Annotated in this window: 188 protein-coding genes, 2 tRNA genes, 5 other RNA genes and 4 pseudogenes (1 of these 199 running past the window's edge); 88 read left to right on the top strand and 111 right to left on the bottom strand. The window is 62.7% G+C overall.

Annotated elements, in window-relative coordinates; all coding sequences use genetic code 11:
- Positions 1 to 221 precede the first annotated feature (221 nt).
- Positions 222 to 389 carry a hypothetical protein gene (locus tag ASF90_RS01430; RefSeq protein ID WP_156364940.1) on the top strand — a complete coding sequence of 56 codons (168 nt, stop codon included), beginning with the start codon at positions 222 to 224 and terminating at the stop codon, positions 387 to 389.
- Positions 390 to 536: 147 nt separating this feature from the next.
- On the top strand, positions 537 to 935 hold the full coding sequence (locus tag ASF90_RS01425) for an Imm10 family immunity protein (protein ID WP_055844891.1): 399 nt from the start codon (positions 537 to 539) through the stop codon (positions 933 to 935).
- Between the two features lie 308 nt (positions 936 to 1,243).
- On the opposite strand, the gene ASF90_RS01420 is transcribed toward ASF90_RS01425, so the two are convergent.
- The 16 genes from ASF90_RS01420 to ASF90_RS01345 form a co-directional block, all read right to left on the bottom strand.
- On the bottom strand, positions 1,244 to 1,438 hold the full coding sequence (locus ASF90_RS01420; RefSeq protein WP_055844888.1) for a hypothetical protein: 195 nt from the start codon (positions 1,436 to 1,438) through the stop codon (positions 1,244 to 1,246).
- Positions 1,439 to 1,899: 461 nt separating this feature from the next.
- Positions 1,900 to 3,303, bottom strand: a complete 1,404-nt coding sequence (locus ASF90_RS01415; protein ID WP_055844885.1) for a TolC family protein — start codon at positions 3,301 to 3,303, stop codon at positions 1,900 to 1,902.
- Positions 3,300 to 4,385: an HlyD family efflux transporter periplasmic adaptor subunit gene (locus ASF90_RS01410; RefSeq protein ID WP_055844882.1), complete on the bottom strand. Its 1,086-nt coding sequence runs from the start codon at positions 4,383 to 4,385 to the stop codon at positions 3,300 to 3,302. The genes ASF90_RS01415 and ASF90_RS01410 overlap by 4 nt, the downstream gene beginning before the upstream one ends.
- Positions 4,369 to 6,057: an ABC transporter ATP-binding protein gene (locus ASF90_RS01405; protein WP_055844881.1), complete on the bottom strand. Its 1,689-nt coding sequence runs from the start codon at positions 6,055 to 6,057 to the stop codon at positions 4,369 to 4,371. Before ASF90_RS01405 ends, ASF90_RS01410 begins: the two co-directional genes overlap by 17 nt.
- A gap of 88 nt (positions 6,058 to 6,145) precedes the next feature.
- Positions 6,146 to 7,045, bottom strand: coding sequence for a hydrogen peroxide-inducible genes activator (locus tag ASF90_RS01400; protein ID WP_055844878.1), 900 nt, complete (start codon positions 7,043 to 7,045; stop codon positions 6,146 to 6,148).
- A 90-nt stretch (positions 7,046 to 7,135) separates the two neighbouring features.
- Positions 7,136 to 8,905 (bottom strand): ABC transporter transmembrane domain-containing protein, encoded by a 1,770-nt coding sequence (locus ASF90_RS01395; RefSeq protein ID WP_055844875.1) that lies wholly within the window; start codon positions 8,903 to 8,905, stop codon positions 7,136 to 7,138.
- A complete protein-coding gene (locus tag ASF90_RS01390) occupies positions 8,902 to 9,504 on the bottom strand; it encodes a YigZ family protein (RefSeq protein WP_055844872.1) in 603 nt (200 codons plus the stop codon). Before ASF90_RS01390 ends, ASF90_RS01395 begins: the two co-directional genes overlap by 4 nt.
- A gap of 275 nt (positions 9,505 to 9,779) precedes the next feature.
- Positions 9,780 to 10,373, bottom strand: a complete 594-nt coding sequence (locus ASF90_RS01385; RefSeq protein ID WP_055844869.1) for a TIGR00730 family Rossman fold protein — start codon at positions 10,371 to 10,373, stop codon at positions 9,780 to 9,782.
- Between the two features lie 171 nt (positions 10,374 to 10,544).
- The gene (lpdA, locus tag ASF90_RS01380) at positions 10,545 to 11,981 is read right to left on the bottom strand and encodes a dihydrolipoyl dehydrogenase (RefSeq protein ID WP_055844866.1); all 1,437 of its coding nucleotides are present in this window, start codon (positions 11,979 to 11,981) and stop codon (positions 10,545 to 10,547) included.
- A gap of 144 nt (positions 11,982 to 12,125) precedes the next feature.
- Positions 12,126 to 13,337: a dihydrolipoyllysine-residue succinyltransferase gene (gene sucB, locus ASF90_RS01375; RefSeq protein WP_055844863.1), complete on the bottom strand. Its 1,212-nt coding sequence runs from the start codon at positions 13,335 to 13,337 to the stop codon at positions 12,126 to 12,128.
- Between the two features lie 42 nt (positions 13,338 to 13,379).
- Positions 13,380 to 16,283, bottom strand: a complete 2,904-nt coding sequence (locus ASF90_RS01370; protein WP_193552568.1) for a 2-oxoglutarate dehydrogenase E1 component — start codon at positions 16,281 to 16,283, stop codon at positions 13,380 to 13,382.
- A gap of 105 nt (positions 16,284 to 16,388) precedes the next feature.
- A complete protein-coding gene (locus ASF90_RS01365; RefSeq protein WP_055844858.1) occupies positions 16,389 to 17,321 on the bottom strand; it encodes a GNAT family N-acetyltransferase in 933 nt (310 codons plus the stop codon).
- Positions 17,318 to 18,772: a cupin domain-containing protein gene (locus ASF90_RS01360; protein ID WP_055844855.1), complete on the bottom strand. Its 1,455-nt coding sequence runs from the start codon at positions 18,770 to 18,772 to the stop codon at positions 17,318 to 17,320. Before ASF90_RS01360 ends, ASF90_RS01365 begins: the two co-directional genes overlap by 4 nt.
- Positions 18,773 to 19,498: 726 nt before the next feature.
- Positions 19,499 to 19,999, bottom strand: a complete 501-nt coding sequence (locus tag ASF90_RS01355; protein WP_055844852.1) for a DUF3060 domain-containing protein — start codon at positions 19,997 to 19,999, stop codon at positions 19,499 to 19,501.
- Positions 20,000 to 20,372: 373 nt separating this feature from the next.
- The gene (gene purB / locus ASF90_RS01350; protein ID WP_055844848.1) at positions 20,373 to 21,740 is read right to left on the bottom strand and encodes an adenylosuccinate lyase; all 1,368 of its coding nucleotides are present in this window, start codon (positions 21,738 to 21,740) and stop codon (positions 20,373 to 20,375) included.
- A gap of 35 nt (positions 21,741 to 21,775) precedes the next feature.
- Positions 21,776 to 23,098, bottom strand: a complete 1,323-nt coding sequence (locus ASF90_RS01345; protein WP_055844843.1) for a hemolysin family protein — start codon at positions 23,096 to 23,098, stop codon at positions 21,776 to 21,778.
- A gap of 287 nt (positions 23,099 to 23,385) precedes the next feature.
- On the opposite strand from ASF90_RS01345, the gene ASF90_RS01340 reads away from it, so the two are divergent.
- Entirely contained in the window at positions 23,386 to 24,792 is a 1,407-nt protein-coding gene (locus ASF90_RS01340) for a class II fumarate hydratase (RefSeq protein ID WP_055844840.1), read from the top strand.
- A gap of 148 nt (positions 24,793 to 24,940) precedes the next feature.
- Here ASF90_RS01340 and ASF90_RS01335 read toward each other — a convergent pair whose 3' ends face one another.
- The 7 genes from ASF90_RS01335 to ASF90_RS01305 all read right to left on the bottom strand — a co-directional run bounded on the left by ASF90_RS01335 (position 24,941) and on the right by ASF90_RS01305 (position 29,438).
- Positions 24,941 to 25,363, bottom strand: coding sequence for a hypothetical protein (locus ASF90_RS01335; RefSeq protein ID WP_055844838.1), 423 nt, complete (start codon positions 25,361 to 25,363; stop codon positions 24,941 to 24,943).
- A gap of 206 nt (positions 25,364 to 25,569) precedes the next feature.
- Positions 25,570 to 26,103: a DUF2884 family protein gene (locus ASF90_RS01330; protein ID WP_055844835.1), complete on the bottom strand. Its 534-nt coding sequence runs from the start codon at positions 26,101 to 26,103 to the stop codon at positions 25,570 to 25,572.
- Between the two features lie 32 nt (positions 26,104 to 26,135).
- Positions 26,136 to 26,960, bottom strand: a complete 825-nt coding sequence (locus ASF90_RS01325) for a DUF4097 family beta strand repeat-containing protein (RefSeq protein WP_055844832.1) — start codon at positions 26,958 to 26,960, stop codon at positions 26,136 to 26,138.
- A 9-nt stretch (positions 26,961 to 26,969) separates the two neighbouring features.
- The gene (locus tag ASF90_RS01320; RefSeq protein WP_055844829.1) at positions 26,970 to 27,956 is read right to left on the bottom strand and encodes an ABC transporter permease; all 987 of its coding nucleotides are present in this window, start codon (positions 27,954 to 27,956) and stop codon (positions 26,970 to 26,972) included.
- Positions 27,953 to 28,828: an ABC transporter ATP-binding protein gene (locus tag ASF90_RS01315; protein WP_055844826.1), complete on the bottom strand. Its 876-nt coding sequence runs from the start codon at positions 28,826 to 28,828 to the stop codon at positions 27,953 to 27,955. The genes ASF90_RS01320 and ASF90_RS01315 overlap by 4 nt, the downstream gene beginning before the upstream one ends.
- Entirely contained in the window at positions 28,825 to 29,187 is a 363-nt protein-coding gene (locus ASF90_RS01310) for a GntR family transcriptional regulator (protein ID WP_005988451.1), read from the bottom strand. Before ASF90_RS01310 ends, ASF90_RS01315 begins: the two co-directional genes overlap by 4 nt.
- A gap of 2 nt (positions 29,188 to 29,189) precedes the next feature.
- Positions 29,190 to 29,438, bottom strand: coding sequence for a hypothetical protein (locus tag ASF90_RS01305; RefSeq protein ID WP_055844822.1), 249 nt, complete (start codon positions 29,436 to 29,438; stop codon positions 29,190 to 29,192).
- 135 nt (positions 29,439 to 29,573) lie between these two features.
- Between ASF90_RS01305 and ASF90_RS01300 the strand changes: the two genes are divergently transcribed.
- The 11 genes and pseudogenes from ASF90_RS01300 (at position 29,574) to ASF90_RS01250 (ending at position 41,939) form a co-directional block, all read left to right on the top strand.
- Positions 29,574 to 30,131 (top strand): glutathione peroxidase, encoded by a 558-nt coding sequence (locus tag ASF90_RS01300; RefSeq protein ID WP_055844819.1) that lies wholly within the window; start codon positions 29,574 to 29,576, stop codon positions 30,129 to 30,131.
- A gap of 90 nt (positions 30,132 to 30,221) precedes the next feature.
- Positions 30,222 to 31,193, top strand: a complete 972-nt coding sequence (locus ASF90_RS01295; RefSeq protein WP_055844817.1) for an FKBP-type peptidyl-prolyl cis-trans isomerase — start codon at positions 30,222 to 30,224, stop codon at positions 31,191 to 31,193.
- Between the two features lie 24 nt (positions 31,194 to 31,217).
- Positions 31,218 to 32,564 carry a UDP-glucose/GDP-mannose dehydrogenase family protein gene (locus ASF90_RS01290; RefSeq protein WP_055844814.1) on the top strand — a complete coding sequence of 449 codons (1,347 nt, stop codon included), beginning with the start codon at positions 31,218 to 31,220 and terminating at the stop codon, positions 32,562 to 32,564.
- A complete protein-coding gene (locus ASF90_RS01285) occupies positions 32,557 to 32,793 on the top strand; it encodes a SlyX family protein (protein ID WP_024939344.1) in 237 nt (78 codons plus the stop codon). Before ASF90_RS01290 ends, ASF90_RS01285 begins: the two co-directional genes overlap by 8 nt.
- 18 nt (positions 32,794 to 32,811) lie before the next feature.
- Positions 32,812 to 33,549 carry a DUF2058 family protein gene (locus tag ASF90_RS01280; protein ID WP_330218865.1) on the top strand — a complete coding sequence of 246 codons (738 nt, stop codon included), beginning with the start codon at positions 32,812 to 32,814 and terminating at the stop codon, positions 33,547 to 33,549.
- Between the two features lie 239 nt (positions 33,550 to 33,788).
- Positions 33,789 to 35,879 (top strand): acyltransferase family protein, encoded by a 2,091-nt coding sequence (locus ASF90_RS01275; RefSeq protein WP_055846203.1) that lies wholly within the window; start codon positions 33,789 to 33,791, stop codon positions 35,877 to 35,879.
- 132 nt (positions 35,880 to 36,011) lie between these two features.
- Complete coding sequence (locus ASF90_RS01270) at positions 36,012 to 36,848, top strand: transporter (protein ID WP_236699191.1); 837 nt, start codon at positions 36,012 to 36,014, stop codon at positions 36,846 to 36,848.
- A gap of 496 nt (positions 36,849 to 37,344) precedes the next feature.
- A pseudogene (locus ASF90_RS01265) lies at positions 37,345 to 38,430 on the top strand (LacI family DNA-binding transcriptional regulator); the annotation flags it as partial.
- A 13-nt stretch (positions 38,431 to 38,443) separates the two neighbouring features.
- Complete coding sequence (gene fucP / locus ASF90_RS01260) at positions 38,444 to 39,754, top strand: L-fucose:H+ symporter permease (protein WP_055844802.1); 1,311 nt, start codon at positions 38,444 to 38,446, stop codon at positions 39,752 to 39,754.
- Entirely contained in the window at positions 39,751 to 40,737 is a 987-nt protein-coding gene (locus ASF90_RS01255) for a carbohydrate kinase (protein WP_055846199.1), read from the top strand. The genes fucP and ASF90_RS01255 overlap by 4 nt, the downstream gene beginning before the upstream one ends.
- Positions 40,734 to 41,939: an AGE family epimerase/isomerase gene (locus ASF90_RS01250; protein ID WP_055844800.1), complete on the top strand. Its 1,206-nt coding sequence runs from the start codon at positions 40,734 to 40,736 to the stop codon at positions 41,937 to 41,939. The genes ASF90_RS01255 and ASF90_RS01250 overlap by 4 nt, the downstream gene beginning before the upstream one ends.
- A 371-nt stretch (positions 41,940 to 42,310) precedes the next feature.
- Here the strand turns inward: ASF90_RS01250 and metH are convergent, their stop codons facing one another.
- Genes metH through ASF90_RS01230 form a run of 4 tightly spaced genes read right to left on the bottom strand, consistent with a single transcriptional unit; the run spans position 42,311 to position 47,533 of the window.
- Positions 42,311 to 45,064, bottom strand: a complete 2,754-nt coding sequence (gene metH, locus ASF90_RS01245) for a methionine synthase (RefSeq protein ID WP_055844797.1) — start codon at positions 45,062 to 45,064, stop codon at positions 42,311 to 42,313.
- Positions 45,061 to 45,405 carry a hypothetical protein gene (locus ASF90_RS01240; RefSeq protein WP_153066632.1) on the bottom strand — a complete coding sequence of 115 codons (345 nt, stop codon included), beginning with the start codon at positions 45,403 to 45,405 and terminating at the stop codon, positions 45,061 to 45,063. Before ASF90_RS01240 ends, metH begins: the two co-directional genes overlap by 4 nt.
- Positions 45,402 to 46,541 (bottom strand): homocysteine S-methyltransferase family protein, encoded by a 1,140-nt coding sequence (locus ASF90_RS01235; protein ID WP_055844791.1) that lies wholly within the window; start codon positions 46,539 to 46,541, stop codon positions 45,402 to 45,404. Before ASF90_RS01235 ends, ASF90_RS01240 begins: the two co-directional genes overlap by 4 nt.
- Positions 46,541 to 47,533, bottom strand: a complete 993-nt coding sequence (locus tag ASF90_RS01230; protein ID WP_055844788.1) for a metalloregulator ArsR/SmtB family transcription factor — start codon at positions 47,531 to 47,533, stop codon at positions 46,541 to 46,543. The genes ASF90_RS01235 and ASF90_RS01230 overlap by 1 nt, the downstream gene beginning before the upstream one ends.
- 123 nt (positions 47,534 to 47,656) lie before the next feature.
- Here ASF90_RS01230 and ASF90_RS01225 point away from each other — a divergent pair, with 123 nt between their 5' ends.
- The 3 genes from ASF90_RS01225 to ASF90_RS01215 all read left to right on the top strand — a co-directional run bounded on the left by ASF90_RS01225 (position 47,657) and on the right by ASF90_RS01215 (position 50,817).
- Positions 47,657 to 48,805, top strand: coding sequence for an acyl-CoA dehydrogenase family protein (locus ASF90_RS01225; protein WP_115559784.1), 1,149 nt, complete (start codon positions 47,657 to 47,659; stop codon positions 48,803 to 48,805).
- Between the two features lie 28 nt (positions 48,806 to 48,833).
- Positions 48,834 to 48,944, top strand: coding sequence for an acyl-CoA dehydrogenase family protein (locus tag ASF90_RS01220; RefSeq protein WP_055844782.1), 111 nt, complete (start codon positions 48,834 to 48,836; stop codon positions 48,942 to 48,944).
- Positions 48,945 to 49,362: 418 nt separating this feature from the next.
- Positions 49,363 to 50,817, top strand: a complete 1,455-nt coding sequence (locus tag ASF90_RS01215) for a platelet-activating factor acetylhydrolase IB subunit (protein ID WP_055846195.1) — start codon at positions 49,363 to 49,365, stop codon at positions 50,815 to 50,817.
- A 463-nt stretch (positions 50,818 to 51,280) separates the two neighbouring features.
- On the opposite strand, the gene ASF90_RS01210 is transcribed toward ASF90_RS01215, so the two are convergent.
- Positions 51,281 to 51,367 (bottom strand) — tRNA-Leu (locus tag ASF90_RS01210).
- Positions 51,368 to 51,488: 121 nt separating this feature from the next.
- Here ASF90_RS01210 and rnr point away from each other — a divergent pair.
- From rnr to ASF90_RS01190, 4 genes are all read left to right on the top strand, one after another.
- Positions 51,489 to 54,032, top strand: coding sequence for a ribonuclease R (gene rnr, locus ASF90_RS01205; protein WP_055844779.1), 2,544 nt, complete (start codon positions 51,489 to 51,491; stop codon positions 54,030 to 54,032).
- A 146-nt stretch (positions 54,033 to 54,178) separates the two neighbouring features.
- Complete coding sequence (locus ASF90_RS01200) at positions 54,179 to 54,652, top strand: GFA family protein (RefSeq protein ID WP_055844777.1); 474 nt, start codon at positions 54,179 to 54,181, stop codon at positions 54,650 to 54,652.
- A 315-nt stretch (positions 54,653 to 54,967) separates the two neighbouring features.
- A complete protein-coding gene (rlmB, locus tag ASF90_RS01195) occupies positions 54,968 to 55,717 on the top strand; it encodes a 23S rRNA (guanosine(2251)-2'-O)-methyltransferase RlmB (RefSeq protein ID WP_055844774.1) in 750 nt (249 codons plus the stop codon).
- A gap of 238 nt (positions 55,718 to 55,955) precedes the next feature.
- Positions 55,956 to 58,988 carry a ligand-binding sensor domain-containing diguanylate cyclase gene (locus ASF90_RS01190; protein ID WP_055844771.1) on the top strand — a complete coding sequence of 1,011 codons (3,033 nt, stop codon included), beginning with the start codon at positions 55,956 to 55,958 and terminating at the stop codon, positions 58,986 to 58,988.
- A gap of 256 nt (positions 58,989 to 59,244) precedes the next feature.
- On the opposite strand, the gene rnt is transcribed toward ASF90_RS01190, so the two are convergent.
- The 9 genes from rnt to ASF90_RS01145 form a co-directional block, all read right to left on the bottom strand.
- The gene (gene rnt, locus ASF90_RS01185) at positions 59,245 to 59,886 is read right to left on the bottom strand and encodes a ribonuclease T (RefSeq protein WP_115559786.1); all 642 of its coding nucleotides are present in this window, start codon (positions 59,884 to 59,886) and stop codon (positions 59,245 to 59,247) included.
- A 566-nt stretch (positions 59,887 to 60,452) separates the two neighbouring features.
- Positions 60,453 to 60,848, bottom strand: coding sequence for an RcnB family protein (locus ASF90_RS01180; RefSeq protein ID WP_055844765.1), 396 nt, complete (start codon positions 60,846 to 60,848; stop codon positions 60,453 to 60,455).
- Positions 60,849 to 60,973: 125 nt separating this feature from the next.
- A complete protein-coding gene (gene phoU, locus ASF90_RS01175) occupies positions 60,974 to 61,684 on the bottom strand; it encodes a phosphate signaling complex protein PhoU (protein ID WP_055844762.1) in 711 nt (236 codons plus the stop codon).
- Positions 61,685 to 61,794: 110 nt separating this feature from the next.
- Positions 61,795 to 62,625 carry a phosphate ABC transporter ATP-binding protein PstB gene (pstB, locus tag ASF90_RS01170; protein ID WP_039420807.1) on the bottom strand — a complete coding sequence of 277 codons (831 nt, stop codon included), beginning with the start codon at positions 62,623 to 62,625 and terminating at the stop codon, positions 61,795 to 61,797.
- 22 nt (positions 62,626 to 62,647) lie between these two features.
- Positions 62,648 to 63,517 carry a phosphate ABC transporter permease PstA gene (pstA, locus tag ASF90_RS01165; protein ID WP_055844758.1) on the bottom strand — a complete coding sequence of 290 codons (870 nt, stop codon included), beginning with the start codon at positions 63,515 to 63,517 and terminating at the stop codon, positions 62,648 to 62,650.
- Positions 63,517 to 64,491: a phosphate ABC transporter permease subunit PstC gene (pstC, locus tag ASF90_RS01160; RefSeq protein ID WP_039420811.1), complete on the bottom strand. Its 975-nt coding sequence runs from the start codon at positions 64,489 to 64,491 to the stop codon at positions 63,517 to 63,519. Before pstC ends, pstA begins: the two co-directional genes overlap by 1 nt.
- 112 nt (positions 64,492 to 64,603) lie before the next feature.
- Entirely contained in the window at positions 64,604 to 65,695 is a 1,092-nt protein-coding gene (pstS, locus tag ASF90_RS01155; RefSeq protein ID WP_055844755.1) for a phosphate ABC transporter substrate-binding protein PstS, read from the bottom strand.
- Positions 65,696 to 66,031: 336 nt separating this feature from the next.
- Positions 66,032 to 67,051, bottom strand: coding sequence for a phosphate ABC transporter substrate-binding protein PstS (pstS, locus tag ASF90_RS01150; protein ID WP_055844752.1), 1,020 nt, complete (start codon positions 67,049 to 67,051; stop codon positions 66,032 to 66,034).
- A 203-nt stretch (positions 67,052 to 67,254) separates the two neighbouring features.
- Complete coding sequence (locus ASF90_RS01145; RefSeq protein ID WP_055844749.1) at positions 67,255 to 68,505, bottom strand: OprO/OprP family phosphate-selective porin; 1,251 nt, start codon at positions 68,503 to 68,505, stop codon at positions 67,255 to 67,257.
- A gap of 337 nt (positions 68,506 to 68,842) precedes the next feature.
- Here ASF90_RS01145 and ASF90_RS01140 point away from each other — a divergent pair, with 337 nt between their 5' ends.
- The 3 genes from ASF90_RS01140 to ASF90_RS01130 all read left to right on the top strand — a co-directional run bounded on the left by ASF90_RS01140 (position 68,843) and on the right by ASF90_RS01130 (position 71,530).
- On the top strand, positions 68,843 to 69,163 hold the full coding sequence (locus tag ASF90_RS01140) for a hypothetical protein (RefSeq protein ID WP_201782813.1): 321 nt from the start codon (positions 68,843 to 68,845) through the stop codon (positions 69,161 to 69,163).
- 115 nt (positions 69,164 to 69,278) lie between these two features.
- Complete coding sequence (locus ASF90_RS01135) at positions 69,279 to 69,959, top strand: carbonic anhydrase (RefSeq protein WP_055844743.1); 681 nt, start codon at positions 69,279 to 69,281, stop codon at positions 69,957 to 69,959.
- Positions 69,960 to 69,970: 11 nt separating this feature from the next.
- Positions 69,971 to 71,530: a SulP family inorganic anion transporter gene (locus ASF90_RS01130; RefSeq protein WP_055844740.1), complete on the top strand. Its 1,560-nt coding sequence runs from the start codon at positions 69,971 to 69,973 to the stop codon at positions 71,528 to 71,530.
- A gap of 304 nt (positions 71,531 to 71,834) precedes the next feature.
- Here the strand turns inward: ASF90_RS01130 and ASF90_RS21135 are convergent.
- The 4 genes from ASF90_RS21135 to ASF90_RS01115 all read right to left on the bottom strand — a co-directional run bounded on the left by ASF90_RS21135 (position 71,835) and on the right by ASF90_RS01115 (position 73,853).
- Positions 71,835 to 71,911: non-coding RNA, sX9 sRNA (locus tag ASF90_RS21135), on the bottom strand.
- 72 nt (positions 71,912 to 71,983) lie between these two features.
- Complete coding sequence (gene nth, locus ASF90_RS01125) at positions 71,984 to 72,649, bottom strand: endonuclease III (RefSeq protein WP_055846191.1); 666 nt, start codon at positions 72,647 to 72,649, stop codon at positions 71,984 to 71,986.
- Between the two features lie 41 nt (positions 72,650 to 72,690).
- On the bottom strand, positions 72,691 to 73,062 hold the full coding sequence (locus ASF90_RS01120; protein ID WP_055844737.1) for a hypothetical protein: 372 nt from the start codon (positions 73,060 to 73,062) through the stop codon (positions 72,691 to 72,693).
- Positions 73,063 to 73,070: 8 nt separating this feature from the next.
- Positions 73,071 to 73,853, bottom strand: a complete 783-nt coding sequence (locus ASF90_RS01115) for an enoyl-CoA hydratase-related protein (protein WP_055844735.1) — start codon at positions 73,851 to 73,853, stop codon at positions 73,071 to 73,073.
- A 164-nt stretch (positions 73,854 to 74,017) separates the two neighbouring features.
- Here ASF90_RS01115 and ASF90_RS01110 point away from each other — a divergent pair, with 164 nt between their 5' ends.
- The 4 genes from ASF90_RS01110 (at position 74,018) to ASF90_RS01095 (ending at position 77,538) form a co-directional block, all read left to right on the top strand.
- Positions 74,018 to 74,716: an FKBP-type peptidyl-prolyl cis-trans isomerase gene (locus ASF90_RS01110; RefSeq protein WP_046964641.1), complete on the top strand. Its 699-nt coding sequence runs from the start codon at positions 74,018 to 74,020 to the stop codon at positions 74,714 to 74,716.
- 116 nt (positions 74,717 to 74,832) lie between these two features.
- Positions 74,833 to 75,630 carry a CoA pyrophosphatase gene (locus tag ASF90_RS01105; protein ID WP_055844732.1) on the top strand — a complete coding sequence of 266 codons (798 nt, stop codon included), beginning with the start codon at positions 74,833 to 74,835 and terminating at the stop codon, positions 75,628 to 75,630.
- Complete coding sequence (locus tag ASF90_RS01100) at positions 75,627 to 76,499, top strand: sulfurtransferase (RefSeq protein ID WP_055844729.1); 873 nt, start codon at positions 75,627 to 75,629, stop codon at positions 76,497 to 76,499. The genes ASF90_RS01105 and ASF90_RS01100 overlap by 4 nt, the downstream gene beginning before the upstream one ends.
- A gap of 88 nt (positions 76,500 to 76,587) precedes the next feature.
- A complete protein-coding gene (locus ASF90_RS01095; RefSeq protein WP_055844725.1) occupies positions 76,588 to 77,538 on the top strand; it encodes a DUF1684 domain-containing protein in 951 nt (316 codons plus the stop codon).
- A 43-nt stretch (positions 77,539 to 77,581) separates the two neighbouring features.
- Here the strand turns inward: ASF90_RS01095 and ASF90_RS01090 are convergent, their stop codons facing one another.
- On the bottom strand, positions 77,582 to 78,157 hold the full coding sequence (locus ASF90_RS01090) for an N-acetylmuramoyl-L-alanine amidase (protein ID WP_055844723.1): 576 nt from the start codon (positions 78,155 to 78,157) through the stop codon (positions 77,582 to 77,584).
- 23 nt (positions 78,158 to 78,180) lie between these two features.
- On the opposite strand from ASF90_RS01090, the gene ASF90_RS01085 reads away from it, so the two are divergent.
- From ASF90_RS01085 to ASF90_RS01045, 11 genes and pseudogenes are all read left to right on the top strand, one after another.
- Positions 78,181 to 78,672, top strand: a complete 492-nt coding sequence (locus tag ASF90_RS01085) for an MOSC domain-containing protein (protein ID WP_055844720.1) — start codon at positions 78,181 to 78,183, stop codon at positions 78,670 to 78,672.
- Positions 78,669 to 79,196: an alpha/beta fold hydrolase gene (locus tag ASF90_RS01080; RefSeq protein WP_055844717.1), complete on the top strand. Its 528-nt coding sequence runs from the start codon at positions 78,669 to 78,671 to the stop codon at positions 79,194 to 79,196. Before ASF90_RS01085 ends, ASF90_RS01080 begins: the two co-directional genes overlap by 4 nt.
- Complete coding sequence (locus tag ASF90_RS01075) at positions 79,196 to 79,747, top strand: N-acetyltransferase (RefSeq protein ID WP_236699180.1); 552 nt, start codon at positions 79,196 to 79,198, stop codon at positions 79,745 to 79,747. The genes ASF90_RS01080 and ASF90_RS01075 overlap by 1 nt, the downstream gene beginning before the upstream one ends.
- A 167-nt stretch (positions 79,748 to 79,914) precedes the next feature.
- The gene (locus tag ASF90_RS01070) at positions 79,915 to 80,874 is read left to right on the top strand and encodes a class I SAM-dependent methyltransferase (RefSeq protein WP_055844714.1); all 960 of its coding nucleotides are present in this window, start codon (positions 79,915 to 79,917) and stop codon (positions 80,872 to 80,874) included.
- A gap of 181 nt (positions 80,875 to 81,055) precedes the next feature.
- A non-coding RNA gene (locus ASF90_RS21130) (sX9 sRNA) lies at positions 81,056 to 81,132 on the top strand.
- 255 nt (positions 81,133 to 81,387) lie between these two features.
- The gene (locus ASF90_RS01065) at positions 81,388 to 83,001 is read left to right on the top strand and encodes an ABC-F family ATP-binding cassette domain-containing protein (RefSeq protein WP_055846186.1); all 1,614 of its coding nucleotides are present in this window, start codon (positions 81,388 to 81,390) and stop codon (positions 82,999 to 83,001) included.
- Positions 82,980 to 83,171: pseudogene (locus ASF90_RS24045) on the top strand (hypothetical protein). The gene ASF90_RS01065 and the pseudogene ASF90_RS24045 overlap by 22 nt, the downstream one beginning before the upstream one ends.
- Positions 83,168 to 85,303, top strand: coding sequence for a bifunctional 23S rRNA (guanine(2069)-N(7))-methyltransferase RlmK/23S rRNA (guanine(2445)-N(2))-methyltransferase RlmL (gene rlmKL, locus ASF90_RS01060; protein ID WP_055844711.1), 2,136 nt, complete (start codon positions 83,168 to 83,170; stop codon positions 85,301 to 85,303). The pseudogene ASF90_RS24045 and the gene rlmKL overlap by 4 nt, the downstream one beginning before the upstream one ends.
- 159 nt (positions 85,304 to 85,462) lie before the next feature.
- Positions 85,463 to 86,239, top strand: coding sequence for an NAD kinase (locus ASF90_RS01055; protein WP_055844708.1), 777 nt, complete (start codon positions 85,463 to 85,465; stop codon positions 86,237 to 86,239).
- Between the two features lie 160 nt (positions 86,240 to 86,399).
- Positions 86,400 to 87,365: a 5'-nucleotidase gene (locus tag ASF90_RS01050; protein WP_055844706.1), complete on the top strand. Its 966-nt coding sequence runs from the start codon at positions 86,400 to 86,402 to the stop codon at positions 87,363 to 87,365.
- Positions 87,362 to 88,105 carry a transferase gene (locus ASF90_RS01045; RefSeq protein WP_055844703.1) on the top strand — a complete coding sequence of 248 codons (744 nt, stop codon included), beginning with the start codon at positions 87,362 to 87,364 and terminating at the stop codon, positions 88,103 to 88,105. Before ASF90_RS01050 ends, ASF90_RS01045 begins: the two co-directional genes overlap by 4 nt.
- Before the next feature lie 31 nt (positions 88,106 to 88,136).
- Here the strand turns inward: ASF90_RS01045 and ASF90_RS21120 are convergent.
- From ASF90_RS21120 to asnS, 15 genes are all read right to left on the bottom strand, one after another.
- A non-coding RNA gene (locus ASF90_RS21120) (sX9 sRNA) lies at positions 88,137 to 88,216 on the bottom strand.
- Between the two features lie 110 nt (positions 88,217 to 88,326).
- On the bottom strand, positions 88,327 to 88,893 hold the full coding sequence (locus ASF90_RS01040; protein WP_055844698.1) for a DUF2939 domain-containing protein: 567 nt from the start codon (positions 88,891 to 88,893) through the stop codon (positions 88,327 to 88,329).
- Positions 88,894 to 89,014: 121 nt separating this feature from the next.
- Positions 89,015 to 89,701 (bottom strand): DUF2461 domain-containing protein, encoded by a 687-nt coding sequence (locus ASF90_RS01035; RefSeq protein WP_055844695.1) that lies wholly within the window; start codon positions 89,699 to 89,701, stop codon positions 89,015 to 89,017.
- Positions 89,698 to 91,143 carry an exodeoxyribonuclease I gene (sbcB, locus tag ASF90_RS01030; protein ID WP_055844692.1) on the bottom strand — a complete coding sequence of 482 codons (1,446 nt, stop codon included), beginning with the start codon at positions 91,141 to 91,143 and terminating at the stop codon, positions 89,698 to 89,700. Before sbcB ends, ASF90_RS01035 begins: the two co-directional genes overlap by 4 nt.
- Positions 91,144 to 91,345: 202 nt before the next feature.
- Positions 91,346 to 91,422: non-coding RNA, sX9 sRNA (locus ASF90_RS21115), on the bottom strand.
- A 61-nt stretch (positions 91,423 to 91,483) separates the two neighbouring features.
- On the bottom strand, positions 91,484 to 92,851 hold the full coding sequence (locus tag ASF90_RS01025; RefSeq protein WP_055844689.1) for an NAD(P)/FAD-dependent oxidoreductase: 1,368 nt from the start codon (positions 92,849 to 92,851) through the stop codon (positions 91,484 to 91,486).
- Between the two features lie 169 nt (positions 92,852 to 93,020).
- The gene (kynU, locus tag ASF90_RS01020; RefSeq protein WP_055844686.1) at positions 93,021 to 94,295 is read right to left on the bottom strand and encodes a kynureninase; all 1,275 of its coding nucleotides are present in this window, start codon (positions 94,293 to 94,295) and stop codon (positions 93,021 to 93,023) included.
- A 32-nt stretch (positions 94,296 to 94,327) separates the two neighbouring features.
- Positions 94,328 to 96,457 carry an FUSC family protein gene (locus ASF90_RS01015; RefSeq protein WP_055846183.1) on the bottom strand — a complete coding sequence of 710 codons (2,130 nt, stop codon included), beginning with the start codon at positions 96,455 to 96,457 and terminating at the stop codon, positions 94,328 to 94,330.
- Positions 96,458 to 96,517: 60 nt separating this feature from the next.
- A complete protein-coding gene (locus ASF90_RS01010; RefSeq protein WP_055846180.1) occupies positions 96,518 to 97,048 on the bottom strand; it encodes a 3-hydroxyanthranilate 3,4-dioxygenase in 531 nt (176 codons plus the stop codon).
- Positions 97,049 to 97,133: 85 nt separating this feature from the next.
- Positions 97,134 to 97,796 carry a carbonate dehydratase gene (gene can / locus ASF90_RS01005; RefSeq protein WP_055844683.1) on the bottom strand — a complete coding sequence of 221 codons (663 nt, stop codon included), beginning with the start codon at positions 97,794 to 97,796 and terminating at the stop codon, positions 97,134 to 97,136.
- 93 nt (positions 97,797 to 97,889) lie between these two features.
- Positions 97,890 to 98,522, bottom strand: coding sequence for an FMN-binding negative transcriptional regulator (locus tag ASF90_RS01000; RefSeq protein ID WP_055844681.1), 633 nt, complete (start codon positions 98,520 to 98,522; stop codon positions 97,890 to 97,892).
- Position 98,523: 1 nt separating this feature from the next.
- On the bottom strand, positions 98,524 to 98,859 hold the full coding sequence (locus ASF90_RS00995) for a hypothetical protein (protein ID WP_055844678.1): 336 nt from the start codon (positions 98,857 to 98,859) through the stop codon (positions 98,524 to 98,526).
- Positions 98,856 to 99,161 carry a hypothetical protein gene (locus tag ASF90_RS00990; RefSeq protein ID WP_055844674.1) on the bottom strand — a complete coding sequence of 102 codons (306 nt, stop codon included), beginning with the start codon at positions 99,159 to 99,161 and terminating at the stop codon, positions 98,856 to 98,858. Before ASF90_RS00990 ends, ASF90_RS00995 begins: the two co-directional genes overlap by 4 nt.
- Positions 99,158 to 99,415 (bottom strand): hypothetical protein, encoded by a 258-nt coding sequence (locus tag ASF90_RS00985; RefSeq protein ID WP_055844670.1) that lies wholly within the window; start codon positions 99,413 to 99,415, stop codon positions 99,158 to 99,160. The genes ASF90_RS00990 and ASF90_RS00985 overlap by 4 nt, the downstream gene beginning before the upstream one ends.
- Position 99,416: 1 nt before the next feature.
- Positions 99,417 to 100,811, bottom strand: a complete 1,395-nt coding sequence (gene asnS, locus ASF90_RS00980) for an asparagine--tRNA ligase (protein ID WP_055844668.1) — start codon at positions 100,809 to 100,811, stop codon at positions 99,417 to 99,419.
- A 187-nt stretch (positions 100,812 to 100,998) separates the two neighbouring features.
- On the opposite strand from asnS, the gene ASF90_RS00975 reads away from it, so the two are divergent.
- From ASF90_RS00975 to ASF90_RS00945, 7 genes are all read left to right on the top strand, one after another.
- Positions 100,999 to 101,337, top strand: a complete 339-nt coding sequence (locus ASF90_RS00975) for an iron-sulfur cluster assembly accessory protein (RefSeq protein ID WP_055844665.1) — start codon at positions 100,999 to 101,001, stop codon at positions 101,335 to 101,337.
- A 335-nt stretch (positions 101,338 to 101,672) separates the two neighbouring features.
- Positions 101,673 to 102,107, top strand: a complete 435-nt coding sequence (gene rpsF / locus ASF90_RS00970; protein ID WP_055844662.1) for a 30S ribosomal protein S6 — start codon at positions 101,673 to 101,675, stop codon at positions 102,105 to 102,107.
- 11 nt (positions 102,108 to 102,118) lie between these two features.
- Positions 102,119 to 102,349, top strand: coding sequence for a 30S ribosomal protein S18 (gene rpsR / locus ASF90_RS00965; RefSeq protein ID WP_005991243.1), 231 nt, complete (start codon positions 102,119 to 102,121; stop codon positions 102,347 to 102,349).
- 263 nt (positions 102,350 to 102,612) lie between these two features.
- Positions 102,613 to 103,062, top strand: a complete 450-nt coding sequence (gene rplI, locus ASF90_RS00960; RefSeq protein ID WP_055844660.1) for a 50S ribosomal protein L9 — start codon at positions 102,613 to 102,615, stop codon at positions 103,060 to 103,062.
- A 210-nt stretch (positions 103,063 to 103,272) separates the two neighbouring features.
- On the top strand, positions 103,273 to 106,776 hold the full coding sequence (gene smc, locus ASF90_RS00955) for a chromosome segregation protein SMC (RefSeq protein WP_055844657.1): 3,504 nt from the start codon (positions 103,273 to 103,275) through the stop codon (positions 106,774 to 106,776).
- 56 nt (positions 106,777 to 106,832) lie between these two features.
- Entirely contained in the window at positions 106,833 to 107,567 is a 735-nt protein-coding gene (gene zipA / locus ASF90_RS00950; RefSeq protein WP_055844654.1) for a cell division protein ZipA, read from the top strand.
- An 8-nt stretch (positions 107,568 to 107,575) separates the two neighbouring features.
- Positions 107,576 to 107,959 (top strand): hypothetical protein, encoded by a 384-nt coding sequence (locus ASF90_RS00945; RefSeq protein WP_055844651.1) that lies wholly within the window; start codon positions 107,576 to 107,578, stop codon positions 107,957 to 107,959.
- A 39-nt stretch (positions 107,960 to 107,998) separates the two neighbouring features.
- Here ASF90_RS00945 and ASF90_RS00940 read toward each other — a convergent pair whose 3' ends face one another.
- Positions 107,999 to 109,123, bottom strand: coding sequence for a pyridoxal phosphate-dependent aminotransferase (locus ASF90_RS00940; RefSeq protein ID WP_055844647.1), 1,125 nt, complete (start codon positions 109,121 to 109,123; stop codon positions 107,999 to 108,001).
- A 346-nt stretch (positions 109,124 to 109,469) separates the two neighbouring features.
- Here ASF90_RS00940 and ligA point away from each other — a divergent pair, with 346 nt between their 5' ends.
- The 6 genes from ligA to ASF90_RS00910 all read left to right on the top strand — a co-directional run bounded on the left by ligA (position 109,470) and on the right by ASF90_RS00910 (position 121,331).
- Complete coding sequence (gene ligA, locus ASF90_RS00935) at positions 109,470 to 111,971, top strand: NAD-dependent DNA ligase LigA (RefSeq protein ID WP_055844644.1); 2,502 nt, start codon at positions 109,470 to 109,472, stop codon at positions 111,969 to 111,971.
- Positions 111,968 to 112,930, top strand: a complete 963-nt coding sequence (gene epmA / locus ASF90_RS00930; RefSeq protein ID WP_055844641.1) for an EF-P lysine aminoacylase EpmA — start codon at positions 111,968 to 111,970, stop codon at positions 112,928 to 112,930. The genes ligA and epmA overlap by 4 nt, the downstream gene beginning before the upstream one ends.
- 440 nt (positions 112,931 to 113,370) lie before the next feature.
- Positions 113,371 to 114,054 carry a DUF3011 domain-containing protein gene (locus tag ASF90_RS00925; protein WP_055844638.1) on the top strand — a complete coding sequence of 228 codons (684 nt, stop codon included), beginning with the start codon at positions 113,371 to 113,373 and terminating at the stop codon, positions 114,052 to 114,054.
- 598 nt (positions 114,055 to 114,652) lie between these two features.
- Positions 114,653 to 115,717, top strand: coding sequence for an S-methyl-5-thioribose-1-phosphate isomerase (mtnA, locus tag ASF90_RS00920; RefSeq protein WP_055844635.1), 1,065 nt, complete (start codon positions 114,653 to 114,655; stop codon positions 115,715 to 115,717).
- Positions 115,718 to 115,927: 210 nt separating this feature from the next.
- Complete coding sequence (gyrA, locus tag ASF90_RS00915) at positions 115,928 to 118,636, top strand: DNA gyrase subunit A (RefSeq protein WP_055844633.1); 2,709 nt, start codon at positions 115,928 to 115,930, stop codon at positions 118,634 to 118,636.
- Between the two features lie 223 nt (positions 118,637 to 118,859).
- Positions 118,860 to 121,331 (top strand): membrane-bound PQQ-dependent dehydrogenase, glucose/quinate/shikimate family, encoded by a 2,472-nt coding sequence (locus tag ASF90_RS00910; protein WP_055844630.1) that lies wholly within the window; start codon positions 118,860 to 118,862, stop codon positions 121,329 to 121,331.
- Between the two features lie 165 nt (positions 121,332 to 121,496).
- Here ASF90_RS00910 and ASF90_RS00905 read toward each other — a convergent pair whose 3' ends face one another.
- The 6 genes from ASF90_RS00905 to hutI all read right to left on the bottom strand — a co-directional run bounded on the left by ASF90_RS00905 (position 121,497) and on the right by hutI (position 129,627).
- Entirely contained in the window at positions 121,497 to 122,237 is a 741-nt protein-coding gene (locus ASF90_RS00905; protein ID WP_055844626.1) for a hypothetical protein, read from the bottom strand.
- Between the two features lie 313 nt (positions 122,238 to 122,550).
- Positions 122,551 to 123,654, bottom strand: a complete 1,104-nt coding sequence (locus ASF90_RS00900) for an acyltransferase (RefSeq protein WP_055844623.1) — start codon at positions 123,652 to 123,654, stop codon at positions 122,551 to 122,553.
- A gap of 494 nt (positions 123,655 to 124,148) precedes the next feature.
- Positions 124,149 to 125,816: a urocanate hydratase gene (gene hutU, locus ASF90_RS00895; RefSeq protein WP_055844619.1), complete on the bottom strand. Its 1,668-nt coding sequence runs from the start codon at positions 125,814 to 125,816 to the stop codon at positions 124,149 to 124,151.
- 16 nt (positions 125,817 to 125,832) lie between these two features.
- Positions 125,833 to 126,690: an N-formylglutamate deformylase gene (gene hutG, locus ASF90_RS00890; RefSeq protein ID WP_055844616.1), complete on the bottom strand. Its 858-nt coding sequence runs from the start codon at positions 126,688 to 126,690 to the stop codon at positions 125,833 to 125,835.
- 172 nt (positions 126,691 to 126,862) lie between these two features.
- The gene (hutH, locus tag ASF90_RS00885; RefSeq protein ID WP_055844614.1) at positions 126,863 to 128,404 is read right to left on the bottom strand and encodes a histidine ammonia-lyase; all 1,542 of its coding nucleotides are present in this window, start codon (positions 128,402 to 128,404) and stop codon (positions 126,863 to 126,865) included.
- A gap of 17 nt (positions 128,405 to 128,421) precedes the next feature.
- Positions 128,422 to 129,627 (bottom strand): imidazolonepropionase, encoded by a 1,206-nt coding sequence (gene hutI / locus ASF90_RS00880; protein ID WP_055844611.1) that lies wholly within the window; start codon positions 129,625 to 129,627, stop codon positions 128,422 to 128,424.
- A gap of 60 nt (positions 129,628 to 129,687) precedes the next feature.
- Here hutI and ASF90_RS00875 point away from each other — a divergent pair, with 60 nt between their 5' ends.
- Entirely contained in the window at positions 129,688 to 131,058 is a 1,371-nt protein-coding gene (locus tag ASF90_RS00875; protein ID WP_055844607.1) for a formimidoylglutamate deiminase, read from the top strand.
- Positions 131,059 to 131,100: 42 nt separating this feature from the next.
- Positions 131,101 to 131,838, top strand: a complete 738-nt coding sequence (hutC, locus tag ASF90_RS00870) for a histidine utilization repressor (RefSeq protein WP_055844604.1) — start codon at positions 131,101 to 131,103, stop codon at positions 131,836 to 131,838.
- Positions 131,839 to 132,353: 515 nt separating this feature from the next.
- Here hutC and ASF90_RS00865 read toward each other — a convergent pair.
- The 3 genes from ASF90_RS00865 to ASF90_RS00855 all read right to left on the bottom strand — a co-directional run bounded on the left by ASF90_RS00865 (position 132,354) and on the right by ASF90_RS00855 (position 134,856).
- Entirely contained in the window at positions 132,354 to 133,355 is a 1,002-nt protein-coding gene (locus ASF90_RS00865) for a restriction endonuclease (protein WP_055844601.1), read from the bottom strand.
- A gap of 503 nt (positions 133,356 to 133,858) precedes the next feature.
- The gene (locus ASF90_RS00860) at positions 133,859 to 134,419 is read right to left on the bottom strand and encodes a phasin family protein (protein WP_055844598.1); all 561 of its coding nucleotides are present in this window, start codon (positions 134,417 to 134,419) and stop codon (positions 133,859 to 133,861) included.
- Between the two features lie 161 nt (positions 134,420 to 134,580).
- Positions 134,581 to 134,856 carry a polyhydroxyalkanoic acid system family protein gene (locus ASF90_RS00855; RefSeq protein ID WP_055844595.1) on the bottom strand — a complete coding sequence of 92 codons (276 nt, stop codon included), beginning with the start codon at positions 134,854 to 134,856 and terminating at the stop codon, positions 134,581 to 134,583.
- A 263-nt stretch (positions 134,857 to 135,119) separates the two neighbouring features.
- Between ASF90_RS00855 and ASF90_RS00850 the strand changes: the two genes are divergently transcribed.
- The gene (locus ASF90_RS00850; RefSeq protein WP_055844591.1) at positions 135,120 to 135,929 is read left to right on the top strand and encodes an FHA domain-containing protein; all 810 of its coding nucleotides are present in this window, start codon (positions 135,120 to 135,122) and stop codon (positions 135,927 to 135,929) included.
- Here the strand turns inward: ASF90_RS00850 and msrQ are convergent.
- Both msrQ and msrP read right to left on the bottom strand, forming a co-directional pair.
- Positions 135,871 to 136,527, bottom strand: coding sequence for a protein-methionine-sulfoxide reductase heme-binding subunit MsrQ (msrQ, locus tag ASF90_RS00845; protein ID WP_055844589.1), 657 nt, complete (start codon positions 136,525 to 136,527; stop codon positions 135,871 to 135,873). The two genes, ASF90_RS00850 and msrQ, sit on opposite strands and share 59 nt — an antisense overlap.
- Positions 136,528 to 136,670: 143 nt before the next feature.
- On the bottom strand, positions 136,671 to 137,639 hold the full coding sequence (gene msrP / locus ASF90_RS00840) for a protein-methionine-sulfoxide reductase catalytic subunit MsrP (RefSeq protein ID WP_055844587.1): 969 nt from the start codon (positions 137,637 to 137,639) through the stop codon (positions 136,671 to 136,673).
- Positions 137,640 to 137,815: 176 nt separating this feature from the next.
- On the opposite strand from msrP, the gene serC reads away from it, so the two are divergent.
- The 3 genes and pseudogenes from serC to aroA form a co-directional block, all read left to right on the top strand.
- On the top strand, positions 137,816 to 138,901 hold the full coding sequence (serC, locus tag ASF90_RS00835) for a 3-phosphoserine/phosphohydroxythreonine transaminase (protein ID WP_055844585.1): 1,086 nt from the start codon (positions 137,816 to 137,818) through the stop codon (positions 138,899 to 138,901).
- Positions 138,902 to 138,967: 66 nt separating this feature from the next.
- On the top strand, positions 138,968 to 140,191 hold the full coding sequence (pheA, locus tag ASF90_RS00830) for a prephenate dehydratase (RefSeq protein WP_055844582.1): 1,224 nt from the start codon (positions 138,968 to 138,970) through the stop codon (positions 140,189 to 140,191).
- A gap of 113 nt (positions 140,192 to 140,304) precedes the next feature.
- Positions 140,305 to 141,588, top strand: a pseudogene (gene aroA / locus ASF90_RS00825) (3-phosphoshikimate 1-carboxyvinyltransferase); the annotation flags it as partial.
- Between the two features lie 23 nt (positions 141,589 to 141,611).
- On the opposite strand, the gene ASF90_RS21105 reads toward aroA, so the two are convergent.
- From ASF90_RS21105 to ASF90_RS00815, 3 genes are all read right to left on the bottom strand, one after another.
- Positions 141,612 to 141,687, bottom strand: a non-coding RNA gene (locus ASF90_RS21105) — sX9 sRNA.
- A gap of 61 nt (positions 141,688 to 141,748) precedes the next feature.
- Positions 141,749 to 142,216 carry an energy transducer TonB gene (locus ASF90_RS00820; protein ID WP_055846177.1) on the bottom strand — a complete coding sequence of 156 codons (468 nt, stop codon included), beginning with the start codon at positions 142,214 to 142,216 and terminating at the stop codon, positions 141,749 to 141,751.
- Between the two features lie 356 nt (positions 142,217 to 142,572).
- Positions 142,573 to 143,238 carry an energy transducer TonB gene (locus ASF90_RS00815; protein WP_055844576.1) on the bottom strand — a complete coding sequence of 222 codons (666 nt, stop codon included), beginning with the start codon at positions 143,236 to 143,238 and terminating at the stop codon, positions 142,573 to 142,575.
- Between the two features lie 111 nt (positions 143,239 to 143,349).
- Here ASF90_RS00815 and serS point away from each other — a divergent pair, with 111 nt between their 5' ends.
- Positions 143,350 to 144,630 carry a serine--tRNA ligase gene (gene serS / locus ASF90_RS00810; RefSeq protein ID WP_055844574.1) on the top strand — a complete coding sequence of 427 codons (1,281 nt, stop codon included), beginning with the start codon at positions 143,350 to 143,352 and terminating at the stop codon, positions 144,628 to 144,630.
- A gap of 443 nt (positions 144,631 to 145,073) precedes the next feature.
- Here the strand turns inward: serS and ASF90_RS00805 are convergent, their stop codons facing one another.
- Positions 145,074 to 145,652 (bottom strand): NAD(P)H-dependent oxidoreductase, encoded by a 579-nt coding sequence (locus ASF90_RS00805; protein WP_055844571.1) that lies wholly within the window; start codon positions 145,650 to 145,652, stop codon positions 145,074 to 145,076.
- A 100-nt stretch (positions 145,653 to 145,752) separates the two neighbouring features.
- Here ASF90_RS00805 and ASF90_RS00800 point away from each other — a divergent pair, with 100 nt between their 5' ends.
- Together ASF90_RS00800 and ASF90_RS00795 are read left to right on the top strand one after the other, a co-directional pair.
- Complete coding sequence (locus ASF90_RS00800; RefSeq protein WP_055844567.1) at positions 145,753 to 146,772, top strand: LysR family transcriptional regulator; 1,020 nt, start codon at positions 145,753 to 145,755, stop codon at positions 146,770 to 146,772.
- 285 nt (positions 146,773 to 147,057) lie between these two features.
- Positions 147,058 to 147,147 (top strand) — tRNA-Ser (locus ASF90_RS00795).
- A 211-nt stretch (positions 147,148 to 147,358) separates the two neighbouring features.
- On the opposite strand, the gene ASF90_RS00790 is transcribed toward ASF90_RS00795, so the two are convergent.
- The 4 genes from ASF90_RS00790 to ASF90_RS00770 all read right to left on the bottom strand — a co-directional run bounded on the left by ASF90_RS00790 (position 147,359) and on the right by ASF90_RS00770 (position 149,748).
- Positions 147,359 to 147,598, bottom strand: a complete 240-nt coding sequence (locus ASF90_RS00790; protein WP_012438617.1) for an AlpA family phage regulatory protein — start codon at positions 147,596 to 147,598, stop codon at positions 147,359 to 147,361.
- Positions 147,595 to 148,074, bottom strand: a complete 480-nt coding sequence (locus tag ASF90_RS00785) for a Mor transcription activator family protein (protein WP_055844564.1) — start codon at positions 148,072 to 148,074, stop codon at positions 147,595 to 147,597. Before ASF90_RS00785 ends, ASF90_RS00790 begins: the two co-directional genes overlap by 4 nt.
- A 232-nt stretch (positions 148,075 to 148,306) precedes the next feature.
- Entirely contained in the window at positions 148,307 to 148,684 is a 378-nt protein-coding gene (locus tag ASF90_RS00775; protein WP_012438615.1) for a hypothetical protein, read from the bottom strand.
- Positions 148,684 to 149,748 carry a hypothetical protein gene (locus ASF90_RS00770; protein WP_236699179.1) on the bottom strand — a complete coding sequence of 355 codons (1,065 nt, stop codon included), beginning with the start codon at positions 149,746 to 149,748 and terminating at the stop codon, positions 148,684 to 148,686. Before ASF90_RS00770 ends, ASF90_RS00775 begins: the two co-directional genes overlap by 1 nt.
- A gap of 34 nt (positions 149,749 to 149,782) precedes the next feature.
- Here ASF90_RS00770 and ASF90_RS24040 point away from each other — a divergent pair, with 34 nt between their 5' ends.
- Both ASF90_RS24040 and ASF90_RS00765 read left to right on the top strand, forming a co-directional pair.
- A complete protein-coding gene (locus ASF90_RS24040; protein WP_230428448.1) occupies positions 149,783 to 149,989 on the top strand; it encodes a hypothetical protein in 207 nt (68 codons plus the stop codon).
- 260 nt (positions 149,990 to 150,249) lie between these two features.
- Entirely contained in the window at positions 150,250 to 150,750 is a 501-nt protein-coding gene (locus ASF90_RS00765; RefSeq protein WP_012438612.1) for a type II toxin-antitoxin system PemK/MazF family toxin, read from the top strand.
- Positions 150,751 to 150,976: 226 nt separating this feature from the next.
- On the opposite strand, the gene ASF90_RS00760 is transcribed toward ASF90_RS00765, so the two are convergent.
- From ASF90_RS00760 to ASF90_RS24035, 5 genes and pseudogenes are all read right to left on the bottom strand, one after another.
- Positions 150,977 to 154,501, bottom strand: coding sequence for a plasmid replication protein, CyRepA1 family (locus tag ASF90_RS00760; protein WP_055844555.1), 3,525 nt, complete (start codon positions 154,499 to 154,501; stop codon positions 150,977 to 150,979).
- A gap of 3 nt (positions 154,502 to 154,504) precedes the next feature.
- A complete protein-coding gene (locus ASF90_RS21095) occupies positions 154,505 to 154,885 on the bottom strand; it encodes a hypothetical protein (RefSeq protein ID WP_082473367.1) in 381 nt (126 codons plus the stop codon).
- Positions 154,882 to 155,088 carry an AlpA family phage regulatory protein gene (locus ASF90_RS21090; protein WP_029217188.1) on the bottom strand — a complete coding sequence of 69 codons (207 nt, stop codon included), beginning with the start codon at positions 155,086 to 155,088 and terminating at the stop codon, positions 154,882 to 154,884. Before ASF90_RS21090 ends, ASF90_RS21095 begins: the two co-directional genes overlap by 4 nt.
- A 172-nt stretch (positions 155,089 to 155,260) precedes the next feature.
- Positions 155,261 to 156,160: a site-specific integrase gene (locus ASF90_RS00755; RefSeq protein WP_230428452.1), complete on the bottom strand. Its 900-nt coding sequence runs from the start codon at positions 156,158 to 156,160 to the stop codon at positions 155,261 to 155,263.
- A gap of 27 nt (positions 156,161 to 156,187) precedes the next feature.
- Positions 156,188 to 156,451: pseudogene (locus ASF90_RS24035) on the bottom strand (Arm DNA-binding domain-containing protein); the annotation flags it as partial.
- Between the two features lie 252 nt (positions 156,452 to 156,703).
- Between ASF90_RS24035 and ASF90_RS00750 the strand changes: the two are divergent.
- The 3 genes from ASF90_RS00750 to ASF90_RS00740 all read left to right on the top strand — a co-directional run bounded on the left by ASF90_RS00750 (position 156,704) and on the right by ASF90_RS00740 (position 159,500).
- The gene (locus ASF90_RS00750) at positions 156,704 to 158,173 is read left to right on the top strand and encodes a site-specific integrase (protein WP_055844553.1); all 1,470 of its coding nucleotides are present in this window, start codon (positions 156,704 to 156,706) and stop codon (positions 158,171 to 158,173) included.
- Between the two features lie 240 nt (positions 158,174 to 158,413).
- On the top strand, positions 158,414 to 158,770 hold the full coding sequence (locus ASF90_RS24030; protein WP_055844550.1) for a hypothetical protein: 357 nt from the start codon (positions 158,414 to 158,416) through the stop codon (positions 158,768 to 158,770).
- A complete protein-coding gene (locus ASF90_RS00740) occupies positions 158,763 to 159,500 on the top strand; it encodes a nucleotide-binding protein (protein WP_236699178.1) in 738 nt (245 codons plus the stop codon). The genes ASF90_RS24030 and ASF90_RS00740 overlap by 8 nt, the downstream gene beginning before the upstream one ends.
- Positions 159,501 to 159,785: 285 nt before the next feature.
- On the opposite strand, the gene ASF90_RS23150 is transcribed toward ASF90_RS00740, so the two are convergent.
- Entirely contained in the window at positions 159,786 to 160,808 is a 1,023-nt protein-coding gene (locus ASF90_RS23150) for a TauD/TfdA family dioxygenase (protein ID WP_156364939.1), read from the bottom strand.
- Between the two features lie 101 nt (positions 160,809 to 160,909).
- Between ASF90_RS23150 and ASF90_RS23145 the strand changes: the two genes are divergently transcribed.
- From ASF90_RS23145 to ASF90_RS21080, 4 genes are all read left to right on the top strand, one after another.
- On the top strand, positions 160,910 to 161,602 hold the full coding sequence (locus ASF90_RS23145; protein WP_156364938.1) for a hypothetical protein: 693 nt from the start codon (positions 160,910 to 160,912) through the stop codon (positions 161,600 to 161,602).
- Between the two features lie 1,092 nt (positions 161,603 to 162,694).
- Positions 162,695 to 165,508, top strand: a complete 2,814-nt coding sequence (locus ASF90_RS00735; RefSeq protein ID WP_055844545.1) for an RHS repeat protein — start codon at positions 162,695 to 162,697, stop codon at positions 165,506 to 165,508.
- A gap of 44 nt (positions 165,509 to 165,552) precedes the next feature.
- Complete coding sequence (locus tag ASF90_RS00730; protein WP_236699177.1) at positions 165,553 to 169,113, top strand: RHS repeat-associated core domain-containing protein; 3,561 nt, start codon at positions 165,553 to 165,555, stop codon at positions 169,111 to 169,113.
- A complete protein-coding gene (locus ASF90_RS21080; RefSeq protein ID WP_236699176.1) occupies positions 169,100 to 169,528 on the top strand; it encodes a DUF4265 domain-containing protein in 429 nt (142 codons plus the stop codon). The genes ASF90_RS00730 and ASF90_RS21080 overlap by 14 nt, the downstream gene beginning before the upstream one ends.
- Positions 169,529 to 169,626: 98 nt before the next feature.
- Here ASF90_RS21080 and ASF90_RS00720 read toward each other — a convergent pair whose 3' ends face one another.
- The 3 genes from ASF90_RS00720 to ASF90_RS00710 are packed head-to-tail and all read right to left on the bottom strand — an operon-like array spanning position 169,627 to position 171,070.
- Positions 169,627 to 169,956, bottom strand: a complete 330-nt coding sequence (locus ASF90_RS00720; RefSeq protein ID WP_201782811.1) for a hypothetical protein — start codon at positions 169,954 to 169,956, stop codon at positions 169,627 to 169,629.
- Positions 169,953 to 170,267: a hypothetical protein gene (locus ASF90_RS00715; protein WP_011036783.1), complete on the bottom strand. Its 315-nt coding sequence runs from the start codon at positions 170,265 to 170,267 to the stop codon at positions 169,953 to 169,955. Before ASF90_RS00715 ends, ASF90_RS00720 begins: the two co-directional genes overlap by 4 nt.
- A 41-nt stretch (positions 170,268 to 170,308) precedes the next feature.
- Positions 170,309 to 171,070 carry a hypothetical protein gene (locus ASF90_RS00710; RefSeq protein ID WP_055846168.1) on the bottom strand — a complete coding sequence of 254 codons (762 nt, stop codon included), beginning with the start codon at positions 171,068 to 171,070 and terminating at the stop codon, positions 170,309 to 170,311.
- A 113-nt stretch (positions 171,071 to 171,183) separates the two neighbouring features.
- On the opposite strand from ASF90_RS00710, the gene ASF90_RS00705 reads away from it, so the two are divergent.
- Positions 171,184 to 171,546, top strand: a complete 363-nt coding sequence (locus ASF90_RS00705; RefSeq protein WP_055844536.1) for a helix-turn-helix transcriptional regulator — start codon at positions 171,184 to 171,186, stop codon at positions 171,544 to 171,546.
- Between the two features lie 19 nt (positions 171,547 to 171,565).
- Here ASF90_RS00705 and ASF90_RS23140 read toward each other — a convergent pair whose 3' ends face one another.
- On the bottom strand, positions 171,566 to 172,237 hold the full coding sequence (locus ASF90_RS23140; protein ID WP_156364937.1) for a hypothetical protein: 672 nt from the start codon (positions 172,235 to 172,237) through the stop codon (positions 171,566 to 171,568).
- Between the two features lie 563 nt (positions 172,238 to 172,800).
- On the opposite strand from ASF90_RS23140, the gene ASF90_RS00700 reads away from it, so the two are divergent.
- Together ASF90_RS00700 and ASF90_RS23135 are read left to right on the top strand one after the other, a co-directional pair.
- Entirely contained in the window at positions 172,801 to 174,939 is a 2,139-nt protein-coding gene (locus tag ASF90_RS00700) for a serine/threonine-protein kinase (RefSeq protein WP_082473366.1), read from the top strand.
- Positions 174,939 to 175,505: a hypothetical protein gene (locus ASF90_RS23135; RefSeq protein ID WP_156364936.1), complete on the top strand. Its 567-nt coding sequence runs from the start codon at positions 174,939 to 174,941 to the stop codon at positions 175,503 to 175,505. The genes ASF90_RS00700 and ASF90_RS23135 overlap by 1 nt, the downstream gene beginning before the upstream one ends.
- A gap of 9 nt (positions 175,506 to 175,514) precedes the next feature.
- Here ASF90_RS23135 and ASF90_RS00695 read toward each other — a convergent pair whose 3' ends face one another.
- The 4 genes from ASF90_RS00695 to ASF90_RS00680 form a co-directional block, all read right to left on the bottom strand.
- Entirely contained in the window at positions 175,515 to 175,952 is a 438-nt protein-coding gene (locus ASF90_RS00695; RefSeq protein ID WP_155767649.1) for a tail fiber protein, read from the bottom strand.
- Between the two features lie 149 nt (positions 175,953 to 176,101).
- Complete coding sequence (locus tag ASF90_RS00690; protein WP_055844526.1) at positions 176,102 to 178,921, bottom strand: hypothetical protein; 2,820 nt, start codon at positions 178,919 to 178,921, stop codon at positions 176,102 to 176,104.
- A 13-nt stretch (positions 178,922 to 178,934) separates the two neighbouring features.
- A complete protein-coding gene (locus ASF90_RS00685; RefSeq protein WP_156364935.1) occupies positions 178,935 to 179,339 on the bottom strand; it encodes a hypothetical protein in 405 nt (134 codons plus the stop codon).
- A gap of 59 nt (positions 179,340 to 179,398) precedes the next feature.
- Positions 179,399 to 180,007 carry a hypothetical protein gene (locus ASF90_RS00680; RefSeq protein ID WP_055844520.1) on the bottom strand — a complete coding sequence of 203 codons (609 nt, stop codon included), beginning with the start codon at positions 180,005 to 180,007 and terminating at the stop codon, positions 179,399 to 179,401.
- 294 nt (positions 180,008 to 180,301) lie between these two features.
- Here ASF90_RS00680 and ASF90_RS00675 point away from each other — a divergent pair, with 294 nt between their 5' ends.
- A complete protein-coding gene (locus ASF90_RS00675; RefSeq protein ID WP_055844517.1) occupies positions 180,302 to 181,789 on the top strand; it encodes a sigma 54-interacting transcriptional regulator in 1,488 nt (495 codons plus the stop codon).
- 105 nt (positions 181,790 to 181,894) lie between these two features.
- Positions 181,895 to 183,022: a hypothetical protein gene (locus ASF90_RS00670; RefSeq protein WP_155767648.1), complete on the top strand. Its 1,128-nt coding sequence runs from the start codon at positions 181,895 to 181,897 to the stop codon at positions 183,020 to 183,022.
- Positions 183,023 to 183,208: 186 nt separating this feature from the next.
- Here ASF90_RS00670 and ASF90_RS00665 read toward each other — a convergent pair whose 3' ends face one another.
- Positions 183,209 to 184,606, bottom strand: coding sequence for a site-specific integrase (locus tag ASF90_RS00665; RefSeq protein WP_055844513.1), 1,398 nt, complete (start codon positions 184,604 to 184,606; stop codon positions 183,209 to 183,211).
- Between the two features lie 647 nt (positions 184,607 to 185,253).
- Between ASF90_RS00665 and ASF90_RS00660 the strand changes: the two genes are divergently transcribed.
- Entirely contained in the window at positions 185,254 to 185,997 is a 744-nt protein-coding gene (locus tag ASF90_RS00660) for a hypothetical protein (RefSeq protein WP_055844511.1), read from the top strand.
- A gap of 517 nt (positions 185,998 to 186,514) precedes the next feature.
- Positions 186,515 to 186,739 (top strand): hypothetical protein, encoded by a 225-nt coding sequence (locus ASF90_RS24025; protein ID WP_055844507.1) that lies wholly within the window; start codon positions 186,515 to 186,517, stop codon positions 186,737 to 186,739.
- A 41-nt stretch (positions 186,740 to 186,780) separates the two neighbouring features.
- Here ASF90_RS24025 and ASF90_RS23750 read toward each other — a convergent pair whose 3' ends face one another.
- Both ASF90_RS23750 and ASF90_RS00645 read right to left on the bottom strand, forming a co-directional pair.
- Entirely contained in the window at positions 186,781 to 187,197 is a 417-nt protein-coding gene (locus tag ASF90_RS23750; RefSeq protein WP_055844504.1) for a hypothetical protein, read from the bottom strand.
- Positions 187,194 to 187,472 carry a hypothetical protein gene (locus ASF90_RS00645; RefSeq protein ID WP_082473364.1) on the bottom strand — a complete coding sequence of 93 codons (279 nt, stop codon included), beginning with the start codon at positions 187,470 to 187,472 and terminating at the stop codon, positions 187,194 to 187,196. The genes ASF90_RS23750 and ASF90_RS00645 overlap by 4 nt, the downstream gene beginning before the upstream one ends.
- A 483-nt stretch (positions 187,473 to 187,955) precedes the next feature.
- Between ASF90_RS00645 and radC the strand changes: the two genes are divergently transcribed.
- Positions 187,956 to 188,435 (top strand): DNA repair protein RadC, encoded by a 480-nt coding sequence (radC, locus tag ASF90_RS00640; protein ID WP_055844501.1) that lies wholly within the window; start codon positions 187,956 to 187,958, stop codon positions 188,433 to 188,435.
- Positions 188,436 to 188,537: 102 nt separating this feature from the next.
- Here the strand turns inward: radC and ASF90_RS00635 are convergent, their stop codons facing one another.
- Complete coding sequence (locus ASF90_RS00635) at positions 188,538 to 188,954, bottom strand: hypothetical protein (protein WP_236699175.1); 417 nt, start codon at positions 188,952 to 188,954, stop codon at positions 188,538 to 188,540.
- A 132-nt stretch (positions 188,955 to 189,086) separates the two neighbouring features.
- Here ASF90_RS00635 and ASF90_RS00630 point away from each other — a divergent pair, with 132 nt between their 5' ends.
- Together ASF90_RS00630 and ASF90_RS00625 are read left to right on the top strand one after the other, a co-directional pair.
- Positions 189,087 to 189,746, top strand: a complete 660-nt coding sequence (locus tag ASF90_RS00630) for a DUF1629 domain-containing protein (protein ID WP_055844497.1) — start codon at positions 189,087 to 189,089, stop codon at positions 189,744 to 189,746.
- Between the two features lie 37 nt (positions 189,747 to 189,783).
- The gene (locus tag ASF90_RS00625; RefSeq protein ID WP_055844494.1) at positions 189,784 to 192,363 is read left to right on the top strand and encodes an XVIPCD domain-containing protein; all 2,580 of its coding nucleotides are present in this window, start codon (positions 189,784 to 189,786) and stop codon (positions 192,361 to 192,363) included.
- A 172-nt stretch (positions 192,364 to 192,535) separates the two neighbouring features.
- Here the strand turns inward: ASF90_RS00625 and ASF90_RS00620 are convergent, their stop codons facing one another.
- Both ASF90_RS00620 and ASF90_RS00615 read right to left on the bottom strand, forming a co-directional pair.
- Positions 192,536 to 193,780 (bottom strand): HNH endonuclease, encoded by a 1,245-nt coding sequence (locus ASF90_RS00620; protein ID WP_082473363.1) that lies wholly within the window; start codon positions 193,778 to 193,780, stop codon positions 192,536 to 192,538.
- A gap of 646 nt (positions 193,781 to 194,426) precedes the next feature.
- On the bottom strand, positions 194,427 to 194,753 hold the full coding sequence (locus tag ASF90_RS00615) for a conjugal transfer protein TraD (protein WP_055844493.1): 327 nt from the start codon (positions 194,751 to 194,753) through the stop codon (positions 194,427 to 194,429).
- A gap of 256 nt (positions 194,754 to 195,009) precedes the next feature.
- Between ASF90_RS00615 and ASF90_RS00610 the strand changes: the two genes are divergently transcribed.
- Positions 195,010 to 196,596, top strand: a complete 1,587-nt coding sequence (locus tag ASF90_RS00610) for a MobA/MobL family protein (protein WP_055844490.1) — start codon at positions 195,010 to 195,012, stop codon at positions 196,594 to 196,596.
- 45 nt (positions 196,597 to 196,641) lie between these two features.
- Here ASF90_RS00610 and ASF90_RS24465 read toward each other — a convergent pair whose 3' ends face one another.
- The 6 genes from ASF90_RS24465 to ASF90_RS00580 all read right to left on the bottom strand — a co-directional run bounded on the left by ASF90_RS24465 (position 196,642) and on the right by ASF90_RS00580 (position 204,816).
- Positions 196,642 to 197,010, bottom strand: a complete 369-nt coding sequence (locus ASF90_RS24465; RefSeq protein WP_055844487.1) for a hypothetical protein — start codon at positions 197,008 to 197,010, stop codon at positions 196,642 to 196,644.
- 209 nt (positions 197,011 to 197,219) lie between these two features.
- The gene (locus ASF90_RS00600; RefSeq protein WP_055828817.1) at positions 197,220 to 198,017 is read right to left on the bottom strand and encodes an NYN domain-containing protein; all 798 of its coding nucleotides are present in this window, start codon (positions 198,015 to 198,017) and stop codon (positions 197,220 to 197,222) included.
- A 12-nt stretch (positions 198,018 to 198,029) separates the two neighbouring features.
- The gene (locus ASF90_RS00595; protein ID WP_201782810.1) at positions 198,030 to 199,640 is read right to left on the bottom strand and encodes a restriction endonuclease; all 1,611 of its coding nucleotides are present in this window, start codon (positions 199,638 to 199,640) and stop codon (positions 198,030 to 198,032) included.
- 75 nt (positions 199,641 to 199,715) lie between these two features.
- Positions 199,716 to 203,129 (bottom strand): AAA domain-containing protein, encoded by a 3,414-nt coding sequence (locus tag ASF90_RS00590; RefSeq protein WP_236699174.1) that lies wholly within the window; start codon positions 203,127 to 203,129, stop codon positions 199,716 to 199,718.
- A gap of 349 nt (positions 203,130 to 203,478) precedes the next feature.
- The gene (locus tag ASF90_RS00585) at positions 203,479 to 203,952 is read right to left on the bottom strand and encodes a hypothetical protein (protein WP_236699173.1); all 474 of its coding nucleotides are present in this window, start codon (positions 203,950 to 203,952) and stop codon (positions 203,479 to 203,481) included.
- Positions 203,953 to 204,066: 114 nt separating this feature from the next.
- Complete coding sequence (locus ASF90_RS00580) at positions 204,067 to 204,816, bottom strand: abortive infection family protein (RefSeq protein ID WP_055844480.1); 750 nt, start codon at positions 204,814 to 204,816, stop codon at positions 204,067 to 204,069.
- 116 nt (positions 204,817 to 204,932) lie between these two features.
- Between ASF90_RS00580 and ASF90_RS00575 the strand changes: the two genes are divergently transcribed.
- Complete coding sequence (locus ASF90_RS00575; protein ID WP_055844477.1) at positions 204,933 to 210,533, top strand: DUF3320 domain-containing protein; 5,601 nt, start codon at positions 204,933 to 204,935, stop codon at positions 210,531 to 210,533.
- Between the two features lie 289 nt (positions 210,534 to 210,822).
- Entirely contained in the window at positions 210,823 to 210,927 is a 105-nt protein-coding gene (locus tag ASF90_RS24460) for a hypothetical protein (protein ID WP_330218866.1), read from the top strand.
- A gap of 438 nt (positions 210,928 to 211,365) precedes the next feature.
- On the opposite strand, the gene betT is transcribed toward ASF90_RS24460, so the two are convergent.
- The 4 genes from betT to gcvA form a co-directional block, all read right to left on the bottom strand.
- Entirely contained in the window at positions 211,366 to 213,342 is a 1,977-nt protein-coding gene (gene betT / locus ASF90_RS00570; protein WP_055844474.1) for a choline BCCT transporter BetT, read from the bottom strand.
- Between the two features lie 46 nt (positions 213,343 to 213,388).
- The gene (locus ASF90_RS00565; RefSeq protein ID WP_055844469.1) at positions 213,389 to 214,489 is read right to left on the bottom strand and encodes a hypothetical protein; all 1,101 of its coding nucleotides are present in this window, start codon (positions 214,487 to 214,489) and stop codon (positions 213,389 to 213,391) included.
- A 423-nt stretch (positions 214,490 to 214,912) separates the two neighbouring features.
- Entirely contained in the window at positions 214,913 to 217,051 is a 2,139-nt protein-coding gene (locus ASF90_RS00560; RefSeq protein ID WP_055844466.1) for a methyl-accepting chemotaxis protein, read from the bottom strand.
- Positions 217,052 to 217,481: 430 nt separating this feature from the next.
- On the bottom strand, positions 217,482 to 218,411 hold the full coding sequence (gcvA, locus tag ASF90_RS00555; RefSeq protein WP_055844463.1) for a transcriptional regulator GcvA: 930 nt from the start codon (positions 218,409 to 218,411) through the stop codon (positions 217,482 to 217,484).
- Between the two features lie 199 nt (positions 218,412 to 218,610).
- Here gcvA and ASF90_RS00550 point away from each other — a divergent pair, with 199 nt between their 5' ends.
- From ASF90_RS00550 to ASF90_RS00540, 3 genes are all read left to right on the top strand, one after another.
- Positions 218,611 to 219,384, top strand: coding sequence for an SDR family oxidoreductase (locus ASF90_RS00550; protein ID WP_055844460.1), 774 nt, complete (start codon positions 218,611 to 218,613; stop codon positions 219,382 to 219,384).
- Between the two features lie 510 nt (positions 219,385 to 219,894).
- Complete coding sequence (locus tag ASF90_RS00545; RefSeq protein WP_055844458.1) at positions 219,895 to 220,818, top strand: IS110 family transposase; 924 nt, start codon at positions 219,895 to 219,897, stop codon at positions 220,816 to 220,818.
- Positions 220,819 to 221,752: 934 nt separating this feature from the next.
- Complete coding sequence (locus tag ASF90_RS00540; RefSeq protein WP_055844455.1) at positions 221,753 to 224,608, top strand: PAS domain-containing protein; 2,856 nt, start codon at positions 221,753 to 221,755, stop codon at positions 224,606 to 224,608.
- A 163-nt stretch (positions 224,609 to 224,771) separates the two neighbouring features.
- Here ASF90_RS00540 and ASF90_RS00535 read toward each other — a convergent pair whose 3' ends face one another.
- Positions 224,772 to 225,116: a response regulator gene (locus tag ASF90_RS00535; protein WP_055846156.1), complete on the bottom strand. Its 345-nt coding sequence runs from the start codon at positions 225,114 to 225,116 to the stop codon at positions 224,772 to 224,774.
- Positions 225,117 to 225,420: 304 nt separating this feature from the next.
- On the opposite strand from ASF90_RS00535, the gene ASF90_RS00530 reads away from it, so the two are divergent.
- Both ASF90_RS00530 and ASF90_RS00525 read left to right on the top strand, forming a co-directional pair.
- Positions 225,421 to 226,935: an ATPase domain-containing protein gene (locus ASF90_RS00530; RefSeq protein ID WP_055844452.1), complete on the top strand. Its 1,515-nt coding sequence runs from the start codon at positions 225,421 to 225,423 to the stop codon at positions 226,933 to 226,935.
- Positions 226,922 to 228,994 carry a PAS domain-containing sensor histidine kinase gene (locus ASF90_RS00525; protein WP_055844449.1) on the top strand — a complete coding sequence of 691 codons (2,073 nt, stop codon included), beginning with the start codon at positions 226,922 to 226,924 and terminating at the stop codon, positions 228,992 to 228,994. Before ASF90_RS00530 ends, ASF90_RS00525 begins: the two co-directional genes overlap by 14 nt.
- A gap of 221 nt (positions 228,995 to 229,215) precedes the next feature.
- Here ASF90_RS00525 and ASF90_RS00520 read toward each other — a convergent pair whose 3' ends face one another.
- The 3 genes in view from ASF90_RS00520 to ASF90_RS00510 are tightly spaced (each overlapping or abutting the next) and all read right to left on the bottom strand, a layout consistent with a single transcriptional unit that may run on beyond the window.
- Positions 229,216 to 229,923 carry a tetratricopeptide repeat protein gene (locus ASF90_RS00520; protein WP_082473361.1) on the bottom strand — a complete coding sequence of 236 codons (708 nt, stop codon included), beginning with the start codon at positions 229,921 to 229,923 and terminating at the stop codon, positions 229,216 to 229,218.
- The gene (locus ASF90_RS00515) at positions 229,917 to 230,399 is read right to left on the bottom strand and encodes a cytochrome c-type biogenesis protein (RefSeq protein ID WP_055844443.1); all 483 of its coding nucleotides are present in this window, start codon (positions 230,397 to 230,399) and stop codon (positions 229,917 to 229,919) included. The genes ASF90_RS00520 and ASF90_RS00515 overlap by 7 nt, the downstream gene beginning before the upstream one ends.
- Positions 230,399 to 230,686 carry the 3' portion of a DsbE family thiol:disulfide interchange protein gene (locus tag ASF90_RS00510; RefSeq protein WP_055844441.1) on the bottom strand. The gene runs 255 nt beyond the window's last position, so the window shows 288 of its 543 coding nt (coding positions 256-543); the start codon falls outside the window, past its right edge — the gene reads right to left on this strand; its stop codon occupies positions 230,399 to 230,401. The genes ASF90_RS00515 and ASF90_RS00510 overlap by 1 nt, the downstream gene beginning before the upstream one ends.

Raw genomic sequence — 230,686 nt, 5'->3', positions numbered from 1 at the left:
TTGTGTTAAGGGCGTATGCCTGGGAATGGGTTGCTGTGCCGCAGAGGCAGATGATTACGGTTCTTCAGTAAAAACCGCCTTACTATTCACTCAAGCCGATGCCTTCTCACGACACGGATGAATCCAGATCTCATGCCATGAATGTATTCGTGAAAATTCTTATCGTTCTAGCGAGCGTTGTAGCTGGGACAATGGCTAGCGTCGTTATAGCGAGTACTTATGTGAGTGCCACCTATTCGTGCCTGCCGGCTCCCGGCGAGCCGTGTGATGCTGGTGGTTATACGGGTCTGAGCATGGCTATCCTTTTGACCCCTGTGCTCAGCATACTTTTTGCCTTGTTCGGCTATTGGTTGATCGTGCGCTATCAACGTCAATTTGATGCCGAGTAATTCATCAGGCCAATCTCTCCGCGGTGCCGCCGTTATCAGTGTTCATACACACAGATGTTTCAATAGATTTACAGCAGCGTGCGCATCTGGTACTGGATGCAAGCCAAGCCCTCATTGGGTCGACTCACTTCGGGCGCTAGCATCAAAATGGCCGCATTAAAATTCGAAGCAAAAATCGTCACTACCGCAAATCCTGATGGTGAGTTCCTTGTAGTCGGTTTCGCGGATCAGGAAGCCGGTGCCGAGGTCTACCTTGTACTTCAGCGCGGCTTGGATTTCGATGAGCAGGACGTGGCACATGGTATGGACACATATCACGTTGAGTGGTGTGGCCAAGAACACTCCCGTTACGGCGGTATCTCCAAGTTTTCGCTGCAGTCGAACCATGCCGATATCAGGTTTGCTCCAGATGCAGTACAGGCATTCGGTGGCATGGACGCTCTCACCATCTTCTTCCAGTTGACAGCTTCCAAGCATTTGGAGCTGCGACAAACGCTAGAGCATATCTTTGAGGGAACTGGCTGCCTCGTCGTGGCCGATGCCTGAAATTTTATTCAGTCAGCGGCACATCGATGCGCGCTTCGCGCCTCATGTCTGCTATGGGGATAGCGGATGTTTACCGGTCTCTTTCAAGCTGTACAGCGGGCAAAAGGATGCCCTGCAGGGAGAAGTCGCCCAACCAGTAAAAACACCTGATGTCGAAGGGGGCGGTCCTTTGTTCCTTCTTGGACATAAGCGAAAATTTCATCCACACGGGGTGTGGATGAAAGTTGCACAAGCATGTGGATAACCGCGCGCAGCCCTTGCAAGGCAAGGGCTAGTGTCTGGGTGGTCAAAAAATGACCAGGTGCGGCTCAGGGCGTGGAAAGTCGCAGATCGCCGCCTTCGGTGACGAAGCGCTGGCCCTGCCGTTGCAGGTGACGGCCATCCGGGAGTTCATAACGCGGCGCAGGATGCGTGCCCGGGCCAGTTGACTGCTCGTCGCGGAATTCGATGACGACGTATGGCTCGCCATCTGCGCCGATCGCGGGAAATTGCCGAAAAGACATATGCACCTCCGAAGGATTCCAAGGTTGCCTTGCGGGTCATCATGCCCGCACCGCCAGCGGTTGGCTGACATGCCGAGCATGCGCACGCATATGTTACTCAGGCGTCATCGTGCGATGAGGGGGCAGGGCCAAGGTCGAGTTCGCCATGCGGCGTCGACCCTCCGATTTTAGTGATCGCTCGCAATGCAGCGCAGTCGTTCGCAAGGTCACGGCCGCTCGATGCCCGAAAGCGACGCAGCATCACATTCGGCAGCGCAGCAGCAAGATGAAAGTCGTGCATGTTTCTGCCGATGTCGGTCTGAATACCCGTAACAAGTAGTCAGCAACGGCCCCGGCCCAGCTTGTGGCATCGCCAAGGATGTGGGTTGAAACCTCCTGGGCCTGCACGCGACGCAACTCGCTGCGGCGCAGGATCCGACATGTGCAGGCGTGGACTAGCGCAGACGCAACGCGTCAACCACTCAACGACTTAACTGCAACGCATCCCGGTCAGCGGTGGCCGCCGCCAACTCTGCGCGCGCCGACGCAATCCGCGCCTGCGCATCGATCAAACGCACGCGTGCATCGTTGGCGGTTTCTTCGCGCTGGTTGACCAGGAAGAAATCGCCCGAGCCCAGCTCGAAGCGTCGCCGTTCGGCGACGGCCAGGCGGTCGGCGAGGCCGCGTTCTTCGTCGGCCATCTTGGCCAGCCGCTCGGCAGCGTTGAGCGAGATCACGATGGACTCCACCTCCACCGAGATCTGGTCGCGCAGGAAGCGGCTGCGCTGATCCAGCGCTTCGATCTCCGCGCGCGCCTCGGCAACGCGGCCTTTGGCGGAACGGTTCTCCAGCGGCACGCTGAAACGAAAGCCGATGATTGCATCGGTCGGCGAGCGGTTCGGCCCGCCCACACCGGGGTCGCCCAGGTCTTTGCTGACTTCGAAACTCACATCCAGCCGCGGCTTCAGATCGTTCTGCGCCAGCATCAGCCGCGCAGTGGCCTGGTCGATGCGGGTCAGCACGGCGCGGTAGTCGGGCCGCTCCACCGGCGCAGTGATCTTGTTGGCACCGGCCAGTCCTTCCAGCGCCGAGGTGTCGGCCGGCAGGCGCTCGGTGGAGACGATCAGCGGCATGCCGGCGTCGTCGCGCAGATACAGCGACAAGGCATTGGCCGCGTTGGCGAAGTCCTGCTCGGAACGCACCACCAGCGCGCGTCGGCGCACCAGGTTCTGGTCGTTTTCGGTCAACAGAATGGTGGGGCGCGCACCAAGCGTCACCTGCCGCGAAATCGCGTTGCGGCGCTGCTCTGCCAACGCCAGCAGGTCGTTGTATGCACGCAGCTTCAAACCGGCCGCCACCCAGTTTTGATAGGCGTCCACGGCGCGCCGCTGCACGCCGATCGCTACCATTTCCGCTTCGTACTGCGCCACGTTGATGTCGGCGCTGGCAACGTTGCGGCGGGTACGGCGCTCGTCCACCACGCGGTCGCGCAACAGCGCGTACAGCGCGCCGACCTTCACTTCGCCGCCGCGGTCGGTATACGACTTGTCTTCGTACACCGGGAACGACCCTCGCGAGGACCGGTAGCCGCCGTAGTAATAGCCGCCGTTGTTCTCGAACGGCCGCTTGACGCCGCTTTCGATGCTGCTGCCGTCGTAGTAGCCGGCCTCGCGCGAGCGGCCTTCGATATCGAACACGGTGTCGAACGCGCCGTCGGCCGAGATTCCCTTGCCTTCGGCCTGACGGACCTTAGCCAGCGCTTCGACGATCTGCGGCGCAGAGCGGGCCGAGGACTGCAGCACTTCGTCCAGGCTCAGTGGCGCGGCTTGGGCGAAGGCCGCACCGGGGCACAGTGCGATCAGCAGGACAATCAGACCGCGCATCATTTCTTGCCCGTCGCGTCGTCTTCGGACTTGTCGCCGGCGGGCTTGGCCTTGCCATCGCCCTGCGTGGTCGCGGCGGGGCGCCGGCCGAATTCCAGCGGGAAGTTGTTGAGCTGGCGCCACAGTTCGTAGCCCACCCGCACCGTCTCGCCCAGCACCCAGCCGCGCACCTTGCCGCCCTGGCGGGCGAATTCCTGTGCCGGCCACGCCGGTTTGCCCGGCGCAGGTTCGACCAGGATGCGGAACAGCCCATCCGGCGCGGCGTTGGGGTCGATCGCGCGCACGCGGCCATCGAACATGCCGTGCGCCACCGACGGCCAGCCGCTGAACTGGATCGCCGGCCAGCCTTCGAACTCCAGCCGCACCGGGCGGCCGGGACGAATCAACGGCACGTCGCGGCCATCGATGTACAGCTCCACGGCACGCTCCACGCGTTCCGGCGCGATCACTGCCAGCACCGTGCCCGGCGAGACCATGGCGCTGCCGCTGGCGGCGTTGAGTTGCTGTACACGGCCATCGCGCGGCGCGCGCACCAGCTGCGCGGACTGACGGTTCAACTGGATGTCGATGCGGGTCAACTTGGCGCGCGATTCGGCCAACTTGGCGTCGGCTTCGGCCACCTTGATCTGGGTCAGCTCGTAATCGCGGCGGCCGGCCAGCCCTTCGGCAAGCAATTGCCGGCTGCGTTCGACGTCGATGCTGGCGACCGCGCGCGATTGCTGGATGGCGGTAATTTCCGCCGCGACCTGCGCGCGCTCACTGGCCAGTCGGGTCAGCAGATCCGGGTCCAGGTCGCCGACACGCGCGATCGGGTCGCCCTTGGACACGTGCTGGCCGTCGTGCACATACCAGCGCTCGACGCGGCCGGGCACGAAGGCGGTGACCTGCTGCTGGCGATCGCCTGGGTCCAGCGAGACCACTTGGCCCTTGCCGCTGGCAGTCTGCACCCACGGCGCGAACGCCAGGATGGCGCCTGCGATGGCGACGCTGAGCAACAGCATCCACGCCAGTACCTTGGCGATGCTCGGTGGCCGCATCGAGGCCAGGGTGGGGAAGTGCGCGATCCGATCAGGGGCGTGCTGCATTGGTTGCCTCCTGGGTGGATGCGATGAGTTCGGCGCGCGTGGCGTAGCGTTGCTGGCGCTCGGGTTCCAGACGGAACCAACCATCCAGGGCGATGTCTTCCGGTCTGCCGGTGCACAGCAGCACCGTGGTGTCGGCCTCCTTCAAGCGCCCCAGCACGCGGGTCAGGCGTTCTGCGGGCAGCAGATCGTAGAGCTGCGACAACATCAGCACGCGAGGGCGCACCAGCAAGGCGTTAGCCAGCTTCAAGGCCATCACGTCGCCGATCCACAGCGGGTAGCCGGATGCGGCAAGTCGCGTGTCCAGGCCCTGCGGCAGTGCGGCGATGCGTGCGCGCAGCCCCACCGTGTCGATGGCTTTCAGCATCGCTTCGGAGCTCACGTCGGCCGAGGCCATGGACAGATACTCGCGGATGGTGACTTCGACAATCGTCGGTCGGTCGAGCACGGTGACTTCCGAGCGCAACAGGTACATGTCGAAGGTGGCCAGGTCTGCGCCACCCACCATTACCAGACCACGATCCGGCACCACGTGGCGCTTGAGCACCATCGCCAGCAGCCGCTCGGCGCCGCCATCGGCCAGCGTCACCAGCTGCTCGCCGGCTTCCAGGGCGAAATCGAAACGCGCACCTTCGATCATCACCCCATCCAGCCGCACCGCGCTGTTGCCGGGGATCTTGCCGGCCGCCACCACGGCGCGTTCCTGCGGAATGGCGTACAGCAGCGACAATTCTTCCGCGCTGGCAACCAGATCGTAGAAGGTGTCCAGATAGGCGCCGAGCTGTGCGATGCCATAGAACACCGCGCTCAGGATCAGCTCGGCGGCCACCAGTTGGCCAATCGACAACTCGCCGCGCAGGATCAGGCTGCCGCCCAGGGCCAACAACGCCGCGCTGGCGACCGCGTACACCAGCAGGAAGGCCACGGTCTGGGTGAAGCTGTAGCGGAAATGGCGCCGGTGCCGGTCGACGTAGGCGGCAGTCACGGCCTCGGAGCGATCCATCGCAAAGTTGAGATGGCGGCTGGATTTGTAGAAGCCGTTGGAGCCGCCGACGCTTTCCAGCCAGTGCGCGGCATTGTGCTTGGCGTGGCTGAGTTCGACCGCGGTGCGGATCGAGCCGCGCGACCAGATCATCCAGATCGCAAAGATGATCAACAGCAGCAAGGCGTTGAAGGCCAGGAAAAACGGGTGGTAGAAGCTGGTGAGGATCAAGCCGACCGCCGATTGCAGCACGATGGTGAAGGCGCCGATCGCCAGGCTGGGTACCGCTTTTTGCACCACCACCAGATCGAAGTAGCGATTGAATACATCGCCACGGTTCTGGTCGGCGAAGAAGGGGTTCTGCGCATGCACCGCGCGCACCGTGATCTCGGCCACCACCCGCGCGAACAGGCGGCGCTCGAACAGCGCCATCACCCACACCCGCATTGCGCTCAGGCATGCCACCAGCAGCAGGAGCCCCAGCAGCAGGCCCGACAACGTCCACAGCGGCGCAGGCAGCGCGGTATTGGCGACGCTGTTGATCAGCAGCTGCACCGAGATGGGCGTGGCCAGCGACAGCAGGCTGATCGCCACGCCGTACACCAGGGCCAAACGCACATACGGCATGTCCGGCCCGACGATTTCCGCCAGCCAGCCCACCGCTTCCCGCCATCCGATCCGCTTTGCCGCCATTGAACTTCCATTGATGAGTTCAGTGAAGCATTGACGAGTTGCCGCTATAGGACAAGGCCGGAGCGCTTATCCGTTGTATAGGATTTTCCTATGCGGCTGCCGCGCGCAGCAGATCTGCGATCAAACCGAACGCTGGCGCGCGTCCTGCACCTTGCCGCCACAGCAGCCCGATCTCGCGGTAATAGCGGCCGCCCTTGATCGGGCGCACCACTACATCGTCGCCTTCGCGGATTTCCTGACGCACGTAAAGCTCCGGCAGCAGGGCCAGACCCATACCCATGCCGGCCATCTGTCGGATCGCATCCAGACTCGTTCCTTCGTAATCGCGCAACACATGTGCGCCGACATCCATCGCGATGGCGGCCACCTGTTCGGCCAATCGGTATTCCGGCATCAAGGTCAGCAGGTTGGCACCGCGTAGATCGGCAGGGGTGATGTAGCGTTTGCTGCGCAGCGGGTGATCGGCGGCCATGGTCACGTGCAGGGGTTCGCGGAACAGCCGCTCGCTGTGCAGGCTGCTCCCGGCCACCGGCAATTGCGCCAGGATCAGATCGTGCACGCCGTTGGCCAGGTCGCGAGCGAGCACGGTCGGCAGGCCCTCGCGCACGTGCACGCGCAGCGCCGGGTGCTCGCGGTGCAGCCGTGCAACCAGGCTGGGCATCAGGTAGGCGCCCAGCGTGGGCGAGACACCGAGCCGGATGGTGCCGATCAGCGTGTCGGTCGAGGTCGTGCGTACTTCTTCCAGATCGGTCACATCGAGCAGGATGCTGCGCGCGCGGTCGAGCAGGTCGCGCCCGAGCGGGGTCAGGATGGCCGGGACGCCGCGCTCGAACAACGGCGCACCGATGATGGTTTCCAGTGCGCGGATCTGTTGCGACAGCGAGGGCTGCGACACGCCCATCTGTTCGGCAGCACGGGTGAAGCTGCCGGTATCTGCCAGTGCGATGAAGTAACTGAGTTGGCGAAGAGTGGTCTTGGGGCGGGGCATGGTCGCATCGGTACGTCGGGTCGCTCGAAGTCGCACTGCCGGCGAGGCCGGTGAGCGAGCGTGTGGCCCGCAGTGGGCATCAACCGGGCGTCATTGATCGATGAATTGCAGCCGCGCCAGCTCGGCGTACAGGCCGCCTTCGGCGATCAACTGCGCATGCGTGCCCTGCGCCACGATACGGCCGGCATCCATGACCACGATGCGGTCGGCCTTGAGCACGGTTGCCAGGCGGTGCGCGATGACCAAAGTGGTGCGGCCCTGCATCAGTCGGTCCAGTGCCTGCTGCACGGCGCGCTCGCTCTGTGCATCCAGTGCGCTGGTGGCTTCGTCCAGCAGCAGGATGGGCGCGTCCTTGAGCAAGGCACGTGCGATTGCCACACGTTGCTGCTGGCCGCCGGACAGACGCGTACCACGCTCGCCCAGTTCGCTGGCATAGCCTTGGGGCAGGGCGCGGATAAAGACATCGGCCTCTGCTGCGGCCGCTGCCGCTTCCACCTCGGCATCGCTGGCCTCCAGGCGGCCGTAGCGAATGTTGTCGGCGGCACTGGCGGCGAACAGGGTCGGTTGTTGCGGGACCAGTGCGATGTTCTCGCGCAAGCGCACCGGGTCGGTCTGGCGCAGGTCCACCTCGTCGATGCGCACGCTGCCGCTGGCGGGGTCGTGGAAGCGCAGCAGCATCGCCAGCACCGTGCTCTTGCCGGCGCCGGACGGGCCGACCAGGGCAACGGTTTCGCCGGGGCTGACATGCAAGTCGAATCCATCCAGCGCCGGTGCGTCGGGGCGCTGCGGATAATGAAACATCACCTGGTCGAAATGAATCGCCCCGCGCAGCGGCTGCGGCAAGCGCATGGGCGTGGCCGGCGCCACGATCGCCGACTGTTCGTCGAGCAGTTCGCCAACCCGGCCCATGCCGCCGGCGGCGCGCTGCAACTCGTTCCACACCTCGGCCAGCGCGCCGACCGAACCGCCGCCGATCAACGCATACAGCACAAACTGGCCCAGCGTGCCGGGCGTCATGCGGCCGGACACCACGTCGTGCGCGCCCAACCACAGCACACCGACAATGGCACCGAAGATCAGCATGATCGCAATGGCGGTGACGCCGGCCTGGGTGCGGATGCGCAGCCGCGCAGTATCGATCGCCGCAAACAACGCCTGGCTGAAACGCTGACTCTCGTAGCGCTCGCGCGCATGCGCCTGCACGGTGCGGACCGCGCCGAGCGTTTCGGCCGCCAGCGTATTGGCGTCGGCCACGCGATCCTGGCTGGCGCGCGAAATCTTTTGCAGCCGGCGCGCGCCGAGCACGATCGGCAGCACCGCCAACGGAATGCCGATCAGCGTGAATCCGGCCAGGCGCGGGCTGGTGACGAACAACATCACCATGCTGCCGATCACCGTCACCGAGCTGCGCAACGCCACCGACATGGTGTTGGCGATCAGCCCGCGCAACAGCTCGCTGTCGGCCGACAGCCGCGACACCAGCTCGCCGCTGCGGCTGCGATCATGAAAACCGGCGTCCAGGCTGATCAGGTGCGCATACAGACGGCCGCGCAGATCTGCGACGACTTTTTCGCCCAGCAACGCCACGAAGTAAAAACGCGCTGCGGTCGCCAGGGCCAGCACCACTGCCACCACAAACAATAATGCGAAGGCCTGGTTGATCTGCGTGCCGCCGGAGAAGCCGTGGTCGATCATGCGCTTGACCGCGGCCGGCAGGCTCAAGGTGGCCGCGGAGGACACCGCGAGTGCGATCAGCCAGGCGGCGAACAGGCCGCGCTGGCGTTGCACGAACGGCCACAAGGTGCGCAGGCTGCCAAGCTTCCGCAATGGGTTGGGCCTGGCGGCGGCTGGCTGAGTCATGCGGCTTCCGGTGTTGAGAGGTGGACACGATTGCGAGTGGCGTCGCACAGGCGGGTTTTCAAGCCAGCAAGCTGATCTGCAGGCAGCTGCACGCGTAACGCTGCGCCTTGGGCGTCGAAGTGTTCATCCAGTTTGTCGACATGGAACGCGACAAGCGCCGCGTGCACCAGCCCCAGATCGTCGAACTGGCATTGCAGGTCGAGCAGGGTCAGCGCAACCAGCGGCCGCCGCGTGGCCAGGCGCAGGCATTCGGCCGCGGTACCGCCATAAGCGCGCACCAGCCCACCGGCACCGAGCTTGATCCCGCCATACCAGCGCGTCACCACCACCACCACGCGATCGAAGCCTTGGCCATCGATGGCTGCCAGAATCGGCCGCCCCGCCGTGCCGCTGGGCTCGCCATCGTCGCTGGAACGGTACTCCTGCCCGAACCGGTAGGCCCAGCAGTTGTGCGTGGCATCCGGTACCGACACGCGCTGCACGATCTCCAGCGCCTGCGCGGAAGAATCGAGTGCAGCAGCATGGGCCAGAAAGCGACTGTGCTTGATGTCCAGGCTGTGGTGCGCGTCAGCGGCGAGGGTATCGAGCATCGTCGCCATTCTATGCGAGGCGGCGATGTCGGTTGCTGCAGTCAGCGTGACTGCCGTTGCAAGCTGGCAGACCGGGGCGATTGGGACGAGGTGGTGCCTTAGCGATGCACCGTTGCTGTGCGTCGGACGTTGGCGACCGACGTCGCGCCTGGCAGATGTTCGGGCGCACGCGTTTGCCCGGTATTAGCGTGAGCATGCGTTCGCTGAGTCGATGCGCGTTACTGCCGCGCGCGCTTGCAGAAAGCGACGCGCGTTGCGGCCGCGTGGACCAGGGGTGTCTTCGATTACACCAGCGTGGAGCGGCGCTTCTCGTCGATCCACTTGGATGCCTGCGCCGGGGTGTAGTGCTGCATCCACTCCAGCATCTGCTCCATGTCGTCGCCGTACCACAGGTCGGCGCGCTGATCCGGATGCAGGAAACGTTCTTCCACCATGCGATCGATCATGCCGATCAGTGGCGCATAGAACCCTGCGATATCCAGGAAGGCGCACGGCTTGTTGCCGATGCCGAGCTGGCGCCAGGTGAGCATCTCGAAAATCTCTTCCATGGTGCCGAAGCCGCCGGGCAGGGCGACGAAGGCATCGGACAGCTCGAACATGCGCATCTTGCGCTCATGCATCGAGCCGACCACTTCCAGCGTGGTCAGCCCGCGATGCGCCACTTCCCAATCGGCCAGCTGCTGCGGAATCACGCCGGTGACTTCACCGCCGGCGGCCAGCACCGCGTTGGCCACCGTGCCCATCAAGCCGACGTTGCCGCCGCCATAGACCAGACGCAGGCCCTGTTTGGCGATGCGATCGCCCAGCGCCATGGCGCGCTCGACATAGACAGGCTTGTTGCCGGCATTGGAGCCGCAGTAGACGCAGATTGATTTCATCGGGGATCAGGGAGTCGGGAATCGAGAGTTGGGAATAGGGAGTGGGTCAAAGCAAATGTAGAAGCCAGAACGCATGACGCCGGACCTAGGTCCGGCGTCAGCATGAGGAGTGAGGTGATGGGACCGCTTTTACGATTCCCGATTCCCGACTCCCGATTCCCGGTTCCCGGCTTAATTGGCCTTATGGATCGCGCGCTTGCTCACTGCCATCGCGGCGTCGTGGATCGCTTCGGACAGGGTCGGATGCGCGTGGCAGATACGCGCCAGGTCATCGGCCGAGCCGTTGAATTCCATCGTCAGCACGCCTTCGTGCACCAGCTCGGAGACGCCCACGCCCACAAGATGCATGCCCAGCACGCGGTCGGTTTCGGCATCGGCGATCACCTTGACGAAGCCGGCCGGCTCGCCCATGGCCACCGCACGGCCGATCGCCGCGAACGGGAAGCTGCCAGCCTTGTAGGCCGCGCCCTCGGCTTTGAGCTGCTGCTCGGTCTTACCGACCCAGGCAATCTCCGGCTCGGTGTAGATCACCCACGGAATGGTGTCGAAGTTGACGTGACCCGGCAGGCCGGCGATCAGTTCAGCCACCGCGATGCCTTCCTCGAAGCCCTTGTGCGCCAGCATCGGCCCGCGCACGCAGTCGCCGATGGCCCACACGCCGTCGACGCCGGTGTGGCAATGACCATCGACCTCGATCTGGCCGCGGTCGGTCATCTTGACGCCGGTGCCGTCCGCCAGCAGGTTCTTGGTCGCGGCCTTGCGGCCCACGGCCACCAGCAGCTTGTCCACGGTGAGGGTCTGCTCGCCTGCGGCGTCGGTGTAGCTGAGCACCACCTGCTTGGCATCGCCGCTGCCGGTGATCTCGGTCTTGCCGACCTTGGCACCCAGCTTGATGTCCAGGCCCTGCTTCTTGAATTCCTTCAGCGCGGTCTTGGCCACTTCGGCATCGGCCAGGGCCAGGAAGTCCGGCAGCGCTTCAAGGATGGTGACCTCGGCGCCCAGGCGCTTCCACACGCTGCCCAGTTCCAGGCCGATCACGCCGGCACCGATCACTGCCATGCGCTTGGGCACAGCGGTGAAATCCAGGCCGCCGACGTTGTCGACGATGGTGTCGCCGTCAAGCTTGGCAAACGGCAGTTCGATCGATTCCGAACCGGCCGCGAGGATCACGTTGGTGCCCTTGAGTTCGATCTCGCCGCCTTCGTGCTGGGCGACCTTGACGATATTGCCCGGCAGCAACTGGCCGAAGCCGTAGTACGGGGTGATCTTGTTGGCCTTGAACAGCATCGCGATGCCGCCGGTGAACTGCTTCACGATCTTGTCTTTGCGACCGATCATGGTGGGCACGTCCATCTTGGCATCGTTGAAGCTGATGCCGTGGTCGCCGAACAGGTGACCCATGTTCCAGAACTGGCGCGAGGAATCCAGCAGCGCCTTGGACGGAATGCAGCCCACGCGCAGGCACGTACCGCCCAGGGCGGGCTTGCCGTCCTTGCCGAGTGCCGCGTCGATGCAGGCGACCTTCATGCCCAGTTGGGCCGCGCGAATCGCCGCGTGATAGCCGGCCGGGCCGGCACCGATGACGACGACGTCGTAGTTTTCAGCCATTTTAGCAATTCCTTGATTCGTTCTCCTTCTCCCGGAGGCGGGAGAAGGTGGCGCGAAGCGCCGGATGAGGGAGGGCGACAGCGGCCGACGATGGCGCGGCCCTCACCCCAACCCTCTCCCGCAGACGGGAGAGGGAGCGATGGCTCACAGGCCGAACAGCATCCGGCCCGGGTTTTCCAGCTGATTCTTGATGTCGACCAGGAACTGCACCGAATCCTTGCCGTCGATGATGCGGTGGTCGTAAGACAGCGCCAGGTACATCATCGGCGCGATCACGACTTGGCCGTTCTCGGCGATCGGACGTTCCTTGATCGCGTGCATGCCCAGGATGGCGCTCTGCGGCGGGTTGATGATCGGGGTGGACAGCAGCGAGCCGAAGGTGCCGCCGTTGGTGATGGTGAACGTACCGCCTTGCAGATCGTCCAGGCCCAGCTTGCCGGCGCGCGCTTTGGCGGCGTAGTCGGCGATGCCCTGTTCGACTTCAGCGAACGACTGGCGCTCGACGTTACGCAGCACCGGCGTGACCAAGCCCTTCTCGGTGGAGACGGCGATCGAGATGTCGCTGTAGCCGTGATAGATGATGTCGTCGCCGTCGATCGAAGCGTTGACCAGCGGAAAGCGCTGCAAGGCGTTGGCGGCGGCCTTGACGAAGAAGCTCATGAAACCGAGCTTGATGCCGTGCGCCTTCTGGAACTCGTCCTGCAGTTCCTTGCGCGCGGCCGACACCTTGGCCAGGTTCACTTCGTTGAAGGTGGTCAGCATCGCGGTGGAGTTCTTGGACTCCATCAGACGCTTGGCGATGGTCTTGCGCACGCGGGTCATCGCCACGCGCTCTTCCGGACGGGCGCCAGAGGCCTTGCCCACGCCGCCGGCTTTGGCGAAGTTGACGATGTCTTCCTTGGTCACTGCGCCGCGGCGGCCGGTACCGTCGACCTGCGACGGATCCACGCCCTGGGTGATCGCGGAAAAACGCGCACCCGGGGGAAGCGAATCGGCAGCGGACTTCGACGCGCTCGGCGCAGCGGCAGCAGCCGGTGCCGGGGCGGCAGCGGGAGCTGCAGCAGCGGCGGCCGGTGCGTCGGCCTTCTTCTCTTCGGCCGGAGCCGCGGCGGCAACGGCGCCTTCTTCGATGATCGCCAGAAGCTGGTTGCTGGTGACCGTGCTGCCGGCTTCGAACTTGATTTCCTTCAACACGCCGTCGACAGGCGAAGGAACTTCCAACACGACCTTGTCGGTTTCCAGGTCGACCAGATTCTCGTCGCGCTTGACCGCTTCACCGGCCTTCTTGTGCCAGCTGGCGATGGTGGCGTCGGAAACGGATTCGGGCAGTACCGGAACTTTGACTTCGGTGGCCATTCGGGGAGCGTCCTAGGGTTTTCGTTCTTTGGGGAAGAGGAGTTATTCAGCGACTTGGTCGTTGAACGGATTGAGGAGCGCATCGGCGACCAGCGTTTGCTGTTCGACGATGTGGTCGGCCATGTGGCCGGCGGCAGGCGAGGGCGAACGGACACGGCCGGCGTAATGCAGGCTTTGACCGCCGGCCAGGCAGAAATTGAGGTGATGGCGGATCTGGTACCACGCACCCTGGTTCTGCGGCTCTTCCTGGCACCACACCACGTCGGTGGCGTTGGCATAGGCCTTGAGTTCGGCGGCCAGCTGCGCACGCGGGAACGGATACAGCTGCTCCACGCGCAGGATTGCGACATCGTCCTGACCGCGCTTGGTCTGGTCTTCGAGCAGGTCGTAATAGACCTTGCCTGAGCACAGCACCACGCGCTTGACCTTGCCGGCATCGGCCTTGGCATCGGGAATCAGATGCTGGAACTCGCCATCGGCCAGTTCTTCCAGGCTCGACACCGCCAGCTTGTGACGCAGCAGCGACTTGGGCGTCATCACCACCAGCGGCTTGCGGGTGGTCATGCGCATTTGGCGACGGATCATGTGGAAGCACTGCGCCGGTGTGGTCGGCACGCAGACCAGCATGTTCTCCAGCGCGCACAGCTGCAGGAAACGCTCCAGACGCGCGGAGCTGTGCTCCGGGCCCTGACCTTCGTAACCGTGCGGCAGGAACAGCGACAGGCCCGCGATACGGCCCCACTTGGCTTCGCCTGCGGCGATGAACTGGTCGATCACCACCTGCGCGCCGTTGGCAAAGTCGCCGAACTGTGCTTCCCACACGCACAGCGCGTTCGGGTCGGTGGTGGAGTAGCCGTATTCGAAGCCCATCACCGCTTCTTCGCTGAGCAGCGAATCGATGATGGTGGCGTCTTCCGGGTTCTCGACCAGCTGACGCAGCGGCAGGTAGTAGTTGTCGTTCTTCTGGTCATGCAGGATCGCGTGACGGTGGAAGAACGTACCGCGACCGGCATCCTGGCCGACCAGACGCAGCTTGTGGCCTTCGGCCAGCAGCGTGGCGTAGGCCAGGTTTTCGGCAAAGCCCCAGTCGCCCAGCTGATTGCCGGCGGCCATCTTGACGCGGTCGTCGTAGATCTTGGCGACGCGGGCATGCAGCTCCACGCCTTCGGGAATGGTGGTGATCAACTTGGCCAGACGATCCAACTGGTCGCGCTTGACGCGCGTATCCACCGGATCGGCAGCAGTGCCGACCAGATACTTGGACCAATCGATGGCAAATTCGTCCGGCTTGCGCGTAGCCAGCTCGGTGGTGTATTCGCCCGAATCCAGCTTGTTGCGGTAACCGTCCACCAGCGCCTTGGCCTCGTCGGCGCTCAGCACACCATCGCTTTCCAGCTTGGTCGCATACAGCTCGCGGGTGGTCTTGTGCTTGCGGATGGTCTGGTACATCACCGGCTGGGTCGCTGCCGGTTCGTCGGCTTCGTTATGGCCCCAACGGCGGTAGCAGACCAGGTCGATGACCACGTCTTTCTTGAACTGCTGACGGAATTCGTAGGCCAGCTTGGACACGAACATCACCGCGTCCGGGTCGTCGCCATTCACATGGAACACCGGCGCGCCGATCATCTTGGCCACGTCCGTGCAATACAGCGTGGAACGGGCATCGTCACGCGTACTGGTGGTGAAGCCGATCTGGTTGTTGATGACGATGTGCACCGTGCCGCCGACCGCGAAACCGCGCGCCTGCGACATCTGGAACAGCTCCATCACCACGCCCTGGCCGGCGAATGCGGCATCGCCGTGGATCAGGATCGGCAGCACGGTCTTGCGTTCGGCATCGCCAAAGCGTTCCTGACGCGAACGCACGCTGCCGACCACGACCGGGTCGACGATTTCCAGGTGCGAGGGGTTGAACGCCAGCGCCAGATGCACTTGGTTGCTGTCGCCCACCGCGATATCTGCCGAGAAGCCCATGTGGTACTTGACGTCGCCGGTGTGCGCGCGGTCGTCGTGGGCATGCTCGAACTTGCCTTCGAACTCGTCGAACAGCTTGCGCGGGTTCTTGCCCAACGTATTGACCAACACGTTGAGGCGGCCGCGGTGAGCCATGCCGATCACGATGTCCTTGACCTGGTCCTTGCCGGACTGGTGGATGATCGCGTCCATCATCGGAATCAGCGCATCGCCGCCTTCCAGCGAGAAGCGCTTCTGGCCGACGTACTTGGTGTGCAGGTAGCGCTCCAGGCCTTCGGCGGCGGTGAGCCGCTCCAGCGTGCGCTTACGGCTGGCCGCATCGCCTGCGATCTTGCCGCCGGCATCTTCCAGGCGCTTGTAGATCCACTGGCGCTGGTCGAATTCCTGGATGTGCATGAACTCTGCGCCGATGCTGCTGGCGTAGGTCGCCTTCAGGCGGGCCAGCAGATCTTTCAGCTTCATCCGAGGCTGGCCACCGACACCGCCGGTGCTGAACTCGCTGTCCATGTCAGCCTGCGACAGGCTGTGGAAGGGCAGGTCCAGATCGGGCGGGTTGACCGGCGGGGTAAGCCCCAGCGGGTCGAGCTGCGCACCGAGGTGGCCGCGTGCACGGTAGGCGGTGATCAGACGGCCGACATTGCGCTCGCGCTCGTCGCTGGCGCCCGCGCCGGTACCGGCATTGGCGGCCTGTTTGGACGCGCTGAGAATGTGGGCAATGGCCGCCGAGTGCGGCACATCACCGGCATCGCGACCTTGGAAGCCGTCGAAATAACTCTTCCACTTCGGATCGACACTGTCCGGGGCGACGAGGTACTGCTCGTACAGATCCTCGATATAGGCGGCGTTGCCGCCGGCGAGCTGCGATGACTGCGCGAACTGCTTTAGGAGATTATCCACGATGGTAAGTCGGGTCTGCTGTGGGGATGATTGTGCGGAAGCGGCAGGGCGAGTTGCCCTATCGGTCGGTCTCAAATCTCGAAAAATTATACCCCCTTGCGCTTGTGAGGGGGCGTCTGCGAGCTGACCGGCGGGGTAGACCAATTGGTCGGGCGCCTACGTGCGAGGGGCGCTGCGGTGTCAGATGCCAAGCGCGCGCGGTTCGTTCCAGAGCGCGCTGCGCTCCCATATCTGCGCGAATTCGCGCGTTAGCTGGCGGCTGCGCGCCGCGCCGGCCAGCCAGGTTTCGCCATCGTCGAAGCGGTGACCTGTTGGACGAAAGTAGTAGGCGTCGTCGCCGATCACATAGGCCGACGCATAGCTGGTATCGACCGGATCGCTGACCGCGCGGAACCGGAACACACTGGGCAGGCGCTGGGCCAGGCGCAACATCGCACTGCTGCTGGCGGCGGCGCTGGCAGTGTCCTGCACCAGCACCTGCACGCGTTTGTCGTGGCGGGTGGTGGCGAAGCGGCGCAGTGCCTCGAGCACCGCAGCGTTGTCGAACAATTGCGGATCCAGCGCGCGGGTGTAGATCAGCACCTGCCGACGTGCGCTGCACAGCAGGCCGGTGGTGGCAGCCAGGGCCGCGGCGAGGTCGTCCACCGCCATCGGGCCGTCGAGCCGGCGATGCAGGGGCGTGCCGGGCGCAGCACCGGCATCGGTGGTGCGCTCGTGAGGAGAATGCGGGGGGAGTTCGGGTAAAAAGCCGAGCCGTGCGAACACGGCCTCGGCGTTTGCGGTGACGCGGGCGTGCAGGCTGGGCCAGCCACGTTGAGTTGCGGCATCCACCGCTGCGGCGAGCAGCTGGTCCGACAGTCCGCGACGCCGCCAGTCCTGCACCAGGCCGAGCCGGTCGATGCGGCGATCCGGCGTCACGCGCACCGAGGCGACCAGTTGGCCGTCATCGGTGCGCGCGGCCAAGTGCAGGCTGAGCGGGTCCAGCGCATCCCACTCGGCATCGTGGGCGTTGCCCGCAATGTCGGTCGTGCAGGCCTGCCGCAGCGCACGCAGGGCCGCAGCATCGGATGCCGGATCCAGCGACACGATTTGCTGCCTGCCGTGCGGGCTCATGCGCGCTCCGGGGTCTCGTCGTCGTTGCCGTCTTCGCCGACGTCCGAGGCGTCTGCGCTGCCATCTTCGTTCTGCGCGGTGTCGGCGATGTCGGCCGGGCTGTCTGCGTCGTCCGCCACCGCTTCGACATCGGCATCGGTATCGATGGCGTCGTCTGCGTCCGCGCTGTCGTCCTGAGTGTCGTCGTGGTCTGCCGACACGGTGAGCACATGCGCTTGGTCGTCGTCGATGTCTTCGTGCGCGTCGTCATGGGCGCGCTGGTAATGGCCTTGCGCCAGCAGCTCCAGCACCACCTCGCGGCCGCGTGCGCTCAGCTGCGCGTAAAGCCCACCATCGATTTCTTCGGCCGCCGCCAGACGCGCCGCGTCCTTGGCCGACAACGCAAATTCCAGGCCGCTACAGAACAGCGTGGCGCCGCGCTTGGCACGCCGCCAGGCCAGCCGCGACCAGGGGTGGCGATACAGCACCACGCCTTCTTCCAGCGCCTGTTCGACCGCTTCGCGCGGGATCGGCTCGGGCGCCGGCACCACGTCGCCGGAGGCGCGATAGGTGGTCATGAAACGGCCGAACCAGTCGCCCAGGCGATCCGGGTCGTTCATGCGCAGCGCATTGAGCGCTTCGACCACGCGGTTCATTGCGGTGACGTCGATCTCGTACGGGTCGGCCGGCACCTTGAGGTCTTCGTCGTGATAGCGCACCGACTCGTCGGCATCGGCGATCAGGGTGTCCAGGTAATCGCCGATCAGTTCGGCCGAGGACGGTGCGCGAGTGCCGATCGAGAAGGTCAGGCAGGCGTCTTCGGCCACGCCGTGATGCGGCACCAGCGGCGGCAGATACAGCATGTCGCCCGGACCCAGCACCCAGTCGTGGGTCGGCTTGAACTCGCGCAGCAGCTTGATGTCGACGTCGTCACGGAACGCCAGCGGCGTGGGCTTGCGGCCTTGCGAGGTGCGTGCATCGATCTGCCAGCGGCGGTGGCCCTGGCCCTGCAGCAGGAATACGTCGTAATGGTCGACATGCGCGCCGACCGAGCCGCCGGTTGCGGCGAAGCTGATCATGATGTCGTCGATGCGCCAGCGCGGCAGAAAGCGGAACTGCTCCAGCAGTGCGCGCACGTCGGCGTCCCACTTGTCCACGTCCTGCACCAGCAGCGTCCAATCGTGATCGGGCAGGCCGGGGAAGTCGGTTTCCTGGAACGGGCCGGTACGCACGCTCCAGCCGTCGGTGGCGCGGTCGTGGCTGATCAGGCGTGCCAGCACGCCGTCTTCGCAGGCCAGGCCAGCCAGATCTTCCGGCTGCAGCGGCGAGGCGAAATCTGCGAAGGCATTGCGGATCAGCAGCGGATGCTTGTGCCAGTAAGTGCGCAGAAAGCGCTCCACCGGCATGCCCAGCGGCTGGCCTGGACGGGCCTGGACTTCGATGACGGGAGGGTTTGCCTTGCGTGCAGCCATGGGGAGTCCTTGCAGGTGTCGATTGAATACTGGGGCGCGGGCAGGGCCGGCGCAGATGTCCCATTGTCCGATGCCTGCGCCGGATCTGCACCTGCGCGCTGGGCTGGCAACAGGCAATGCTTCAGGGACGTGGTGGTTCGGTCTGCGCGCTGCCGGCGATGCGCCTGGCTGGCGATCACGTCAAGACGTGCTGCAGCGGTGTTCGGGCGGCACAGCGTGCTTGCCGTGAAGCCTGATGGGGTGCGTGGACGGCTTCGCGGCCAAGGCCGCTCCTACAAAAGCAGGGCGCGCTGACAAGAGCAGGGCGCGCTGAGCCATTGGTGGTGAAAGCTACACGTTGCGGGTCTCGCCACGTTCACAGCTGCTTGCTGTGCGCGGCCCGGCAGGCCGCTGTTGCTGGCGATACTGTCATCGACGTGCGCTCGGGCCGTGCGGCCCGCATCACGTTTGCGCGGGGGGGGCGCGCTGCGTTTTGCGATCTTACCTGGCACCGCCAGGCCATGCGAGGTAGTGCTGTTGGCGGCGTGGCGGCCGTAAGTGCTGCAGCCCAGGGCCGAGATTGGCATCGGGCCGCGAATAGCATCCGGGGTGGGAGCATTCGCGGCCCACGCTGGCTGGCAAGAAAGCCGAGTGCTCGGCACGCACGGCGCAGCATGCGTACGTCATTCGCAATCTTGCTGCCTTGCTGGGCGAAGGCTGCGCCAGCGCGCCGTCGCGGCCACCGACTTACATCACCTTGTTGCCGCTCCCGCGGTCGTCCAGCGTGGGCTTGCTGGACGGGTTGACCGTGTTGTCGTTGCCGGAAAAACGGACTTGCTTGACCTCGCGCGCCAGCACCAGATTCTTGTTGCCCTGGATATCCACGCTGTCGACATTGGTCAGATTGAGCGTGTTGTCGTGGCCGGAGACGCTTAGCTGGCCGAGCTGTTTGTTGAGCACGGTGAAGTTGCTGCCTTCCACTCGGATGCTGCGTGCGTTGTCCAGATTCATCGCGCCGCGTGAGGCGGTGATGGTCACCGTGCCGCAGTTGCCATGCAGGATCCACTCGCTGTCGTCGCGGGTCAGGCGCACATCCTTGCCGTCACAATCGGCGCCGCTGGCCGGGTCGGTCACTGTGGACGAGACGGCCGATAGCGCCTGGGCCGCAGGGCCGTCGGCGCCGCAGCCGCTCAGTGCGGCGATGCTGGACAGGGCGAACAGCGACGCGATAGTCCGGGCTGCATGCATGGGTGATCCCTCGCTTGGATGAGGCCGGCACCATAGCAGCCCCATCGGGGAGCGCCGTTGACGTCGGCTCGACGCTTGGGCGTTGCCGACACACCCGGCGAAGCAGCCGTTCCGTCACGCCGGTAGAAATGCCAGGACCTACCGCACCCGCCCAGGACCTATCGCACCCCGGCAATGGCCGCGCCCGCTTGGCGCGGCGCGGCCGATGGTGTTCCCGCTTAGGCCAGCGTTGAACACCTTTTCCACGTGCTGTCGATCAACAACCGAAGCACTCTTCACTACGCGCACGTGCTTGATCTTCAGCGTGGGAAGCTGCCGCATGTGGGCGAAATCCAGGTTTCACGCGTCACGCCTGGCGTGGTTGAGCGCTTTCTTAGATCGCGCGCGCCAGCTGCTCGGCCAGGCCGGTGTAGCCGCCCGGGGTGAGCGTACGCAAGCGCTGCTTGTCTTCTTCGGGCAGCTCCAGGCTTTCCACGAAGGCCTGCATCGAGGCGGCGGTGATGCCGTGGCCGCGCGTCAATGCCTTCAATTGTTCGTACGGGTTGGGCAGGCCGTGGCGGCGCATCACGGTCTGCACGGCTTCGGCCAGTACTTCCCAGGCGGCGTCCAGATCGGCATCCAGGCGCTGCGGATTGACGGTCAGCTTGCCCAGGCCCTTGGCCAGCGAATCCAGCGCCACCTGGGTGTGACCAAACGCGGTGCCCAGCGCACGCAGGACGGTGGAATCGGTGAGGTCGCGCTGCCAGCGGCTGATCGGCAGCTTGGCGGAAAAGTGCTCGAACAACGCATTGGCCACGCCGAAATTGCCTTCGGCATTTTCAAAGTCGATCGGGTTGACCTTGTGCGGCATCGTGGACGAGCCGACTTCGCCTTCTTTCAACTTTTGCTTGAAATACCCCAGCGAGATGTAGCCCCAGATATCGCGCGACAGGTCGATCAGGATGGTGTTGGCGCGGCGCGTGGCGTCGCCGATTTCGGCCACGTTGTCATGCGGCTCGATCTGGGTGGTATAGGGGTTGAACACCAGGCCCAGGCTCTCCACAAACCGCTGCGCAAACGCGGCCCAGTCCAGCTGCGGGTACGACACCAGATGCGCGTTGTAGTTGCCCACCGCGCCGTTGATCTTGCCGGTGAGGTCTACCGCGGCGATCTGCTTGCGCTGGCGCTCCAGGCGCGCGACCACGTTGGCGATTTCCTTGCCCAGCGTGGTGGGCGAGGCGGTCTGGCCATGCGTGCGCGACAGCATCGGTTGCGCGGCCTGCGCATGCGCCAGCGTGCGCAGCGAGGCGGTAATGCCGTCCAGCGTGGGCAGCAGCACGTCGCGGCGCGCCTGCTCCAGCATCAAACCGTAGCTGAGGTTGTTGATGTCTTCGCTGGTGCAGGCGAAGTGCACGAACTCCAGTGCCGGGCCCAGCTCGGCATCGTCCTTGAGCTGTTCCTTGATGAAGTACTCCACCGCCTTGACGTCATGGTTGGTGGTGCGTTCGATCTCCTTGACCCGCCCGGCATGGGTCACGCTGAAGTCGTCCGCCAGCGCACGCAGACGCTGGCTGGCGGCGGCCGAAAACGGCGCCAGTTCGGCAATGCCCGGCTCGGCGGCCAGGGCCAGCAGCCATTCGATCTCGACCTTGACCCGTGCCCGGATCAGGCCGTATTCGGAAAAGATCGGGCGCAGCGCATCCACCTTGGAGGCGTAGCGGCCGTCGAGCGGGGACAGGGCGAGCAGGGCGGAATCCGACATGGGGAGGGCACTGGGAAGCTGGCGGGGCCGGTATTCTACGCCGCCCCGACGCTCGCTTCGCCCACCGGCCGCACCGTCACCGCCTGGATGCGGTGGCCGGCCATGCGCCGAACGGTCAGCGCGTGGCCGTCCAGTTCCAGGGTTTCGCCTTCTTCGGGCAGCCGCTGCAGCTGATGCACGATCAGCCCGCCGACCGAATTGACATGGTCCGGGGCGCTCAGATCCTGGCCCAGCAAGCGTTCCAGCCGGAAAATCGAGGTGCTGCCGGCCACCAGCAGCGAGCCGTCCTGGCTGCGTACCGGGGCGTCGCGCACCACGTGACGGTGCTCGTCCTCGATCTCGCCGACCACCACTTCCAGCAGGTCCTCCAGGGTGAAGAAGCCCAGGGTGCGGCCTTCGTCCTCCACGCACAGCGCCAGATGGGTGGTGCCGCTGCGGAACTGTTCCAGCGCGCTGGGAATGGGGGTTTCCAGAGACAGCCGGGTGGGTGGGCGCAGCAACGGACGCAGGTCGTCCAGGTCCTGGCCGCGTGCCATCGCCACCAGCAGATCCTTGGTATGCAGGATGCCCAGCACCTGTTCGCCATCGACGTCGAACCATGGGTAGCGGCTGTAGCGCGACTCGCTGAACTCGGCCAGCACCGCTTCCAGGTTCATGCCCTCGCGCAGGCTGCGCATATGCTCGCGGGGGCGCATCAGGTCGCCGGCCACCAGATCCGGCAGTTCCAGCGCATGGCTCATCAGCGCCAGCCCATGGTCGGCGGTAGGCGCGTTGGGGTCCTGGCGGCCGACGATCAGTTTGAGTTCTTCGCGCGAATAGCGGTGCGATTGGTGCTCCACATCGCCCCAGCCAAGCACGCGCAGTAGTCGGTTGGCGCTGGTATTGAGCACCCAGATTGCCGGGTACATCGCCCAGTAAAAAACGTACAGCGGCGCTGCGGTCCACAACGACATGCGCTCCGGGCGCCGGATCGCCATGGTTTTGGGGGCCAGTTCGCCCAGCACGATGTGCAGGAACGAAATCAGGCTGAAGGCAATTGCCAAGGCGGTGAACTGCGCAGCATCCTCGGACATGCCAAGCACATCGAACAACGGCTGCAGCAGATGCGCGAATGCAGGTTCGCCGACCCAGCCCAATCCCAGCGATGCCAGGGTGATGCCGAGCTGGCATGCCGACAGATACGCATCCAGATGCGCGTGCACCCCCAGCAGCAGACGCCCGCGCCAGCCATGGGTCTGGGCCAGCCCCACCGCCTGGGTGTGCCGCAGTTTGACCAGGGCGAATTCGGCGGCAACGAAAAAGCCGTTCAACAGCACCAGCAACAGCGCGACGATCAGCAGCAGCACATTACCGAGCATGTTCGCCTCCGCGCGGTGCAGGGGCGGCGTGTGAGTGCATCAACGCAGGCGTGTGCGTGGTGGTGCGGGGTGCAGCGAAGCAGAACGCGGGCAGTGCGTTTCTACAGTCAGGGTCGTCGCCCATGGCGGCGTGGTACCTCGTATGGATCAATGCTGAGTCTAGTCCACGCACTGCGATGACATCGTTGCAACGCTGCCAGCGAGTATCGTAATGACCCTCGCCAGCGTGGGTGCGCCCGCTGCCAGCCATTGCGTCACCACAATCCAACACTGTGCGGAGAAGGCAGATGAGCGAACGTTTCAGGACCGAACACGACAGCATGGGCGAATTGCAGGTGCCCGCCGATGCATTGTGGGGCGCGCAGACCCAGCGTGCCGTGCAGAATTTTCCGATATCCGGCCAGCCGATGCCACGCGGTTTCATCCGCGCGCTGGGCTTGATCAAGGCCGCCGCCGCCGGTGTCAATGCCGAGCTCGGGCTGCTGCCAAAGTCGATCAGCAAGACCGTGCAGGCCGCGGCATTGCAGGTGGCCGACGGCACCCATGACGCGCAGTTTCCGATCGATGTGTACCAGACCGGCTCGGGCACCTCGTCCAACATGAATGCCAACGAGGTGATTGCCACGCTGGCCACGCGCGCCGGCAAGGACGCGGTGCATCCCAACGATCACGTCAATCTCGGGCAGAGTTCCAACGATGTGGTGCCCACCGCGATCCGTGTGTCGGCGTTGCTTGCGGTGCAGGAACACTTGCAGCCGGCGCTCAAGCATCTGCGCAAGACCATCGACAAGCGCGCCAGGTCGCTGGACAAGATCGTCAAGACCGGTCGCACGCATTTGATGGATGCGATGCCGCTGACGTTCGGGCAGGAATTCGGGGCTTGGTCTGCGCAATTGAGTTCGGCGCAAGACCGGCTCGACGATGCGCTCAAGCGGCTGCGCCGTTTGCCGCTAGGCGGCACCGCGATCGGGACCGGCATCAACGCCGACCCACGCTTCGGCGGCAAGGTGGCCAAGGCCCTGTCGAGCCTGAGTGGCGCCAAGTTCGAGAGCGCGGAAAACAAGTTCGAAGGCCTGGCTGCGCAGGACGATGCGGTGGAGTTGTCCGGCCAGCTCAACGCGCTGGCGGTGGCGCTGATCAAGATCGCCAATGATCTGCGCTGGATGAATGCCGGCCCGTTGGCGGGCCTGGGCGAGATCGAATTGCCGGCGCTGCAACCGGGCAGCTCGATCATGCCGGGCAAGGTCAACCCGGTGATTCCCGAGGCGACCGTGATGGCCTGCGCGCAGGTCATCGGCCACCACACTGCGATCACCGTGGCGGGGCAGACCGGCAACTTCCAATTGAACGTGACGCTGCCGTTGATCGCCTACAACCTGCTGGATTCGATCACCTTGCTGGGCAATGTGTCGCGTCTGTTGGCCGATACCGCCATTGCCGGATTGAAGGTGCGTCAGGACCGCGTGCGCGAGGCGCTGGACCGCAATCCGATCCTGGTCACTGCACTCAACCCGATCATCGGTTACGAAAAAGCCGCAGCGATCGCCAAGCGCGCCTACAAGGAACAGCGCCCGGTGCTGGAGGTGGCCTTGGAAGACAGCGGGCTCAGCGAAGCGGACCTGCGCCGTTTGCTGGATCCTGCTGCACTGACGCGTGGTGGCATCCAGGCCGGCAGCAGTGGCGGCGGTGGCTGATCACCGCAATGTGCGTGTGTGCGTAGGAGCGCACCCGGGCGCGATGGGGCGTTGTCGATAAAGCCCCGTCGCGCTCGGGCGCGCTCCTATCCTGGGTTCTAGCCTTCCGTTCTCGCGAATCAGCGTTTTCGCGCGGCTTCGCTAATACTCAGTGCCGCTCGGCCTGCACGTTGCCGAAACTTTCGCGATATGGCTGCAGCGACGGGATTTCATCCAGCAATTCGCCGCTGAGCGTTTGGATCTCCGGCGTGGCGGTCAGCTTGATCGACTTGTACTCCGCGTCCGCGCCAGCGGCGTTGACGGCCTGCTGGCGCAGCATCTGCAGATGCCCGAACAGCAACTGCAACTTGGCGCGGGTCGGCTCCTTCTGCGGTAGCGCGATGTCATCGATCTTGAGCGTGCCGTCGGGCGTGATTTCCGCATTGGCAGCCGGTGGGCGGCGGATCATCACCGATTGGGTGGTGATGGCAACGCGCGGCTTACCGCGTTCGGCACGACGGGACGACTGGTCGCCACAGGCGGCAAGGGTGCACAGCAGCAGCGCCATGCAGAGCATCACGAACTTGTTCATGGGGTCAATCTGTCGTGGGAAGCGTCTAGTGTAATCCGCGCCCACGCTGTCGATCAGCGCGGCGGCCAGCCGGACCGGCTGACAAAATGTCGCAGGTCCCGCCTCCGCGCCGTGGCGTGCGCCCAAAAACCGCATGGTCCGGCGCGCCTTTGGGTTGCTGACAGCCGCTGCACTTGTCGGCGGCGACGCAGCTGCTGTGGCCCCCGTCATTCTTTACGGCAATCGTCGACGTCGTGCTGGGTGAGGGTGGAGTAAGGCGCAAACGCCGGCACCAGCTGCACGGCGGCGTCCTGGGCGGTGCGTAGCTTGCCCAACTGGTCGCAGATGCGCAGGGCGTTTTGCTTGAAGGCTTCGCCGTCGGCCTGGATCTTGTCGCCCATCTTCTCCACGTTGCCGCTGAGCACGCCCTTGAGCGCTTCACCGGCCGCATGGGCGCCGAATGCTGCGCCTTGGGTGCCGATATCGATGCCCTTGTTGGCCACCGCCTGCACCTGCGCGTAATAACCGCGCATTGCCTGGCGCTGTGCATCGTTCAGGGCCACCGGCTTGCCCCCGATGCTGAGCGTGCCATCCATGCCGATGGTGGCAGCAGGCAAGGTGTCGCGCTTGAGCGTCAGGCTCTTGCCATCGAACGTCACGCCGCTGCCCTGGATGTGCGCGGAGCCGTCGACGGCGACCTCTGGCTTGCCGCAGCCAACCAGCAGCGCACCGACCATCACCGCAGAGAGAAATGATTTCATCAGCAGTCCCCTTCGAATCGTGGATGAAGTGATCAGCGCTCGGCCGGCACGCGCGTGGTGCCGGCGACGTCCTTGACATTGATATCGCCGCTGCCCTTGCGCGCAACGCTCACATCGCCGCTCACCTTGCGCACGTTGAGCGCGCCGGAGCTGATCGCCTCGACGGTGATGCTTCCCTGCACGTCGTTGAGCTCCATATCGCCGGACCCGATCGTGCCGACCTTGATGCTGCCGGCCACGTCGCGCAGCGTGACGTCGCCCGAGCCCACCTTGCCGATCTCCGCCGCGCCATGGATCTGCTTGGCCTTCAGATCGCCCGAGCCCACGGCCAGCACGCGGAGCGTGCCGATGTCTTCCAGTTCGACATCGCCGGAGCCCACCTTGACGGTGACTCGCCCCTTGCTATGGCGAATGGCCACATCGCCGGAACCGAGATCGGCACTCACCGCAGCGGCGCCGGTGATGTCGGCATCGCCGGAGCCCACATCCAACTGCACCAGCAGGTTACTCGGCACGCTGCCGCGCAGGTCCAGATACGAATAGTTTTCGCCGACGGACATACGCAGCAGGCGGTCGTCCGTCAGCGTCACCACCAGCCGGTCGCCCACCCGCTTCTGGGTGACCGTCAGGCCCTTGAGCACGTCGGCCTTGGCTGCACAGGCGCGGCCGTGCAGACGACCGCCATTGCCGGGCGATGCTTCCAGATGCAGGTCGCTGGAACCGACCTCGAACAACACCGATTTCACTCCCGCCAGCTGCAGTTCCAGGCTGCGTGGCTCGGAGAATTTGCACTGCTCCTCGGCCACTGCGGCGCCGGGCAATGCGAACAGGATGGCCAGGGTCAAAGGCAGGCGCATGGGGTGTCCTCAGGCTTCGGAGCGCCGACGGCGCAGATAGATTGAAGCGGCGATCAGCGCGATGCCGATGGCGGCACCGATCCAGATGTCCGGGTCGCCATAAACACGCGAACTGTCGGTGTGCTGCAAGGCCCATTGCACCAGGTCGCTGGGATTTTGCAGCGCACTGCTGTCCAGGTTGCCGCTGACGGCAAGCGGCGACCACGTACCAGGCAAGGCGCTGAGCAGGCCGCGATAGCCGACCACGTACCAGATCCCGCCGATCGGCAGTGACACGCCCGGCATCGCCGACAGGATGCTCAACATCACGCAGGCCAGCAGTGGGAACAGCACCGCCCACAGGAACGGCTTGCTGCCGGCCCACGCCGAGCAGAACATCAGCCAGCCGACGGTCGGCAGCGACCACAACAGGCTCATCGGCACGGTCTTCAACAGCAGCCACAACAATGCGAACGGGTGCGAGTGAGTAGCCAACGCCCAGGGGCTGGGCACGCCTGCGATCGAGGCGCCAACGATGGCGATCAACCATAACGCCAGGCCGACCACCGTACCGATCACGATGGAAATCAGCGGCGCCAGCAGCAATGCCCAGGCGGCCTTGGACAATACGGTCTGTACGTCGGAGACCGGCAACGATTTCCAGAACAGCACGCTGCGGTCGCGGCGATCGTCGTACAGGCTGCCAAGCGCATAGAAGAACACCACGAACGCCAGGACCACCGAGGCGATGCCGATGCCGCCTAGCAGCAGCCCGTCGCCGACCTGGCCCAAGGTGCGCGTGTATTCGGCCAGATCGTCCATCCGGATGCTGTCGCCGGTCATGTTGCGACGCGCGCTGATCGCGCCGATCACCGCGCCCAGCAGCGCAAAGAACACCGCGATGCCGCCGGTGATCACCTGCGCCCAGACGAAGCCGCCGCGGTGTTCCCAGTACTCGCGTTTGAGTAGCCAGCCGAAGGTACGGGCAGGCGATGCGTGGTTGGTCATGGCATTCATGCGTAGGTCCCCTTCATGACGGCAACAAACAGGTCGGCCAGGCCGGGATTGCGGGTTTCGCCGAAGCGGGCGAGCTGATCCTTGGGCACGCCATCGAACAGCATCACGGTCTTGCCGAAGGGCAGGGCGCGTTCGTCGATCGGGGTCAGGGAGCGCGCAGTCTCCAGGTGTTCGGCACCGACCAGCACTTCGGTGTAGCGCTGCGCCACGTCTTCCATGTCGGCGGTGAGCACGATGCGGCCGTCGCGGATGAACATCACATCAGTGAGGATGTGTTCGATCTCTTCGACCTGGTGGGTGGTGACGATGATGGTCTTCTGCTCGTCGAAGTAATCCTCCAGCAAACGCTGGTAGAACTGCTTGCGATACAGGATGTCCAGGCCCAGGGTGGGCTCGTCCAGCACCAGAATGCGCGCGTCGATGGCCATCACCAGCGCCAGATGCAGCTGCACGATCATGCCCTTGGACAACTCGCGGACCCGCGATTTGCGATTGAGCTGGGTGTTGGCCAAAAAACGCTCGCACTTGGCGCGATCGAAGCGCGGATGCACCCCCGCCACGAAGTCGATCGCTTCGCCCACCCGTAGCCAGCGTGGCAACACCGCCACGTCGGCGATAAAGCAGACTTCGTTCATCAGCGCGTTGCGCTCGGTGCGCGGGTCCATGCCCAGCACCTTCAAGTCGCCGTCGAAGTCGGTCAGCCCCAGTACGGCCTTGAGCGCGGTGGTCTTGCCGGCGCCGTTGGGGCCAATCAATCCGACGATGCGGCCGGCGGCGATGGTGAAGCTGGTGTTGTCCAGCGCCAGCCGATGTTTGTAGGTCTTGCGTAACCCACGTGCGTCGACGACATGGTCGGTGGAGACGGCGGTCATGGTGTTTTCCCCTGTGGCAACAGATCGTCGATGGACAGGCCCAGGCGCTGGATGCGTTCCAGCACCGCCGGCCATTCTTCATTCAAGAAGCGGTCGCGTTCGCTTCCGCGCAGCTTCTGTGCAGCTTCCGGGGTCATGAACATGCCCAGGCCGCGGCGTTTTTCCACCAGGTTCTCGTCGGCCAACTCCTGGTAGGCGCGCGAGACGGTGATGGGATTGAGTTGATAGTCCGCCGCGACCTGGCGCACCGAAGGTAGTGCGTCGCCAGGTTTGAGGATTCCATCGAGCATCATGGCAATGACCCGTTCCTTGAGTTGGCGGTAGATGGGAGCGCCGTCGCTCCATTGGATGTCGTTCATGATCAGCTCCGTGGGCGCAGAACCTGCGCGAAGGAGAAATAGGGCATCGACAGCGAAGCGCGCAGGTGCCGGCCAGGCCGGGTGCGCTCCTCGGGGGGAGTTGTCGCGTTTTCCGTAACCGCCTCCGACACGCCATAATCGGCGCCGGACTCCGTGACCTGACTGGAAGCGGCTCCCAGCCAACCAATGGCAAACAGGGTGCTGCCGAACAGCAACAGCGGAACTGGTCGCGTGACACGTGTGCTGTTCATGCTTTCCCCCTGCGTTGGATGACTGGTGTTGTATTCAACTATAACACCGACACGCAGGCAGTCAACTGTCTGTCATACCCAACTGATGGCACCCCACGCAGACCGGGGTGCCAAATCACCTTCGAGGAACTTCCAATGCTGCTGAAACGTCTATTGGTCGTTGTATTCGCTGGCTTTTTTGCAAGCTCGGCCATGGCCGCCGGGGCGCCGCTGCTGGATCTGGACTACCGCCCGTTGGCCGGCAAAGCGCCAATCAACCTGAACCGGAGTTACGGCGGCAAGGTAGTGATGGTGGTCAATACCGCCAGCAAATGCGGCTACACACCGCAGTACGAAGGTCTGGAAGCACTCAACCAGCGCTTCGCCAGCCGCGGGTTCGCGGTGCTGGGCTTTCCATCCAACGATTTCCAGGGACAGGAACCCGGATCTGAGAAGCAGATCCAGGAATTCTGCACGCTGACCTATGGCGTCAAGTTCCCGATGTTTGAGAAGGTGCACGTGCTGGGCAAAGAAGCGACGCCGCTGTATCAGCGCTTGACGCAGGCAACGGGCGTGGCGCCGGGTTGGAACTTCCACAAGTATTTGATTGCACGCGACGGGCGCGTGGTAGCGCAGTTCCCCAGCAAGATCAAACCGGACGATCCGAGCGTGCTGGCAGCGATCGAACGCGAGCTCACCACGCCGTCGCGCTGAGCGCGGCTCTCGCAACGCCGCGTGCGCATGCGACAATGCGTGTTCAGCGCCGTCGGTGGCGTGTCTTTTCACTTTCGGGAAGTGCATCGAATGAAGATGGGAAAGCGCGGCGCGGCGGCGTCGCTACTGATGGTGGCAATGACGGCTTCGATGCCGGCGATGTCGCAGCAACCGGCCGCAGCGGCCACCAAGGAGAAGCCAGTTTTGAATGCATCGTCTGAGAAAAGCACGCGCGACAACGTCAGCTACGCCATCGGTATGGATGTAGCGCGCTCGTTCGAGCCGATTGCCCAGGACATCGATCTGAGCGCGATGCAACGCGCCATCGAAAATGCATTCAAGGGTGGCAAGCCGCTGTTGTCCGATGAGCAGACTCAGGCGACCGATACCGCATTGCGCACCGCGCTGGCTGCCCGCAATGGTCAGCAGGTGCCGGGCATGGCGCCAGGCTCTGCGCCGGCCACCCCTTCCAAGGAAAATGTCGGCTTGATGCTGGGCGACCGTGCGGTCGGTCCGTCGCTCGCCGGCATCAAGGACGAGATCGATCTGTCGACCCTGATGGAAGCAGTGCGCACCGTGTTCGCCAAGGGCACCACGCGTCTGACTCAGCAGGAAGCGGCCGCCACCATGCAGGCCTTTGCCTCTGCCAAGCAGGGCGCTGCCGGCGCCAAGAATCGCGAAGATGGCAATGCCTTCCTCGCCAAGAACAAAACCGAGAAAGGCGTGATCACCACCGCGTCCGGCCTGCAGTACATGGTGCTGCGCCAGGGCAGCGGCGAGCGCCCGATGCGGACCAACAAGGTCCGTGTGAACTACGAAGGCAAGCTGCTCGACGGGCAGGTCTTCGACAGTTCGTACCAGCGCGGCCAGCCGGCCGAGTTCGGTCTGGATCAAGTCATTCCCGGTTGGACCGAGGGCGTCGCATTGATGCCGGTCGGTTCGAAATATCGTTTCTGGATTCCATCCAACTTGGCCTATGGCCCGAACGGCACGCAAGGGGGGCCGATCGGACCGGACGCAACGTTGACGTTCGATGTCGAACTGATGGGTATCCTTCCCTGATCCCCCACAGGAGTACCCCCACCCATGCGAGTTGCGATCTTTGGTACCGGCTATGTTGGTCTTGTCACCGGTACCTGTCTGGCGGAAGTAGGTCATCACGTTATCTGCGTGGATATCGACCAGGCGAAAGTTGATGGTCTCAATCGTGGGGTGATTCCCATCTACGAACCCGGCTTGGAGCCGATGGTGAAAGCCAACCATGCCTCTGGCCGGTTGCGCTTCACCAGCGACGCCGCCGAGGCGATTGCGCACGGCGAAATCACCTTTATCGCTGTGGGCACGCCGCCGGACGAAGATGGCAGTGCCGACCTGCAGTACGTGCTGGCGGTTGCACGCACTGTCGGTCGCCATATCGACGGCCCTTCGGTCGTGGTCAACAAATCCACGGTGCCGGTCGGGACCGCCGACAAGGTGCGCGCGGCGATCCAGGAAGAGCTGGACGCACGTGGCGTGGACCACGAATTCGATGTGGTCTCCAACCCCGAGTTCCTGAAGGAAGGCGATGCGGTGGCCGACTGCATGCGTCCGGACCGGATCGTGATCGGTGCCAAGAAGCCGGCTGCGATCGCACGTATGCGTCGTCTGTATGCCCCGTTCAATCGCAACCGCGATCGCATCGTGGAAATGGACGTGCGCTCGGCCGAGCTCACCAAGTACGCGGCCAATGCGATGCTGGCGACCAAGATCAGTTTCATGAACGAGATCGCCAATATTGCCGAGCGTGTCGGTGCGGACGTCGAGCACGTGCGTAACGGGATCGGCTCTGATCCGCGCATTGGCTGGCACTTCATCTATCCCGGTGCTGGCTACGGCGGCTCGTGCTTCCCGAAGGACGTGCAGGCGCTTGCCAAGACGGCAGAGCAGTACGGCATGCAGCCGACCCTGCTCAACGCGGTGGAAAGCGTCAACAATGCGCAGAAGGGTCACCTGTTCGAACTGGTGCAGCGTCATTACGGTGGCGAAGGCGGCAGCATCGCCGGCAAGACCTTCGCGGTGTGGGGCCTGGCGTTCAAGCCCAATACCGACGACATGCGTGCGGCTTCCAGCCGTCGTCTGATGGCGCAGTTGTGGGAAGCCGGTGCCACCGTGCGTGCCTACGACCCGGAAGCCACGCACGAGGCCAAGCGCATCTTCGGCGAGCGCGACGACCTGACCTTCTGCGACGAAGCCTTTGCTGCACTGGAAGGCGCCGACGCACTGGTTGTTGTCACCGAGTGGAAGCAGTTCCGTAGCCCGGATTTCGGCAAGATCAAGCAGGCATTGAAGGACGACGTCGTGTTCGACGGCCGCAACCTGTATGACCCGCAGGAAATCGAAGCCGCCGGTCTTGCTTACTACGCCATCGGACGAGGCCGTTCGTTGCATGCATGAGCAACTCTCGCCGCGCGACCAGGAACTGGACGCGCGGTTGGTGGAACTGGAAACGCGCCTCTCCTTCCAGGAGCAGGCGCTCAATGAACTGAGTGAAGCACTTGCGGACGCCCGTTTGACGGGTGCCCGTAATGCCGAGTTGATCCGCCACCTGCTCGAGGATCTGGGCAAGGTGCGCTCCACGTTGTTTGCCGATGCAGCGGACGAACCGCCGCCTCCGCACTATTGATTGCAGATTGCCACCGCCATGAGCGATACCTTACGTGACCAGTTGCTCGGCCTGGGCTTCAAGTCCGCGCCCAAGCCCGAACGCAAACCCGACGCACGGCCTGCCGCGCGTCACCATGGCAACGGTGGCAAGCCCGCACCCGGCGGCAACAGGCCGGGTGTCCAGGGCAGGGGACCGCAGCGGCCACACGCCGCTGCGGCGACCGATGCAACCAGCGAACGCAAAAGCGATGGCAGGCCCGACCGGCGCCACGATGGCAAGCCGGCAGCGTCGCCACGCCCCCAACATTCCAATGCCGACCGACGTGGCCCCAGGCCGGCGCGCACGCGCGAGGACATAGACCTGGCCAAGGCCTATGCGATCCGTGCGCAGCGCGAAAAAGACGAGCGCATCGAAGCCGAGCGCCTAAAGCAGGAAGAAGCACGCCTGCGTCGCGAAGCCAAGGCCAAGCTCGAGGAGCTGCTCAAGGACAAGGGCTTGAACCATGCCGATGCCGACATCGCGCGGCATTTCCCGTATGGCGGCAAGATCAAGCGCATCTACGTCACCGCTGATCAGCTCAAGGCACTCAATGCCGGCCAGCTGGGCGTGCTGCAACTCAATGGGCGCTATCTGCTGGTGACGGCCGAGGTGCTCGCCGAAGCCGAATCCGTGTTCGCACCGTCGGTGGCCCTGAAGGTGGACCCGAATGCGCCGGCAGGCGACGACCCGTACGCCGATCCCCAATATCAGGTGCCCGACGATCTGGTCTGGTAACACCGCAGTCCACTGGTGGTGTGACATGTGGGCACCTGTTGGGTGCCCTTGTGTTGAGTGTGACCAAGCCGCTGCAGTGTGGCGAAATGAGCACGGCTGATATCTGATCGTATGTACGACATCGTCGTCGCGACGCATGGCGCGGTCACCGATCTGCCTACGGCTGCGTTCCCACGGAGCGGTCGCTCATAAATTTGCCCGGCAAGATGGCCTGGCACCGCTTTTCAGGAATCAGGATGATGCGCGCGCAGATAGGGAACGGTTATTTCGCACATATCGACGGCTTGCGTGCGCTAGCCGTGCTGTCGGTCATCGCCTATCACCTGGACGCGAGCTGGTTGCCCGGTGGCTTCACCGGTGTCGATATCTTCTTCGTCATCTCCGGGTTTGTGGTCAGCGCCTCGGTCGATCGGCTGCCTCGCGTGTCGGTTGCGGCAGAACTTGCCCGCTTCTATGCGCGTCGCTTGCGGCGCATTGCGCCCGCGCTGCTGGCATGTCTGGTGGCCACTGCGCTGTTCTCGATGGTGTTCATCCCCGAGTCGTGGCTAAGCGAATCCAGCACCAAGACCGGGCGCATGGCCCTGTTCGGTTTGAGCAACTGGGTGCTTGCCAGCGTGGGGCAGGATTATTTTTCGCCACGCGCAGAGTTCAATCCGTACACGCAAACATGGTCGCTCGGTGTCGAAGAGCAGTTCTATCTGCTGTTTCCGTGGATGTTTCTGGCGTGGATGCGCGGCGGTGCACGGCGCTTCTGGTCGCTGGGCGTGTTCGCGCTCGCCAGTGCGGCCTCGCTCGGGTACGCGTGGCAGCGCACGCATGTGCCGGGGCATGAAGTCACATCGTTTTATCTGACGACTGCGCGTTTCTGGCAACTGGGTGCGGGCGTGCTGTTGTATCAAGGCATGACACTTCTCGGGCGCCGCGAAGGACGCCATCTGTTTGCCACCGGCATCGCGATGCCGGTGGCACTGCGCACGCTGCTGTTGGTGCTGGCGTTGGCCAGCATCGGAAATGGCTTGTGGAATGCGCGCCCCGGCCATTCGCCGTGGAGCGACGGGCTTTGGCCGGTGCTGGGCACGCTGGCCTTGCTGGCGTTGTTGCATCGACACGCCGATGGCTGGGCGGGGCGCGTCCTGTCCGCCAGGCCAATGGTGGCGATCGGCCGCATCTCGTATTCACTGTATCTGTGGCACTGGCCGGTTCTGGTGCTGTTGCGGTGGACCGTCGGGTTGGAATCGGCCGGTGCCAAACTTGCGGCGGTAGCGTTGACGTTCGCGTGTGCGGTGGCTTCGTATCGTTGGGTGGAGTTGCCCTGGCGCACGCGTCGTCTGAGCGGTCGCTCGAACATGCGCGTTGTGGCGATCGGCATCGGCGCGCTGGTGCTGGCTGCGGGCGTGCAGTCGTTACTGATCAAGTCCGCGCCGTATGTGTCGTTGAGCGTGGTCAGCAGGCATCCACTGGATTGGTATGCGTATGCCCGTAGCCTGCGCAAGGAATTTCCGGACTGCCGCCTGCTGGCGAGCAATACATCAGTCAACGGGCAGCCGGTGCGGATTTTCGCGCGCGGGCAGTGCACGCGACCGGCTAAGACGCAGCTGCAGGTCTTCGTGATAGGCGATTCGCACGCGCTGGCCTACAACGAAATGCTGCGACGCTTTCCCGTTGTCGAAGGTGGCAGCGTCCGCATGTACGGGGTCGCCGGTTGTTCGGTCGCTTCGATGCAACCTGGCGCGCAAGTGCCCGGGTGCGAGGCGTTCGTGCGCCCCGCGCTGGAAGATGTGATGGCCAACGCACATCCTGGTGATGTGCTGTTTCTGCCAGGGTTGCGTGTGCCGCGACTGGCCGAGCAGGACGCGCTGTTCGATCTGGATGCCAATGTCGCTACGTTGCAGAGCGAACAGGCGCAACGCGAGCGTGATGCGAGTGTTGCCGCAACCATCGCTCTGCTGGCGCCGGTGCAGGCGCGGGGCGTGCGGATCGTGTTCGAGGCGCCCAAGCCTGTGCTCAGGGCACCGCCGTACCGATGCTCGGACTGGTTCAATCGCCACAACGCGGTATGCGCCAACGGCATGCAGATCGAGCGAGCCGTCATGGAGCGGTACCGCGCGCCGGCACTGGACGGTGTGCATCGCATTGCCGCAGCGCTGGGCGGCGCCAGTGTCTGGGACCCGCTGCCACTGCTGTGCGATGCGCAGACGTGCGCGCCGACCCGGCATGGCCGACCGCTGTTCTTCGATGCCGACCATCTGAGCGGCTACGGCAATCGTGTGCTGCTGCCCAGCTTCGCTGCGCATCTGCGTGGCTTACCGGCGCAGGCGCCAACGCACTAACCGGATCAGGCAGCGATAGACAGGCCGGTCACGGCAGGCACGGCACCATGCACGCCGTTGCCGGTCGACGCAGTCGGGCATAAGGTCAGCTGCGTTGTCGCTCACTTCCTGCCGATGGTGTCGCATATGTCCATGTCTTCAAACTCCTCGCAAGCTCGCGCCATTTTGCAGGCGTCGTTGATGCCCGCTGCTGCGTTCAACGTTCTCCGCCTGCAGGCAGGGCGACACCTGGCATTGGCCGGAGCGGTGTTGGCGCTATGCCTGGCCAGTCCGCAGGCATTTGCGCAGTCGGAAGACGCCCCGGTGTTCGACCGTCCTGGTATCCCGTTCGCTGCCGAGGTGCTGCAGCCCGGCGCGTTCGCCTGGGAGCAGGGGTTGCCGGATGCGAGTACCGACCGTGCCGATGGTCAGCGCACGACGCTGTATACCGCCGACACGGTGCTGCGTCTGGGAGTATCCGAGCATGTGGAGCTGCAACTGGGCAGCGACAGTTACAACTGGCAGCGCGGTGGTGGTGTGCGCACGCACGGCGGTGGCGATAGTCATGTCGGGTTGAAGGTCGCCTTGCCGTCGCGTTCGGAGAGTTTTCATTGGGCGGCACTGGGCACCTATCGCGTGCCGACCGGCAGCCCTGCCTTCAGCGATGGCTATTCGCGCGAGCTCGGGGTGACTGCATCGTGGGATCTGGCGCAGCAGCGCGCGCTGGCGTTGTACGTCAACTACGCACGCGACAACGACGGGCACACCTGGACGTTTTCGCCCAATTACACGTTCTTCTCGGGCGCGCATTTCAGCAGTTACGTAGAAGCGGGCCTGGACACCGGCAGCGAGCATTCGCGTGTGGCGGGCGCCGGCGGCGCCTGGCAGCTACCGCATGCGATGCAGCTGGATGTCTCGGTGTTGCGCGGGCTGACCTCGGAAAGCCCGGATTGGCAGGGCGGAATCGGCTTGTCTATCGCGTTTCAGTAACGGGTCAATAGCAGCCCAGACACACGTGCGACAGCGAGGCGCGCGAGTCCTGGCGTTGTGGCGCCCCCTACGCGCCTTGCTGGGTAACGGCACGGTCGCTTGGATTTCAGGCGCTTGTGTGACCGCAGCAGATCGCTTGGCTGCACGTCACGGCGGTCTGTCAGACGTGTGGGTGATCAATCGACGGGCGTGAAGCGGGGCGCACGGCAACGCGCGTGCCATCCACAGATCGTAACGGCACGCCGCGGTTGCCGGAAGCTGCAGTAAGCTGTTCATCTAGACTGATGCGGCTCGGTGCCATCGACCGCCACAGTTGAGCCGCTGGCATCTGTGCGGCCAATGCTGCACTGCCGCATGCATTGAATGGCGGGAAAAGGCTTAATTGGATCGATCCAATTCCAGTCCATTACATGCGCGTTTTTCACTCAGCGGGTCCCAGCGCTTGACGCGTCCCAAACAGGCCTCGGCTGCGCCGGAGGCTGGCGAAGTACGCCCGGCACGGCGTGGCGCGGTGACGCTGCGCGACATCGCAGGCGCAATCGGCGTCTCGCGCGCAACCGTGTCGCTGGTGCTGCGCGGCAGCCCGCTGGTGCATGCCAGCACGCGCGCGCGGGTGGAAGCCGAGCTGGATCGGCAAAACTACGTTTACAACCGGGCCGCGGCCAATCTGCGCCAGCGCACCTCGTCCAGCATCGCGCTGGTCATCAATGATCTGTCCAACCCGTTCTTCGCAGAATTTGCAGCAGGGGTCGACGAAGCGTTGGGCGCGGCCGGCTATGTCACGCTGCTGGGTAGTACCGGCGAGTCCACACAGCGGCAGCAGGCGGTGTTGACTTCGTTGATGGAGCACACGCCGGCCGGGATCATCCTGTCGCCGGCCGAGGGCAGCCAGGCGCAGGCGCTGGCGCAGGTGCTGGGCCGCCAGCGCAACGTGGTGCTGTTCAATCGCGAGGTGGAAGGCGCCGGCTGGGACCTGTTGGCGCTGGACAACGAACAGGGCGCGTTTCTGGCCTGCACGCATCTGATTGAACAAGGTCATCGGCACATCGTGTTTTTCGGCGGGCATGCCGAATCCAGCTCGTGCCGGCAGCGCCGCGCCGGTTATACGCGCGCGATGTCCGGCGCGGGTCTGACGGTGCAGTACGTCGAGTCGGCGCCCAATCGTCAGGACGCCGCACTGTGTGGCACGCGCATGCTCGACAATGCCGACCATGCCGCGACCGCGGCGGTTTGCTACAACGACAGCGTTGCGCTTGGCCTGATGGCCGCGCTGGCGATGCATGGGATCGTTCCGGGCCGCGACTTCGCGGTGACTGGCTTCGACGATATTGCCGAAGCCGCGTTGTTTACCCCGGCGTTGACCACGCTGGCGGCCGATCCGCGTGCGCGCGGCCGGCAAGCTGCGCAGCTGGTGCTGCAGCGCATCGGCAGCCCGGACCTGGCGTCGCAGCGGCTCACCGCTGCAGTGGCGCTGAAGGTCCGCGCGAGTAGCGCCTGCGCGCCCTCACTCCTCTCTGTGTCTTCGCAACATCCCGTAAGCGATTTTCCCGCCCATTCCCCCACCAAGGCCTCAGGCCGCTGACCAGGCAACTCCTATGGTTTCCCTTTCCACGCAATCCACTGTGCCAAGCGGCAACAAGGCGCCCGTCAACAACGGCGTCGCGTTGTCGGTGGTCACCACGATCTTTTTCATGTGGGGCTTTCTCACCTGCCTCAACGACATCCTGATTCCGCATCTGAAGGCGGTGTTCGAGCTGAACTTTGCGCAGGCGATGCTGGTGCAGTTCACCTTCTTCGGTGCGTACTTCCTGATGTCGTTGCCGGCCGGTTGGCTGGTGAATCGCCTGGGCTACAAGCAGGGCATCGTTGCAGGGCTTGCGGTGGCGGCGGTCGGTGCGCTGGGTTTCTGGCCTGCGGCGGAACTGCGCGTGTATGGCGCATTTCTGGGGGCGTTGTTCGTGCTTGCCACCGGCATCACCATCCTGCAGGTGGCGGCAAATCCGTATGTCGCGTTGCTGGGTCCGGAGCGCAGTGCCTCCAGCCGGCTGACCTTGGCGCAGGCGCTCAATTCGCTGGGTACCGCGATTGCGCCGCTGCTGGGCGGCTGGTTGATCCTCTCCAACACGGTGATGAGCGGCGACCAGCTCAAGGCGTTGCCGGACGCCGAGCAGCTGGCCTATCGCGTGCAGGAAGCGCAGGCCGTGCAAGGCCCCTACATCGGGCTGGGCGTGGTGCTGTTTTTGCTGGCGATCTTCGTGTTTCTGTTCCGTCTGCCCGCGTTGACCGATGCCAGTGCGCAGAAGGAAGAGAGCAAGCATTCGCTACTGGATGCGCTGCGTCACCCGCATGTGCGTTTCGGTGTGCTGGCGATCTTCTTCTATGTCGGCGCAGAAGTGGCGATCGGCAGCCTGATGGTCAATTACTTCTCGTTGCCTGAGATCGGCGGGTTCACTGAGCGCGAGGCGACCACCTATGTTTCGGCGTACTGGACCTTGGCGATGATCGGCCGCTTCATCGGTTCGGCGTTGTTGGCCAAGCTGTCGCCACGCGTGCTGCTGTCGGTATTTGCGGGGATCAACGCCTTGCTGCTGGGCCTGACCATGGCCAGTGGCGGCATGCTGGCGGTGTACACGCTGGTGGCGATCGGGCTGTTCAACTCGATCATGTTCCCGACCATCTTTACCCTGGGCATCGAGCGGCTCGGTCCACTGACCGGGCGCGCATCCAGCCTGTTGATCATGGCCATTGTGGGTGGCGCGATCGTGCCGTATCTGCAGGGCTTGCTGGCGGATCGCATCGGCCTGCATGAGTCGTTCGTGCTGCCGCTGGTGTGCTACCTGTACATCGTGTTTTACGGCATTTGGGGCTCGCGTTTGCGCGGCGCACTGGCGGAGGCGCGCGCATGAGTGCTGCCAAGAACCAGGTGGTCTGTTTCGGTGAAGCCTTGATCGACATGCTGGCCTTGCCGCAGGCTAGCACCGATGACGCGCGCACCTTCGCGCAATATGCCGGCGGTGCGCCGGCCAACGTGGCGGTTGCGGTGGCAAAGCTCGGCGGCGCTGCGCATTTTGTGGGCATGCTCGGGCGCGACATGTTCGGCGATTTCCTGTTGCAGAGTCTGCAGCAGGCCGGTGTTGTCACCGATGGCATCGTGCGCACCGATGAAGCCAAGACCGCGCTGGCGTTTGTGGCGCTGGACGACGCCGGCGAGCGCAGTTTCAGCTTCTACCGGCCACCGGCAGCGGACCTGCTGTTCCGTCCGGAGCACTTTGCCGCCGATGGGTTTGCGCAGGCAGCGGTGCTGCACGTGTGCTCCAACAGCATGACCGAGGATGCGATCGCGCAATGCACGCTGGACGGCATGCGCCGCGCGCGTGCCGACGGCGCCATCGTCAGCCTGGACCTCAATCTGCGCCCGATGCTGTGGCCGCAGGATGTGGATCCGGCTGCGTTGCTGTGGGAAGCGTTGGCGCTGGCCGACGTGGTCAAGCTCTCGCGCGAAGAACTGGAGTATTTGGCTGGCACCTTGCATAGCGACGCCAGCGCGGTGACACAGAAGCTGTGGCAGGGCAACGCGCGCTGGCTGCTGGTCACCGACGGCGGTGGCCCGGTGCATTGGCAGACACGGGTGGATTCTGGCCAGGTGCCGGCGTTCACTGTGCAGGTGCGCGACAGCACCGCGGCTGGCGATGCGTTCGTCGGTGGTCTGCTGTATCAGCTGGCCGCACGTGCGAGCACGCTTGAACACCTGTGCGGCGATGCTGCGGCGATGACGCAGGTGATTCGTTTCGCCGCCGCTGTCGGTGCGCTGGCAGTGACGCGCAAAGGCGCGTTCGCCGCGATGCCCAGCATCGATGAAGTCCATTCTCTGATCCAGGAACAAGCATGAGCCCGTTGCCCGCATCTCCCGCTCCCGATTTCCGCTCGGCCGATGTGTTGCGCCAGCATATTGCCGACACCATGGCGTTCTATCACCCGCGCGCGATCGACCCGGCCGGTGGCTTCTTCCAGTATTTCAAGGATGACGGCAGCATCTACGATGCCGGCCACCGGCATCTGGTGAGCAGTACGCGCTTCGTCTTCAACTACGCGATGGCCTATCGCGAATTCGGCAACGCCGAGTATCTGCAAGCGGTGCGTCACGGCCTGGAGTATCTGCGCAACGTGCACCGCAATGCTGCCACTGGCGGGTATGCGTGGACGCTGCGCGATGGCGTGGTCGAAGACGACATGAACCACTGCTACGGCCTGGCGTTCGTGCTGCTGGCGTATTCGTGCGGCCTGAAAGCCGGTATTGCCGAAGCGCGCGAATGGATGGACGAAACCTGGCAGCTGCTGGAAAAGTACTTCTGGGAAGCGGAATTCGGCCTGTATCGCGATGAGGCCGATGCGCAGTTCAACTTCACCCGCTATCGCGGCCAGAACGCCAACATGCACATGTGCGAGGCGATGATCGCCGCCTACGAGGCCAGCGGCGAGCAGCGCTATCTCGATCGTGCGCTGCAGCTGGCCGACACCATGACCCGACGCCAGGCGGCCAAGGCCGATGGGTTGGTGTGGGAGCACTACGACCCGCAGTGGAACATCGACTGGGACTACAACCGCGATAACCCCAAGCATCTGTTCCGTCCCTGGGGCTTCCAGCCGGGTCACCAGACCGAGTGGGCCAAGCTGCTGATGCTGCTGGATCGCTACGCGCCGACAGACTGGTTGTTGCCGACTGCGCAGCATCTGTTCGATGTTGCGGTGGAGCGCTCCTGGGATGTGCAGCGCGGCGGGCTGTATTACGGCTTCGCACCTGACGGGCAGGTGTGCGATGACGATAAGTATTTCTGGGTACAGGCCGAGTCGTTGGCTGCAGCGGCCTTGCTGGCGCAGCGCAGTGGCGATGCGCGCTACTGGCAGTGGTACGACAAGCTGTGGGAGTACTCCTGGACCCACATGGTCGACCACCGTTACGGCGCGTGGTATCGCATCCTGGATGCGGATAACCGCAAATACAGCGACGAGAAGAGCCCGGCCGGCAAGACCGATTACCACACTATGGGCGCGTGCTACGAAGTGTTGAACGTGTTGCGTCCAGCAGCTTGATGCGGGTGTGACAGGGCGCGGCCGTCTATCGTGCGGTCGCGCCGTGATGTAGGAGCGCACCCGGGCGCGATGGGGCTTTATCGGTAAAGCCTTGTCGCGCCCGGGTGCGCTCCTACGTTGGTTGGTCGCTGCTTTCGGTGACGCTGGCCCGGTGTTATTCGGGTGCCGCACCATGTGTGTGTCCTACAACGTGTTGAATGTGTTGCGCCCAGCAGTTTGATGCCGGTGTGACAGGGCGCGGCCGTCTATGTGCGGCTGCGCCGTGATGTAGGAGCGCACCTGGGCGCGATGGGGTTTTATCGGTAAAGCCTTGTCGCGCCCGGGTGCGCTCCTACGTTGGGTTGGCCGCTGATGGCGATGCCGGCCCGGTGTTATTCCGGGTCGTAATCCAGATTCGATGCCAGCCAGCGTTCGGCCAATGCCAGGGTGATGCCCTTGCGCTTGGCGTAGTCGGCGACCTGTTCCTTGCCCAGCCGCCCGACCACGAAGTACTGGCTCTTGGGATGGCTGAAGTAATACCCGGACACCGCCGCAGTGGGCAGCATCGCAAAGCTCTCGGTGAGCGACATGTCCGTGTTGCGTTCGGCATTGAGTAGATCGAACAGCGTGCGTTTTTCGCTGTGTTCCGGGCATGCGGGGTAACCGGGTGCCGGGCGAATGCCGCGATAGCGTTCGGCAATCAAGGCCTCGTTGTCGAGCTCTTCGTTGTCGATGTATCCCCAGAACTCGGTGCGCACACGCTGATGCAGGCGCTCGGCCAGTGCCTCGGCCAGGCGATCGGCCAATGCCTTGAGCAGGATTGAGTTGTAGTCGTCGTGCGCCGCTTCAAAGCGCGCAACATGCGGGTCGATGCCGATGCCGGCAGTGACCGCAAACCCGCCGATCCAGTCCTGCTTGCCGCTGCTCTTGGGCGCGATGAAATCGGCCAGGCAGAAGTCGGGACGGTCGACGGGTTTGTCGACTTGCTGGCGCAAAAAATGCAGGGAATGGGGAATGGAGAATCGGGAATGGTCGGGCGCCGATGCATCGCCTTGCGATTCCCGATTCCCGATTCCCGATTCCGCAGGCTCGGTCAGCATAACAACATCATCGCCTACTGCATTGGCCGGCCACAGCCCAAACACCGCCTTGGCGGTGAGCCATTTTTCGTCGACGATTTGCTTGAGCATACGTCGCGCGTCGCGATACAGCTCGCTGGCCTGGGTGCCGACGATCTCGTCGCTGAGGATGGCCGGAAATTTACCGGCCAGCTCCCAGGCCTGGAAGAACGGCGTCCAGTCGATCAGCTCGATCAACTCTTGCAACGGGTAATCGTCGAATACGTGCAGGCCAGGCTGACGCGGAGTGGGCGGTGTGTAGTTAGCCCAATCGCCATCGAAACGCTGGGCGCGTGCCTTTTCCAACGACACCAGCCGTTTTGCATCGCCACGGTTGCGGTGGCGTGCGCGGATCTCGGCGTAGTCCGCCTCGTTGGCAGCGACGAAGGCCTGACGCAGGTCGCGCGAAATCAACGATTGCGCAACGCCTACCGCACGCGAGGCATCCTTCACCCAGACCGTGGGTGCGGCGTAATGCGGGTCGATTTTCAGCGCGGTGTGCGCGCGCGAGGTGGTGGCGCCACCGATCAACAACGGAATCTCAAAACCCTGTCGCTGCATTTCGCGCGCCACATGCGACATCTCTTCCAGCGAGGGCGTAATCAAGCCGGACAACCCGATCAGATCCGCATTTTCTTCGCGCGCACGGTCCAGGATCACCTGCGCAGACACCATCACGCCCAGGTCCACCACATCGAAGTTGTTGCACGCCAACACCACGCCGACGATGTTCTTGCCGATGTCGTGCACATCGCCTTTCACGGTGGCCATGATGATCTTGCCGTTGGACTTGCCAACGTCGCCGGTGCGCAGTTTTTCCGCTTCGATGTACGGCAGCAGATAGGCCACGGCCTTTTTCATCACGCGCGCGGATTTGACCACCTGCGGCAGGAACATCTTACCGGCACCGAACAGGTCACCGACCACGTTCATGCCGTCCATCAGCGGGCCTTCGATCACATCCAGCGGGCGTGTCGATTGCTGGCGCGCTTCTTCGGTGTCGGTTTCCACATAGGCATCGATGCCATGCACCAGCGCATGCGCCAGGCGTGCACGGACCGGTTTGTCGCGCCAGGCAAGGTCCTCGACCTTGGCCGCACCCTTGCTGCCTTTGTAGCGTTCGGCGATTTCTAGCAGCCGCTCGGTACCATCCTTGCGGCGATTGAGGATGACGTCTTCCACGCGCTCGCGCAGGTCCGGGTCCAGCTCGTCGTAGATCGGCATGCCACCGGCATTGACGATGCCCATGTCCATGCCGGCCTTGATCGCATGGAACAGAAACACCGAGTGAATCGCCTGACGCACCATCTCGTTGCCGCGGAAGGAGAACGACACATTCGATACGCCGCCGGAGATGTGGCAATGCGGCAGCGTGCGTTTGATTTCGCGGGTCGCCTCGATGAAGTCCACTGCGTAGTTGTCGTGCTCCTCGATGCCGGTGGCCACGGCAAAGATGTTCGGGTCGAAGATGATGTCTTCCGGTGGAAAACCCACTTGCTCGGTCAGCACTTTGTAGGCGCGCGTGCAGATTTCTACTTTGCGTGCGCAGGTGTCGGCCTGGCCCACTTCATCGAAGGCCATGACCACGGCGGCGGCGCCATACCGCAGCACCTTGCGTGCCTGTTCGATAAAGAGCGCTTCGCCTTCTTTCAACGAAATCGAGTTGACCACGCTCTTGCCTTGCAGGCACTTCAAGCCGGCTTCGATCACCGTCCATTTGGAGGAATCCACCATCACCGGAATACGCGCGATATCCGGCTCGGACATAATCAGATTGAGAAAGCGCGTCATCGCTTTTTCGGAATCGATCAGGCCCTCGTCCATGTTGACGTCGAGGATCTGCGCGCCATTGGCAACCTGCTGGCGCGCCACGTCCACGGCTTCTTCGTAACGCTCTTCCTTGATCAGCTTGCGGAATTGCGCGCTGCCGGTGACGTTGGTACGCTCGCCGACGTTGACGAACAACAGGTCCGGCGTGATGACCAGTGGTTCTAGGCCCGACAGGCGGGTGTAGCGGGGAGTGCTCATGCGATGCTCTGGCGGGCGTCGGACGGGGCGAATGTCCAGGCGAGGCGATGATGGTTGGCGGTTGGCAGGGCGCGGACCGAGATGGCCCTCATCCGCCCTTCGGGCACCTTCTCCCGCGCGCGGGAGAAGGGAGCTTTTGTCCACGTGCGGAGTAATGTGCCGTGCTTCTCCGGCGCGCGGGAGAAGGGAGCTTTCGTCCACGTGCAGAGCAATGTGCCGTGCTTCTCTCGCGTGCGGGAGAAGGGAGCTTTCGTGCACGTGTCGAGCGATGTGCTGTCCTTCTCCCGCATGCGGGAGAAGGTGGCGCGCAGCGCCGGATGAGGGCCCACGTTCTGCATCACGCGGCCAGCTCCTGCGCACCCGGCAACTGCCGCGGCGGCAGATCCGCTACTGCTTCGGCAATTGCGCGGATGTGGTCCGGCGATGTACCGCAGCAACCGCCAACCAGATTCAGCAATCCGGACTGGGCAAATTCGCGCAGCGTCTCGGCCATTTCCTCGGGCGTTTCGTCGTATTCGCCGAATGCATTCGGCAACCCGGCGTTCGGATGCGCGCTGACATAGGCGTCGGCGATCTGCGCCAGCGTTTCCACATGTGGGCGCAGATCCTTGGCGCCCAGCGCGCAATTCAGGCCCACCGACAGCGGCCGCCCGTGCGCAACCGAGGCGTAGAACGCTTCGGCAGTCTGCCCAGACAGCGTGCGACCGGACGCATCGGTAATGGTGCCGGAGACCATCACCGGCAGGCGCCCGCCGCGTGCTTCGAAGACTTCTTCGATCGCGTACAGCGCGGCCTTGGCATTGAGCGTGTCGAAGATGGTTTCCACCATCAGTGTGTCGGCGCCGCCGTCGATCAAGCCTTCGACAGCCTCGCGGTAGGTCTCGCGCAATGCATCGAAACTGGTGTTGCGGTAGCCGGGATCGTTGACGTCCGGGCTGATCGACGCCGTGCGGCTGGTGGGGCCGAGCACGCCGATCACAAAGCGCGGCTTGTGCGGCGTCAGCGCTTCGACGGCATCGCAGCATTCGCGCGCCACTTGCGCGCCGGCCTTGTTCAATTCGTACACCACGTGCTCAAGGTGATAGTCGGCCTGGCTCACCGAGGTGGCGTTGAACGTGTTGGTTTCCAGCAGGTCGGCACCGGCATCCAGATAGGCGCGGTGGATGCCGGCGATGATCTCGGGGCGGGTCAGCAACAGCAGATCGTTGTTGCCTTTCAGATCGTGACCTTCCTGCGTGTGGGCGTGATCGCAGCCCGGGCCATGCACATGCGCGCTGTCGTAGCCCTCGGCAAACCGTGTGCCGCGATAGTCGGTTTCCTGCAGATCGTGGCGCTGGATCATGGTGCCCATCGCGCCATCGATGATGAGGATGCGTTCGCGCAGCGCGGCAGTGAGCTTGGCTGCACGGTCCGGACGCAGCCATGGCAGCGAGAACGGGATTAGGGGTTCGGAATTTGCGATTGGCAGGGATGTCATCAGCCAGTTCTCCGCGCACTCGTGCTGTTGTTTTCAACCAATCCCGATTCCCGACTTCCGACTCCCGGTTTCATCGCAATCAACGAGATCACTTCGAAATGGGGCGGGCGTTTCTCGCGCGTCACCGTCTCCAGGCTGGACACATCCAGCCCGGCTTTTTCGACGAACTTGCGCAGTTCCTTGGCGGCAAACCCGAGATTGACGTGGCCATAGGCGTGCACGGCCGCGCGGTGTTCGTGTTTGGCCAGGCTGCACAGCAGCAATCGCCCGCCGGGGCGCAACACGCGTGCGGATTCGGCCACCGCTTGCGCCGGTTTTGCGGCATATGTCAGCGCGTGCATCAGCACCACCAGGTCGAAGCTGGCATCGGGGAAGGGCAGCGCATGCATGTCGCCTTCGCGCACTTCCACGTTGCGCAGTTTGCGCAGGCGCTCGCTGGCAGCGGCGACCACGCGTGCGCTGGTGTCGATGCAGATGTAGCGGGTGGCATGCGGAGCGACCAGTTCGGCCAGCACGCCGTCACCGGAGGCGATGTCGAGCACGTCGCCGGTTTCCAGCAAGGGCAGGGCGGTGCGCGCCAGCGCTTCCCAGGTGCGACCGGGCGAGTAGTGCCGCTCCATGTCGCCGGCCACCGAATCGGCCCAGTTCTGGTCGGCGGCGCGGTTGGCCAACACGGCCGCCACGCGCTCGGCATCCTGGCGCAGCAGCGGGTCGTCGCTGCCGGTGCTCAGCGCCAGCCACAGCGCACGCTGGGCCGGGTCCAGCGACACTTCGTCGAAGCGGTAGTACGCCGACACGCCGGCGCGGCGGTCGCGCACCAGCCCGGCTTCCTTGAGCTTGGCCAGATGGGTGGACACGCGCGGCTGGGCCAGACGGGTGATGGCCGACAGTTCGGCCACGGTGAGTTCTTCCTGTTCCAGCAGCGCCAGCAGGCGTACCCGGGTGGCGTCGGCAAACACTTTCAGGCGCGCCGACCAGTCTTCCAGATCCATGAATATCTCTATATCGCGATATGGAGATATTTTCGGCCCGGCGGGGTGTGGGGTCAACTACATACGCATGCGAATGGTTGTGGCTACAATGGCCGCTCAGTCAATAACCGGAAGGGGTCGAACGTGGATTTCAGCTTTACCGAAGAGCAACTGATGATCCAGGACGTGGCCCGCCGGATCGCCCAGGAAAAGATCGCCCCCAGCGCCGAGCGGTTCGATCGCAGTGGCGAGTTCCCGCTGGAAAACATCCGGCTGCTGGGCGAAAACGGCCTGATGGGCATCGAAGTGCCGGCCGAGTACGGCGGTGCGGGCATGGACCCGATCAGCTACGCGCTGGCGATGATCGAGATCGCGGCCGGCGACGGCGCGCACTCCACCATCATGTCGGTCAACAACTCGCTGTTCTGCACCGGCATCCTGAAAAACGGCAGCGAGGCGCAGAAGCAGCTGTACGTGCGCGCGATTGCCGAAGGCACGCATATCGGCGCATTTGCGCTGACCGAACCGCAGTCCGGCTCGGATGCATCGGCGATGCGCTGCCGCGCGGTCAAGCAGGCCGATGGCAGCTTTGTCATCAACGGCAAGAAGAGCTGGATCACCTCCGGCCCGGTGGCCAAGTACATCGTGTTGTTTGCGGTGACCGAGCCTGACAAGGGCTCGCGCGGCATTACTGCCTTTATGGTCGACACCGACAAGCCGGGCTTTCATCGCGGCAAGACCGAGCCCAAGCTGGGCATTCGCGCCTCGGCCACCTGCGAGATCGAGTTCGCCGACTATGTGGCGCAGCCGGACGAGGTGCTGGGTGTGGAAGGCGAGGGCTTCAAGACCGCGATGAGCGTGCTCGATGCCGGGCGCATCGGGATTGCCTCGCAAGCGGTCGGCATTGCGCGCGCCGCGTATGAAGCCACGCTTACGTACGTCAAGGAGCGTAAGGCCTTCGGCGCGGCCATCGGCACTTTCCAGATGACCCAGGCCAAGATCGCCGACATGAAGTGCAAGCTGGATGCGGCGTTGCTGTTGACGCTGCGCGCGGCCTGGCTCAAGGGGCAGGGCAAGAAGTTCGGTACCGAAGCGGCGGTCGCCAAGCTCACCGCCTCGGAGGCGGCAATGTGGATCACCCACCAGGCGGTGCAGATCCACGGCGGCATGGGTTACTCGAAAGAGATGCCGCTGGAACGCTACTTTCGCGATGCCAAGATCACGGAAATCTACGAAGGAACGTCTGAAATTCAGCGCCTGGTGATTGCGCGCGGGGAAACCGGGCTACGCTGAGGTCGTCCGCACTCCAGCGCTGCCGCAGGTGCGGCAACGCTGGAACGCTCTCCGCGATGCCAAGATCACCGAGATCTACGAAGGCACGTCGGAAATCCAGCGCCTGTTGATCGCGCGCGGCGAAACCGGGCTGCGCTGAAGTCGGCGCGGACGAGTGCGGCTAGTGCGCGCTGCGCGATGGGACTCTGCGCGCTATCGAGAGCAACAAGATCTATCCAGGCGACGTGCAGATCCATCTGCCTTCACTTGCTTGCGGGGAGACATGCCTCGTAGGCGGATGGGCCCGCATAGGGCCCTCATCCGGCGCTGCGCGCCACCTTCTCCCGCGGGCGGGAGAAGGGAGTGTCGCGTCGGTGCATCGTTGCATCGCCTAGTCGTTGCATCGTTAGTCCTGCCTCGACAGTGGGGCGGAAAGGGCGCGCTTGTCGGATTAGCTTGTGAGGTGCCAACGGCGCAGCCCACAATCGGAATTCCTCCGATCCTTTCTGTCACGCATGCTCACGTTTCCCTCCCTGTTTCGCGGTCGTATCCGGCCGCTTGCCGCGATCGGCCTTGGCATGTCGTGGTGCCTGCTGATGCTGCCTGCGCTTGCGCAAATGCCATCGCCCTCGATCGTGCCCACCGACCGCCTGCAGGAGCCGTGGTGGGCCCAGCGCCACGCGCAGGTGCTGGAACAGGTCAAACAGCATCCTGAGACGAAGCTGCTGTTGATCGGTGATTCCATCACGCAGAACTATGAAAAAGCCAAGGCGCCCGACGAAGACTTTCAGCCTACCTGGCAGACCTTCTACGGTAGCCGCGGCGCGCTCAATCTGGGCTTTAGCGGCGATGGCACCGAAAACGTGCTGTGGCGGCTGGCCAATGGCGAAGTGGATGGCCTGCAGCCCAAGGTCGCGCTGGTGCTGATCGGCACCAATAACACCGGCCACCTCGGCCAGACCGCGGAGCAGACCCAGCTCGGCATCGACGCGGTAGTCGCGGCGATCGAACAAAAGCTGCCGCGCACGCACATTCTGCTGTTGAGCGTGCTGCCCAGCGCGATTTCCGGCGAAAAATCGCGTCGCGATGCGCAGATCAACCAGGGTCTGGCGGTGCGCTACGGCGACAACCCGCGTGTGACCTATCTGGATGTGAGCTCGGTGTTCCAGCGCGACGGCAAGCTGCGCACCGAGTTGTTCTACGACACGCGCTTTCGTCCGGCGGCCGCTGCATTGCATCCGGATACGCAGGGCCAGCGCATGCTGGCCGAGGCGATCGAGCCGACTCTGGCGCGGCTGCTGGGTGAAGCGCCGGTCAAGCCGGTGGCCGAACTCGGCCGCGATGCCGCCACCGCGTTGATGCCGGTCGATTGGCTGCAGCAGGATTCCTACGATTGGTACGCACGCCATCATGCCGCGCTTGCTGCCGCGCGCAGTTTGAAGCCGGAGGTGGTGATGATTGGCGATTCGATCACCCACTTTTGGTCGGGCCCGCCACAGGCCACCCGCGTCAGCGGGCCGCAGTCCTGGCAGTGGCTGTACGACAAGCGGCCGGTGTTGAATCTGGGCTTTGGCTGGGACCGCACGCAGAACGTGTTGTGGCGCATCCGCCAGGGCGAGCTCGACGGCCTGGAGCCGCGTTGGGTGGTGCTGCACATCGGCACCAACAACCTCACCGGCACTGCGCAATCGCGTGCGAGCACGCCGGCCGAAACCGCGCAGGGCGTCGATGCCATCGTGCGCGAGGTACGCACACGCATGCCCAACAGCAAGTTGATTTTGATGGCGATCATGCCGCGCGGCCGCACTGCTAGCGATCCGCAACGCGGCCCGATTGCCGAAACCAACCGCCTGCTGCGCGCACGCTATGCGGCCGACCCGTCGGTGCGTCTGGTCGATATCGGCAAGCAGCTGCTGCAGCCCGATGGCAGCCTGCCGGAGGCGCTGATGCCCGACGGTACGCATCCCAGCGAGGCCGGTTACAAGATCTGGGCGCAGGCCCTGCGCGATGCTGGAATAACGGCCGCTCCGTAGGACGGCCACCACGGCGGCGCCGCCAGGCAGGTGGGTGCTGTCGTGTCGTTTCGAAGTCTTGGTATTCGACCGTGGTGAAGCGTGCGCCGTAGGTCTGGGCAGCGACGAGTTGGTCGTCGCGCTGATCGGCGGTCGTGATGGAGTGGAGCGCAAGGCCGCGTAGGCGTCGCGATCATCCGATCACGTCGATGGATCAATCGGCGGAGCGCAGCTAATCAAATGACTGCGCTCACCACCCGGCGGGCGCGGCCGGTGCCCGGAGCTGGCACTTAGCAATGGTCCATTGCGATTTTGAGTGCGCCATCGATACCCGGCCGACGACTGCTCGCTAAATTTTCTTAGCGGCTCTGAATCACATCATCGGCCCTCAGGCGCTGATCGGCATCGGCGCTCAACCGCAGTGCCCGCATTTTCAAACCCCAGAAACCAGAAGACCCCCGATTGCTCGGAGGTCTTTTTAAACTGGTGCCCAGAAGAGGACTCGAACCTCCACGAAGTTGCCCCCGCTAGCACCTGAAGCTAGTGCGTCTACCAATTCCGCCACCTGGGCAGGTGAGCCGCGAATTTTGCAGACTCCTGACGAGGTTGTCAACGGGTGATGTGTAGCAATCGCCAACGGCCTGGCTGGCCTTGCCGCCCATGTCAGGACCGCAGGGGTTACCATTAGGGTAATGACAAAGAAAAACACCCCCGATTCCGACCGGCCCAGCCGCCGCAAATCCGCCAGCCCGGGCGAGTCCACCACCGCCGAGCAACAGAAACTGCCGGGCTGGATGCCGGACTTCCTGGTCCGCGCTGCGGCAGGTGCGTCCACCAAATCCGCCAACAAGCGCGCTGCGGCAAAGGCGTCGTCCGATCAGCCGGCACCTCCGGTCGAGCCTGCTGCGCCCCGCGCGCCGCATCCACGCAAGAGCGGGCCGCCCGCGCCGCCGCCGGAACGTTTCCAGAAAGACACCGTCCAGGCTATCGCCAACACCATCGCCGTCGCCGACACCGGATTCAAGGATCCGCATGCCGACCGCGAGGCATTGCGCTACGCCGAGCCGATCGCCAGCCGCGAGGCCATCCTGCAGCTGCTGGAAGCCTGCGACGGCCCGCAGACCGCCGAAGAGATCGCCGAGCAGCTCGGCCTGAGCGACCGCATCGACGCGCTGGGCAAGCGCCTGGCGGCAATGGTGCGCGAAGCGCAGTTGGTTCAGAACCGCCGCGGCGGCTATGCGCCGGTGCAGCAGACCAGCCTGATCGCCGGCGTGGTGATCGCCAACCCGGAAGGCTTCGGTTTCCTCAAGCCGGACGAGGGCGGTGACGACCTGTTCCTGCCGCCGTTCGAAATGCGCAAGGTGATGCACGGCGACCGTGCATTGGCCAACGTCACCGGCATCGACCGCCGTGGCCGCCGCGAAGGCGCCATCGCACGCGTGCTCGAACGGCGCATGTCGCGCATGATCGGGCGCTTTTTCTACGAGCACGGCGTGGCTTACGTCGACCCGGACGACAAGCGCGTGCAACGCAACGTGCAGATTGCGCCGGACGGCATTGGCGAGGCGCGCGAGGGGCAGTTGGTGGTGTGCGAACTGATCGCCCCACCGGACGCGCGCCGCCCGGCCATCGGCAAGATCATCGCGGTGCTGGGCGACAAGCTGACGCCGTCGCTGGTGGTGGAAATGGCCATCCATGGCCATGAACTGCCGCACGAATTCCCGCAGGAAGTGCTGGACCAAGCGGCCGCCGTGCCGTTGGTGGTCGAGCCGCAGATGATCGGTGGGCGTGTGGACCTACGGCAGATGCCGCTGGTCACCATCGATGGCGAGGACGCCAAGGATTTCGACGACGCGGTGTATTGCGAACCCAATGCCGACGGTTTCCGGCTGGTAGTGGCGATCGCTGACGTGTCCAACTATGTGCGTCCCGGCACGCCGCTGGACGACGAAGCGCAAAAGCGCGCCACCTCGGTGTATTTCCCGGGATTTGTGGTGCCGATGCTGCCGGAAACCCTGTCCAACGGCATTTGTTCGCTGATGCCCAAGGTCGACCGCATGTGCTTTGTCTGCGACATGCAGGTGGGCCGCAATGGCGAAGTGACCGGCTCGCGTTTTTACGAAGCGGTGATGAACTCGCATGCGCGCCTGACCTATAACCAGGTCTGGAAGGCGGTTGGCGAAGACGATGCCGATACCAAGGCGTTCATCGGCCCGTTGTTACCGCAGGTGCAGCGTCTGCATCAGCTGTACAACGTGTTGTCGAAGGCGCGGACGCATCGCGGTGCAATCGAGTTCGAAACCTCCGAAGTGCGCTTTGTGCTCGACAACACCGGTGAGGTCACCCAGGCCGGCATGCTGGTGCGGAACGACGCGCACAAGCTGATCGAAGAATGCATGATCGCCGCCAACGTGGAAGCCGCGCGCTATCTGTTGGGTGTGCATGTGCCTGCGCCGTATCGCGTGCACGAGCGGCCGCCGGAGAGCAAGTACGAAGACCTGCTGGAGTTCCTCAAGGAATTCCAGCTCAGCCTGCCGGCGTGGAGCAAGGTGCGCCCGGGCGATTACACCAAGCTGCTGAAGAAGGTGCGTGCGCGCCCGGATGCCGCGCTGCTGGAATCGGTGCTGCTGCGCAGCCAGAGCCTGGCGGTGTATTCGCCCGACAACAACGGTCACTTCGGTCTGGCGTTGGAGGCGTATGCGCACTTCACCTCGCCGATCCGCCGCTACCCGGATCTGCTGGTGCATCGCGCGATCAAGCACGCCCTGACCGGCGCCAGCCCGGAGAAATTTATCTACACGCCGCGGCAGATGTCGGCCTTGTCGCTGCAATGCTCCGAGCGCGGACGCCGTGCCGATGAGGCCGAGCGCGAAGTGGACGAGCGTTATCGCGCCGCCTGGATGGAAAAGCACGTCGGCGGCCAGTTCGATGGCGTGATCAGTGGCGTGACCGGCTTCGGCCTGTTCGTGGAGCTGACCCAGTCCAAGGTCAATGGTCTGGTGCATGTCACCCAGTTGCCGCAGGACTATTACCAGTTCGATCCGATCCGCAAAACGCTCAGCGGCGAGCGCCGTGGTCGCGAGTTCCGTCTGGGCGACCCGGTACGCGTACTGGTGCTCAAGGCGAGCATGGAAGAACGCAAGATCGACTTCCGTTTGGCAGAGGATGGTGCGCCTGCCGAAGCACCGCTGCCGCCGCGCGAGAAGCCGACCAAGCGCAAGAAAAAGTCGTATTGATACTGGATGCATGGTGTTGCGGGCGGCCGGGATGGCTGCCCGCAATACATTGCGTCGGCAAGTGCGTCGGCAAGTGCGTCGTGAGTGCCGACGCATACCGTGATGATGCGGTGGCTTGCATAACACGCTGATCTGCGAGGCAAACCATGCACGCATCTTCCGAATACAGCGGTGGCTGCCAATGCGGCGCGGTGCGCTTTCATGTGCGCGGCGTGCTGGATGACGCATCGATCTGTCATTGCCGCATGTGTCAGAAAGCCTTCGGGGCGTATTACGCGCCGCTGGTGTCGGTGCGTGGCACCGAGTTCCGCTGGACCCGTGGCGAGCCCAAGCGCTTTGCCTCCTCGTCATTGGTACAGCGCGGCTTTTGCGCCGAGTGCGGGACGCCATTGACCTATGAAGCGCCCGACGGCGTGGCAATTGCGGCAGGTGCATTCGATACGCCGGAGCGGTTGCCTCCGCACATTCAGTACGCGGTGGAGTGCAAGTTGCCGTTCGTCGATACCCTGGCGCAGCTGCCGACACGTCCGAGCGAGAATGACGCTGCTGCATTGGCGTTTCAGGCCGCGCTCGTCTCGCATCAGCATCCCGACCAAGACACCGAGCGGTGGCCGGCGTAAGTCGTGATGTGGCTTCGCAATGCAGGTCATTGCTGTCTTCAATCATGTTGATGTCGGTGCGTTGCGGCGTGTTGCCGACGTCGGCGCGATATGCGTTCAAGCAGCCATCCATAGCGGTTCACGCAGCGCGAAGACATCCGGCGTGCCGATACATTTGCGGCATATCCGCTGCAGCCAGCGGCGCATGACTCCGCCAGCTGCCCGTGGCATTGCGGCATGGCCTTGGCCCGATTTCTCAGGCGATCCTTGCCCCGGCCGTGACGTAGCAGGCCGCAGGCCCTACCATTCCCCCTCATTTCTTCGTATGCCCGCGCAATGAGCAAGCAAAACCAGTGGATCGTCGGCGTCAACGCTGTCGCCTCGTCCGTCGAGAACGACGCCGACAACGTGCGCGAGGTCTTGATCGAGGCCGGTAGCAAGAACCCGCGTCTGACCGAGATCGAAGAACAGGCGCGCCGCAAGGGGATCGACGTGCGCCGGGTCAACACCCAGGCACTGGACGGTGTGGGCGGGCAGGTACGCCACCAAGGTGTTGCCGCACGCTACGCCGCCGCACGGTTGTGGGCGGAGAACGAACTGGAAGGCCTGGTCGAGGCTGCGCAAGGTCGCGCGCTGGTGCTGGTGCTCGACGGCGTGCAGGACCCGCACAACCTCGGTGCGTGTCTGCGCAGCGCCGCGGCCGCAGGCGCCACTGCGGTGGTCATCCCCAAGGACAAGTCGGCCACGGTGAATGCGACCGTGCGCAAGACCTCGGCCGGCGCCGCCGACCGCATCCCGGTGGTAGCGGTGACCAATCTGGCACGCTGCCTGCGCGACCTGCAGAAGCAAGGTGTGTGGTTGTACGGCCTGGCAGGAGAGGCCGAGGCGTCGTTGTACAGCGTCGACCTGCGCGGCAATGTCGGGCTGGTGCTGGGCGGTGAGGCCGACGGTCTGCGTCGTCTGACCCGCGAGCATTGCGATGGTCTGGTCAAGATTCCGATGCCGGGCGATATCGAAAGCCTCAATGTGTCGGTCGCAACCGGCGTGACCCTGTTCGAGGTCGTGCGCCAGCGCCTGGGTGCCTGAGCGATGCGGTACGGAGGCGCGCGATCACGCGCTGCCTCCAGCATGCAATAGGCACGTTGCGCACATGCAGGCATAGCGCAATCTGCGCAGATTGCGACGCTGCGCTTGGCAACGAGGTGCTGCCGATGGCCCGTACGACGCCGCAGCTGCAAGGCTTTCGGCGTCAGCCAGCGCGAACGCTCAGCGCCCGCGTCACTTTTTGCCTACCATATCGTCAGCAAACGGCGTGTCGTGTCTGATGAAACTTGGGGTGGGCGCCTGCGGTACGGGCGAGAACAGAGACGCCGGCAAGGCGTCGGCACGATGGCATGGACAGTGGCGGCGCTGGTTCGGCGCTGGCGTCTGCATGCTGTTGGCGTTGTGTTCGCTGGCGGCGATCGCCGCACCTATCGGGACCGCGCGATTACGCGACTACGCCATCGACAGCTGGAGTTCGCGCAGCGGCCTGCCGCACAACTCGCTGCGCGATATCGCCCAAACCCGCGACGGCTACCTGTGGTTCGCCACCTGGGAAGGCCTGGTGCGCTACAACGGCCTGGAATTCAACGTCATCGATCGCAGCACGCGACCGGGTCTGCCCGATAACGGCGTCGGCGCCTTGTACGTGGATCGCGATGGCGCGCTGTGGCTCAGCGATGCGCGCGGCAATCTGGTGCGTCACGGCGCCGATGGGCAGTGGCGGCAGTGGCAACGCAAGGGTCAGTGGCCGCAGGCGTTGATCCACGCGATGACCATGGATGCGGACGGCCGGATGTGGCTGCTGTTCGAAGGCCACGGGCTGGGGTGCCTGTGGCCGGATGGACGTTTCGACTATTTTCCGCCGCGCGATGGCGTGCCGCTGCAGAGCAGCTTCCCGCGCATGTTGTTCGACGGACAGGGCCGCTTGCTGATCGGTACGCTGGACGGGCTGATCTATCGCGAACCGGATGGGCGCATGCATCGTGCGCCAGCGTCATTCGGCCTGCCGCCGGGCCTGGCGTGGCCGTATCGCGCCCCGGACGGCATGGTGTGGGTCGTCGCAGGCGAGCAGCTGTATCGCTTGCACGACGAGCGCGCCGAGCTGGTGCATCGGCTGCCGGGGCAGGGCCACTTCACTGCGATGCTGCAGGATCGCAATGGCGATCTTTGGCTGGGTAGCGAAAACCAGGGCCTGTTACGGATCGGCAGCCACGGGGTAGAGCATTTGCCGGCAGGCCGCAGCCTGCCCACCGGGCGCATCGTCAGCCTGCGCGAAGATGCGGAAGGCAGCATCTGGGTCGGCGCCAACGGTGGCCTGTTCCGATTGCGCGAGACCTTGTTCAGCAGCTACAGCCAGCGCGACGGGTTGAGCGGCGACTATGCCCGCGCAGTGCTCGAAGATCGCGATGGCAGTCTGTGGATCGCCAGTACCGCCGGCCTGGACCGCATGCTGCCGGACGGGCGCATCGTGCCGGTTCCTGTGGCGACGCCGTCGGGACGTCGGCTGTCGGTGCTCAGTCTGGCGCTGGATCGGCAGGGCGACCTGTGGGTGGGCACCTATGCCGACGGTGTGTTCGTGCTGCGCGATGGCCGCGTGCTGCAGCACTACGGCGAGGCGGATGGCATCCCCAGTGGCCATATCCGCGCCATCGTGATCGATGCGCACGCTGCGGTGTGGCTGGCTACTCAGCGCGGCGTGGTGCAGCTGGTGGACGGCAAGCGCGTGCCGGTGGCGATCGATGGCCTGCCCGATGGCGTGGTGACTGCCTTGGCCAGCATCGACGGCGCGCTGTGGATCGGCTCGGTCGATGGCGCGGCGGTGTTGCGCGACGGCAGGGTGCAGCAACTGAACCTGGAACGCCTGGGTGGCGCACGCAGCGTGTTCGGCTTCCAGTCGATTGGCGATGCGGTGTGGATCTCCACCGATCGCGGTCTGTATCGTGTGCGCGGCGGCACGCTTGCACGCGTGGGCCTGGAGCAGGGCATGCCGGTGGATACGGTGTTCCAGCTCGTCGACGATCGGCGGGGCAATGCATGGATCAGCAGCAATCGCGGCGTGCTGCGCACCGCGTTCGCTGCGCTCGATGCGGTGGCCGATGGACGCGGCACGCTGGACATCGAGCGCTACGGCGAGATCGACGGCATGGGCAACGCGCAGGCCAATGGCAGCTCCGGCCCCAGCATGATCGCGCGTGCAGATGGCTCGGTTTGGGTGGTCACCGCCGGTGGTGTGAGCACGGTGGACCCGGCACGCTTGCAGCGGTTTCGCGAGCGACGCCCACCGCCGCCGCTGATCGAAAGCGTGCAACAGGACGGCCGCCCGCTGGCCTGGCGCCAACAAGCGCAACTACCCGGCGGCGACCGGCTCAATGTCTCGTATGTGGGCATGAGTTTTCTGCTGTCCGAACGTATCGAATACCGCACCCGTCTGGACGGCCTGGACAACGTGTGGATTGCGCGTGGGCGGCAGCGCAGCGTGGAATTCATCGGCCTGCCGCCGGGGCATTACACCCTGCGGGTGGCGGCCCGTCATCCGGGCGGTGCCTGGAGCCCGCAGGAGGCGCGCTGGACCTTCGACGTGCTGCCGCTGTGGTGGCAACGCCACGATGTGCGGTTTGCTGCGGTGCTGGGCGCGATTCTTGCCCTGGCCTTGCTGTATCGGGCGCTGCTGCATCGCTACAGGACCCACAGCGCCCGCCTGGCCGAACTGGTGCGCAAGCGTACGCAGGATCTGCAGCTGCAGGCGCAGCGCCTGCTGCAGGCCAATCAGGAAAAGAGCGAGTTGTTGACGCGGCTGCGCATCAAGTCCGACGTGTTCGAGCGCCAGGCGCACGAGGACGCACTGACCGGCTTGCCCAACCGTCGCCACTTCGACGAAGCGCTGGCGCGCGACATCAGCCGCGCACGTCGCAGTGGCCGGCCGTTGGTGCTGGCGATCCTGGATATCGATCATTTCAAGCGCATCAACGACCGTTACTCGCACGCCATTGGCGACGCGGTGCTGCACGATGTCGGCGAGTTGCTGGCCGCAGCCGCACGTGCCTCGGATCTGCCCGCGCGTCTGGGCGGCGAAGAGTTCGCCCTGCTGTTGGCCGACACCACACTGGACGATGCACAGGCGCTCTGCGAGCGCATTCGCATGCTGTTCCATGCGCGCGCCGACTGGGGCGATGTGGAAGGGTTGCAGGTGACCTTCAGCGCCGGCGTGTCGGAGTTGCGCGACGACGACACCGGCTCATCGTTGATGCAGCGCGCCGATCGCGCGTTGTACGAAGCCAAGAGCGCAGGGCGCGACCGGATCTGTGCTGGTTAAAGGCTGGGAGTCGGGAATCGGGAATCGGGAATCGGGAATCGGGAATCGTAAAAGCGCGGTGGCTGGCGCTTTTCTGCTTCTGTCGGGCGGTTAGGAAGTACGAAGGCCTTAACCGCACGCGCCGGCAACGCTGCATGCGGTCATGCGGTGAGCAGTAGTTGCTCTGTTGCTGCCGCACCCGGGTGATTTTTCAGCCGCGCAAATGCCCCGCTTTTGCCATTCCCGAATCCCAAATCCCCAATCCCCAATCCCAGCCCTAAACAGGCCCGGGCCAGGCATTGAGGATGGTGCAGAACAGCCGTGCGGTCTGTTCGGTGTCGTAGACCGCGCTGTGCGCATCGGCGGTGTTCCAGTCCAGACCAGCCGCCTGCGCGGCACGCGCCAACACGGTTTGCCCGTACGCCACGCCAGCCAGGGTCACCGTGTCGAACACGCTGAAGGGATGAAACGGATTGCGCTTGTGCTCCACGCGCGCAACGGCGGCGTTGAGGAAGTTCAAATCGAAATGCGCGTTGTGGCCAACCAGGATGGCGCGCTGGCACCCATATTTCTTCACCGCGGCGCGCACCGGTGCGAACACATGGTCCAGCGCGTCCTTTTCCTGTTTGGCAAAACGGAACGGGTGATCGAGCACGATGCCGGTAATCTCCAGCGACTTGGGGTCGATCTCCAGTCCTGGGGCCGGGACCAGATGCGCGCTGGCGGTTTCGCCGGGGAAAAAGCGCCCGTCGGCACCCATTTCGATCGGCACGCAGGCGATTTCCAGCAATGCGTGCTTGTTCCAGTCGAACCCTCCGGTTTCCACATCCACCACCACGGGCAGATAGCCGCGGAAACGCCGCGACATGGGCAGAAAGGAGGGGGCAGGCTGCGGGTCGACCGGTTCGTTCATCCGCATAGCCTAGCAGGTCGCACCCTGGGCCCGACCGGTGCACCCGCCCTCGGGGTATACGCCTTTGGTCTGGAGCATCTGGTCGGCAGGCAAAGCGTTGCCGGTCATCGCCACGGCGCTGCCTAGACGGCGGGCTGGGGTGTGCGAATGACCAGGCGAATGGACCGCAAAATAGCGGGCCGATGACGGCTAGCGGTGCAGCTCAGAACGGCGAACAAGACCGGGTGAGCAGTCGTCAGCAGGAGGGGGGGGGCTGCACAGATCCGGAGTGCACGCGTGGTACACGCCTCACCGAGCGCGAATCGCGCTTACCTGGCGGAGCGCGCAGGAGTGTTGTGAGTTGCTTTAAGAAGAAGCCGCGTCCTTATTAGTCGTTCGCCTGTCACAACCCCGTACGCATGCGTTCCCGCAGATAAACCGGCATCGATCAACCGCACTGCAGGGCTTTCGTTGCATGCGCCACAGGCCACTCCTGTTTCACTCCGCCATCCTCAGTCACAACCTCACGAAACAAAAAGCCCGATCCGCGTTGCCACGGATCGGGCCTGCCTAGTGACACGGATGTCTCGGGATCAACCCCCGCCGACGACGCTGGCGATCAGGCCGGTCGCGATGGCAATCAGCACGTATTGGTTATCCACGCGACGCCACTCATGTCCGCGCGGCGGTTGCTTGAGGTGATGCTTGCGGTAATCGGCGACGCGGTTACCGCGATGGTCTGGTGCCAGGCGCTCGCCGCGCCGGAAGGGCGGGCCATGGCGATCGTTGCGGTGATCGTCGTGATGTGCGCTGCGCCGATCATCGTGCTTGTCGTTGCGATGCTCGTCATGCCGGTCCGGGCCGCGATCGTCGTGACGCTGCTGTGCAATGCGGTCGCGATCGCGATCGTCGTGCTGCTGGGGCGCGGCGAACGCGGCTCCCGAGGTCAGCAGCGACACAACCATGAAAGATCCGATGAGACGTTTCATCTGCGTACTCCTGCGTCACAGGAACGGCCTGTGTGCAATCCCACCGTAGGGATTTTTAGCTGAATACGTAATGAAATAAGGCTTTGAGCTATTTATCGACAACGCGTGCCGGTACCCAACGGCGATCAGATTACGCCGGTGGTGCTGGTGTCGTCGCGCTTCAGGCGCGGCGGCAGCGGCTGTTCGCCATGCACCAGGAACCACACGTTCTCGGCGATGTTGGTCGCATGATCGCCGATGCGTTCCAGGTTCTTGGCCATGAACAGCAAGTGCGTGCACGGCGTGATGTTGCGCGGGTCTTCCATCATGTAGGTCAGCAGCTCGCGGAACAGCGCCGTGTACTGCGCATCCAGGCGTGCATCTTCGTCGCGCACGCGGATCGCCGCATCTGCATCCTTGTCGCGGTACGCCTGCACCGCCTCGCGGACCGCATCGGCGGCCATCTGACCCAGCGCACGCAGGCCCACCGTCTGCGGCAGCGGCGGCGCGGAGTTGAGTGCGATCGAGCGCTTGGCCACGTTCGCCGCGTAATCGCCGATGCGTTCGATATCCGCAGGAATCCGCAGGCCGGCCAGAATCTCGCGCAGATCGCGCGCCATCGGGCCGCGCAAGGCCAGACGCATCACGTCGTGGCTGATCGCGTGTTCCAGTGCGTCGATCGCTTCGTCGTTGACCACGATGCGATGCGCAGCGTTGTCGTCGCGACGCTCCACCACATCCAGCGCCGCTTCCAGCTGCGCCACTGCCGTGTCGCCCATGCGCACGATCTCGGCGACAAGACGGTGCTGCTCCTCGTCGTAGCTTTTGACGATATGGTCGTTGAGGTGCTGGTTCATCGTGATCTCGATTCGTGGCAGTGGTGGATGTCCGTCAGCCGCGCCGAATGACGTGCAGGGCAGGGCGACGGAGCTGCTTCAGTGCGGGCGTTGCGGTGCGTCGCCTTACATCAACCGAAACGGCCGGTGATGTAGTCCTCGGTCTGCTGCTTGGACGGCTGGGAAAAAATCGTTTCGGTGCGGTCGTGCTCGATCAGATCGCCCAGATACATGAAGGCTGTGTAATCGGAGACGCGCGCGGCCTGCTGCATGTTGTGGGTCACGATCACGATGGTGTAGTCGCGCTTGAGTTCTTCCACCAACTGTTCGATACGGCTGGTGGAAATCGGATCCAGCGCCGAGGTGGGTTCGTCCAGCAGCAACACGTCCGGCCGCAGCGCCACTGCGCGCGCAATGCACAGGCGTTGCTGCTGACCGCCAGACAGGCCCAGCGCACTTTGCCCCAGCTTGTCCTTGACCTCGTCCCACAATGCGCCCTGACGCAATGCCTGTTCCACGCGGTTCTGCATGTCGGGCTTGGACAGTTTTTCGTGGTGGCGGATGCCGTAGGCAACGTTTTCGAAGATGGTCATCGGAAACGGCACCGGCTTCTGAAACACCATGCCCACCTTGCTGCGCAGGCGATTCATCGGGTACTTCGGCGACAGGATGTTTTCGCCATCCAGCAGCACTTCGCCGCGCGCTTCCATCTTCGGGTATAGCGCGTAGATGCGGTTGAAGATGCGCAGCAGGGTCGATTTGCCGCAGCCGGAGGGGCCGATCAGCGCGGTGACGCGCTTTTCCGGAATCTCGATGTCGATGCTTTTGAGCGCGTGGTACTTGTCGTAATAGAAATCCAGATTGCGTGCGGCCACCTTCACCGGCGCCTGCGCCGTCGGCGCCCCCTTGGCGGCCGGAACAGCGATGCGATGCATCGGCTTGGCGTTTTGGAGATCGTTCATGTCGGGTGTCCGGAAAGAAAGGTCAGTCATTGGAAATCTTGTTACGCAACAGCAGCGCACGTGCGCCCAGGCTCACCAACAACACGAACACGGTCAGCACCAGTGCGCCGGACCAAGCCAGGGTCTGCCAGGATTCGTACGGGCTGCCCGCAAACTGGTTCATGATCACCGGCACGCTGGCCATCGGTTGGAAAATGTTGCTGTTCCAGTATTGATTGCCGAATGCAGTGAACAGCAGCGGTGCGGTTTCGCCGCTGATGCGTGCCAGCGCCAGCAGCACGCCGGTGAGAATGCCGGCCGATGCCGCGCGGTACAGCACCTGCACGGTGACCTTCCACTGCGGAATGCCCAGCGACAAGGCCGCTTCGCGCATTTGCGCCGGCACCAGCCGCAGCATCTCGTCGGTGGTACGCACCACCACCGGCAGCACGATGAAGGCCAGCGACAGTGCGCCGGCAAACGCAGAGAACCGCCCGCCGGTCTGCATCACGTACAAGGTGTAGACGAACAGGCCGAGCACGATCGACGGCGCAGACAACAGGATGTCGTTGACGAAGCGCACCACGATGCCCGCCTTGCGCGCATTGCCATACTCGGCCAGCCAGGTACCAGCCGCCACGCCCAACGGCGTGCCGATCGCCAGCGCCAGCCCGCACATCACCGCACTGCCGAAGAAGGCGTTGAGCAGACCGCCTTCCTGCATCGGCGGCGGTGTCATCTTGGTAAACAGATTGAGGTCGATGCCGGGCACGCCCTTGGACAGCAGCGTCCACAGAATCCAGGCCAGGAAGAACAACCCGAACAATGCAGTGACGCACGACAACAACAGTGCCACCACATTGGTGATACGGCGCCGGTTGTACAGCGATTGCGAGACAGAGGAAGCGGACATCAGTTGCCCTCCCGACGCGACAGCTGCATCAGCATGAAGCGCGCGATCGCCAGCACGATGAAGGTCACGATGAACAACACAAAGCCCAGCAGCAGCAAAGCCGAGCGATAGGTTTCGGTGGCCTCGCCGAAGTCATTGGCGATCAATGCCGCGATGGTGGTGCCGGGCTCCAGCAGCGACGGCGACAGGCGCACCGTGTTGCCGACCACAAAGGCCACCGCCATGGTTTCGCCCAACGCGCGTCCCAGCCCCAGAAACACGCCGCCGATCACCGCAGAGCGCGTGTACGGCAGCACGATGTCCCAGCTGACTTCCCACTTGGTCGAGCCCAGCGCGTACGCCGATTCCTTCAGGCGCGTCGGCACGGTCAGAAACACTTCGCGCATCACCGAGGAGATAAACGGGATCACCATGATCGCCAGCACGAATCCGGCGGTGAGCAGGCCGATGCCCAGCGGCGGACCCTGAAACAACGGGCCGATCACCGGCAATGTGCCCAGGTGATCGTTGAGCCACGGCGTCACGTGTTCGGTCATCACCGGCACCAGCACGAACAGGCCCCACATGCCGTAGATGATCGACGGGATGCCGGCCAGCAATTCGATTGCGGTGCCTACCGGCCCACGCAACCAGCGCGGCGCAACTTCGGTGAGAAAGAACGCGATGCCGAAACTCACCGGCACCGCTATCACCATCGCGATCAGGGCGGTGACCAAGGTGCCGTAGATCGGCGCCAGTGCGCCGTACTTGTTTTCGACCGGATTCCAGTCGGCGGAATAGAAAAAGCTCAGGCCCTGCATCTGCAGTGCGTGGCGTCCGCCCCACAACATCGACAGCGCTGCGCTGCCTAGCGCCAACAGCACAAACACCACGGTGGCGGCGAGCGCAAGCTTGAACAGGCGGTCGGCGCGCGCATCGCGCAGGTCGCGGCCGCGGGGGGCGGTCATCGCTTCGGGAAGTGCGGTGGCATTCATTCGATTGAACTCGTCACCCGCACATTGGCGGGAGCGTGAGACATCAGGAACGGTGAGGCACCCGCAGGCACCTCACCGCCGCGCAGCCCGCCATGCAGGCGGGATGCAGGCATTACTTGAACTCGCTGCCCCAATAGGCTTGGATCTGCTTCACCAGCTCCGGCGGCAGCGGCACGTAATGCAGCTCGCTGGCCTGGGCCTGGCCGTTTTCCAATGCCCACTTGAAGAAGTCCAGCGTCGCCTTGCTGCGCTCGGCATCCTTGGCCTGCTTGTGCATCAGCATGAAGTTGGTGGCCGTGATCGGCCAGGCCTTCTCGCCCGGCGCATTGGTGATCACCAGGTTGAAGTCCTTGGCATTGGCCCAGTCGGCGCTGGCCGCAGCGGCGGCAAAGCTGTCTGCATTCGGCTCGACCCACTGGCCGGCGGCATTCTGCAGCGAGGTGTACGGCATCTTGTTCTGCAGCGCATAGGCCAGTTCGACATAGCCGATCGACCCCTTGATCTGCTGCACGTACGAGGCCACGCCTTCGTTACCCTTGCCGCCGACGCCACCGGGCCACTGCACCGAGGTGCCTTCGCCGACCTTGCTCTTCCACTCCGGGCTGACCTTGGACAGGTAGTTGGAGAAGTTGAAGGTGGTACCCGAGCCATCGGAGCGGTGCACCAGATTGATCTTGGTCGCCGGCAGGGTCACGCCCGGGTTGGCCGCGACAATCGCCGCGTCGTTCCACATGCTGACCTTGCCCAGGAAGATATCGCCCAGCAGCGCGCCGGTCAGGCGCAGCTTGCCCGGGGCGATGCCTTCCAGATTGACCACCGGCACCACGCCGCCGATGGCGGACGGGAACTGGCCCAGGCCGGCCTGCTGCAGTTCGGCGCTATCGAGAGGCTTGTCGGTCGAGCCGAAATCCACCGTGCCGGCCTTGATCTGGGCAATGCCGCCGCCGGAACCGATCGACTGGTAGTTGACCTTGTTGCCGGTGGCGGCGTTGTAGTCGGCCGACCACTTGGACACCAGCGGGTAGATGAAGGACGCACCGGCGCCGGAGATTTCCGCAACCTTGCTGTCGCTTGCGGTGGCGCCTGCGCTGGGAGCGCCCTTGGCGGCATCGCCGGACTGCGCGTCCTTGCCGGGCGAACACGCAGCCAGGGCAAGGGCGATGGTGAGGGACAGGGCGGTCAGACTGGCCGACTGCAATTTCATGGAAGCTCCGAGGCTGGATTGGCCGGGTGTCCGGCAGACCACGCTATGAAATGATGTTTTTGTTACACGCTCATGACAGCGCCTTCGGGAGAGGCATCACAAAAAAAGACGCGGACCGCGGAGGGCATCGCGCCCCCCGGGATCCGCGTCCCGGTCCCGACGCCGGGGAGAGAGGCGGCGTCGTTCCTGTTCTGTTGAGAGTGACCAGTCAACGTGACATGCAGGTGTCAGGCAGGCCTGGCCCCCGCGCGCCAAGCCCGCGCTCGCGCGTCACCGCTGTCGTCAACGGCAGTTGCGCACACCTGACAGTGTGCGCAACTGCGTCGATGCACGCGTTTAGCGCGGCAGATTCTTGGCCCAATACGCTTCGATCTGCGTCACCAGGCTGTCCGGCAGCGGCACATAGTCCAGCTGCTTGGCCTGGGCATCGCCCTTGCTGTAGACCCAGCGGAAGAACTCCAGCGTGTTCTTGAGGCCATCGGCGTTCTTGGGCTTCTTCTGCACCAGGATGAAGTTGGTGGCAGTGATCGGCCAGGCGTTGTCGCCTGCGGCATTGGTCATCACCAGGTAGAAGTCCTTGCTATTGCCCCAGTCGGCGCTGTTTGCCGCGGCGGCAAAGGTTTCATCGGACGGCTGCACGAACTTGCCGGCAGCGTTCTTCATCGCGGTGTAGGACATCTTGTTCTGCAGCGCATACGACAGCTCGACGTAGCCGATGCCGCCCTTGATCTGCTTCACATAGGCAGCCACGCCTTCGTTGCCCTTGCCGCCGATGCCGCTCGGCCACTGCACGGCGGTGCCTTCGCCCACCTTGCTCTTCCAGTCCGGGTTGACCTTGGACAGGTAGTTGGTGAAGTTGAAGCTGGTGCCCGAGCCATCGGAGCGATGCACCACGGTGATCTTGCCTTCGGGGAGCTTCACGCCCGGGTTGAGCGCGGCAATGGCCGGATCGTTCCATGTGCTGATCTTGCCCAGGAAGATGTCGCCCAGGGTCTTGCCGTCGAGCTTGAGCGCGCCCGGTGCGATACCGGCCACGTTGACCACCGGCACCACGCCGCCGATCACCGACGGAAACTGGGCCAGGCCGGCAGCGGCCAGTTCTTCCGGCTTCAGCGGGGCGTCGGAGGAACCGAAGTCCACACTGGCCGCCTTGATCTGGGCAATGCCGCCGCCCGAGCCGATCGATTGATAGTTGACCTGCTTCTTGGTGGCGGCGTTGTAGTCGGCCGACCATTTGGACATCACCGGGTAGATAAAGGACGCACCGGCGCCGGTGACATCGGCAGCCTGGGCGCACAGTGCCAGCGAGGCGGCGAGCACGCCGACGGCCAGACGGTTCTTGAAGGAGTGGGTCACGGAACAGCTCCAGAGAGGGTAGGGATCACGACGTCCCGCAGTCGCGCCATTGCAGGGCAGCGGCATGACCGTGAGGTGTCGAAGAGATGACAGAAAGAAGATGGCGTTATCCAACGCACGCCGGGGAATGCCGGGTCGCGTTGAGGTGCACTTGGCCACCGCATCCGCTCAAGCGCGTGCACGGTGGCCAACGGTGCGGACACTTACCAATAGAACTGCGCGCGTGCTTCGATGATCGACGGGTTGTCGTCGACAAGACCACGCGTGGCGCTGCTGTAACGGGTGCTTTCCACCTTCGCGTAGTCGAGCGCGAACTTGAAGTTGGAGCGCCAATACCAGTTGGCGCCGATGGTCCACACGTTCATTTTGCCGCCCAGCACGCCGTCCACGAATGGAGTGTTGCCGTTGGCGATCAGGTGGCCATCGTTGAGGTCCAGCGTGTCGTAGCGCGCGGCCAGCTGCCACAGGCCCGATGCCGGTTCGTTCGGCAGCGGGGTGGTCGGCACGCCGGCCTTGTAGCCCCAGGTTTCGCCAGTGATGTTCCACACGCCGCTGACATACCAACCGTCGCTCTTGTAATCCTGCGCGTTGTTGCCGATGCGCTTGGCGGTCTCCTGGAAATATTCGCTCTGCAGCTTGAACGGCCCGGTGACCCACATCGCTTCGGCACCGGCCACGCCCACGCGATCCACATTGGTGATGGCGCCGCTGTCGATCAGACGGATGGTGGTGAGGTCGGCGTCCGGACGTGCGCGCAGACGCAGGGTGTCGTCGTCGGTGTCGTAACCCAGGTAGCTCAGACCGAAGTGCAGGACGTTGCCGCTTTCGTTGATCGGCGCCCAGGTGCCACGCGCGCCGTAGCCGCTGCCATGGGCCTGGTTGCGGGTCAGTTCGCGGCCGAATGCGCTGGCAGTCACGCTCCAGTTGTTGTCACCCGTGCCGTACGCCACGCCCAGCCGGCGCGAGATGCCGTAGGTATTGGTCACCGACGCCTTGGACACGAAGTCGTTGTTCTTGGTGCTGGAAAGTTCTTCCAGGCTGTTGGGCTGCTTGAACTGACCGATCTGCAGGTAGTTGTTGGCGTTGCCGCCAAACTTGTACTTGACGTTGTTGTCCAGAAAACGCCCGGTGCTGCGGATGGTGGTACCGCGGATGGTCACTTCCTTCAGCACGCTCGGGTCGTAGCCGGCCACCCATTCGATGTTGCCCGGGCCCTTGCCCTTGAGCACCAATTCGGCGCGACGGATGCTGAACTCGGAATTGTCGCCATTGGCGCCGATCGGACCGTTGAGGTCCTGCACATCGTTATGGAACCAGTTGCCGTCGGCCTGGACCAGGCCTTCCAGCGAGACTTCGGAACCGCCGATCACATCGATGGCGATTTCGGCATGCGCGGCCGGTGCGGCAAGTGCCAGGAGTAGTGCTGCGCCAAGCAGGGTGGGAGCGAGTTTCATAGATGCCTTGCGACCTGAGAAAGTGGGCGCAGGCTATGGCGTGAAAGTTGCGTTAATGTGACAAAAACACTGAAACGTAATAAATGATTTTTGCCAATAAAGACAAGGATTTACGCTGGTTTGTACTATGTCATCGTGTGTCAAAAATCTGAACGTGCTGGCCATGTGACAGTGCACTGCATCACGCTGGGCCGGCAGCACTAGAGGCTGCCTGACCTGGCGACCTGAACCGGAACCCTTACCAACTGAACATATATGTCAGGTTGTGCAACGCACCACTTGCGCATGCAGGTTCTAAATTGTTAGTTTCGAGGCTATGTTTCCTCGATTCCTCCAACTGCTGTTGGTCTGCCTGCTCGCGCTCACTGCGTGGTCGGCAGCCAATGCACACACGCGCATCTGCGATGCGTTGGTGGGCGACGGCGTTGCGGTGATGGTGGAAGCTGGCGAAGAACGCGATGCAGCAGAAGATCCGCAGGACGATGGCGATACACAAAGCCAAGTCGACACACAGCCTGCAGACGATATCCCCTTGCTCTCCCAAGCTTGGCCGATGCTGGCGCGGTATTCCCCTTCTTGGCACGCGCATCATGCGCCTGCAAATCAAAAACGCGACCTGATCCCGCAACTGCGTCCTCCAAACGCGCTGCTTGGCTGATCCCCGCTGTCGCTGTACCCGGTGCACTGCGCGCCGGATTTCTTATTGATTTGTTTGTCTTTGCAATTCGCGGTTTGCGCCGCGGACTGCTATTCGTTGCCTAGAGGAATCTCCCATGGAAAGTTTGCTAGAAGGTTTTCGTCATTTCCGTAAAGAAGTGTATCCGCGCCAGAGTGCGCGCTTTCAGGAACTGGCCGGCGGCCAAAGCCCGCATACGCTGTTCATCACTTGCGCCGACTCGCGCGTTATGCCGGAGCTGATCTTCTCCGCGCAGCCCGGTGAATTGTTCGTCTATCGCAACATCGGCAACGTGGTGCCGCCTTACTCCCAGCACGTCAGCGGCGTGGTTGCGGCGATCGAGTACGCCATCGCCGTTCTGGGCGTGCGTCACATCGTGATCTGCGGTCATACCGACTGCGGCGCGATGAAGGCAGTGCTCAAGCCGGAATCGCTGGAAGATGTTCCGTCCGTGGCGGCGTGGCTCAAGCACACCGATGCGGCACGTCACGTCACCGCGCATCACGGCCACGATCCGCACAGCCAGGACGCGTTGACCTGCATGACCGAAGAGAACGTGGTCTCGCAGCTCGATCACCTGCGCACGCAGCCGGTGGTTGCAGCCCGTCTGGCGGCTGGCACCTTGCGGATCCATGGCTGGATCTACGATATCGCCCACGGGGAGATCCGCGCCTTCGATGCCGAGAAGGGCGGCTTCCGCCCGTTGCTGGCCGAAAGCACTCCAGAAGCCACTCCGCGTCCGCGACTGCAGCAAGTCGTCCGCGCTGAACTCGTCTGACGGAGTCGATCATGAACACATCAGGTATCGGCGGATATTTCCGTCAGGGACTGTTCGGGCGTGATTTGTTGTCGTCTGTCGTGGTCTTTCTTGTTGCGCTGCCGTTGTGCATGGGTATTGCGATCGCGTCCGGAATGCCTCCGGCCACAGGTCTGATCACCGGCATCATCGGCGGGCTGGTCGTTGGCTTTCTGGCAGGCTCTCCTTTGCAGGTGAGCGGTCCGGCCGCCGGCCTGGCTGTGTTGGTGTTCGAACTGGTGCGTGAGCACGGCGTTGCCGCGCTTGGTCCGGTGATCCTGGTGGCCGGTGCGATTCAGCTGGTTGCCGGTCTGTGCCGCGCGGGTGTGTGGTTCCGCATGACATCGCCGGCCGTGGTGGCCGGCATGTTGTCGGGCATCGGCATCCTGATCGTGGCATCGCAGGCGCATGTGCTGATGGATGCCGCGCCCAAGGCGCGTGGTCTGGAAAACTTCGCTGCATTGCCTGCCGTGTTGTGGCAGGCGATCAGTGCAGGCACCGGCCGCACCGCATTGTTCGTGGGTCTGGCGACGATCGGGATCATCCTGGCCTGGGACAAGCTGCGTCCGACGCGTCTGCGCTTCCTGCCGGGTGCGTTGATCGCGGTGGTCGCGGTGACCGCGACGGCGCAGCTGCAGGGGCTGGACGTCAATCGTGTCGACGTTCCGACCAACCTGTTCTCGGCGATCACCATCCCCAGCTTCTCCGACATCTTTGGCGTGTTCAACCACACCTTGCTGGTATCGGCGGTGACCTTTGCCTTTATCGCCAGCGCCGAAACGTTGCTGTCGGCGGCGGCGGTAGATCGCATGCACCAAGGCGCACGGACGCAGTACGACCGTGAGCTGGCGGCGCAGGGCGTTGGCAATATGCTGTGCGGCTTCCTGGGCGCATTGCCGATGACTGGCGTGATCGTGCGTAGTGCGGCCAATGTCCAGGCCGGTGCAGCCACGCGGACCTCGACCATCCTGCATGGCGGTTGGTTGCTGGTCTTCGCAATGCTGCTGCCGTGGTTGTTGCGGATGACGCCGGTGGCATGTCTTGCCGGCATCCTGGTCTATACGGGCGTGAAGATGATCAAGATCGGGCAGGTCAAGGAGTTGGCGACTTACGGTCGTGGAACTGCGGCCATCTACCTGGCGACCACCTTCGCGATTGTGGCGACCGACCTGCTGACCGGCGTGTTGATCGGCTTCGGCCTGTCGCTGTTCCGTCTGGCCCTGCATTCGTCGCGTCTGAAGGTCGAGGTGCGCGAGCACGCCGACAAGAAGGACGAAATGCATCTGACCCTGCAGGGGTCGGCAACGTTCCTGAAAGTGCCGGCAATGGCGCGGACGCTGGAAAGCGTGCCGCCGAACACCGCGCTGCATCTGGACGTGGCCAAGCTGCATCACGTCGACCATGCCTGCATCGAGTTGCTGCGTGATTGGAGCCGGAATGCGGCTTCGCGCGGATGCGAGCTGGTAGTGGATTGGAAGGAGCTGGACCGCCGCGTCGAAGGTCAGCCGACCGTGGAAAGAACGTTGGTGGGCGAACCGCGCAAAGCGGCATAAGTCAGTGACAAACGCCCGGCGTTCGCGCCGGGTGACATCTGTCGTGACCGGATGATGCATGGCGCCGAAAGACGCATCATCCGGTCGCGATTTTTTTTGCGCCGGGATTGAGATTGGGGATGCGTGACCGCTTGTGTGTGGGCTGATGACACGAGGCGCCTAACGCCAACCTACTGATGGCGGCCATCTCTCCACCAGCGGTGCGATTGCCGGCAACGCGATTGCGTTGAGCAGCGGTGGCGGCATGCAGCTGGCCCGGTCCGGGTCTGATGGCTAGTGCGTGTCAGCCATATCGCCTTGGAGCGGCTCACAAAACGCAGCGAGCAGTCGTCAGGTAGGTGTGGACGGCACGCTTAGAACCGGCGTGTATGCGTGGTCCATGCCGCACCGAGCAGCGGCCGCGCCCGCCGGGCGGTGAGCGCAGTTGTTTCTTTAGCTGCCCCCTAGGCCCGGTCAACGCTTCGGCTCTGCCGGCCGTTCGGCGGCCGCCGGGGTCTTGTCGCGGTAGCGGCACAGGTCATGGATCACGCAGCCCGGGCAATCGGGTTTGCGGGCCTTGCAGACGTAGCGTCCGTGCAGGATCAGCCAGTGGTGTGCGTCGTGCAGGAATTCTGCAGGGATGACCTTGACCAGTTTGTCTTCGACCGCGCGCACGTCCTTGCCCGGTGCAAGGCCGGTGCGGTTGGAGACGCGAAAGATATGCGTGTCCACGGCCATCGTCGGTTCGCCGAATGCGGTGTTGAGCACCACGTTGGCGGTCTTGCGGCCGACGCCGGGCAAGGCTTCCAGCGCTGCGCGATCGTGCGGCACCTCGCCGCCGTATTGCTCGAGCAGAATGCGGCAGGTGGCGATGACGTTCTTGGCCTTGGCGTTGAACAGGCCGATGGTGGCGATGTAGCGCTTCAGTCCTTCTTCGCCAAGATCGAGAATGTCGCGCGGGGTATTGGCGACCGGATACAACTTACGGGTGGCCTTGTTGACGCCGACATCGGTGGCCTGCGCGGACAGCAACACTGCGATCAACAGCTCGAATGGCGTGGTGTATTCCAGCTCGGTGGTCGGGTGTGGATTGAGTTCGCGCAGACGCTCGAACATTTCCTGTATTTCAGGCTTGCGCATGGCGCTGCTGCGACGCGCCGGCGGTGCAGGGCGTGCAGCGTTCAAGACGGCGTTCCTCCCGCTGCCTTGGCTTTGGCACGCGCCAGGATCGCCGCGGCTAACGGCGGCAACGCCGCTGCTGCCGGCTGGCTGGGTGCCGGTGCGGGCGTGCGCCGCGCGTCACGTTCGGCGGCGCGGCGTTGCAGCCGAGCGGCACGTGCGCGATAGCGTTCGCGCGCGGCCCAGGCAGCGCGCAGGCGCTGTTGTGCGGCGAGCAGGGCTGCAACGACCGGTGCATCCGCTGCATCGAGGTGCGGGGCCGGCCGGTAGTCCATCAGGCCCAGTTGCAGTGCGCGATCGAGATCGTCCGCTTGAACGCAGTCGAACAAGCGCATGGCCAGTGCGCGCGGTGCCGGTAGGGTGGCGTGCGGCATCACGGTGCTCAGCGGTTGTGAAACTGTGCGGGGCGCTTGTCGAGGAACGCGCGGGTGCCTTCGCGCATGTCCTCGCTGGCGAACAGCAGCGCAAATTGCGCGGTTTCCAGCTGCAGGCCTTCTTCGATGCCGCATTCGCCGCCGAACACGACCGCATCCAGAATGCCGCGCACTGCCAGCGGCGCGGCGCTCGCCAGGCGTTGGGCCAGGGTCCGGGTTTCTTCCTGCAAGGCGTCGGGCTCGACCACGCGATTGACCAGGCCCAGTTGCAGTGCGCGCGCTGCATCGATCGGCATGCCGAGCAGGCACAGTTCCAGTGCTGCGGCACGGCCGGTCAGGCGCAACAGGCGCTGGGTGCCGCCGAAGCCGGGAATCAGGCCGAGATTGATTTCTGGCTGCCCCAGCCGTGCGGTGGATGCGGCGATGCGCAGATGGCAGGCCATTGCCAGCTCCAGCCCGCCGCCGAGCGCAAATCCGTTGATCATGCCGATCACCGGTTTGGGCATGCGTTCGATCCGGCGCATCAAGCGCTGCCCGACCAGCGAAAATTCCCGGCCGTCCATCGCCGACAACGCGCTCATTTCGGCGATGTCCGCGCCGGCCACGAAGGATTTGGGCCCGGCGCCAGTGAGGACCACCACGCGCACGTCGTCGGCGCTTGCCGCGTCCACGAACGCCTGGTCCAGCGCCAGCATGGTGTCGCGGTTCAATGCGTTCAGTTTGTCCGGCCGATTGACCGTAATGGTCCGGACACTGGCGTGATCGGCGATCAGAATGACGTCATTGGACATGGCAAACCCTTGCGAACGTAAAAAAATAGTAAATACGGAACTTCCGAAAGTCTTGCTGGTCATAGCTTTCGTGATAAGTAGCGGTTCGGTATCGCGGCCGCTATCCTAGCGCGTCATCTCAGGCGGCAGACCCGTCCTGTGCCACCACCCTGGAGAATTGTTTGATGAAGTTGCGTTCTATCGCGGTCGCTGTGGCGGCCCTGGCCCTGACGGGCAATGCACTGGCCCAGGACACGACGTCCGAAAAGGGCAAGTTGAGCTATTACTTCGGTTACGACTACGGCAATAACCTTGCCGAACTCACCGGTCGCGGCGAGCAGCTCGACATCAACGCGGTGGTAAAGGGTCTGCAGGACGCCTATGCCAAGAAGCAGCCGGCGATCACTGCCGACCAGCTGAAGCCGGCGGTCGAAGCGTTCCAGAAGCGTGAGCAGGGCCGTGCCCAGCAGGCCAAGGCCGAGTACGACAAGGCCGCTGCTGCCAACAAGACCAAGAGCGAGCAGTTCCTGGCCAAGAACAAGGGCACCGCTGGCGTGCAGACGCTGCCGAGCGGCGTGCAGTACCGCGTGATCGAAGCGGGCAAGGGCGCCAAGCCGACCCAGGCCAGCACCGTGCAGCTGGAAGTGGCCGGTCCGTTCCCCTTCGGCGACCGTGAGAAGGCGCGTCCGGCGCAGCAGATCCCGGCCATCAAGGTCAGCGAAGTCGAAATGAAGGCCATGCGCGAGACCCTGCTGCAGATGCCGGCCGGCTCCAAGTGGGAAGTGACGTTGCCGTCGGATCAGGCCTATGGCGCCGACCCGCGTACGCCGTTCCCGCCGAACGTGGCGGTGCAGTTCGAGATCAAGCTGGTCAGCGTCAAGTAATTGCTTGTGCTGTTGCACTGACAACGCCGGCCGCCAGGCCGGCGTTGTCGTTTTGGCGTCCCAACCTTGCTGAAGAGAGCGATGAAACACCCACGCCGCGGCTGCGGAAACGCGCGATGAGCGACACCGATTCCAATCGCGGGGATCTGCCCAGCCCATGTATCGGTGTATGTTCGTTGGACGCGCAGTCGCACTGTGTCGGCTGCCTGCGCAGCCTGGATGAAATTGCACGGTGGATGAGCATGAGTGACGCCGAACGCCAGGAGTTGTTGCACACCGTGTTGCCCGCACGTGGGCTCATGGCCGCGCTGCCCGAGTACGCGCAGTTGCGCCGGGCGCTGTATTCGCTGGACACCGCACCCGACGGGCCGGGCTGGAACCATGCCGAACTGATCGATCTTAGCGAGGGCGGTGCGTCCGCCGAAGCGGCGGTGCTATGCGGCCTGGTGCCGCGCGAGCAGGGCACGATGGTGCTGCTGACCCGGCGCACCGACAGCCTGCGCCACCATGCCGGGCAGGTCAGCTTCCCGGGCGGGCGGATGGAGCCTGCCGATGCCGATGCGGCAGCGGCGGCCTTGCGCGAGAGCTGCGAGGAGATCGCGCTGGGTGCGCAGCAGGTGCACGCGCTGGGATATCTGGATCCGTTTTTGACCGTGAGCGGGTTTCGGGTCACGCCGGTGGTGGCGGTGATCGACCCCGCGTTCGTGGCGGTGCCGCAGCCGGAAGAGGTGGCCGAGGTCTTCGAAGTGCCGCTGGCCTATCTGATGGACCCGGACAATCTGCGCAGCGTGGAGCTGGAATTTCGCGGCCGCCAGCGGCGCGTGCTCGAATACGATTGGCCAGGGCAGCGCATCTGGGGCGCCACTGCGGCCATTCTCCTCAATCTTCGTCGTCGCCTGGAGCAGGTTGCATGAGTGCCGATCCGAACTGGACCACGCTGGTCGATAGCGCCACCCTGGCGGCGGCATTGCCGCACCCGCAGCTGCGGCTATTGGATGCGCGCGCCGCGCCGCCAACCGCGCCTGATCCGCAGGCGGCACGCAAGGCGTATGCGCAGGGACATCTGCCCGGCGCGCATTACGTCGATCTCGATCATGACCTGGCTGACCTGTCGCGTGCCGATCAAGGGCGGCATCCGTTGCCGCACAGCGCCGACTTTGCCAGGCGCCTGGGCGCGTGGGGCATCGATCCGCACAGCCAGGTGGTGGTCTACGACGCGGGCGATGGCAGCATGGCCGCCGCACGCGCGTGGTGGATGCTGCGGCTGATGGGGCATCGCCGCGTGGCGGTGCTGGATGGCGGGCTGGCTGCGTGGCGCGCCGCCGGCTTGGCCGAGACCACCGAGCTGCCAGCAGCGCACGATGGCGCCGCGTATCCCGGCAGTTTCGACGCCAATGCCGTAGTGGACGCCGAACAGATCCTGGCGCGGCTGGAGCAGGCCCCGGGTTGGCTGCTGGATGCGCGCGCAGGCGAGCGGTTTCGCGGTGAGGTGGAGCCGATCGATCCGATCGCCGGGCATGTGCCGGGTGCGGTGAGTCGTCCGCTGGGTCTGAGCCTCCGCGATGGCCGCTTTAAACCGGCCGATGAATTGCGTGCCGAGCTATCTGCATTGCTGGGCACGTACCGGCCCGAGCAGGCCGTGGTGATGTGCGGATCGGGCGTGACCGCCTGCCATCTGCTGTTGGCGTTGGAAGTGGCCGGCCTGTCCGGCGCGCGCGTCTATGCCGGTTCCTGGAGCGGCTGGTTGCAGGATCCGTCGCGTCCGGTCGCGACTGCTGCCTGATGCATGCACAATAGCCGCAGGAAGGGTGGTCTGTGGGGACGCAGGCTCACTGCGCGGAGCGCAGTTTCTTGCAGTGGTGGGTGGATGCATGCGGTTGCAGTTGCAGGTGGGCGCCTTGTGCGTCGCGGTGATGGCGATGGTTGCGTGTTCGGCTGAGTCTGGCGGTGCCGGCGCTGTGCGCGCGGCCAATCGTTCGAATGCCGATAAGCAGCAGGTGTATCAGGTCGCGCTGGAACGTGTTCGCGCGCAACGGCTGGCACACGTGCGTGCGCCCGATGGCTGGCTGAGCTATACCGCCTCCGGTCGCGTGCGTGCAGGTCGGTATCAGGTCGGCAGCGATCCGCACAGCGATGTCGTGTTGCCTGCCGGCCCTGCACAGCTGGGCCAGCTCAGCCTGGATGCCGAGGGCCACGTGCGCTTCAAGGCGGCTGCCGGTGCGGCGGTGAGCTTGAACGGACAGGCTGTCGATGACGTCAGCCTGGAGCCGGAGCGGGCTGAGCGGCGTGGCGACCGGCTCGATGTGGACAACTGGCAGTTCTATCTGGTGCAGACCGGCACATTGTTTGGCTGGCGTTTTCGCGACCCGGCAGCGCCGGCGTTGACCGCATTTCAGGGCTTTGAGTATTTCCCGATCGACCCGCAATGGCGGGTCGATGCACGCTGGCAGCCGTATGCCACGCCACGGTCGGTGACCTTGCTGACCTCGATCGGCACGCCATTGACGGCGGAGGTTCCGGGCGAGGCGGTGTTTACGCGCGGCGGGCAGGAATACCATCTGCAGCCGCTCGCGCAGGACGATGGCAGCGGTCTGTTTTTTCTGTTCACCGATCGCACCAGTGGCAAGGAAAGCTATGGCGGCGCGCGCTATCTGTTCACCGCGATGCCGCGCGATGGCCGTGTGCTGCTCGATTTCAATCTCGCCGAAAATCCGCCCTGCGCGTTCACCCCGCATGTGGTCTGCCCGATCGCGCCGCCGGAAAACCGGCTGGCGGTGGCGGTGAATGCGGGCGAAAAAACCTATCGCGCCGTGGACCCTTGATCGCGCGGGTTCTGCGGTCGCTGACGACGCGTGCCCCGTGCGCTCAACGCAATGCGTGCGCCCAGCCGACCGCCGCTTCGATTCGGGGCCATGGAAACAGCGGGCCGGGATCGAGCTTGCGCTGGATCTTGCGTGCCGGATCGTCGCTGGCCGCTTCCTGGGTGGTGTCCAGTTCCTGATGACCGGCGATGCGGCGCACCGATGGCAGCTGCTGCTGCAGCCATTGCAGCAAGGTGATTAGCGTGGCGATCTGCACGTCCGGATACGCTTCGCGCATCGCTTGATGGCGCGAGTCGAGCCAGTGCGGATAGCGGCCGCTGTTGACCAGCTCGATGCCCAAGGTATGCGGATTGTGGCCGCGCACGTGATGCGCGACGCGGTCTAGCGCCACGTACTGCTGGATGCTGCCGTTGCGATCGATGTAGTAATGCCCGCTGTTGCCGGTGCCGCTGTCGTAGAGCACGCGCTCGCCGTAGTCGCGCGCCATGGCCATGTCGGGCAATTCGGTGCAGTGGATGACCACCATGTCGATGTGCTCGAGCCGGCGGCGTGCCAGTCGCGATTCGTAAGACAACGGCGCGTAGGTGATCGGTGGCGACGGCAGGACGGCATCGGACATGAAGCGAATGCTAGCATTCGCCGATGGCTTTGAATCCCGACAGCCCTTTGGGCAAATTGATGGCGACGCTGCCGCAGACCGGTCAGGTGACCTGGATCGGCGTGCGTCCGGCGCGTGATGTGGAGATGCTGGAGGTGGACGCCGCGCAGGCCACCACCGGCATCGGGCTGGTGGGCGATCGCTACAAGGGCGGCAGCGGCAAGCGTGGGATCACCTTGATCCAGGCCGAGCATCTGCCGGTGATCGCGGCGCTGGCAGGGCATGCGACGATCGCGCCTGCCACGCTGCGACGCAATCTGGTAATCGCCGGCATTCCGCTGATCGCGTTGAAAGGGCGGCGCTTCCGCATTGGCGATGTCGAGCTGGAAGGCACCGACCCGTGCGACCCGTGTTCGCGCATGGAAGACGCGCTGGGCGCGGGCGGCTACAACGCGATGCGTGGACACGGCGGCCTGTGCGCGCGTGTCCTGCGCGGCGGCGTGCTGCGTATTGGCGATACGGTGCAGGCGCTATGAGCCGCGGCCATTGCATTCTGGCGCATGGGTTCGAAAGTGGCCCTGCGGCGCGCAAGGTCAGCGCATTGGCCGAGGTTGCCGATCGCCTGGGGTGGACCCATGAACGCCCGGATTTCACCGATCTTGATGCGCAGCGCGATGTCAGCCCGCTCGGTGACGTGCGCGGACGCCTGCAGCGATTGCTGCAGATCGCACGCGACGCCGCAGGCAAGGGGCCGCTGGTGCTGGTGGGCTCCAGTCTGGGCGCCTATATCGCGGCGCAGGTGTCGCTGCAGGTGCCGACACGCGGGCTGTTTTTGATGGTGCCGCCAACCACGATGGGCCCGCTGCCGGCGCTGGATGCTGCGCCGGTGCCGATCTCGGTGGTGCATGCCTGGCGCGATGCGCTGATCCCTGCCGCCGATGTGATCGCCTGGGCGCAGGCGCGTCGGGCGCGGCTGTTGCTGGTCGACGATGAGCACGATCTTGCCGCGCATGTGGACACGGCAGCGAACGCGTTCGCCGAACTGTTGCAGCGCCTGTGATGCACGAGGCTGACGACATGCCGCCCACACCGGCCGAGCCGGCGACGGCGGTGCTGATTCGCGAGGCCAGCGATGGCGACGCCGCCGCCATCGAGATATTGACCATGGTGGCGTTCATGCTCGCCGAGCACAGCCGTCATGACGAACAGCATGTGATCGCCGCGCTGCGTCATGACGATGCGCTGGCACTGTCATTGGTCGCCGACCACGACGGCTACGTGGTCGGCCATCTGGCAGTGTCGCCGGTGAGCTTGTCCGACGGGTCGTCCGGCTGGTTTGCGCTGGGACCGTTGGCGGTGGGCCCGGGCCACCAACGCCAGGGCCTGGGCAGCCGTCTGGTGCACTCAGCCCTGGCCACCTTGCGCGAGCGCGGCGCGGCGGGATGCGTTGCCTTTGGCGAACCCGGTTTTTTCCGGCGGTTTGGGTTCGCCGTCGAGCCGGGGCTGAGCGTGCCCGATGCACCCGTATCGGAATTGCAGGCGCTGGCGTTCGGCGACCGGCTGTTGCCACTGGCCGATGTGGCCTATCACCCGGCATTCGGTCTGGGCTGAATCGCGCGCAGCGCTGCACACGCGTGAACGGATGCAGCCGCGATCCTGCGCACAGGCGGCGCCCGTTCGCTCACCGGCACCCTGCATCGCGCTTTCGGCCGCAGCGCATTACCGCGTTCGTCACCATGGTCGGCAACAGCGATTGACGCTTGCCAAGGTGAAAAAAGATGCAATGTGACGTGCGACCGATGCCGCCCAGTGAACCGCGTGCCGGCCTGATTTCGCATGCGGGCGATACCTTGCAGGATGATGCGACCTTGCTGGCATCGATCCGGTCGCGACTGCGGCAGGACGCCAGCCGTTCTGCTGCCGAAGTGGAGCGTTTGCTGCAACTGGTCGATGCACTGTGGGCAATGGAGTTGGGGCGGTTCCTGCTGCGCAATCGTGGGCTCAATGCGGAGTGGACGCATCGGTTGGTCACCTATGAGGCGGGAACCCTGCCGCAGGACACCACGCCGGCACTGGAGTACGAAATTTTCGAGAAGACGCCGGCCGTGCTCGCAACCCGCGAGCGGTTCGGCATCTTCCGTGCGCAATTGCAGGCCTTGTTGCGGCCCGGCATGACGATCGCGTCGGTGCCGTGCGGATGGATGGGCGATGTGTTGAGCCTGGATTACCGGCAGTGCCCGGATGTGCGCTTGATCGGGATCGATCTGGACCCGCAAGCGCTGGACGGTGCGCTGCAGCTGGCACGTCGCTACGGGCTGGAGCAGCAGCTGTCGCTGCGGCTGGAAGATGCCTGGGCGCAGGGCGATGCAGACAGTGCGGACGTGGTGACCAGCAATGGCCTCAATCTCTATGAGCCGGACGATGCGCGGGTGGTCGCGCTCTATCGCGCGTTCTTCAACAGGCTGCGGCCGGGCGGTACGTTGGTGGCGAGTTTCCTGACGCCTCCGCCCAGCCTGTGCGCGGAATCCACGTGGAAACTGGCGCTGATCGACCAGGCATCTCTGGTGCTGCAGAGCCAGGTCTTCATCGATATCGTCCAGGCGCGCTGGGCATCGTTCCGCACCCATGCGCAAACGCGCGCACAGCTGGAGAGTGCCGGCTTTGCAAGCGTGCGTTTCATCGACGATCGCGCCAGCATTTTTCCCACTGTGATCGCGCAAAAGCCGATGCATGCCTGAGGGTAACGACGACGCAGCGACTCTCGCGCGGCATGGAGTGTTGGTGCGTTGCCGGCGAGTGTCCGCTGCGTTGGCGCGCGATTGCGGATACCGATAACGCCAGGCGCGCGCGTCGGCGAAGAGCAGCTAACAAGACGACTGCACTCACCGCCAGGCGGACACGGCCGGTGCTCGGTGCGGCATGTGCCACGCGTGCACTGCGGTTCTGAGCGCGCCGTCTGCACCCACCTGACGACTGCACGCTATGTCTTGTTAGCCGCTCCAAGGGGCAGGGCGCACTACAAGCGTGCAGGCGTGCGTTTTCCTGCGGATATCTCGTTGTCGTTGAGCGGATTGTTCGGCGCAGTGATGTCCAGGGGTTTCGGTGCAGCCGTAGATCGGCCTACACTTGTGCTGCACCCGCTGTTCGAGGATTGGTCCAATGCGCCATTGATGCCGCCGTCGTGATGACGGCCATACTCGTTGCCGTTCCGTCTGGAACGCGACGTGTCCTGGCATGCAATGGAGGCACTGATGACCTGTCCGTCGTTGACGCTGGAAAGCGTCGCGTTCGTGCTGCCCGATGACAGCACGCTGTTTTCCGATCTCACCTTGCACATCGATCAGCGCCGCACCGGCCTGGTCGGTCGTAATGGCGTGGGCAAGAGTGTGCTCGGCCGTCTGCTGGCCGGCCAGCTGGCACCCAGCAGCGGCCGCTGCGTACGCCGTGGCAGCGTGCATTACCTGCCGCAGCGCGTGAGCGCGATGGCGGGGCAGCGCATCGCCGATCTGGCAGGTGTGGCGCCGTTGCTGGACGCGCTGGACCGGATCGCCGCCGGGAGCGTGGCGCCCGCCGATTTCGAGCGGGTGGGCGAGCGCTGGAATGCCCACGCCGAGTTCGCTGCAGCGCTCGAGCAGCAAGGGCTGGGGGGCCGCGATCCGTCTGCTCCTGCCGCGCATCTCAGTGGCGGCGAAGCCATGCGGGTGGCACTCGCTGGCGCCTGGCTGACGCAACCGGACCTGCTGATCCTGGATGAGCCCAGCAACCATCTGGACGGCCCGCAGCGACAGCGGCTGCTGGCGCAGTTGCAGGCTTGGAAGGGTGGATTGCTGATCATCAGTCATGACCGGCTGCTGCTGGATGGCATGCAGCGCATCCTGGCGTTATCCGCGCACGGGGTGCGCAGTTATGGCGGCAACTACACCCACTACGCGCAGCAGCACGCACGCGAGCAGCAGGCGGCCGGCGAGCTGCTTGCGCAGCGCAAACAGGCACGTGCGCACGGCGAACAGGCATTGCGCGAGCAGCACATGCGCCAGCAGCAACGCCAGGCGCGTGGCGCGCGCGCGGCGGCGCAAGCCAATCAGGCGCCGATCCTGCTCGGGGGCCAGCGGCAGCGCAGCGAGGTCAGCGCTGGCCGGCTGCAGCAGCACCGTCAGGCCGAACAAACGCGCTTGTCGGAGGCGGTGACGCAGGCCGCAGCCCAGGTGGAGGCCTCACCGGCCATTGCGTTGCTGGCACCAGCGACGGCGGCAGGCGCGTCGCAACGCCTGGCGACCCTGCAGCAGGTGGAGCTGGCGGATGGGCGGCTGGGTGGGCGACGCGTAAATCTGCTGCTGCACGGCCAGCCCCGCATCGGGCTGGTCGGCCCGAACGGCAGCGGTAAATCCTCGCTGCTACAGCTGTTGGGCGGGCGCCTGGCGGCACAGGCGGGCAAGTGCGAGGTGCATGTGCCGGTGGCCTATCTGGATCAGGATCTGGGCATGCTCGACCCGGCGCGCTCGGCCGCTGCGCAGCTGTGCGATGCCGACCCCGCCGCCGCCGAGCACGCCCAGCGGCTGCGGCTGGCGTTGCTGGGGCTGGACCGCCAGCGTGCCGACCTGCCCACCGGCCAGCTCAGCGGCGGCCAGCGGCTCAAGGCAGCGTTGGCCTGCGCGCTGTATCGGGCCCAGCCGGCGCAGCTGCTGTTGCTGGACGAACCCACCAATCATCTGGATCTGGCCTCCGTCGAGGCGATCGAGACGCTGCTGCGCAGCTACACCGGCGCGCTGCTGGTGGCCTCGCACGATGCCGCCTTCCTGGACCGCTTGGGCCTGCAGCAGCGGCTGGATACCGGGCAGGCGCAGTGGCGGCTGGCGCCCTGGTGAACCGTGCGGCGGGCGGCGCAGCTGGCGGGGGTGGTAATGCCGGCCGCGATGGCCGACCATTTGCGGCCCATCCACGGCGTCCACGGCACTGCCCACCCGGGCGCCGGCCCGCTGTCCTGCTCCCACGCTCGCCGCCGCGCCAGCGTCTTTATCGATACCTGCCTACGTGAAATTCTTCGCATCCTGTGCCAAAGGCCTGGAATACCTGCTTGCCGACGAGCTGCTTGCGCTCGGTGCCAGCAAGGCTACCGCCACCATCTCCGGCGTCAATGTCGAGGGTGAACCGCGCGACGCGCTGCGCGCCGTCATGTGGTCGCGCCTGGCCAGCCGGGTGCTGTGGCCGCTCACCGAGTTCGACTGCCCGGACGAGGACGCGCTGTATGCCGGTGTGTCCGAGCTGCCGTGGGACGAGCACCTGTCGGTGGGCCACACCTTGTCGGTGGATGCGCACGTCTCCGGGACGGCGATCACGCACGCGCGCTATGCCGCACAGCGCATCAAGGATGCGGTGGTCGACACCATGCGCCGGCAGGGGCTGGAACGCCCGTCGGTGGATGTGGAAAGCCCCGACCTGCGGTTGAACCTGTCGCTGCGCAAGGGCCGCGCCACCATCTCGATCGACCTGGGCGGCGGCCCGTTGCACCGGCGCGGTTGGCGCATGGCGCAGAACGAAGCGCCGCTGAAGGAAAACCTGGCTGCTGCCGTCCTGCTGCGCGCCGGCTGGCCGCGCGCATATGCCGACGGCGGCGGCTTGCTGGACCCGATGTGCGGCAGCGGCACGCTGTTGATCGAAGGCGCCTTGATGGCCGCCGACGTCGCGCCGGGTCTGCAGCGCTACGGCAGCGATGTGCCCAGCCGTTGGCGTGGGTTCGACCGTGCGGTCTGGCAGCAGCTGGTCGACGAAGCGCGCGAACGCGACAGCGCCGGCCGTGCCGCGCTGAAGCAGGTGATCCATGGCAGCGACATGGACCCGCATGCGATCCGCGCCGCCAAGGAGAACGCGCAGGTGGCCGGTGTGGCCGAGGCGATCTGGTTCGGCGTGCGCGAGGTCGGCGACCTGCAGACCCCGCCGCAGGCCACCGGTGTGGTGGTCTGCAATCCGCCGTACGACGAGCGTCTGGCCGCCGATGCGGCCTTGTATCGCAAGCTTGGCGACACCTTGCAGCGCGTGGTGCCGCAGTGGCGCGCGAGCCTGCTGTGCGGCAATGCCGAGCTGGCCTACGCCACCGGCTTGCGCGCGGGCAAGAAATACCAGTTGTTCAATGGCGCGATCGAGTGCGCGTTGATCGTCTGCGACCCGATTGCAGTGCCGCGCCGTACCCCGTTGGCAGCGCCCACCGCGCTCAGCGAAGGCGCGCAGATGGTGGCCAACCGCCTGCGCAAGAACCTGCAGAAGTTCAAGAAGTGGCGCGCCCGCGAAGGCATCGAGTGCTTCCGCGTCTACGATGCCGACCTGCCGGAATATTCCGCTGCCATCGACGTGTATCAGCAAGCCGATGGCGACCGACGCAGCTTCCTGCATGTGCAGGAATATGCCGCGCCGGCGACCATTCCCGAGGCGGATGTGCGCCGGCGTCTGGGCGAGTTGTTAGCGGCTGCGCGCGAGGTGTTCGAGGTGCCGGCCGAGCGCGTTGCACTGAAGTCGCGCGAGCGTGGCAAGGGCGGCAGCAAGTACGGCCGCTTCGAGCAGCGCAACGAAATCGTCAACGTGCGCGAGCACGGCGCGCTGCTGCGGGTGAACCTGTTCGATTACCTCGATACCGGCCTGTTCCTGGATCACCGCCCGTTGCGCGGCACCATGGCGCAGCAGTCCAAGGGGCGGCGCTTCCTCAACCTGTTCTGCTACACCGGCGTGGCCAGCGTGCAGGCGGCGGTGGCCGGCGCCAGCGCCACGACCAGCGTGGATCTGTCCGGCACCTATCTGCAGTGGTGCGCCGACAACCTGGCCTTGAACGGCCAGGCCGGCAGCAAGCACAAGCTGGTGCAGGCCGATGCGCTGGCCTGGCTGGAGGCCGAGCGTGCGCACTTCGACGTGATCTTCTGCGACCCCCCGACCTTCTCCAACTCCGCGCGCGCCGAGGATTTCGATATCCAGCGCGAGCATGTGCGCTTGCTGCGCGCGGCGGTGGCGCGCCTGGCGCCGGGCGGCGTGCTGTATTTCTCCAACAACTTCCGCCGTTTCAAGCTGGATGAAGAAGCGGTGGCCGAGTTCGCGCAATGCGAGGAAATCAGCCCGCGCACCATCGACCCGGATTTCGAACGCCATGCGCGCATCCATCGCGCATGGCGGTTGACCGCCTGAGCCGAGGCAGGCCGATGTGGCGGTGTGCCGCGTGGCGCCCGCTGCGTGCGTCGCGGCGGCCACTGCGCAGCGGCCGCCGCGCGTGCGAGGGCAGGGCGCGCCGCCAACAAGCCCACCACAGCGCTGCGGTATGCTGATTCGCATGCTTTGGAGTCAACGATGACCGCATCACCCCGCATTGCCTTTGTGGCCAGTCACACCGAGCCTGCCGTGAACGCGCGGGCGCGTCTGGTGCAGCGTTACGGCGATCATCCACTGGAGACCGCCGAGATCGTCTGCGCCCTGGGTGGGGATGGCTTCATGCTGCAGACCCTGCATCGCCATGGTGCCGCCGACAAGCCGGTGTTCGGCATGAAGCTGGGCTCGGTCGGGTTTTTGATGAACCAGTACCGCGACGACGAAGCCGACCTGCTGGTGCGCCTGCAACGTGCCGAACCTGCGCATCTGCGGCCGCTGGAAATGCTGGTGCAGACCGAATCGGGCACCAGTGCCGGCTCGCTGGCGTACAACGAAGTCTCGCTGTTGCGGCAGACCCGCCAGGCCGCGCATCTGAGCGTGGATCTCAACGGCCAGACCCGCATCGCCGAACTGATTGGCGACGGTGTGATGGTCGCCACGCCGGCCGGCAGCACCGCGTACAACTATTCCGCGCACGGGCCGATTCTGCCGCTGGGCTCGCACACGCTGGCACTGACGCCGATTGCGCCGTACCGCCCGCGCCGTTGGCGTGGCGCCATCCTCAAGGCCGATACCGAAGTGCGCTTTCGCGTGCTCGACCCGTACAAGCGCCCGGTCAGCGTCACCGCCGACTCGCACGAGATTCGCGACGTGGTGGAAGTCACCATCCGCGAATCCACCGAGCGCCGCGTCACGTTGCTGTTCGATCCGGAACACAATCTGGAAGAGCGCATCTTCAGCGAACAGTTTGCGGTGTGAGTGGCGGGGATTCGGGATTGGCAACGGCAAGGGCACCGCACGCGCGCTTTAGACCTGTCCGCACACGCTACGATGCTGCACGGATGCCCGATGCAATTCCGCTCTCCCGTTCCTGCTTCTACCGATTCCCGATTCCCCACTCCTTATTCCCGGGACCCAAATGGCTGACAACTCCCCCAGGTTATTGACTGTCGCGGTGACCTCGCGCGCGCTGTTCGATCTTGAAGAAGGCCATGCGCTGTTCGAGGCAAACGGGGTGGAGGCGTATTCGGCGTTCCAGCGTGAGCACGAAGACGACATCCTGCAGCCGGGTGTCGCGTTTCCGGTGGTGCGCAAGCTGTTGGCGCTCAACCACGATGTGCCCGAAGAAACTCCACGCGTGGAGGTGATTCTGCTGTCGCGCAATTCTGCCGATACCGGGTTGCGCATCTTCAATTCGATCCAGCACTACAACCTGGGCATCGTGCGCGCGACTTTCACGTCTGGTCAGCCGACCTGGCCGTACGTGAAACCGTTCGGCACCGATCTGTTTCTGTCGGCCAACCCTGAGTCGGTACGGCGTGCGCTCACTCACGGCATTGCCGCGGCCACCATCATGCCGCGTGCACCGGGCGAACGTGCTGAAGCGGCCGCAGCGATCGTGGACAACGATGAGAGCCGCCTGCCCACCCAGCTGCGCATCGCCTTCGACGGGGACGCGGTGATCTTCGGCGACGAGAGCGAACGCATCTCGCGCGAGCAGGGTGTGGAAGCGTTCGGGCGCCATGAGCGCGAGCGCGCACGCGAACCGCTGTCGGTTGGGCCGTTCCGCAATTTCCTGTCGGCGTTGCATGCGCTGCAGGCGGCGTTCCCGCCGGGCGAAGCGTCGCCGATCCGCACGGCGCTGGTCACGGCGCGTTCGGCGCCTGCGCATGAGCGGGTGATCCGGACCTTGCGCGAGTGGGGCGTGCGACTGGACGAAGCGCTGTTTCTCGGCGGCCGGCACAAGGGGCCGTTTCTGGAAGCGTTTGGCGCAGATATCTTCTTCGACGACTCGCAGCACAACATCGACAGCGCACGCCAGCATCAGCATGTGGCGGCCGGCCACGTGCCGCACGGCGTGGCCAACGATCCGCCGAGCCGATGAGCGAGTCGCCGCAGTCGCCAGCGCGTGCTGGGTTACTGCGGACCTGGCGCACGCTGGAACTGACCTTCACCGCCGACACGGTGCAGACCCGCATGTCGCGCTGGGCGCCGCATCGGCTGATGCTGCCGTATACGCGCAGCATGCTGGCTGCGCTGTGGCTGCAACCGCGCCCGGAGTGCATTGGGCTGATCGGCGTGGGTGGCGGTGCGCAGGTGAAGTTCTGCCATCGCTACCTGCGCAGCACGCGTCTGGAAGCGGTGGAAGCCGACCCGCAGGTGCTGGCGTTGCGCGATGCATTCGCAATTCCGCGCGACGACGCGCGGCTGGAGATCACTCTGGGGGATGGCGCCGACTGGATCGGCAACCGCGCCGGACGCTACGACCTGTTGTTGCTGGATGCCTACGACGCCGATGGCATTCCGCCGGCTTTGTGCACGCCTCAGTTCTACGCCGATTGTCGCGCGGCCTTGCGCGAGGGCGGGGTGTTGGCGCTGAATCTCTTTCAGGTGCCGATGGCCGAGCATCTGGCGCAGCTGCGAGAGCTGTTCGATGGGTTGGTGCTACTGCTGCCCGAACCGGATCTGCGCAACCAGGTGGTGTTCGCCTGGAACAACCGACGCACACCGGGGACGCCGGACGCCGCGCTGGCCGGGTTGGCATGGTCGGCACGCCGGCAACTGCGGCCGTCGATGCTGCGCTTGCAGGCGGCGTGGCAGGAACGGGCCTGGCGGTTTTCCTGAGGTATTGCGTCCTGCAGGTCCGGCCAACAGCGGCTAATGCAACGTCGCGAGCAGCCGTCAGCTGGGTGTGGACGGCGCGGTCAGAACCTGAGTGCAGCACCAAGGGGACATGCCGATGTCGCGCACCGGCCGCGTCCGCCTGCGGCGACGCAGGCGTTTGATTGGCCGCGTCAGGGATGCGCAGGTGTGCATCGCCGCATCTGGGCCTTCACGCTACGCGATTACGGCGTTTGCTCGCTCGGTGCGGTCGGCAACGGCAGCTGGATATCGGTCAATCGCCAGCGCAGGCCCTGGCGGGTCAGCACGAAGGTCACCGGTGTACCGTTGGCGGTCTGCGTGGTGGCGGTGAAGCGGCGGGTGGATTCGAAGCGCTGCTTCGCGCCTTGCAGCGGGCGCGCCGGTGCCGGTGCCGCATAGGTGTCGGCGCTGACGGTGTCGCCGATGACGCGGTTCCACACGCTGTGGCCTTGCAGCAGGGCACCGATGCCCAGCGGCGTGACCAAGGTATCCACGCCGGCGCCGCTGATGCCGCTGGCCAGTTGCAACGCAAAGCCGCCGAGCAGGCTCGATTGCATGCTGCTGCCGGCCTGACGGATCAGATAATCGTCCAGTTGCGCCTTCAGGTTGACGCGCAGGCTGGGGAAATCCACGTAGCTTTCCAGCTGCGCGGCATCGCGATCAGCAACGGCCTGGCTGATGCCGCGGATGGCCAGGTACGGCCCCGCCACCACATAACTCGCCAGCGCCACCACGGCCAGCAGCGGCACGATCCACCAGCGCTTTTTCATCGTTCGCACTCCGTTGCCATGCGCGGTGAGGGGAGGGTGTTCGACTGCATCCAGACGGTAGCACCAGGCTGCCGATGGTGCGGCAACGCCGTGGCGCGATATACCTGCGCCGCAGCTCGCCTCAAAATTCCAGGTCCAGGGCGGCGCATAGATAATCCACAAACGGCGCCAGTGTCACCAGGTCCGCCTCGATGGTCTGGCGCAGGCGCGGCCCGGTCATGATGGCGTCGTCCAGATGACGCAGGTACGCCCAATTGCGGTGCTTGAGATCGTCGATGAACTCGAAATCGTTGGGAAACCCGCGCGGTGCGCGCACCAGTTTTTCGCTGTCGTCCAGGGCGAACTTGCGCCGCAATTTGGGATCGTATGCGGCCGTCTTCCAGCTGCCCGGGTTTTCGAAGATGAACTGCCGCAACTTGCGTTGCGTGTCCGGCTCCGGATGCCACAGGCCTGCACCGACAAAGCTCTCGCCCGGTTGCAGATGGATGTAGAACGACGGTGCCGGCATCTGCCGGCGGCGCTCATGGAACAGGCGCGCGCCCTGCCAGTTCTTGTAGGGCGATTTGTCGTTGGAAAAGCGCGCATCGCGATAGATGCGAAACAGCGAGCCGCCCTGGGTCTTGGGGTCGGCACGATAGTGTTCGCTGACCTCGGCAAGCGCCGGCTGCAGATCGGTGATCAGCTGCAGAAACGGCTGACGCACATGCGCCTCGTACTGGTGGCGATGATCGGCGAACCAGGTCTTGTCGTTGTGGCGGGCCAGGGCGCGCAGGAACTTGAAGCTGGCGTCTGAAAAATAGGTGGTCATAGCGTGCGTTGGAGGTCCGAACCCCAGGCGGCGAGCTGGTCGAGCAGGTCTTGCTTGGTAGCATCGTCGGGGTGAGCGAGCCGTAAATCCGCAATCTGCGCGTTGTACTGGTCCAGGGTGACTTCGCCCAACCCATGGTCTTCGAGCAGGCGCTTGCGGCGGTACTGGTTCCAGCGTTCCTGTTCGTCGAACGACAGCGTCTGCGGCCAGTTGCGTGCGCGATAGCGAAACAACAGCTCGATCAGGCGTGGGTCGCGAAACCGTGTTTCCAGCGCGCCCAGTTCGTCCGGCGCGCTGGCGCGCACCTGTGCAAGCAGGCGCTTGTCGCCTTCGGCCAGAAAACCGTCATAGAGCGAGGCATCGGCATCGTTGACCGCGGCGGCCGCGGCACGTTCGTTGCCGTAGACCTGGCGCACCTTCTCCGCCAGCTGCGGGCCCAGTTCGCGCAGCCGTGCGGCCTTGGCCAGCACCGCATCGGGGTCCACGCCCAGGCGCTGGAAATCCGGCGCGCGCAGATGCTGCCAGGCCACCAGCGCCGGCGATTTATTCAGATGTACTTCCTTGAGCGGGATGCGCTGCTCACCTTCGGGTAGATCGGCGGCGCGGATATACAGCCGGTCGGCGATCTCGTCCGGGCTCAGCCGCAACAGCACCTCCGGGTCGCCGTCCAGATCGAACACGATCACGCGGCTGTCGATGCGCGGATGCCGCGTCAGCGGCAGTACGGCCGCGGCGCACATGCGCGAGGCAGGGTAGCGCTGCGAAATGTGCAGCACCGGTTCCATCGCAATCACATCGAGCAAGGTGGCGGCAAAGCGTTTGTCGCGCAGGCGCAACGCGTACTCCCACAGCTTGGGTTGATGCTGTTGAAATTTGCGCGCCATGCCGATGGTGGCGTACACGTCGGACAAGGCTTCGTGCGCATCGCCTTCGCGCACTGCGTTGGCATCGGCCAGATGTTCGAGCTTGAACGAGGTGGCACCGTCTTCGCGCTGCGGCCAGGTGATGCCGTCCGGGCGTAATGCGTGCACCAGCCGCAGCACATCGAGCAGATCCCAGCGCGAATTGCCGCCGCGCCACTCACGCTCGTAAGGATCGTAGAAGTTACGGAACAGCCCGCAGCGCACGAACTCGTCGTCGAAGCGGATCGAGTTGTAGCCCAGCGTGCAGGTCTGCGGGCGGCTCATCTGCTCGGCGATGCGCGCAAATGCTTCGGCTTCGGTCACGCCTTCGCGCAGCGCGTGCTGCGGGGTGATGCCGGTGACCATGGTGGCGTACGGCGAGGGCAGCAGGTCGTCGGCCGGTTGCACGAAGAAACTGATCGGCTCGTCGATCACGCGCAGTTGCGCGTCGGTGCGCACGGCGGCGAACTGCGCGATGCGCGTGCGGCGCGGGTCCTGGCCGAAGGTTTCCAGGTCGTAGAAGAGAAAGCTGTCAGGCATGCGGGTGCGAGATCCAGATCCGCGGCGCACGGCGTATGCGCCGCCAGTGGCCGCTAGTATCTCTCATCGCAGCGCCGGCGCGCTGAGGCGCAGCTGTGCGCTGGGTCAGGCGCTGGCTGTGTGGGGCCCGCGCTTGGCGTGTGTTGCGAGCGCGGCGTGAGCGTCTGCGCACAGGGCGCAAACCTGAGCATGATCTTGAGGCAGCTAACACCACAGGGCGAGCAGTCGTCAGGTGGATGTGGACGTCCCGCTCAGCACCAGCGGGTACGAATGGTCCATGCCGCACCGAGCACTGGCCGCGCCCGCCTGGCGGTGAGCGCAGCCGTTGTCTTCGCCGCTCTCAGTGCGCGTCTTCCAGCGGCTCCAGACGTGCGTGCACCACCGCTTCCAGCGCTACCCAATCGATACGCGACAGATCGCTGTGCCCGCGCGTGGCCTCGACCAGGATTTCGCGCTGGATGTCGCTGCGTGCCAACGCAATCGAATAGCGCGTGCGCAGAAAGGTCACCATCGTGTAATGCGGCACGAAGCGGGTGGGCCAGCGCGCCTGCAATTGCTGCTCGAGTTCGCGCTGCAGCAGGAAGTCGGCATCGCCGACGCGGTCGCGCATTTCCAGATAGTTTTCCAGCGCCATCTGCTGGATCGCGGCAGCATCGTCGCGGCGTGCGGCTTCGAACGCGGCGAACGCGCTGCCGATATCGTCGTGCGCGTCCATCTGCTCGGCCAACGCCACGCAATCTTCGAAGGCGCAATTCATGCCCTGGCCGTGGAACGGCACCATCGCGTGTGCGGCATCACCGATCAGCAAGGCGCGGTTATCCAGATGCCAGCGCTCCAGGGTGAGGGTGCCGAGCAGGCCGGGCGGATGTTCTTCCCAGTGTTCTTCGAGCTGCGGAATCAGCGGCAGCGCATCCGGAAAATCGCGTGCGAACAGCGCATGCGCTTCTTCGCCGGTGCGGGTGGTGGCAAAGCTCGGATTGCCTGCGTTGGGCAGGAACAGGGTGACGGTGAAGGTGCCGCCATCGTTGGGCAGCGCGATGCACATGTAGCGCCCACGTGGCCAGATGTGCAGCGCATTGCGCTCGATACGGAAGCCGCCGCCGGGCAGTGGCGGGATTTCCAGTTCCTTGTACGAGTGATCCAGGAACTCGATTCGCTCGCCCAACGGCGATTTGCGCTGCATGGCCGCGCGCAGTGCCGAGCCGGCACCGTCGCTGCCGATCAGGCTCTGGAAGTGAATCTCGTGCGGCTGATCGTCGCGGTCATCGATAAATCGCGCGTAGCCGGCGTCGAAATCGACCGTGTGCAGCCGGCGATAGAAATGCACCGATGCGCCGGCCTGTTCGGCCAGATCCAGCAAGGCGATATTCAACGCGGCACGGTGGATCGACCAGATCACTTCGCTGTCGTCGCGGCCGTAACGCTGCAGCTGCGGTTCGCCCTCGATCGGGTGCACCATGCGGCCGCGCATCATCACCGCCTTGGCCATCACCGCTTCTTCGGCACCGGCCTGACGCAATGCGTGGCGTCCGCGTTCGGCCAGCGCCAGATTGATCGAGCGGCCGGATTCATAGCCCTTGATGCGCGGGTCGCCACGCCGTTCGTACACGGTGACTTGCCAGCCGCGACGCGACAGCAGGATGGCCAGCAGACAACCGGCCAGGCCAGCGCCGATCAGGGTCAGGGAGCGAGGGGAGACGGGGCTCAATGCAATGTCCGGCAGCGGCCGGACGCGGGAGCCGGCAAAAGTGAGGAAAGAAGCAGTTGGCTATAGCGCGCCTGCGTTGCCGAAGGCGCGCTCGGAGTGTACGTGGGCGTCTGCGGGTTTCGCGTGTGCCTGCCACGTAGCCGGTAGCGATGCAGTCAGCGTGCGGCGTTCAACCGGCGGCCCAGGCTTCCACCTGCTCCACAAAGGTGTGCAGATCGCTGAAACGGTTGTATAGCGGCACCGGCGCGATGCGGATCACATCCGGTTCGCGCCAGTCGCCAAGTACGCCGGCCGCATGCAGATGCTCGAACAGCGCGCGCCCTTGCGCGCGTCCGCCGGTCACCCGCAACGACAGCTGGCAGCCGCGCTGCTCGGGTTGCGCCGGGGTGACGATCTGCAGCACCTGCGGCACGCGTGCGTGGATCAGCTGTTCCAGATGTCCGGTGAGCTGTTCGGACTTGGCGCGCAGTGCGGGCATGCCGGCTTGGTCGAACAGGTCCAGCGATGCACGCAGCGGTGCCAATGCCAGTACCGGTGGGTTGCTCAGCTGCCAGCCTTCGGCGCCAGGCGAGGGCACGAACTGCGGGTCCATGCGGAAGCGGGTCTGCTGCTCGTGTCCCCACCAGCCGGCCATGCGCGGCAGATCGCTGGTGGCATGGCGTGCGTGCACGAAACAGCCGCCCACCGCGCCGGGTCCGGCATTGAGATATTTGTAATGGCACCACACTGCAAAATCGACGCCATCGTCGTGCAGGGTCAGCGGGATGTTGCCGACCGCATGTGCCAGATCGAAGCCCACCGCTGCGCCTTGCGCGCGTGCCAGTCGCGCAATTTCGCCTAGATCGAAGGCTTGGCCGGTGCGGTACTGGATGCCGGGCCATAGCACCAATGCCAGACGCGAACCGTGCGTGGCGATGGCATCGGCAATGGCGGCCATCGACAACGTGCCGTTGGGTTCGTCGGCGTCGACTTCGATCAACTGCGTGGCCGGATCCAGCCCGTGCAGGCGCAACTGCGATTCCACCGCATGGCGGTCGGACGGAAATGCACCGGCTTCGATCAGGATCGCGCCGCGCTCGGGCGTGGGGCGATAAAAGCTCGCCATCATTAGATGCAGATTGACGCTGAGGGTGTTCATCGCCACCACTTCGCCCGGTTGCGCGCCGACCACGCGCGCCAGAGCGTCGCGCACCAGTTGGTGATAGGTCAGCCATTGGGTGGGGCCGGTGAAGTGGCCTTCCACCGCAAGCGCGCCCCAGTGATCGAGCACTTCGCTCACCATCGCGCGTGCCTGACGCGGTTGCAGGCCCAGCGAATTGCCGACGAAATAGGTCTGATCCCGGCCATCGTGCTGCGGGAACACAAAGGCGTCGCGCAGGCTGCGCAGCGGGTCGGCGGCATCCAGCGCCACGGCGTGGGAACGGGACAGCGGGTCGGTGGTCATCGGGCTCGCGTGCTTTGGATCGATGCCGCAGTTTACCTTCCGGCACCTTGCGCGCCGTCATGCACCGCAGGCGTCTCGGTCGAGGCCGGTCGGGCAGGGCGCAGCAGATGGGTGAGCGTGCCGATGCTGTCGGTGACGCGGTCGATGGTGTCGGCAAGCGCGGCGGTGGTCGGCGAACCGTCCGGCAGCGTGGCCAACGCGTCGGAGAGTTTGCGCTCGGCGCTGCGTAGCGTGGCTGCAGCCGGCGTGCCGCCGTTGCTCAGGCACGTGATCAGCTCGGCCAACGCCCGGTCGGCGTCATCGGCGAAGGCTGGCAGTGCGTCTAGCGATGGCAGCGGGTGACCATCGCGCAGCACCGCCTCCAACAGCAGCGTGGCGCGGATCAGCCGGTTGCCATTGGCCAGCAGCGATTCGGCCAGCTTGAGCTCGTGCAGATTGCGGCGGCTGCGTGGCTCGCCGCGCAGGCGTTCGATCGACGCCTGCGCATTGGTGCGGGCCACGCGTGCGGCGGCGCGGCTGTCGCTCAGCCGATCCATCTGGCCCAGCAACAGGTTGTGCAGATGCTCGCGATAGGCCGTGAGCAACTGCGCCAGCGAGGCGCGGATATGCCGGCGCTCGCGCGTCGGCCATAGCGCGTAGGCGATCAGTGCCAGTGCGCTGCCGGCCACGGTGGCCTGCAGCCGCGCACCGACCGCCTCACCGGGCGTCATGCCTTCGAAGGACAGCAGCAGCACCAGCATGCCGGTGAGAAACGCCACGCCGATGCCGTAGTTCACTTGAGTCAACAAGCGAAAACCCAGGCAGAACAGCGCCAGCAAGGCCATGCGGATACCGGCGCCATCCATCGCAAAATGGGCCAGCAGTGTGGCCACCAACAAACCGATGAAGGTACCGGCCACGCGCAAGGCGCCAAAGCTGAACGTGCCGCCGAAATCCGGTTTGAGCACGATGGCGGTGGTCATCGGGATCCAGAAACCGTGCGGAATCTGCTGCCAGCGTTGGAAGGCGATGGCCAGTGCCAGACACACGCCGCAACGCAGCGCATGCCGGAACGCCACCGACGACAGATCCAGGTTTGCACGCAACGTCGCCCAGGTCGCGGCCGGCCGCAGCGCTGCGGGTAGCCGTGCTTCGGCCAATTGCGCCTGGATTTCGCCGCGGCTGCTGGCCCAGTGCGCGTTGCGGATCAACGCGCGCAACTGCCCGCCCAATCCCTGCGCGCGGGCCACCGCCACACGCACCAGCCGGCGCTCGCGGGTATCGGCGTTGTCGTGCTGAAACTGTGCCAGCGCGCCGACCAGATCGTCGAAACCGGTCATCGACGCGTTGGCCGCCACCGGGTCCTCGCCTACCGTCATGGTGTGGGCCAGCTGCTCCAGCACGATGGCGCTGCGTTCGAGCACGCGCTCGATCGCCGGGCGTGCCTGCGAGTCGGTCAGGCGGGTGTCCGCATCGGCCAGCGACAGCAGCTCCAGCCGCACGCGGTCGCAGAGCTCGGCAATGATGCGAAAGCTTTGCACCGCGATCGCGCGTGAGCGGTGTTCGCCATGCAGCATCACCATGGCATCCAGCACTTCCTGCGTTGCCGGCGGTGCTGCGCTGGCTTCCGGGCGTTGCCGTGCGATTGCTGCCAGCTGGCGCATCAGGTCGGCGAGCGCAAAGCGTTCCGGGCGATACCGTTGCAAGGGCCAGGCCGCCAGGGCCAGCAACACCTGCAGCAGGCCACCGGCAAAAATCAGCGCAGCCACGCCGGGCGCCTGTTCCACCGGCAGCCGCATGTCTGCACTCACCACCAGCAGGATCATGCTGGTCAGGCCAACCCGCGCCGCAACCGGGCCCAGCGCCACCAGCAGGCCACCACCCAGGCCGAGCAGCAGCCCGGCGATCACCAGGGCAGGCGTGTTGTGGCCCACCCACACGCCCAACAAGGCCGCCAGGCCAGCGGCCAGGGCCGCCATCAGCATGCGTTGCAAGCGCGCGCGATAGGGCCCGGGTTGGTCGGAAAACATCGTGTTGAGCGCGCCGCTGCACACCGCCAGGCCTGCGGCGACATGCCCGGTGGCCACACCGATCACCAGCGGCAGTACGACCGCTGCGGTGTTGCGCAAGGCCACGCGCAGCGGCACATCGCGCGGCTTGAGGCCGATCAGTGCGCGCAGCATGCTGCGTGCTTGTGTGGGTGCGGCCGGCGTGTGCATTGCATGCGCTGGCGCCAGCGCAACTCAGGCATCGACTGCAACATAGCGCTCCGGCGCAGGATGCAGATGCCCGCACTGCGTGCAGGTCCGCAGTGCCAGCGAGTGATAGAAGTGATCGAACACCGGCGGGAAGTCGGTTTCGATATTGCCTAGCGGAAACATCGCCTCATACAGCTTGTGATTGCACTGCGGGCAGTACCACTGCAGCCCGTCCTGTTCGTGCGGCAGTCGTTCGCGCTCAATGACCAGGCCGACCGAACCGGCGGCGCGCTGCGGCGAATGCGGCACCTTCGGCGGCAGCAGAAAGATCTCGCCGGCGCGGATCGGGATGTCGCGTTGCACGCCCGCATCCTGCACCTTCAGCACCATCTCGCCTTCGAGCTGAAAGAACCACTCCGGGCCTTCGTCGTAGTGATAGTCGGTGCGCGCGTTGGGGCCGCCAACAATCATGATGATGAAGCCATCCTGCTGGATGCACTTGTTGCCGACCGGCGGTTTGAGCAGGTGGCGGTATTGCTCGATCCAGGCATGCAGGTTGATCGGCGGGACCAGCATCGACATTCCTCGGCGAAGAAGGCCTCCAGCATAGCCAACCGCGACGCCGATGGGCGCCGCGGTCGGTCAAACATGCAGCGCCGACTCAGCGTTCGGCGTGATCGGCCTGAATTTTCGTCAGTGCCGCGTCGTAACGTTCCTGCAGCAGGTCGGCGCGGTCAATGGACATGCCCAGATCGTGCGCATGGCCGTCGCGCAGGCTGTAGACCCAGCCATGCACGCACAACTCCTGCCCACGCTCCCACGCATCGCGCACGATGGTGGTGCGGCAGACGTTGACCACCTGTTCCAGCACGTTGAGCTCGCACAGCCGCGCATGCTGCACCGGCAGATCGCCGGCATCGTGCAAGCAGGCTTCGTGCTTGTCGGCCACATCGGTGACGTGGCGGATCCAGTTGTCGACCAGGCCCATGCGCTTCTGGGTCAGGCTGGCGAACACACCGCCGCAACCGTAATGGCCCACCACCAGAATGTGCTTGACCTTGAGTACGTCGACGGCGAACTGGATCACCGACAGGCAGTTCAAATCGCTATGCACCACCACATTGGCGATATTGCGGTGCACGAACACTTCGCCCGGTGCCATATCGATGATCTGATTGGCCGGCACGCGCGAGTCGGAGCAGCCGATCCACAGATACTCCGGGGTCTGCTGCGTCGACAGTTTGGAGAAGAATTCCGGGTCTTCGCGACGGATACGCTCGGACCAGGCACGGTTGTTTTCAAGTAAATGGTTGAGCTCGTTCATGCGCGCAGTATTCCAGATGACGACGGGGAGGAAACAAGCCAGAGGCGGGTTATAAAGCGGTGGTGCAGGAACGCGAACGCAATGACAAGGCGATCAGCTCTGGCGCGCACGCAACGCATTGCGCATCAGTGCGGCCACGTCCTGCGCATCGCTTGAACGTTGCTGCTCCAGCGCATCGGCTACCGCTGCAACATTGCCGGCCGGGTGGTTCTGGCTGAGCTTGAAGGTGAGTTCGATGCGGCTTGGCACGAAGCGGAAGCCGATCAGCCCACGCAATTGCCGACGATGGCTGTCGCGCTCCATCTCGAACTGCCAGTCGCTGCCGATGCGTTGCTCGAAGTGGGTGCTCATCCGGCCGATCAACTCGCCCACCGCGTCTTCATCGGCAAGCTCGGTGCATTGCCCATGCAGATGCGCGATGGCGTAATTCCAGGTCGGCACGCGCGCGGCGGCTTCCTTGTCCAGATACCAACCGGGCGATACATAGGCATGCGGCCCCTGCACGACAATCACTGCATCGCCCACATGGTGCGCTTGCGGATTGGGGCGTGCCCAGTGGCCCTCGATGAGCACCTGCTGATCGTCGCGCCGATACAGCACCGGTAGGTGCGAGATGGCTGGTTGTCCGTCGTCGCTCTGACTGATCAGGGTGACGAACGGGTCACGCGCCAGCAGCCAGTCCAGCAGCGCCAGATCGGTCTGTGCGAACGCGCGCGGTGCGTACATCTCAGGCGCGGCCGCCCATGCTCACCACCATGCGCTCGCGCAGGTCGGCATCGTTATCGCCGCGCGGTGGCGACACCTCATGCAGCGAAAACCCGCGGATCAGCGCATCTTCTTCGTCCAGCCCGTCCAATGCCACAAATTCTGCATCGAACAAGGCCGCACGTGCGGTGTCTTCGCTGTCGTAGGCCAACGTCTTGCCATCGCTGTCCAGCACTTCGGCAGTGCCGGCTTCCTTGATGCGCAGGCGCGCCCAGATCAGCGTACGGCCGATGGTGGCCAGCCACCACTGATCGCGGCCGTCGGAGCTGTGTGCTGCGTCGATATCGATGATGTTCATGCCATTACCTTGGAAAGCAGCCCGAGCAGGGCCGCCATGCCCAGGCCGAAAAAAATGGTCAGCAGCGACAGCCAGGCGGGTGTGGCCAAACCGGACAGCGCACTGTCGCGGTAGCTGCGGTAGCGGCGCGCCAACAACCAGCGCCACGCGGTCGGGCTGATGAAGGCCGGGTCGCCGAAGCTGGCCAAGACATCAGAGTGTCGGTCGCGCAGGTGCACCAGGGTCAGCGGCCAGAAGATCAGCAGCGCGGTCAGCCCGGCAACGGCGACACCGACAAAACACAGCGCGAAGAACAGGGTCATATGGCCGCCAGCAGCAGTGCGAGTTTGGGGAGTGTCGCTCCGATGACCAGAGCCGCGATGGTCCAAATCATCGGAACGGTGGCATGCCGGGTTGCGGCACGCGCGGTGTCGGTTTGCCACCAGCGTCGCGGTTCTGGCTGGAGCGATACCAACCGCGCCAGCAACACGCTGCGTACCGCTGTTAGCCCGGCCATGATCGCCCCCAGCCCGAAGGCCAGCAATTGCAGTATGGAGGCGACGGCCGGCAAGCTCACATCAGAACTCCGCGCTGCCCGGCGCGCGCGGGTAGGGGATGGCGTCGCGGATGTTGCTCAGCCCGCACACGTACACCACCAGGCGCTCGAACCCTAGGCCAAAACCGGCATGCGGCACCGAACCATAGCGACGGAAATCGCGATACCAGCTGTAGTGGTCCTTATCCAGACCGAACTGCGCCATGCGCGCATCTAGCACATCCAGGCGTTCTTCGCGCTGGCTGCCGCCAATGATTTCGCCGATGCCCGGCGCCAGCACGTCCATTGCCGCCACGGTCTTGCCGTCGTCGTTCAGGCGCATGTAGAACGCCTTGATGTGCTCGGGATAATTGGTCACCACCACCGGGCGGCCGATGTGCTCTTCGGTCAGCCAGCGTTCGTGCTCGGTCTGCAGGTCCAGGCCCCATTCGACCGGGAAGTCGAACTTCTTGCCGGAGTTCTGCAGCAGCTTCACCGCCTCGGTGTAATCGATCTGCTCGAACGGCGCATTGATGAAGGCTTCCAGCTTGCTGATCGCGTTCTTGTCCACGCGCTCGGCCAGGAAGGCCAGATCGTCGCCGCGCTCGTCCAGCACCGCGCGGAACAGGTACTTCAGAAATTGCTCGGCCAGACGCGCATCTTCGGCCAGGTCGGCGAAGGCGATTTCCGGCTCGATCATCCAGAACTCGGCCAGGTGGCGCGTGGTGTGGCTGTTTTCTGCGCGGAACGTCGGCCCGAAGGTGTAGACCTTGCTTAGCGCCAGGCAATACGCCTCCACGTTGAGCTGGCCGGACACGGTGAGGAAGGTTTCCTTGCCGAAGAAGTCGCGGCTGAAATCCACGTTGCCCGTGGCATCGCGCGGCAGGTTGACCATGTCCAGCGTGGAGACGCGGAACATCTGCCCGGCGCCTTCGGCATCGGAGGTGGTGATGATCGGCGTGCTGATCCAGTTGAAGCCGTTCTGGTGGAAGAAGCGGTGCACCGCCTGCGCCAGGCAGTTGCGGATGCGTGTCACCGCGCCGAACAGATTGGTGCGCGGGCGCAGATGCGCCACTTCACGCAGGAATTCCGGCGTCATCGGCTTGGGCTGGATCGGGTAGGTGAGCGGGTCTTCGACCCAACCCACGATTTCGACAGCGCTGGCCTGGATCTCGAACGACTGGCCCTTGCCCTGCGACTTCACCAGCACACCCTTGGCGATCAGCGAGCAGCCGCTGGTCAGGCGCTTTATCTCGTCGAAATTGGGCAGCGTGTCGTTGGCCACCACCTGGATCGGAGCGAAGCACGAGCCATCGGTCACGTTGATGAAGGCCAGTCCGGCAGATCCGCGCAGCGTGCGCACCCACCCCCGTACCGTGACTTCGCCGCCGTCGGGGAGCTTGCCCGCAAGCGCATGTTCAACGCTGACCACCGTCATGACTGTTCCTCGCCGTAGCGACCTTGAATGGTCTGCGAGTTTACTGGCTGCGACCGCGCTGGCGCGAGCACCTGAACAGGCGTGGTGGCGCAGCGGCTTGCGTGCCCGCGTGGCCGGCCCCATCTGGACTGCATGCCGATCCACCGGTCGGCCCCTATACTTGACGCCATTGTGTTGGAGTGCCCGCATGACCATCAGCCTCACCCCCGCCGCGCTGGAGCGCGTGCAGCGTTTCGTGCAGCAGACCCCGGGTGCATTGGGCCTGCGCTTTGGCGTGACCAAGACCGGTTGCTCCGGTTGGGGCCACATCACTGACCTGGCGCGCGAGAAGCGCGACGACGATGCGGTGTTCGAGCAGGGCGGGGTGTGCATCTTTGTCGACCCGACCAGCCTGCCGCTGGTGGACGGCACCTGCATCGACTTTGGCAAGCACGGGTTGAGCGAGACGTTTACCTTCAGTAACCCCAACGCCACCGCCGAGTGCGGTTGCGGCGAAAGCTTCACCACCGAAGCTGAGCACCGCTAAGCTTAAAGAGTGAGCCAAGCAGCGTCGGAGTGTTTCCTTCTCCCGTCGGGAGAAGGTGCCCCGAAGGGGCGGATGAGGGTACGGGGCGAAGCCAAGCGCGGTTGAAAGTCGCTAGGGCATCGCTTCCGTACCCTCACCCCAACCCCTCTCCCGGCGGGAGAGGGGCTTTTAGAGTTCCGCTCCCAGGCTGGCCGGTTGCGGCTAAGCGCTTGAACTGCCATACTTTCCGGCTTCCTGCCCGGTTCTGGGCGGGAACCCTTGCTCCACCGGCCGCCTTGCGCGGACCACCGGGGAGCTGTCCGGCCCACGTGGCCACATCCGAAAGGTAAAACAACATGAGTCGTCATTACGAAGTCGTGTTCCTGGTCCATCCGGACCAGAGCGAGCAGGTCCCGGCCATGATCGAGCGCTACAAGTCGCTGATCGAGGGCGGTAACGGCACCATTCACCGTCTGGAAGACTGGGGCCGTCGTCAGCTGGCCTACCCGATCCAGAACTTGGTGAAGGCGCATTACGTGCTGCTCAACATCGAAGTCGACCAGGCCGTGCTGAGCGAGCTGGTGGAAAGCTTCCGCTTCAACGATGCGGTGCTGCGTCACTTGGTCGTCAAGCGCGATGGCCCGGACACCGAGCAGTCGCTGATCATGAAGAGCAAGGACGAGAAGGGCGACAAGCCCGAGCGTAGCGAGCGTCGTCGTCGTGATGACGAGGAAGGCGATGCTGCACCTGCCGCCACCGATACCGACGGCGACAACGCCGAAGCCGCTTAAGGAGCGCTGTCATGTCCAAGTTCTTCCGTCGTCGCAAGTTCTGCAAGTTCACCGCCGAGGGCGTCAAAGAGATCGATTACAAGGATCTCAACACCCTGCGTCAGTACCTCACCGAGAACGGCAAGATCGTGCCGAGCCGCGTGACCGGTACCAAGTCCAAGTACCAGCGTCAGCTGGCGACGGCCGTCAAGCGCTCGCGTTTCCTGGCGCTGATCCCGTACACGGACAACCACGACGTTTGATCGGTCGTTCGTTGCGGGGCGCTCAAAGCGGCCCGCACGAATGCAGTGAGTCCTCGCAAGAGCCCATGCGGCTGCATGCGAGTTCTCACAACAGCCCGCACATCCCTGTGCGGGTTATCAAATTGATAGAGACCGGTCATTCGAGATGCGGTGTTGATCGTGCTCTTGCGATTCCCAAATCCCGATTCCCGAATCCCGTCTTTTCGGACAGCACCCGTTGCGTCGGCCAAAGTGCCAGCGCTAACGAATAACGGAGCACCACCATGGATCTGATTCTTCTGCAGAAAGTGACCAACCTGGGCAACCTGGGCGACAAGGTCAGCGTCAAGCCGGGCTACGGCCGTAACTTCCTCGTGCCGCAGGGTAAGGCCGTTCCGGCCACCGCTGCCAACGTCGAAGCGTTCGAAACCAAGCGCGCCGATTACGAAGCCAAGGCCAACACCATCCTGGCCGATGCGCAGACCCGTGCCACCAAGTTCGAAGGCGCCAGCGTCACCATCGGTGCGCACGCGTCCACCGAAGGCAAGCTGTACGGCTCGGTTGGCCCGCGCGACATCGCCGAGGCGTTCACCGCTGCCGGCCTGCCGCTGGAAAAGAGCGAAGTGATCCTGGGCGAAGGCGCATTCCGCAATGTCGGCGAGTACGACGTTGTGCTGCACCTGCACGCCGATGTGGAAACCTCGGTCAAGGTCATCGTCGAATCCGACGCCTGATCCTTGCTGCATGTGTGAACCGAAGGGCGCCTTGTTAGGCGCCCTTCGTCTTTTACGGCCAGCCGCAGCGTAGCGACGGCACCGTTATACTCATGCCCCATTGTCGGTTCCACGGCCTGCAGATCTTGCCGATCAAGGGCTTAGGTGCCGGCTCCACAGGAAAAGCGCCTGCCGGCTGTGTCCGCGCGGTGCCCGGAACCCGTCCGTCCCATGCGCCTGTCCACGATCAAGCTGTCCGGTTTCAAGTCGTTCGTCGACCCGACCACGTTGCACCTGCCCACCAACATGACCGGCATCGTCGGCCCCAATGGTTGCGGCAAGTCCAACATCATCGATGCGGTGCGCTGGGTGATGGGCGAAAGCTCGGCCAGCCGGCTGCGTGGCGACTCGCTGACCGACGTGATCTTTTCCGGCTCCTCGGCGCGCAAGCCGGTGTCGCAGGCGACGGTGGAACTGATCTTCGACAACTCCGATCACACCATCACCGGTGAGTTCGCCTCGTTCAACGAGATCTCGGTCAAGCGCCTGGTCAGCCGCGACGGCAACAGCGCCTATTACCTCAACGGCACCAAGTGCCGGCGTCGCGACATTACCGATTTGTTCCTGGGCACCGGCCTGGGGCCGCGCAGCTACTCGATCATCGAGCAGGGCATGATCAGCCAGATCATCGAGGCGCGCCCGGAAGACCTGCGCGTGTATCTGGAAGAAGCAGCCGGCATTTCCAAGTACAAGGAACGCCGCAAGGAAACCGAAACCCGCATCCGCCACACCCGCGAAAATCTCGACCGCCTGGGCGACCTGCGCGAAGAGATCACCAAGCAGCTGGCGCATCTGCAGCGCCAGGCGCGTCAGGCCGAGCAATACCAGGCCTTGCAGGAAGAACGCCGGATCAAGGATGCCGAGTGGAAGGCGCTGGAGTACCGCGGCCTGGATGGGCAATTGCAGGGCCTGCGCGAAAAGTTGAATCAGGAAGAAACCCGCCTGCAGCAGCTGATCGCTGACCAGCGCGATGCCGAGGCGCGGATCGAAACCGGGCGCGTGCGCCGCGAAGAGGCGGCCGAAGCGGTGGCCAAGGCGCAGGCCGACGTCTACCAGGTGGGCAGCGCGCTGGCGCGCATCGAACAGCAGATCCAGCATCAACGCGAGCTCTCGCATCGCTTGCACAAGGCGCGCGATGAGGCGCAGAGCCAGCTGCAGGAATTGACCCAGCACATCAGTGGCGACTCCTCAAAACTGGCCGTGCTGCGCGAAGCGGTGGATGCGGCCGAACCGCAGCTGGAACAGCTGCGCGAGGACCATGAGTTTCGCCAGGAATCGCTGCGCGAAGCCGAGGCGCGGCTGGCCGACTGGCAGCAGCGTTGGGAAACCCATAACCGCGACACCGGCGAAGCCTCGCGCGCCGGCGAAGTGGAGCGCACGCGTGTCGATTATCTGGACCGCCAGTCGCTGGAGGCCGACCGCCGCCGCGAAGCGCTGGTCAACGAACGTGCCGGGCTGGATCTGGATGCGCTGGCCGAGGCGTTCGAGCAGGTCGAGCTGCGCCATGAAACCCAAAAGGCGTCGCTGGACGGGCTGACCGAGCAAGTCGAAGCGCGCAAGCACGCGTTGGGCGGTCTGCAGGAACAGCAGCGGGCCAGCCAGGGCGAGCTGGCCGAGGTGCGCAAGCAGGCGCAGGCCGCGCGCGGTCGACTGTCGTCGCTGGAAACCCTGCAGCAGGCCGCCCTCGGCCAGGAGCAGGGCGCGGCGGTGGCGTGGCTGAAGTCGCGCGGGCTGGATTCGGCAGCGCGTGTTGGCGAGCGCATTACGGTGGAAAGCGGCTGGGAAAACACCGTCGAAAGCGCGCTGGGGCAGTTGATCGAAGGCGTGCTGGTGGAGGCGCCCGAACAGCTGGTCGACGCGCTGGGCGAGTTGGGCGAAGGCCGCATTGCGCTGGTGTCAAACGCCACCGATGCCGCCACCTTTGCACCGACCTCATTGGCAGCCAAAGTGCAGGGGCCGATCGCGATTCGTCGTCTGCTGGCGCGGCTGCATGCGGCCGACGATCTGCAGGCCGCACGCGCGTTGCAAGCCGCGTTGCCGGAAGGCGACTCGGTCATCACCCGCAATGGCGAGCGCTTGGGCGAGGGCTGGGTGCGCGTATCGCGCTCTGGCGCGGCCAAGCAGGGCGCCTTGCTGCGCGAGCGCGACATCCAGGAACTGCGCACGCAGATCGACACCCTGCAGGAGCGCGAAGCCGAGCTCGAACAGCGGCTCACCAGCTTCCGCGAGCAATCGCTGGCCGCCGAACAGCAGCGCGAAGATGCGCAGCGTCAGCTATACATGGCGCACCGCAGCGTGTCCGAACTGGCTGGCCAGTTGCAGAGCCAGCAGGGCAAGGTCGATGCAGCGCGCACGCGCATCGAGCGCATCGAAAACGAGTTGTCGCAGTTGCTGGAAACGCTGGATACCAGCCGCGAACAGGCCCGCGAGGCCCGCGCGAAACTCGAAGACGCGGTCACCCTGATGGGCGATCTGCAAGGCACGCGGCAGGCGCTGGAAAACGAACGCCGCCAGCTCACCGATGCGCGCGACCAGGCGCGCGATGCCGCGCGTGGCGTGCGCGATGCGATGCATGCCCTGGCGCTGACGCTGGAATCGCAGCGCACCCAGATCACCTCGCTCAGCCAGACCCTGGAGCGCATGGACAGCCAGCGCGGCCAGCTCGATACGCGCCTGGAGGATCTGGTCTCCCAGCTCAGCGACGGCGATTCGCCGGTGGAAACGCTGGAGCACGAACATCAGGCTGCACTGAGCGAGCGTGTCCGCACCGAGCGCGTGCTCAGCGAAACGCGGACGTTGCTCGACAGCATCGACGGTGAGCTGCGTAGCTTCGAGCAGACCCGTCAGCAGCGCGACGAACAGGCGCTGGCGCAGCGCGAGCGCATCAGCCAGCGCAAGCTCGATCAACAGGCGCTGGTGCTCAACGCCGAGCAGTTGTCTGCCGCGGTGGTCAAAGCCGGCTTCGTGCTCGAAGACGTGGTCAACGGCCTGTCCGAGTCTGCCAATGCGCCCGAATGGGAGGCGGCGGTGAACCAGATCGACGGGCGCATGCGGCGCCTGGAGCCGGTGAATCTGGCTGCGATCCAGGAGTACGGCGAGGCTGCGCAGCGCTCGGAATATCTGGAAGCGCAGAACCTGGACCTCAATACCGCACTGGAAACGCTGGAAGAAGCCATCCGCAAGATCGACCGCGAAACCCGTGGCCGTTTCAAGGACACCTTCGATCGCGTCAACTCCGGCGTGCAGGCGCTGTATCCGCGTCTTTTCGGCGGTGGGCACGCGTATCTGGAACTCACCGGCGAAGACCTGCTCGACACCGGCGTGACCATCATGGCGCGCCCGCCGGGCAAGCGTGTGTCCAGCATTTCGCTGCTGTCCGGTGGCGAAAAGGCGATGACCGCGGTGGCGCTGGTGTTTGCGATTTTCCAGCTCAATCCTGCGCCGTTCTGCCTGCTGGACGAGGTGGACGCACCGCTGGACGAAGCCAATGTCGGCCGCCTGGCCAACATGGTGCGCGAGATGAGCGAGAAGGTGCAGTTCCTGTTCGTCAGCCATAACAAGGCGACCATGGAAGCGGCGCGCCAGTTGTCCGGTGTGACCATGCGCGAGCCGGGCGTCAGCCGCCTGGTCAGCGTGGACCTGGAAGAGGCGGCACGTTTGGCGGGTGCGGCATGACGTGCCATGCTTGCTGGAATGATGACACCTGTCACTCTTATGCGGAGGCACGCTGAATGTCCGACATGGCCATGATCCGGATCGGGATCCTGATCGCGGGATTGCTGCTGGTCGCTGCAATTTTTCTGTTCGGCCGCCCGAAGAAATCGCCACAGGGGCGTCGCGTCGACAAGGACGACGGTCAACCCCGCGAACGGCGCGAGCCGGTGATTTCCGGCGATGCGGGTGCCGATGGCGAAACGTTCGAGCGCAGCGAAGGCAGTGCCGAACAGAGCGAACTCAACCTGGACGACCAGGATGGGGCCGGCGGTAACGACGTCGGCAAGCGCCCCAACCAGGATTTCGACAAGATCGTGTCGTTGTTCGTGGCGGCCAAGGCCGGCCAGATCCTGCGTGGCGAAGATGTGGTGGTTGCCGCAGAAAAGACCGGCCTGGTGTTCGGCCATATGAATGTGTTCCACCGCCTGGTGGAAGGGCATCCGGAGCGCGGGCCGATCTTCAGCATGGCCAGCATCCTCAAGCCGGGCAGTTTCGACATGGCCAACATCCGCGAGATGCAGACCCCGGCGATCGCGTTCTTCCTGACCTTGCCGGCGCCGATGACCGCGCTGGATGCCTGGGAAAAAATGCTGCCGACCGTGCAACGCATGGCCGAGTTGCTGGACGGCGTGGTGCTGGACGACAGCCGCAATGCGCTGGGTCGCCAGCGCGTGGCGCATATCCGTGACGAACTACGCGCCTACGATCGTCAGCACCAGGCACCGCCGCTGACCAAGTCCCCGCGCTGGTGAGTTGAGCGATGTTGAGTCTGCAGGGCGTGTTGGCGGTGGCCTTGCTGCTGGTGCTGTGGGCGATTCTGGCAATGCCGCTGTTGTGGATCTTTTCGTTGATCACCGCGCGCCTGCGCAAACGCCCGCGCAACTCGCCGTGGGTGGTGGGCAGTTTCGCCGCTGCCATCACCCTGTTGGTGGCGCCGGTGCCGACGCCCTTCATCAGCGTGTTCCTGCCGCATGCGATCGCGTTGTTCGATCGCCGTTACTACGCGCACATCCTGCAAGGCCCGTCGATGCTGCGCGAGCTGTTGCTGTGGAATGCAGGCTCGATGCTGCTGACCTTTGTCATCAGCTATCTATGGATCCGGCGCACCTTGCGCACACCCGCCACAGCGGAACTGGACCCCTAGATCCGCTGGTCGGGCAGGGCGCGTGGCAGGCGTCGGCCCTCAGCGCTTGGCTTTGGTAAACGCCTCGCGGAACCGCATCATCTCTGCCTCGGTGCCAACGGTCACGCGCACGCGCTTGGGCCAGATCGGCCAGCTGCGGCCGACGATCACGCCCTGCTTTTGCATTGAATCGGCAAACACGCCGGCCTCGCGCTTGACGTCCAGCATGAAGCAGTTCGCTTGCGTGGGCAGGCAGGTGTAACCCTTGCTTTTGAGCCAGGCGACGGTCTCATCGCGCACGCGTGCGTTGTCCGCGCGCCGGGTCTGCACCAGTTGCGGGTCGCGCAGGCTGGCAATGCCGGCCGCCATGGCCGGGACCGGCAACGGGTTGCTGCCGAAGCTGGCGAGCTTGGTCTGCAGCCCCGGCGGGGCAAGCGCCGCGCCCAGGCGCAGGCCGGCCATGCCGTAGAGTTTGGAGAAACTGCGCAGCACGATCAGGTCCTGGCGCTGACGCACCAGGTCGACCATCGACGGCTCGTTGCTGTAGTGGATGTAGGCCTCGTCGACCACCAGCACCGCACTGGCCGGCTTGTTGGCCAGCAGCCATTCGATGTCGCTGCGCGGGGTGATGCTGCCGGTGGCATTGCCGGGATTGCACAGATAGATCAGGCCGGCGGTTGGGTCGGCCTTGGCCATCGCCTTGACGTCATGCGCGCCATCGGCACGCAGCGGCACCTTGCGCACCTGCACGCCGCGGGCAGTGGCGCTGTCGATGACCGGGTCGAAGCTCGGGTCTGCCACCACCAGGCCGGCACGCGCCGAAGTGAACAGGTTGCTGGCGCGATTCAGTGCGTCCCTGGAGCCGGGAAACAATGCCAGATGGTCGTTGGGCAGCTGCAACTCGCCGGTCATCAGATTGCGCAGGTCCTGCTCCATCTCCTGCAGATAACGGCCCGAACGCGCCAGCGACCGCGTTGCGGCATCCAGCGCTGCCGGAGCAGGCCCAAGCGGATGTTCGTTGAGGTTGAGCAGCACCGTGCCTGCTGCCGGTGCGACGCCCGGCGCTGCGGCCGCGGCTGCGCGCTTGCGGGCCGCCTCAGCCGCGGGTGCCAGCCCCAATGCGGAAACTGCCACGCCAGTGGTGGCAAGGCTGAGAAACGAACGGCGCGAAACGGGCAACGACACGGGTGAGCTCCAGACGAGCAGGACAAAGAGGTCGCCACGCTAGCGGGTTTGTGCCGGTCTGCCTATCGGGAAATCCCCGGGCGGCACGCTGTTGGCCGTCAGCGGGCAGATCCGGCGGTCCAGGAAGCCAGTCGCGCCTGTCCGCGTGACGGCAAATCCTGCTGGGCTTGCTGCCGGGGTGCGAGCGAGGCGCTGCCGGCATCATTACGTTTGGCCTTGCGCGCTTGCCTGCCGCTGTCGATACGGTCAGCGACATCGGACCGGGGATCGACGTCAGGGCGCGTCATCGCTTGCGCATCGGCATGGCCCGTTAGAATGGGCGGCCCAGTGCCAGCCCAGCGATCGTATGACTGTCAGCCCGGATCCCGCTCAGCGCATCGATGCCCTGCGTCGCCGAATCGAAGACGCGAACTACCGCTATCACGTGCTCGACGAGCCGCAGATGGCCGACGTCGATTACGACCGTCTGATGCGTGAGCTGGAGGCGCTGGAGGCCGAGCACCCGGCACTGGCCAGTGCCGATTCGCCGACGCAGCGGGTGGGGTATCTGGCCGCGTCGCGCTTTGCCGAAGTGCGGCATGCGCTGCCGATGTTGTCGTTGGGCAATGCCTTCAGCGATGAGGAAGTGAGCGAGTTTGTCCGTCGCATCAGCGAGCGGCTGGAGCTCAAACAACCGGTGTTTTCGGCCGAACCCAAACTCGATGGCCTGGCGATCAGTCTGCGCTACGAAGATGGCGAGTTCGTGCAAGGTGCGACCCGTGGCGACGGCGCCGCGGGCGAGGATGTCAGCGCCAATCTGCGCACGGTCAAGGCGATTCCGCTGCGTTTGCGTGGGCAGGGTTGGCCAAAGGTGCTGGAAGTGCGCGGCGAGGTCTACATGCCGCGCGCCGCGTTCGAGGCGTACAACGCGCAGATGCGTGCGCAGGGTGGCAAGGTGCTGGCCAATCCGCGCAATGGTGCGGCCGGCTCGTTGCGGCAGCTGGACGCGCGCATCACCGCGCAGCGCCCACTCAGTTTTTTTGCGTACGGTGTGGGCGAAGTACGCGACGGCGCCTTGCCGCAGACGCATTCTGCCATCCTGGCGCAATTGCGCGACTGGGGATTTCCGGTCAGCCAGTTGGTCGAAGTGGTGCGGGGCAGCGAGGGCCTGCTGGCGTACTACCAACGCATTGGCGCGGCGCGCGACGGGCTGGCCTTCGATATCGATGGCGTGGTGTACAAGCTCGACGATCTGGCCGGCCAGCGTGAGATGGGGTTCGTTTCGCGCGCGCCGCGCTGGGCGATTGCGCACAAATTCCCGGCGCAGGAGCAATCCACCACGGTGGAGGCGATCGAGATCCAGATTGGCCGTACCGGTGCGGCGACGCCAGTGGCGCGACTGAAGCCGGTGCATGTGGCTGGCGTGATCGTCACCAATGCCACGCTGCATAACGCCGACCAGATCGCGCGGCTGGATGTGCGCGTGGGCGATACGGTGATCGTGCGGCGTGCCGGCGATGTGATTCCGGAAGTCGCCGGCGTGGTCGCCGACCAGCGCCCGCCGGGCACGCAGGAATGGCGCATGCCTACCCAGTGCCCGGTGTGCGGGTCGGAGATCGTGCGCGAAGAAGGCCAGGCGGTGTGGCGGTGCTCGGGCGAGTTGACCTGCCCGGCGCAGCGTAAGGAGGCGTTTCGGCATTTCGTGTCGCGGCGTGCGATGGATGTCGACGGTCTGGGCGAGAAATTCATCGAAGTGCTGGTCGATAGCGGACTGGTGCAAGGTGTGGCCGATCTGTATCTGCTCACCGTCGATCAACTGCTGCAACTGCGCCTGATCAGCACCGCCGATAGCCCGCATGCGTTCTTGCGCGAGGCGCGCGAGCATTTGGCAACCGGTGCGTATGCGCAGCTCGAAACCACCGTGGCGAGCATCGGTGTGGATCTGGCCGGCGAACATGAGGCGCCGCAGACCTGGCAGGCCGATCTGCTGCGTGCAGGGCTGCCGAGCTTCGATTGGAACCGCCGCAAGATCGCCACCAAATGGGCCGAGAACCTGATCGAGGCGATTGAAACATCGCGCGATACCACGTTGGAGCGCTTTCTGTTTGCGCTGGGCATCGAGCATGTGGGCGAGAGCACGGCCAAGGCCTTGGCGGCGTGGTTCGGCGATCTGGAGCTGATCCGCCATCTGCCGTGGCCGCTGTTCAAACGTGTGCCCGATATCGGTGGCGAAGTGGCGCGTTCGCTCGGGCACTTCCTCGATCAGCCGGGCAACCAGCAGGCCATCGACGATTTGCTGCAACGTGGCGTGCGCATCGGCGATGCACACCCGCCATCGCCCAAGCTGCGCGATGCCTTGAGTTTTGCCAGCGTGCTGGAAGACATGGACATTCCCAAGGTGACGCCGGTGCGCGCGCAGCAACTGGCGGCGGCGGTGCCGTCGTTCGATGCGCTGCGCACTGCCGGCAGCGACGCGTTATTGCAGGCCGGCGTGCCCGCACCGGTGGTGGCCGCGCTGCTGCAGTGGCTGGATCGCCCAGAAAATGCGGCACTCGCCACATCGGCACAACAGGCGATGGAAACGGTGCTGGCGCGCCTGCCGGACGTCGAGGCGGTGCAGGCCGGCCCCTTGGACGGCCAGACGGTCGTGATCACCGGCACCTTGGCCGCCTTGACGCGCGATGCCGCCAAACAGCGGCTCGAAGCATTAGGCGCCAAGGTGGCCGGCAGTGTCTCCAAGAAAACCGCGTTCCTGGTGGCCGGTGAGGAGGCCGGCTCCAAGCTCGACAAGGCGCAATCGCTGGGCGTGGACATCTGGGACGAAGCGCGGCTGCTGGCCTTTCTGGGCGAGCACGGCCAACAGCCATGACCGCAGCGCAACTCGATCTGGCCGGGCTGCGGTTGCGCGCTCAGCTCAATGCCGCGATTCGCGCTTTTTTTGCCGAGCGCAGCGTGCTGGAAGTGGAAACGCCGGTGCTGTCGCAGGCCGGCAACACCGAGCCGAATATCGAAAGTTTCAGCACCCGCTTCAGCGGACATGTGGATGCTGGTGCGCCGCTGCGCTGGCTGCGCACCTCGCCGGAATATCCGCTCAAACGCCTGCTCGCCGCCGGCCTGGGCGATTGCTACGAACTGGGGCGCGTGTTCCGCAACGGCGAAGCCGGCGGCCGGCACAATCCGGAATTCAGCATGCTCGAGTGGTATCGGGTGGGTTGGGACGACCGTAAGTTGGCGCAGGAAACCGTCGCACTGGTGCAGCGCGCGCTTGCCCTGATGCAGCGCGAGGCGAGCGTGCAGGTGCTCACGTATCGCGAGCTGTTCGTGCAACGCCTGGGCATCGACCCGTTGCTGGACCCGGTCGACACGCTGCGTGCAGCACTGCATGACGTTGCCATCGATCCGCAGGGACTGACACGCGACGATTGGCTGGATCTGCTGATGACCCATCGCATCCAGCCCGGCTTTGCCAGCGAGACGCTGACCGTGGTGCACGACTGGCCAGCCAGCCAATGCGCGCTGGCGCGTATCCGTCACGACAGCCCGCCGGTCGCCGAGCGCTTCGAGCTGTATCTGGGCGGCTATGAAGTGGCCAACGGCTACCACGAATTGAACGATGCGCAGGAGCAACGGGCACGCTTCACCCGCGACAATACCGTGCGTGCGGCCCGCGGATTGCCGCAGCTGCCGCTGGATGAACACCTATTGGCGGTGTTGTCGCAGCTGCCCGATTGCGCCGGCGTGGCGGTGGGTGTGGATCGGCTATTGATGGCCTTGCGCGGCACCGCGCAGATTGCCGACGTGCTGGCGTTCGACTTCGCCCGCGCCTGAGTTGCGACCAGTGAGATCGGGCGATGCGCCAGGCACTGGCAGCGGCCAACAACCCTGATGCGCTCATCGCCGCGCCTGCGTCGCAGGTGTGCGGCACGCCATGGAGTCCGCATGCACGTCGGTTCTCAGCGCGCCATCCGCACTCACATGACGACTGCGCGCTCGGTTTTCTCCGCTGCGCTCGATGCGATACCCGAGTGCGGTCCCCGCATCGCGATTGGCCGTGGAGATCTCAAGTTGATCACAGCGCAGATCCGGACCCGCGCAGCCCACTGCCTGTAGGCGATGCCGCACGCATTTGGTTGTGCAGCAAGCAAGCGTGGGTTGCGCTGCCATGCCGCTGTCATCGCCGCCGTATTGCTATCTTCACATCGATGATGCTCTCATCTTCACGTCCACGGGGGCGCGACGTTTATCGTTTCGGGGTGAGGATTGCTGGCATGAAGTGGCTGATCAGCTTATGCGGTTTGTGGTGCCTGCCGCTGCTGATGCTCGCCGATGCGCGCGCCGCTGAGCGTGGCTCCGGCGTGGTGCGTTGCGAATCCAAGGACATGGCGCGCGTGCATTGCGCGATGGATGTCGCCAGCGGCGTGCAACTGGTACGCCAGCTCTCCGAAACCAGTTGTATCCGTGGTAGCGAATGGGATGTCGACCGCGACGGTGTCTGGGTCGAGCAAGGCTGTCGTGCCGAATTCGCCGCCACCGTGCCGGCCACACCGCTGATGCGGCGTGTAGTTCGTTGCGATTCCAACGGCGGCAAGGTGGTGTGCCCGGTGGTCTTGCGCGGCGCGCCTGTACGCCTGTTGCGGCAACGCTCGATGTGGCCGTGCAAGGAAAACCGTACCTGGGGAACGCGCCGTAACGAAATCTGGGTATCGCGTGGTTGCGATGGCGAGTTCGAAGTCGGCGCCGAAGATGGGTCCGGTTTCGTGGCGGTGCCGCGCATGGTCACGTGCGAATCGAAAAAGAGCGCGCGCCGCACATGCGGGGTGTCGGTGGAGCGCAAGGTGCGCCTGGGCCGGCAACTGTCCAGGACGGCGTGCGTGGAAGGCCAGACCTGGGGCTGGAGCCGCGACGGGGTGTGGGTCAACGATGGTTGCCGCGCCGAGTTCATCGTCGACTGAGCGGCTGACGAACCTGCCGCGTGGTCTATTGCTGGGCGAAGAATCTTGGCCACGTACATCGCCAGCTGCTGCGCACGTGCTTTCGCTGCACAGCGCGGCTGAATCTGCGGTTTGGCTGCAGGGTTCTTGCCCGCCCACCCTCGCGGGACACGCTGCAAGTACGTCCTTGTAAGCTCTTACGCGGCATCCATGCCGCGTAAGGTCCCGCGAAGGTGGGCGGGCAAGGACCAGTCGCGATGGTCGGTGTGCACGCTTGCAAGCAAGGCTTGGTGTGTTGTCTGGATAACGCCGGGTCGGATCATCTTCGCAGCGCAGCGCATTGCGATCGACGGGCAGGCTTTAACAAAGCAACCGTCAAACTTCCAGAGCAGTCAGCAAACCGTCTGGTGCGGTGTCCTCGCCGATTGCGGGACCGTGTGGCGGCATGGATGCCGCTACCGAGCCTACAGGGACGTACTTGCGGCGTGTCCCGCGAGCGGCGAGGGCACCGCACCCTCGACCAATCAGGCTTTTGCGCTTGATGCACTGCTGCGCTAGCACGACGGGCTGAGCATCGCCGGTCGCTGACTGGGCTACGCGCGCGCCTTACAATAGGGCGATGAACGACAGCGCCCATATCGATTACGCCCGCTACGACCACATCCGCCCACTGCTGTGGACCGGCGATGCCCTGGAATTGCTCGACCAACGCAAGCTGCCTTTCGTGGTGGAGCATGTGCGCTGCGAGAGCAGCGATGCGGTGGCCGAGGCCATCCATTCGCTGGCCGTGCGTGGTGCGCCGGCGATCGGTATCGCGGCCGGCTGGGGCGTGGTGTTGGCTGCGCGCGATATCGCTGCCGACGATGGCAGTGCGGCCTTGCAGAAACTCGAACCGGCGCTGTTGCGGCTCAATGCCGCGCGCCCGACCGCGGTCAACCTGGCCTGGGCGTTGATGCGCATGCGCCGGGTGCTGGGCGCGGCCGGTGCAGACTGGCGCGAGGTGATTGCGCGCGAGGCGCAGGCCATCGCCGATGAGGATCTGGCCGCCAATCGTCACATGGGCGCGCTGGGTGCCGGGCTGATCGCGCCGGGCAGCGGCGTGCTCACCCACTGCAATACCGGCTCGCTGGCCACCGCCGGCTTCGGCACCGCGCTGGGCGTGATCCGTGCCGGCATGGCGCAGCAACGTATCGCCAAGGTGTTCGCCGGCGAAACCCGGCCTTGGCTGCAGGGCGCGCGCCTGACCGTGTGGGAGCTGCAGCAGGACGGCATCGATGCCACCCTGATCGCCGACTCGGCCGCGGCGCATCTGATGAAATCCGGCCTGGTGCAGTGGGTGATCGTCGGCGCGGACCGCATCTGCGCCAACGGCGACACCGCCAACAAGATCGGCACGTACCAGCTGGCCATTGCCGCGCGTCACCACGGGGTCAAGTTCATGGTGGTGGCGCCGTCGTCGACGGTGGACATGGCCACCAGCGATGGCGATCAGATCGAGATCGAACAGCGCGATCCGGGCGAGTTGTTCGGCGTGGGCGGGGTGCGGACGGTGGCCGAGGGTATCCATGCCTGGAACCCGGTGTTCGACGTCACCCCCGGCGCGCTGATCGATGCCATCGTCACCGAACGTGGGGTGATCGAGCAGCCCGATTCGGCGCGAATGCAGGCCGCCTTCGGCGCCTGAGCCGGACCGGCGGCAAGATTGCCGCCAACGTCCCGCCAAAATCCTTGCAAGTGCTTGTTTCTGGCCGTAAAGCGACGGTATCGGGAAGCCCCTTCGTGGTACAATCTGGGGCTTGAATCGATCGGCGGGAGCGTGGGGTCGGCAGCCTGTGACTGAGGCGCCCCCGACGCGGCTTTCCGGCTCGCCCGCCACCTCACTTACGGAACCCGAATGGCAGAAACCGCCAAGGAAATCATCCAGGTCAACCTGGAAGACGAGATGCGCAAGAGCTATCTCGATTACGCCATGAGCGTGATCGTTGGCCGCGCACTCCCCGATGCCCGTGACGGCCTCAAGCCTGTGCACCGCCGCGTGCTGTTCGCGATGCACGAGCTGGGTGCTCACAGCAACAAGGCCTATTTCAAGTCGGCGCGTATCGTCGGCGACGTCATCGGTAAGTACCATCCGCACGGCGACCAGTCGGTGTACGACACGCTGGTGCGCATGGCGCAGCCGTTCTCGCTGCGCTACATGATGGTGGACGGCCAGGGTAACTTCGGTTCGGTCGACGGCGACTCCGCCGCGGCGATGCGTTACACCGAGTCGCGCATGTCGCGGCTGGCGCATGAGCTGATGGCCGATATCGACAAGGAAACCGTCGATTTCCAGCCCAATTACGATGAAAAGGAATTGGAACCGACGGTCATGCCGACCCGGTTCCCGAGCCTGTTGGTCAACGGTTCTGCCGGTATCGCGGTGGGCATGGCCACCAACATCCCGCCGCACAATCTGACCGAGGCGATCAACGCCTGCATTGCGTTGATCGATACGCCCGAGCTGGATGTCGAAGGCTTGATGGAGTACATCCCGGGCCCGGATTTCCCCACTGCCGGCATCATCAACGGTACTGCCGGCATTGCCGCGGGCTACCGCACCGGCCGTGGCCGCGTGCGTATCCGCGCCAAGGCCGATGTGGAAGTGGCCGACAACGGCCGCGAGGCGATTGTCGTCACCGAGATCCCTTACCAGGTCAACAAGGCGCGGTTGATCGAAAAGATCGCCGAGCTGGTCAAGGAAAAGAAGCTCGAAGGCATCAGCGAGCTGCGCGATGAGTCCGACAAGGACGGCATGCGCATCTACATCGAAATCAAGCGCGGCGAGTCGGCTGAGGTTGTGCTCAACAACCTGTACCAGCAGACCCAGATGGAGTCGGTGTTCGGCATCAACATGGTGGCGCTGATCGACGGCCGCCCGCAGTTGATGAACCTCAAGCAGATGTTGCAGGCGTTCATCCGCCACCGCCGCGAAGTGGTCACCCGCCGCACCATTTATGAGCTGCGCAAGGCGCGTGCGCGTGCGCATGTGCTGGAAGGCCTGACCGTTGCGTTGGCCAACATCGATGAAATGATCGAGTTGATTAAGACCTCGGCCAACCCGCAGGAAGCGCGCGAGCGCATGCTGGCCAAGACCTGGGAACCGGGTCTGGTCGGTGCGCTGCTGGGTGCCGCCGGTGCCGAAGCGTCCAAGCCGGAAGACCTGGCGCCGGGCGTTGGCCTGGCCAATGGCTTCTATCAGCTCAGCGAAGTGCAGGCCTCGCAGATCCTGGAAATGCGTCTGCATCGCCTGACCGGGTTGGAACAGGAAAAGCTGACCGACGAGTACAAGCAGTTGCTCGAGGTCATCCAGGGCCTGATCCGCATCCTGGAAAACCCCGATGTGCTGCTGCAGGTGATCCGCGACGAGCTGATCAACATCCGCGAAGAGTACGGCGACGAGCGCCGCACCGAGATCCGTCACAGCGAAGAAGATCTGGATATTCTCGATCTGATCGCGCCGGAAGACGTGGTGGTGACCTTGTCGCACGCCGGTTATGCCAAGCGTCAGCCGGTGAGCGCGTATCGCGCGCAGCGGCGTGGCGGGCGTGGCCGTTCTGCCGCAGCGACCAAGGAAGAAGATTTCATCGATCAGCTGTGGCTGGTCAACACGCACGATACGTTGCTGACCTTCACCAGCAGCGGCAAGGTGTTCTGGCTGCCGGTTCATCAGTTGCCGGAAGCCGGCTCCAATGCGCGTGGCCGCCCGATCATCAACTGGATTCCGCTGGAATCCGGCGAGCGAGTGCAAGCGGTGTTGCCGGTGCGCGAATACGCCGATAACCGCTATGTGTTCTTCGCCACCCGCAACGGTACCGTTAAGAAGACTCCGCTCAGCGAGTTCGCCTTCCGTCTGGCGCGCGGCAAGATCGCGATCAATCTGGACGATGGCGACGCGCTGGTCGGCGTTGCGCTGACCGATGGCGATCGCGACGTACTGTTGTTCGCCTCCAACGGCAAGACCGTGCGCTTTGGCGAGTCCACCGTGCGTTCGATGGGCCGTACCGCCACCGGCGTGCGTGGTATCCGCATGCCCAAGGGCGAGGAAGTGGTCAGCCTGATCGTGTCCGACCCGGCGGGTGGGATCGAGATCGAGTCCGATGAAGACGCTGCGGACGACGTTGTCGATACTGCAGACGGCGCCGAGTCGGCGGTGATCGACGTCGCCGAGAGCGACGATATGGCCTACATCCTCACCGCCACCGAGAAGGGCTACGGCAAGCGCACTCCGCTGTCCGAATACCCACGCAAGGGACGCGGCACGCAGGGCGTGATCGGTATCCAGACCAGCGAGCGCAACGGCAAGCTGGTGCGTGCGGTACTGCTGGGCGCCACCGACGAAGTGCTGCTGATCTCCGATGGCGGCACCCTGGTGCGCACACGCGGTTCGGAAATTTCGCGCGTGGGCCGCAACACGCAGGGTGTAACGTTGATCCGTCTGTCCAAGGGCGAGAAGTTGCAGGCCGTCGAACGCCTGGACGCATCGCTGGATGAAGTGGACGACGTGGTGGAAGACGCGAGCGCAACCGTCGAGTCCGCCGCGCTGCCGCCGGCAACCGAAGAATGATCGGCTAACGTCATCGCTGCAGTTGAACGAAAACGCCGGCAATGCCGGCGTTTTTTATTGCATGTGTTTTCTTGCGCGCTTGGTTTATTGCAGGCGATGACATGTGCAACGCAGTGTTTAAGCGCCCCCACTGCGAAAAACGCGGCGCTTTCACCGGCGCAGGTCGAAGGTGATTGGCGGTGCGGCGGCGTTGCGTCGCCGCTGTGTCGAAGAGGAATAACTGATGACGAATGTGGATCGTCCTTCCGGTCGCGGCCATTGGGCGCTTGCGATCTTGGGAGGCGTGATTGCCGTGCTGGGTGCGGTGTTGCTGGCCGGTGGCGTGTGGTTGGCCGCGCTGGATGGCTCCTGGTATTACGCACCAGCCGGTGCGGCGATGCTGATCGCTGGCGTGTTGCTGTTCCGTGGCCGCAACGCGGGCGCGTGGTGGTTTGCAGCCGTGGTGGCCGGCTCGGTGCTGTGGACGTGGTGGGAGTCGGGCAGCGATTACTGGCGTTGGGTGCCGCGTCTGGGCCTGATCGTGGGCCTGGCGTTCGTGCTTGCGCTGCTGTTGCCAAAACTGCAACGCCCGGTATCGCGCGCGCTGTCGCGCAGCGTGGCGGGTGTATTGGCGGCAGTGTTTGTGGTCGCGTTCGTGCTGGCGTTCATTCCGCAAGGCGTGACCGAGGCCGATGGCGCGCTGGCGCATGCCGCCGGGATGGCCGGTGGTCTGGTCAATCGCAGTGCACCGGCAGCATCTGCAACGACCGATGTGCAACCGGCCAACGCGCCCGCAGATGGCGATTGGGCGGCGTACGGGCGTAGCCAGGCGGGTCAGCGCTATTCGCCGCTGCAACAGATCAACCGCGACAACGTCGCACAGCTGCAGCAGGCCTGGGTTTTTCATACCGGCGATCTGCCGAGCAAGCGCTGGGGCGCGGAAACCACACCGTTGAAGGTGGGCGACAGTCTGTACCTGTGCACTGCGCGCAACCAGGTGATTGCGCTGGATGCGTCCAGCGGCAAGCAGCGTTGGCGCTACGACCCCAAGGTCAAGGACGAGGCGATTCCGTATACCGCCGCGTGCCGTGGCGTGTCGTATTACAAGGTGCCGGCGGTGGCCAACGCCGGCGCTGCCGAAATGGCTTCCAATGGCTCAGCGCTGTGCCGTACGCGGGTGATCGAAGGCACGCTGGATGGGCGCCTGATTGCGCTGGATGCACGCAGCGGTCAGCCTTGCCCGGACTTCGGCAGCAATGGGCAGGTCGATATCACGGCCGGCATGGGCGAGACGCCGCCCGGCTATGTGTCGATCAATTCACCGCCAGCGATCGTGCGCGGGGTGGTCGTCACTGGGCATCAGGTGCTGGATGGGCAGAAGCGGTACGAGCCGTCCGGTGTGATCGAAGGCTTCGATGCGGTGACCGGTAAATTGCGCTGGGCCTGGGACATGACGCATCCGGACTGGGATGGCGCACCGCCGCCGGGCCAAAACTGGACGCCTGGCACGCCCAATATGTGGACCACTGCCGCTGCGGACGAGCAACTGGGGTATGTGTACCTGCCGATTGGTAATTCCACTGCCGATTACTGGAGCAGCTCGCGCACGCCTCCAGAGAATCGCTACGCCACCTCGCTGGTGGCGCTGGATGTCACAACCGGCAAGCCGGTGTGGAATTTCCAGACCACGCATATCGACGCGTGGGATTACGACCTGGGTTCACAGCCGAGCCTGATCGACTTCCCCAAGGACGGCGTCAAAGTGCCGGCGGTGTTGCTGCCGAGCAAGCAGGGCGAGTTGTATGTGCTGGATCGGCGCACCGGCAAGCCGCTGGTTGGCGTGGAAGAACGTGCGGTGCCCGGCGGTGGCGTGGAGCCGCAGATGCGCGCAAAAACCCAGCCGTTTTCGCTGTATCACACGTTGCGCAAGCCGGATTTGACCGAGCGCGATATGTGGGGCATGACCCCGATCGACCAATTGGTGTGTCGTCTCCAGTTCCGCAAGGCCAGCTACAAGGGCATCTACACGCCACCGGAAGCCGATCGGCATTCGATCGAGTATCCCGGTTACAACGGCGGCTCGGATTGGGGCAGCGTGGCGGTGGATCCGCAGCACGGCGTGATCGTGGCCAATTACAACGACATGCCGAACTACAACCTGTTGGTACCGCGTGCCAAGGCCAACAAGCTGGGCTGGGCGCCGCGCGATCAAGTGCGCGGCGATGCAGGCGGCGCAGAAGGCGCGGGCGACCCGCAGGCCGGCACGCCGTATGCGATCAACGTCAATGCCGGCTGGCGGTTGCCGTTTACCAAGCTGTTGTGCAAGGAACCGCCGTATGGCGGCATCCGCGCCATCGATCTGGCCAGCGGCAAGACGCTGTGGGACCGGCCGTTCGGCAGTGCGCGCGGCAATGGCCCGTTCGGCATCCGCTCCGGCCTGCCGATCGAGATCGGCACACCCAACAACGGTGGTTCGGTGGTGACGGCCGGTGGTTTGATCTTCATCGCGGCAGCCACCGACGACCTGATCCGCGCCATCGACCTGGCCACCGGTAAGGAGCTCTGGCACGCCAAGCTGCCGGCCGGCGGGCAGGCCAACCCGATGGTGTATTCCTACGGCGGCCGCGAATATCTGGTGATCATGGCCGGCGGCCACCACTTCATGGAAACCCCGGCTGGCGATGCGTTGATCGCCTACGCATTACCGCAGCATTAGTACTGGAAGTGGAAACAAAAACGCGCCGATAACGGCGCGTTTTTGTTGCGCTAGCGAAGCGCAGTTTCAATGCTTTGAATGCATGCAGGCGAGTTGACCCAACAGTTCCTCGATCACACGCTTTTGCGATTCCCGATTCCCGATTCCCGATTCCCGATTCCCGAATCACTGCTCCGCTGCCACCGCCACGGCCACCGCATCGTCCTGCACCGCGTCCTGCACATCCTGCGCCAGCGTCGCCTTGACGATGATCGAGCGGATGGCGTCGGTAGCCTCCGACAGCGGCACATCGCTGCTCAGGCGCTGGAAGGTGTCGCGGCTGTTATAGCCGGAGCCGTCCTTCAGATAGTGCTCGTACATCGACAGCAGATCCTGGCAGGCGGTAATCAATGCCGCGATATTGCCGCGCACCAACGCGTGACCCACCTGGTCGAAGCTATGCAGGCAGTCGGCTAGCCAATGCAGGTCGTAGCGTGCCGTGCTGGGCTCGGGCGCATTGTGACCGCGGCTATAGGCGCTGTAGCGACGCAGGCTGCGTGCCACACGGGCGACATGGGCAAACAGCGTGCCGATCTCGTTGGCGATATCCAGGCGCTGCACCATGACCATCGGAATCACTTGCTCGGGTACCTCTGGGCGCTGCTGTTCTACGGCGTTTTGTTCATGCTGCTCCAGCGACTGCTTGAGCACGGTGTAGCTGCGCTGCAGCGATTCCAGCTCCAGCGTAGTAGCTGCGGCGCGTGCCTTGAGCTGCGACAGCGCCGCCTGATAGCGCGCAAGACTGTCCTGTGTACTGGCGTGCTGCCCGTACTCGGCATTGAGCTGGCGCCCACGCACGAACGCCAGACCCGTGGCGATGAGCGCCCAGAGTGCGAAGGCAGGCACCAGGTAGATCAGGATGCCCATGAGGATTCCTCGAAACGTTGCATACCTTGTCGGCTTGGCAACGATGTTCTTGAGGGCAATCGTGGACAGACAACCGGTTCATTGCCCCAATTGCCACCATCTGGCCGCGTCGGTTGTCAGCGCTACCACCTGGCGGGCGGCTGTCAGGCAGATGTGGAGGGCGCAACGCAACCGCGGTAGACGGAAGGGATATGCCCCTTCCGGGCACTGGCTGTGCCCGAGATCTGGTAACGCCGTCGTTTGTCAGCCGCTCTAAACGTAAACGCCTCCGATCAGGAGGCGTACGTCGTAGGTCGGCAAACAGGGGCGAGTGTCAGGACTGCGTGGATGTACCAGGCGACGCCCGTGTTGCCAGTGTCGTGGGAGGATTAGGCGGCAGCACTGGCGCGGACGCGGGGCGCAGCAGCAGGCGAGTGCCCAGCCGGCGCAGCAAGGTGTTCCCGGGCATTTCGACCAGTCGATACATGGCCCATGCCGCAGCGATCGTGATCGCAATGATGGGTACCGCCAGGACCGGCCTCGGTGGCACGCCATCCATAACCGCCAGCGCGGCATAGATGATCGGAATGTTCAGCAGGTACATCGAAAAGCTGCATTCGCCGCTTAGCATCATGAAGCGGTTGCCGAGCAGACGCTTGCTGAGGCCGGTATCGAAGGAGAACAGGAAGACAAAGATGCCGGAGAAACCTGCCGTTTCGAGCGTGAGATAGAGTTCGCGTTTGGAGCCCAAATCCACATCGATCACACCGAGGATCACCAGCGATATCAGTCCGATCACTGCTGCCTGCAGGATTGCGAGCGTGGTCATGTTGCCACTTGCACTCACGCGGCTGCGTATCAGCCCAGACACCACGCCTGCCAGAAAATAATGAATTTTCGATCCGACAAACGTACCGGGAAGTTCCTGTCGATAGGTGATAAGCACCATGATGGTGCCGAGCACCGCCACCATTAAAGCAACATTGTTCTTGTTGTGGAAAGCACGCAACGAGAACCAGATGCCGACGAAGATCACGTAGAACTGAACTTCCGGCGGAATGCTCCATAGCGCGGAGACATTGCCTGAAAACAAAAGGTGACGGAGCAGGTTGCTGTGGCTGATGGAATACACAAACTGCGGGTCGATCAGGTTGTAGATCAGGTACGAAGCCAGCACAACAGTGAGATATGCCGGTGCAATGCGCGAGAATCTCGAAATCGCATAACGGGCCACCGAGCCGTAACTGGCTTCTTTTTCGCCATAAAGAAACGCCATCAAAAATCCGCTCAAGGTAAAGAACACCATGACGCCCATCTCACCGGGATAAAGGTGGGTGTCGGCGAAGAATTTTTCTTCAGCCAGATGTGCGTAGACCACCAGCAAGGCGGCAAGGCCGCGAATACCGGTCAACGAATCGATGCGCTGTTCCTGCTGCATGAGGGGGGGCTCTCAGTGTGATCCATGCGAAAAAACCCCGCGCCTGAACTGGCGCGATGTTGCTGTGTGATGCGAAGTTGCCATGGTCAGAGCCTCCCCCCAGCATCTGACCAGCTGCAAGCCTAGCCTATCGGCGCATTGCGCGTCATCGCTTCATTTCAGCTCTGTATCAATCGTGACAGAAGTCACTATATGTGTCGAGCTGAACACCGGCGGCGCAGGGCGAAATTGGCAGCTGATCAATGAATGCAAGATCGCCCCGTGTCAGCCAGGGCGCTGCATGCACGACATGCAAGCTTCCATCAACGTGCGGAGTGAAGGGCGCCGAACGCTGCTAGCTTGGGAAGCCGTTCCGCACAGGAGACCGGAGCCGGGATATGCAGATGTGGCATGCAGGCTCGAGCGCTGGCGCCGCCACAGGGTGGCAGGCGCATTCGGTTTCTAACGCGTGCATTCGCCCAATCAGCACGCCGCACTCCCTTGGTCGTGCAATTTCAGATCAGAATTGCCGGTAAATCCAATCCTTTCTCACGCGCGCACTCGGTTGCGATCGCATACCCGGCATCGGCGTGGCGCATCACGCCGGTGGCGGGATCGTTCCAGAGCACGCGTTCGATGCGCTTGTCGGCTGCGTCGCTGCCGTCGCAGACGATGACCATGCCGGCGTGTTGCGAGAAGCCCATGCCAACGCCGCCGCCGTGGTGCAGCGAGACCCAGGTTGCGCCGCTGGCGGTATTGAGCAGCGCATTGAGCAACGGCCAGTCGGACACCGCATCGGAGCCGTCGGCCATGGCTTCGGTTTCGCGGTTCGGCGAGGCGACGCTGCCCGAATCCAGATGGTCGCGGCCGATCACCACCGGGGCTTTCAACTCACCGCTGCGCACCATCGCGTTGAAGGCCAGGCCGAGCCGGTGGCGGTCGCCCAGACCGACCCAGCAGATGCGCGCGGGAAGGCCCTGGAAAGCGATTTTTTCGGCGGCCATGTCCAGCCAGCGATGCAGATGCGCATCGTCAGGAATCAATTCCTTCACCTTGGCATCGGTCTTGGCGATGTCTTCCGGGTCGCCGCTGAGCGCGACCCAGCGGAACGGGCCGATACCGCGGCAGAACAGCGGGCGGATGTAGGCGGGCACGAAGCCGGGGAAGTCGAACGCGTCGGACACGCCTTGCTCCAGCGCCATCTGGCGCAGGTTATTGCCGTAGTCCACGGTGGGCACGCCGAGCGCGTGGAAGGTGAGCATGGCGCGGATGTGGTTGGCCATTGCCTCGCGTGCGGCGGCTTCTACTTCCTTGGGCGCGCTCTCGCGTTTTGCGTCCCACTCTTCCACGCTCCAGCCCTGCGGCAAATAGCCGTTGACCGGGTCGTGCGCGGAGGTCTGGTCGGTCAGCAGGTCTGGCTTGATCCCGCGTAGCAGCAGTTCGTCCAGCACGTCGGCGACATTGCCGAGCAGGCCGACCGACAGCGGCTTCTTCGCCGTGCAGGATTCCTCGATCAGGCGCAGCGCTTCGTCCAGCGAGTCGGTCCAGGTGTCCAGATAGCCGGTGCGCAGGCGCATGTCGATGCTGGAACGGCGGCACTCCACCGCCAGGCACGAGGCGCCGGCCATCACCGCGGCCAGCGGCTGCGCGCCACCCATGCCGCCAAGGCCGCCGGTGAACAGCCACTTGCCGGCCAGGCTGCCGCCGTAATGCTGGCGGCCCATCTCCACGAAGGTTTCGTAGGTGCCTTGCACGATGCCTTGCGCGCCGATGTAGATCCAGCTGCCGGCGGTCATCTGGCCATACATCGCCAGACCCTTTTTATCGAGTTCGTTGAAGTGGTCCCAGGTGGCCCAGCGCGGCACCAGATTGGAATTGGCGATCAGTACGCGCGGTGCGTCGACATGGGTGCGGAACACGCCGACCGGCTTGCCAGATTGCACCAGCAAGGTTTGGTCGTCGTCCAGCCGAGTGAGTGCGGCGACGATCGCATCGAAGGATTCCCAGTCGCGCGCGGCACGGCCGATGCCGCCATACACCACCAGTTCCTGCGGGCGCTCGGCTACATCCGGGTCCAGGTTGTTCATCAACATGCGCAGCGGCGCTTCGGTGAGCCAGCTCTTGGCGGTGAGCGTGGTGCCGGTGGCGGCGCGGATGACGCGGGTTGCATCGTGACGGGTCATGCCGGGTTCCTTGCAATCAACGGTTGGCCGCGTGCGGCGTGGTGTCGGATAAGGGCGCAGTGGCGAACTGCAGGCAGGCCAGCAGCACATGCCGCAGCACTGCGCGTAACGCGGCGGCGTGCACCGGCTGCCACGGCGTAGGCCAGTTGTCGGGGGTGATGGTGTCCGGCTCGCGCATGTAGCCGCGGCAGGCCAGTTCCATCTGCAGGGTGTGCACGCCCTGGTCGGGTTGCGCGTAGTGGCGGGTGATCCAGCCGCCCTTGAAGCGCCCGTTGCGCACGGTGCTGGAGCCACTGCTGCGGCACAGCTGTTCGACGGCGTCGGCCAGGGCCGGATCGCAGCTGCGATCGTCGTTGCTGCCGATGTTGAACTGCGGCAACTCACCGTCGAACAGGTGCGGGATGAAAGAGCGGATCGAATGCGCGTCGTACACCACGATGGTTGCGTGTTGCTGACGCAGGCGCGCAATCTCGGCGGCGAGTGCGGCGTGATACGGGTCGAACCAGTGCGTGCGGCGCAGATCGATCTGCGCCTGATCCGGCGCCTGCCCATCGGCATACAGCGGCTGATTGTCGAAGGTGGTCAACGGACACAGGCCGGTGGTGTTCTGGCCCGGATACAGCGAAACGCCGCTCGGGTCGCGGTTGACGTCGACGACCGAGCGCGAGATGGCGGTGCGCACCGTGGTGGCACCCAGCGACTGTGCGAAGTCGTAGACCTGGTGCACCCACCAATCGGCGTCGCGGCGCGCCAGCCACGGCGACACGAACTGGTCGGCCACCGTGTCGGGCAGCTCGGTGCCAGTGTGCGGGAAGCTGACAAGCAACGGTGCGTCGCCGCGATGCACTTCCAACCAATCGGGCAGGGTGTTCATCGCTGCGCTCCTTTCGCGCGCGTAGCAGCGAGCAAGCTATGCCAGCGATACGCATAAAGATCGTCATGGTGCTGAGTGAACGACGCAGCCGTCTCGCGTGCATATGCCGCGCTACCAGCCCATGCACCGCGCGGCGTCATGGCGCTGCGCAGGGGATGTGCAACCCGCCGCGTCATGCGTCCTGCTCCACACCCGGCAGTGCGATCGCCACTGCGTTGGCCAAGGCGCCTGACCGTACCAGCGCGCTTGCAGCGAGCATGTCGGGATGGAAGTAGCGGTCGTCCTGTAGCGTTGCGACCTGCGCACGCAACAGCGCGCGTGCCGCTTCCAGCGCAGTGCTGGAGCGCAGCGGTGCATGGAAATCGCAGCCTTGCACGGCTGCCAACAACTCGATGCCGATCACGTGCGCGGCATTTTCTGCCATGGCCAGCAGACGTCGCGCGCCGTGCGCCGCCATCGACACATGATCTTCCTGATTGGCCGAGGTCGGAATCGAATCGACGCTGGCCGGATACGCGCGCTGCTTGTTTTCCGATACCAACGCCGCAGCGGTGACCTGCGGAATCATGAAGCCGGAATTGAGGCCCGGGCGAGGTGTGAGAAACGCTGGCAGACCAGACAGTGCCGGGTCGACCAGCATCGCGGTGCGGCGTTCGCTGATCGAGCCGATTTCGCACACCGCCATCGCCAGCATGTCGGCAGCAAACGCTACCGGCTCAGCGTGGAAATTGCCGCCAGACAAGGCCTCGCCGGTATCGCTGAAGACCAACGGATTATCGGTGACGCCATTGGCTTCGATGTCCAGCGTGCGCGCGGCCTGCCGCATGATGTCCAGCGCCGCGCCCATCACCTGCGGTTGGCAACGCAGGCAATACGGATCCTGTATGCGCACATCGCCGAGGCGATGCGACTCGCGAATCGCCGAGTTGGCCATCAACGCCCGCAGCGCCGCAGCGGTTGCAATCTGCCCCGGTTGCCCGCGCAGCGCATGGATGCGGGCATCGAACGGCGTATCCGAGCCTTTTGCCGCTTCCACCGACAGCGCGCCGGTCACCAGGGCGGCCTGCAATACGGTTTCGATCTCGAACAAGCCGGCCAGCGCGCAGGCAGTGGAAAATTGCGTGCCATTGAGCAGCGCCAACCCTTCTTTTGCGCCGAGCACGCGTGGCTGCAACTGCGCATGCGCGAGCGCGTCCGCGGCTGGCAGGCGCTTGTCGCCGACGAAGGCTTCGCCAACGCCGATCATCACCGCGGCCAGATGCGACAGCGGTGCCAGATCGCCGGAGGCGCCGACCGATCCCTGGCACGGCACCACCGGCGTGATGCCCGCACGCAGCATCGCTTCCAGCAACGCCAGCGTGCCCGGTTGCACGCCGGAAGCGCCCTGGGCAAGGCTGGTGAGCTTGAGCGCCATCATCAGCCGCACCACCGGCACCGGCGTGGGCTCGCCGACGCCGGCCGCATGCGACAACACGATATTGCGCTGCAGGGTTTGCAGGTCTTCGCGCTCGATGCGCACGCTGGCCAGCTTGCCGAAGCCGGTGTTGACCCCATAGACCGGCTCGCCGCGCGCGACGATCGCCTCCACCGTCTGCGCGCTGCGCAGCACTGCGGCCGCACAGGCAGCGTCCAGCGCCACATCGGCGCCGCGATACAGCGCACGCCATTGCGCCAGCGTTACCTGGCCGGGTTGCAAGACAACAGAAGCACTCATGACAACTCCAGAGTCGATCAGGTCGAATGCCCGCGCCAGATGCGGGCATGAAGAGGGTTGAAGCCCATGCGATAGACCAGGTCGGCCGGCGCGTCGATGTCCCAGATCGCCAGGTCGCAGTCCATGCCGGCGCGCAGCCGGCCAAGTCGCGCACTGCGGCCCAGCGCACGCGCCGCTTCGCGGGTGAATCCGGCGATGCATTCGTCCACCGTCATGCGGAACAACGTGGCCGCCATGTTCATCGCCAGCAACGGGCTGGTCAGCGGTGAAGTACCTGGGTTGCAATCGGTGGCCAACGCCAGCGGCACACCGGCCGCGCGCAGCGCATCGATCGGCGGCAGCTGGGTATCGCGGGTGAAATAAAACGCGCCGGGCAGCAACACCGCCACGGTGCCGGCGCTGGCCATCGCATCGACGCCGGCCTGGTCCAGGTACTCGATATGGTCGGCCGACAACGCACCATGGCGCGCCGCCAGTGCCGCGCCGTGCTGGTTGCTCAATTGCTCGGCATGGATCTTGACGCGCAAGCCCTGTGCCTGCGCGGCGACGAACACCTGTTCGGCCTGCGCCGGCGAAAACGCCAGGTGTTCGCAGAAGACGTCCACCGCTTCGGCAAGCCCCTGCGATGCAATTGCCGGAATCATCTGCGTGCAGACCGCATCGATGTACTGCTGCGCATCGCTCCCCGGAGGGACCGCATGCGCGCCGAGAAAGGTCGGCACCACTTCCACCTGACGCAGGGTTGCGAGCTGGCGCGCCACGCGCAGTTGCTTGGTTTCGTCCTCCAGCGTGAGCCCGTAGCCGGATTTGATTTCCAGCGTGGTCACGCCCTCGGCGAGCATGGCATCCAGGCGCGGCAGGCTGGCGGCGAGCAACGCGGCATCGTCTGCGGCGCGGGTGGCGCGCACGGTCGCCACGATGCCGCCACCGGCCGCGGCGATGTGCGCATAGCTGGCGCCGCGCAGGCGTTGTTCGAATTCGTTGGCGCGATTGCCCGCATACACCAGATGGGTGTGGCAATCGATCAGGCCCGGGCTGATCCAGCGCCGCTGGCAATCATATGTAAGGTCGGCTTCGAACGTCGGTGCCTGCGCTGCCGGGCCGGCATACACGATGCGGCCGTCCCGACAGGCGATCATGCCATCGGTCACGATGCCCAGCCCGCCGTCGGCGGCGTCCAGGGTCATCAGCTGCGCGTTGTGCCAGAGAACGTCGCAATGCATGGCGCAGGCTCGTGGTGTCTGATATGTATATACAATAGATTCGTCAATCGAGGGTGTCCAGTGGCAGATCAACCGGTACAAGCGTTGTGGGCAGCGCGGGCCCTGTTGCCGAGTGGCTGGGCGGACGGTGTGCGGATCACGCTGGAGCAGGGGCGCATCGCCACCGTGCAGACCGATGCGGCCGCCGCCGCCACCGATACGCGTGCCGAGGTGCTGGTGCCTGGCCTGGGCAACCTGCACAGCCATGCGTTTCAGCGCGGTATGGCCGGCCTGACCGAAGTGGGCGGACGCAGCGGCGACAGTTTCTGGAGCTGGCGCGAGCTGATGTACCGCTTCGTCGACCGGCTGGACCCGGACAGCCTGCAGGCAATCGCCGAGCAGGCGTATGTGGAAATGCTGGAGAGCGGCTTCACCCGCGTTGGCGAATTTCATTATCTGCACCACACCGTCAGCGGTGTGCCGTACGCGCATGCCGGTGAGATGTCCGAGCGCATCGCCGCTGCGGCCGCCAGTACCGGCATCGGGTTGACCTTGTTGCCGGTGTTCTACGCGCACTCGGATTTCGGCGGGGCTGCACCGAGCGCCGCGCAAAAGCGCCTGATCCACGACATCGATGGGTTTGCGCGCCTGCTCGAGGACTGCAGGCACAGTCTCAAGACGTTGCCGGATGCCGTGCTCGGGCTGGCGCCGCACAGTTTGCGCGCGGTCACGCCGCAGCAACTGGCGGCGCTGGTGCCGCTCACCGATGGCCCCATCCATATCCATATCGCCGAGCAGCAGCGCGAAGTCGACGCCTGCCTGGCCTGGTCGGGCCAGCGTCCGGTGCAATGGCTGCTAGCCAACGCACCGGTGGCGGCGCGCTGGTGTCTGGTGCACGCCACGCATGTAGATGCCAGCGAGCTGCGGGCGATTGCCGACAGTGGCGCGGTGGTCGGGTTGTGCCCGATCACCGAAGCCAATCTGGGCGACGGGCTGTTCCCGATGCAGGCATTCGCTGCGGCTGGCGGGCGCTTTGGCGTGGGTTCGGATTCGAACGTGCTGATCGATGCGGCCGAAGAACTGCGCCTGCTCGAATACGGCCAGCGGCTGCGCCTGCAGGCGCGCAATGTGCTGGCGCCTGCCGACGTTTCGAGCGGGCGCTGGTTGTACGAAAGGGCGGGCGACGGCGCGGCGCAGGCGCTGGGTGTCGCGCAGCACGGAATCCGGGTCGGCGCCGTAGCCGATCTGGTGGAACTGGATACCAACCATCCGGCCTTGCTCGCACGCAGCGACAACGCAGTGCTGGACAGTTGGCTGTTTGCCGCACGCGCCACTGCCGTGCGGCACGTCTGGCGTGGCGGGCGCCATGTGGTGTGCGATGGGCAGCATGTCGATCGCGCACGCATTGCCTCGCGTTTTGCCGGAGTCTTGCGAACAGTGCTCGGCAATTGAGCCGATGCGCGCACAATGCAGGTCTGACCGGAGACCGCAGCTTTGACCGCTACCCCCATCGCCGCGCCCGGTACCTTGCATCACCGCATCCGGCAGGATATCGAGCAACGGATTCATAGCGGCGACTGGCCGCCCGGCCATCGCATCCCGCCCGAACACGAGTTGATGACGCAGTACGGCTGCTCGCGCATGACCGTCAACAAAGTGCTCGGCCTGCTCGCCGATGCCGGCATGATCGAGCGCCGCCGCCGCACTGGCTCGTTCGTCGCCCGGCCGCATCCGCATCTGGAGCAGGTGGCGCTCTCGATCCCGGATATCGAAGTGGAAATGACCACACGCGGTCATCTCTACACGTTTTCGCTGTTATCGCGCCGGCTGCGCAACGTGCGCCAGCGCGTGCCGCAGGAGCGCGCGTTGGGCAGCACCGGCAAGCTGCTGGCGCTCGATAGCGTGCATCTGGCAGACGGCAGCCCGTTCGCGTTGGAGCAGCGCGTGATCGATGTGACCACCGTGCCCGATGCGTTGGCGCAGACGTTCACCGATGTGGCGCCCGGGAGCTGGCTATTGCGCAACGTGCCGTGGACGCGCGCCGAGCACCGCATCAGTGCGGTCAGCGTCGACGCAGCGCAAGCCAAGTGCCTGCAGGTCAACGAAGGTGCGGCGTGCCTGGTGATCGACCGCCACACCTGGCGTGGAGATCAACCAGTGACCTACGTTCGCCAGTTGTTTCTGGGTGGCTCGTACGATCTGGTGGCGCGGTTCGCGCCCGGAATGCGCTGAGCGCTGGCGCTGGAACGCTTGAGTTAGACGTCGGTAACGGTGCTGTTGCTGATGGTGGCGAGATCGATAGCGACGTGTAGCAGGCATGGTTACCAGCGCTTATCGGCGGCTGCCATCACGCTGCAGATCGGACGCGAAATACCGCGCGTCGTCGGCCGGGGAATCCGTGTATCGCACCATCGGGCTTCTGCAAGATCGTGACTGCGATGGCTGCATACAGTCGGCCGGTACCTCTGCTTCAGGACACCGCAGACTTGCGGCTCATCGTGCGTACGACTGCTGTTTCGGCTTGATCGGCTTACAGCGGATCGTGACTTCAATGGCTGCAGGTAGTCAGCCGGCACATCTGCGGCACGACATCGCGAGCTTGCAGCTGATCGTGCTTAGGGCTGCACGAGCTTGCAGTTGATCGTGAACACGATTGTCGTCTCGACCCAGTCGAGCCCACAGCAAACCGCCATGTGCAGTCGCGCGACGCAGTTCGCTCGTCGTCACCCACCATCAGGCGCAACGCATCAGATCGTGGTGCATTGCCGCCAGCGCACCGGCTCGTCCACCCCCGGGCGGGGATTGAGCTGCACGCGGACCGTGCGCAGGTAGGGGTAGCGCTCAAGCTCTTTGCAGATCAATGGCCACGCCGCGCTGTCTTCCACAGTGCGATCCACCGCCAGCGTTGCCTGGGTGATCCAGATGCCACGCACCAAGCCCGGTGTTTGCGCCAAGGTTTTGGACACCTCGCGTCGATAGCCTTGCAGCGTTGCGTCGTCCGGCTCTGCCGTATTTGCGGGTGGCGGGGTGATCGACGTCGTCGACGCTGCAGTGGGCGAGGCGTCCACTGGCGACGTGGTCGCGGGTGGCGTACGCGGTGCTGCAGCAGTTCCTGCACGCGGAGCAGCAACGGTCTGCGCCGGTGCCGGTGCCGGCTCGGGCGGGCGCAACGCGAGCACCGCGACCAGCGCCAGTGTGGCCAGTGCCGCGCCGGCAATGATGCTGTGGCGGATCGCCCGTCGCCGTGCCGTGTTCACCACGCCGGTTTCCACATCGCCGGGCAGATACGGCTTGAGCAAGGGCCATAGCCGCGTGCCATCCAGGACTTCGATGGACTGTTTTTCTGCGGCCGCCAAGCCTTCGCGCTCCATGCGGCCCTCGGTCACCATCATGCCGCCGCCCGCACCGGCCAGCCGTGCCATCGCCCCCAGCTCGTTGACCGCCGCCACGCCGATGCGATAGCCGCGGCCATGCTTGCAGGCCACCAGGCGGGTGCCTTGATCGGTCTGCATCATGAAGTCGGCGGTTGGCAGGCCGTCCTGCGGCAGCTGGGTTGGTTGCCAGCCGCGCTGGTCCTGCAGAACCCGTAGCACCACGGCAGAAAAATCGCGCCAATGCATGGCCGCTAGGGCGCGTATGCCAGCGTCGGTTTCGTTGGCGCGGCGTCGCACCAGCCAGAAGTAAGCGGACACCGCAAGCCAGAGCAGCAGTGCAGCCAGGAGCGCCAAGATCCAGGAAGGCATAAGCATCAAGCGAAGGTATGGCGCGTATAACGAATCGGTACGCCTAGAAGAATCCTTCGCGCAGGTTTCGTCAATGGATCGCAGGCGGGGATGTCGCGAGGCGTGACCCAGACAACGAAAGACCCGCCAGTCCGAAGCCGTGAGGGGAGGGGAGCAAACGGACTTCGTGGTACAGGACTGGCGGGTCCATCCCGATTGTCTGAAAAATAATGTTGCTTTGCAACATCGGGCCGGGATGTGGCGATTGACCAACCAATCGCGTGCAAGCGTGTCTAACGTCGTCGAACTGACACTGCTCGCACAACATCGTGTGCAATGGGGCAGCCCGTTTTTGAGCCAGTCAACGTCCGCCCCAAGAACGCGTGAAGACGTCTCAGTGGCGCTAACGGCCCACAGACGATCCACATTTCAAGGTCTGCACGGGCAACCCACGTGCAGACCCGATTGCGACCGGAATACATCCGCCGCTGGGACGCGTCAGATTTCGCTACCACCCGCGGTGGTCAGGCTTATTCCCCGTCGAACGCAGCAGGATTGCCGGTCGCTGACGTGTGACCTGTCGATGCGCCTGTACCGCTCGCGTCGCTGCTGGCGGCTTGCGCTGCCTGATTGGCGGTGCGGTTGGCCCGCTTGGCGGCGGCGGTGTTGGCCCGTACCTGTGCCTTCAACGATTCGACTTCGCGACGCAGGTTTTCCAGTTCGTCCTGCTCGGGAATGTTGAGCGTGCGCAGCACGCCTTTGACGCGGTCGTCGAACGCCTTGCCCAGCTTGTCCCAGCCGCGTACGGCGGTATCGCGGGCTTGCTCGAACTGGGTTTCCACTTCCTCGCGCAGCTCGTCCACGCTGTCGGCGGCCTTGCGCTGCCCGGTGCGCTCATAGGCGGCGCCTTCGCGCACCAGCGAGTCGAACAACTTGCCGCCCTCGCTCTGCACGCGGCCCAGGGCGCCGAGTCCGGCTAGCCACACGGTCTGCGCCGACTCGCCAAGCCGCCGCGAAATCTGCTCTGCCTGGGCCTGGAAGCCCGACGCGGTGGTGTCGCGGTTACCGTTCTGATCGTATCCGGTCGTCATGCGATGCTCCTGTCGATTGCCAAAGTGACGTTACGTTCACCCTAGTGCCGGCCCTGCATCGGGCAGGTGAAGCGACGCCCGACCGGCCTGGCCCAAGCATCCGCCCATCGCGTGCGGGGCGGGTGACTTGGCGCTGAAGCAGCAACGGCGCCCGCGCTCGCTCAGGCGAGCTTTTCAGAGAGCAGGCGACGGATTTCCGATTCCACCATCGGCTGCACGGCCGACAGCAGGAAGCCAAGCTCGGCCGTCACATGCACCTGCTGCGGCAGCAGCGCGATTGCGCCATCCACGCCGGCGCGGGAGATGCGCAAGGTGTCGCCTTCCCAGTGCGAGGCAACTCCGTAGCGATCGGTCAGCTTGCGCGCCGCCTCGTCGATCGCCGCGCGGGCCTGTGCCGGCGGCAGGGAATGGTCGTGGCGGATATCGATGCTGGACATGAGCTGCCTGGGTAAGACGATAAGGAGTCGCGCATTGTGCGCATGCGCGCGCCTGGCTCCAAGTGCGGCGGTGCGCAACGAAGCCGCACTGGCGAGCAGAGCGACTGCACGGCGACGCACGGTGAGCGGCGATGCCTGCACCTCGAACGCTTGGGCATGGGATCTCTATAAGCCGGGCACCGACGGCGCAGCGTGCTGGCATCCAACGAATGAGGCCGCGGTTGTTGGCCGCTGGCGCGAGCAAACCTGCTAGGCTGCGGCGGGTGCGCGACCTGCAAGTTCATTTCACTCACCGGCAGCAGCCGGATCATTCCCTCAAGCCCGGCGTCCACCGGATCGTCCGTCATGCCTCCGGCAGCGTGCGGGTGGTGGCTGACGCCCAGGGGGCGCTGCTGTTGGCGCAGTTCTGCCTGGACCAGCGCGGGCTGTGGTTGCAGGTGGCCAACGGGATCCGCGGCATCCACGTCAACGGGCGCCCGGTGCGGCGCATGGCGTTGCTGCGCCCCGGCGATGCGATCTATGCCGACGGCGTAGAGATGCTGTTGCGCAGTGCGCCCTCCAGCGCACCGGCCAACGATGTGCCGGAAGACGATGCCGGCCTGAGCGAAGTCTGCTTGCTGTTACGTGGGCTGGGCGGCCGTCACCACGGGCGCAGCTTCACCCTGGACCGCTCGCGCCTGGTCGGCAGCGACCCGGCGTCTGACATCGTTATCGACGACCCTGCCTTTGCCGCGCAGCACGCGCGCCTCGAGCGTCACGGCGACCGTGTGCTGATCCGCGATCTGGGGTCGGAAGAGGGCAGCTGGATCAACGGCGTGCAAGTGCGCGATGGCTGGCTGCAGGCCGGCGACCAGGTCGTGTTCGATGCCCGCCACCGCTTCGTGGTGGAAGTGCCGCGCATCCATCACGGCACTACCTGGGACATTCCCGATTCCGAACCGCCGCTGCCACCGCGTGCCATCAGCGAGCCGGCACGCGCGCCGATGAAGGTGGCGCGTTGGCCGTGGTTGCTGCTCAGCGCGGTGTTGCTGGCGGCGGCGCTGAGCGCCTTGCTGTGGTTCGGCGCGCGCTGAGTTTCTTCCAGATCCGCCAGCCCAGCAGGACTGCGAGGATGCCGGCATACAGCGCCGGCTCGCGGATATCGGACTTCACCAGCCACCAGAAGTGCAGCACGGCCAGCACGCCGATCGGATAGATCAGCTGATGCAGGCGGCCCCAGTTGCGCTTGAGTCGACGCATCCAGCCCTGGGTCGAGGTGATCGCCAGCGGCAGCAACAGCAACCACGCCGCAAAGCCCACGGTGATGTAGGGGCGCTTGAGAATCTCTTCGAAGATCTGCGTCCAGAAACCGCGTAGGTCCAGGCTCAGGTACACCGTCAGGTGCACGCTGGCGTAGAAAAAGGCGTACAGCCCCAGCATGCGCCGGAAGCGGATCAGCACGGCCTGGCCGGTGAGCTGGCGTAGCGGCGTGATCGCCAGCGTAATCAACAGAAAGCGCAGCGCCCACAACCCGGTGCGGTGCTCGATCTCGGCCACCGGGTCGGCGCCCAGCGCATCGCTGCCGGTCTGCCACACCTGCCAGAACTGCCAGGCCAGCAAGGCGATCGGCGTCAGTGCGGCGGCATGCACCGCCACCTTGGCGGCAATCAGGGAAGCAGAGGTCTTGGCCATGCGATCTCGAAGAGGGGAGCGATGCCGCGCGGGCATTAACATGCATCGTAGGAGCGCACCCGGGCGCGATGGGCTTTGCTGGTCATGCCCGTCGCGCCCCGGTGCGCTCCTACGCGGTGGATGTCACGCTGACGGTTGCCGGACTAGAACCACTTCTTCAGGTCCATGCCCGCATACAGCGATGCCACCTGATCGGCATAGCCGTTGAAAGGCTTGGTCGCGATACGTTCGGCAAACAACTTGCTGGCGGTACCGGCGATGCGGCGCTCGGTCTTCTGGCTCCAGCGCGGATGGTCCACCGCCGGGTTGACGTTGGAAAAGAAGCCGTATTCCGACGGCTGCAGATCGTGCCAGGCGGTCTCGGGCATCTTTTCGACGAAGCGAATCTCCACAATCGACTTGATGCTCTTGAAGCCGTACTTCCACGGCACCACCAGACGCAACGGCGCGCCGTTCTGCTGTGGCAACGGCTTGCCGTACAGACCGGTGGCTAGCAAGGTCAGCGGATGCATCGCTTCATCGATGCGCAAGCCTTCGCGATAAGGCCAGTCGATCGAGCGATAGCGCACGCCAGGCATCTGCTGCGGATCGGCCAGGGTGGTGAAGGACACGTACTTGGCCTTGGAGGTCGGCGCAAAACGCTTGAGCACCTCGCCCAGCGGCACGCCAGTCCACGGGATCACCATCGACCAGCCTTCCACGCAGCGCAGCCGGTAAATGCGCTCTTCCGGCGTGATGCCCTTGAGCACTTCGTCCAGCGACAGGCTGCCGGGTTTTTCGCATTCGCCGCTCACCTTCACCGACCACGGCGACAGCTTGAGCGTCTTGGCGGCCTTCGACGGATCGGTCTTGTCGGTGCCGAACTCATAGAAATTGTTGTAGCTGGTGACGTCTTCCAGCTTGGTCAATTCTTCGGTGGTGCGGAAGCCGCTACGCGCCTGCGCCGGCGTCACCACCGTCTTGGGCGGTGGAGGCGGGTCGGCCTCGGCGCATCCGGCAATGCCCAGTGCCGGGGTCAGCGCAAACAGCTGCAGCAGCCGGCGCCGGTCGCGGTAGACGGACTCATCGGTGATCTCGCTGGACGGCAGTTTGAAAGCATCGCGAAACGACATGGCAGGCTCCGGCAGTGGCTGCAGCGTGAGAGTAGCCCACCGGGGCGGAAGTTCGTCCCGTGGCAATTACCACGTTACGTGATGCTCAGCCAAAAGGATGCAGCTGCAACTTTTTTGCCCGCTGCCAAGCCCGATGCGCTGCGGCATACTAGAAGGCTAGCTCGACAAGGTGTGCCATGACACGCGCGTTCAATTTCAGTGCCGGCCCTGCGACATTGCCGGAATCGGTCCTGCGGCAGGCGCAGGCGGAGATGGTCGAGTGGAACGGCGTTGGCGCCTCGATCGTGGAAATCAGCCACCGCAGCGCCGATTTCATGGCGGTCGCGGCCGCGGCCGAAGCGGATCTGCGCAGTTTGTTGTCGATTCCCGACGACTACGCGGTGCTGTTTACCGCCGGTGGCGCCACCACCATCCAGGCACTGTTGCCGTTGAATTTCGCCGCGCCCGGGCAGGCCGCCGATTATGTGATCACCGGGCACTGGGGCAAGACCGCGATCAAGCAGGCGGCGCCGTACGTGGATGCGCGCATTGCCGCAGACGCGCAGGCAGATGGGTTTGTCGACATCCCGCCGGTGGCCAGCTGGACCTTGTCGCCGCACTCGGCCTACGTGCACATCACGGCCAACGAGACCATCCATGGCGTGGAGTTTCGCGACACGCCGGATGTCGGCACCTTGCCGCTGTTCGCCGATTTCAGCTCGTCGATTGCGTCCGAGCCGCTGGACATTTCGCGTTACGGGCTGATCTACGCCGGTGCGCAAAAGAATCTGGGCCCGGTCGGCATTTCGGTGCTGATCGTGCGCCGCGATCTGCTGGAGCGCGCCGGCCAATCGCGTGCGGACATCTTCAACTACGGCTCGCATGCCGCGCGCGATTCGATGCTCAACACCCCGCCGACCTGGAACTGGTACCTGCTTGGGCTCACCGTGAAGTGGATGCTGGAGCAGGGCGGGGTGGAAGAGTTCGCGCGTCGCAATGCCGAGAAAGCCGCGTTGGTGTATGGCGTCATCGATGGTTCGGGCGGCTTCTATCGCAACCTGATCAAGCCGGCGGTGCGCTCGCGCATGAACATCCCGTTCTTTCTGCCGAATGAGCAGCTGGACGCGTTGTTCGTCAGCGAATCCAAGGCCGCCGGTCTGTTGGCACTGAAGGGCCACAAAGCCGTCGGCGGCATCCGCGCCTCGCTTTACAACGCCATGCCGGTGGCTGGCGCGCAAGCGCTGGCGGCTTTCATGCACGATTTTCAGCAGCGTCACGGCTGAGTTCCAACTTCGACCGCGGCGCAGGCCGCGCAGGCGCTTGCGCCGTTTCTCAAGGAATGCCCAGCGATGGCTCCCAAGTCCAATAAACCCACTGCTGCCAAGGGCAGCAAGACCAAAGCAGCGCGCACGTCTGCGGACACATCGGCGACCAAACAGGTGGCCAAGCCCGCGACCAAACCGGACAAAGCCATCGGCAAGCCGGCCGCCGCCGCACCGGTGCTGGCCGATGTGCGCGCCAAGATCGACGCGATCGACCGCAACATCCAGGAATTGATCGCCGAGCGCGCCAACTTTGCCCATCAGGTCGGCAAGGCCAAGGGCAAGCTCGCCGCAGCGGTGGATTACTACCGCCCCGAGCGCGAAGCGCAGGTGCTGCGCATGGTGGTAGACCGCAACGAAGGCCCGCTCAGCGATGAAGTGCTTGTGCACGTGTATCGCGAAATCATGTCCGCGTGTCTGGCCCAGCAGGAGCCGTTGAAGATCGGTTACCTCGGCCCGGAAGGGACCTTCAGCCAGCAAGCCGTGCTCAAGCATTTCGGTCGCTCGGCGGTAGGCTTGCCGATGGCGACCATCGAAGAAGTGTTCCAGGAAGTGGAAGCAGGCAACGCCGATTTCGGCGTGGTGCCGGTAGAGAATTCGGGGCAGGGCACCATCCAGGTCACGCTGGATATGTTTCTGACTTCCAACCTGAAAATCTGCGGCGAAGTCGAACTGCGCGTGCATCAGTACCTGCTCTCGCGCAACGGCCGGCTGGAAGACATCGAGCGCATCTACGCGCATTCGCAATCCTTCGCGCAGACCGCCGGTTGGCTGCGCTCGCACCTGCCCAAGGTCGAGAAGCTTGCGGTGTCCAGCAATGCCGAAGGCGCGCGGCGCGCACGCAATGCCGAAGATGCTGCAGCCATCGGTGGCGAGAGTGCGGCGCATGTGTATGGCTTGAAGAAAGTCATCATGAAGTCGATCGAAGACGACGACGACAACACCACGCGCTTTTTGGTGATTGGCCGGCAGATCTTCCCGTCGTCCGGGCACGACCGCACGTCGGTGCTGGTGTTCATCCATGACAAGCCGGGCGCGCTATTCGATGTGCTCAGCCCGTTCGCGCGGCACGGCATCAGCATGAATCGCATCGAGTCGCGGCCCTCGCACCAGGCCAAGTGGGAATATGGGTTCTTCATCGATCTGGTCGGCCATGTGGAAGACGAGGCGATGAAGCAGGCACTGGCCGAGCTGGAAGCGCATTCGGCGCAGATCAAGGTGCTGGGCTCGTATCCGGTCGCGATTCCCTAAGCGCTCGATCACCTACCCAACTGGCGCGCCGCCGCTCTGGCGATGACGGTGCTGCCATCTCTATACCAAGCGCATCGCCTGCATGGCGGCGGCGCAGCAATCGGATCATTCGCATGAGCAGCAGCACGCAATACTGGATCGCGCAGCAGGGCAGCGCATTGCGCGGTACGTTGGCCATTCCCGGCGACAAGTCGGTGTCGCACCGTGCGGTGATGTTTGCCGCACTGGCCGATGGCATCTCGCAGATCGACGGGTTTCTCGAAGGCGAAGACACGCGCTCCACCGCAGCCATTTTCGCCACGCTGGGCGTGCGGATCGAAACGCCGTCGGCATCGCAGCGCATCGTGCATGGCGTCGGCGTGGACGGCTTGCAGCCGCCCACCGAGGCACTGGATTGCGGCAACGCCGGCACCGGGATGCGTCTGCTCGCCGGCCTGCTGGCCGCGCAGCGCTTCGACAGCGTTCTGGTCGGCGATGCGTCCTTGTCCAAGCGGCCGATGCGGCGCGTGACCGGCCCGTTGGCGCAGATGGGCGCGAAGATCGAGACGCAGAACGATGGCACGCCGCCCTTGCATGTGCACGGCGGTCAGGCATTGCACGGCATCGACTTTGTGTCGCCGGTCGCCAGTGCGCAGGTCAAGTCGGCCGTGCTGCTGGCAGGCCTGTATGCGCAGGGCGAGACCTCGGTGACCGAGCCGCACCCCACGCGCGACTACACCGAGCGCATGTTGTCTGCGTTTGGCGTGGAGATTGCGTTCTCACCGGGTAAGGCGCGCCTGCGCGGCGGCCAGCGCTTGCGTGCGACCGACATCGCAGTACCGGCGGATTTTTCGTCGGCAGCATTTTTCATCGTGGCCGCCAGCATCATTCCCGATTCGGAAGTCGTGCTGCGCGCAGTGGGCTTGAACCCGCGTCGTACCGGACTGCTGGCTGCGCTGCGCTTGATGGGCGCAGACATCACCGAGGAAAACCATGCCGAACACGGTGGCGAACCGGTGGCCGATCTGCGCGTGCGCTACGCGCCATTACACGGTGCGCAGATCCCCGAAGCGCTGGTGCCGGACATGATCGACGAGTTCCCTGCATTGTTCGTCGCCGCCGCGGCTGCAAACGGGAAGACCGTGGTTACCGGCGCGGCCGAACTGCGGGTCAAGGAGTCGGATCGCCTGGCCGCCATGGCCACCGGCCTGCGCACTCTCGGCGTGCAGGTCGATGAAACCCAGGATGGCGCCACGATTCATGGTGGCGCGATCGGCAGTGGCGTGATCGAAAGCCACGGCGATCACCGCATTGCGATGGCGTTCGCCATTGCCGGCCAGCGTTCGACCGGCACCGTGCAGGTGAACGACATCGCCAACGTCGCCACGTCGTTCCCGGATTTCGACACCCTGGCGCAGGGCGCCGGTTTTGCGCTTAGCGCTGAAAACAAAACGTAGCGAGCAGTTGTCAGCTGGGTGTGGACGGCGCGGAGGAACCGCAGTGGACGAACGGCGCATGCCGAACCGATCACCGGCCGCGCCTGTCTGGCGGTGAGCACCGTCGTTTTGTTCGCTGCTCTTAGCGCTCTGGGCTGAACTCGACCGGCACCTGCACGCTGCTGACCACCGCGTGGCCGTCGCGCGTGGCCGGTTCGAAGCGCCACTGGCGCAGGCTGTCGATCACCGCTGCGTCCAGACGCGGATCGTTGCTGCCACTGCGGTCGACGATGGTTACCTGGCGCACTTCCCCCTGCATGTCGAGCTGCAGGCGGGCGGTGCGACTGCCCTGAATGCCGGCGCGTGCAATCGCTGCCGGGTAGCTGGGCATCGCGTTGCCCGGCAGCGGCTTCGCATCCACGCTGCTGACCGCCGCGCGCACCGGCTGATGCGGAATCATGGTCATCGCGCGTGGGCCATCGGTGCTGGGCAGAATTTGCCGGCTCGTGACAGGCGCGACGCGGGTGTCGGTGGCGAACGACTCGTCCCCATGGCGGGCCCACCACCACGTAGGGACGACCACCAACAAGGCGATCAGCGTCGCCCACAGCCAGGGCGAGGCGCCGTCATGCTCCACGTCCTGCCCGCGTCCGGACGCTGCAGCGGTGCGGCGAGACAGCGACGGCGCGTGGTGTGAAGAGGGATTCGAGATGAAGGACATGGCCGGCCTCCTGGCGCATCTTTGGGATGACGCAATCAGTCTGGTCGGCGCTGCCTGAGGCGCAGCTAAGGCGGGAGTCTGCCAGGCGGTCGTTGCGCTGTAGGTGTTCAGCTTTGCGACGACGATAGCGCTGCTGTGCTGCCGCCGTTTGCGCAAGCAGTGCCATGCATTCCCTTACATCACAATCAATTGCAGACGCCTGCGGTTGCCTGCGCCTGGGTCGTCATCCAGCGCGTTAGCCGCGCTCACTGCGCCGGCTTGAACTCGAACGGGATATCCAGGTTGCCGGCCACCGGCTGGCCGTTTTGCTGCGCCGGGTGAAAGCGCCAATGGCGTACCGCCTCCATTGCCGCGCGGTCCAGATCGCGCGAGCCGCTGCGCTGGACCAGGGTCACACCGCCCGGATTGCCGGCCGCGTCCACATCCACACGCACCACTACATCGCCGGCATCGCCACGGCGCAGTGCTGCCGACGGATAGCGCGGCGGCGGCATCTGGCCCTGCATGGGGACCGGGCGGTTGCCGCCTGCGACAGGCGCGTTGGAGGGCGCTGCAGTACCGGGCGCACCGGGCGCGGCGTTTTCCGGCAACGGAGCCGGCGCGGGTGGGGCCGGTGGTGCGGTCTCCACCAGGGTTGGCGTCTCTTCGGGCGGCTTGGCCTGCGGCATGTCGCTGGCGCCGTCCTGGGCGGGCAGCGGTGCCGGCAGCGGTTGAATGGTGTCGTCTGCGGCCGGCGTGCCGGCCGTCGGCTGTGCCGGGGAGGCTTTGTAAAAGTCGTCCTTGCGGCCAGTTGCCCACACCAGCAGGAACAGCAGCAGACCGGCGCCGAAGGCGATACCGGCAATTTTCAGGGTGTGGCGGGGCAGACGCAGGACGATCTGGCGATCGGACGCAGGGCGGGGCGCGGGCATAGGGCTCACCTGAAGGATCGCGGTAATTCTGGCATAGCCCCGGTGAATCGATCGCAGCAGATGGCGGAACAGGCGATAATCTTGTGCTTCCTACCGACACACAGACTTCCGATGCTAGATCCGGCCCTGCTTCGCCAACATCCCGCCGACCTTGCCGAGCGCCTGCGCAGCACGCGCAGTTTCTCCCTGGACACTGCGGAACTGGAGTCGCTGGAGAGCGAGCGCAAGCGGATTCAGGTGCGCACGCAGGAATTGCAGAGCATGCGCAATTCCAAGTCCAAAGCGATCGGGCAGGCCAAGGCCAAGGGCGAAGATGTCGCCGTGCTGATGGCTGAAGTGGCCGGTTTCGGCGACGAGCTCAAGGCCTCGGAAGAAGCGCTGGACGTGATCCGCGCCAAGCTCGAAACCATCGCGCTCGGGCTGCCCAATCTGCCGGCCGACGATGTGCCGCTGGGCAAGGACGAGAGCGAAAACGTCGAGCAGTCGCGCTGGGGCACGCCGCGCAGTTTCGATTTCGCGGTCAAGGACCATGTGGAACTCGGCGCGCCGCACGGTTGGCTGGATGGAGAAACCGCCGCCAAGTTGTCGGGCGCCCGTTTCACCGTGCTACGCGGGCCGATCGCGCGCCTGCATCGCGCGCTGGCGCAGTTCATGCTCGACCTGCATGTCGGCGCGCACGGCTACGAAGAAGCCAATGTGCCGCTGCTGGTCAATGCCGAGTCGATGCGCGGCACCGGCCAGCTGCCGAAGTTCGAAGACGATTTGTTCCAGACCGAAGTGGGCGAATCGCGCCGCTATCTGATCCCGACCTCCGAAGTGCCGCTCACCAATATCGTGCGCGACGAAATCGTCGATGCCGAGCGGCTGCCGCTGCGCATGACCGCCCATTCGATGTGCTTTCGTGCCGAAGCCGGCAGCGGTGGTCGCGATATGCGCGGCATGATCCGCCAGCATCAGTTCGAAAAAGTGGAACTGGTCACTGCCTGCGCGCCGGAAGATAGCGATGCCGAGCATCAGCGCATGACGCGCTGCGCTGAGGTGGTGCTGGAACAGCTGGGCCTGCCGTACCGCAAGGTGCTGCTGTGCACCGGCGACATGGGCTTTGCTGCGATCAAGACCTACGATCTGGAAGTCTGGCTGCCGTCGCAGGACACCTATCGTGAGATTTCGTCCTGCTCCAATTGCGGCGATTTCCAGGCCCGTCGCATGCAGGCGCGCTGGCGCAACCCGACCAGCGGAAAGCCGGAACTGCTGCACACGCTCAACGGATCCGGCACTGCGGTGGGCCGCGCGATGATCGCGGTGATGGAAAACTACCAGAACGCCGATGGCTCGATCGATGTACCGCAGGTGCTACGCCCGTACATGGGCGGGCTGGAACGCATCGGCTGAAACGCCTGCATCGGGCTTGCAGCGCTCGGCGTCGGCCGAAGGACATGCGTCATGTGTCGCATGGTTTTGGGCACCAGCGCTGCGCTCTCAGGTGGAGTCTGGTTTCTTGACCCTGCCGCGCGGGTAGCACGTCATGTCGCCGCCACAGGCAAGAAAAACGTACAAAAAACGGGACCAGCGATGGTCCCGTTTTTTGTGCAGGCGGCACTATCCCCACAAGCAGCCCACACCGGCTAAGGCGCACAACGCTCATCGCGTGCAAGGGCACAATGCCAGCGTGGTGCACGAACACCCACGCCATCACTGCGCAATAGCAGGATGACACTCAGCGTGACGTGCGGTGCTGGAAGATGTGTCACAACGGATCCGATGGTTTATCGGGAATTGGCTATTACCAATCCCCACCCCGACTCCCCAATCCCAACCGCACAAAGCCTGCGTGCTCAGGCCACGGCTTCTGCCGGTTGCTGCAACTCGGCCAGCGCCAGCGCAAGCGCATTGCTGCGATGCTCTGGCGAATACGCCACGCCTTCGGCGCGGACGAACGTGATGTCGTCGATGCCCAGAAAGCCGAACAACTGGCGCAGGTACGGCTCCTGAAAATCGTTGGTCGGGTCGGCATAGATGCCGCCGCGTGCGCTGGCGATGATGATGCGCTTGCCGCCAGCCAGTCCTTCCGGCCCCGTTGCGGTGTAGCGGAAGGTGCGCCCGGCAACCGCAATGCGGTCGATCCACGCCTTGAGCGTGGAGGGGATCGCGAAGTTGTACATCGGCGCGCCGATCACGATGACGTCTGCCTCCAGAAACTGCTGCATCGCCTGTTCGGCCGCCGCCGCTTCGGTTGCGTCGGCCTGCGCCAGCGAGCGCCCGGTCAGGTGCGGAAGCGGCTCCTGGTCCAGATCGCGATAGGTCACCTGCAGCTGCGGGTGCAGCAGGCGCTGCTGGGCGACGGCGGCGGCACTGAGTTCGCGGCTGATGGAGTTGGCGCCCAGGGCGCTGGAATCGAGATGGAGCAGCTTCATGGCGAAGACCTATTGCAAGCGGCAATGCCGCGGAGGGGCGCAGATTAGGTCGTTGCTCTGTTGGGATAAAGGTGGTTAAATATCACTTATCGTTCTATCCATGGATGCCTGCGCCATGCACGACCTGAATGACCTGTACTACTTTGCGATGGTGGTGGACCACGGTGGCTTCGCTGCTGCCGAGCGTGCGCTGGGGATTCCCAAGTCGCGCCTGAGCCGCCGTATCAGCCAACTCGAAACCGACCTGGGCGTGCGCTTGCTGCAACGCTCTACGCGGCGCTTCGCCGTCACTGACGTCGGTACCAGCGTGCACCGACACGCCCAGACCATGCTTGCCGAGGCTCAGGCCGCGCGCGAGGTGGTGGATCGTCTCAGTGCGGAGCCACGCGGTCTTGTACGTGTGAGCGTTCCTGTCTCGCTCGCGCAAATTCAATTGCCCAAGCTGCTACCCGAATTTCTGGCCAAGTACCCCAAGGTGCGGCTGCAGCTCAACATCAGCAACCGCCGCGTTGACGTCATCAACGAGGGCTACGACATCGCGCTACGCGTGCGTTCGCGCCTGGATGACGACGGCAGCCTGGTGATGCGCAGCTTCGGCCAGGTGCAGGAATTGCTGGTCGCCAGCCCCAAGTATCTGGACCGCGCCGGCCGCCCGAAAGACCCGAGCGAGCTGGCCAACCACACCACCATGAGCACCAGCGAAGACGAAGCGCACCAGCGCTGGGAGCTGCACGGCCCCAACGGCGAAATGCGCCGCGTGGACCTGCAGCCGCGGCTGGCCGGTTTCGATTTCCCGCTGCTGCAATCGATGGCGCGCGACGGCTTCGGCATCACCATGCTGCCGGAAACCGTCTGCGCCGAAGCGGTGCGCAGCGGTGAACTGGAAGTGGTGCTGCCGCACTGGTCGCTGCCGCAGGGCATCTGCCATGCCGTGTTCGCCTCGCGCCGCGGCCTGCTGCCGGCGGTGCGCGTGTTCATCGACTTCCTGGCCGAACACCTGCCGCAGGAAATCGAACGCTCGCGCCTGGATTGCGGCGGCAATTGCGCCGAACTGGCCGAAAAGCTCAAGCGTGCAGCAGGCACTGCCAGCGCACCGCGCCTGGTGGCTGAAGCAGGCTGAGCGACGCACTGCTGATTGCGTCGGTGCCCCTCACTGGCGAGTCGGTACCTTTCGCTGCGTAGGGGGAGCTCACAGGTTGACGCGCCGACCGGTAAGCCGGGCGCGTAAGGCTAGCGATACCGCTTAGCAAAGCACCCCCGGGCATGCGAGAATGCGCGCCCGGGAGCGATCCCGGGATTGGCAGAACCGCACTCGATGACCGTGCGGCCCTGTCGGGCGTCACCCGCGCAATGCGGATCGCCCACGTGACAACCGAGACTTTCGGTGATCACGCGCAGCAGCATCGGAGAGATGGCCGAGCGGTTTAAGGCACCGGTCTTGAAAACCGGCGAAGGGTCAAACCTTCCGTGGGTTCGAATCCCACTCTCTCCGCCAGTCCGTGATCGGAAGCCATTGAATCTAAAGGTTTTTTAGGCGATCCGCTTTTTCTCTTCCGTGTTTTCTTCCGTGTTTCAATTGCACTCCGTGCAGTCGCCCTGCCTTGTGCGCCGTTCGGCGATATGGCCGCGTTTACATGGTTTGCCCGTGAGGTAGCGCGACAGACCCAGCCGGATCGCATCGGCGCGGGTCACGATGCGGATAACGATCACGCAGCACTGCGCCTGCCAGGCGAGCGGCGAACCGTGCCGCGCGCGTCTCGCTGGTAGTCCAGCCAGGCCCTCACGGCGTCACGGTCGTAGAACGTCGCGCGCGGCCCAAGCCGGATAGGCGCAGGAAAGTCGCCTTCGCGCACGAGTGCGGCCAAGGTGTTCAAGGCGACGCCCACCAGGCAGGCGGTGGCCTCCGAATTTATGAGGCGGGATGCGCGAGGGTCATTGTTCGTCATGTCGGTTCTGCTTTTTTGATTGGGCGGCTGGCCGCTTTTAGCGCGGTCCTTGGCTCGCCGGCAGTGATGTTCCGCACCTGGCGGTCGCTGATCTGGTGCAGCCAACCGATCCATTCGGTGGACAAAGTGCCATCGCGCCAGGCTTCCCGGACGGATGCATCACGGATTCGGTTCGTGAAAGCCGTGCAGGGCGGGAATGCAAGTTGATTCCCGCCGAGAACATCGACCAGCCGTGCCGCAGCGTCCCGGCCTACCAGGTCGGCAATGCGTTTGAATGTGTCGCCGTTCGGGCGTTGCGGGATATACATGCGCCCCGCGCGTCCCGAATGGCCGGCACGACGTGGCCCGCCAGACGCCGGGCAGAAAGCGCCGGCAAGGCGCATCGCATCGGTCAGGCCGATCACTTCGGCGACTTCTTGCACCGAAGCCGGCAGCAGGAACCAGCCTGCCGGCCTTTGGACGGGATTGAGTGCCACGCCTAACGCAGCCGCCCGAGAAATCCGTTTCCGCCGCAGATACGCTGCATTCCTGGCCTGCTCTGCATTTTTCGCTTGGTCTGCGCAGCGGACTGGCGGCGTGCCTGCTTCGGCGTTGGCGTTGGCGTTGGCGCAGGCATTGGCGCCGCGCCGGCAAACCTCGCTCGCACGTACGCTGGAAAAATCCCAGGCTGCTGCGCGATCATCAGGGCGGCGATGGCGATATCCGTAATCATCGGATACCCCCGTCGTGATCGCGCCGGGTCCAGCTGTGAACCCAGTTGCTGGACTGGCGCGCAGCCTGCTCCCTGCGTGATGCGACATCGCGCTCAGGCTGGCTGAGCGTCTCGCGCATGACAGCGAAGAGTTCAGCCAGTACGCGGCTGGCCTCTTCGGCGTTTAACTCGGGCCAGGCACGGCGAATGCGCGAAATCGCTTCTTCCTGTCTGTCGTACCGCAGAATCAAGGAGCCAAGGCAAGCCACTTGCACCGCCACGCGCTGCTGGCTCTCATCATCCGAAAGGCGATAGGCCGAGCCGTCCTGCACAGCCTGTAACGCGCCCAGCAGGACTGAGGCATTGCCCTTGGCGTGCGAAACGAAGGCGGCCATTAGGCGGCCACCTTCCAGAATTTACTTTGGTCAGGAACCAGAGCCACCGCGCTGCCCAGCACGGTCAATACCATACCGCCATCCATCACCGATCCAGCTCGCTCGGCAACTACGCTAACGCTGCGGTCAAGCAGCACGGCTGCGTTGGCCCACGCACCGACGAACGTCGATTCGGTGGCGTCGGTCAGTTCGGCCAGCACACGCGCCGCCCGCAGCCCGCCGTCATCCGCGATGGTGGCGCCGGCACCGGCGGTGCCCACCAGGCCGCGCAGGGCGGTGTGGCTCAAGCCGGCCGCTGCGGCTGCGCCGATGGTGAAGTTCGCCAGGTTCGCAGCAGCCAGTGCGCGCAGCAGAACCGCGTCGGCCATCTGACCCACACCGGCGAGAATGCTGGCGGTGATGATGGCCGTCAGGTTTCCTTCGTCGCGATACTTGCGCAGTTGCGGCCGTGAAATCTCAAACCGGATTGCGTGAATCTGCGCGGTGTCCTGGTCGGACCAGTCAACGGATGCCGTTTTGATCGGCATGCCAACAGTGGCCGGGATCGCTGCGCCATCTGCCGATGGAACCAGGCGGGCCGGCTCGACCAAACTAAAGGCTGAAACTTCTCGCTGGAATACTGGGATGCCGTTGTTCGCCTTGGGCGTAATGGCTTCTTCTCGAAGCAAAAGGTGTGCACCAGCAGCGGCGCAGCGTGACGTGGCACGTGCAATTTCCAACGGCTTCACGTCAGCGTACGTGATTGCCTCGCGCGAAGGTGGGACACGGCGCAGGCGGCCGTTCGCGTCAAAAAATGAAGCCAAATTCGCGACAGGCTGGTCTAGAGCAAGCTGCCCGAAGCGCTGTAGGGTTTCTGGCGTGATTCTCGTGGGGGCATCGAAACCAGCCGGTGTTCTGGTGTTTACACCTGCAGCGTTGCGCGCTTCTTCGATAAGTGCGGAGAGGTCAAGATTTGGCATATGTTGTTTTGCGGTTCTCATCAGATCGAAACGGCGAAATGCCGCTGCGTTGACGACTATCTTCAGACACCGGAAACAGACGTTCCATGTGCAGAATTTCCGCATTCACGCACGCGTTGGCCGCCGTTATCTCTAGTGAATGAGCGTGCTTGAACATGTGCAACGGATGGCTCGCAGCGTTCAGCTAAATGCGCTTGGCAGAGCATCAAATGGCGGCATCGGCGGTGCTGTTGCGCAGATCGGATCGGTCGGCTTCGCGGCATTGCCTGCGGTGGCCCAACAGGTGGGCGGTGTGGCGCGGGTGGGTCTCGCGCGTTTTTATTCGCTTTTACACCGGGCGGTGTAACGCGTCACGTATTCCACACTTAAATCCAAGTGTTTTTAGCTATTGCGAAACGGAATGGGTAGAAGCAGAAAACGGCTTTTTGAAAGGCTCTCACATGTGGGAATCCGGGGAGTCAATGCCCCCGCAGGGGCGCCCACCCTGAGAAGAACCTATGAAATTCGCCTGATTGTTCGTAAGTCATTGATTTCCATTGGGCTGTCGAGGCTTTTGCAAATTGCTGATTGATGTAAAGTATTTGCATAGTTCATGGCCGAACCCTCATGTCTTTAACGCACCACCCCAAGCCCGGCGAAATCTTCTACTGCAAGTTTCCTGATGAATACATGCACGGAGAGATGATCAAGACACGCCCCGTGATAGTCCTCAGCAAGCAACTTACTGGGCGTCCGCGACTAGTGAATATTGTGCCAATAAGCATGACGCCTCCCGATCCTGTGGGACCTCATCACGTGCTTGTTGGCGCTGCTTACATGCCCAAGCGGCTACGTGATCGGGCGGGTGACCGGTGGGTTAAATGCGACATGATTTACACAATGTCCCTTGATAGGCTGGAGCTAGTGACGGGGCATCGTGATGCTAGAGGTAAGCGGACTTATGATAAGGGAGCGCTCCCACCGGCACTGCTGAGGGAAATCAGGGTGGCGATTGCTTCTTGCCTCGGTATTCATGGGAAGCTTTTCGTTAAGGATCAGGAGCTGCCGTTGCCCAAGCCAGTGGTGGGGCTAGTGGCTCCGTTGGAACCGGTGGCCGCTGCAGGGTAGAGCGGATCCGGGCTAGTTGACATCGGGTATAGGTCTGCGTAACCTGCGTCTGTCGGGTCCAATCGACTTTCGAGACTGTGGTGATGCTCCGACAGGAGCGCTAGCCCCAGCAGGCTGATGGAGCGTTGACAAGTTCTGTCAAAAAAGCCTTATGAATCAGGCCCCCGGGTAGCTTCGCTAACCGGGGGCTTTGTCTTTTTTGGGGCGGTGTGCATCCGGGTAGCCACTATTTGATGGCGTAGGCCTGAGATAGCCAAAACACGGTGCTTCGGGCGCCAAACGTTCTCCCCACTTTGTCGCGTCGTTCTTTGCAAGTAGGCTGTGCTCGAAACCTGGTCCAGACCCACTGTGTAGCCTCATCGGCGCCCATCGCCCGAGCCATAATTTCGCGTCTTACTTCGTGCCAGTAGCGGTCGTCAGAAGACTCGCGCGGGACCGCATCCAGCACGCGTCGGGAATTCCGGCGCGCAGCAAGCTCGGCCGTTCGGGACCATGAGTCAGCGGTCAACTCATGCCAGTGGGTACGGACCAGATCACCCACGTTTCCCCCCATAACTTCTAAGGGTTCTAGAGGGGAAACGTGGGTAGCCGTTCCTTCCCTGCGCCTGAGCTTCACGCCCATTCTGTCGAACAGGTCGTTCACGGCGAAGACGCCTGCTTTGCCACTCGGCATCCCGAACCGATCCCCAGCCCATTTGGCCGGCACCAGCCCCAGCACCGCCAACAACTGCCGCCGCCCGTACATGCGGCCCAGCAGCACCGCCGAAACTTCCGAAGTGACACGGAACCCCGGTGCCAGCTTGCACCCTGCGAAAAGTTCACGGTACGCCAGCACACGCGCACGGCCGAACCGTAGCCGGTGAAGATCGGCAACACCGCCATCAGTCGCGGCCTCAGCGGTGCCCGCGATGGCGGCCGTGAACCCATCCCACGAACGTGGCCCGCGCCCTGCATCCCACGCGTCTAGGTCCGCCTCGCACAGCGCTTCCTGCAACCCAAGGTCGCGCGCGATCCGATGACGCAGCAGCGCCGCCTGGTCGGCCTCCCCCAACGCCGGCCGCTCACGCAGTCTCCGCGCTTCGAAGTCGGTCAAGTCACGCGCAGCCAGCAGTGAGTCGCGCTGTTCGCGGTCGATGTGGGCGCGCAGCAGTTTCATCGACTCGGCGGACACCGCGCTATCGCCGGCCTGCATCGGCCTCACGGCCCACCCAGCTGCTTCCAGCAGCCACCACAACCCGCCCGCGAAGTCGGCACGCTGCCGGGCGTCTCCTGCTTCGATGTCGGCCACAAGTCCATCCAGGTCGGTCGGCGTCGGTGCTCGGCCCTCCAGGGAAGCAGCCTCGGATAGGCCGGAGAGTATTGCGCCGGCGGAATCGATTTCTGAGCGATTCGAAGCTGTGACCACCACCGAAAGGGATGGCGCATACCGCACCCGACGTGCCATCTGCATTGCGTCGGCTGGGGTCACTGTAGAGCCGGACGCAAGCACGAACACCCGGTGGAACCACGGCCCGAATTCGCGGTGTTCGATGCTGACGCCGCTTGATATAACCGGCGAGGCAACAACAGCATCATAGAGACGGCTTATCAGGTCGGGCGCTGCGAGGAATTCGGCCTGTTCCCGGTTGCCGCTGTTGTCGCTGTTGACCAGCAACACGCGCCGCCCGGACGTTTCCAGTAATCGCGCGCATTCGACCGCTCGCGATTTCTCTCCACAAGCCACCCAAAGCCGGCGGCCGTCAGCCAGTTCGGCGAGCATGTCGCCGTAGGCGTGGTGCAGCGCTTCCGGCCCGAAGCCGAATTCCGCTTCCTGCGCCTGCAATGGCGCAATGTCGGCGTCGATCACGCGGAAGCGCTCGCCGGGGCGGCAGGATTCGAGGAATTGAATTGTGCGGTCATCAATTCCAGCATCAGCCACGATCAGACAGCCAGCGCGGGACACTAGATCGCGCAGCGCGGCGAGCACATCCGACATTTGCTTGCGGTCAGCCACCGTAACGCGCGCAGCCAGACTGCGCACGACCTGGCTGATTTCGTCGATGAACACCCACCGCGCTTCGCGGTAGATTTGCGCATGATCGGCCTTGACGATAGACGGTAGACACGCGGCAAGTGCGTCAACGTGCACTGCGTCTTCGCCCGCGATTCTTTGATAGTGATCGCACCCTAGTCGCGCAGATAGCTCCGCAATCAGCGACTGCCGGTGAGCGAGCGCGACAAACCGCCCATCCTGCTGGCTGGCCCACGCAGCAAAGGGCAGGCCGATTTTCTGCGTCTTTCCGCTAGCCATAGGCGCGCGCAGCACGATCACGCCGCTGTAGTCAGCCCCGCCCAGCATCGGCAGGCTGTCGCACCGTTCGACGGTGTGCCGCGCCAGGACGGCAGCAGACGGACGCACGGCCGCCAGCGCACCGGCTCGGCGTAGGTCGATGATCCATCGCACTCCGGCACCAATGGCCGCTATGGTGGCGTCGGCCAGGATCGAAAGGGGGAGCGCGTCGCGGAGCGTCTTTAAAATTGATTCGATGCTCTCACCGCGCGCCGGGACGCCCATCGCCAGGCGTTTAGCGAATGCCCATGCGAAGGCCGCCGCCTGGTCAGCGTCAGTCAGGCGCCCAAAGGCGCGCAGGGCGTCGGCACGGCACGGAGGGATATCCGCTGGGGGTAGCTCGAACGGCCGCACGTACGCGGGCGCTTCGGGCAGTGGCGGCTGGCGCAGGTCGGCCAGCGCCGCGCGTACGGCTTCGATGTTCTGGCGTTGGTGTAGGTCGTTGAAATCTTCGCCCACGGCAGCGGGGCATGCCCACGGCAGGCCAGTCGCCTCTGCGGCACGCTGGCCGGTGCCGCTGGCATCGTTATCCGCTGCAACTGCGTCGGCCAGACTGGCGCAATTAGTCAAGTTTCCGGCATCGAATGCCACGACAACGGGAGCACCCGTCGCCGCATGCACGCTGGCGCCGGTGGCGTAGCCTTCGCACAGCCACGCAGGGCCGGTGCCTTCGATTCGGAAATGCGTTGCGCGTTTCTGGCCTCCGCGAATAAATAGCTTTCGGCCGCTCCCGTCAATGCGCTGCAGGTTCATCAGCTGCCCGTCTGGCAGCCGCGCAGGCACAAGCAAGTCGCCTGCCCGCACGACTAAAGCATCATCGATCCACCGCGCACGCTCGGCGTCCCACAGTCGTGCGCGCAGGGTCGTGGTCGCGACGCGCAGCCCGTATGCCGCGACGCCTTTGCCCCGCAGGTAGGCATGACCAGTGCAATCCGGCGAGGCCGCGTCCCAAGCGATGCGCGCAGCATCGGCAGCGGCAAGGCGGCCAAGCTGGTCAGTAGCGTCCCGCTCTACGGCTCGCGCCTGTGCTGCCGTCTTCGCCAGCCGCGCACGCTCGCCGTAGGCCGCCACACGGGCGGTATCTGCGCCAATGTCTTCACGGCCGTCGCGCAGGAAAATCTGCCACGCCAGGTCACGTGGCTTCCAATAATGCGAAGCGCCGCCATGTTTAAACGACTTGAACGTAATCGCCGGCCACGAAGTCCCATCGTGGTCGGTGGTGACGCTGGCAACGTGGAACTGCCGCTTATCGCGCTTGCCGGCCTGGCTGGGTAGGTAGCGCCTAACGCCGTCCAGGTCCGGCAGTTCGGTCAGCTGCGCTCCGACTTCCAGCGCCGCAGCCTGAGCGTCCGCGAAGAATTCCGACAGCGCGTCTTCCGGCGTCGGCCAGCGCGCCGACACAAATTCAGCAAAGCGAAGCATCGGTCAGCCTTCACCGCGCGCGATGCGATCAGCCGTATGGCAAACCGTCCGGACGTCACTGCGCCGAAATTGCACACGTAGGCCGCTTGCGGTAACCGCTGAATCAAATACAGCCCAGGCGTAGTCCGGCCAGTTGGAATGGACGCCGCGCATGGCGAAGGCTTGCCGGATGACCCAATGTCGTAAGTAATATTTAAGCTGCTGTACGTCGCGCGCGCGCGAGGCTTGGGAGAGGCTATAGGCAGCTGACGCCCGCCAAACTTCTGGCGGAAATTCTGAGCCTGAAAAAAATGTGCTGCAGTTGCCATGCTGCATGTGAACTTTGCGGTTCGGTTTGATCAGAGCGCCACGGCTGGCCCCGTGGCGTTTTTTCTTGGTGCTCACTGGGCGCGGCTCTCCGCTGTAGCGAATCGCTCGGCAATCCAGTTATCTACCACGCGCGGGTCCCATCCGATTGCGCGCTCTCCGATCTTGACTGGCGAAGGGAATTGACCGGCCGCAATATCCCGGTAGAGGCTTGCTCGACTCCTTCCGACCCGAGCAAGTACGGAGGGGAGGCGTTCGACGGTGAGGCGATTTTCTGACATGTGTTCTAGTGCTCCTATTAACGCCCAAGTCGTCTCAGGCGTAGGGGCATCATTGCGCGCTGGTAGGCGCTTGAACACTATTCACTTTTGGGAATGGTTCTTTTAAATCAATGAGTTAGACGAAGGTATTCACATGGCAAATTTTCATGTGAATACCGGGAGCACTCTCTGATTAGAGTGCATAGGCCGCCCAATCTTCCATCAAAGCGCGGCGTTTCCTAAGTAGGTCGCCACGTGCGTAGGCAGCTTCCGTTTTGCTTTTAAGTTGGTGTGCCAAGGCGTGTTCAATCACTTCGCGCGGGTGGTGTGTTTCCTGTCCGGCCCAATCGCGAAACGTGGAGCGGAAACCGTGCGCGGTGATATCTGTTCGCCGCATCCTTTTGAGGACCGCGAGCATCGCCATATTTGACAGCGGGGCACCATTCTTTGCGCCTGGAAAAACAAAGTCGCCGCCACCTTCTTGCGCGAACTGCTTCATCGCCGCAAGAATTTCTAGCGCGGCGGCACTCAGCGGAACCCGATGCTCTTTGCCTGCCTTCATCCGCTCCGCTGGAATGGTCCAAACGTTGTCGTGAAAATCAATTTCACACCATCTTGCGCCGATCACTTCGCCGGTTCGGCAGGCGGTCAGGATCGCGAAACACAGCGCCTGCGATCCAACGCCTATTTGGCCTCGCAATGCTGAGAGGAACGCTGGGAGTTCCGTGTAGGGCAGGGCAGCATGGTGTTCAACCTTCTTTGCCTGTGCCGGCGCCGCAAGCGCCTCCGAAAGATGTCCGCGCCAGCGCGCCGGATTGTCCCCAGCGCGGTATCCGCTGACCGTGGCCCATGCCAGAACCCTTTCAATGCGTCCGCGCACACGGCTGGCCGTTTCATTCTTCGTGGCCCATATTGGATCGAGAGCCGCAAGAACATGGGGTGTATCGATCTGCTTCACATCCATGTCGCCGATGTACGGATAGGCATATGTTTCAAGCGTGTTGCGCCATTGCGCTTTGTGCTTATCGTTCTTCATCGCCGAGACTTTGCCGGAGATGTATTTCTCTGTGGCCGCTCGGAACGTAAGCGCCATGCTTGCCTGAGTGCGTGCGCGAACCGTTTGCGGTGCTATGCCCGCCGCCAGGTCCGTCCGGAGTGACGCGGCTTGCGCCCTGGCGTCCACCAGTCCAACGACACCGACAGACCCCAACCCCAACTCCCTTCGCTGGCCGGCACGGACATATTCGAACGTCCAGCTAGCTGCGCCTCCCTGGCCCACACGCAGCGCCAGATTCCCCCCGTCTGAATAACGGCCAGGCTTAGCTGCCCCCTTCTTCGCTAATTTAATGAACGTAGGGGAGAGCCTATGGTGTGTCCTTGGCATCTTTCTTCCGTGTTGTTTCCGTGTTTGGCGGTGCGATCATACCAAATTTGGTGAGCCACGGTGAGACGAAAATTGCCGGAAAGCCCTTGAATCTAAATGATATTTAGTGATCTTGAATGATCGAGCGTGAACCAATATTAGGTGGGTTCGGCGGTCACTCTCTCCGCCAGTCACGTCTAAGTTATTGATTTTAATCACTAATTTTTTAGGCGAATTGATTGGAGGCAGGAAGCATGCAGAGGAAAAACTCGCATGCGCATCCCTCATCATTTGAGTCGTTCGTCCACCGGTCGCTGGTCGTTCGTCCAACGTGTGCCCATCGATTTGCAAACCGTGATGGGCTGCCGGCTTATCAAACGCACCTTGCAAACGAAGGACTTGCCGCAGGCTCACGTGCGTGCGGTCGTGCTGGGGGCGGGCTATGCTCGGCTCTTCGCACAGTTGAAGGATCAACGCGTGACCAATCTCAGCAAGTCGGACGCGGATCTGCTCATTGCGCGTCTGACGAGCGCAGAAAATCTTCAGGACCTGACGCTCAACCGCACCCGCCAGCCGGATGGGACGGTGACGGAGCAGTGGCAGATCGACAGTCCGAAGGACCTGAAGCTGTATCGGCAGCTGATGGAGTTGGAAGCGATGGCCGGCGCTGCCTTGCAGGCTCGGGCCCGCCCGGTTGCTGTGCCAACCATGTTTGGCTCACCGCATGCTGGCCCGAGTAGGCAGGCCTCTGCTCCGGCCATCGAAACGATGACGCTGGGCAAGGCTCGAGACGCATTCCTGGCGACGCTCAAAGGCTCGACGTTGCCCAAGACCTACACGATCAAGAAGACCGCCATTGAGGCTCTGGTGAGCTTCCTTGGCGAGAAGGCAAAGGTCCATGCCATCACGCGCTCGGACCTGGCTCGCTGGTATCAGGACATGCGCGAGAAGGGCGCTTCGACGCCAACGCTGACCAACAAGCAGAGCTACATCGGCGGCAAAGGCGGGTTTTTCGAATGGGCCATGGCGTCAGGCCACTACCCGAAGGGCGACAACCCGGCGAGCGGCCACGTGAGCTACTCCCAGCGCGAGAAGCGGGCCCGGAAGAAGCTGGGGTTCAAAGCCTACGACCGTGCCCAGATCCATGCGCTGTTCGCTCCAGAGGCGCTGGCCAGACTATCCGAATCGGCGCGGTGGGCCTCGCTCATTGGGCTTTATACCGGTGCCCGGGCCTCTGAGGTCGGCCAGCTTCTCGTCAAGGACGTGTTCGAAGAGGACGGCATCCCATGCATCCGCATCTCCGACGAAGGCGAGCACCAGAAGGTGAAGACTGAGGTGAGCCTTCGCACGGTCCCGCTCCATCCAGAGCTACTCAAGATGGGTTTCCTGAAATGGGTCGATGGCAAGCGTGGAGCTGGCGAAACCAGGTTGTTCCCTGCAGCTAAAGCAACGGCGGTAAACGGGCAGGGCAACTGGATCACTAAGGCCTTCAGTCGACACCTGGCCGAGGTTGGGAAAGGCTGGGCGCCGGCCAAGCGCGGTTTCCACTCGCTTCGTAAGACTTTCATTCAAGAGTTACAGGGGGCGGGGGTGGTGTCAGAACTCCGCGCGCAGATCGTTGGTCATGAGCTCGATGACGAGCATCATTCGACCTATAGTCGTTATTTCACAGCGGTGGAGAAGCTAGGCGGACTCGGTGCGCATTCACCAGGCATAACGTCCCTTGTTTGGGGCCTCCGATGACATCGCCTGCGTGGACGATGGCCAAGCACCGGAGCGAAGAAGGATGTGGCGACCACGGAAGGCTTGCTTCGAGCTGCCAAGCCAAGGGTGCCAGCCAAGGATTGGAGGTGGAGTTGGAGAAAGCGCGCCACACGTTTGACCGAACCCGCTACGTCTTCCCCGCGCGTTCGAGCCGCAGCCGCTCGGGGCACTACTCAGACAGCAAGAGCATCGTGGCGCAATGTCCGGCGCGATGCGGGTTTGTTGAACCTCAGCGAGGACATCGACATCGGACTGACTCCGCAGGATCTCCGTCGGACCATGGGGCGCTACGCGGCGCAGTTGTTCGGAGAGGGCCGCATCGTCTCCCAACTGTTGCATCACCACACCCGTGGGCAGGGAGGGGACAGGGTGGCTGCGGTGTCGGGGCGCTACACCGAGCAGGAGTGGTCCAAGTTGCGAGAAGCGATGGCACGGGTTGAGGAGGCGATGGTCGCCAAGAGTCCGCGGGTATGGAACCGGCTGAAGGGGACGGACAAGCCGCGGCTGGACGAGGCCAATGACCCTCCGGTTACTATCTTTGTTCAACGGAACCAGCGGACCGCATTGAATGATTGAGGTTGTTCGCAGTGAAGAGGACTGCCGCGCGCTGTTAGAGGCCGCGCTGGGCCAGGAACTGGAGCGTGCAAGAGCTGGGTTGACGCAAACCGTCACCAGCAAAGCCGCGGCACGGTTCCTGGGAGTCCACTTCGACACGCTGGGGGAGTGGCGTCGCCGCTCCCCACCGTTGGGGCCGCCTTTCCAGAAAGGTGCCGGACTCACAGGTGGCGGGGCCAATCAGCGCGTGCGCTACCTCTATGAAGACTTGGTGGAGTGGCAGAAAGCGAGGGCCAGCAGAACGCCCAAAGAGCGACGTCTTGTAGACGAGTTGGAGCGGCTGAGGCAGCAGGCTCGGGAGTTGGAGCTTCAACTCGAACTACAGGCAGTCAAGGACCAGGTCACCCGGATGACTCGGAAGGCGGGCAGGGTGCTTGCCCTCACCACGGTGAAAGAGTGCTTGACCATCCAGCATGATTGGATGGTGATTGGCGGTCGCTTGGTTGGACATGCCTTGACCGTGCCGGATGATGTGTTGACTGCTGTGACTGCTGTGACTGCTGTGACTGCTGCGGACAGTGCGAACGACGCAAATGTTGCCTACCCAGGGGCTGGTTCAGAGGTTGGAGAGCTGTGGACGGGCACTCTGGAAGAAGCGTTGCAGGAGCCTTGGGTCGACAATGAGGCTCGAGACCCTTTCAGCGAGGCGATGGATACGGCACTGGGGGGGCTGACGCGACACCTTGCGTAGGAACGCTCTGCGCAGCGAAGCCGCGACCTTGAGGGTAGGCTGCCTCCGGCGATAGTGCTTCCCCGCACTCCGTTTTAGAGGTTCGCCGGTCCACGCCGAAGCCCTTTTTCCGGTGCATATGAGTTGCCGAACGATGAAGAAAGTAGCGCCGCCATATCCCCTCCGAGCATGTTCAACGGGGGGGAGGGGCAGGGCGTCAAGAACAACCGACTATTCGGCCTGAAGGCCAGCCGATGACGGACTCAGGCTTTCTGAATTACCTCGATTCAGCACGGCTACGTATTGTTAAGGGTAAATTTGAAAATCATTTCCAGGGTAACGATCATTTTCGCGGATGAATTCAAGCTTTAGTCCATAGGTGCGCATTATCCAGCGTGAGTCCCCGCCATAGGCGTCACCTGGGGACTGACGTCCATGAAGGCATTTTCTGTTGTTCACAATTAGTATGGAGCCAGGCTCTATTGCAATAGAATGCCTGGTCGTTAGTGCTTCCGTAAATTTCTTTAGTGCATCATCCGCACCATCTATCTCGGGATTTGCCGCTACTTTGCTGTGACTAAATCTGATTGAAATGTCATTTTCAGAACCCGATACCAATTCAGCAGACAGTGCGATATGTTCCTGCGATAGTATCAGTTTCGTCCCCTCCTTGAATGTTCCCTGGCACTCAATAAAGAAATTTGGCCCGCGAAGAATAGCTATCTCTTTAGGATCTAAATTTTTTAGAGCTTCGATGACATCGATGATGTGTGTCTTCTTCAAATCTTCATTTCTTAAGCCTATTAGCGTGACTATGTCCGGTGAGGGGGAGATTTTTGGAAATTGAGAGTCAAGCATTTTAGGAAAAGGAAAGCTGGCAGCGTCGGTGTGGCCTCGCATGGGGCCTCGTGATTTTTTAGCTAATGCGCCAGCCCCAGATCTAGCTACTAAGTTAACGAAGAGATTTCCATTATTTTCAGATCTGTATGAAATGGTCTCGAAGCCGAGGAGGCCATGAATTGCTAGCGCAGACAGTCGGGCCTTTACTGTCATTTCGCACTCAGGTATGGGTGAAAAATCTATTGGGGTGTCAGGCAGGGAGGATAAATCGAACGCTTCTTTGAAGAAAATGTAAGGCTGCGATTTTGCTGCACTAAGGAAAGCGTTCGATCTGCCGATATCGTCTACCTTTGCTAAGCAATCTCTACCCAATCGGGTAGCAAGATCGTTTGGTTCTGAATCTATGAGGCGGAGGATCTCTGAAGGGGAGCTTTGGCTATAAAAATCATTTGTGACGATTTTCACGGCTTGTGCGAAGGTCTCTTCCATGGAATTTCCTAACTTGTTGATCTTGAAGACATCTATTTGCTTGACATGAAGTTGATATGGATCTAGATTTATCGAACACTAGTTCAATCAGGAAAGATCTCATGACCCGGCGCAAACCTCAAGCTGAACGCTCAGTCATCTCGAAAGATCCCAATCCGGTTGTGGTTGCCTCAGCTCTGTCCAAGTTGTTAACTACTTCTTCTTTTATCGAAGAGCCTGGGTCGCTGCATCGCATTTCTTTAACGCTACCGGATGGTCGAGAAATAGCCGGCGAAGGCACTGATAAGGTGATGATGATTGGTTCGCTTTGCGTTGAGATAATGAAGTCTTTTCCAGAGAATTCCAGTTTGGAGAAATTAAAGAGGCTTGGTCTTGTTGAGCCTATTAGCCCGCCTGGAACTGGTTTGAAGAAGATATCTAATGCCAAAGTTCCGCAGAAAACCATTGGTGTGGTTTCCACGGTATCGTTGCTAGATATGTTGAAAGCTGCCGGACGTATCGCCGGTGAGGACAAGGCTTCAGTGGCTCGTCGATACTTTTTGAGCGGATTTGAAGCGCTTGATAAGCGGCTTGATGACGAGGACCGAGACGGTGTTTTCAAGGATTTTTTGGGTTGTCGAGAGGTTTTTATCGATAAAGAAAAGTCGGAACGGAAAGTGCGTCCAAACGTGCAGTGGCCCTTGCGACTAGACCCCAGAGCCTACGGCAGAGCTGTCGTTAGGGCGCATGAGCACGGTCAATCATTATCTGGTTTAGCTGTGATGTGTTTGTCATATGCGCTAACTAGGTCGTGAGGCGGCTTGGTAAGAAAAAGATATTCAGGTAAATATTGATTGCGGTTAGGAAATGAGGAATTAAGGGTTGGCATATTTTTTCTGTTGTGCGTGAAGATCTAGCGCGGCAATGTGACATGGCCTGTTTCGGTTGTAGGGCCTTGCAAATTGCCAGTGTTGGGGCGGCCCGCACGGTCATAGTCAGGGACAGAGGTGTCATGACCGATCATTAGTCCATGGCTGAGCCTTGGTCACGCCGTTGAGCTGCGCATCCTGTAGATAATGAGCCGTTCCGCTATCCATAGGGCGCGTTGGGCCATAAGCGGGCCAGCGGTGAAGCCGAGCAGGCCCCCAAGAACAGAAGGCTGAGCGAGGACCACCAGACGAATTGATTGAGGTCATGACCTTGTGAGAGGCGTGGCGCAGCGCCATTCTCGCGGAGACCACCCACAGTGCCCGCAAGCGCTGTACAAGGCCCTTGCCTGTTGAATAACGTGCGAGTTGATGGAGTTGAAGCAGACAGCCGATGGCAGCCCAGCTGGGCGAGTGGTGGGGTTACGCCGCGCCCCTGTCGCCACGATGTGGCGCGCGGTCATCATTTGTGTCTGACAAACGAGTTGTAGCGTCAATCTTTAATTTCGGAAGGTGTGACCAAACGCCTTGAGCCGAGGTTCGCGGGCCTAGCTGCGCAACAGGGGAACCGGCGGGCTAGCCGTGTCGTCAGCGCGTCTACAGACATCGCCATGCCGTGTCAGGTATCCGCTGGAAACAGCGTCAGAATTTTCTGAATCTAGCGTAGGGAGATCGCTCATTGGGCCGCCTTTCGTGCGCCATTCCTCATAACGTCAATAACTTGTCGTTTTGCCTCACTGCTCCTGCAGCGGCAGGCAAGCACGGGTGGGTAGTTGACATCGAATTGGCGTCGCGCAAGCTTAGGTGGCGTGGGGGTATTGGGGAATGACCTCGTGGTCGCGCTTCGCGCACCCTCCGGATTCTTTGAACACGAACACCTGCCAATGGCTTGGCTGGGCATGCGTTGCCATGCCTTGTCTTTGCATGAGCGCGAGTTCGTGGGAGCGATGAGGTCTACCCGGATCTCGGTCAGTCATCAACTTGGAAGATGCTATGGAATCGGGCACAAAGCCGCGCCAGATGCGCGCGTTTGGATTGGCACTGGCTGCTTTGGTGGGGCTATCTCCTGCATTGGGCGCCGCCGAGGATGTCTATGACGACTACGGCAAGCTGATTCAATCCGGAGCTGTGGTTACAAGTCCGGGGGACAAGCTCTTCGGTGACAACATCAACCTCTACACCGGGTCGATGGAAATCACGCAGACCGACGTCGACTTGAAGGGCAACAACGCCTTGCAGGTGCGCATCGGTCGTCGTTTCTCGGTAGGGAGCCCCACCAAGGGGCACTTCAAGCTCTGGGACTTGGACATTCCCTACATGCATGGCGTCTTCGGTTTCCCGGGCGGGAACATCGCGCCAGATGGCTGGGTGGTCAACGGGACCAGGGAGACGGCTTACAGCCGATGCAGTCGCTACAGCGTTCCTCCGGCCTTCGAGAATCAGGGCGGGTTCTTCGATCCTTCTGAGTTCTGGCGGGGAAGCTTTCTCTACCGGCCTGGAAGCGGCGATCAAGAACTTCTGGCAGCCTCGGCCCAGGCGCTCAGGCCAAACGATGGGCGAGCCTATCCCATCGTCTTGAAGGATGGCTCCGCAGTGCGTTGCTTGGCGTCGCTTGATGGAGCGAGCGAAACGAGTGCTCGAGGCGAAGGGTTTGAACTGGTCGATACCCAAGGCAGCGTGTATGCGTTCAACCACATGGTGTCACGCAGCTATCCCCCTTTGAGCAAGTCGTCGCCTGTTCCGCAGGCCAATTCTGTTGGCACAGCGTCTGCTGGCGGGGCGGCAATGACCACCGCAAGCATCGGTGGAATCGTTCCGATGGTCGCTAACAACTACATCCTGGTTCGCAAGGAGGTATTGATCTATCCCACGCGAGTGACCGATCGCTTCGGCAACACGGTGGTTTACAACTGGAATCCCGGCGCTCCGTGGCAACTTCTAAGCATTGTTGCCAGCGATGGGCGTCGCATTGACCTGTCGTATGCAGGCGGGGACGGCAACACCATCACCTCCGTGACCACCGGAGGTCGAACATGGTCTTACGGCTACAGCGACACTGTGGATACGGTGACCTTGCCGGACGGCAGTAGCTGGACGTTCGATTTGCTCGCGTTGTCGCGTGCACGCGTGACTTACGGCCAGCCACCCGGCTGCGACAACATCCGCCCGTGGTCACGCAGCAACGTGGTCGGCAGCATCACTGCACCCACTGGCGCTCGCAGCGACTACACCGTCAACTCCATGCTGATGGGACGGTCGTGGGTTCCCAGAATGTGCAATGTCAAGGAAGCATACTCAGAAATTCCCTACCAGTTCTACGTCATGGCTGTCACCAGTCGGCGCATCTCTGGCCCCGGGTTGCCGTCGCAGGGACTGACTTGGTCCTACGACTACGGTAGTCCGAACAATTGCTGGAAGCCGGACACCAATCCGAACCCAAGTGATCCGGCGAAGTATGTCGCGTGTAACGCGAGCTCGCCCATCACCCGGGACATCACGGTTAAGGACCCTGCGGGCCAAACCACCCGCTACCGTTTCGGTAACCGCCACTGGGAGAACGAGGGCTTGCTGCTACAGCAGGACTTTGGATGGAACGGTTCGACGGCCAGGCGCAGCAAGGTGAGTGATTACGCGGCATTTGATGCGGCACCTTATGCAGCGCGGACCATGTATCCGGTCGGCAACTACGGGGACAACACGGTGGCTGCTAGGCAGCGGCCCGTGCGTCAAGTGACGACCATCGACAATGGTGATCAGTTCGTTTGGCGCATAGCGGACTGCAGTGGCCAGCTGTGCTTCGATGAATTTGCTCGTCCGTTGCGCATCGAGCGTTTCAGCCCTTGGCATAGTCGCACGGATGAAACGAGCTATTACGACGAACGCGGCGTGTGGGTCTTGGGGCAGACCGCCGTGGCTCGCAACATCAACACGGGTATTGTCACCTCCCAGGTCGACTACGGCAGCAATGCGTTGCCCCAGACGGAACGGCGCAACGGAAAGGTGGTCGCAACCTACACCTACAATCCCGATGGGACCTTGGCCCAAGTCAAGGATGGCTTAGGAAACGCAACGACCTTGTCTGGTTGGAAGCGTGGCATCCCTCAGACCGTTGCAAATCCCGATGGCACGGCCACGTCCGCCTCGGTGGACGACAACGGGTGGATCCGTCAGACCAACGACGAAAATGGATTTGCCACGACTTATGGCTACGACGCGATGGGACGGCTAAATGCCACGAATTACCCATCCAGTGACAGCACGGCGTGGAACTCAACGGCACAAGCTTTTGAGCGAGTAGGCGGAGACGAATACGGCATCGGAGCCGGACATTGGCGTCAGAGCGTCACTACTGGGAATGCACAGAAAATCACCTACTTTGATGCGCTGTGGCAGCCGCTACTGACGCGGGAATACGATGCGGCAAACGTTGCGGGAACGCTGCGAGTCAAGCGCTTCGTCTACGACCATGAGGGAAGGGCCGTCTTTGCGTCCTACCCCAGCAGTAGCGAAGCTGCGAACACTGGTGTGTGGACCGAGTTTGACGTGGTAGGCAGACCGACAGCGGTGTCGCAGGACAGTGAGCAGGGACTGCTGACCACGATCACGCAGTATCTGCCTGGCGCGCAAACCCTGGTCACCAACCCGCGTGGTGCTCAGACGCGCACGGGTTACCAGGTGTTTGACCAACCTGTCTATGACGCACCTGTGTGGGTGCTGCTACCAGAGTCCAGCAGGACGAATATTGCTCGGGATGTCTTCGGTAAAGCTCTAAAGATTGAGCGGGGCGCGCAATGAACCAGTGCATGGAAGCGGTTGAGCACGGAATGGAGAACTGCCAGATGAGTTCTGCTGAAACATCGAAGATCTTTCCCTCGTTGTGGGGGATGATCGCTTCGCTGCTGCTTTTAGTGCTTCCTGGCTTTGCAGAAGCAGCTAAGCAATGCCCAGATGGATCGCCGGCAGGTCGAGGCAACCTCTGCCCTGATATCCCGCTCAACGACGCGAGGTGGGTCGGCTACAGCGTGCCGGGTCAAATGGTGGTTGGCCAAACCTATGCGACCAGTGCAACTTACAAGAATGTCGGCGACCAGCAGTGGGGCTCGGGCATCGGTCACAAGCTTGGTTACGGCGGTAGTTCGGTTCCAGTGAGTCCCTGGGGGATTTCCAGGGTTGAGTTGCCGGGCGCAGTCTCAATTGATAGCACGGTCACCTTCAACTTCAACGTCACTGCCCCTACCACGCCCGGGCAATATCAGTTTGTCTGGCGGATGGTGCAGGAGGGCAAGGAATGGTTTGGCGGGTTTGGCTCCCAGACCGTGCAGGTCATTCCGTCGCTCATCAAAGGAAATATCGACAGCGTCAACTACGGTTCAATTTCTGGTTGGGCCTGTTCAACGTATTTGAACCGCTCTGTTGATGTGCACATGTATTTGGGTGGCTCTGCGGGCTCGGGAACCTTTGCGGGGGCTACGGCAGCTACGTTGCCAAGTGATGCCGGCATTGCAAATGCCTGTAGTGCTTCTGGCAGCAACTACCGCTTCTCGTTCCCGATTGATGAAAACTTCATCGTCCAGAATGGTGGGAAGTCGATCTATATCCACGGCATATCGCCAGTAGGTGCGGCGAACGACACCATCGCAGGATCGGGAGTAGTTGTCCCGGCTTCGGTAGTGAAGGGGCGCATTGATGGCTTCCAAAACAATGCGATTGTCGGTTGGGCCTGCTCTACGGCGCTTCGCCGATCGATTGACGTTCACATGTATGCGGGCGGGCCCGCCGGCAGCGGCACGATTGCAGCCATTGTCAGTGCGAACCTTGCCAGCGAACCTGGCGTTGCCAGTGCTTGCTCTGCGTCGGGTAGCAACTACCGCTTCTCGATTCCAATCACTGAAGACCTGATCCGAAACCACGGCGGCAAGCCGTTCTACATTCATGGCATTTCCCCAGTCGGTCGGGACAACAACCTCATTGATGGGTCGGGCGCGCTCTCGATTCCCGCTATGCAGCGTGGTGCTGCCTTCGTGTCTCAGAACATGCCCGGCCAGTTGGCGACCGGACGTTCGGTGAGCGGCTCTGTCCGCTTCACGAACACCGGCAATGTCACCTGGCGCCAGGGGCAGGGTTATCGGGTAGCGCTGGTCGGCGACACACGTGGTTGGTCCCCAGGCGAAGTCGGCTTGCCTTCAGACGTTCCACCTGGCGGCAGCGTGGACTTCACCTTCAGCCTGCGGGCGCCACTCGGTGCGGGTGGCTACAACCTGCGTTGGCGGATGCGTGATGGAGCAGGGGATCTGGGTAACGAGTCCAGCAACCAGGTCGTGCAGGTGGTGGCACCGCCACCGGTTGAGCATGGCGTTGGCCTCGCGGCGCGTAGCTACGTCTACGATGCGAACCAGCAGCTTTGCAAAGTGATTGAGCCAGAAAGCGGCTCTACGGTCATGGCCTACGACGCGGCTGGCAACCTGGCTTGGTCGGCCAGCGGCCTTGATCTTTCCAGCACGACCAGCTGCGACCTGGATGCCGCTGCTGCCAGTGGCCGCCATGTCTTGCGCACCTACGACACTCGCAATCGTCTCAAGACCCTACGGTTCCCTGACAAGAACGGTAATCAGGACTGGTCCTACACCCCGGATGGGCTTCCTGCCCAAGTGACCACCCTCAACGACGCGGGCGGCTCATCGTTTGTCAATGTCTACAACTACAACAAGCGTCGGATGATGACGTCCGAATCGTCGGGCCAGACCGGTTGGTATAACTGGTCCATCGGCTACGGCTACGACGCGAACGCAGCGCTGGCGAATCAGACGTATCCGACCGGCTTGGTCATCAGCTACGCACCGAATGCATTAGGGCAGCCGACTGCAGTCCGTGACCAGGCGGGGAGCAACTACGCCACGGGGATTGGCTACTACCCCAATGGAGCCGCGCGGCAGTTCACCTATGGCAATGGTGTGAGTCACTCGCTCGTGCTCAACGGGCGTCAGATGCCCCAGCAGGTGCGGGACAACAACGTCGCTTCGTTCGAGTATCAATACGACGCCAATGGAAATGTCAGCGCCATTGTCGATCAGCAGCGGGGCACGGGCTACAACCGCTACATGGGGTATGACGGACTGGATCGCCTGATGGAGGCGGGCTCGGAGCGGTTCGGTGGCGACAACTGGAACCGCTATACCTACGACGTGCTGGACAACATCCTCGCCGCCAAGCTTCCAGGTATTCGAGAGAACAATTACTGGTATGACGTCAAGAACCGTCTGACCAACGTCCAGAACAATGCAGGAGCCACTACGGTTGGCCTAAGCTACGACCCGCAGGGCAACCTCAAAAACAAGAACGGCCAAGCCTATACCTTTGACTACGGAAACCGTCTGCGAGATGTCACCGGCAAGGAGAGCTATGCCTACGATGCCTATGGCCGCCGCACCGTAGCGGGTCGACCGACAACACTGACCACTCAGGTCTACACCCAGACGGGTCAGTTGTTCTACACAGAGGCGTCGGGCAAGGGCAACACGGAATACGTCTATCTCAACGGGAGCTTGCTCGCCACGCGCAACGCAGGAGCCATCAAGTTCCAGCACACCGACGCGTTGGGCAGCCCGATCGCGGTGACAGATGCCGCTGGCCAAGTGGTTGAGCGAACCGACTACCAGCCGTATGGCAGCCCCATTGGCAAGACGGTCGATGGCATCGGCTATACCGGTCATGCCATGGATGGTGCGACCGGGCTGACCTACATGCAGCAGCGCTACTACGACCAAGACCTGGGGCGGTTCCTGAGCGTGGATCCGGTGGCCGCGGACTCGGTGCTCGCATCGAACTTCAATCGCTACTGGTATGCGAACAACAATCCGTATCGGTTCACTGACCCGGATGGACGGCAGTCAGCTGCTGACAGGTATTACGGTGCAGCCGTTGGCTACATGCTTCGCAACGATCCGGAAAGGCTACGCATATGGGCGGCTGGTGAAGCTGCTGCAACCACTGAGGGTAGCCAGGCAGAGCAAGGTGCGGCGATGGGGCAAGCCGCGGGCGAGTTTATTGACGCCGGAGATTTTTCGAATGAGGCGATCGCAGGCGCACTTGTAAAAGCAGCAGCTGCGGGTGTGACGCGGGGAAGATCAGGCCGGCCGGGAGACTTCACTCCTGGTCAGCGTAACGCGTTCAAGAGGGATAACGCGCAGCGCAATGGCGGCCAGATGAGGTGTGATGACTGCGGTAGGGAAGTGAGAAATGTAGCTAATGAGAAGGGTGTCCCGACCCCGCCAGACCAAGCCCAAGTCCATCACGATCCGCCCATCAAGGATGGGGGCGGACGTCACAGCGACGGTAAGGTAGTCTGCCCAGAGTGCCACCAAGATCGACATAGGCGAGAAGAGAGAGATGAGCGCAGATGAGTTGATGTTCCTCCTAGATGTTGAGGACGATTGGCCCCCTGTAGCCAAGGAGTGCCTTGCATGCACTGCGGTGTCGTCAGGATATCGGGTCGAAGTTCCTCCTTTTTTTATAAAAGAGTTGTCCGTGGGTGACGTAATTACTGTTCAGCGCGACTTGCATGGTGACGTTGTTTCTTGGTCACATTTGGAGAAGTCGAGCCGAAGCACTCTGTGGCTAATGGTTTACGGGGACTATTTGGCCCAAGGCGTGATTGAAGAATTGAAGCGGCTGGGCTGCAATATTGAGGATCTGAAGCAATTTCAATATTTTTCTATAGACGTGCCTGAGGGGTGCTCTATAGCGGATTTAGACCATTGTTTGGACGCGCTGGACGAGGAAAGCTCCGCGCTGGCTTATCCCTCCTTCCGGCATTGATGATGGCTCAGCGCCATTTAGCGAAGTCGGATCGGCGGAAACCCTCACCTGCAGCTGGGACTTGTGATTCCCCCTGCTGCAGGCGTGGAGCGCTATTCTCAGCTAGTCAGTTGCAGCCACAGCACCAGTAACATCAGCGGCGTCATGACCCACCACTGCCACCAGCTGAAGCCACGATCGCGCTGGCGGGCCATGTGAGCCTCGAAAGCGTAGAGGCGCTCTGCTTTTCGCAATCCTCGTCGAGCCATGAGCGGCCCAACGATGAAGCCGAATGGGCCCAGGAAGAGCAGGCTGAGCGAGAACCACCAGAAGAATCGGTTGTGCGGGGTGGTCACCTTTTTAGGGGCAGCGCGCATGGCGCCGTCTTCGAGGAAGCCGCCCACAGCGCCGGCGGACGTTCCCACCATCGAATCGGGTTGGGTCTTCATTTGGCGTAGGCCCTCCAGGTGCCGTCGCTCTTGGCGTAGCGCAGGTTCTTGCTCACGGGGATCGGCACTTGCCGGCCTCCGATGTCGATCGCCACCTTGCCCCTCGTGTCGCAGCGATAGCCGTCGACGCCCTCCGCCTCAACGCAGCCGGTGAGCTCGAAATTCTGAACGTCGGTGACTTGGCCGGCGCCGCTGTCTTGCAGCAACCGGACAAAGGCCTCTTTGGCATTGTCAGACGAAGGCTTGCCGCCGCAGGCGGTCAGGCCCAGGGCCATGGTCAACGCGACCAGGCCGATCCTTGCGTGTTTCATGTCTGTCCTTTGATAGCGAGAGGGAGTGGGGGAGGGCAGGGTTATTTGTCGCGGTTCCCGTCGGGCTTGAACCCCGCGATCCACATCCGTGTGTCCTTGAAGGGCGTCAGCAGGCCGCTGGGTCCCGGGTGCAGGTCGGCGGTCTGGATGAAGCCGGCTACCCAAGCGATGCGCAGCGACACGTCCACGGCACGGTCAGCGACGCCGGGTCGGCTCACGTTGACGACAAAGGGCTGGCTGGGCGGGTTGGGACCCGTGGACCGCTGAGCGCCCGTGTTGGGCTTGCTGGACGGCACCCGGATGCCGCCAAGCGAGTCGCGGCCTTTCCACAGGGCAGCGCTGTTGAGCTCCGCCGTCTCGCCCAGGTCGTCCGTTTCCGTCACTGCGGCATCGAAGCAGGTCCGGAAGGTTTCGGTCGTCGACGCTGTCGGGCTGGTCCAGATGCGGGCCTCCGTCGTCCAGCAGGGCAGGGATGCCCCCCACTCGGTGAACGTGAGCGCCACCCGAGGCCACTCCAGCTTCCCGCCCTGCGCCGCTTGGTGGTTGTCGCCCTTGAACAGGTTGGGCAGCTTCCCGGCGCCATTGATGGGCACGTACATCGAGCCAGTGCCTTGACTGCCGGCCTTGCTGCCCGAATTCGGCTTGATGCCGACCATCTGCTTGCCCGTGTCGGCCAACCCCTTTCCAAGTTGACGGAAAAAGCCGGACTTCTGCTCCGGCACCTCTTGGGCTTGGGCACTAAGTGGAGAGACGAGCGTCAACGCCAAGAGCGCAGCGAACGCTCCTTGTCCTGCGTGCTTCATGGTGAGCCCCTTCATATCGCCGGCCTGGCGACGTTTGCCATATTGGCAAATGCAGCGCAAACTTGGAACCGTCAGACTGCGGGCCCAGTCAGCAATCGTTCGATCTAGCCCTCATGCCTGCCCCCATCCCTCCTGCGCGCACATTGGGCCGTCGCTTGCGCGAAGCCCGCCAAGCGCGAGGGATGACTCAAGCGGAGCTAGGGGCGGTGCTGGGATTGGAGGACGAGAACTCTGCGGCTCCGCGTATTTCCAGATACGAACGCGGGGATCGGATGCCTGACGAGAAAACGATGGATGCGTTAGCCGAGGCCTTAGGATTGCCCGTTGCGTATTTTTATGCAGCGTCGGATCCACTCGCTGAAGTAATCTTGCTGATGTCCCGTTTTTCAGCCGAGCAGCAGGTCGAGTTGCTCGAAAGGCTCAAGGATTTTGCCGAGGCTCTTGATAGGTCGCTTACTTCTTCAGGTAAGTCCTAAGCGTGTTCGCGGGCTGCGCTCACGGGGAGCTTTGAGCCTGCGCGGGTCGCTGTGGTGGTGATAAACGCGCTATTGTCCGACCTGACAGATGCACGCCGCTACGCACTGCTAGTAAAGTTGCAGAGACATCTCGGATCGAAATTACATCGTTTTGAAGCTCTTTGTTATCTAGGGCAATAGCTGCTACTTCAAAAGCGGCTAGAGTGACTACGTCAGAAAGAAATAAAAGCCATGCTACTTCTTGATCATTCTGACGATCCTCTGACTGACGATTGATCTGGACTGTATCACCATGGGTATACTTGTGGAATGGCGAAATCTCTGACCATATTTTTTCCAGATTTGGACCATATTCTCCTATGTTTCGGCATTTTTTGATCATGTCTTTTGCGTCTGGGAGACCTTGGTCGTTTCTTAGCATGGCCGCAGCCTTGTCTTCAGTTGCTGCATAGAGCAGATACAGGGCTGCTATCGATGCTTCAACCAGTGGGCGCGCAAGCACATATGCGGCGCTGTGCTGCTGATCTTTGACTAGAGTAGCCATGGCCTTGTGGAGATCTGCGGTATAGCGAGCTGCTCTCAATGCCATTTTGTCACGAGGGTCTTGCGGCTCGATAGCACTCTCGATGCTCTCAGTGAGCATTTTGTTCAAGCCTAAAGATGTCTGAATCTGATGTTTTATCGATGCCATTCGATTCCTCGTTCTTTGATGCCTTGACTAATCCAGAGTATCAAACGAAGCTGCTTTCCGGCACGCAGGTCGTGAGCGCGAGAAAAATTTGTGGTCCTTTTGCACTCGGCCAAGATTCTGTAGCTAGCAAGCATGAGAGTGCCTGAAGAAGTGATAGCTTCTAATTCAAACATTTAGTCCCAATACTTGGGATCAGACAACATCTATTTCCACACTACAGTCGAAGCAGGGCGAGGCCCAGCGCTACGAATGCAGTGCTGTCTTCATTCGATTGCAGGTTTCGGTATGGCTTGTGAGCTGAACTTGGCGTTCAGCGGGCTCGACTGTAAGGGTTCCCTTACCTGGGACCTGCTAGGTGCCGAAGGATGATGCAACGGTCACATGCTTTCCCATAAGCCGCTCCAAAACTGGGCGTCAGATCGTCCTTTCGGACACTCGGCAGGCGTGCTTCTGCGTTGAGTCTGAGCAAATCGCGACTGCACCTGAAGTGGGCGATCGTCTCGCCCATATTGGGGCTGCAATCATCGCGTCGAAGCAGCAGCCAGCAATCCGGGAGAGGGAGCATGTCCGAAACAAGTGGGGGAGGCGTTGTAGGTCGAAGTTTTGGCCACTATCGGTTGGATGGCGAGCTGGGCCAGGGGGGCTTTGGACGCGTCCTGGCGGCCTGGGACGAACGCCTGGGTAGGGATGTGGCCATCAAGTTCGTCGATGGCGACCCGCGGCGACAGCAAAGCCTACGGGTCGAAGCCCAGCGTCTAGCGGAACAGCGGCATCCTGCGTTTGTCCGTGTGTTCGCCTTGGAAGAATCGATGGGCCAACTGGGGCTCGTCATGGAGCGCGTGCATGGCAAAACACTTTCACAACTGCTTCAAGACAGTGGGGCGATGCCACTCGCGCAAGTGCTTGGTTACGGACTGCAAGCGGCCCGGGCGCTTGCTGATGCTCACGCCTCGGGTTGGGCGCATGGGGATCTCAAGCCCGACAACCTCATGCTCACCGGTGATGGGACGTTACGCATTCTTGATTTCGGTGCTGCCGCAACCCTCGATCCGCTGGAAACCAGCTCGCTCTCGGCTGACACGACGCCCGCTGGCACACTGGCCTACTTGCCCCCCGAACGTCTATTGGGCATGCGTGTAGCGGCCTCTGGTGACCTTTACTCGCTAGGCCTCGTGTTCCACGAGTCATTGCTGGGGCATCGACACAGCCACGCGCACGGCGGCTGGGAATCCATGCATGAGCGATTGTATGGGGACCGGAAGGGCCTACTGTTGCCCACCGGCTTTGATGAGGGCGTGCGCAATCTCATCGAAGGAATGACTAGGCGGCGCCCGCAAGACCGCCTCCCCTCCATGCTGGAAGTGGTCGACCAACTGACGGAGTTGCACAGGCGGCTTGCTAGGAACAAGGGACGCAGACGGAGCTGGCGAAACAAGCCGGCATTGACCGCGTTGGTGAGCCTATGTCTGTTGGGCGGTTACGTGGCGTGTCTGCCTCTCGTGCAGGCCCCCAGCACCGCGGATGTTGGGCCCACCCCTACAGAGAAGCTCAACGCTGCCGAGCGCCGTATTGACAGCTTCGACCAGCCAGGCGCCGTTGCGGATGCGGCTCGGATTTTGGATGGCGTATTGGCTACGAAGCCTGGATACGCTCCCGCTCTGGCATTGCGCGCGATTACCGATTGTCTTCGATACGCTGGCGACGAGCGGGATGCGACCTGGCTGGACCGGGCGAAGGAGGCCTCCCTGCTAGCCGTGCGCGCGGACCCGCAGTTAGCGTTGGCCCAAGCTGCTCTTGGCTGGTCGGAGGAATACCAAGGACGCAAAGACGTGGCCGAGACAATCTACCGGCGGGCCCTAATGCTGGACCCCAACGATCGCTACGCCCTGCTTGGCTTGGCCCGGATCTACGTGGCCGAAAGACGGCAGGATGAGGCTGCCAACGTTCTACAAGACGCACTCAAAAGGCACCCGCGAGAGCGCTGGTTCTCTGACATGAGCGGGACGCTCGCTTACCAGCGGGGCGATCTGGTAGGAGCCGAGAAGGCGTTTCGACGAAGTATCGAGGTGAAGCCAGATGGCATCCAGGGCTACGTCAACCTAAGCGGCGTCCTGCTCAAACAAGATAGAAAAGACGAGGCGTTGACGGTCTTGCAGCGAGGAATGCGCGTTGGGCCTAACGCTCGTCTCTACGGCAATCTCGGAACGGTGTTGTTTGCACTGGGGCGCTACAGCGAGGCCGCCGAAGCATTCGAGCAAGCGTTGTCCGCCAGCAAGGGAAGTCCCAATGACTATTTGAAGTGGGCCAACCTTGGGGATTCTTTGCGATGGGTGCCTGGCAGGAAGGCGCAGGCAGAGCGGGCTTACAGCCGTGCTGGGCAGATGGTGGAGGAGCAGCTTCAGCGGGTTACTGGAGATGCGACCCTCCTAAGTCGCGCCGCTCTTTACGCTGCACGGCTTGGGAAAAGCACCCAGGCACAACGTCGCATTCTGGAAGCGCTCGCCTTGGCACCCGAAGACGCGGAAGTGCTCTTCCGAGCCACTTTGGTGTCAGAGTTGTCGGGGAAGCGCGAGGCCGCATTGGATTACCTGAGGCGCTCCTTTGCGAGGGGGTTTCCACCGCATATGATCGCCAGCGAGCCTGACTTGATCAGCCTGCGTCGCGATGAAAAATACCATCACATCCTAAACGAGGAAAATTGATGAGCGCTTCAAACGATGTTGCAGACATCAGGGTGAGCTTTGATATCGAACAGATCAGCTCCGATCTGCTTTGGAATGCGATAAATGCAACTGACCGAAAAAATCTGTGCTCGCCGTTTGGTCGTTACGCAAGTGCTATCTATCTATGCAATGGTGACGGAATCACCGTTGAAGTGACCGCCTACGGCAAAGCCGATGACTTGGTCACCATCAATGTGGTGGATGCAGTTCTCTGTTCGATACCCCATACGAACGCCACCAAGTTTTCCGCACCTTCGCCTTTCTCAAAAGTGCGCGCCACCGTCCCCGTTGAACAATGGTCCCTAGCAGGGCCACTCAATACGAAAGGGAAGCGCGCTTTTGTCGTGCAGCGATCGATTACGCCGTTGGAGGTCGTTCAAAAGGATGGTCGCTGGAAACTCTCTTTGATCATCACAGTTCTCATTGAGCGCAAGACAGAGAAAGGCACCCGGAGCGAGATTCGAGTGTTCTCGTTTGACCCAGAAGCAGAAGTGGGCTCGGGAACAGAGCCGACCGAATGCCTGCCAGCGCCGTATACACCATGAAGGAAGTGCTTAGGTGTAACGGATGATGTAGTAGGCCGCCACGTTGCGTGGCCGGGTCTCGTTTTGGCTGACGGCAGCTTGCGGCTCAAGATCCGAGGTTTGCTCGTTTTCGTCAGAAACGCTATACGCACTGCCGGTCTGATCGGAGGTCAAGGCTTGCTTGGGACGGGCATAAGTGTGTGTATGCGTGTGGAAGGCGTCGAGCTGTAGTGAGCCGACGCCACTGTAAGCACCTTCGCCACTTGGTTGAAGTCGGTTGCCGAGGTCGGGATCTGCTCCAGAGCCATTGTCCACCCCTCGCACAAACACTCCGCGAAGGTCAGGCAGCTGGAACATCCCGTCTTGACCACCGTTCCCATGGATCGTGCCAAGCGCCGCGTAGAGCTGTGGGTAGCTTGCTGCCCTGAGTGCCCGGCCATCACACACCATCCAGCCTTGTGCTTCCAACAGGGCTGCTGCACCGACACCATCGGTTACGACTGGCGCCCCTGTGGAGTCCTGCGCGTTTGGCTTAGGCCAAGCCGGGTTGGCGGTGTCTGAGACCTGGGCGACTTCGCCGACGTAGAGACAAACGCCTCCGATGGGGATGCCGCCTATCACAAGGGCACCGCAAAGACAGGCAGGCGGTCGTCGTCCTGCAAAACAGTCATGGTGGTCGGCAGCGTCAACGTCCAGCTGTCACGCGGCTCAGTTGTGGGTCCCCGAAAAGATGCTGACTTCAAGTCGTCTACCAAGTCCACGTATCGAGTCTCTGAGGAGGCCATGGCAGTGCTGCCATCGACGGCTGTTTCGAAGGTCGGAGCGAGCAAATCTTCGCCGCTCCAAACCATGCCAGTGGCGAGGAAATACAACAGCGAGTGCTCATACGACGGAGAAACGGGCAGGAGAACCCGAGCTGTATCTGCTTGGACAAACTCTGCCAAGGGACCAGGATCACCCATGTGGCCTCCTTTGAATGCCGGCAAGGCTGAACTGGGGTGATTGATCAGCGTGTAGGTCATTTCAGACCACTCTAGTGCTTGATCCAGCCATAAGCAAAGTGCGGGGGCGAAGTGATGCTCTGCTTCTACTTCACCGGTCAGACGGTCTGCGATACGCAGAAAGCTTGAAACGCCGGCGCGCTTTAGTTCAGAGCGGATGATACGTTGCGCATAGAGCGGATTGACGGTTGGCCGTGTGGCTCCTGTGGCTTCGAGGTGGTTCGACTGGAGTTGGCGATATCCTTGGATCAGTCGGGTGTAGAGCACTGACTGCCAGCGCTCAAGCCATCGCTCTGTCCGAGAAGCCACCACTTCAATGTTCACCGCGTAAGCAACGGAGGGCGACGTTTGTTCGCCTTCCGTTGCAGTTATCTCAAGAGCCAATGAAAAGGGCAGCGACGAGGTCTGGTCGGCCAGGGCGATGTTCCCCTGGACTCCCGCGCCATCCTTTCCGCTAATGCTGAAGAGAGCTGAACCAACTCGCCCACTAACGGTCACGTCCTGGGCCGCCGTGGTCAGCGAGATCGTCGCGGACGTTGCCGCGTAGCCATCCGGCAGCGCGATGATCTGCGCGTAAAGAGGTGACCCCAGCTCAAAGACGCTCGACACGTTGACTTGATCTGCAGGAGGCGGCTCAACGTCATCCACGCCATAGCGAGCAGCAAGACTGGCGTAGTAGAGCGGGCTTGTGGGATCCAGGGAAATGTCGTCAAACCTTCCCAAGCCGAGTTGTGAGGGCGAGATCGGTTCTCCGAGGGCTATCCCGGAAAGCTCCTGTTGCGACTCAATCAATCGCTTTGCCGGATGTGTCACAAAGAACTGCAACATCAGGCGCCGACCGAGAGGCGCGACCCAGCATCGATAACGAGCGTCCAGCCACCGGTAGATCCCCCGTTGATTGGTGTTGCGTCCACGGCGGTCGAAGCACTGTGATACCTCGCTCTTGCTCGATCGCGAGTATCGGGCCATCCGCTGTTCGGTAAGGTGTGTTGCAGCTCGTCGAGCTGCCTCTTGGGTGATTCGCCGTGCCAGCCCACTTTGGTCAGAGGTGCGATTTTCCTTGGGTTCGTTGTCCAGCGGCTTGAGCGTGTAGGAGCCTACCTGCTTGGCTTCTTGGGGCGGCCCGTAGGTGGTCGTGTAGTCCGCTTGGAACTGCTCACGCAATTGGTTTTGAATTTGAGCTTCAAACGACTCACTCAAACCCGCCCGCAGCGCATCTTCGCTAGACAGCACGTGGCGCTCGGAGGTTTGGATCAGTTCGCTGTCACTGCTCTCTTGGCGAGCACGAACCTTCTTCTCGTCAGCCATGACGCTTTCGATGTGGCTGACTTCGCCCAGGGCGTAACTTAGAAGCTGGCGTTTGACCACGTGGAGGTCGCCGATGGCGTAAGGCAGGATCTCAATGACCTGCTTCGCGTCCTCAGTAACCTCTGCAGGGGGAAGGGGGAAGACATCCGCCGGCAGGATCAGGGTGGCCCGCAATCCTTCTTTAAGTCTGGAGGCTGGCCAGTCCTGGTCAAGTGTGGCTGGATTGGTTGCAGCCAGTCGTTTTAGCAGGAATACACCCACAAGGACTTGCGTCATCGCTGCCAACGTGCCGCGGTCGTAGCCCAGCACGCAGTTCAAGGCGAACACGGTTTCCCATGCGCGCTCTACTTGTTGCTCAAATTCCGCGGTGCCCATCGCATCAGTGATGTCAGACCACGGGAGCCCCCACAGCTCAGCAATCAGTTCAATGAGTGCCAGTGCACGAGGATAGGCCAGTTGCTTGGCTGACAAGACGAATTGTTCGATGGCAACAAACTCAGCTCCAAGCGCCTGAGGGCGTTGAGCGAATTGTCCTTCGTAGGGCAAAGCCCCCCTCACAAACAGCAGCGACGCATCGACCATCTTGCTGCGTGCATCGACGTCTTTGCGATCATTGGTCAATTGCGCATAGAAGTCAGAGATGGGCGGGCTGGTGGGGGTGTATCGAACAAAGCGATCTTCCAGCGCTTGTGGAGTGATCTGAGGCCAGTTTCGTAGGTAGAGGAACGGAAACAGCTCGGCAACCTCGCTGATCACGTCCTCTTGGATATCGTCGACTGGAGCTGGTGGCGAGGGTGGCGAGGGTGGGGAGGGCGGCAGGGGGCGGTAGCTGCCGAGGTCGTCGTTGATTTCAGCTGTTGCTCCCGGATATCTCAAACGGGCGATGCGCAACATGTTGCTTTCAACGTCGAAAGACAGCGTGCCGCTAACCCTCTGCGTAAAATCTGTCTCCGTTCGAATGGCGAAATCCAGCTCAAGCCGCTTTGGCCCCAGCGTTTCTCCAACGATCAGTTGATCGTTCCAATAAACCCAGACGTAGCAATCGAGGCCATCAGCTTGGAAAGACCAAGCAATGCGCACGGGTCCGAATTGCCTGTCGCCGCTCACGCTTGAAACCTCTGCATTCATGGCGGCTACTCCCTCACGCAATACGTGCTGCGATGGTGCTTCCGCCGCCCGGATAGCTGGCATCTTTGATCCAGAGCTGAGGGGGAACTTTGTTGGTCACTCCCCCACTTAAACTCGTAACTTCCACCCACTCGATTCTCCCGCCAAGTATCAGTTCTTGCCCGGTTTCTTCGTCATACAAGGAGAAGGGCAAGGCTTGATGAGTGACATCGACAAGCGCCCAGACGATGATCCCCGAGTCACCTTGCTCGAGCAACGCTGCATCGATCAGTTGGACAGCGACTTCGTAGCCTTCACCCACGAGCTGCCAGTAGATTTGGATACTTGTGACATTACTTGGGCTCCATACATTAGTTGGCAGGTCCCGGCCGGGGTTCTCGCTGGTTTCGGAAGCACCAGGAAATTCCAGATGTGTCATGTCTTTCTTCCTCAAATAAAAAAAGCGGGACGGAGGGGATTCCGTCCCGCAGGGTTGGCTTAGGCAGCCGTGAGCGAATAGCCGGTCCACATCGAGCCGGTCACGATGAGCGAGCCGCCTTCCAGGACTTCGGTCTCGGTCAAGCTCAGTTCTTCCTGCACCAGGCGCTGGCCCTTGTAGGTGAACTGCGAGATGACGGCCACATACATGCTGGTGCGGACGTCCTCCAGGAACAGGCCACCCGGCCAGATCACCTGCGCTTCATAGATCGCGTCGCCACCGCGGTAGATCGTGGTTTCAGCGCCGATGCTGAAGTTGTTGACGACACGAACTTCGTTGAGGACCAAATCAGTGAAGGTCTGGTTGATCACCGCGCCATTCGCGCGACGGTCCTGCGAGACCAGGCCGTCGATCGAGAACGAAGCCGAGGTCTCCGAGAAGCTCACCGGCTTGGTCGACGTATCCAGATTGCTCGGGTTGGTCGGATCGTTGGAGTAGCTTGCCTGCACGCTGAAGTCGGACGGGATTTCGACAGAAGAGGTGCCACCCGGCGGCGGTGCAACGATTTGCCAGGCGATGGTTGCCAGGGTGGGGTTCTTGACCGGCTTCTGAAACAGCGCGAGGCGAACGGTCTCGTCGGTCTGGTTGATCAGGGTAATCTTGGACATGCGTAGAGCTCCTAAGAGTGATGCGTTATGAGGCGGTGGAATCCGTCCCCGAGAGGGTTAACTCAAGAACCGTGCCAACTCAGAAATCCCAGAATTTGTTGTGTTCTTTGATAGCAAGCGCCAGGTCCTCGGTCGCTGACACGTCAACTGACACGTCTGACATGTCAGCCATCACGTAGTGACGGGGGAGCGGAATAAAATCGGCAATCGATCACGAGGAAATAGTCGATGCGAGCAGGGAAGGCAGATCGTGAGGCGACGTTGTCATCGCCTGTGGAAGAGCTCGTTTCAAACATGAAGCCCATGCTGGGTGCCACGGTCTTATGGCACCCACGTCATGCCCGGATTGGTGAGCAGGCCTTGCTTCGGTTTTCTCAAAGCGTTTGGGAAATCTCTCGTCATGCCCCTGACTTCTATCGCGCTGGCAGCGATGTAGGTGAGGGATTAGAAGACCAAGCCGTGTCAAGGCAACCAGTGCAGGTGGTCGAGCGCGATGGCAGTGGGATAGCGGTGCTATTTCCTGCCACCCGGATGCGTTGCGCGGTCGATGCCGTGGCGCTCAAACAGGGCGAAGAAGTCGCAGTTGAGCTATCTGACATCGAGCTAAAACGCGGTGTCGTATTGCGCCTGGGGGAAGTGCTGCTCTGCTTGGGCTACATCGGTCTGATGCCCTCGCTGCAAGGGCAAAACCCACTGGTTGGAGTAGGGCCTGCCATTGCTAAAGTGCGAGACGAAATCGCTCAGGTCGCGCGCACGGATTTGCCTGTGTTGGTGCTGGGCGAAACGGGAACTGGCAAGGAACTCGTGGCGCAAGCGGTCCATTCGGCCAGCGCACGCTCCCAATGCGCGTTGGTGAGCGTAAACATGGCGACGCTGGGCGAATCGTTGGCGGCCGCTGACCTTTTTGGGGCGGCAAAGGGCGCCTATACCGGTGCGCACCAGGCACGCGAGGGCTATTTCGCCGAAGCGAACAATGGGACGCTTTTCTTGGACGAGATTGGCGATACGCCCGCACCCGTTCAACCGATGCTGCTGCGCGCGCTGGAGACCGGGGAATACAGGCCACTAGGAGGTGCCAAGGCGCTTCACTCGAACGTGAGGCTGATTGCAGCAACTGATCGCGATCTCTCAACCGAAGGGTTCAACCAGCCTCTACTGAGGCGTCTGGAGGCCTTCGTTGTGTCCATGCCTCCGCTGCGCGAGCGCAGGGAAGACATCGGTGTTTTGATCCTGCATTTCCTCAACAGCAATCAGCGAATGAAAGAGGGCTTGCCGCCTATGCCTGCGACGCTGGTCCACGCGTTGTGCGTGCACGATTGGCCGGGGAACGTGCGCCAGTTGGGCCACGTGATTCGTCGCTTATCTCTGTCAGCGCAATCAGGGCACTGGCCATCGCCGAGCGATGTCTTGCCAGCACCCGAGAGCCGTGAAGCGGTGGCTACGGAAGAAACTGCTTCGCCTTCGTCCGTCTCTGGAGCTCGGGATCATCCTCGCTTTCGTTCGCCGGTGGGACTCAGCGAAATGGAGGTGCTGGCCGCACTCGACGCGAACGAATGGCGCGTGCAACAAGCCGCGCAGCAGCTTGGCATCTCTCGCCCATCGCTCTACGTGGTGCTGGACGCTATGAAGGCGGTAAGGAGGGTCGAGAACATTCCACTGGAAGAAATTGAAGCAACGATAGAGCGTGCACCAGGGGACCCAACACGATGGGCTATTGTGTTGCGCACCCCACGTGAGGCCCTGCGCCGGTTCGTGCGTGCACGCGGTCTGGAACGCGCTTGAGGTAGGTGTGAGGTGCTTGGTCGCCTCACATGCATCGTTGGCATGGCGTTTGCGTAATCCCCTCTGACGGCCATTCGGCCCGTCCAACTTCTTGAGGGATGTCCCATGACACGCATCGGCTATGTCGGTCGCGGGCTGTTTTCGGCCGCGTTTTTTCTCCTGTCCGCCTGCAGCACGCAACTCCCCAGGCCCGACCCTTCGGCTCCGCCTCCGCCCGCACCAAGCAATTCGCCCACCTTTGAAGTGACAACCAAAGAACTAACGACCGAACCATTGCAGACCGTTATCCCCGATGGTCGTCTGCATGTATGGACGTTGCCTGTGGGCGCCGGCAATTGCCAAATCGTCACCTGTCCTCGCCGGGACGCTGCAGGGTTTAGAAAGCTATTGGTGATGGATTGCGGCGCATTGCCCACGGGCAGGAACCCTAACTTTCAGATTGATCAAGTGAGTCGAGTGGTCAACGAGATGATCGATGGGACAACCAAAGTTGTGGTCACCGTGAGTCATCCTGATCAAGACCACTACAATTACATCAGTGAAGTCCTGAAAAACGTTCCGGTTTCTGCGGTCTACTTGGCGTTGAACCCAAACGACTACACCGTCGGAAATTTCGGCCAGTGGGTCAAGGATCAGCAGAAGGTTGGTGCACAGCTTAGATACGCAAATGTGCCCTACGCGACGGGGATCGGTGTAGAGGAGGATCTTAGCTGTCAGGGGAATAACGGCTGGGGTGGCAATGCCATAGATGTCGAAGGAAGGATCCTTGCAATGAACGCAAGCGGCACCCCTGGCACACCGTCCAACAACGCCAGTATGGTCATCTCTATGAAATACGGCCTGTTCCAAACCTTGTTTACGGGGGACATGACTCAAGTGACCGAAGGGCTGATCGCGAACCTCAGCGCTGGCTGGCCTCTATACAGCCAGGTAGTGACCGGGGCTCACCATGGGGCAATCTCCGCAGGCAGCAACTCAGCGAGCTGGGCACAAAAGACGTCACCGCAAGCGGTTATTTTTAGTTCGGGGAAGCGTTACAAGCATCCGCGTTGCGAAAGCATCCAAAATTATTTGAACTACGGACTTAGGATTGTGGCCCCAAGTCACTCCATAGAATGCAGCGGAGGTCTTCTAGGGCCAAGCACGTTGCCCGTATTCCTGACACAGACAAACGGAGTGATTCACTACTCGGCGACCAATGATGGAAGCTTTAATCTCCAATATGAGCAGTGATCAGGTGAGCGCAGCATGCTTTTAGGTCTTCGCGCGCATTTTCTTCCTACTTCGGTGCTGCTCTCTGTAGGGAGCAGCACCGCATTCTAGGCGCGCTGTTGGTGTCGATATCGGTGTTTTTATGCGCTACCTGATCTGTAGGGGCGGCCAAGTTGTCCGCCTGAGCGGCCGTATGTATCGGCTCTATTACGGGTAGAACTTCGCATCCTTGCCCAGCTGCTTCTTGAACTGCCCACGCTTATATCGCGGCAGCACCACCGGGGGCAAAAAGCGCCCCAGAGCCTCAAATTGCCGTGGCCGTTCTTCAGGGTTCGGGGTCGTCTGGTAGCCTTCAAGCACCGTAAAGCGCTTGTCTTCCGAATGACCTGTGATCGTAGCCACGTCCTCCTGCGGAACCCGGGCATGCTTGAGCTTGGTGGAAAGCGTGTGGCGAAAGGCATGGAAACCAAGCCCTTTGCCAAAGCCTAGTTTCTTGAGGTAGGCGCTGAACTGGATGACCAGGCCTTGGCTATAGCGCGCACTGGTTTCACCTGACGCGTTACAAATGCCTGAAGATAGGTTGGGGAACAGCCGGGCGTGGCCGCATGCCTTGATATCCTCGATGAATTCCAGGAAGCCAGCATCAAGCACCGCCTGGTGTATGGGAATTCGCCGGAGTGCAGACTCTCCTTTTACCGTCTGTCGAGTTTTGAAGTGCTCGTTGCCTGCCAAGTCCTCGTCAGCCGTGAGCTGGATGGCAATGCACCAGATGCCTCGCTCGAGGACGACATCGTGTAGCTTGAGTTGTGCGAGCTCGTTAACGCGCGCGCCGGTGTAAAGCGCCAAGATGGGGCACCACCAGCGATGGGGCCATTTCTTTGCCCAAGCAACGAACGCGCCGGGGTCGAAGATCCTTTGGAGTTCATCTTCTTCCAGGAATCGGTCTGCCTTCTCGCCACGTTCCGGGTCTGTAATCAGGTCTTTTTTGATCTTCCCCATCGCGATCATTGGATTGCCAGGAATGGCGCGGGTTGCCACTAATCGTCTGAAGAAGGCGGATAAACAGAGGTTGTGCTTGTGCAGCGTGGCGTGGGACACCCCTTGGGTGCCGTTGGCTTGGCCCAGTGCAATCACTTCGTCCACAGTCAGGGCGCATAACTTGGGGTCTTGGAGAAATCGGGGCGGCGCCCAGCGGAGGAGATCCCATAGGCGGTCAACATGCGTGTGGTCGATTCGCGATACAGGAATATCCCCGATCGCCAGGAGGAGTAGCTTCAGAGTACGGGCGTAGTCATTAATAGTGCTGGACTTCAAGTAGCATCGGCTTTGGTGCCTCGAGAAGTCTTCGATCTCGATAGACAGGAGGCGTGCAGGGCTACCTGGCGGAAGCAGCTCGGCGTATCGCGTGCCATGCTTGCCACTCCGGATGCGGGCAGTCTTGCTCAACACCGTATTGATAAGGTCCTGGGCATTGAACGCGCCCTCACGGTTGGTGATTGTGATCTTTTCAAACGTTACTCGGCCAATCTTGATCCCTTCCAAAACAAGGCCGCCGTTTGGTGTGTCGATGTAACTGCTGATGATGTCGTTAAGCGGATGAGTCATTGCGTTGCTTCCATTGTTTACAATGGAAGTACGGATACAACGATCCGCCCAAACGTCAATCGAAATTGAACGGCTTTTTATTTCCTCATGCAAACTCTGGAGGCGGCTAAGTAGAGTCTTTCCTTGGCCTGAAGATCCGATCTAGTTCTTCAGGTAAGACCTATGCCTGGCAAGGGATTCGAGGCGCTAAGTGCTCACGGCTGCATAGTCATTGGGATACTGTTTAATTTTTATGGGCGAGGCAGAGGTCCTGGTTTGTTAGCTTGTAATATGTACCATTCTTAAATTACAGGAAATTTTTGTTAGTATTATTTTGAGATACTGAGGGTGATTAAGGAAATTGACTAACATGGATCACTTCGAGGGCGTGGTATTGGACTACCTCCGAGCCGACCGCTCGCTGTTCGTCAGTAGCGAGTGCTGCATCTAGCTCAACAAGAGTGCCAACCCGGCCACCGGCGGTCTGCACTGGTATTGCTGAGTAACGGCATGCCGTGCCGGGAACTGGCTTTGAAATTTCTGCTAAAGGTCTCGGTCCCAAAGGCGATTCATGGTCATCATATACGTGCCTCATGGCTGCCAACGGCAGCGTGTGAGAAACGGCGTAATTGGTAATTCCATGCTGTCTAATTCGGTAAGAGGCGCCAATGTCTAATGAAGGTAAATGTCTGAATCACATCTTTCGCGTTGCTTTAGTCCTGGCGATTTGTATAACGCCACCTATCGCTCAGGCAGCTCCGGCTGATGGCATTCCAGCCGGTGATTGGCGCGGAATCCTGCCCGCTAGCGGGGCAGGGGGGCCGGTTTATGTCCGCTTGAGCGAGCGCGCTACAGGTGCCAGCGGCCCCCAGGTCGCGGACTTGCAGTTTGGGCCTCCCTTCAACTGCGCTCTTGAGTTGCGGGCGCAGAACGATGGTTACGCAATGCTGTCGCGCAATGGTGGCAAGTTTTGTGATGCGCAGACCGGTAGACAGGCTCAGCTTCGGGTGTTGGATGAGACAGCAGAGAGCATAGAGCTCACACTGCTGGGGCATGAGCAGCCTCTGGTCGTCACCCTGGACCAGAAAAGGGAAGGGTTGGCTGAAGCGGGTCGCTGGCGAGGTGCTGGCCTTATCGCCGCACAGTTAGAGATTGTTGCGACCAGCGTCCGGCCTGGGGATGTGCTTGGCCGCCTGCGCTATGGCGCTCCTAGGGATTGTCAAGTCGAGTTGCGATACGCCGGCCGCGTCGATGGAGCGTTGACCGCATGGATCGGCGCTAATGACCGCGGATATTGCCGTCAGCTCAGCGACGGCCAAGCCGCCATCCAGATTCGTCCGGATGGCAGCGCGACGCTTTCGATGTTCGTCAAGGGTCAACGCGACACGCTGCTTTTTGAACGTGTGCCTTGATGCGCGCTAGGTATCGCTACGCACACGACCGCGCCAGCAATCACGTTCTTGGAGGATGTCGTGCCCTGGCGCTACCGGGCTTTGAATCGGGGTGCCTACGAAGACCCGGCCGAACAATGAGTCGCTCGGCCTCGGCCAAGCCGGGTTTCAATTGCGTAGGTGACAAGTGACGCGCGGCTCAGAACTTCCTGACAGCCTAAGGGGTGTGAGACCTATGGTTTCAGCAATGCCACAGGAGCAATCTGATGCTGCCGGACGCGGGACCGATGGTCGCTCACCCCGCGCGACGCTTGAGCAGCGTCGTGCCGGCAACCCACAAGGAGTTCGATCGTTGGCTGCGCCCAAGTAGGTTGGAGGCATAGCCGCCCTACGTGCTACCTCCGATTAAAGCCAGGCGCCGGTAGGTGCGAGGCATCTAGTTAGCCCGCACGCTGTCAGCGCACGATCGTGGCGCTTCTGCCGTATCAGGGTGAGGGCGCGTCTCAGGTGATGCGACCGCACTGCCGATACTTAGCTCATGGACCGAGCCGAGCTACGCCTTCACCTCGAACGCCTGGATGCAGCCGTGCCGACATTGCGGGCGTCGAGTCCTGATCGCCGCCACTTTCGGCGAGCTTTTACAGTCATGGCCGCCGCCATCGAGAGCAAGGCAGCGACGAGCGAGGACGCCCAATTCGTTGGCCGTCGGGCCGAGGAAATTTTGTCCTGGCACGGGCTCACCAGCACTGACGAACCAAGCTAAAAGCGCAAATGGCCAAGGCGCTGCGTGTTGAACACCCTTGGCTACCGGCCGCCCTGAAACTTGAACGTGAAACGAGCGGCAGATGCTGGGACGGCCTCCCCACTGAGGGGCACGGGTGTGGCGTCTACCAGCGTCAACATGCCATCGGCCACAGGGACCGGCATACCCAACGTGAGGTCGATCTGCTTAGACCAGCCGCCCCCTATCACGGTTGCCCTAACGATCAACCGGCCCTCCACGATGCACTGAACATCAGGCGGACAGCGGCTGTCTTCGATGACGCTATCGGGACGAACCCTGGGCCCATCGACCGCCGCAATCTCGCCCAGACCCACGGGGCCTTCGATGGGCGGGCTGGTGACGGGGCCAGTCGCTGCGCACCCGACAAGTGAGACGACCAAAAGCATTGCAAGCACCAGGCTGCGCAAGTGGCGGATACGCTTCATGGCGGCGGTCATGCTCGCGTGTTGTGGAGATAAAAGCTGATGTTCTCGGCGAGCTGCGCATAGGCCTCGATCGCGTCAATGTGATGGAGCATCACGTCACCGTGGTGCTTGCGCGTGAGCGCCAGCATCGCGGTCTCAAACTCCAATGCTTCAGCAGGCAGGTCGACCACCTCGAAGGCGGCAGCTAGGGCTAGATGGAAGCGCTGCTCGTCAAGCGGGTGAAAGGTGTGCCACGTTTCCACGCGCATCCACGGGTCCCGGGCGGCCTTCAGTCGTTCATTTCCCATGTCTCGGTGCCAGTCCGAAGATGCATCGAGTGTCCCACAGCTAGGCGGCATTTCGCTGAGATGCGTGCCTCAGCCTACTGCGCCCGAAATGCGTTGAGCATGAGTGCTTTTCGTAGGCCAACGCTCAAGGCTGCTGGCGCTGGCAGCTGTCAGCGGATTGCAAGCGGCGGGATACGGCAGTGGGCGGTAAGGCGAGTGCAGCAGATGGCAATGGCACGCGAGCAGCATGGCAGTCCTCTTGGTGTTTCAACCACGGCCATGACAGTCGCGCATCACTAGCCCTCCACCAGCGCTGGGCCTCTGAAAGGGACCTTAGCTTCGCTGTCCCGACCGCAAGGACAGGCCTCCTTCTCGACGCTGGCGCTCTGTTGCGGCCCTCCGCTGCGCGCCGCTGCCGCGGCGCTCACTCCCGGGTGCGGTAGGGCCGAACGCTTCGCCTGTCGGTTCCCACGAGGCGCACAACGCGCTGGTGGAGAAGAACCGATGAAGCGCACCCAAGACCTGAAGGCTCAATACCAACTCCAGATGGACGAGGAGGGCATCTTGCTCGCCGCCGCGACCATCTTGGAACAGCGCCTTCAACGCCAAGGCCGCATCCACAGCCCCGACCAAGCCGGCGACTACCTGGTTGCCCGCTGCGCACATCTGAGTCACGAAGTCTTCGGGGTCGTCTTCCTCGACACCAAGCATCACATCCTGGCAACCGAACATCTCTTCTTCGGCACGGTCGACGGCTGCGAGATTCATCCCCGAGTCGTCGCACAGCGCGCTCTTGAGCTCAACGCGGTGGCTGTCATCCTCTTCCACAACCATCCGAGCGGCAATCCAGAGCCGAGCGAAGCGGACCGCAAGGTCACCCAGCGCCTGCAGGAAGCCTTGGGCCTCCTGGACATCCGAGTGCTGGACCACTTGGTCATCGGTGGCCAGAAGAGCGTCAGCCTGGCGGCAAGGGGGTGGGCATAGCCCGCCCCTTCATAACCGTCCCTAGAAGCAGACGAGAGCGGCAGTCCGTGCTGCCGCTCCGACGTTCACATCTACCAATCCACGGATCTTCTCTCAAGAGCCTTATTTCTTTGTCGGAATAAGGGTCACAACAAGCTTGGTCCCTTTGGGTAGTTCCGCGCGCAGTTGCGCTTCCATGACTCCATCTTTCAGGTCGAACCAGGGGTCCATGTAGCCGCCTGGGACCTTGAGTAGGTAGTGATAGCTCTTGTATTTGACGCGGCTGTGGATGCACACAATCGTGCCGCTGGGCAGCTTCGCGGGAGGATTCCAGTCTGCAACAACCTTTACATCTTTCTTGTAAAGAGCATGGGCTATTTCGTCGATCTCAAAGCCTTCCGGGTGGTCGTCTATTCCGCTCGACTTTTCCTTTTCCAGTAAGCGCTTTGCCCGCTGATACGGGATGTCCAAGAGAGATGCCACGCAGGCAGCCGCACAACCCCACTCGTCTTCCTGCGATACAAGTCCGTATTTCCGCATTTTTCCCAATCCTTTGCCTAGAGTTGTCGGATTGTAGGGCGGTCCACCCGGTAGCAAACAACCCATGCTCGGTTGTCCATCGCGAAGCCTAGGGCGGTAAACTCCTGGTCAGAGCAATGGATGAACACCCACATGGAGGAGACCGAACGCATGGAAACGAAGACGACCAACGAACCGAAGGCCGGTGAGTTCTTCCAATTGCGGCCCGATGCTCGCCGAGGCGGCAAGGGGCATGGAGTAATTTTTGAGAACGAAAAAGCCCTGCGAACGCCGCCCCGCCTCATCTTGAAGCCAGAGGACGGCGGATTCCCTCCGATGCGCGAGACCCCGCGCTTGGTCTACGTTCCCAGTGAAGGTGTGCCTCCTCAGGACCTGGAAGGCGGCTTCAGTGGCTACTGGTTGGTCTCCGAACGGCTCCGCCAAGCCATGGAGTCAGTGGACGCGAATGCCTTCGTTTTTGCAGATGCCGACTATCGTCTCGCCGATGGATCGCCAGGGCCAACCGTCTTCCTTTGCGATGTGGTTCGCACGCTAGATGCGTTGGATGAGGGCACCTCTCAGCTCAACATCGAAATCAGTGACGACTTCGAGGAGGGCAAATACTACGATCTCACCGGCGACGTGCGACTAGCCTTCAGGCGCGATGTCCTTGGCTCGGCACACGTATTTAGGCTGCCTTTCCATGGCGGTGTTTTCTGCGATAGAGCGTTCAAAGAAGCTGTCGAAGCTGCAGGCATCGTCACTTCGAACGAGTCCAATGGTCTTTGGTTCTACGACACGGTGAACTGCTGATCCACGCGTCAAGGCCACAAGGAAGGGATTCTGAGCCATGCCGAACTATCGGACGCTTTTTCAAGACCATCACAACATCGAACAGCAGACGCTGAAAAACAGCGAACTGTTGGCGAAGTTGCAAGAGGTGGGTAAGTTCCATATTCATGCGCCTGAAAACCGCTTGTTCCTCCCTGCCAGTCCTCAGCTGGCGGACGCTATCGGTGTTACGCCACACAGTGGCGGACCGTTAGCCGAATACCAAAACGGCATGCTTGAGCGATTAGAGCGGCTGCAGTCGACACGAGACGGCCGACTGGCGTTGAGCGGCGACACGGACGCGATAGACCGGGTCGCAAAACGTGTCGAACAGCTGCGCGATACCGTTAAGGTTGGGCTGATCAACAACGACTTGAATACCAACACGCCCGTTGGTGAGCTTCCGGCGCAAACCAATCAGAGGGTGCGCCAGTTTTTTCGTGATATCCCAGCCTACTATCAGAGCCATGCCCAGCAGATCGATGACCTGAAGGGGTTCACTCAAGTGGACCATGGCTGGGGAGCGGTCGTGCACTCTGAGTCTCGAATTGTTACTACGCTCAACCAGATTCAGACCAGCAATAGCGCGATCGTTCGAGGTGGAAATATCGAGCTTCAGCGCAGCGGGTTGTCGCTTGCCATCAATAACGCCCATCACGACGGGCGCATCGTGATGTCCGAGCGAGGCATCCTAGTAGTCGAGCAAACCCTGGGAGAGGAAGCCGCACAAAACCTCCGTGTGCCTCGCGGGCAGCGCGGTGATGTCGCCATGCAGCTGTTGATGGGCGAGGCCTCTGCTCGGGGCCTGACGCGTGCAGGCGGACTTCTGACCACGGGCACGGATGCGGTCATGACCGCACGCACGGCGGCTGCGCTGATGGAGCAGGGCAACACCACGGCTGCGCAGTCGGAGGTTCAGCACGCCATTGCTCGCAATGCAGGCGGCTGGGCCGGCGGTGCATCCACGGCCGCAGCACTGGGCGGAACCGGCTTCGTGCCTGCGGCGTTGGTGGTGGGCGATGCGGTCTTGATGAGCAAGGCCTTCGACAAAGGCGCCGATTTGCTGGACAACCGCGCCATCTACCACCAGACCGACAAGGCCGGTGTGGATTGGCAATTCAACGGCCGGGATTGGCAGCGCCAAGGCGCTTTCGAGCGCGGGGCCGATGGACGAGACACTCCTAGTCAGGCCCCAGTGGGGGCCAGCTACGCCAAGTCCCAGGAACTGGGTGCGGTGGCGAATGCCAAAGCTGCCGAGTTGGCGCTGGGCAAGGCACCGCCGCCGCAGGATCCGTTCAATCTCCCGGCCAAGCCTAGCGACCAGACGGGACTGGACAACCAGAACTGGCAGCGCAATCCGGCTACCGAGTCCTGGGAACGCCAGGTCAAGACTGGCGTGGCGGGTGCAAGCGACCAGGGTGTTTACGAGCCTCAGGCCGCTACCCCTGCGCAGGCGCAGCGTTTAAACCAGGAATCTCTGGCTCGTATCGAGAACAATATTTCCACTGGTCGCGAGGCTATCACCCAGGCCTACCTGGAAAACCATGCCGCTCAGCGCGGGCAGGACTACGGAGTTGCAGTGCCTGAGGCCGTGGAGAGCGCCCGGGCCAAGCCCGACCAGGTCCAGGGCCATAACGGCCAGCTCTACCAGCGAAACGATGCCGGGCAGTGGGCCGGCAAAGAGGGTATGGCTACTGGCAACCTTGCGTTGGAGCTGGAGCTGACGAATCAGATGCGCCAGCCTTCGCTGGAGCGCGCACAGGAGACTTTGGCCGCCATCCAGTCGCGGCCAGCGCCTACGCCCGCGCAGATGGAGCACAACGAGCTCCTGCATCGATACCGGGCTGCGGGCGTTGACCTCAATGCCCAGGAGAACAACCTTCAGGCGGTGGAGCTGGCCACCCAGCGCACCAAGCAGACCGAAGGCCTTGCCGGCCCGACGATGCAGCAGCTGAAGCCGAACGAGCAGGGGCAATACGGCTACGACAGTTCCATTGCCCACTACCAAGTTGGCCAAGACGGGGTTGCCCACCAGGTCGCATTGACAACCGCTGAGGAGCTACGCCAGGCCAAGGCCGAACTAGGCCAGCCCGCTATGGCGCATGTGCCGACGCTGGGCGCGGTGTCGGTGACCGGGCCAGGGCGCAGCAACAATCGCGAGGCAGAGCCGGCGCAGGAGAGGGAGTCTGCTAGTCCGTTACTGGCGGACAACCCCGCGCACCCGGACCACTCCACCTACCAGCAGATCCATTCCTGGGTGCGGGGCACGGGCAACTGGAACGATGAGGAAAGCCGGAACGTGTCGGCGTCGCTCTACAAGCAGCAAGCCGAAGACTCGCTGTTGCAACGGGTCGACCGGGTGACCGGAGGCTTGGGGAACAATGGTGCTCAAAACGTCGTTGCGATCTATGCTCCCTTCGGGGACAAGGGACCGTTCTTCCATGCTCATGTGGACGGGCGCGAGGCCGCCCAGGAGCCTGCCCAGCAGAACTTGCAGCAAGCTGAGGTCATCAAGCAAGATCAGGTGCGCCAACAGGCGCTGGAACAAACCCAGCAGCAGACAGCCCAGCAGGAACAGGGGCCCAGAATTACGATGTAGAAACGGAATGCTCGCGCGGTTTCCATCCGATGATGAATTAAAGATTCAACATGTTTGAGACTAGGCAAAACCTGCGGGGGGCACCTGCTGGTATCAGGGGGGCACCGCAGAAGAGGAAAAGCCACACCCTTGAAGTTGCAATAGCCCACAAGGTGTGGCGACTCCGAGGAGCTTAGGTAGTCACATGCAGTCCGCTCTTTGCCTTAGCCAGCCGGGCATGGTTAGCCAAGTGCTCCGGATTAGGATGCAATGAGTGCGCGCTAGGGAGACGCAGAAAATTTCCGTCTAAATCTTCGTAGTCGGTTCCTATCAGAGAGGGAGCTACTGCAATGTGGTGCTCTGTGGTGATCCAAATAAGTCCAAGATCAAACAGCGTGTGGATGTCTGCGCGTAGAAGCAGTCCGTTGTCTACCCGGTTCGTATGATCTCCTCTGTAAGGGCAAATGTGAGCAGCCTCTAACACTGCTATCGCGTTGCTTCCAGTGATGGCGCAGCGTCGCTCGTAGGCCTCAAGTAGCTGATGCCTGAAAGTGGATTGGCCCCGCCGTTGGGCCACTGCCGTAAGGGCCCACACACGCGCGTCATAATCCGAGTCAAGAGGCGGTAGGTGTTCAAATGCATGGCCCAAGGCCTCGGTCTCGGCCAAAACGATTTCGCTCTCTGGAAGCTGCACTGCTTCCCAGTCGCCTTCCCCGTTCCGCTGCAAATCCCAGTGCCCATGAATTTCTGGCCTGAAGACTTGATATGTCACGCTGCGACGTTTTCCGTGGCGGAACAGCCGGTCTCTTGGATGCCCGGAGTCAGAGTGCCAGTTCTTTCTTGATTTATCGAAATGCCGCCTATTGGCATCGTTAACCGTCAGAAAAGACAGATTGGCACCCAAGTCTGAGTGGTCTTCTTCGCCATAGTTTTGGCTCAGCCAATGTTTGATTTGAGCAAGAGAAGAGGGCTCTTGGAGCGCCGCCACGGCTTCAGTAACATGCCAATACTTCGCCGAGACTTTTCGCCGACGTTCGTCTTCGCCAATGGGTAGCTGGCCGGTATGCTTGAAGGTTAGCTTAAATCCGTCAGCTTCGAGCGTCTCAACCCGTCCAACCAACGTGAAGTCGGGTTCGAAATCGTTTGTCAAACGTGTGGCGTTTCCCAACTCAACCTCACGTGGGTCATCGGAAGATGCCACAACGACGCGGATAGGAATGTTCTGCTCAAATGACAGTCGTAGGTGCTTTAGAAACGTGTGCTTTCCGGCACCTTTCCAGTAAGTCGTTCCACTCTCATAGCTCAACCTTCCGGGCGAGAAGTCATGTTCCCAGAGGCTGACTATCACCTGCCTTGGCTCTTCTGAGATTGCCGAATAGGTGAACTGCGGATTGAGCAGCTCTACGCCGTATTGGCGGAAAGCTTGAGTGATGCGCATGCGATTTCCTTTTCTAAATGGCACCAAGCGACTGGTGATTACATCAAAATAGGTTTGATTTTCTGAACTAGTTTTGAGCGGATGCCCGGTCATAATAGCGACGTCGGCGCATGGACTACCATAGCGCGTGCTTTGAGATTCAACGAGCGCGGATGCCATTTGTTCTTTGCAATTTCTCGACTCACTCTCGCTAGGTAAGCGTCGGGCGAGGGTGGCGGCGTAACCCTATGCCGTCTTTGGTTGCACACCACGTGCGCAGCAACGACGTTCTCTCGTGTGTCACTTCCTCCATCTTGCTTTGCGAGCAGATGCTCCGCCGAGCATTGGAACGGCCGCGCAGAGCGCGGGCGCAAGCCCAGTTCGTCTGGCGAGGAGAGCCACATCGGACGGCAGCAGTAGAAGCAGCGGCCATGCTGTGCATGGAAGGCAAGGATGCGAAGGGTCTTGAGGCGTTTCTTGCTCATGGGAAGCTCCGGAATCGAAAGGATTCCCGTGCCCCCATTGGGTGGACCTCGGGCACCCGGAGCCGTTTGGCATGCGGGCACAACACCGGAGGGATTCCCCCACTGGCAGTCACTTTGTAGCTCAACTTTTGGAAGGCCGCAACTTATCGCCCCGCAAGCAAACGCGAGCTTTGAGAACCAGGTTAGTGCGTTCTTGGGCTTTCGTCGGCGCTGGCGATCGCCATTCGCAGCCCTCCAAGCGAGCGGGCGTGGTTTCGAGTTGCGTGATCATTTCGGTTTTCCATATGGGCCAGCAACGCGCCTAACAACTCGTTGTCCTCTAGCGCTTCTGCCCCTGCAAGGAAAACAATCTCTGCCACCCGCTTGCGTCGTTTGCTTTCCTCGCGGCGCTTCATTTCCTTCGCTTTCACTGCGTGGCGCTGATTGACTAAAAGCTCCTTCGCTTGAAGTTGAGCCAGTCGTTCCGTGGCACGTTGAATTTGGTCGTGATAGTGATTCGTGGTGGTCATGCGTTGCTCCGGTAGTCTTGCCTTGAGTGAACCAGGGAAAAGCGTCCCGTCAAGTTTCCAGCGGCTCCGAATTTTTCGTGTCGCCGAAACTGAAAAGATCTGAAAAACAAGGCTTAAAAGAAAGAAGCAAGAGCGCACTTATGCAATGTTTCACATTGCGCGCGCAAAGGGCTCCGCCCCTTGGACCCCAAGCGCTCCGCGCTTGCGCAAATCAAAAGCCACGGCATAAAGAGAGCAACCTCATCCGGAGCTCTGCATGGCCATCTACCACTCTCGCGTCAAAGTTTTTAGTCGTTCCCGCGGCGACTCTGCTGTGGCCGCAGCCGCTTATCGGGCTGGACTGCTTCTTATCGATCACCTCACCGGCCAGCGCCACGACTACCGCCGACGAGGTGGAGTCGTGACATCCGAGTGTCTCGCTCCCCAGGACGCGCCCGACTGGGCGCTCGTCCCGGCCGAGCTCTGGCAAAAGGCCGAGGCGGCGGAGAACCGAAAAAACTCGGTCGTGGCCCGCGAGTTCGAGGTGGCGTTGCCGCACGAGCTCAATGACGAACAACGGTCCGATCTCGCTGTGGCCATTGGGCAAGCCCTGGTCGCCCGCTACGGTTTCGCTTTGCAGGCCAGCATCCACTCCCCGGGCTCACGGGATGGGCTGAACCATCACGTCCATCTGCTGGCCACTACGCGTCGGCTGACCAGCGAGGGCTTCGCCGAGAAAACGAGGGAGCTGGACGGCGGAGCGTCGGGGAAGATCGAGATCGAGTGGATCCGCCAAGCCATTGCATTCACCATCAACGAGCACTTGGCCGCTGCCGGCATCGATGCTCGGGTCGACCACCGCCGCCTGGAGGTCCAGGCTGAAGACGCCCTGGCTCGCGGCGACTGGGCCGAAGCCATGGTGCTGTCCCGGCAACCCACCAAGCACATGGGCAAAGCGGCGTCCGCCCTCGAACGCCGAGGCGTGCTTACAGAGCTGGGCGCCGAGAACGCGCGCATCGTTCGAGAAAACGAAGAGGCCTTCGAACGGTTGCTCGCGCAAGCCGACCAGGAGGGCAGGGCAGTTCCAGGCTCCAATGGTCATAGCCATGACCAAGCGCAGCGCGACCGTCGACGCCGGGCTGGCTCCAAGAACGACCTCCGAACTTCTGTGCCTGGATTGGAAATCCACGGACTTCGAGGCATGCGCCTGTCCGAGGCGCTTGGTTGGTCTGCAGAAGAGATGGAACCGCGACCAATGCGCTCCATCGGAGAGTTGGTCATGGAAGCGGCTCGTGACCTGGCAGAGATCCTCTCGACTCGGTCCGACTTGGTGTTGGTGGCAACTCAGCGACTGTTGCGGAACTGGACGGCGCAAACGGCGACGTTTGTCGACAACGCCGACCTTCGCCGAGGACTTGATGGGCTGGTCGAACGACTGGGCCGCCTCAAGCGCAGCATGGTGAAGTTCGCCCAACGAACCAGCGCCTTGGGGCGTGCGAAGAAGCTCTTCCACCTAGCTGAGCAGGCATGGGAGCAGTTCAACGGCGACCATCCTCGCCCCGATGGCGAGTGGTCCTCTCAAGAATGGGAAAAGCGACGAGGACGGCGGTTAGCCGTGCTGGAAAAACGAACAGCCGAACTGGCGACAGCCCGGGCAGCGGTCTCCGAGCAGCGGTGGAACGACTACGAGAACGAGATTGAGATCCGCGCCGCTCAGGTGGAGCAGTGGAGCGAGGCGATGCTTGCCAGTCCAGAGTTCGACTCCGTTCCTCGCTCTGTTGCGCCGATCAACGCTGCCCCAGCAGTGCCCAAGCTCTCCCCGATGCCAGTGCCGCACCCAACACGTCGACGGCCGCGGCCCTGATGGATATCGAAAGCCCCGCAGATGCGGGGCTTTCTTCCCTGGGCCCTAGCGGCAGGCGCGAGGGCGAGGGCGCAAGTCTGCGCGTTCAATCCCAATGGGCTCCTTGGGGCGGGGGACATTGTCCTTGTCCTTCTTCTTGCGCGCTTCTCGCCACTCCTCAATGGAGGTAGGCATGGTCGGCACGACGCTGCGATCCACGGCCGCTCGTTTGACGAGGATGGGTTGAGAAGGTGCCATGGCTGACGCCTGGGTTTGACTGGCCGGCCCTGGCGCGCCGAGCCGTAGCAACTCTGCCGCCAAATCGAGCGCGTATTGGATGTCCTCGACTTGGTTCGGGGGAAGGCGTGTGGTGTGTTGCTGGAGGAGGTGGCCGAGCAAGCGACTGGCGACTTGGATTTGCGTTTGGTGGTGCATGGGTGCTCCTGTGTTGGGTAAGCCCTCATCCAACCAAGAAACGGTGCTTACGCAAGAGCTCGCTTGTGGCTGCATTTCACAAATTTGAATACGCGAAGAAATTCGATGGCAGTTATGCCATTTGACGAATAGGAAAGATTTCAACTGGGTCGGCGTCCCCGATTTGTCGTTTGTAGAAGCACATGGTCCGCTGGAGGCAACGGGAGTAATCACGCCGTATCGGCGGGTTCTGGCTTGTGCGCGATGCTGACCGACCAGCCGCCGGTCTCCTCCCGTTGCGTGGTCAGCAGGTCGTAGGTTTTCACCATGTTGAGCAGACCGGAGTGGCCGTAGAGGTTGGGTGAGAAAGACGGGTCAGTGCGTTTGAGGTATTGGCCCAGTGCTCCCAATCCAACCTTGCCTTCAGAGGTGTCTCCCGTCAGCAGGGTGACGGCTTCAACCAAGAACCGAGGGCGGCGCTTGGGTAGCGGCTTGGCTTCAGCGCGGGGCGCTTCTTCTTTCGCCGCCTCCGATTTCAGGACAGGAAGTTCATTGCCCTGGACTTCGGGTGCTGCCGCTTCCTTGGCCTTCCGGTCCCATTCGAAGAACTGGTCGCAGGCGTTGCGCAAAGCATCCGGGGTCTTGGGCTCGCCCACGATGAAGACCGTTGCCCCACGCTCCCGGAGCTTGCGGCAGAGGTAGGAAAAGTCGGAGTCGCTGGTGACCAAGCAGAACGTGTCGGCTCGGCTGTCGAACAGTGCCTCCAAAGCGTCTAGTGCCAGAGCGATGTCTGCGGTGTTCTTGCCGGAGGCGTATTGGTATTGAAGGCATGGAGTGAACGCCTGGCGGACCAGAACTTCCTGCCACTTGTTGGCGAGCGTGTTGTGGTTGCCATACCCACGGCGAAGCACGACCCGACCGAACTGCGCCACCATGAGTAACGCGTGCTCAACGATGTCGGTCGGCACGTTGTCGCAGTCGACCAATACAGCCACGCGAGATTCGTGCGGGAGGTTTGAGTTGCTCATGTTTGCGCGTCCCTAGGAAGCAATCCGAGCATCCATACCGGTATGCTCACGTAGCAAATAGAGCAATCCACCGCCGTCTATGAGTTCCAGAGGCTTGTTTTTGACGAAGTTGAAGGCGTCTGGCCCATAGCCACTGGTGCACACCAAGATGCCTTTGCTCGCTCCCTCGTTTTGCATGGTTCCATAGAGATCTCGAACAGCACTAATACCCACTGTGTCGCGATACCGTTTTGCTTGGATAACCACCTTCCCACCGAGCACCGGACGGGTATCGAAGGCCACTGCATCCACGCCTCCATCGCGAGAGCTGCGGGTGAGCTTAGTGTCGAGGCCCATCTTCGAAAACAGATTCGCCACCAGCACCTCAAACTCTCCTGGAGTCAGGTCCAGCAGATTTGGTCGCGATTCGAGCGAGGAGAGCACATCCCCCTGCTCGATGAAGCGCTTGTCCACCATGTCGAAGTCGATGATGGGTTTGATCGCCTGGAGCTCGTCTGGACGATTAGAGACCTGGGCGCCTAAGTTTCGGAGGCACGGGATCTTCTCTACACGTTCCAATCGGAGTTCCAGAAACGCTACCTTTGTTGTGCGAACTGAAACCACAGGAACTCGCAACTCGCGGCCGCTGGCGGGGTCGTGGGTGTCGATCATGCCGTTGAAGGTGACCAGCGATAAAGCGTTCGCTTGATCTGCCTCGAAAACTTCGTGCAGGGTTCGAAGCGCAATTGAAGCAATGATGTCCTGATAGAGTGCTTTGATCTCCGCCGGCTTACGGGCCTTGGATTCAATGAGATCCTTCGTCTTGACGTAGCGGTATTCAGCATCTGCAGGAATCGTTGATATTTCTGGTAACTCGTATTCGATGACAAGCTCGGACGAGTCCTGCCCATAAGCAAGTTTGAAGACCTGGGGGAAGCCCTCGGACGGATATTCTGAGCGTGTCAAAACCATCTCGTTGTAGGCCACGATCGCATCGGCATCGTGCGCCATGTAGGCCGATTGGAGAGCATCTATCTCGGTGTCGCGACGTTTGACATCGGCTTCGTAGACTGCTCGTTCCTTTTCGTATTTGGCCTTCAGTCCGGCAACACGATTGCTTTTGGCTCTTTCTTTTTCTTCAAAATCGTTCAGCACGAGCCTATGCGCCGCTGTTGCTTTCGCTACAGCTGCGGCATGACGACCAGAGGCGCCCGGAATGAACCGATAGATGCCCGTGGGGAGCGGAACTGGCTGCATCTCGGGAGGGCGAGCAGGTTGCAGATCCTTTGGTGTCTCGAACCGTTCAAAAGGCTCGACATGCCGAAGGCTTGCAAAGTCGATGGTGTCGTTATGAGACAGCGTATGGGCAAGGATTCCACGCAAGTCCTCCATGCGGTCGGCAAGCTCTGCGTTGAGGTCATCCACCTCTCCCTGGCGGTCATCGAGGTATTCCGCTTTGGCTCGCTTAGCCGATTCTTTTTGTTCACGGTCGAACGCACGTTGATCGCGGACTTGCTGTGCCGCAGCCATGCGAGCATGGCGCTCCAATTGCCTAAAATGCGTTTGACGCATGCGCTCCTGCCGCTTGCGTTCCCTCTCAGCGCTTGCCGCAGCTCGTCCAGCTGCGCGGATGAATCCTTCCAAGCCTGTCCGTCTCCCCATACCTTCCCCCTTGTTTGTCTGATCTTGAAAGCGTTGCGAATACCATCCTATCGTTGCTCAACGCAGCTTTAGATTCAGCGCACTAAATTTCCCAGCGGCTGACCAAAGTGAGCGGTTACCAATCACGTAGACGGCTTCCTTGGCTCGGGTGACGGCGACATTGAGAAGGTTCGGCGTCGCGCCGGCCCATTGCCGGGCACCATTTTGGCCAGGGTCCGGGGCCCCTAGAACGATGATGACGGCCTCCGCCTCTCTTCCTTGGACAGTGTGGACGGTGCCAATCCGCTCGGATGGCCACTTGGAGGCATTTTCCACCCAGCCTTGCAAGACGCCGTCCTGCTTCACCAGCTCTCGAAGGCCATCTTGAACGGCGACAAAGGGCGTGACGATGTAGAGATCAGGGAGAACCGCGTTGTTTCTCAACGTCCTGAGAAAAAGCAACAGCTGCTGGCCTTCCTCCGGTGAGAACTTGTCCCGCGCACTTCCAAGCACATCTATCCAATGGGAGCTGCCCAAGACATCTCGAATGCTCGAGCCCTTAGGAGGCTTTGCCTGGACCATCAACCCGCCATAAGCAATTGTGTTGGAAATCTCGAACATCGGCGACGCACACCGACGGTGGACGAGCAGGGGAGATCCCACCGTCCGGAATCCACCGGCCGTATCGAACGTGGCGCAATAGTCTCCAGCCTCGTCGGCCAAGGTTTGAGCCGACGCATTTGGGGCTCCGAATTTGTCAGGGTCGGCATCAAACTCGCGAAGGACGGCAGCAGTCAGCACGTCAGGCAGCGGAACGACTGGCTCAACTTGCTGCGGATCGCCCACGACCACTGCTCGCTGACATCGAAGCAGGGCACCTACGACTGCTTGCGGCGTCGCTTGCCCTGCTTCATCCACCAGCAGCCAGCCAAAGGTCTCCTGGGGAAGACGTCCCAACATTCGCTCGACGGAAGCAAACGTTGTTGAAATGACCGGCACGACCAGGAACAAGCTGCTCCATAGATGTCCGCTCAAGTGCTGTCGGTCTGGTGCAATGTTGAAGTTTCCTCCGACCAAGGCGTTGATGTTATGGAGAAGGGGCTTAGCTGCTGCGTCGATGAAGGCCCGATGCACTTCCATTGCTGCTTCGAAGACCTCCATTCGAAGCTTCTGTAGCTCACTGTCCAGCCAGGGCACGGCCAGCTGCTTCTGCTCGTGCGGCAGTGAAAGGAAATGCTCGTCCAGCACGTGAGCTCCAGCGCCGATCTGCACCTCGTGGCACTGCTGCTCCGTCGCTTCGCGTTTCTTACGGGCCTTTTCGAGTTCCTGTGAAGCAATCACTGCTTGCTGCCCAGCTGCCCGCGCCAAACCATCTGCCTTGGATTGGGCTTCTACAGCGACGCCTTTCGCCGTCTTTGCGATGTCAGCCTGATGTTTGAGAGGCCCATGCGTGACCTCCCAAGATTTGGCGGACTGGGCACCAAAAAGACGCCTTAGACTGAAAAAACTAGGTCGCTTTTGCGCATGATGGGACAGCGCGGTCTCACACTGCTGTAGCGCCAAAGTTGCGGTCTGTGTATCTCGAACCAAGGCAGCAAGCAGCGACTGTGCCTGGTTGGCATGACTGGATGCCTCCAGATGTTGTTGGCGTTTTTCCTTCTCGTCTTCCCGCAGCTTGGGTAGTTGGATCAAGGCGCCTCGCAAGCTTTCCAGCTGAGACAACCGCGTGGAGCACGCACTGGAGAGTTGCTTGAAATGCTTTCGAGCACGCTCCCAGCGGTCTTGGGCTTCCTTTGGAGTAGATGGCGCACCGCAAAGTTCGGCCAGGCTCTCGGGAGACCCCTCTTCACGCGGTGCGATGCCGCTGACCTGTTTGAGGTAGCGTTCAAGGGAGCGTGGCGAGTCTCCCCAAAATTTCTTTCGGAACGCAGACCGATTGGATGCATTGCCGAGGACCGCTGTCATCAACCCCCATGCCTCTCGGTCCAATAGATCAGAAGCCAACGGCGCGAAATAGCGCAGGGGGGAGTCGCCGGGAATCGCTTGCAGCGATGGCATTTCTGCACTGACGTTCTCGACTGCCTTGTTGTTCGAGCTGGCAACGATCATCTCGAATCCCCGCAAGCTGGCATCCAGCGCGTGAAGCTCCTGGGTCTCTCCCTTGGTCCTCTTTGTCCAACCGACTTTAAAAGCTTGGGTCGGGTCGGTGAACGCGCACATGGCTGTGGCTCGGCGAGTCAGTAAATCCGCCACAATGTCCCGCAGCAGGGTGCTTTTTCCCGTCCCAGGTGGGCCATTGACGCCTAAAATCCCGGGGCCTCCGGACAAACGCCCCGCCGAGTTGACAGCAGCCTGCTGTAACAGGGCAGGGGTATGCGATGCAGGGGTGGGCCATCGACCCAGTGGCACATCGGCTGGAGCCAACGAAGCTTCCAGGGCGGCATCGTCTTTCAATAAGTCCCGTCGTGCTGCTGGCTTCTGGCTGCCCAGATAGAGAGACAACGCTTTGGGGAGTTCGCCTTTGTTGGCGATCTCTCGTGCCTTGGCCAAGTCGCGCAGGTAAAAGCTATTGAGAAGAAGCGGATCTGGAACAATCCGCAACGTGTAGTAGAGGTAATGGGCAACAGCGAATGTCGGGCCGCTTACTTGGTGTCCGGATAACCCAAGGGTGTCTACCAGCCAGGAAGAAGCGCGTTGTAGCGCTTCCCACGTCAGTGGAACTGGGGTCTCTGTTGATGAAACGCCCAACTGCTTGGTGAGGCCTTCGATCAGCCGCGGTTCTTGTTGGGTCCAGGCAGCCAGATCCTTGAGCGACCCTCCCAGGGCGACAGGCAAGCCCCATCCGAACGCGGACAGCGAGACGGGTGCCTCTCCAGCAAGGATTCCTTCCTTGTCCACAAGCAACGAGGCAAGAACAACGTCACCTTTAACGCTCGGGCGTTCAAGACGGGAGTCTTTGAAGCGGTCTATCAATGCAGCGAAAGCGGGCGCGGCAGGAATGGTTGCCAAAACGATGTGGAAATAAATCTTCTGCCTGGGGCGCGAGCTCGCAGGCCCTCTGTCCCAAGGCAGGCGGCCATCGCTGATAGAAACAATGGCTCGGTCCCCCTTCGCCAGGTCGGTAGGGCGGTCATACGTCTGCGGTGACAGCACCTCCAGTGCAGACCACGAAGCAAGCACATCCTTGGGGCGATTGGCATAAATTTTTGGGCGGTGTGCCGAGTCAGGCGGAGCCACGGGTGGAGACCAGAGCCTGTCCCCATCTCCGGTGGCACCTTCGGCCTGCGATGGGGGTTCAGGACGTTCTTGCTCAGCTTCCGGACTCAAGCGAGCCAAGGTCTGCATCACCTCGACCTCCAACTCTTTTGCCCGTGCAGTTCTTCTAAACCCTAGTTCGGTCGCAATGGCGAGCAATACCGGGGAGGCATTCTGGGAAGTGGAAAACAGTTCCTCGAGCTGATCGATGGAGCTGGAAAGATAGGGACGGCTCATCCTTGACTCGGTGGTGATTTGGCTTCGGTCCAGTTTACGCAGAGGAGCGGTGCCAGCGTCGATCTACCTCACAGGCAAGCGGGCGCTAGCAATCGGGCCAAGCCGAAGGCTATGATCGAGGAAACATTGACAGGAAACCTGCCGAGCACGCTTTCTGCAACGGATTGAATGGGTTAAGTAGGAGGTGATCCGATCCCACTCTCTCCGCCAAGTTGAAACCAACCTGTTGATTTTAAATATAATTTTTGGCTTCACGAAGATGTTTGAAAGGGCGTAACTCGGGACAACTTTCCCAGATGCGTATCCCTCATCACGGCGTGTGTTCTGCGCTAGGTTCATCGGTTCTTTTTCAGGACGTGCCTGGTGATTGAAGGCGATGCGTGAGCTGCTCATCCTTTTCAGCCATCTCCAAGAAGCGTTGCACGCAGATCTTGCCCGTCTCCCAGTCGGACAGAACGGTAGGGCCTGCGGCGCGCAAGCTGTCCGGATACTCTTGTGGCCAGTTGCCAAGCTCAGGATGCATCTGGCTGTGCACACTGTCCCAGCGCAGGAGCAGGGAGCGGCTTTCGACGGTCCAGCAAAAGAACTGGGCAAGCTCAGCTAGGTCAGAGCGGAAGTAGGCATCACACGCCGCTACACTCCAATAGTGGCTGATCCGCCCGAGCTGCGTGCCAACCTTCGGGCTCAGTGGGCCGGTGGCTTTGAGGTGCTCCTTGGCGGCCTTGGTATAGCGATCAATGTCGCCCGAGGTTTGAGCGCGTTCAACCCAGGCCCTGCACTCGGGTGCCAGCGCTTTGAGTGATGGGTGGAGGGACATCTGCATGTCAGCGGTTAGTACGCTGATCAGCGCTTAGCTTACCGCTATGGCAGACGCCGTTGAACTCACTTGCAACGGTAGCCTATGGCTATGCAAGCGAATCCCGAACGAGGTTGTTCCTCAACGAAACTTGCTGTCCAAATACTGGAAAACGGTCCTTGCCGCGTTGATTGTCAGCATTGCTTCGTCCTTTTCCAACAACGCTTCGTTGGCATGGGCCAAGCTCGCGTTGTTGCGCGCAGGGTTGAGGCAGTCGATCACACTGCTTAGGCAATTGAGAACCCGCCCCATGGCGTCTGATTGGCTGCCTAAGTCGTTCAGGGCCGGATGCTCTGTTCGAAGGAGTTTGAACAAGTTGGTGATTGTGGCGCCCTGAGGAGGCTCGATGTCTCTCGCATAGCAAACCGCCTTCAGATAAGCATGAAGTGCGATGTGGATCCGATCCACCGCGTGAGTCGGTCCTGCGCTTTGGATGAGCGTGTCGGCATCTGCTAACGCGCGCTTTAAGACATCGCTGGTGATGGCTGGGCTGCTGGCTCGAACAGAAAGCCCATCGGCGCAGCGCTTAGCCATCTGCAAAAGTTGGCGATAAGCCTGAGGGGTCCGAAAATGCTCGGTCCCTTGCGGGTATTTCTGGGCGACACCCCGGAGGATGGCCGCTTGCTGGTGTGCCTTAGCGCCGGTCAGGACAGAAGTGAAACGCTCCCGAATGGTGCTGCCAGCGACCCTATCTAAGTCAATGTCTAGGTCGCAGAATCCGGCGTAGAACTCCCGGTGGGTGCGATGCGAGAAATCGCCCAGAAAACCGCCCTCGACGCCCAGGTATTGATGGACAACCCAGTGGATCTCACTGCTTCGCAACTCGCCCATAGATCCCCCCAATCGGCTGGAACACACGTTACATTCGGAGCATTATAGGCGGACGCATTCAGGGGGATGCTGGGTTATGTTGTTCGCCTACGCAGACCCTTCTTAGGGGACAGTCGATGGATCAGACGACAGTGGCACAGGCAGGTGAAGAGTCTTCTTTGCTTAGGGGGACGGGTGGCTTAAAGGATAAGGTCGAGAAGGCTCGCTTGGAGCTTTTGGATCTGTCCACCCGCAATCGACTGCTCCACACCCCACGAGGCGGTCGAGCCAAGACCGTCGAGGTTGTCCACGAGCTTGCCAAGGCGATGTATCAGACCTTGGTGATTGACGGTAAGCGCTTCACCTTTGTGGCGGGCAAAGAAGATCCGAAGCAAGGCAGCACGGTGCCTGAGCTTGACGACGATGACGAGGTGTCTCTGCTGGATGAGGTTCCGGAAGACCCGGAGCTGATCGCACAGCCTGACTTCGAACTGGACGAGAACGGACGCGTCAAAGCGCATTGGGATGCGCACCTGACCACACGCTTGACGCCAACAGGGCTGCAAAAGCGCCTATTGGATCTCTACACCGATGCTCGCACTCTTCAAGAAGAGCAGGGCGTCAATGTTCTTTATCTGGCGGTTGGCTATTTACGCTGGCGTGCTACTTCTACGCCGCAAACTGATCGCTTTGCGCCCTTGGTGCTGATCCCTGTCCGGTTGGAGCGAAGCACGGCGGGAGAGAAATTTCACCTCAAATGGACTGGCGACGACATCCAAGCCAATTTGTCGTTGCAGTTGTTCTTGCAGCGCGAGTTTGGACTTCGTTTGCCCAACATCGACGAGTTCGAAATGTTGGATATCGAGGCCTATTTGGCGTCGGTTGAAGTGATGTTGGAAGGGAAGGAAACCTGGGGCGTGCTTCGCGATGACGCCATCCTTGGTCTGTTTTCATTTGCCAAGTTCATGATGTATCGAGACTTGGATCCTCAAAGCTGGGAAGTGCTTGGCGGGATGGACGCCATCCCGATGCTTCGTGGCGTCATCCAAGACGGCTTCCCGGGCGCCAGCTTGACCGACGAAGCCAGCGACCTCGACAGCATCATCTCACCCGAAAAAATGCGCCATGTGGTCGATTGCGATTCGTCGCAGGCCTTGGTGGTTCATGATGTGCTTCAAGGCAACAACATTTTGGTGCAAGGCCCGCCTGGCACAGGCAAGTCCCAAACCATCGCGAATATCATCTCGTCCGCTGTGGCTGAGGGTAAGCGTGTGCTGTTTGTGGCTGAAAAGATGGCCGCGCTTGAAGTCGTCAAGCGGCGCTTGGATCAAGTCGGTGTGGGCGTGGCGTGCCTGGAACTCCATAGCAACAAAGCGAACAAGCGCTCGTTACTGGAAGAACTCAGGCAAACGCTGAGCCTTGGTGATCCCAAGCGAACCAGCACTGCACCGATCATCGAGCAGCTCACCGAACGACGTGACACTCTCAATGCCCATGTGGAGCGTCTTCATGAGCCGCATGTTCCCTCGGAACTCACTGCATACCAAGTCTTTGGACGGCTAGTTCGCCTGAGACGCCAGGGCTATACGACTCAGAGCTTGCCCTTGGGAGTCCCAACCAGTTGGGCACCCCATGAGAAAGAAGCCCGCGATGCCTTGCTTCGAGAACTCATTGAGCGCATCGAAGAGATCGGTGTGCCAAGCGAGCACGCTTGGAGCGGCGTCCAAAATGATGGGTTGCTACCCAATGAGCGCGATCGCCTCCTGACGCTGGTCGGAGCCTTGTCGGGTCGTCTTGAGGACTGGAAACTGGAAGCCTCAGCGCTTCATCAGACCTTGGATCTCGAAGCACCCGCGCGCATTGACGACGTCGGGCTTGCGGTCCAGCGCATCAAAGCCTTACTCGATGCGCCCAAGCTTGGTGCGGCTGCGCTTCAAAGCACGGTTTGGGACACAGAAGGGACCGCTTTAACGATCATTGTGGCGCTTGAAGCTGCTCAAAAAGCCAACGCTGCGGTCTTATCTAAGATCGAACCGGCGGCATTGCAGGCAAGCTGGGCGGCTTCAAAGTCCACCCTAGCCCAGCTACCCAGCCCCTTCGTGCTAGGCAAAGAGCTGTCTACGCTTGGTGCGGCACACACAACCTTGGTGCGTCTGCTGCCGGATCTGACACGCCTGACGCAGCTTCTGGCCGAGAAGGCGCCGCTGACGCTCGATTTGGCGCTTCGGTTGGTGGCCATTGCTGAACGCGCGACGAGCATTCCGGAGCTAGACCGAGATGCCTTGGTCGCTCACATTTGGGAACGCGGTGTCGACGCGGTTGAAGAGATCGTGGTGGCGGTCGAGATCGTCCAACAGGCCAAATCAAACCTGTCCACGGTGTTCCGCGACTCAGCATGGAGCAAAGACAGCGCTGAGCTGGAAGCGGCACGAGGGCAGTTGGCCATGCGCGGCACAAGCTTGTTCCGCTTTTTAAGTGGCGATTGGCGCCGTGCCAACCAAAGTATTCGCGCTTTGCTGTCAAATCCCAAGTTGCCAGCGCTCGACATGCTGGGCTCGCTGGATGTGCTGCTCGATGCCAAGAGCGCCCAGCGCAAAATTGCCGATCACGACGCGCAAGGCGAGGAAGCCTTTGGCTCCAATTGGCAGCGTGAGCGCTCGAACCCTTCTTTCCTTCGAGGAGTCGTTGCGTGGATGCGCACGCTGCGCCCGTTAGGAAGCGGTGTTCGCGAGCGTTTGGCCGATATTGGTGATCGGGTTCTAGCGACTGACATCGCCAAGCGCGTCAAGCCAGTATTGGAAGAGCTTGGGCGAAGCCTTGGGCCTGTCCATGAAGCATTGGTTGCGGCTGAGCGAAATCCATGGGGCGAAGAGACGGTTTTGAAGCGCGTGGCGTTGTCAGAGTTGTCTGAGAAGTCCGCTCATTGGCTGGCCGCCTCCGAGCAAGGCGTGTTTCTGACCAATGCCGACGAACTCACCGTTGCTCAATCGCTTTCTGTGATCGAAGAAATCGAGCAGGCTCAATTGGCCAATGCGGCGTATCAAGCGCTGGCGGATGACGGTGCGTTGTCCTTCGGGGCTTTCTGGAACCGTCTCGAAAGCAAAGCACCTGAGCTTCGCCAGGTGAGTGCTTGGGTGGAGAAGAACCCGGAGCTTCGCTCGTTGGCAGCCCGTTTGGAAGACCCACAACCCTTGCTCGATCAAGCGGAGCGAGCATCTTTTGCAGGCGGTGTGTTGGCTGGTCAAGTCATGGATCTTCTCGTCGGCTTGCAGTTTGAAGGCAACGCCGAGATCACCCGCAATCCGAGTCACGCGCCTTTGGAAGTCCTCAAAACGCAACTGGCAAACTGGCAAGCAGATCCGGAGGGGCTCCGGGCTTGGGTGGCATATCTGGCCATCGCTAAGGAAGCCAAGCGCAAGGGCCTGGGCACACTGGTCGAAAGCTTGGCCAGCGGCGAACTCGCCCCAGCCGATGCGCTCGGCGTGTTTGACCTGTCGTATTTCGAGGCAGTGCTGCAAGCCTTGGTGCAGCGAGACCGTGCGCTGGCGAATTTTGACGGACAGCGGCAGTCGCAAGTCGTTGCAAGCTTCGCAAGTCTCGATCAAGAGCGTATGCAGCTGGCGCGCTATGAAGTCATCAAAGCGCATCACAGCAGGATCCCCCGCCAAGGCGGGGCGACTGGTCCAACCGCCGTGCTCATTGGCGAAATGGCGAGGAAGAAGGGCCATCTCCCCATCCGGCAGCTTATGCAGAAGTGTGCGCCGGCCATCCAGGCACTCAAACCCGTTTTCATGATGAGTCCGCTGTCGGTCGCGCAGTTCTTGCCGGCAGGCGCTTTGGACTTTGACATGTTGGTCATTGACGAAGCGAGCCAGGTGCAGCCTATCGATGCATTGGGCGCGATTGCGCGCGTTAAGCAGCTGGTGATCGTAGGGGACGAGCGCCAGTTGCCACCCACCCGCTTTTTCTCCAAGGCGCTTGGCGATGGTGGCGATCGAGATGATGACGAGGGTGGGGCACAGGCGTCAGACGTCGAGAGCATCTTGGGGCTTTGCCGCGCGCGAGGTTTGCCTGAGCGGATGCTTCGTTGGCACTACCGGAGCCGCCATCAGTCACTCATTGCCGTTTCCAATCAACAGTTTTACGAAGGCAAGCTCTTCATTGTCCCAAGCCCCTACACGAGTGAGGCGGGAGTTGGTTTGCGATTGCATCATTTGCCTGAGGCGATCTATGACCGAGGCAACACACGCACCAATCCCAAAGAGGCCAAGGCCGTGGCGTTGGCTGTGTTGGCACACGCTCAAAACACGCCAAAGCTCACGCTCGGCGTCGCGACTTTTTCCACCGCGCAACGCCGGGCCATCTTGGACGAGTTGGAGCTTTTGCGTCGACAGCATCCGGAGACGGAAGGGTTCTTTGCCGATCATCCGGCTGAGCCGTTCTTTGTCAAAAGTCTGGAAAACATCCAGGGTGATGAGCGGGATGTTATTTACATTTCTATAGGCTATGGCCGCGATGCCCAGCGGCACATGACTATGAACTTTGGTCCTGTGAGTAGCGACGGTGGCGAACGACGCTTGAATGTGCTCATCAGTCGCGCCAAGTCGCGTTGCGAGGTCTTTACCTCGATCACCGATGAGGACATCGACACCGATCGAGCGAAGGGCAAGGGCACTTTCGCTTTGAAGCTTTTCTTGAACTACGCCAGGACCGGTCGCCTGACGCTCACCACGGAGGAGCGCGACTCCAAGCAAAGCGTGTTTGAGCAAGAGGTTGCCCAAGCGCTCCGCGCGCGGGGCTACGACCTTCATACGGATGTCGGTTTGGCAGGCTTCTTTGTAGACATTGCCATTTCCAACCCTGATCAGCCCGGGCGCTACATTTTGGGGATCGAGTGCGACGGGCAATCGTATCGAGACGCCCGAAGCGCGCGTGACCGAGATCGTTTGCGCGAAAGCGTGCTGCGTGACAAAGGTTGGCAGGTCTACCGAATTTGGAGTTCGGACTGGTTCCACCGTCCTGAGGCGGAGCTTGAAAAGCTTGTTGCGGCCATTGAACGCGCGAAGTCAGAGCCAGGCCCCTTAGAGCCCAGTCCCAAGTCTTCGCATCGCGCGGTGCCCGTTGAGATTCTGACTGTTGATCGCGGTGAAGTGGCTGAAATGGGGCTCATCGAGGCGCAAAGTCCGCCCGATACTGAGCCTTACATTGAGGCGTCCTTTGCCGTGCCAAGCAGTCAGTTCGAATTGCATCTGGTTCCAACAGGGCAACTCGCGACCATCGTGCGTCAGATCGTTGAGGTAGAAAGCCCCATTCACCGCAGTGAGGTTGTCACGCGCGCTCGCACGCTTTGGGGCTTGCAGCGTGCTGGCTCGCGCATCCAGCAAGCTGTGGAAGATGCGATTAGGTCGGTGGTGTCGATGGGTGGGGTCCAGATCGTTGACCAGGACTTCTTGGCCATTGCAGGGAAAGAAGTCCGTGTGCGGGACCGCTCGATGGTCGAGTCGTTGACACTGCGCCGCCCAGAATTCTTGCCTCCTTCCGAAATCGATTGGGCTCTGCTCAAAATAGTGAAGGACAATCTCGGCGCGAAGGCTGAGGAGTTGGTGACGATGGTTGCGCGGCAGCTCGGCTACAAGAGCACGAGCCCACAACTTCGCCGGGTCATTCTTGATCGTTGCGAGGCCCTAGTGGTGGCGGGGCGATTGACTTCACGGGGAGATCTTTTGGTGATGGCCTGATCTGTCGCAAAGCTTTGGTGCTTGCCGCTCCTCTCGGGCGAATCTAAACTGGTAGCACACTCACCAGGACACATTCCGGTTGGTGTTTTGCCTGCAGATCAGTGGGTTAGAGTGCGTTACTTCGAATCCCACTCTCTTCGCCAATGTCCATCTAAGTCATTTATTTAGTTGAAATTATTGTGGATTGCTGAGTTTGTCAGCGAAACGCAGATCGGAAACATCTGCCGAGTGCGCATCCCCACATCATTTTTTTCGCACCCCCGCCGGCAACTACGCTTTTCGTCAGCGTGTGCCCAGCGATTTGCAGGTCATCATCGGCTGCAAGGTCATCAAACAAACACGTCGGACTGCGAACGCCGCCTCAGCCAGGTTGCGAGCGGTTGTCTTGGCATGACGGGTTGAGGGATCGACGGGTAGATCGGTTTAGCAAGAAGGATCTGGAGGCGCTCGTTGATCGCCTAAGCAGCGTGCAGGTCGGCGCCATCTCACGTCTTCCTCGGGCGCAGGCGGCATGTGGCACGCTCACGGAGCGCTGGCAGATCGACCGTGGAGCCGACGTCCAGTGCATCGTGGCTGCAAATCTACGAGGTGAGTTTGCTTTGCGGCATTGACTTCACGATGCACCTTTTCATCAGCTCGCTCGCGTTCCCTTCGGATCCTGTGTTCGTTGAGAATGCCAAGGTCGGCATCTTGCCGGGATCGCTACTTCCTGCGTTGCTGGGAGCGGTCGTATTGAGGTTTGCGTCCAGAACCTAGAGCAGGCTGCTTGGCTGGGTGCAAGGCATCTTGGCCGAAGTCCCGGCCAACCGGTTTCGGTTGGCCGGGACATTGATCAGCGAACGTGATCCAGGAACTGGCGGTGGCGCTCGTATTGGTCGAGCACATCATGGATCACTTGCACTTTGGGCCAACCCATGACGTCGTAGTCCTGTCCGCCCTCGCGCAGGTAGACCTCAGCCCGATAATGACGGGTGCCCTCGCTCACTGGGCGGCGTGGATCTTGCAACGCGAAGGTGGGTGGTTCGTAAGGCTGAGGACGCACGGAGTAGAAGAAGTCCATTTCTTCGCCATGGCCTACGCGAAGCCAAGCGCGGCCATCTTCTCCTTCGGTGACTTCAACCGGAAGATCCTGCTTGCGCAGCTCCACCGCAACCTCTTGGAGTGCGGACAGCACCTGATCTTTGATAAAGGCAACCACCTCTGTCTTGACGGGGTTGTGCGCGAGCAGCTTGAGCCTGGCGCGCCAGTCTTCGCTGGTGCCTGGAAGCAATCGTGCATCACGAGAGATTGAGCGCTTCGTTGCGTCCAGATGCATGGCTTTGAGTAGCCCCCAACACATCAAGATCATGACGATCGTGAAGGGAAGGGCGCTAGCGATGGTCGCAGCTTGGAGTGATTCAAGGCCGCCTGCAATGAGCAGGGCAACGGCAATGCCGCCGACCAGAAGCGCCCAGAAGATGCGTTGCCAGACCGGCGATTCCTCCTCACCCTTGGAAGTCAGCATGTCGATCACCAACGCGCCGGAGTCAGCGGATGTGACAAAGAACAGCGCGACGAGCACAACCGCAAGCGAGGAGGTGAACATCGTCAGCGGGAGGTGGCGCAGGAACTCAAACAACGCCATCGAGCTGTCATCCGAAACCGCCTTCACGAGCTCTTGAACACCTTCGGAGCGCACCATGAACAAGGCGGAGTTGCCATAGATCGTCATCCAAAGAAACGTAAACCCGATCGGCACGAGCAAGACGCCAACCACAAATTCACGCACCGTGCGGCCTCGCGAAATACGGGCGATGAACATGCCAACGAAGGGCGACCACGCAATCCACCAGCCCCAATAGAACAAGGTCCAGCCGCCAAGCCAGCCGCTTGGCTCATAGGCATACAGATTGAATGTCATTGAGAAAAGCTGAGAGGCATACATGCCGGTGTTCTGTACAAATGCCTGCATCAAGTGGACGGTAGGGCCGCAGACAAGTACGAATGCAAGCAGTGCGACGGCCATGATCATGTTGATCTCAGACAGGCGACGGACACCGCTGTCGAGACCCGCGACCACAGACCCTGTCGCCACCAGGATGATGATGCCGATCAACGACACCTGCACGAGGGTGCTCACTTCCAGGCCGAACAGGTAATTCAGTCCGGAGTTGATCTGCATGACCCCGAGGCCAAGCGAGGTGGCTAGGCCAAAGATGGTGCCAAGGGCAGCAAACGTATCGACCGCGTGACCGATAGGTCCGTGGATGCGTTCTCCAATGAGCGGATAGAGAGCCGATCGCACCCGCAGGGGCAGGTTGTGGCGATAGGCAAAGTAGGCCAGCGCCAATGCAACAACCGCGTAGATGGCCCAGGCGTGCACGCCCCAATGGAAGAAGGTGATACGCATCGCCTGACGAGCCGCCTCCGCAGACTCGGGCGTGCCTGTCGGCGGAGTGGCGTAGTGCATGATCGGCTCAGCCACGCCAAAGAACATCAGGCCAATGCCCATGCCTGCGGCAAAGAGCATGGCAAACCACGAGGCATAGCTGTAATCCGGGCGGCTGTGGTCTGGGCCGAGCTTGATCCGCCCGTAACCACTGATTGCGACACCGACTACAAAGACCAGGAAGCCCGCGACCGATAGAATGGTGAACCAGCCTGCGTCATTGGCGGTCCAGTTTTTGGCTGCTGTGAACCAAGTCGTTGCTTTTTCTGGAACGAAGATGGATAGCGCCAACAGTAAAAGCACGATGGCCGCAGTAGGAATGAACACCTGCGGCAGGATGCGCTGGCGAACAGGAGTGGATGGCGGAGCTGAGCTCTGCATAAGTTCCTCCGGTTGATGATCGTTGAAGCGGAAATGTGGCTTGCGCTTAGAAATAGAACCCGATGTTGAGATTCAGCCGGCTATGCCAACGGGATGGACCACCGTCGTTGATTCCGATGCCGTCGCCGCCTGCAAACCACATGTTCTTGCCGGCAATCCAGTCCACGTAGGTCAACATGATCCCCTTTTGTAGGCTGCATCCGGTGACGTTTTGCCATGACTCCCTCACGCCCTGACTGCGCCCGGCCGGGAGGGTCATGCTGAGGTTGTTGTAGCAGGTGATGTCATCGAGCCAATGCTTTTCGCCGAAGGAGTAAGCCACGTTGACACTGGGCACATCGGCTTCTGACGCAATCTCGAACGGGGCAAGGAACGCTGACATCGCAATTCGTTCGCCCGGCACGCTGTAACGGTAGCGAGCCCATTGCAGCTGAGTCGTCCAGCCATCCCGTTTCAACTGGGCATGCAGCGCCGCACCCTGGTGACCATAGTGACGGCGGGTAGTGGTGTTCTGAACCTGACCGCTGAATGCAGAGGCCCCGAGCAGCAGCTCACCGGCATTCAAGAAGCTCGTATGTTCGTATCGGAAATGAACACGCTCCCGTTCCTTGTATGGCAAATCAGCGGTCTGTGCCACATCAAAGGAGTAGCGGTCGTAGCGAGATCCGCTTCCGTATTCATCCCCTGAGAACCAGCCGGCTATCCAGTGATGGTTGCCACTTTTATGGCTAAACGTCACACCCGGATCGTAATCGTCTTCAATGCCAAGGTAGTAGCCTGAGCCAAACCAAAAGCTCTGAGAGACGGTAGGAAAGAGTCCGAAAGGGACCTGCTGGATGCCCGCTTTGAGCTGCGTTGCGTCGTTGAAATTCCATCCGGCGTAGGCATGGTGGACGGCATCGAAACCGTCATACCAACGATACTGGGCCGAGAAAAAGAGGGGTCCAGCTCCGGCTTTGACGTCTGCGCGAAGCAGTTCAAGTTGCAAGCGGCTTGTGGGGCCGTAGTCCAGCCAGCCATAGTTGAACCGGACGGCGCCACCCACATCGACAAACGGTTCAACCTGAGTGTTGGGTGCTTCTTGAGCATGGATTGTGTCTGTGGCCGTTGCGGCACCACAGAAGAGAATCAGGGGGAATACCTTCACGATAGTGTCTCGTGGCCTCCATATTGCGAATGAAAGCGTCCAAGTCTAGCGCGTTAGCATGGGCCACCCAAGCGAGGGGAACCTTCCGCAAGGTCTGCGGGGCGTGATTAAGCCGCAACTGGGACGCATTGATGCGTTATAGATCCATGATGTTCTTGAAAGCGAGGGGAGGGCGTGGCGGGCGACTGTCGGAAGCAGTGAGACGTTGCCTGTGCGGCCAATTGAATGAGAAGAATGTGCCTAATCGAGCGCGGTTTTACGACCGCGACGGAAACGGAATACGGTTGTCTGAGGTGGTTTGATCTCGAGACAGAGATCCCGTCGCTGGCGAGTGTAGTGACAAGGATTGATCTGCCTATTTCCGTTCGTAGCAATCAGTCCAATCTCAGCTCCACATTCCTTTTAAACATCCTGGCTCAACTTCTAGGTGCGGTCAGGATTGAACAGCGCCGGCGTGTTGCGCTCTTTGACCTTAAACACTTCCACAGCACGGGTCAGCTGCACGGAATGGTCCTCCAGCGCACGCGCGGCGGTGCTGGCGGCTTCGACCAGGCGGACGTTTTGCTGGGTGGTTTCGTCCATCTGGGCGATGGTGTGATTGACCTGTTCGATGCCGCCGGCCTGTTCCTGCGAGGCGGCGGAGATGTGGCCCATGATGTCGGTGACGTGCTGCACGCTGGTAACGACTTCGCCCATGGTGGTGCCGGCCTTGTGCACCAAGGCCGAGCCATCGGCTACGCGCTGTACCGAGTCGTCGATCAGGCGTTTGATTTCCTTTGCGGCATCGGACGAGCGGTGCGAGAGCGTACGTACCTCCGAGGCGACGACGGCGAAGCCGCGGCCTTGCTCGCCTGCGCGTGCGGCTTCGACGGCAGCATTGAGCGCAAGAATATTGGTCTGGAAGGCGATGCCGTCGATGACCGAGATGATGTCGGCGATGCGCCTTGATGACGCTTCGATGCCGGACATGGTGTCGATCACCTGGCCGACCACATCGCGTCCTTGCGAGGCGATAGTGGCGGCACCGCGTGCGAGCTGGTTGGCGCGGCCGGCGTGCTCGGCGTTCTGCTTGACGGTGGAGGTCAGTTCTTCCATCGAGGCTGCGGTTTCTTCGAGATTGGCAGCCTGTTGTTCGCTGCGGCGTGCCAGTTCCTGATTGCCGCTGGCGATGTCTTCGGCGGCAAAACCAATACTGTTGGAGGTTGTCTGTATCTGGCTGACGATGTCGGTGAGGCGATGCACGGTACTGTTGGCATCGTCGCGCATGGCAGCGAATACGCCGTGGAAGTTACCCGACATGCGCACGGTCAGGTCGCCGTCGGCGATGGCGCGTAGCAGCTGCGAGAACTTGGCCAGGTTGCTGTCTGCCGTGGCCATCATGGTGTTGAGGTTTTCCACCATCAGGCGGAAGTCGTGCTCGAACTTTTCCGGTTGGCCGCGCAGCGCGAAGTCGCCCGCGCAGGCGGCCTGGGTCAGTGCGTGGATCTGTGCGTTGATGGCGCGCAGGTTTTGCTTGACCTGCTGCATGGTGGTGGTGATGGCGGCTTTTTCGCAGGGGTAGTGCTCGATTTCCGGGGCGAGGTCGCCGATTGCGTAGCGGCCCATGACCTCGGTCATGCGCAGCTGGGTCTGTACGTGTGCGTGCACCAGCGCGTTGGTGTCCTGCACCATGTGCGCGTATTCGCCAGGAAACTGCTGCGCGTCGGTGCGATAGCTGATCTGGCCGGCGTCGTGACGCGCTGCCATGGTGCGCTGCGCCGAGATGACATCGCGCAGGCGGCGTTGCATCTGCTGCATGGCTCGCAGGAGCTGGCCGGATTCGTCCTTGCTTGCCGCGGTATCGGGTGTCCCGAGGTCGCCTGCGCTGATGCGCTCGGCCAGTTGCAGCGACAGACGCAGGGGCAGCACCACGCTGCGAGTGAGCAGTAAAGCAATCGTTGCGCCCAGCAGTAGCGCGATCACGGTGGAGATCACCATCAGCATGGCAAAGCCACGTGCGGTGGCGACGGCCTGCTTGGCGGCTTGGCGGTTCTTCTGCTCTTGCAGATCGATGAAGGCATTGATGCTGGCTAGCCAATCGATGAAGGCCGGGCGTGCTTCCTGCAGCAGGCGTTGCTCGGCATGGGACCGGTCCGATGCGTCGCGGAACGCGCGCACCTGTGCGATCAATGGCAGGGTGCGCTGCTCAATGGATTTGATCTGCTGCAGAATCGTTTTTTCCCGCGCGTCGGTCGAGGCGGCGATCATGGTGTCGAGCGGCTGCGCGGAGCGAGCATAGTCGGCGGTGAGTTTGTCGATCAATTGCTCCGCAGCGTGGCGGTCGGCCGGCGCGTCCATCAGCACGACATCGCGCAAGGCGATTGCGCGGTCATGCACACTGCCGCGGAAGTTGATCGCATACCGTTGTTTGACGCTGTTGACTTCATTGATCGCGGTCAATTGCCGATCGATGCTGCGTACGCGCTGGATGCCCACCACGGTGAGGATCACCATCAGGACGATGATCGCGAGAAAGCCGAGGGACAGGCGTTGACCAATGCGGAGATCGGAGAGGGTGTGCATAGGGGGAGATCGGTGATCCGGAGAAACGGAGCGCTGGGGAATCCCGGCATGGGCAGGGATGCGGGGGCAGGAGCAGATCGTCGAGAGGGCGGCGTTGCTACCCCGATCGTGTCTCGCCTTGTTCGTTAGCGACCTCAACTATTGGAACTGTACGCATCGCGCATCCGATATTCAGGCGCAGTTGGATCGCGCTGCATCGGCGATGGCGGACGATCGAACCGGCGATGTTGGATTCTGCGCAGCCGCGAGATGGCGATGGGCTTGCTGCAGAGTGCCGATGCGGTGTGGTCAGCGACGCAGGCATTGCTTGCGTGAGTGGCTGCTGCGTGCAGTGCGCGCATATTTGATATGCGTGCTTTGATTTCCCGATGCAGCGACGTGGTGTGCGTCGGTCGGCACGCACCGATACGGCCGCGCGGTCGTCGCGGGTCTAGCGCGTAGCCGCGAGTGCGCTGTTTGCGCTGGCTTCTTCGCAGATCCACTGCCGGAAAGCGGCAATCCGCGGCAGGTGGGAGCTCTCTTGGCGGTTGACGAGGTAATAGGCCAGGGGCGAGGGGAACTGCATCTCCGGAAACAAACGGATCAGCCGGCCGGTAGCGATGTCGTCATGCGCCATCACGCTGCGCGCCAGCGCGATGCCGTGTCCCTCGATGGCGGCCTGCAGCACGGCGGCTGCATTGTTGATCTTCAAGCCCCGGATCGCATCCACGCCGACGACGCCTGCCTTATCGAGCCACGCGGTCCAGGACGGAAAGTTGGGATGCGTCTCCATCGAAAGGTCGTGGATCAGCGTCTCGCCTGTCAGCTGCGCCGGTGCGCGTAGCCGGCCGATCAACGCTGGCGAGCAGACCGGATAGACCTCCTCGTCCATCAGCTTGAGGGCCACCAGGCCCGGCCACTGGCCAGCGCCATAGCGCACGCCGATGTCGATCCGTTGCGTTAGGAAATCCACAGGTTTGAGGCTGGTCTCAAGCCGGATGTCGATATCGGGATGTGCTGTCTGGAAGCGATCGATGCGCGGGAGCAGCCACTTGGCTGCAAAGGCCGGGCTGACTGTCATGGTCAGCATGGTGCCGCCGGACTGTTCCTTCAGCCGTTCCAGCCCAAGGGTCAGGCGATCCAGCCCAGCACGCACATCGGGCAGCGCCTGCTCGGCGGCGGGCGTGGGCAGTAAACGGGCGCGGCCAGCCTGGCTGCGATGAAACAAAGGGGTGCCTACCCAGTCTTCCAGTGTTCGTACCAGCTGGCCGACCGCCGCCGGTGTGACATGCAGCTCGGCCGCAGCCGCCGAAAAACTCTGATGGCGAGCGCTGGCTTCGAAGGCACGCAGTGCATTGAGATGGACGGGCGACTTTTTCACGATAAAGATTTTCTTTCAGGTCGGGACACATTAACTGGTTTGTGGTCATGCCGCCCCAGCCGAACAATGGCCGCCACCCCACGGCCTGCCCGCCGCGCCTTCGTTGGCGATGCAGGTGAGTGGTGTTGGCTCATCCCGGCGACCAGTTCGCCGGCTGTCTTTCTGACCTGCCTGACGGCAGGCACGTCGAGGTTTGATCATGGACACGCAATTCAACGGTAAGAAGCTATTGGTCGTCGGTGGCACCAGCGGCATGGGGTATGCAGTGGCCCGACACATCCTGCATGGTGGTGGGCATGCGGTGATCGTTGGCCAGCGCGCCGAGAAGACCGAAGCAGCCCGCCAGGCGCTGGCCGCACTCGGATCGGTCGAGGCATTGAATGCCGATCTGACTAGCCAGCAAGGCATTGCCGAGTTGCTGGCATCGATCGACCGCTCGCATCAGCAGATCGATCTGTTGGTCAATGCAGCGGGCGTGTTTTTCCCCAAGCCGTTTCTGGAGCACCAGCAGGATGACTACGACCGCTACATGGCGCTCAACAAGGCGTTTTTCTTCATCACGCAGAAGGTCGCCGCCAATCTGGTCGCGCACGGCCGCAGCGGTGCGATCGTCAATATCGGTTCGATGTGGGGCAAGCAGGCGATTGCGGCCACGCCGTCATCGGCCTATTCGATGGCTAAGGCCGGTCTGCATGCGTTGACCCAGCATCTGGCGATGGAACTGGCGCCGAAGGGCATCCGCGTCAATGCCGTCTCCCCGGCGGTGGTGGACACGCCGATCTACGAGGGATTCATTCCGAAAGCGGACGTGCATGCAGCACTGCAAGGCTTCAATGGGTTCCACCCCATTGGCCGTGTCGGCACTGCGCAGGACGTGGCCGAGGTGATCGCGTTCCTGCTATCGGACAAGGCCGCTTGGGTCACCGGTGCAGTGTGGGACGTCGATGGCGGTGTGATGGCTGGCCGCAACTGACATCGACAACGCGTTGCATCGGCGTCGCCTGCACGCTGCTGCATCGGGGCCTTGCGTGGCGTCAGCTGTCTGCCAATCTTGGCGCCATGGATTGGCTGCCTTGCTCGATGGCGCCAACCGCGTGAGAGCGATGTTCCGTGTGTGCGCTGAGCTGGGGACGTCGGTATGCCGCGCGGTGAGCGGAGGTCGCCCACAGAGTTTGTAAGCGGCTTGCTTGAAAACCGCGCCCACCGACCATCACGACCGATCCTTGCCCGCCTGCCGCCGCGGGACCTCATGCGGCATGGATGCCGCATAAGAGCCTTATCTGTTCGGAATCTGGCAGTTTAGGTGTCGAGAGCCGGCGTGGGCTGCCGTCAGAGCCTGGATCTCAGCGATCGCCATGTAGCTTGGTACCCACGCCGGATTCTCCCTTGATTCGCCCGAACAGTTGCCCGAGATGACACTCGAAACGATAAGACTGGGCAGGCGAGGGAGCTCTCGACATTTCTAGCCTAGCGGAGATTTCCCATGAGCGGAATCGGGATCGATGTGTGCAAACACTTTCTGGACGTTGCGGTTTTTCGAGGCCAAACCCGTCAGTTCACCAACACCGCAGGCGGTCATCGGAAGCTTGTCGATTGGCTCAAGACGCTGTCGGTGCGGCAGGTGGTGCTGGAGGCGACCGGGGGCTACGAGTTGGCAGCGCTGGATGCCTTGCATCACGCCGCACTGCCGGTGGCGCGCGTCAATGCGCAACGGGCACGCAACCTGGCCAACGGTTTGGGACTGGCCAAGACCGACCGGCTGGACGCGGCCATGTTGGCCTGCATGGCCGAGAAGATGGAGCTCCATCGGTATGTTCCGCTGGAGCCCTGGCAGCGCGATCTGGGCGAGCATGTACGTGCCCGTCGGCAACTGGTCGAACTGCTGAAAGCAGCAAGGCAGCAGTTGCTGCAGGTTGCGGAAAAAGCGCTACGAAGGATCCTGCAGGGCAACGTGAACCAGCTTGTGCGCAGCGTGGCGCGGCTAGACAAACTGATCGCCGGGCAGCTGAAGACGCTGCTCATCGAGCAACCGCACCTGGCCGCGTTGAAGACGCTCAAAGGGGTCGGTCCGGTGCTGCTGGCCGTGCTGGTGTACCGGTTACCGGAGCTTAGGACGCTCAGCGGAAAGCAGATCTCCCGATTGGTTGGCGTTGCCCCGCTCTCGCGCGACAGCGGCGCGACGCGTGGTAAACGGGGGATCGGCGGAGGCCGAGCCGATATCCGGCAGGCGCTGTACATGGCGGCGATGTCTTCGGCTCGGCACGAGCCAGGTCTGCGCGATTTTTACAGATCGCTGCGCACACGCGGCAAGGAAGGCAAGGTGGCCCTCGTGGCGGTGATGCGCAAGATGCTGGTCATCCTCAATGCGCGCGTGCGCGATCAAAGAGCCGCCATGCACCCCGCCTGAGCGCACTCGGCAGCCGTGAGTAACCGCAAAAGCGTGCCAGCCAGCGGCCGGCACCTACCGATGAACACGCCCGAAGGAAACCGATCAACGGTCGCGGATTGAGGTCCTGACCAACACAGTTGCTCCATGGACGGATTCACGCCGTGTCCCGCGGCGGCAGGCGGGCAAGGGCCGGGCAGCCGGCGCGCAGATCTGCGGCTCTCCACTAGCAAATGCAAAGCAGCCAAACACACCGAAAGCAACCGAATGAGAGCATCCATGGAAGGATTCAATGCGTGTCCCGCAGCGTTAGGCGGGTAAGGGTCATGCAGCCGGCGCGCAGATCTGCGACTCTCCACTAGCAAATGCAAAGCAGCCAAGCACACCGAAAGCAACCGAATTAGAGCCTGCGTGGAAGGATTCACGCCGTGCACCGCGGCGGCAGGCGGGCAAGGGCTTTGCAGCCGGCGCGCAGATCAGCGGCACTCCACTAACGCATGCAGAGCAGCCAGTCACGCCCAAGGCAACCGTGAGCTTCTGTTCTTGAAGACGCCGAAAAAGTCGCGAGCCATGGGCCGATAAAGATGAACTGAGAACGCGATAGCGCCATGTACGCGATCTACACCACGAACACGCCCATCGCACGGCCCAGCCGGCAGTGACGCGCCATATCGCTGTTGGCGAGCACACGTCCTCACACGCGGCGCAGTACCGTGGCGCAGCGGCAGCACCAACGGCTGGATATACATTGCCTGCCGCAGGTTGGGTGATGACGGTGGTGTGAGCGGTCGATCGTGCCTGTTGGCGATGCGTCGCGCGGTCTTGGGCTCTCTTCTAATGGTTTGGCACAGATGCACGGATGGGTGAACAGTCATCAGGGCGCAGGCGGTGAAGCGATGCGGTGGTGTCGTGCAGGCGATCTGCGACATGGCGTGGTCGTGCGGATGCGCGCGGCATGACCACTGCATTTCCGCATGGCGACAGCGCCATGGCGCAGGCGGTGCGCGCATACCACTGGGCTGCTACGCCGTTGGGGCCGAGCGCGCAGTGGCCGTCGCCATTGCGCAATGCGGTCAGCTTGATGCTCACCTCGCCGGAGAGCATGTACGTGGTGTGGGGCGAGGCGCTGACGTTTTTCTATAACGATGCGTATGCGCCGATTCTGGGGCCGCGTCGGCCGCAGGCACTGGGCGCGCCGCTGCGCGAGCTGTGGGCCGATGCGTGGGAGGCGGTACGTGCGCCGATCGAGGCAGCATTTGCAGGGAGCGCCTCGCGCTTTGAAGAAGTGCCGATTGGTATGAACCGCTACGGCACGCCGGAAGAGACGTGGTGGACGTTTTCGTTTTCACCGATCTATCTAGACGATGGCAGCATCGGTGGCGCGTTCTGCGTGACCAACGAGGTGACCGCGCGCAAGCTGGCCCAGGCGCGGTTGGCCGACGAGCACGAGCGCTTGATCCGTTTGTTCGAGCAGGCGCCAATGTTCATGGCGTTTTTGAGCGGGCCGCAGCATCGTGTCGAGTTCGCCAACCCGTGCTACTCGCGCTTGGTCGGCCACCGCGACGTGATCGGGCGGCCGCTCGCCGAAGCGTTGCCGGACGCGCTTGAGCAAGGGCATCTGCGCCATCTGGATGAGGTGTATCGCTCCGGGCGCGCCTATACGGCCAATGCGCTGGTGTACGACGTCCAGGCAGTGCCGGGCGGGCCGACCGAGCGACATCTGCTGGACCTGGTGTATCAACCGATTGCCGGTGCCGACGGCACGGTCTCCGGCATCTTCGTGCAAGGGTTGGATATCACCGATCGCATCAGCCTGGAACGCGCGGTGCGCGAGGCAGAAGTGCGCAACCGGCAGATCCTCGATAGCGTCATGGACTACGCGATCATCGCGACCGACATGCGCGGCCAGGTGACTTCATGGAACGAAGGCGCGCGCCGCATTCTGGGCTGGGCCGAGGCCGAGATGCTCGGGCAATCGCTGGAGCGCATGTTTACCCCGGAAGATGTGGCGCATCGACAGCTTCTGATTGAAGCCGCCGCAGCGTTGGAAAGCGGTAGCGGTATGGACGAGCGCTGGCATATGCGTAAATCCGGCGAGCGGTTCTGGGCCAATGGATCGTTGATGGTGCTGCGCGAAGAAACTGGCGTGGCGATTGGCTTTGTCAAAGTGCTGCGCGATCGCACCGCCGAGCGCTTGGCCGGCCAAGCCTTGATCAAAAGCGAGCGCCGGCTGGACGCCTTGGTGCGCGCGTCGTCGCAAGCGATCTTTTCTGCCACTGCCAACTGGGGCGCGTTGCGCCTGCATGCCGGCGATGGCTTGTTGGACGATGGTCGTGCGGCCAATGCGCGCTGGCAGCAGGAATGGATTCATCCGGATGATCGTGCGCCGTTGCTAGCGGCCATCCGTGCTGCGATCGACGATAAGGCGGCCCTGGAGCTGGAGCTTCGCGTGCTGGACAGACAGCAGGTGCGCTGGACGCTGCTGCGTGCAGTGCCCGTGCTCGATGCAGAGGGCCAGATCGAGGAGTGGTTCGGTACGGCCTCGGACGTCAGCGATAGACGCGAGGCCGAAGAGCAATTGCGCGTGCTGACCGAAACCCTGGAACAGCGCGTGCGTGAACGGAGCGCGGCGTTACTGCTGGCCGAAGAAAAACTGCGCCAGAGTCAAAAGATGGAGGCGGTCGGGCAGCTCACCGGCGGCTTGGCGCACGACTTCAACAATCTGTTGACCTCCATCACGGTGGGCCTGGAGCTGCTGCAGGCGCGCGTGGAGCAAGGCAAGTACGACCGGTTGGAACGCTATGTGGAAATGGCGCAGACCAGCGCCGCGCGTGCCGCTGCGTTGACGCAACGCCTGCTGGCATTCTCGCGCCGGCAGACGCTGGCCCCCAGTGCGTTGGAAGTGGACGCACTAGTGCACGGCATGCGCGAAATCATCTCGCGGACCTTGGGACCATCGATCACGTTGCAGGTGACGCCGGCGCCGCAGCCGTGGAAGGTGCTGGTAGACGCGCCGCAGTTGGAGAATGCGCTGCTCAATCTGTGCCTCAATGCGCGCGATGCCATGCCCGATGGCGGTGTACTCACTATCCGGCTGCACAACCGCTCGCTGGATCCGGTGGCGGCCCAGCAGTTGGATCTGCCGCCTGGCGATTATGTGTGCCTGAGCGTGCAGGACACCGGTACCGGCATGACGGACGAGGTCATGTCCAAAGTGTTCGAGCCGTTTTTCACCACCAAGCCGATCGGGCAGGGCACCGGTCTGGGCCTATCGATGATCTACGGGTTTACCCGGCAGTCCGGCGGGCACGTGCGCATCGATTCGGAAGTGGGCCTGGGCACCACCATGGCCCTGTATTTGCCGCGTTTCAGCGGGACAGATGCGCAGGACGAGGCAGTCGCCACACCGCAACAGCCACAGCGCGCTGCAGCGCAGAGCTGCACCATCTTGCTGGTAGAGGATGAAACCGCAATCCGCATCTTGATCTCGGAAGTGCTCACCGAGGCCGGTTACCGCGTTATCGAAGCAGCTGAAGGCAGCGCTGCGGTGGAGCGCTTGCGCTCGTTAGAGCCAATCGATGTGTTGGTGACCGATGTCGGCCTGACCGGTGGCTTGAACGGGCGCCAGGTGGCCGATGCGGGCCGGCAATACCGACCCACGCTACCGGTGCTGTTCGTGACCGGCTATGCGGCAACCGCGGCCGTCGGCGCCGGGCAGCTGGACGACGGCATGGAAGTGTTGACCAAGCCGTTCCTGGCGGCCGACCTGAAGCTGCGCGTGATGCAGTTGCTGGAGCGGAGTTTGCAATGACCTTGGCTGTTGTGCGAGTAGCAGAGTCATCGTCGCGCTCGAGTCGTCGGCGTTGGGCGCGTTCACGCTGGTGCTCGATGACGCAACACGGCGGCTGCAGTTAGGTGCGCAAAGCGCTGTGTACGCCTGGCCTGCGAGGCGTGAGTGCCTTGGTTGCGCCCGGTTACAGCGTTGTCTGCACGATACCCAGCAAGTCGCGTAACGAGAATGGCTTGGTGAGCAAGCGCATGCCGGTATCCAGAAAGTCCGCCCGTTGGGCGCTGGCGCCTGCGTAGCCGGTCATGAAGATGATCGGGAGTGCTGGGTACAACCGCCGCGCATTGTCGGCCAGGTCGCGTCCGTTCATGCCCGGCAGGCAGATATCCGACAGCAGCAGGTCGAACGGACAGGCCGTGACGAGCTGCTCCAGTGCCTGTTCTGCATCGGCAGACACGACGACCTGATAGCCCTCTTCGCACAAGATATCCGCGGTCATTGCGCGAATGGCGTCGTCGTCTTCCACCAACAGAATGCGTGCATTACATGATGCGTCGTTCACCGCGATCCTCAAGCGATCGCAACAACGCGACCTGCTTCACTGCCAAGGCTATGCGCGCGCCCGTGACGAATGTGTCGGAGTTGGCACGCAGCGCATCACAAAAGCCGGGGGCATGCCGCAGATTGACAATCCTGCGACACCCCAAAGCAGCGAAAATCCGCCACTGCGGTCACGGCATAAAGATGGGCAGAACGCACAGCGCGTCAAGCCAGGCAAGCTGATCAATTCAGTCTGTGGCAACGGACAATCACGCGCGCGTGTTAACTTAAATGGCATGAAAAATGTAAAGCCGATGATCGCAAACCGCATCACGACCGGGACGACGGGGCTTGACACCATCCTCCGCGGAGGACTGCCGGCCAATCGGCTCTATCTGCTCGAAGGCCAGCCCGGCTCCGGCAAGACTACGTTGTCGCTGCAATTCTTGCTCGATGGCGCAGCCAGGGGCGAGAGCTGCCTGTACGTCACGCTGTCGGAAACCATCGACGAGCTCAACGAAGTTGCCGCGTCGCACGAATGGTCGCTGGAACCTTTGCACATCTTCGAGCTGGCCTCGGCCGAAGCGTTTCTGGGCGACGGGCGCCAGCAGTCCATTCTGCATCCTTGGGAAATGGAACTGGATGGCACGATCAAACTGATCCAGGCCGAGGTCGATCGGGTCAAGCCCACGCGCGTGGTCTTCGATTCGTTGTCCGAACTGCGTCTGTTGGCACAAGACTCGCTGCGTTACCGACGGCAGGTGTTGGCGCTGAAGCAGTTCTTCGCACCGCGCAACATCACCGTGTTTCTGGTCGATGACCTCACCGATGAGAATGGCCAGCGCGATGCGCATCTGCACAGCCTGTGTCATGGCGTGATTTCGCTGGAGCGTATGACGCTGGACTTCGGCGCAGCGCGGCGACGCATGCAGGTGCAGAAATTGCGCGGGGTCAACTTTACCGCCGGCTACCACGACATCACCATCGTGACGGGCGGCATGCGGATCTATCCGCGTCTTATCGCCTCCGATCATCACGTGCCGTTTGTCGGCGATGCGGTGTCCAGCGGAGTCGAGCGCATCGATGCACTGTTGCATGGCGGCCCGCTGCGCGGCACCAGTACCTTGCTGACCGGTCCGGCCGGCTCGGGCAAGACCAATGTCGCCCTGCAATATGTCAGTGCGGCCTGCGAACGTGGTGAGCATTGCTGCGTGCTGCAGTTCGACGAGCGCACCGGCACCTTGCTGACGCGTGCCGAAAACCTGGGCATGGATTTACGCAAGCATCTGGCTTCGGGCATGTTGGAACTGCACCAGATGGACCCTGCGGAACTGACGCCCGGCGAGTTCTCCTGGGCGGTGCGCGAAAGCGTGGAGGCGCGGAACTGCCGCATCCTGGTGATCGATAGCCTCAACGGCTATCTGTCGTCGATGCCGCAAGAAAAGCAGCTGATGCTGCAGATGCACGAGCTGCTGTCCTATCTCAACCAGAGCGGCGTGACCACGTTCCTGATCAATCCGCAACATGGTCTGGTGGGGACGATGTCGACCGGCAACCTCAATATCTCCTACATGGCCGACACCGTCATTTTGTTTCGCTTCTTTGAAGCGCAGGGGCGGATCCGCAAGGCCTTGTCGGTCATCAAGAATCGCAGTGGCGCGCATGAAGATTCGATTCGCGAGATGCGCATCAGCAGCGGCGGTCTGCATTTGAGCGAACCGCTGGAAAGGTTCCATGGTGTACTGACCGGCACCCCACAGTTTGTTGGAGACGGCACGCCATTGCTGGATCGTGCAATTGACCAACTGTGAAGCAGATGGGTCGGTGGTCCACATCATTGCGCCGTTCGGCCGCGATGCGGAGAGTATTGCGACCATCGTCGGTGGGCGTGGGTTAACCCGCCGGGTCTACGGCGCATTGGAAGCATTGGCTGGCGACCTGCTCGACAGTTCCGGCGTGGTGGTGCTCACCGAAGAAGCCTTGCGCGGCGATCTGCAGCAGTTGCAGCAGATCCTGCAGGGTCAGGCGGCGTGGTCGGATATTCCATTCGTGCTGCTGCGCGCCCCGCGTGGCAGCCAGCATGGTCGCCGGGTGAGCCTGCCTGCCGAGATGACCAATGTCATCGAGCTGGAGCGGCCGCTCAGTTCATCGTCGCTGTTGAGCGCGATTTCCAACGCATTGCGGTCGCGACAAAAACAGTTTGTGATCCGCGACCAGATGGCAGAGCTGGCCGAAGGGCGTGCTGCGCTGGCATTGAGCGAAGCCGAGTTGCGCCGCGTCACCGATGCCTTGCCGGTGTTGATCGCCTTCATCGACAAACACCTGGTGTATCGCTTCGCCAATCGCTCGTACGAAGACTGGATCGGTATTCCGCCGCAAGAGGTGATCGGACGTCCGCTGGTGGATGTGATGGGGCCTGCGGTTGTGGCCGAGCGGCGCGCCTGGATCGAAGCCGCGCTGTCCGGTCAGGCGCTGACGGTGGAAGCGAGCTGGCCGCATGCCGATGGGCGCCGCCGCGATGCCGAGATCCGCTACATGCCGCGCTTCGATGCAGATGGCAAGGTGGATGGCTTCCACGTGTTTGCGACCGACATCACCGCACGTTCGCTGGCGCTGGAGTCGATCCAGGAGCAGGCCAACCTGCTGGAGGCCAAGGTGGCCGAACGCACGGCCGAGTTGCAGCAACAGATGCTGGCGCGCGAATCCAGTGAGGCCGCGCTGCGTCAAGCGCAAAAGATGGAAGCGGTGGGCCAGTTGACCGGCGGCATTGCGCACGACTTCAACAACATGTTGACCGGCATCCTGTCGGCCTTGGATCTGGCGCGTCTGCGCATTGACCAGGGGCGGACCGAGGGATTGGGGCGGTTTCTGGATGTGGCATCGGCTTCTGCCTTGCGCGCGGCCGCATTGACCCAGCGCCTGCTGGCGTTTTCGCGCAGGCAATCGCTGCAGGCGCGGCATCTGCAGTTGAACGATCTGGTGGTGTCGCTGCAGGAATTGCTGGCGCGCACCCTGGGCGAGTCGGTACGCATGGAAGCCGATCTTTGCGATGCGCTACCGCATGCGTATGTCGACGAGAACCAGCTGGAAAGCGCGTTGATCAACCTGGCCATCAACGCCCGCGACGCCATGCCGGACGGCGGCCAGTTGCGCATTTCGACCCGGCATCTGCATGTCGACGAACACCGGCTCGAACTTGGCCGTGGCATCAGCCTGGCGCCGGGCGACTACGCCGTGGTCTCGGTCGCCGACACCGGCACCGGCATGCCGGCCGATGTGCTAGAGCGCGTGTTCGAGCCGTTTTACACCACCAAGCCGATCGGGCAGGGCACCGGCCTGGGCATGTCGATGATTTACGGCTTCATGCAGCAGTCCAACGGGCAAGTCTGGGTGGAGTCGGAAGTGGGCGTGGGCACCACGGTGAGCCTGTATCTGCCCGCCGGTGTCGCCGTGCAGAGCGTGGCGATGGGGCCGCAAGGCGGAGCGGTGGTGGCCGGGCAGGGACAGCAGGTGCTGGTGGTGGAAGACGACGAACAAGTGCGTCTGCTGGTGACCGAACTGCTCGGCGAGTTGGGCTACGAGGCCGAGGTGGTGGCCGATGCCGACGCCGCGCTGCCGATCCTTGCCTCGCAGCGACGGATCGATCTGCTGGTGACCGATGTCGGGTTGCCCGGGCTCAACGGACGCCAGTTGGCAGAGATTGCGCGACAGTCGCGCCGCGATCTGCCGGTGATCTTCATGACCGGCTACGCCGAGACCGCACGCGACCGCGGCGAATTTCTTGCCGAGGGCATGAGCATGATCGCCAAGCCCTTTACGCTGGGCGAGTTCAGCGGGAAGTTGCACGAGGTGTTGGGGCCGTCGTCCTGAGCGAGGCAGATGCGGGATCTGCTGCATTGCTTGCGCATTGCTTCTTGGTAGCCGTGTCGACTGCCTTCATCCAGGAACAAGTGCGGCTGTCCACGCAACCTCGCGCGGTCCGCTTGAACCTGTTGCTCTGCGTCTACCTACCGCCGCTGCGCACCACAACGCGCCTAGCGAGCTGACGTCGCCGCCTCAGGCACGCCTGCACGTGTTTTGCGCTGCTGTTTTCAGCGTGCAGCACGCCCGGATTGCCGCGCGCTCGCCATCGATTCGGCCACGGCAATTTTGTCCGCCACCGCGTTCTGCATCGGCGAGCCGGTTTCCAGCAAGCCATGCAGATGCCGCCAATGGGTGGTGGCTGCGGCGTAGTCGTGCTGCTGAAAATCGCTGATGCCCATCAGCCACAGCCCACGCTGATTGTCCGGCTCGCGCGCGATCAGCTGCTGCAACCGCGTCCGCGAGGCCGCATCGATGGCGAAATCGCTGTGTGTTGCCATGTCGGCGGCGATCCAGCCGACGATGGCCGCGCTGGTGTCGGGTGCGATCTTCAGTGCCTGCGCGTAGGCATCGCGCGCCTCGGCGGAGCGGTTGTTCTGCTCATGCGCTTTGGCCTGTTCCATCCACGACGTGAGCGCTGCCAGTTGCGCCTGTTCGGCAGCGCTAGGTTGTGGTGGTGCCGCATCGGCTGCAGCAGCCGTTGCGATGGACGCCGTCTGGGGTACCGTCACGTAGACCGGATGTGCGATCGCATCGGGTGCGCCAACCAGCCGATACAGGCCGGCGGTGGCGACGGGCAGGCCCAGTACCAGCAGAATCGGCAGCGTGTAACGTGCATTGCCATTGCGCGTGGGTGTGCGCATCAGCGGCAGCAGTAACAGCAGTAGCGCAACCATCACCAGCGCAGCGCTCAAAAAATAAAAACCCGTCATCACCATTCTTCCTCTGCCTGCGGTGCCACCGCTGGGCCGACACGTGCGCGTTTACGCACGGTGTGGATCACCACCGCAGCGCCGGCGCCCAACATCAGCAGCGGTCCGAACCACAACAGCCAAGTGCCGCGCTTGACCGGCGGGTCGTACAACACAAAATCCGAATAGCGGTCGACCATGTACTGCTTGATCTGCGCATCGCTCTTGCCGGCCTGCAATTGCGCGAACACCTGATGACGCAGATCGCGTGCCAGGGTGGCATTGGAATCGGCCAGGTTCTCGTTCTGGCACACCAGGCAACGCAGTTGCGCGGTGAGTTGTTGATACCGCGCTTCTTCGCTGCGGTTCTTGAACGGCAACGGGTCCACCGCCTGCGCCTGCAGGCAGGGCGCGAGCACTATTCCCAACAGCAGCACCAGCAACAGGCGCAGCTTGCGCGCCTGGTCACGCCGATGCGCCTGAAAGGCGCCATATCCCAGCATCACGGTGCGCCCCTGGGCAGTGCGGCGATGGCGGGCAGCAGCTCATCGTTGATGACATCGGGGGTGAGCACGCCGATGTGCTTGTAGCGAATCATGCCCTGCGCATCGATCAGGAAGCTTTCCGGTGCGCCGTAGACGCCGAAATCGATGGCGGTCTGGCCGGCTTCATCGGCGATGACCACTGCGTAAGGATTGCCCAAGCGTGCCAGCCAGGCAGTCGCATCGGCGGGCGCGTCCTTGTAGTTGTAGCCGATCAAGGGCACACCGAGCCGGCTGGCCTGCGCCAT

Origin of the sequence: Xanthomonas sp. Leaf148 (assembly GCF_001423585.1) — a bacterium.
GTDB lineage: Bacteria > Pseudomonadota > Gammaproteobacteria > Xanthomonadales > Xanthomonadaceae > Xanthomonas.
The sequence above is the reverse complement of the archived record's forward strand: the minus strand, read 5'-3'. Positions and strand labels throughout refer to the sequence as shown.

Coding starts and splice junctions, on each gene's coding strand:
- ASF90_RS00610 (WP_055844490.1), top strand. CDS start 195,010: ATGGCCATCTACCACTCTCGCGTCAAAGTTTTTAGTCGTTCCCGCGGC.
- ASF90_RS01215 (WP_055846195.1), top strand. CDS start 49,363: ATGTCGTGGTGCCTGCTGATGCTGCCTGCGCTTGCGCAAATGCCATCG.
- ASF90_RS24025 (WP_055844507.1), top strand. CDS start 186,515: ATGGACCGAGCCGAGCTACGCCTTCACCTCGAACGCCTGGATGCAGCC.
- ASF90_RS01315 (WP_055844826.1), bottom strand. CDS start 28,828: ATGACCGCCGTCTCCACCGACCATGTCGTCGACGCACGTGGGTTACGC.
- ASF90_RS23150 (WP_156364939.1), bottom strand. CDS start 160,808: ATGGAAGAGACCTTCGCACAAGCCGTGAAAATCGTCACAAATGATTTT.
- ASF90_RS01415 (WP_055844885.1), bottom strand. CDS start 3,303: ATGATGCGCGGTCTGATTGTCCTGCTGATCGCACTGTGCCCCGGTGCG.
- ASF90_RS00665 (WP_055844513.1), bottom strand. CDS start 184,606: ATGACTCATCCGCTTAACGACATCATCAGCAGTTACATCGACACACCA.
- msrP (WP_055844587.1), bottom strand. CDS start 137,639: ATGTCGTTTCGCGATGCTTTCAAACTGCCGTCCAGCGAGATCACCGAT.
- rlmB (WP_055844774.1), top strand. CDS start 54,968: ATGAGCAAGCAAAACCAGTGGATCGTCGGCGTCAACGCTGTCGCCTCG.
- ASF90_RS00585 (WP_236699173.1), bottom strand. CDS start 203,952: ATGCAGATGTCCCTCCACCCATCACTCAAAGCGCTGGCACCCGAGTGC.
- ASF90_RS01095 (WP_055844725.1), top strand. CDS start 76,588: ATGCGGTTGCAGTTGCAGGTGGGCGCCTTGTGCGTCGCGGTGATGGCG.
- ASF90_RS01355 (WP_055844852.1), bottom strand. CDS start 19,999: ATGCATGCAGCCCGGACTATCGCGTCGCTGTTCGCCCTGTCCAGCATC.
- purB (WP_055844848.1), bottom strand. CDS start 21,740: ATGTCGGATTCCGCCCTGCTCGCCCTGTCCCCGCTCGACGGCCGCTAC.
- ASF90_RS00925 (WP_055844638.1), top strand. CDS start 113,371: ATGAAGTGGCTGATCAGCTTATGCGGTTTGTGGTGCCTGCCGCTGCTG.
- ASF90_RS01235 (WP_055844791.1), bottom strand. CDS start 46,541: ATGACATCCCTGCCAATCGCAAATTCCGAACCCCTAATCCCGTTCTCG.
- ASF90_RS01365 (WP_055844858.1), bottom strand. CDS start 17,321: ATGAGCCCGCACGGCAGGCAGCAAATCGTGTCGCTGGATCCGGCATCC.
- ASF90_RS01290 (WP_055844814.1), top strand. CDS start 31,218: ATGCGAGTTGCGATCTTTGGTACCGGCTATGTTGGTCTTGTCACCGGT.
- pstC (WP_039420811.1), bottom strand. CDS start 64,491: ATGAATGCCACCGCACTTCCCGAAGCGATGACCGCCCCCCGCGGCCGC.
- ASF90_RS01035 (WP_055844695.1), bottom strand. CDS start 89,701: ATGACCACCTATTTTTCAGACGCCAGCTTCAAGTTCCTGCGCGCCCTG.
- ASF90_RS00865 (WP_055844601.1), bottom strand. CDS start 133,355: ATGCTTATGCCTTCCTGGATCTTGGCGCTCCTGGCTGCACTGCTGCTC.
- ASF90_RS00860 (WP_055844598.1), bottom strand. CDS start 134,419: ATGACGACCGGATACGATCAGAACGGTAACCGCGACACCACCGCGTCG.
- ASF90_RS00590 (WP_236699174.1), bottom strand. CDS start 203,129: ATGAGCCGTCCCTATCTTTCCAGCTCCATCGATCAGCTCGAGGAACTG.
- ASF90_RS00620 (WP_082473363.1), bottom strand. CDS start 193,780: ATGCGCATCACTCAAGCTTTCCGCCAATACGGCGTAGAGCTGCTCAAT.
- ASF90_RS01045 (WP_055844703.1), top strand. CDS start 87,362: ATGAGCGAGTCGCCGCAGTCGCCAGCGCGTGCTGGGTTACTGCGGACC.
- ASF90_RS01050 (WP_055844706.1), top strand. CDS start 86,400: ATGGCTGACAACTCCCCCAGGTTATTGACTGTCGCGGTGACCTCGCGC.
- ASF90_RS00675 (WP_055844517.1), top strand. CDS start 180,302: ATGAAGCCCATGCTGGGTGCCACGGTCTTATGGCACCCACGTCATGCC.
- ASF90_RS00625 (WP_055844494.1), top strand. CDS start 189,784: ATGCCGAACTATCGGACGCTTTTTCAAGACCATCACAACATCGAACAG.
- ASF90_RS24040 (WP_230428448.1), top strand. CDS start 149,783: ATGAGCGTGCTTGAACATGTGCAACGGATGGCTCGCAGCGTTCAGCTA.
- ASF90_RS00540 (WP_055844455.1), top strand. CDS start 221,753: ATGACCACTGCATTTCCGCATGGCGACAGCGCCATGGCGCAGGCGGTG.
- ASF90_RS00515 (WP_055844443.1), bottom strand. CDS start 230,399: ATGCTGGGATATGGCGCCTTTCAGGCGCATCGGCGTGACCAGGCGCGC.
- rpsR (WP_005991243.1), top strand. CDS start 102,119: ATGTCCAAGTTCTTCCGTCGTCGCAAGTTCTGCAAGTTCACCGCCGAG.
- ASF90_RS00520 (WP_082473361.1), bottom strand. CDS start 229,923: ATGGTGATGACGGGTTTTTATTTTTTGAGCGCTGCGCTGGTGATGGTT.
- ASF90_RS00600 (WP_055828817.1), bottom strand. CDS start 198,017: ATGAGCAACTCAAACCTCCCGCACGAATCTCGCGTGGCTGTATTGGTC.
- ASF90_RS00800 (WP_055844567.1), top strand. CDS start 145,753: ATGGATGCCTGCGCCATGCACGACCTGAATGACCTGTACTACTTTGCG.
- metH (WP_055844797.1), bottom strand. CDS start 45,064: ATGAGCACTCCCCGCTACACCCGCCTGTCGGGCCTAGAACCACTGGTC.
- ASF90_RS01110 (WP_046964641.1), top strand. CDS start 74,018: ATGAAGTTGCGTTCTATCGCGGTCGCTGTGGCGGCCCTGGCCCTGACG.
- ASF90_RS00975 (WP_055844665.1), top strand. CDS start 100,999: ATGACCATCAGCCTCACCCCCGCCGCGCTGGAGCGCGTGCAGCGTTTC.
- ASF90_RS01405 (WP_055844881.1), bottom strand. CDS start 6,057: ATGGCGGCAAAGCGGATCGGATGGCGGGAAGCGGTGGGCTGGCTGGCG.
- ASF90_RS00805 (WP_055844571.1), bottom strand. CDS start 145,652: ATGAAGCTGCTCCATCTCGATTCCAGCGCCCTGGGCGCCAACTCCATC.
- hutH (WP_055844614.1), bottom strand. CDS start 128,404: ATGAGTGCTTCTGTTGTCTTGCAACCCGGCCAGGTAACGCTGGCGCAA.
- ASF90_RS00545 (WP_055844458.1), top strand. CDS start 219,895: ATGAGCGGAATCGGGATCGATGTGTGCAAACACTTTCTGGACGTTGCG.
- radC (WP_055844501.1), top strand. CDS start 187,956: ATGAAGCGCACCCAAGACCTGAAGGCTCAATACCAACTCCAGATGGAC.
- nth (WP_055846191.1), bottom strand. CDS start 72,649: ATGCGCAAGCCTGAAATACAGGAAATGTTCGAGCGTCTGCGCGAACTC.
- ASF90_RS00575 (WP_055844477.1), top strand. CDS start 204,933: ATGGATCAGACGACAGTGGCACAGGCAGGTGAAGAGTCTTCTTTGCTT.
- ASF90_RS01295 (WP_055844817.1), top strand. CDS start 30,222: ATGAAGATGGGAAAGCGCGGCGCGGCGGCGTCGCTACTGATGGTGGCA.
- ASF90_RS01200 (WP_055844777.1), top strand. CDS start 54,179: ATGCACGCATCTTCCGAATACAGCGGTGGCTGCCAATGCGGCGCGGTG.
- ASF90_RS01080 (WP_055844717.1), top strand. CDS start 78,669: ATGAGCCGCGGCCATTGCATTCTGGCGCATGGGTTCGAAAGTGGCCCT.
- ASF90_RS01065 (WP_055846186.1), top strand. CDS start 81,388: ATGACCTGTCCGTCGTTGACGCTGGAAAGCGTCGCGTTCGTGCTGCCC.
- ASF90_RS00710 (WP_055846168.1), bottom strand. CDS start 171,070: ATGAAGCACGCAGGACAAGGAGCGTTCGCTGCGCTCTTGGCGTTGACG.
- ASF90_RS00815 (WP_055844576.1), bottom strand. CDS start 143,238: ATGCCCGCGCCCCGCCCTGCGTCCGATCGCCAGATCGTCCTGCGTCTG.
- ASF90_RS00685 (WP_156364935.1), bottom strand. CDS start 179,339: ATGACACATCTGGAATTTCCTGGTGCTTCCGAAACCAGCGAGAACCCC.
- ASF90_RS00730 (WP_236699177.1), top strand. CDS start 165,553: ATGAGTTCTGCTGAAACATCGAAGATCTTTCCCTCGTTGTGGGGGATG.
- can (WP_055844683.1), bottom strand. CDS start 97,796: ATGAACGAGCTCAACCATTTACTTGAAAACAACCGTGCCTGGTCCGAG.
- ASF90_RS00550 (WP_055844460.1), top strand. CDS start 218,611: ATGGACACGCAATTCAACGGTAAGAAGCTATTGGTCGTCGGTGGCACC.
- serC (WP_055844585.1), top strand. CDS start 137,816: ATGACACGCGCGTTCAATTTCAGTGCCGGCCCTGCGACATTGCCGGAA.
- ASF90_RS00790 (WP_012438617.1), bottom strand. CDS start 147,598: ATGACGAACAATGACCCTCGCGCATCCCGCCTCATAAATTCGGAGGCC.
- ASF90_RS00770 (WP_236699179.1), bottom strand. CDS start 149,748: ATGCGGAAATTCTGCACATGGAACGTCTGTTTCCGGTGTCTGAAGATA.
- ASF90_RS23750 (WP_055844504.1), bottom strand. CDS start 187,197: ATGACCGCCGCCATGAAGCGTATCCGCCACTTGCGCAGCCTGGTGCTT.
- mtnA (WP_055844635.1), top strand. CDS start 114,653: ATGAACGACAGCGCCCATATCGATTACGCCCGCTACGACCACATCCGC.
- ASF90_RS01410 (WP_055844882.1), bottom strand. CDS start 4,385: ATGCAGCACGCCCCTGATCGGATCGCGCACTTCCCCACCCTGGCCTCG.
- phoU (WP_055844762.1), bottom strand. CDS start 61,684: ATGAACCAGCACCTCAACGACCATATCGTCAAAAGCTACGACGAGGAG.
- ASF90_RS01330 (WP_055844835.1), bottom strand. CDS start 26,103: ATGAAATCATTTCTCTCTGCGGTGATGGTCGGTGCGCTGCTGGTTGGC.
- sucB (WP_055844863.1), bottom strand. CDS start 13,337: ATGGCCACCGAAGTCAAAGTTCCGGTACTGCCCGAATCCGTTTCCGAC.
- ASF90_RS21090 (WP_029217188.1), bottom strand. CDS start 155,088: ATGTCAGAAAATCGCCTCACCGTCGAACGCCTCCCCTCCGTACTTGCT.
- ligA (WP_055844644.1), top strand. CDS start 109,470: ATGACTGTCAGCCCGGATCCCGCTCAGCGCATCGATGCCCTGCGTCGC.
- asnS (WP_055844668.1), bottom strand. CDS start 100,811: ATGACGGTGGTCAGCGTTGAACATGCGCTTGCGGGCAAGCTCCCCGAC.
- ASF90_RS01400 (WP_055844878.1), bottom strand. CDS start 7,045: ATGCCCCGCCCCAAGACCACTCTTCGCCAACTCAGTTACTTCATCGCA.
- ASF90_RS23140 (WP_156364937.1), bottom strand. CDS start 172,237: ATGGCATCGATAAAACATCAGATTCAGACATCTTTAGGCTTGAACAAA.
- ASF90_RS01230 (WP_055844788.1), bottom strand. CDS start 47,533: ATGGATCTGGAAGACTGGTCGGCGCGCCTGAAAGTGTTTGCCGACGCC.
- ASF90_RS00855 (WP_055844595.1), bottom strand. CDS start 134,856: ATGTCCAGCATCGATATCCGCCACGACCATTCCCTGCCGCCGGCACAG.
- ASF90_RS00755 (WP_230428452.1), bottom strand. CDS start 156,160: ATGGCGCTTACGTTCCGAGCGGCCACAGAGAAATACATCTCCGGCAAA.
- ASF90_RS00775 (WP_012438615.1), bottom strand. CDS start 148,684: ATGGCCGCCTTCGTTTCGCACGCCAAGGGCAATGCCTCAGTCCTGCTG.
- ASF90_RS01270 (WP_236699191.1), top strand. CDS start 36,012: ATGTCTTCAAACTCCTCGCAAGCTCGCGCCATTTTGCAGGCGTCGTTG.
- ASF90_RS01310 (WP_005988451.1), bottom strand. CDS start 29,187: ATGAACGACATCCAATGGAGCGACGGCGCTCCCATCTACCGCCAACTC.
- ASF90_RS00760 (WP_055844555.1), bottom strand. CDS start 154,501: ATGCTTCGCTTTGCTGAATTTGTGTCGGCGCGCTGGCCGACGCCGGAA.
- ASF90_RS00615 (WP_055844493.1), bottom strand. CDS start 194,753: ATGACCACCACGAATCACTATCACGACCAAATTCAACGTGCCACGGAA.
- ASF90_RS00990 (WP_055844674.1), bottom strand. CDS start 99,161: ATGACCCTGTTCTTCGCGCTGTGTTTTGTCGGTGTCGCCGTTGCCGGG.
- pstS (WP_055844755.1), bottom strand. CDS start 65,695: ATGAAATTGCAGTCGGCCAGTCTGACCGCCCTGTCCCTCACCATCGCC.
- ASF90_RS00700 (WP_082473366.1), top strand. CDS start 172,801: ATGTCCGAAACAAGTGGGGGAGGCGTTGTAGGTCGAAGTTTTGGCCAC.
- msrQ (WP_055844589.1), bottom strand. CDS start 136,527: ATGGCCAAGACCTCTGCTTCCCTGATTGCCGCCAAGGTGGCGGTGCAT.
- ASF90_RS01340 (WP_055844840.1), top strand. CDS start 23,386: ATGAGCGAACGTTTCAGGACCGAACACGACAGCATGGGCGAATTGCAG.
- ASF90_RS01115 (WP_055844735.1), bottom strand. CDS start 73,853: ATGTCCAATGACGTCATTCTGATCGCCGATCACGCCAGTGTCCGGACC.
- ASF90_RS01280 (WP_330218865.1), top strand. CDS start 32,812: ATGAGCGATACCTTACGTGACCAGTTGCTCGGCCTGGGCTTCAAGTCC.
- pstB (WP_039420807.1), bottom strand. CDS start 62,625: ATGAACGATCTCCAAAACGCCAAGCCGATGCATCGCATCGCTGTTCCG.
- rplI (WP_055844660.1), top strand. CDS start 102,613: ATGGATCTGATTCTTCTGCAGAAAGTGACCAACCTGGGCAACCTGGGC.
- ASF90_RS01015 (WP_055846183.1), bottom strand. CDS start 96,457: ATGCTGCGCGCACTGATCGGCCTCAAGCCGCGCGATGTGCCGCTGCGC.
- epmA (WP_055844641.1), top strand. CDS start 111,968: ATGACCGCAGCGCAACTCGATCTGGCCGGGCTGCGGTTGCGCGCTCAG.
- ASF90_RS01190 (WP_055844771.1), top strand. CDS start 55,956: ATGAAACTTGGGGTGGGCGCCTGCGGTACGGGCGAGAACAGAGACGCC.
- ASF90_RS01335 (WP_055844838.1), bottom strand. CDS start 25,363: ATGAACAAGTTCGTGATGCTCTGCATGGCGCTGCTGCTGTGCACCCTT.
- ASF90_RS01320 (WP_055844829.1), bottom strand. CDS start 27,956: ATGAATGCCATGACCAACCACGCATCGCCTGCCCGTACCTTCGGCTGG.
- serS (WP_055844574.1), top strand. CDS start 143,350: ATGCTAGATCCGGCCCTGCTTCGCCAACATCCCGCCGACCTTGCCGAG.
- ASF90_RS01250 (WP_055844800.1), top strand. CDS start 40,734: ATGAGCCCGTTGCCCGCATCTCCCGCTCCCGATTTCCGCTCGGCCGAT.
- ASF90_RS00905 (WP_055844626.1), bottom strand. CDS start 122,237: ATGGGCATCCTGATCTACCTGGTGCCTGCCTTCGCACTCTGGGCGCTC.
- ASF90_RS00750 (WP_055844553.1), top strand. CDS start 156,704: ATGCGCATCCCTCATCATTTGAGTCGTTCGTCCACCGGTCGCTGGTCG.
- ASF90_RS01000 (WP_055844681.1), bottom strand. CDS start 98,522: ATGTACGCACCGCGCGCGTTCGCACAGACCGATCTGGCGCTGCTGGAC.
- ASF90_RS00580 (WP_055844480.1), bottom strand. CDS start 204,816: ATGGGCGAGTTGCGAAGCAGTGAGATCCACTGGGTTGTCCATCAATAC.
- ASF90_RS01385 (WP_055844869.1), bottom strand. CDS start 10,373: ATGAAATCAATCTGCGTCTACTGCGGCTCCAATGCCGGCAACAAGCCT.
- ASF90_RS00630 (WP_055844497.1), top strand. CDS start 189,087: ATGGAGGAGACCGAACGCATGGAAACGAAGACGACCAACGAACCGAAG.
- ASF90_RS01325 (WP_055844832.1), bottom strand. CDS start 26,960: ATGCGCCTGCCTTTGACCCTGGCCATCCTGTTCGCATTGCCCGGCGCC.
- hutU (WP_055844619.1), bottom strand. CDS start 125,816: ATGACCCGTCACGATGCAACCCGCGTCATCCGCGCCGCCACCGGCACC.
- ASF90_RS00995 (WP_055844678.1), bottom strand. CDS start 98,859: ATGAACATCATCGATATCGACGCAGCACACAGCTCCGACGGCCGCGAT.
- zipA (WP_055844654.1), top strand. CDS start 106,833: ATGTCCGACATGGCCATGATCCGGATCGGGATCCTGATCGCGGGATTG.
- ASF90_RS01055 (WP_055844708.1), top strand. CDS start 85,463: ATGACCGCATCACCCCGCATTGCCTTTGTGGCCAGTCACACCGAGCCT.
- ASF90_RS01305 (WP_055844822.1), bottom strand. CDS start 29,438: ATGAACAGCACACGTGTCACGCGACCAGTTCCGCTGTTGCTGTTCGGC.
- ASF90_RS01120 (WP_055844737.1), bottom strand. CDS start 73,062: ATGCCGCACGCCACCCTACCGGCACCGCGCGCACTGGCCATGCGCTTG.
- ASF90_RS00645 (WP_082473364.1), bottom strand. CDS start 187,472: ATGGGAAATGAACGACTGAAGGCCGCCCGGGACCCGTGGATGCGCGTG.
- ASF90_RS23135 (WP_156364936.1), top strand. CDS start 174,939: ATGAGCGCTTCAAACGATGTTGCAGACATCAGGGTGAGCTTTGATATC.
- ASF90_RS00690 (WP_055844526.1), bottom strand. CDS start 178,921: ATGAATGCAGAGGTTTCAAGCGTGAGCGGCGACAGGCAATTCGGACCC.
- ASF90_RS01420 (WP_055844888.1), bottom strand. CDS start 1,438: ATGTCTTTTCGGCAATTTCCCGCGATCGGCGCAGATGGCGAGCCATAC.
- betT (WP_055844474.1), bottom strand. CDS start 213,342: ATGCAGAGCTCAGCTCCGCCATCCACTCCTGTTCGCCAGCGCATCCTG.
- ASF90_RS21080 (WP_236699176.1), top strand. CDS start 169,100: ATGAGCGCAGATGAGTTGATGTTCCTCCTAGATGTTGAGGACGATTGG.
- pstA (WP_055844758.1), bottom strand. CDS start 63,517: ATGTCCGCTTCCTCTGTCTCGCAATCGCTGTACAACCGGCGCCGTATC.
- ASF90_RS01390 (WP_055844872.1), bottom strand. CDS start 9,504: ATGGCGACGATGCTCGATACCCTCGCCGCTGACGCGCACCACAGCCTG.
- rpsF (WP_055844662.1), top strand. CDS start 101,673: ATGAGTCGTCATTACGAAGTCGTGTTCCTGGTCCATCCGGACCAGAGC.
- ASF90_RS00740 (WP_236699178.1), top strand. CDS start 158,763: ATGATTGAGGTTGTTCGCAGTGAAGAGGACTGCCGCGCGCTGTTAGAG.
- ASF90_RS00680 (WP_055844520.1), bottom strand. CDS start 180,007: ATGTCCAAGATTACCCTGATCAACCAGACCGACGAGACCGTTCGCCTC.
- ASF90_RS00715 (WP_011036783.1), bottom strand. CDS start 170,267: ATGAAACACGCAAGGATCGGCCTGGTCGCGTTGACCATGGCCCTGGGC.
- ASF90_RS01275 (WP_055846203.1), top strand. CDS start 33,789: ATGCGCGCGCAGATAGGGAACGGTTATTTCGCACATATCGACGGCTTG.
- ASF90_RS00900 (WP_055844623.1), bottom strand. CDS start 123,654: ATGCAGCAGGAACAGCGCATCGATTCGTTGACCGGTATTCGCGGCCTT.
- ASF90_RS01255 (WP_055846199.1), top strand. CDS start 39,751: ATGAGTGCTGCCAAGAACCAGGTGGTCTGTTTCGGTGAAGCCTTGATC.
- ASF90_RS01425 (WP_055844891.1), top strand. CDS start 537: ATGGCCGCATTAAAATTCGAAGCAAAAATCGTCACTACCGCAAATCCT.
- ASF90_RS00705 (WP_055844536.1), top strand. CDS start 171,184: ATGCCTGCCCCCATCCCTCCTGCGCGCACATTGGGCCGTCGCTTGCGC.
- ASF90_RS00560 (WP_055844466.1), bottom strand. CDS start 217,051: ATGCACACCCTCTCCGATCTCCGCATTGGTCAACGCCTGTCCCTCGGC.
- ASF90_RS00530 (WP_055844452.1), top strand. CDS start 225,421: ATGAAAAATGTAAAGCCGATGATCGCAAACCGCATCACGACCGGGACG.
- ASF90_RS01040 (WP_055844698.1), bottom strand. CDS start 88,893: ATGAAAAAGCGCTGGTGGATCGTGCCGCTGCTGGCCGTGGTGGCGCTG.
- hutI (WP_055844611.1), bottom strand. CDS start 129,627: ATGCATTGCGACGTTCTCTGGCACAACGCGCAGCTGATGACCCTGGAC.
- ASF90_RS01085 (WP_055844720.1), top strand. CDS start 78,181: ATGGCTTTGAATCCCGACAGCCCTTTGGGCAAATTGATGGCGACGCTG.
- gyrA (WP_055844633.1), top strand. CDS start 115,928: ATGGCAGAAACCGCCAAGGAAATCATCCAGGTCAACCTGGAAGACGAG.
- ASF90_RS24465 (WP_055844487.1), bottom strand. CDS start 197,010: ATGCACCACCAAACGCAAATCCAAGTCGCCAGTCGCTTGCTCGGCCAC.
- ASF90_RS01100 (WP_055844729.1), top strand. CDS start 75,627: ATGAGTGCCGATCCGAACTGGACCACGCTGGTCGATAGCGCCACCCTG.
- ASF90_RS00945 (WP_055844651.1), top strand. CDS start 107,576: ATGTTGAGTCTGCAGGGCGTGTTGGCGGTGGCCTTGCTGCTGGTGCTG.
- ASF90_RS23145 (WP_156364938.1), top strand. CDS start 160,910: ATGACCCGGCGCAAACCTCAAGCTGAACGCTCAGTCATCTCGAAAGAT.
- kynU (WP_055844686.1), bottom strand. CDS start 94,295: ATGACCACCGACCCGCTGTCCCGTTCCCACGCCGTGGCGCTGGATGCC.
- lpdA (WP_055844866.1), bottom strand. CDS start 11,981: ATGGCTGAAAACTACGACGTCGTCGTCATCGGTGCCGGCCCGGCCGGC.
- sbcB (WP_055844692.1), bottom strand. CDS start 91,143: ATGCCTGACAGCTTTCTCTTCTACGACCTGGAAACCTTCGGCCAGGAC.
- ASF90_RS01135 (WP_055844743.1), top strand. CDS start 69,279: ATGGAAAGTTTGCTAGAAGGTTTTCGTCATTTCCGTAAAGAAGTGTAT.
- ASF90_RS01395 (WP_055844875.1), bottom strand. CDS start 8,905: ATGACTCAGCCAGCCGCCGCCAGGCCCAACCCATTGCGGAAGCTTGGC.
- rnt (WP_115559786.1), bottom strand. CDS start 59,886: ATGCGGATGAACGAACCGGTCGACCCGCAGCCTGCCCCCTCCTTTCTG.
- ASF90_RS01105 (WP_055844732.1), top strand. CDS start 74,833: ATGAGCGACACCGATTCCAATCGCGGGGATCTGCCCAGCCCATGTATC.
- ASF90_RS01070 (WP_055844714.1), top strand. CDS start 79,915: ATGCAATGTGACGTGCGACCGATGCCGCCCAGTGAACCGCGTGCCGGC.
- ASF90_RS01345 (WP_055844843.1), bottom strand. CDS start 23,098: ATGCTCGGTAATGTGCTGCTGCTGATCGTCGCGCTGTTGCTGGTGCTG.
- ASF90_RS01130 (WP_055844740.1), top strand. CDS start 69,971: ATGAACACATCAGGTATCGGCGGATATTTCCGTCAGGGACTGTTCGGG.
- hutG (WP_055844616.1), bottom strand. CDS start 126,690: ATGAACACCCTGCCCGATTGGTTGGAAGTGCATCGCGGCGACGCACCG.
- ASF90_RS00670 (WP_155767648.1), top strand. CDS start 181,895: ATGACACGCATCGGCTATGTCGGTCGCGGGCTGTTTTCGGCCGCGTTT.
- ASF90_RS01285 (WP_024939344.1), top strand. CDS start 32,557: ATGCATGAGCAACTCTCGCCGCGCGACCAGGAACTGGACGCGCGGTTG.
- ASF90_RS00765 (WP_012438612.1), top strand. CDS start 150,250: ATGTCTTTAACGCACCACCCCAAGCCCGGCGAAATCTTCTACTGCAAG.
- smc (WP_055844657.1), top strand. CDS start 103,273: ATGCGCCTGTCCACGATCAAGCTGTCCGGTTTCAAGTCGTTCGTCGAC.
- rnr (WP_055844779.1), top strand. CDS start 51,489: ATGACAAAGAAAAACACCCCCGATTCCGACCGGCCCAGCCGCCGCAAA.
- fucP (WP_055844802.1), top strand. CDS start 38,444: ATGGTTTCCCTTTCCACGCAATCCACTGTGCCAAGCGGCAACAAGGCG.
- ASF90_RS00720 (WP_201782811.1), bottom strand. CDS start 169,956: ATGAAGACCCAACCCGATTCGATGGTGGGAACGTCCGCCGGCGCTGTG.
- pheA (WP_055844582.1), top strand. CDS start 138,968: ATGGCTCCCAAGTCCAATAAACCCACTGCTGCCAAGGGCAGCAAGACC.
- ASF90_RS01090 (WP_055844723.1), bottom strand. CDS start 78,157: ATGTCCGATGCCGTCCTGCCGTCGCCACCGATCACCTACGCGCCGTTG.
- ASF90_RS01360 (WP_055844855.1), bottom strand. CDS start 18,772: ATGGCTGCACGCAAGGCAAACCCTCCCGTCATCGAAGTCCAGGCCCGT.
- ASF90_RS00910 (WP_055844630.1), top strand. CDS start 118,860: ATGACGAATGTGGATCGTCCTTCCGGTCGCGGCCATTGGGCGCTTGCG.
- ASF90_RS00635 (WP_236699175.1), bottom strand. CDS start 188,954: ATGCGGAAATACGGACTTGTATCGCAGGAAGACGAGTGGGGTTGTGCG.
- ASF90_RS01145 (WP_055844749.1), bottom strand. CDS start 68,505: ATGAAACTCGCTCCCACCCTGCTTGGCGCAGCACTACTCCTGGCACTT.
- ASF90_RS01075 (WP_236699180.1), top strand. CDS start 79,196: ATGCACGAGGCTGACGACATGCCGCCCACACCGGCCGAGCCGGCGACG.
- ASF90_RS01300 (WP_055844819.1), top strand. CDS start 29,574: ATGCTGCTGAAACGTCTATTGGTCGTTGTATTCGCTGGCTTTTTTGCA.
- ASF90_RS00660 (WP_055844511.1), top strand. CDS start 185,254: ATGTCTAATGAAGGTAAATGTCTGAATCACATCTTTCGCGTTGCTTTA.
- ASF90_RS01180 (WP_055844765.1), bottom strand. CDS start 60,848: ATGAAACGTCTCATCGGATCTTTCATGGTTGTGTCGCTGCTGACCTCG.
- ASF90_RS01010 (WP_055846180.1), bottom strand. CDS start 97,048: ATGCTGGTCCCGCCGATCAACCTGCATGCCTGGATCGAGCAATACCGC.